Raw genomic sequence first — 228747 nt, forward strand, 5'->3', positions numbered from 1 at the left:
CGCGTTCGGCTTTTGGGACGCAGAGCGTCCCGGGCTGCATTCCCACGCGGAGCGTGGGAACGATCATTAAGCGGGGGACATTTCCTGTGCGAGCCCCAAAAAGGCCGCCGGCAACCGCGCCCCCTTTCTTTCCTTCAGGCAATACAGATACTCCGGAATCTGCGGCGCATTCTCGATGGTCAGCACGCGCAATTGCGGATCATGCGGCACTTCCTGCCGGGCGATGATGCTGATGCCGATATTGCGCAGCACGGCTTCACGAATCGACTCACGGCTGCCGATCTCCAGCAACGGCCCGAAACTGACCCCGGCGCTGGCCAGCAACTCTTCGGTCAAGCGCCGCGTGGTCGAACCCGGCTCGCGCATCAACAACGTATGCCCGGCCAGTGCGTTCAGCGTCACATGTTCCTGCGCCGCCAACGGATGATTGCGATGCACCGCCAGCACCAGCGGATCGGTGCCGAGTACCCGGCGAATCAACCGTGCATCGTCGAGCAACTGCGACGATGCCGCGACATCCACGCGGTAATCCTCCAGCGCTTCGAGCACTTGCTGCGAATTGCCGATCTCCACCGACACTTCCACCTGCGGCAAACGCTCGCGGAAGGTTTTTACCAGATCGAGGATGTAATACGGCGCCGTCGCGGCAATACGCAACGTGCCCTGCACCTGACCGCTGTTGCGCAGGAAGAACTCGATGTCGGCCTCTTGCTGCAACAGGGTCTTGACCATCGGCAGCAGCCGCGCGCCTTCGTCACTGACGCTCAGTCGGCGCCCGCCACGGTAGAACAACTCCACCGAATACTGGCTTTCCAGGTTACGAATCTGCGTGGTCACGGTCGGTTGGCTGAGGCCGAGCTTTTTCGCCGCCAGCGTGATGCTGCCCAGGCGGGCGACCATGTAAAACGCTTTCAGCTCGGCACTCAGCACAACCATCCCTCACGTTTATTTGCGCAGCAGGCGCAAACCGTTGAACACCACCAGCAGGCTCACGCCCATATCGGCAAACACCGCCATCCACATGGTGGCGAGCCCGGCGAAGGTTACCGCAAGAAAGATCGCCTTGATCACCAGCGCCAGTGCGATGTTCTGTTTCAGGATGCTCGCGGTATTGCGCGACAGGCTGATGAACGCAGGAATCTTGCGCAGATCGTCGTCCATCAGGGCGACATCGGCGGTTTCGATCGCCGTGTCGGTGCCGGCGGCGGCCATGGCGAAACCGATCTCGGCACGGGCCAATGCCGGGGCATCGTTGATGCCGTCGCCGACCATGCCGACCCGGTGGCCCTGCTTGTACAGATCTTCGATGGCTTGCAGCTTGTCGGTCGGCAGCAAATCGCCGCGCGCCTCGTCGATGCCGACCTGGGCGGCAATCGCTTGCGCGGTGTGGACGTTGTCGCCGGTCAGCATAAGGGTTTTCACCCCGAGTTCATGCAACTGACGAATCGCTTCGCGGCTGGTTTCCTTGACCGTGTCGGCGACGGCGAACAGCGCCAAGGGGCCTGCGCTGTCGAGCAACAGCACCACGGATTTGCCCTGTTTCTCCAGCGCGAACAGCTTCTCTTCCAGTTGCGGCGAGCAAAGGCCCAATTCTTCAATCAGACGATGGTTGCCCAAGTGATAAGTCTGGCCGTTGATGTCGCCTTTGACGCCCCGCCCGCCCAGCGCGGCGAAGTTGTCCACAGGCAGTGCGGCGAAATCTTTATCCACAGCGGCGTTGGCGATGGCCAACGACACCGGGTGATCGGAGCGCCCGGCCAGCGCGGCAGCGATGGCCGGCGCGCTGGCATCGGCTGTCGGATCGAGCGACAGGTAATCGGTCTGCACCGGTTTGCCGTGGGTGATCGTGCCGGTCTTGTCCAGCGCCAGATAATCGAGCTTGAAACCGCCCTCCAGGTACACGCCGCCCTTGACCAGAATGCCCTTGCGCGCCGCCGCCGCGAGGCCGCTGACGATGGTCACCGGGGTGGAAATCACCAGTGCGCACGGACAGGCCACCACCAGCAGCACCAGCGCGCGGTAGATCCAGTCGAACCACGCCGCGCCCATGAACAACGGCGGGATGATCGCCACGGCCAAGGCGAAGACGAATACCGCCGGGGTGTAGATTTTCGAGAATTGGTCAACGAAACGCTGCGTCGGTGCCCGCGCGCCCTGGGCCTGTTCGACGGCGTGAATGATTCGCGCCAGGGTCGAGTTGTTCGCCGCAGCGGTCACCGTGTATTCCAGCGAGCCGGCCTGATTGATGGTGCCAGCGAAGACTTTGTCACCGACAGTTTTTTCCACCGGCAGGCTTTCACCGGTGATCGGTGCCTGATCAATGGTCGAGCTGCCGCTGACCACCGCGCCGTCCAGGGCGATGCGCTCGCCGGGTTTTACCCGCACGCGCGCGCCGAGATCGACGTTTTTCACCTCTTGTTCGCGCCAGTTGCCGTCAGCCTGCAATACCGTGGCTTGCTCGGGAGTCATTTGCATCAAACCACTGATCGCATTGCGCGCGCGGTCCAGCGAGCGTGCTTCGATCAGCTCGGCGACGGTGAAGAGGAACATCACCATCGCCGCTTCCGGCCACTGGCCGATGAGGATCGCGCCCGTCACGGCAATGCTCATCAGCGCATTGATGTTGAGGTTGCGGTTCTTCAGGGCAATCCAGCCCTTTTTATAGGTGCCGAGGCCGCCGCTGAGGATCGACACCAGCGCAACAATCGCCACCACCCAGTCGGGGGCAGCGCTGGTGAAGTGGATGACTTCGGCGCCCAGCGCGGTCAGGCCGGACAGCGCCAGTGGCCACCAGTGCTTTTTCACCGCAGCCGGGGCCGGCGCGTCGACACCCGCCTCGAGTGGCTCGGCGTGCATGCCGAGGGATTTGATCGCGTCGGTGATCGGCTCGGTGCCCGGCAGATTGTGGGTTACGCCAAGCACGCGGTTGATCAGGTTGAATTCCAGCTGCTGCACGCCGGCCAGTTTGCCGAGCTTGTTCTGGATCAGCGTCTGCTCGGTCGGGCAGTCCATCGCCTCGATGCGGAAGCTGCTCAGGCGCGCGTCGGCGCTGGTCTTTTCGCTCAATTGCACCCGCGCAGGTGCGGCGGCTTTTGACGAGCAGCAGGCATCGCCGCCATGCGCATGTTTATGCACGGGCTGCAATTTATGACTGTGATCGTGACCGTCGCCGGGCTTGTGGGTGTGCAGGGAATCGCTCATTGGTCGCGTCCATGAAGGTGCCTGTTGCCAAGTAAAGACCCTGTAGCCACTATAGGGTCAAGCACCCTTTTGGAGATGGCCGTCATGAAGATCGGCGAACTGGCGAAACTCACCGACTGTGCGGTGGAAACCATCCGCTACTACGAGCGCGAAAACCTCCTGCCGGAACCGGCGCGCAGCGACGGTAACTATCGCGTCTACACCCAGGCCCACGCCGAGCGCCTGACCTTCATCCGTAACTGCCGCACACTCGACATGACCCTCGAAGAAATCCGCAGCCTCCTCGCCCTGCGCGACAGCCCGCAGGATCAGTGCGAGAGCGTCAATGCGCTGATCGACGAACATATTCAGCACGTGAGGGCGCGAATTGATGGGTTATTGGCGTTGCAGACACAACTGCTCGACCTGCGCCAACGCTGTGGCGAAGGGCCGGAGGCGGATCAATGCGGGATCTTGCAGCGGCTGGAGGTGAGTGGCGGAGTTGTTGCGACCGAAGTCGAACACTCCCATGTGGGCCGCAGCCACGGCCACTGACGGGCGAAGCTCGTTCCCACGCTCCGCGTGGGAATGCCGCCATGGACGCTCCGCGTCCAAAGTGACGCAGAGCGTCACGGGATTCATTCCCACGCGGAGCGTGGGAACGATCAATGGTGACTAGACCGCCATCGGCGCAGTCATCGGCGGGTGGTGCTCGTAGCCTTCCAGCGAGAAATCGCTCGGTTCCACCAGTTCCAGCCATTCCGGCTGATACACACCGGTCTTGGCAAACTCCGGCACGCGGTCGGAGATTTTCAGTTTCGGCATGGCAAACGGCTCGCGCTTGAGCTGTTCGTTGAGCATGTCCAGGTGGTTTTCGTAGACGTGCGCATCGCCGATGAAATAGGTAAACCAGCGCGGCGTGTAACCGGTCAGGCGACCGATCAGGCTCAGCAGCGCGGCGCCTTCCGTGAGGTTGAACGGTGTGCCCAGGCCCAGATCGTTGGAGCGGATGTAGAGAGTCAGGGAGATTTCCTTGGTCTCGACGTTCGGGTGGAACTGGTACAGCAGATGGCATGGCGGCAGGGCCATTTCATCGAGCTGGGCGACGTTCCAGCCGTGGAACAGAATGCGGCGGCTGCCCGGATCCTTGATGATCGTGTCGACGCACTGGCGCACCTGATCGATCGCCTTGTACAGCACGACGTAGGCCTGGCCGTCTTCTTCGCCCTGAGCGATCTGCTTGTAGCCGTTGGCCAGGGTTTGTTCAATGGCGGCGGTGTTGCTCAGCGGGATCTGCTTGTACGCCGGCCATTTGCGCCATTGCACGCCGTAGATTTCACCGAGGTCGTCGTCGCCCTGACGGAACGGGTTGGCCAGCCATTGCGCGTTTTCGTTGGCGTTCTGGTCCCAGACCTTGCAGCCCAGCGCGCGGAATTCAGCGGCATTGTTCACGCCACGCAGAAAGCCGCACATCTCGCCGATGGCCGATTTGAAAGCCATTTTGCGCGTGGTGATCGCCGGGAAACCTTCCTGCAGATCGAAACGCAGCATCGCTCCCGGGAAACTGATGGTGTTGATACCGGTGCGGTTGGCCTGCTTGGTGCCGTTCTGAATGACGTGCGAGACCAGTTCGAGATATTGCTTCATGAGTTACCTGTGTCCTTGGAGCCCCGGCGTCGCGCGCCGGGGTTCGTAGTTTAAGCCGTCGGCGCGAGCGGCGCTGCCGGGGCGCGACGATAGGCCAGCCAGATCAGCAACAGCCCGCCGACAATCATCGGCACGCAGAGCACCTGGCCCATGGTCAGCCAGTTCCACGCCAGATAGCCCAGCTGTGCATCCGGCACGCGGACGAATTCGACGATGAAACGGAAGATGCCGTAGAACAGCGCGAACATGCCCGAGACCGCCATGGTCGGACGCGGTTTGCGCGAGAAGATCCACAGGATCAGGAACAGTGCCACGCCTTCGAGGGCGAACTGGTACAGCTGCGACGGGTGACGCGGCAACTGCGCCGGATCGCTGAACGGCGGGAACACCATCGCCCACGGCACGTCGGTGGCCTTGCCCCACAGCTCGGCGTTGATGAAGTTGCCGATGCGCCCGGCGCCCAGACCGATCGGCACCATCGGCGCGACGAAGTCCATCAACTGGAAGAACGACTTGCCATTGCGCTTGCCGAACCACAAGGCCGCGAGCATCACGCCGATGAATCCGCCGTGGAACGACATGCCGCCCTTCCACACTTCGAAAATCAGTGTCGGGTTGGCCAGGTACGCGCTCAGGTCATAGAACAGCACGTAACCCAGACGGCCGCCGACGATCACGCCCATCGATAGCCAGAACACCAGATCGGAGAGTTTCTCCTTGGTCCAGGTCGGGTCGAAGCGGTTGAGCCGGCGCGACGCCAACAGCCACGCGCCGCCGATGCCGATCAGGTACATCAGACCGTACCAGTGGATTTTCAGCGGACCGATGGCCAGGGCCACCGGGTCGATCTGCGGGTAAGGCAGCATTGCGACTCCTTGTTAGAGTTGAAAGCGAAATTCCCGGGCGACGCTGCCACCTCAGGATTAAGCCAGGATTGCCACGCGGTCAGAGCAGAAAGCTCAAACCCACGCAGAACAGCAAAGCGGCGAACAGCCTTTTCAGCAAGCGCGGCGACAACCTGTGTGCCAGACGCGCGCCGAGCCGGGCGAAGACCATGCTGGTCAGGGCGATGCCCAACAATGCCGGCAAATACACAAAACCGAGACTATGGGCCGGCAACAACGGATCGTGCCACCCCAGAATCATGAAACTTGCTGCACTGGCCAGAGCGATCGGCAAGCCACAGGCCGACGAGGTCGCCACCGCCTGCTGCATCGGCACGCTGCGCCAGGTCAGAAACGGCACGGTCAGCGAGCCGCCACCAATGCCGAAAATCGCCGAGGCCCAGCCAATCACCGTACCGGCGGCAGTCAGACCGAGTTTGCCCGGCACCGTTCGGCTGGCCTTGGGTTTGACGTCCAGCGCCAGTTGCACGGCGATCACCAGAGCGAACACGCCGATGATCTTTTGCAGGTTCGGCCCGGAGATGGCTTCTGCGGTCAGCGCACCGAAACCGGCACCGAGCAGAATGCCCACGGTCATCCAGCGAAAAATCGCCCAGCGCACCGCGCCACGGCGGTGATGTTCACGCACGGCGTTGACCGAGGTGAATATGATCGTCGCCAGCGACGTGCCCACCGCCAAATGCGTAAGAATCGACTGATCGAAGCCCTGCAAAGTGAAGCTGAACACCAGCACCGGGACGATGATGATCCCGCCGCCGACGCCAAACAGCCCGGCGAGCACGCCCGCACAGGCGCCGAGCGCCAGGTAGAGCAGAAATTCCATGACCGTCTCCAGCACGCATCGGCAAAACAGGAGCGGCATGTTAACGGATGCGCAGCCTTCTGCTCCACTGGCGATGGATGCACGGACGCCGGATGCGTAGAGTGGGCAAAAAACACACAAGGACCACCTTATGTGCCTGATCGTTTTCGCCTGGCGCCCGGGCCATGCCCAGCCGCTGATCGTCGCGGCCAACCGCGACGAATTCTACGCCCGCCCCAGCCTGCCATTGGCGCCGTGGCCCGAGGCGCCGCATGTGCATGCCGGGCGTGATCTTGAAGCTGGCGGCACGTGGCTGGGGATCGGCGCCAACGGACGCTTCGCCGCACTGACCAATATCCGCGATCCGCAACAGCCGCCGGCGACCAAATCCCGGGGCGAGCTGGTGGCGCGGTTTCTTGCTGGTGATCTGTCGATTGACGATTATTTGAGCGATGTGGTGGCTCGTGCCGCCGAATATGCCGGGTTCAATCTGCTGCTGGGCAATGCCCATGAGCTGTGGCACTTCAATGCACGAGCGTCAGAGCCGGTGATGTTGCAGTCTGGAGTTTATGGGTTATCCAACGCGGGGCTGGATACGCCGTGGCCGAAACTGCTCAAGGCCAGGGCGGCGTTGAGCGCGGTGCTGGACGATCCGCAGCCTGAGCGATTGCTGGCCTTGCTGAGCGATGCGCAGACCGCACCCGAGGCGGAGTTGCCGGATACCGGGGTAGGCATGGCGACGGAGTCGTTGTTGTCGAGCGTGTTTATTGCCAGCCAGAGTTATGGCACGCGAGCGAGTACAGCGTTGATCGTACAAGCGGACGGCACGCGGCGGATGGTGGAGCGCAGTTTTGGGCCGTATGGCGGGCATTTGGGCGAGGTGGAGGTTGTGGTTTAGCGGTGCCTGAACTGGCGCCTTCGCGAGCAGGCTCGCTCCCACATGGCTTTCGTGATCGATACGAATCCCTGTGGGAGCGAGCCTGCTCCGGGCGGCGTTCCGACGAAGAGGGCATCAGCCTTTTAGAGAGCCTTGGTCACCACCGGCGGATTCATCTTCGCCAACCCGAGATTCTTCAGCGCCAGTTGCAGCGAGCTGTGGATAACCTGCGGGTTATCGATCTTCATCAGTTCCGCCAGCATCTCCTGCGCCTTGCTCAGGTTCACCTGACGCAACATCCACTTCACCTTCGGCAGGTTGGTGGCGTTCATCGACAGGCTGTCGAAACCCATCGCCATCAACAGCACCGCCGCCGCCGGATCACCAGCCATCTCGCCGCAGATGCTCACCGGTTTGCCTTCGGCATGGGCGTCAGTGACGACGGTTTGCAGAGCTTGCAGCACCGCCGGGTGCAGATAGTCGTAGAGGTCGGCGACGCGCGGGTTATTGCGGTCGACCGCCAGCAGGTACTGGGTCAGGTCGTTGGAGCCGACGGAGAGGAAGTCGACCATCCGCGCCAGTTCCTTGGTCTGGTACACCGCTGCCGGGATTTCGATCATCACGCCGATCGGCGGCATCGGCACGTCGGTGCCTTCGTCGCGCACTTCGCCCCAGGCGCGATGGATCAGGTGCAGGGCTTCTTCGAGTTCGTGGGTGCCGGAGATCATCGGCAGCAGAATCCGCAGGTTGTTCAGGCCTTCGCTGGCCTTGAGCATCGCGCGGGTCTGCACGAGGAAGATTTCCGGGTGGTCGAGGGTGACGCGGATACCGCGCCAGCCGAGGAACGGGTTGTCTTCCTTGATCGGGAAGTACGACAGCGATTTGTCACCGCCGATGTCGAGGCTGCGCATGGTCACCGGTTGCGGGTGGAACGCGGCGAGCTGTTCGCGGTAGATCGCCAGCTGTTCCTTCTCGCTCGGGAAGCGCTGGTTGATCATGAACGGCACTTCGGTGCGGTACAGACCAACCCCTTCGGCGCCACGCTTCTGCGCCCGCGCCACATCGGCGAGCAGGCCGGTGTTGACCCACAGCGGCATGCGGTGGCCATCGAGGGTCACGCACGGCAGGTCGCGCAGGGTGTCGAGGCCCAGCGCCAGTTGTTTCTCTTCCTCGACGACTTCGGCGAACTGCTTGCGCAGTACTTCGCTCGGGTTGGTGTAGACCTCGCCACGGGTGCCGTCGACGATCATTTCGATGCCGTCGACCTTGGCGTACGGCAGATCGACCAGACCCATTACCGTCGGAATGCCCATGGCTCGGGCGAGAATCGCAACGTGGGAGTTACCTGAACCGAGCACCGAGACCAGACCGACCAGCGTGCCTTCCGGCACCTCGCCGAGCATCGCCGGCGTCAGTTCTTCGCTGACCAGAATGGTTTTTTCCGGGTAGACCAGGTTCTGCTGGCGCTCTTCCTGCAGATAGGCGAGCAGGCGGCGGCCAAGGTCTTTGACGTCCGAGGCGCGCTCGCGCAGGTAGGCGTCGTCCATCAGTTCGAAACGGTTGACGTGCTCAGTGACCACCTGACGCAGCGCGCCCTGAGCCCACTGCCCCGTCTTGATCACGGTGGTGATTTCGCTGCCCAGCGAGGCATCGTCGAGCATCATCAGGTAGACGTCGAACAACGCGCGTTCTTCCGGGCGCAGCTGGGTCGCGAGTTTGGCGGACAAGGCGCGCATGTCGGCGCGCACGCCTTCGATGGCAGTCTTGAACAGCGCCAGCTCAGCGTTGATGTCGGTGATGGTCTTGTCCGGCACCACGTCCAGGTCCGCCGGCGGCAGCATGACCACGGCGGTACCGACGGCAGCACCCGGCGAACCCGGCACGCCGACGAACTTGGCTTCCTGAATGCCCTTGCCCTGCCGGCCCAGACCACGGATCGAACCGGTGGCCTCGGCGTGGGCGATTACGCCGGCGAGCTGCGCGCTCATGGTCACGAGGAAGGCTTCTTCACCTTCGTCGAACTGGCGGCGTTCTTTCTGCTGGATGACCAACACGCCGACGACGCGGCGGTGGTGGATGATCGGTGCACCGAGGAACGAGGCGTAACGCTCTTCACCGGTTTCGGCGAAATAGCGATAGCGCGGGTGAACCGACGCGTTTTCCAGGTTCAGGGGTTCTTCACGCGTGCCGACCAGACCGACCAGACCCTCGTTGGGGGCCATGCTGACCTTGCCGATCGAGCGCTTGTTCAAGCCCTCGGTGGCCATCAGGACGAAGCGGTTGGTTTCCGGATCAAGCAGGTAGACCGAGCAGACCTGGCTGCCCATGGCCTCTTTGACGCGCAACACAATAATCCCCAACGCCGCCTTGAGATCCTTGGCGGAGTTAACTTCCTGGACGATCTTGCGCAGCGTATTGAGCATGGCTCGGGGTCGAACTCCGTCGTCAGTCGCGCGCTAAAAGGCGCGGGGCAAGCTCTTTGAGAGCGCGTCGATAAACCTCGCGCTTGAATGTCACCACCTGGCCCAACGGATACCAATAGCTGACCCAGCGCCAGCCATCGAACTCCGGTTTACCGGTCAGATCCATCCGCACCCGCTGCTCGTTGGAGATCAGGCGCAGGAGAAACCATTTCTGTTTCTGGCCGATGCACAGCGGTTGGCTGTGGGTACGCACCAGGCGTTGCGGCAAACGATAGCGCAACCAGCCTCGGGTACAGGCCAGTATTTCAACATCTTCACGTTCCAGGCCAACTTCTTCGTTCAGCTCGCGGTACAAGGCGTCTTCCGGCGTCTCCTCGGGGTTGATCCCCCCTTGCGGAAACTGCCAGGCGTCCTGATTGATACGGCGAGCCCATAGCACCTGGCCGGCGTCATTCGTCAGAATGATCCCGACATTGGGGCGGAAACCATCGGGGTCGATCACGGCAACAACCTCGCAAACGCATGTCGCCGCATTGTTCCACAAAGCTTGATGAGGCGGCAACGAAGGTTCCTACCTTATGTGCACTCTTGTGAAAAGACCGTATTCTTGTCGCCTTTTTACTGACTTTTCAGCGGGTAACTGCAATGCGCCTGGCTTTATTCGATTTGGACAACACCCTTCTGGGCGGCGACAGCGATCACGCCTGGGGCGATTATCTGTGCGAGCGCGGCTTCCTCGACCCGATCGCCTACAAGGCGCGCAACGACGAGTTCTATCAGGATTACCTGGCCGGCAAGCTCGACAACGCTGCCTACCTGAACTTCTGCCTGGAAATTCTCGGCCGCACCGAAATGGCCGTGCTCGACGCCTGGCACAGCGATTACATGCGCGACTGCATCGAGCCGATCGTGCTGCCCAAGGCACTGGAGCTGCTGAAAAAGCACCGCGATGCCGGCGACAAACTGGTGATCATCACCGCCACCAACCGTTTCGTCACCGCGCCGATCGCCGTGCGCCTGGGCGTGGAAACCCTGATTGCCACCGAATGCGAAATGGTCGACGGCCGCTACAGCGGGCGCAGCACCGACATTCCGTGTTTCCGTGAAGGCAAGGTCACGCGCCTCAATCGTTGGCTGGAAGAGACCGGGCATTCGCTTGAGGACAGCTATTTCTATAGCGATTCGATGAATGATCTGCCGTTGCTGGAGCAGGTGGCGAATCCGGTGGCGGTGGATCCTGATCCGAATCTGCGGGCCGAAGCCGAGAAGCGTGGCTGGCCGGTGATTTCGTTGCGCGGCTGAGATTGCTATCGCTGGCAAGCCAGCGATGGGGGTCAACTCGGTCTCAAGCCTTAAACCGGCTTGGCCCCCATCAACGCCGCTATGGTGACAAATCCGACGCCGCTGACAATCGCCAGGGCCAGATTGAACGTGCGATTGCCCACCCCGCTTGTCCACAGCCGATCCAGCCGGACCAGCAGCCAGACCGCGCTGAGCGTGGGCACGGCATAGATCACGCTGGAACCCAGAATCCACAATTGGCCCAATGGCCAGCCCACCAGGTGTACCAGCCACCAGCCGGTGAAAGGCATGCTGAGCATGCCGATCAGCATCAGACACCAGATGAACAGCCAGGGACGGCGCATCGTACTGGCCGGGCCTTCGCTGCGATTACGCCAGGTCAGGGCGGCGAGCCCCAGCCCGCTCGCGAGGATGACCACGGTCGCCGCGACGTGAAGGACTTTCAGGGTGGTCAGGGTTTCCATGTCGTTCTCTTCCGTAGATCCATGCCCATCAGCGTAGCCGCTCAGCCAAGAAACAGCTGATAGGCCGGGTTGTCGCTTTCATCCCAATACGGGTAGCCGATTTCCGCCAGTGCCGCCGGCACCAGATGACGTTCGTCATGGGGCACTTGCAGGCCGGCGACCACGCGGCCGTCCGCTGCGCCGTGGTTGCGGTAGTGGAACATCGAGATATTCCAGCGCCCGCCGAGCTTGTTGAGGAAGTTGAACAACGCGCCCGGACGCTCCGGGAATTCGAAACGCAGCACCACTTCATCGACCACCTGCGCGGCGCGGCCACCGACCATGTGGCGGATGTGCAGCTTGGCCAGTTCGTTGTCGGTCAGGTCGATGACCGGGAAACCCTGCTCGGTCAGGCTCGCCAGCAAGGCGCTGCGCGGATCGTTGTCCGGGTGAGTCTGCACGCCAACAAAGATGTGCGCTTCGCTGCCGGTGTTGTAGCGGTAATTGAATTCAGTGATCTGGCGCTTGCCGATGGCTTCGCAGAACGCCTTGAAGCTGCCGGCCTTTTCCGGAATGGTCACGGCGATGATCGCCTCGCGACCTTCGCCCAGTTCGGCGCGTTCGGCGACGTGGCGCAGGCGGTCGAAGTTGACGTTGGCACCGGAGTCGATGGCGACGAAAGTCTGGCCGCTGACGCCACGCTGCTCAACATACTTCTTGATCCCGGCCACGCCCAGCGCGCCGGCAGGCTCGGTGATCGAGCGGGTATCGTCGTAGATATCCTTGATTGCTGCGCAGATCTCGTCGGTGCTGACAGTAATCACTTCATCGACGTAATCCTTGCAGATCTCAAAGGTGTACTGGCCGATCTGCGCCACCGCCACGCCGTCGGCGAAGATGCCGACAGTCGGCAGAACCACGCGCTCGCCCGCTGCCATCGCGGCTTGCAGGCAGTTGGAATCGTCCGGTTCGACGCCAATCACCTTGATGTCCGGACGCAGGTATTTCACGTAGGCCGCGATACCGGCGATCAGGCCGCCACCGCCGACCGGGACGAAAATCGCATCCAGCGGCTGCGGGTGCTGACGCAGGATTTCCATCGCCACGGTGCCCTGCCCGGCGATGGTGTGCGGATCGTCGTACGGGTGGATGTAGACGTAGCCTTTTTCATCGACCAGTTTTAGCGAGTAGGCCAGCGCTTCCGGGAACGAGTCGCCGTGCAGCACCACTTTGCCGCCGCGCGAGCGCACGCCTTCGACCTTGATTTCCGGGGTGGTCTTGGGCATGACGATGGTGGCTTTGACGCCCAACACTTTCGCCGCCAGCGCCAGACCCTGCGCATGATTGCCCGCCGACGCGGTGACCACGCCACGAGCGCGCTCTTCGTCGCTGAGCTGGGTCAGCTTGTTGTAGGCGCCGCGAATCTTGAACGAGAACACCGGCTGTAAGTCTTCACGCTTGAGCCAGATGTCATTGCCCAGCCGCTCGGAGAGCTGGCGGGCGTTCTGCAGCGGGGTTTCTACGGCAACGTCATAAACGCGCGAGGTGAGGATCTTCTTGACGTACTGTTCGAGCATCGGAAAGCATCACTGGCGATTGGGCGGGACCAGCGAGTCTAACCCGCCTTTTGCCGAGGCGACCACACTAAACAGGTGGTTTTAAGGTCTGGAAACCCATTCTTGAGTGAGCACTGTCGTGGCGAGGGGATTTATCCCCGCTGGAGTGCGAAGCGCTCCCCTGCATTTTTTCAGTTACACCAGCGCTCCTGGGTTTACGACGACTGCGTCGCCGAACGGGGATAAATCCCCTCGCCACAGCTTGTTTCCCCCTCTACCACCGCGAGGCCTATAATGCCGGCCTTTCTGCCCAACCCTTGCCTGCTTCCGGAGCCCGCATGACCCAGGATCAACTCAAACAGGCCGTGGCCCAGGCCGCTGTCGACTTCATCCTGCCGAAACTCGACGACAAGAGCATCGTCGGCGTCGGCACCGGCTCCACCGCCAACTGCTTCATCGATGCACTGGCCCAGCACAAGGGCGCGTTCGATGGCGCCGTTGCCAGCTCCGAAGCCACCGCCGCGCGCCTCAAGGGCCATGGGATTCCGGTGTATGAGCTGAATACCGTCAGCGATCTGGAGTTCTACGTCGACGGCGCCGATGAAAGCGATGCGCACCTGAACCTGATCAAGGGCGGCGGCGCAGCCCTGACCCGCGAGAAGATTGTCGCCGCCGTGGCCAAGACCTTCATCTGCATCGCCGACGCCAGCAAACTGGTGCCGGTGCTCGGCGAGTTCCCGCTGCCGGTGGAAGTAATCCCGATGGCCCGCAGCCACGTAGCCCGCCAACTGGTCAAACTCGGTGGCGACCCGGTGTACCGCGAAGGCGTGTTGACCGACAACGGCAACATCATCCTCGATGTGTTCAACCTGCAGATCACCAACCCGGTGGAGCTGGAAGCGCAGATCAATGCCATCGTCGGCGTGGTCACTAACGGCCTGTTCGCCGCGCGCCCGGCGGATCTGTTGTTGCTGGGCACCAGTGAAGGCGTGAAAACTCTGAAGGCTGAGTAACAGACTGCCCGAATCATGGGCAGACAAATAAACCTGTGGGAGCGAGCCTGCTCGCGAAAGCGTCGGGTCAGTCAACATATTCAGAGACTGATCCACCGCCTTCGCGAGCAGGCTAGCTCCCACAGTGTTTTGTGGTGTTGGTCAGTTTTGTGTGGGCTTCTTGAAGACGTAAAACAGATTCGGCTCGCTCACCAGGTACAACGTGCCGTCATCATCCATCGCAATCCCTTCCGCCTGCGGCACGGTTTTCTGCAAACCCTGACGCCCGCCACTGATCGACATGGTGCTCAAGGGGCGCCCGTCGACATCCAGCTCGATAATCAACCGCGACTCGTCCGACAGTGCCAGCAAGTGCCCGCTGCGTTCGTCGTACTGCAGACTCGACAGATCACGCACGAACATCCCGGCATCGCGCTTGGGGTTGTTGATCACGTGCACCGCGTAGGTCTTGTCCGGTTTGAAGTGCGGAAAACCGTGGACCTCGTAGATCAGCATCGGGTCGCGTTCTTTGGCCACGAACAGCCGCTTGCCCACCGAGTCGTAAGCCAGCCCCTCGAAACCCTTGTTGCTGGCCATGTGCACGCCCAAGGTCATTTGCTCCGCATCTTCGGCATCGAGAAAAGTGGTGTCGGCCTCGAGATGAATCTTGATCAGGCGTTGCTGGCGCTCGTCGGTGATCACGTAGGTGTCGGCGCTGATGTACTCGACCGCTTCCGGATCGCCGAACCCGACCAGAGCGATGCGCCGCAAAATCTTGCCTTCCAGCGACAGTTCAATCAGTTCGGAATTCTTGTTGGTCACGGTGAACAGGCTTTTGCGCACCGGATCGTAGGTCAGCGCCGAGACGTCATCGTCGAGCCCCTCAATCGGCCGCGCCTCGATGGTCACCCGATATTGATCCAGGCCGATCGCCTCGCTGCTCAACGGTTGCCACAGCGTATGCAGGTTGAACCAGGCGCGCTCGAACAGGCGCAGGTATTGGCCGATCGCGAGCAACGCGATCAGGGCAATCATCAACAGGACAAGAATCAGCGGTTTGGGACGGGCAAGTCGACGCATTCAGGCAGGCTCGGGTTCAAGGCAGGCCGATGAAATATCACGCCTGTCTGAACTGAAGCTTAATGGCCACTTGCCTGCCACGACAACCGCACGATTCCGCGATTGTCGTACGGAAAATTACCGGTGTTTTTCGAAGCGGTAGAACAGGTTCGGTTCGCTGACCATGTACAACGTGCCGTCCTCGTCCATGGTCATGCCTTCGGCGCGGGGAATGGTGTCTTTCAGACCGTTGAAATTCCCAAGCAACGTCATGAAACTGACTTGCTCGCCCTTCTCGTCCAGTTCCAGCAAAAGGTGCGAATCGGCGGACAACACCAGCAGATGGCCAGTGCGTGGGTCGACCGCCAGCGCCGACAGGTTGCGAATATCGAGCTCGTCACTGGCCAGCTTCTGCTTGTCGCCGATCAGGGTCTGGCTGCCGTCGCTTTTCCAGGTGAACAGCGCCGGCGGGCGCTCTTCACCCAGCACAAGTTGACGGTTACGCGGATCCCAGGTGATGGCTTCGAAAGCTTTGTTCTGATCTTTCGACGGCCCGAGGTCGTATATCGGGAAGTCGCCAATGTTCAGCTCACGGGTACCGGCTTCGACCTTGACGATCGACAGCGTGTGTTGACGTTCATCAACAATCGCCAGCAGACCGTTTTCCATGACCGTCAGGCCTTCCGGGTTGCTCCAGCCCACCAGCGGCATCTTGCGCAGCACGTCGCCTTGCAACGTCAGCTCAGCCAGGAACGGATTTTTGCCCATGACCGCGAACAGGGTCTTGGTCTGCGGGTTATAGGCCAGATCCGAAGCTTCGTCCTTTTCCATGCCCGGCAGCGGCTTGGCATCGATCACCACCTGATAATCCGGCAGCCAGACACTCTCCTTCTGCTCTGCCTTGCTCTCGAAGCGCTCCAGCACCCACAGCACGCCGCGATCATCCCAATGCATGGCGAACGCCAGCCCATAGGCTGCGGCGATGACCAGCAACAGCCAGACATACCAGCGCAGGACGAAGCGGGAACGGGAGGGGGATTTCTGCTGAGTTGAAGATGCCATCGAGGGATGCGTTCCGTTAATTCAGGCCAAGGGTAATAGCACAAAGAGGCCGGCTGAGACGCCAGAATCGCGGGAATTATCCAGAGAGGATGTGAAAAAAACGGGAAATGGCGGGATTGCCGTGTGCATTTGCCAGCAGCAACACATTCAGATATGGAATGGCCCTTGTGGTGAGGGGATTTATCCCCGTTGGCGCGCGAAGCGCGCCCAAAAATCTTGGGCCTGCTGCGCAGTCCAACGGGGATAAATCCCCTCACCACAAAGCTCACCCCTGCAAGGGGTTCTGCGGTTAGCGCACGCTGCTGCTGAAGCTGCTCGCCCCCGGCAGTTCGAGGACGATTTCATCGCCGACGTTCAGCGGGCCGACGCCCACTGGTGTGCCGGTGAGGATCACGTCGCCGGCCTGCAGCGAGAAGCAGCCGGCCATGTGCTGGATCATCGGCACGATCGGGTTGAGCATCGCGCTGCTGTTGCCGTCCTGGCGCACTTCGCCGTTGATGGTCAGGCGGATGCCGATGTCGGTCAGGTCAGCGAAGGTGCTGCCGACCACGAACGGGGCGATCACCGCCGCGCCGTCGAACGACTTGGCGATTTCCCACGGCAGGCCCTTGGCTTTCAGTTCAGCCTGCTTGTCGCGCAGGGTCAGGTCCAGCGCCGGGGCGAAGCCGGAGATCGCATCGAGGACTTCTTCACGGCTTGGTTTGGTCGACAGCGGCTTGCCGATCAACACGGCGATTTCCGCTTCGTAGTGCACCGAACCACGCTCGGTCGGAATGCTGAACCCGCCTTCCAGCGGCACCACGCAACTGCCCGGCTTGATGAACAGCAGCGGCTCGGTCGGCACCGGATTGTCCAGTTCCTTGGCGTGCTCGGCGTAATTGCGGCCAATGCACACGACTTTCCCGATCGGGAAGTGAATGCGCGTGCCGTCGACGTACTGGTGCTGATAGCTCATTTACCGACTCCTGCCTTTATTGATTCAACAGAGATTACCGATCAAACCGGGAAAATCTTGCCCGGGTTCATGATGCCGTTCGGGTCGAACACTGCCTTGACCGCTTTCATGTACTCGATCTCGGCCGGCGAGCGGCTGTAGGTCAGGTAATCACGCTTGGTCATACCGACGCCGTGCTCGGCCGAGATCGAGCCGTTGTACTTCTCGACGGTTTCGAACACCCACTTGTTGACGGTGGCGCACTTGGCGAAGAACTCGTCCTTGCTCAGATTTTCCGGCTTGAGGATGTTCAGGTGCAGATTGCCGTCGCCAATGTGGCCGAACCAGACGATTTCGAAATCCGGGTAGTGCTCGCCAACGATCGCGTCGATTTCGCGCAGGAACGCCGGCACTTTCGAGACGGTAACCGAGATGTCGTTCTTGTACGGCGTCCAGTGGGAAATGGTTTCGGAGATGTACTCGCGCAGCTTCCACAGATTGTGCAGCTGGGTTTCGCTCTGGCTCATCACGCCGTCGAGCACCCAACCCTGTTCTACGCAGTGTTCGAAGGTCTCCAGCGCGCTGTTGGCCACTTCTTCGGTGGTCGCTTCGAATTCCAGCAGGGCGTAGAACGGGCACTCGGTCTCGAACGGCGCCGGCACGTCACCACGGCCCATGACCTTGGCCAGGGCCTTGTCGGAGAAGAATTCGAACGCCGTCAGGTCGAGTTTGCCCTGGAAGGCGTGCAGCACGGGCATGATCGAATCGAAATCGGCGGTGCCGAGGACCATCGCCGTGAGGTTTTTCGGCGCGCGATCGAGGCGCATGGTCGCTTCGACGACGAAACCGAGCGTACCTTCGGCGCCGATGAACAGCTGACGCAGGTCGTAACCGGTAGCGTTCTTGATCAGGTCCTTGTTCAGCTCGAGCACGTCGCCCTTGCCGGTGACGACTTTCATGCCGGCGACCCAGTTACGGGTCATGCCGTAGCGAATCACCTTGATCCCGCCGGCATTGGTGCCGATGTTGCCGCCAATCTGGCTGGAACCCGCCGAGGCAAAATCGACCGGGTAGTACAGGCCGTTTTCTTCGGCGACGTTTTGCAAATGCTCGGTAACCACGCCCGGCTGACACACGGCGGTGCGGTCGGTGAGGTTGACGTCGAGAATCTGATTCATGTAATCGAACGAGACCACCACTTCGCCATTGGCCGCGACTGCGGCGGCGGACAGCCCGGTGCGCCCGCCCGATGGCACCAGCGCAACCTTGTGGGTATTGGCCCAGCGCACCACGGCCTGCACCTGCTCGATGGTCTTGGGAAACACGATGGCACTCGGCGCCGGGGCGAAGTGCTTGGTCCAATCCTTGCCGTACGTATTCAGGGAGTCGGCGTCGGTCAGGACCTTGCCGGGCTCGACCAGGGTCTTCAGTTCATCAATCAGCGCAGGATTGGTCATCGACAGAACTCTCGAACAATTCATGGTCATCCTGAGAACGCTTCACGTCGCAGGAATGAGTGTTTAGCGGGGTGGCTATGCTAGCATACCGACCCCGCAGGACAGTGCCCAAGGCCAGATCCGCGGTGACGGCTTTGTTGCCGTGCGGGTCAGCTCCAGGCTGCTCCCTCCATGCCATTTTTCTCCGGGATACAGGTTTACGCAGATGAGCAAGACTTCTCTCGATAAGAGCAAGATCAAGTTCCTTCTTCTCGAAGGCGTCCACCAATCGGCTGTCGACGTCCTCAAGGCGGCGGGCTACACCAGCATCGAATACCTGACTGGTTCCTTGCCGGAAGCCCAGCTCAAGGAAAAGATCGCTGACGCTCACTTCATCGGCATCCGCTCGCGCACGCAACTGACCGAAGAGATCTTCGATCACGCGAAGAAACTGGTCGCGGTCGGCTGTTTCTGCATCGGCACCAACCAGGTTGACCTCAGTGCGGCCCGCGAGCGCGGTATTGCCGTGTTCAACGCGCCGTACTCCAACACCCGTTCCGTAGCCGAGCTGGTACTGGCCGAAGCGATCCTGCTGCTGCGCGGCATCCCTGAGAAGAATGCATCCTGCCACCGTGGCGGCTGGATCAAGTCCGCCGCCAACTCGTTCGAGATCCGTGGCAAGAAGCTGGGCATTGTCGGCTACGGCTCGATCGGCACGCAGTTGTCGGTGCTGGCTGAAGGCCTGGGCATGCAAGTGTTCTTCTATGACACCGTGACCAAGCTGCCACTGGGCAACGCTACGCAGGTCAACAACCTGCACGAGCTGCTGGGCATGTCCGACATCGTCACCCTGCACGTCCCGGAAACCGCGGCGACCCAGTGGATGATCGGCGAGAAGGAAATCCGCGCCATCAAAAAGGGCGGCATTCTGATCAACGCTGCACGCGGCACCGTGGTCGAACTCGACGCCCTGGCGGACGCGATCAAGGACAAGCACCTGATCGGCGCGGCCATCGACGTGTTCCCGGTGGAACCACGCTCCAACGACGAAGAGTTCGAAAGCCCGCTGCGTGGCCTCGACAACGTGATCCTGACCCCGCACATCGGTGGCTCGACCGCCGAAGCGCAAGCCAACATCGGTCTGGAAGTGGCGGAAAAACTGGTCAAGTACAGCGACAACGGTACTTCGGTGTCGTCGGTCAACTTCCCGGAAGTGGCCCTGCCGGCTCACCCTGGCAAGCACCGCCTGCTGCACATCCACGAGAACATCCCGGGTGTGATGAGCGAGATCAACAAGGTCTTCGCCGAAAACGGCATCAACATCTCCGGTCAGTTCCTGCAGACCAACGAGAAAGTCGGCTACGTGGTGATCGACGTAGACGCCGAATACTCGGAGCTGGCGCAAGAGAAGCTGCAACACGTCAACGGCACTATCCGTAGCCGTGTTCTCTTCTGAAGAAGCAGCGGCAAGCTTCAAGCTACTAGCGGCAAGTGAACAGCGCTTTTGCTTTACCTTGCCGCTTGCAGCTAGCCACTTGAAGCTGAATTAAAAAAGGGAGCCCCGCAGGGCTCCCTTTTTTTATTTCACGTTGACGGTGATTTTTTCCGAAACGATCGATGGGTCGAACGGCATGTGGCCGCTGTCGCCGAGGATCAATTGCAAGGTGTGTTTGCCCGGGGCCAGTTTGATCGTGGCTTCGGTCTGCGCCTTGCCGAAATGCATGTGATGGGCGTCAGTCGGGATCGGCGCGCCTTCGGCCGGCAGGTCGTCGACGTCGATCAGCAGGTGATGGTGGCCGGTGTTCTTGGTGGTGTCACCCGCCGGGGCCAGCGCGATGTTCTTGACGCCGAACTTGACCTTGAATTCCTGCGAGACGGTAGCGCCGTCCTCGGGAGAAACGATGAACACTTCAGCATCCTTCGGCGCCGGTGTCGCCGCACTGGCCAGCACCGAAACACCCATCAGCACACCGGCCAACGCTGCACGTGACAAAAAGCTTTTCATTTTCTTCTCCAGTTTTTCCGTAAAATCCGCACGGTCATGACAACTTCATGACCATTCGTTGTCGAAGGCACTCGACAACCATAGCAAAGCGAGCCTGAATCAGAGCGTCGCGATAATGATTTCAAAGGAGTGACCATGCGCCTGCTGCCTGGCCTGATCTGCCTGCTACCCCTTCTGAGCCCGCTGGCTCACGCCGAACTGATTGATGACGTCAACGACCGTGGCGAGCTGCGCATAGCCCTTGAGGCTAATACACCGCCCTTCAATTACAAGGAAGGCGACACCCTCACGGGGTTCGAGGTCGAGCTTGGGCAACTTCTGGCCCAGGAGCTGGATGTACGCGCCGACTTCATCGTCACCGACGAGGGCGACCTGCTCCAGGGCGTTGAAAGCGGCAAGTACGACGTCGCGCTCAACCACATAGCACTGACACCCGAACTCAAGGATCGTTTCGACTTCAGCGAGCCGTACGGCGAGGTTGATGGGCAATTGTTGGCGAAGAAGGACGAGACGCCGCGGCCGATGGTGCTGGTGCAGGCGTTGACCGAAGCGAAGCCGAAAGCGGCAGCGCCGGTGGAATTGGCGATACCGTTTCAGAAGGGTAATCCGGCGTTTCAGGCCAGCCTCAAGAGCGCGCTGGAACGGATCAAGGCGGATGGGCGGTTGGCGGCGTTGTCGAAGAAGTGGTTCACCGAACCGTAGGAGCTGCCGCAGGCTGCGATCTTTTGATGTTGATTCGAAAGATCAAAAGATCGCAGCCTCGTTTCACTCGTCAGCTCCTACAGTTGAATTGGTGCTGGCGCTTTAGTCGAGTCGGGCCAGGGCCTGCGCGGCTTGCGGCAGCTCAAGCTCACTGAAAACCCGAACCCCATGGCGCTTGAGCAACGCCGCCGTCACCCCCTCGCCACTGACTCTGACCCCACTGAACGTGCCGTCATACATCATCAGATTCCCGCAGGAAGGACTGTTGGCCTTGAGCACCGCCACCCGAATGCCGTGCTTTTGCACCAGCTCCAGCGCTTGCCGCGCGCCCTCGAGAAACTGCGCGCTGACATCTTCGCCATCAGTAGTGATGACTGCGGCAATGCCATCCAGCACCTCACCGCCCTGCCCGCCGGGAATCTCCGCCGCCGCCCTCGGCGTCGGCAATCCACCGGCCACCTCAGGACACAACGGCACCACGCGCCCTTCTTCGATCCACTGTTCAAGCAGATCAAACGGCCCGCTCGCGCCACCGTCATAGCGCACGCGATGGCCCAGCAGGCAGCGGCTGACCAGAATCTTTTCCATGCTCAGAACGGCTCGTTGCCACGGCGACGAAACCAGCCGGTCAGCGACAGGCGCTCGCGATGGGCCGGCAACACTTCGTGGGGCACTTCGCCGGAAAGAAACACCACCAGACAGCCGCCGGTAGGCTGCACGTCGTGCACGCGCTCATCGCCCAGGTACATGCGCAACTGGCCACCGTCCTCCGGCAGCCAGGCTTCGTTGAGGTAGATCACGGCCGAGACCATGCGCCGGTCATCATCGCGAAAGCGGTCGACGTGCTTGAGGTAAAACGCGCCGGGCGGGTACAGGGCGAAATGGCATTCGAAATCCTCAAGCCCCAGAAACAAGCCACGATTAAGTGCCTCGCGCAGACTGTCCATCAGATTCAGATAGCGGTCAGTGGCGTCGGCCTGACCCGGGTCGATCCATTGAATGTGATCGCCGCGAATACCCTCGCGAATCTCCGAAAACGGCCCGCGCCCGACCGCTGCCGGCGCCAGCTCACCTTCGGCTTCACGTTTACGGCACTCGGCCGCCAGCGCCCGGGTCAGATCGGCGGGCAGGAAGATGTTCTGCTGCGACCAGCCGTGTTCGGCCAGGTCGTCGACAATGCGTAACAGCAGCGGGTGTTCAGAGGATATCGGCATGGCGCGCATAGTATGCCGACGGCGATAAATCCGACAGAGCCACGCAGCGCCTTGCTACGAATTCTCGACAAGTACCGGCACCGCACGGACAATAGTCCGCTGCTGACAGGAGTCCCTATGCGCCGTTTGCTTTTTTCACTGTTGATGTTCTGCGTATCGCCCGCCTGGGCGGACGGCTTTGATCAGTTGTACAAGGTCGCCGGCTGGCCAGAACAACGCGCGCATTTCAACGATGCCCTGAGCGCCGCCCAGCAGCGCTATCAGAACAGCCTGCCGCCTGCGGTGTTTCAGGCGCTGGTCAACAACAGCAATCAACGCTTTGCCGCGCAGGCCATGGATCAGCGTGCCGAAGCGCAACTGCGGCAGAAACTCGCCGACCCGAAACCGGCGCTGACCTTCTTCCAGTCACCACTGGGCAAGAAAATCGTCGCCGCCGAATTGCTCGCAACCCGCCGCGATCAACTGGCAAAAAATGCTCAGGGCCTGCCGAAGATGCAGGCCAGCGACAGTCGCTTGCTGATCATCGGCCATCTCGCCCAGGCCCTGCCAGCCCGTGAGGCGGGCGCCGAGGTCAGCCTGGCGATTGCCGGCGTAGCGGCGGACAGCTTGAGTTCGATGATCCCGGGACTGCTCGGCGGTGGACAGGCACAGGGCATGTTGAACGGTCAGCGCCAGCGGCTGATGGATCAGATCGGTGCCGATCTGAACAACACGTTGCTTTACGTGTATCGCGATTTGTCGGATGAAGAGCTCGAAGAATTTGCGACGTTTGCCGAGTCGACCGAGGGCAAGGCTTACTACCAGGCGGCACTGGCGGCGATTCGGGCGGGGTTGGCGGTCGGCCAGTGATGTTCGTTACCTGAAAGATCGCATTCGCGAGCAGGCTCGCTCCCACAGTTGTAACGCATTCCCCTGTGGGAGCGAGCCTGCTCGCGAAGAGGCCCTCCCAGGCACTAGAGATTCCGCCCCCTGATCCGCTTGCTCAAGAATTCGAAATACTCCTCACGCATCTCCGCCGTTTCATTGGCCAGGTGATGCCGTGCCTCGGCCAGCAGCAGTATCTGCGGCCGGTCGAACTTCCATTTCAACACCTGCAGATTGTGCTGCCAGTCGACAGTCATGTCCGCCTGCCCCTGAATGATCAGCGGCCGTCGCGGACTTTTTTTCGCGTGCTCGACGCGGATGATCCAGCGCGACAGCGCGCCCACCCATTTCGTCGGCAGGCGTCTTGGCTGTAACGGATCGGCCTGCAGAAACGGCAGGAAATCCGGATCGTTGGAGTTCTCGCTAAAGCGTCGCACCACGCCGCGCACAAACGGCCGCAGCAGGTAATAACTCAGCTGCGACCAGCCCCACGCCCTTGGTCGCACCAACGGCGCGAGCAGAATCACCTGCCCCTGCGCCGGGCTGTTCTCGCCATGGTTGAGCAGGTGATCGACGACAATCGCGCCACCGGTGCTTTGCCCGCACAAATGCCAAGGCTGCGGCAGCGCGATCGAGTTCGCTTCAGCAAACAGCGCCTGCAACACGTCCTGGTATTCAGAGAAATCACGAATGCATGCCCGTGGCCCGCTCGACAGACCATGGCCCGGCAAGTCGCAGGCGATCACGGCAAAATCCTGATCCAGCGCCCACTCGATCACATGCCGGTACAGGCCGATGTGATCGTAGTAACCATGCAGCAGAAACAGCGTCGCCTTGACCTTCTCCGGCCACCAGCAATGGCTGACCAACTCGTAGCCATCGACTTCGAAACGACCCATGCCGCGCCAGACATCGCGCTCGGCGAAGTCGGTCTTGTAGAAGCGCTGATAAGCCTTCGCCTCATCCGATAACGGCTGCCACTCGGCCAATGGCTTGAGGCTCGCGCGTAAATGATCGGGGTCGAAAGTATCAGGCATGCGGGTATTCCAGAGCGGTAAACGGACTTTATCGGCCTGCGATATTCATCTGTCGGAGCAAGCATGGCAAGCTAGCCAACCTTTTCAGATTCCGAAATCATGCGTTCGCCCTACCGCACCGCACTGTTCGCCAGCCTGCTCGCGTTGATCTGCGCCGGGGTGCTGTGGGCGGCGTATGACTGGTTTCAGGGCCGCTATCTGCGCGCGTTCAGCGAACATACGGCGGTATTTTCCGGTGACCCGCTGCGCCTGCCGGACAACCTCGCCGGGCCGGGCAATATCCGCCTGGTGCACTTCTGGGACCCGGCCTGTCCGTGCAATGTCGGCAATCAACAGCACCTGAGCGAGATGGTCGAACAGTTCGGCGCGCGTGGCGTGGAGTTCTTCGCCGTACAAAAGCCCGGCAGCCACGGCCAGTTGCCCGCCACCCTCGCCAGCCTGAAAACCATCATCGTCCTGCCCGGCGCCGAACAGATCCCCGCCAGCCCCGCCGTAGCGATCTGGGATCGTAGCGGCAAACTCGCCTACTTCGGCCCGTACAGCGAAGGCCTGACCTGCAACTCCAGCAACAGCTTTATCGAACCGATTCTGCATGCGCTGACGGAAGATCGCCCGGTCAATGCCACGCACACGCTGGCGGTGGGTTGTTATTGCCCGTGGCCGGCGGACGCGAAGTAAGGCATTCCGGACTTTTCAAGGACAGCGCTGCACCGCACAGATGCTCTGTGCTAAATGTTTGCAGCCCGACGGGCGGCCTTCCCGCCTGCACAAGGAGTCACCATGAAGCGTGCGTTGATCGTCGTTGCCTTGCTCATCGTTGTCCTGCTCGGCGCCGCTGGCGGGTATATCTACAGCAAGCAGCCGACGCGCCAGGGCCAGGTCGAGTTGCGCAACCTGCAAGGCTCAGTGACCGTGCGCTATGACGAGCGCGGTGTGCCGCATATCCGCGCCGAGAACGAAACCGACCTCTATCGCGCCCTCGGTTATGTGCACGCGCAGGACCGCTTGTTCCAGATGGAAGCCATGCGCCGCCTCGCCCGGGGCGAGCTGGCCGAAGTGCTCGGGCCGAAACTGCTCGACACCGACAAACTGTTCCGCAGCCTGCGCATCCGCGAGCGTGCGGCCAGTTACGTCGCCAGCCTCGACAAGCAGTCGCCGGCGTGGAAGGGCCTGCAAGCCTATCTGGACGGCATCAACCAATATCAGGACAGCCACGCCGCGCCGATCGAGTTCGATGTGCTGGGCATCCCCAAGCGGCCGTTCACTGCCGAAGACAGCATCAGCGTCGCCGGTTACATGGCCTACAGCTTTGCCGCCGCGTTTCGCACCGAGCCGCTGCTGACCTACGTGCGCGATCAGCTCGGCGCCGATTACCTCAATGTCTTCGATCTGGACTGGCAGGCCAAAGGCGTTCTGGCCACCGATCACACCCGCCACGCACCGGCCCTCGCCGCCGGCGACTGGCAGGACCTCACCGCCCTCGCCCGCCTCAGCGAACAGGCGCTGCTCGACAACGGCCTGCCGCAGTTTGAGGGCAGCAACGCCTGGGTGATTGCCGGCAGCCGCAGCCGGAGTGGCAAGCCGTTGCTGGCCGGCGATCCGCATATCCGCTTCTCGGTGCCGTCGGTGTGGTACGAGGCGCAGTTGTCGGCGCCGGGTTTCGAGTTGTACGGCCATCATCAGGCACTGGTGCCGTTCGCGTTTCTGGGACACAACCTCGATTTCGGCTGGAGCCTGACCATGTTCCAGAACGACGATCTCGATCTGATCGCCGAGAAGGTCAACCCGGACAACCCCAATCAGGTCTGGTATCGCGGTCAGTGGACCGACATGCTCGTCAGCGAACAACAGATCAATGTAAAGGGTCAGGCCCCGGTGACTCTCATCTTGCGCCAGTCCCCGCACGGCCCCATCGTCAACGATGCCCTCGGCAGCGCCGCCGGCAAGACCCCGATCGCGATGTGGTGGGCCTTCCTCGAAACACCCAACCCGATCCTCGACGGTTTCTACCAGCTCAACCGCGCCGACACGTTGGCCAACGCCCGCGCGGCAGCGGCCAAGGTGCAGGCGCCGGGTCTGAATCTGGTGTACGCCAATGCCAAGGGCGATATCGCCTGGTGGGCCTCGGCCCTGCTGCCCAAACGTCCGGCCGGGGTGAAACCGGGCTTCATCCTCGACGGCAGCACGCCCGAGGCGGACAAGGACGGCTACTATCCGTTCAGCGCCAACCCGCAGGAAGAGAACCCGGCGCGCGGCTATATCGTCTCGGCCAACTTCCAGCCCGTGTCGCCGACCGGCATGGAGATTCCCGGTTACTACAACCTTGCCGATCGTGGTCAGCAGCTTGACCGTCAGCTCAGCGACAACCGGGTGAAGTGGAGCAACGAGGCCAACCAAAAACTGCAATTGGGCACGGCGACCGGTTACGGCCCGCGTCTGTTGGCGCCGCTGTTGCCGGTGTTGCGTGAGGTGGTCAGTGATCCGGCGCAGCTCAAACTGGTCGAGCAACTGGCGCAGTGGCCGGGCGACTATCCGCTGAATTCGATCAGCGCGACGCTGTTCAACCAGTTCCTCTACGACCTTGCCGATGCGGCGATGCGCGATGAGTTGGGCAATGACTTCTTCGAGACACTGCTGTCGACGCGGGTAATCGATTCGGCGCTGCCACGCTTGGCGGCCAAGGCGGATTCACCGTGGTGGGACAATCGCAGCACGCCGGCCAAAGAAACCCGCGCCGATGTCGTGCGCACGGCGTGGGCGGCAAGCATGGCGCATCTGAAACTGACCCTCGGCGATAACGTGGCCGGTTGGCAGTGGGGCGCGGCGCACACCCTGACCCACGGCCATCCGCTGGGGCAGCAGAAGCCGCTGGATCGCCTGTTCAACGTCGGCCCGTTCGCAGCGCCGGGCAGCCACGAAGTGCCGAACAACCTCTCGGCAAAAATCGGCCCGGCGCCATGGCCGGTGACCTATGGACCGTCGACCCGGCGTCTGGTGGATTTCGCCGATCCGGTGCATGGCCTGACGATCAACCCGGTCGGCCAAAGTGGCGTACCGCTGGACAGTCACTATGACGCGCAAGCCGAGGCGTATGTGGAGGGGATTTATGCGCAGGCGCATTTCAGCGAGGAAGAGGTGCTGGCGAATACGCGCAGTACGTTGAAGCTGCTGCCTGCGCGGGTTGCGCCATAAATCCCGGCTGGATTGACAGGCCCCTTCGCGAGCAGGCTCGCTCCCACAGGAGATTGCATTCCAAATGTGGGAGCGAGCCTGCTCGCGAAAGCGCTTTGTCAGCCGACATCCGAGTCGACTGACACTCCGTCTTCGCGAGCAGGCTCGCTCCCACATTTACAACCGGGTTGGCCGCAGGGTTGAGGCCAACCTGATATTGCTTAAGCCGATTGCGGTGCTGGCGCGCGGCGTGCGTCCGGTTGCTTCCACGAATCAGCCGCGCTTTCTTCGATGGCTTGCTGGATGGCTTTCTTGCGGGCTTCTTCGGCGCGGCGGCTGAAGAACCAGACGAGGAAGGTCACCAGCGACACCGCCAGCAGAATCAGACTGGCCACGGCGTTGATTTCCGGCTTTACGCCCAAGCGCACCGCCGAGAACACTTCCATCGGCAGGGTCGTCGAACCCGGGCCGGAGACGAAGCTTGCCAGCACCAGGTCATCCAGCGACAGCGCGAACGACATCATCCCGCCCGCCGCCAGCGATGGCGCGATCATCGGGATGGTGATCAGGAAGAACACCTTCCACGGCCGTGCACCCAAATCCATCGCCGCTTCTTCGATCGACAGGTCCAGCTCACGCAAGCGCGCCGACACCACCACCGCCACATACGCCGCGCAGAACGTAGTGTGCGCAATCCAGATGGTGACGATGCCGCGTTCCTGCGGCCAGCCGATCATCTGCGCCATGGCCACGAACAGCAGCAACAGCGACAGACCGGTGATCACTTCCGGCATCACCAGTGGCGCAGTCACCAGGCCGCCAAACAGCGTGCGGCCCTTGAAGTGGGTGATGCGCGTCAGCACGAACGCGGCCAGGGTACCCAATGCCACCGCAGCAACCGCGGTGTAGCAGGCGATTTCCAGCGAACGCAGCACCGAGCCCATCAGTTGCGAGTTGTCGAGCAGGCCGACGTACCACTTGATCGACCAGCCGCCCCACACCGTCACCAGTTTCGAGGCGTTGAACGAGTAGATCACCAGGATCAGCATCGGCAGATAGATGAACAGCAGACCCAGTACCAGCATCAGGCTGGAGAAACGGAAGCGCTTCATTCTTTACCCTCCATTTCCTTGGCCTGACTGCGGTTGAACAGGATGATCGGCACAATCAGGATCGCCAGCATCACCACCGCCAGGGCGGACGCCACCGGCCAGTCGCGGTTGTTGAAGAACTCTTGCCACAACACCTTACCGATCATCAGGGTTTCCGGGCCGCCGAGCAGTTCAGGGATCACGAACTCGCCGACCACCGGAATGAACACCAGCATGCAGCCGGCAATGATGCCGTTCTTGGACAGCGGAATGGTGATTTTCCAGAAGCTGTTGAAGGTGCTCGACCCCAGATCAGACGCGGCTTCCAGCAGACTCTGATCGTGTTTGACCAGGTTGGCGTAGAGCGGCAGGATCATGAACGGCAGGTACGAATAGACAATCCCGATGTACACCGCCAGGTTGGTATTGAGAATCTGCAGCGGCTCGTCGATCAGGCCCATGCTCATCAGGAAGCCGTTGAGCAGGCCGTTGTTGCTGAGGATGCCCATCCACGCGTAGACGCGGATCAGGATCGCCGTCCAGGTCGGCATCATGATCAGCAGCACCAGCACCGTTTGCAGCTCTTTGCGCGCGCTGGCGATGGCGTAGGCCATCGGGTAACCGATCAGCAGGCAGAGCACGGTGCTGATAAAAGCCATTTTCAGCGAGCCAAGATAGGCCGCGATGTACAGCTCGTCGTCACCGAGTAACGCGTAGTTGCCCAAGTTCAGCAGCACTTGCAGCTTCTGCTCGGCGTAGGTGTAGATCTCGGTGTAAGGCGGGATCGCCACGTCGGCTTCGGCGAAGCTGATCTTCAGGACGATGAAGAACGGCAGCATGAAGAACAGGAACAGCCAGATGAACGGCACCCCGATGACCATCTGCCGGCCATTGGGGATGATTCGGTTTATACGGCGTTTGAATTTGCGCATGTTCATGAGCGAAGCACCACGCCGCTATCGTCTTCCCACCACACGTAGACCTGATCGCCCCAGGTCGGACGCGCGCCGCGACGTTCGGCGTTGGCGACGAACGACTGCACCAGTTTGCCGCTCGGCAATTCGACGTAGAACACCGAGTGTCCGCCCAGATAAGCGATGTCGTGGACCTTGCCGCTCGACCAGTTGTACTCGCAGGTCGGCATGTCGGCGGTGACCAGCAGCTTCTCCGGACGAATCGCGTAGGTGACCGACTTGTCCTGCACCGAGGTGCTGATGCCGTGGCCGACGTAGATCTGCCGGTCGAGGTCCTTGCAGGTGATGGTCGCGTGGCCTTCGGCGTCGTCGATCACTTCGCCTTCGAAGATGTTGACGTTGCCGATGAATTCGCAGACCAGACGGCTGGTCGGGGTTTCGTAGATGTCGATCGGGCTACCAATCTGCGCGATCCAACCGAGGTGCATGATCGCGATGCGCTCGGCCATGGTCATGGCCTCTTCCTGGTCGTGGGTCACCATCACGCAGGTCACGCCGACGCGCTCGATGATTTCCACCAGTTCCAGTTGCATCTGCGAACGCAGTTTCTTGTCCAGTGCGCCCATCGGTTCGTCGAGCAGCAACAGCTTCGGCCGCTTGGCCAGCGAGCGGGCAAGGGCCACGCGCTGACGCTGACCGCCGGACAGTTGATGCGGCTTGCGCTTGGCGTACTGGCTCATCTGCACCAGCTTGAGCATCTCGGCCACGCGGGCGTCGATTTCAGCCTTGGGAATCTTGTCCTGCTGCAGGCCGAAGGCAATGTTCTGCGCCACGGTCATGTGCGGGAACAAGGCGTAGGACTGAAACATCATGTTGATCGGACGGTCGTACGGCGGCATGTCGGTGATGTCGACGCCGTCGAGGAAAATCCGCCCTTCCGTGGGCCGTTCGAAGCCTGCAAGCATCCGTAGCAAGGTGGATTTGCCCGATCCCGAACCGCCGAGCAGAGCAAAAATTTCGCCCTTCTTGATTTCCAGGGACACGTCGTCCACGGCAATCGTCTCGTCGAACTTCTTCGTGACCCGGTCGATTTTGACCAGCACCTGTTTTGGTGTCTGGTCGCCCTCGAGGGCTTTCTTGTAGGCGCCGGAGGCAACTGCCATTTACGAAACTCCCAACAGAAGCAGCAGTTCGCCCCGCAAGACGAACCCTGGATAGTTTGTGCGTTATTTGCCCGACTTGACCTTGGTCCAGCTACGGGTCATCAAACGCTGAATATTGGCTGGCAACTCGGTCGACACGTAGGTCTTGTCGAGGACTGCTTGCGGTGGGTAAACCGCTTCGTCGGTGCGAATGGATTGTTCCATCAGCTTGTCCGAACCCGGGTTGGGGTTGGCGTAACCGACGTAATCACTGACCTGGGCGATCACCTCAGGTTTCAGCAAATAGTTGATGAAGGCGTGGGCTTCCTTGACGTTGGACGAATCCTTGGGGATCGCCAGCATGTCGAACCACAGCGCGCCGCCCTCTTTCGGAATCGAATAGGCGATGTTGACGCCCTTCTTGGCTTCCTCGGCACGGTTCTTCGCCTGGAAAATGTCGCCGGAGAAACCGATGGCCACGCAGATGTCGCCGTTGGCCAGATCGCCGATGTACTTCGAGGAATGGAAATAGGTCACGTAGGGACGCACCGCGAGCAACTTGGCGGTGGCCTTTTCGTAGTCCTTGGTGTTGGTGCTGTTGGCGTTCAGGCCCAGGTAATTGAGCATCGTCGGCATCATTTCATCAGCCGAATCGAGGAACGCGACACCGCAGCTGTGCAGCTTCTTGATGTTTTCCGGCTCGAACAGCACGGCCCAGGAATCGATCTTGTCGATACCGAGCACGGCCTTGACCTTGTCGACGTTGTAGCCGATGCCGTTGGTGCCCCACAGATACGGCACGGCGTAGAGGTTGCCGGGGTCGTTCTGCTCCAGGCGCTTGAGCAGCACCGGGTCGAGGTTGGAATAATTCGGCAGCTGCGCCTTGTCGAGCTTCTGGAACGCGCCCGCCTTGATCTGCTTGCCAAGGAAGTGGTTCGACGGCACGACCACGTCGTAACCGGTGCGCCCGGCGAGCAGCTTGCCTTCCAGGGTTTCGTTGGAGTCGAAAACGTCGTAGACCGGTTTGATCCCGGTCTCTTTCTCGAAGTCGGCCAGGGTCGATTCGCCGATGTAATCGGACCAGTTATAAATATGCACCGTACCGGCGGCCTGGGCTCCGACAGCGATTGTCAGGCCGGCAGCGGCCAGCAGGGCTTTGCGCAAAGAAGAAAATACAGGCAAGTGGAGGTCCTCTAAATGGATTGGGCCCAAGTTGCCCCGCGCTGCATGACAGCCATGGCTGCCCGACAACAAAACCGGCGCGCAACTTACCCTCGAAAAACCGATCCAGCAAAACTTTCTGTCATTTAATTATCCGCTGGCCGCCGTCGCGACGACGACGGCCAGTGGTTGTGGCGACAAACCGGCTTATTTGCCCGATTTGATCTTGGTCCAGCTGCGGGTGATCAGACGCAGTGTGGCGGCGTCCAGATCGCTGATCGCATAGAGCTGTTTCTTCACTTCAGCCGAAGGATAGATGCTCGGGTCGCTGGTGATGTCCTTGTCCACCATAGGCGTCGCCGCCTTGTTGCCGTTCGGGAAACGCACGGCGTTGGTGATGCCGGCCATCACTTGCGGCTCCATCAGGTAGTTCATGAACTTGTAGGCGGCTTCGACGTTTTCGGCATCCTTGGGAATGGCGACCATGTCGTAGAAAGTACCGGCGCCTTCTTTCGGAATGGTGTAGGCCAGCTTGACCTTGTCACCGGCTTCCTGAGCGCGGGTCTTGGATTGCTCCAGGTCACCCGAGTAACCGACGGCGACGCAGATGTTGCCGTTGGCCAGGTCGGAGATGTACTTGGAAGAGTGGAAGTAGGCGACCGAAGGACGGATCTTCAGGAACAGGTCTTCGGCGGCTTTCAGATCAGCCTTGTCCTTGCTGTTGGTCGGCTTGCCCAGATAGTGCAATGCCGCCGGAATCATTTCGGTCGGGGCATCGAGGAAGCTCACGCCGCAGCTTTTGAGTTTCTCGATGTTTTCCGGCTTGAACACCACGTCCCACGAATCAATCTTGTCGATGCCCAGCGCAGCCTTGACCTTGGCCGGGTTGTAGCCGATGCCGATCGAGCCCCACATGTACGGGAAGGCGTGTTTGTTGCCCTGGTCGCTGGCATCGCCAACGGCCTTGAGCAGGTCTTCGTCGAGGTTTTTCCAGTTAGGCAGCTTGGACTTGTCCAGCTCCTGGTAAACGCCGGCCTTGATCTGCTTGGCGAGGAAATTGTTGGAAGGCACCACGATGTCGTAACCGGACTTGCCGGCCAGCAGCTTGGCTTCCAGGGTTTCGTTACTGTCGAAGACGTCGTAGACGACTTTGATCCCGGTGGCTTTTTCGAAGTTGGCCACGGTGTCCGGCGCGATGTAGTCGGACCAGTTGTAGACGTGCAGTACCTTGTCGTCCGCGTGCACCGCACCCGCCATCATGCCCGCCATGGACAGCGCGAGCAGAGTCTTGCCAGCTAGCTTTTTACCTAATGCCTTCATGCGTCATGCTCCAAATTTTTCTTTTTTGAACCACTTTGTTCAGCGGCCGAACCCGGACAACTGGAACCGCGGCTAGTCTGGCAAGATCCGAGGCGGTCTTTCAACAAAAGACCAGCCTTTCTGACAGCTTTGAGCGAGTGCGCCGCAGCTCCCCCGCCCAAAGCCTAGCACCTAGGCCTGTAGCGCACCGAGGGTCAGGTCCAGACACTTGCGTGCCTTTGTAACCAGCTCATCGATCTCCGCTTTGCTGATCACCAGCGGCGGCGCGATGATCATGGTGTCGCCGACTGCGCGCATGATTAGGCCGTTGTCGAAGCAGAACTGCCGGCAGATCATGCCCACACCCTTGCCTTCGTAACGCTTGCGCGTGGCCTTGTCCTGCACCAGCTCGATCGCCCCCAGCAGACCGACGCCGCGAACTTCACCCACCAACGGGTGATCGTTCAGCTCGCGCAGACGTTTCTGCAAATACGGTGCCGTTTCGTTGTGGGCGTTCTCGATAATTTTTTCGTCGCGCAGGATGCGGATGTTTTCCAGGCCCACAGCGGCTGCCACCGGGTGGCCGGAGTAAGTGAAGCCATGGTTGAAATCGCCGCCTTCATTGAGCACGGCCACCACCGAATCACGCACGATCAACCCGCCCATCGGGATGTAGCCGGAGGTCAGGCCCTTGGCGATGGTCATCATGTGCGGCTTGAGGTCGTAGAAATCGCTACCGAACCACTCACCGGTACGGCCGAAGCCGCAGATCACTTCGTCGGCAACAAAGAGGATGTCGTACTTGGCGAGGATTTCCTTGATGCGCGGCCAGTAGGTATCAGGCGGAATGATCACGCCGCCGGCACCCTGGATCGGCTCGGCAATAAAGGCACCGACGTTGTCGACGCCGACCTCGAGAATCTTTTCTTCGAGCTGATTGGCCGCCCAGATGCCGAACCCTTCCGGCGACATGTCACCGCCTTCGGCGAACCAGTACGGCTGGGCGATGTGGACAATGCCCGGAATCGGCAGGTCGCCCTGCTCGTGCATATAAGTCATGCCGCCGAGGCTGGCGCCGGCCACGGTAGAACCGTGGTAACCGTTCTTGCGGCTGATGATGACTTTCTTGTTCGGCTGGCCTTTGATCGCCCAGTAGTGGCGGACCATGCGCAACATGGTGTCGTTGCCTTCGGAGCCGGAGCCAGTGAAGAACACGTGGTTCATGCCTTCTGGCGCCACGTCGGCAATCGACTTGGCCAGTTCCAGTGCCGGCGGGTGTGCGGTCTGGAAGAACAGGTTGTAGTACGGCAGTTCGCGCATCTGTTTGGCGGCGGCATCGGCCAGCTCATCGCGACCGTAACCGATCGCCACGCACCAGAGGCCAGCCATGCCGTCGAGGATCTTGTTGCCTTCGCTGTCCCACAGATAAACGCCCTTGGCGTTGGTGATGATCCGCGGGCCCTTCTCTTTCAGTTGCTTGAAGTCGCTGAACGGGGCCAGGTGGTGATCGCTGCTCAGCGCTTGCCACTCACGGGTTTGCGGGTTGTTGCTGGTCATGCCAATTCTCCTTGTTATCGGTGAAGGCGCGACGGCTGGCCGCCGCGCCCGGCGTATCAGACGGCGAAGAGCAGGTACTCACGCTCCCAGGAACTGATCACGCGCTTGAAGTTTTCATGCTCGGCCCGCTTGACCGCGACGTAGCCGGCGATGAAGGTCTTGCCGAGGTACTTCTCGATGGTCGCGCTGTTTTCCATACGCTCCAGCGCGTCCTCGATGGTCAGCGGCAGGCGCAGGTTGCGGCGCTCGTATCCACGGCCGACCACAGGCGCGCTCGGATTCAGGCCCTCGACCATGCCGATGTAGCCGCAGAGCAGGCTCGCGGCGATCGCCAGGTACGGGTTGGCGTCGGCGCCCGGCAGGCGGTTTTCCACGCGGCGGTTCTGCGGGCCGGCATCCGGTACGCGTAGGCCGACGGTGCGGTTTTCTTCACCCCACTCGACGTTCACCGGTGCCGAAGTATCCGGGAGGAAGCGGCGGAACGAGTTGACGTTCGGTGCGAACAGCGGCAACAGCTCGGGGATCAATTTTTGCAGACCACCGATGTGGTGCAGGAACAACTGGCTCATGGTCCCGTCTTCGTTGGAGAAGACGTTCTTGCCGGTCTGAATGTCGATGATGCTCTGGTGCAGGTGCATGGCGCTGCCCGGCTCGCCGGTCATCGGCTTGGCCATGAATGTCGCTGCCACGTCGTGCTTGAGCGCGGCTTCGCGCATGGTGCGCTTGAACACCAGAATCTGATCGGCCAGCGACAGGGCGTCACCGTGACGGAAGTTGATTTCCATCTGCGCCGTGCCGTCCTCGTGGATCAGCGTGTCGAGGTCCAGCTCCTGCAATTCGCACCAGTCGTAGACGTCTTCGAACAGCGGGTCGAATTCGTTGGCCGCTTCAATGGAGAACGACTGCCGGCCGATTTCCGGACGGCCCGAGCGGCCGATCGGCGGCTGCAACGGATAGTCGGGGTCGTCGCTGCGCTTGGTCAGGTAGAACTCCATTTCCGGCGCCACGATCGGCTGCCAGCCCTTGTCGGCATACAGCTTCAAAACTTTCTTGAGGACGTTGCGCGGCGACAGCTCGATCGGGTTGCCTTGCTTGTCGTAGGTGTCGTGGATCACCTGCGCGGTCGGCTCTATGGCCCACGGCACCAGGTACACGGCGTTCTGGTCGGGGCGGCAGATCATGTCAATGTCGGCCGGGTCGAGCAGTTCGTAATAGATGTCGTCTTCGACGTAGTCGCCGGTCACGGTCTGCAGCAGCACGCTCTCCGGCAGACGCATGCCTTTCTCGGCGATGAACTTGTTGGTCGGCGAAATCTTGCCCCGGGTAATACCGGTCAAGTCGCCGATCATGCATTCGACTTCTGTGATCTTGCGGTCTTTCAACCAATCGGTGAGCTGGTCGAGGTTGTTACTCATAAATGCCTCTGGGCTGAGTCTCCTGACGCGATGTCAGGCAATTTTGACGCTTGCGGCGTCGCGTTAAAGGGGGCTTGCTCGCGCAGTGCCGGCTTACGCCTGGCACCGCGCATAGACAATGAAAGAGGAGCTTACCTGCCCTTGACGCTGGCGTTGCATTTCCCGTGCACTTTGCGAACGTGCAGAATCACAAGCATGACGCTGAGTGCGGCACGGGCTTTGGGAGGGAAAGAGTTCTATAGTGAAAGGAGACGCCATAAAGCGGATGCTGTGCTCGACGTCCAGAATATCGGACGCTGCCGTTTTGCCGGATGTTGGCGAGCGTGTCGTCAACAGGCTGCGCGCCTTGCTGGCTGCGCTACGGACGGATTGATCGCCACTGATGTGATGAGCATGCAGACCGGACTGTTGCGAGCAGTCGGTGATGCCGATTAACGGCAGGCGAGACATGAAGCACCCCGGTATTATTGCTGTTATGGGTTTGACCGGAGCTTAGCCTTGTTCATTTTTTTACACAACACCCCCGTAAAAAATACAACACGGCCTGCTCAAGCCCGCAGCTGAGCAACGTTCAAGGTTTGAAAAAACGCCCCAAAGTGCCCCATAAATGCCCTTCAAGCGCTTTTTCGGGGCAAAAAAGGCCTCGCTTGACTTCGGGAGGCCGTTCGGGTTGACTGAAACCAGAAAAGATCAATGATTGATATTTTTAACAACAAAGGTGTTGCATCATGTCGGTACCCCCGCGTGCCGTTCAGCTTAACGAAGCGAACGCGTTCCTTAAGGAACATCCTGAGGTTCTGTACGTTGACCTTCTGATTGCGGATATGAATGGTGTGGTGCGCGGCAAGCGCATCGAACGCACCAGCCTCCACAAGGTTTACGAGAAAGGCATCAACCTGCCGGCCTCTCTATTTGCTCTGGATATCAATGGCTCCACGGTGGAAAGCACCGGGCTGGGCCTGGACATCGGCGATGCCGATCGCATCTGCTATCCGATCCCCGATACCCTGTGCAACGAGCCATGGCAGAAGCGCCCGACCGCGCAGCTGTTGATGACCATGCACGAACTCGAAGGCGATCCGTTCTTCGCCGATCCCCGTGAAGTGCTGCGCCAGGTGGTGACCAAGTTCGACGAGCTCGGCCTGACCATCTGCGCCGCCTTCGAACTCGAGTTCTACCTGATCGACCAGGAAAACGTGAACGGCCGTCCGCAGCCGCCACGCTCGCCGATCTCCGGCAAACGCCCGCACTCGACGCAGGTCTACCTGATCGACGACCTCGACGAATACGTCGACTGCCTCCAGGACATTCTGGAAGGTGCCAAAGAGCAAGGCATCCCGGCCGATGCGATCGTCAAGGAAAGTGCCCCGGCGCAGTTCGAAGTGAACCTGCACCACGTCGCCGATCCGATCAAGGCCTGCGACTACGCCGTCCTGCTCAAGCGTCTGATCAAGAACATCGCCTACGACCATGAAATGGACACCACCTTCATGGCCAAGCCGTATCCGGGCCAGGCGGGCAATGGTCTGCACGTACACATTTCGATTCTGGACAAAGCCGGCAAAAACATTTTTGCCAGCGAGGATCCCGAGCAGAACGCCGCGCTGCGTCACGCGATCGGCGGTGTGCTCGAGACCCTGCCGGCGCAGATGGCTTTCCTCTGCCCGAACGTCAACTCCTACCGTCGCTTCGGCGCGCAGTTCTACGTACCGAACTCGCCGTGCTGGGGCCTGGACAACCGCACCGTGGCGATTCGCGTACCGACCGGCTCTGCCGATGCCGTCCGTATCGAGCACCGCGTGGCCGGCGCCGACGCCAACCCGTACCTGCTGATGGCTTCGGTACTGGCCGGCGTGCACCACGGCCTGGTCAACAAGATCGAACCGGGCGCGCCTGTCGAAGGCAACAGCTACGAGCAGAACGAACAGAGCCTGCCGAACAACTTGCGCGATGCCCTGCGCGAGCTGGACGACAGCGAGGTGATGGCCAAGTACATCGATCCGAAGTACATCGATATCTTCGTCGCCTGCAAGGAAAGCGAGCTGGAGGAGTTCGAACACTCCATCTCCGACCTTGAGTACAACTGGTATCTGCATACCGTTTAAATGGTTTGCAGCTTCAAAAAAACGCCGTTGGCTGATTCAGCCAGCGGCGTTTTTTTATGGCCGAACACAAAACCTGTGGCGAGGGGAATTATCCCCGTTGGGTTGCGAAGCAGCCCCAAATCCATCCCACTCGGTGCGTCAGGAATACCCGGCTCTCAGGGTTTACGACTGCTGCGCAGCCGAACGGGGCGGTGCGACGTTTCGCTAAATCCCCTCGCCACAGGGTACTGGCAGACAACACCTGAACCGCCTCGTACAATGCCCGCTGCCCCGCAGGAGACTTCCATGACGCGTCCCGCCACCGTCCGCAAACCCCGTGCCCGCAGTCAGGCGCGGATCGATTCGATCCTCGATGCCGCGCGCACGCTGCTGGCGGCCGAGGGCGTGGCCAGTCTGTCGATCTACAGCGTCGCCGAGCGCGCGCAGATTCCGCCCTCCTCCGTGTATCACTTCTTCGCCAGCGTACCGGCGCTGCTCGAAGCGCTGACCGCCGATGTCCACGCAGCCTTCCGCGCTTGCCTGCAAGCGCCGATCGATCACGATGCTTTGCGTGACTGGCGTGATCTGTCGCGACTGGTCGAACAGCGCATGCTGGAGATCTACGACCAGGATGCGGCCGCGCGGCAATTGATCCTGGCGCAACACGGCCTGACCGAAGTGACCCAGGCCGACCGCCAGCACGATCTGGAACTGGGCGACCTGATGCACAAGCTGTTCGACCAGCATTTCGAGTTGCCGAGGCTGCCGGACGATGTCGATGTGTTTGCCCTGGCGATGGAACTGGGCGACCGGGTCTATGCTCGTTCGGTGCAGCAGCACGGGCAGATCACCCCGCGCATGGCCGAGGAAGGGATGCGCGTGTTTGATGCCTATATCGGGTTGTATCTGCCGCCGTATCTACCCAAGCGCTGAGACATGATCGTTCCCACGCGCAGCAAAGGAATGCAGCCCGTGACGCTCCGCGTCACTGGACGCGGAGCGTCCCTAGAGGCATTCCCACGCGGAGCATGGGAACGATCGACAGGCACAAAAAACCCCGCAGGGCTCACACCCTCCGGGGTTGTTTTTTGTTCACCGGCTTACAACTTGGCGATCGATACCTCGGTGGATTTCACAAAGGCGATCACTTCGCTGCCGACCACCAGCTCCAGCTCTTTCACAGAGCGGGTAGTGATCACCGAAGTGACGATGCCCGAAGCGGTCTGCACGTCGATTTCCGACAGCACGTCGCCGAGGACGATTTCCTTGATCGAGCCTTTGAACTGGTTGCGCACGTTGATGGCTTTGATAGTCATGGCATTTCTCCTAGGATCGAAATGAGCTGCAAGCGGCAAGCTATAAGCTGCAAGTAAAAGCACCAGGCTTGTTCTTGCGGCTTGTAGCTTGAAGCTTGCAGCTGCTTCATTGCGCCCAACGCAGTTGCGTAGGCAGGGGTGAAACGGGTTCCGGCGCCGGCGGTTCGCCGGGCAGGGACAGAACACGGTTGAGCACTTCGGTTTCCAGTGCGGCGAGACGATGCGAGCCACGGACACGCGGGCGCGGCAGATCGACGTGCAGGTCGAGGCCGACTTCGCCGTCCTCGATCAGGATCACCCGATCGGCAATCGCCACCGCTTCGCTGACGTCGTGGGTCACCAGCAGCACGGTAAAACCGTGTTGCTGCCACAGCCGTTCGATCAGTTGCTGCATCTCGATGCGGGTCAGGGCATCCAGTGCGCCGAGCGGTTCGTCGAGCAGCAGCAGACGCGGCTGGTGGATCAGCGCCCGGGCTAGCGCCACGCGCTGCTTCTGGCCACCGGACAACGCCGCAGGCCACTCATTGGCGCGATCGGCCAGACCCACTGCGTCCAGTGCATCCAGCGCTTGTTGGCGCCAGTTGCCCTTGAGGCCGAGACCGACATTGTCGATGATCCTTTTCCACGGCAGCAGCCGCGCTTCCTGGAACATCAGCCGCGTATCGTCGCGCGCCTGGCTGAGCGGCGCGGAGCCGGCCAGCAGCTCGCCGCCAGTGGGTTGATCGAGGCCGGCGAGCAAGCGCAAGAACGTGCTCTTGCCACAACCGCTGCGCCCGACCACGGCGACAAACTGCCCCGCCGGAATGTGCAGATCGATGTCGCGCAGCACCTGCCGCGCGCCGAAGGTTTTCTGCAGGTTGCGCACCGCCAGTGGAATCCCGCGCAACAAGCGTGGAGGTTGTTGAGCGGTCATGCCGCACATCCCTTGGCAACCTGATAGGCCGGATGCCAGCGCAGCCACACACGCTCAAGTCCACGGGCAGCGAGGTCGGCGAGTTTGCCGAGCACCGCGTAAAGCAGGATCGCCAGCACCACCACGTCGGTCTGCAAGAACTCTCGAGCGTTCATCGCCAGATAGCCGATGCCGGAGCTGGCCGAGATGGTTTCAGCGACGATCAGCGTCAGCCACATGAAGCCCAAAGCGAAGCGCACGCCAACCAGAATCGACGGCAACGCACCCGGCAGAATCACCTGCCAGAACAGGCTGAAACCGCTCAGGCCATAACTGCGCGCCATCTCCACCAGCGCCGGGTCGACGTTGCGGATGCCGTGATACGTGTTCAGGTAAATCGGAAACAAGGTGCCCAGCGCCACCAGAAAAATCTTCGCTGACTCGTCGATCCCGAACCACAGGATCACCAGCGGAATCAGCGCCAGATGCGGCACGTTGCGGATCATCTGCACCGAGCTGTCGAGCAGGCGCTCGCCCCACTTCGACAGGCCGGTGATGAAACCCAGCACCAGACCAATGCTGCCGCCGATGGTAAAACCGAGTGCCGCGCGCCAGCCGCTGATCGCCAGGTGCGTCCAGATCTCGCCGCTGCGTACCAGACTGACGCCGGCTTCGATCACTGCCACCGGTGCCGGCAGAATCCGTGTCGATAACCAGCCCGCCGACACCGACAACTGCCACACCGCCAGCAGCAACACCGGCAACGCCCAAGGCGCGAGGCTGTGGATAAATTTGTTCATGGCCGCGCCTCAGCTCTGCGATGCGGCTTTGGGCAGGATGTCGTTGGCGACCATCTCGCCGAACGGGCTGACATAACCGGCGCTCTTCGGCAGTTCCGGGCGCTCGACGTCGAGGTGCGGGAACAGCAGCTCTGCCACGCGATACGATTCTTCGAGGTGTGGATAACCGGAGAAGATGAAGGTGTCGATGCCCAGATCCGCGTATTCCTTGACCCGCGCCGCCACAGTCGGGCCATCGCCGACCAGCGCGGTACCGGCACCGCCGCGCACCAGACCCACTCCGGCCCAGAGGTTCGGGCTGACTTCGAGGTTGTCGCGGCTGCCGCCGTGCAGCGCGGCCATGCGTTGCTGGCCGACCGAGTCGAAACGCGCCAGCGACGCCTGGGCACGCTGGATGGTGTCGTCGTCCAGATGCGAGATCAGCCGGTCCGCAGCCTGCCAGGCTTCGGCATTGGTTTCACGGACGATCACATGCAGACGAATGCCGAAGCGCACGGTACGGCCGAGTTTGGCGGCCTTGGCCCGGACTTGTGCGATCTTCTCGGCCACCGCGGCCGGCGGCTCGCCCCAGGTCAGCACCATCTCGACTTGCTCGGCGGCCAGATCCTGCGCCGCTTCGGAGGAGCCACCAAAATACAGCGGCGGACGCGGTTGCTGGATCGGCGGATAGAGCAGCTTCGCGCCCTTCACGCTGATGTGCTCGCCGTCGTAATCGACGGTTTCGCCTTCCAGCACTCGGCGCCAGATGCGGGTGAATTCCACCGAGGCCTGATAGCGTTCCTCATGGTTGAGGAACAGACCGTCGCCAGCCAGTTCTTCCGGGTCGCCACCAGTCACCAGATTGAACAGGGCACGCCCGCCGGACAAACGATCCAGCGTCGCTGCCTGGCGCGCCGCGACCGTCGGGGAAATGATCCCGGGGCGCAGGGCGACCAGAAACTTCAGGCGCTGGGTCACCGGAATCAACGAGGCTGCCACCAGCCACGAGTCTTCGCAGGAGCGCCCGGTGGGAATCAGCACCCCGCCAAAACCCAGACGATCCGCCGCTTGCGCGACCTGTTGCAGATAACCGTGATCAACCGCGCGGGCGCCTTCGGCGGTGCCAAGGTAATGGCCGTCGCCGTGGGTCGGCAGGAACCAGAAGATGTTGAGGCTCATGGAGTGGTCTCCTTGTGGATTCGAATTACTGGGCTTGGGAGCTTTGGGCCACAGCGGCCGGCGGGGTCCAGATCACATCCTTGATGCTCAACGGCTTGGGAATCAGCTTGAGCTGGAAGAACGTGTCGGCGATTTTCTGTTGCGCAGCGACCACTTCCGGGGTCAGGAACAGCGCACCGTAGCCCTGGCGTTTCACCGAGGTCAGGGTGATGTCCGCCGGCAGGCCAAGCAGTGGCGCGACCTGTTGCGTCACGTCTTCGGGATTGGCTTGCGACCATTCACCCACCGCGCGCACTTCTTCGACGAGGGTCTTGATCACCTCGGGATTTTTCTGCGCGTAAGGTTTGGTCGCGAGATAGAACTGGTGGTTGTCGACGATGCCTTTGCCGTCACGCAGGGTGTGCGCTTGCAGTTGTTTCTCGGCAGCGGCCTGATACGGATCCCAGATGACCCAGGCGTCGACACTGCCACGTTCGAACGCAGCGCGGGCATCGGCCGGAGGCAGGAACACGGTCTGAATATCGCTGTACTTGAGGCCGGCGTCTTCCAGTGCACGCACCAGCAGGTAGTGCACGTTGGAGCCTTTGTTCAGGGCGACTTTCTTGCCTTTGAGATCGGCCACCGATTTGATCGGCGAGTCTTTCGGTACGAGGATCGCTTCGCTGTTCGGCGCTGGCGGTTCATAGGCGACGTAGAGCAGATCCGCGCCAGCGGCTTGGGCGAAAACCGGCGGGGTTTCGCCGGTCACGCCGAAATCGATCGAGCCGACGTTGAGGCCTTCGAGCAGCTGCGGGCCGCCGGGAAACTCAGTCCATTGCACGTCGACGCCTTGCGCGGCGAGGCGTTTTTCCAGCGTGCCCTTGGCTTTGAGCAGCACCAGTGTGCCGTACTTCTGATAACCGATCCGCAATGTCTCGGCTTGAGCTTGGGTGATGGCGCCGAAGGTGACAGCCGCAGCAAACAGAGCGACCAGACCACGACGCAAAAATACAGTGCGCATAGCGCTCTCCTTTTTGCTGTTGGGTTGTGGCTGCACCTGCTTGCCCGTTGGCGGGCGAGTAAGGCCAGTACTTCAAATTTCGATGAGGCTTAAATGCTCCAGCGAGCACTCAACAAACGTTCGTTCAGCAGGCCTGGCTCCAGCGGTTTCGGCCGGCGCGCCATGGCGCCGATGAACTGGTCCAGGGCCTCGTGCAAGCGTTGCTCCAGGGCCGGCGCCAGTTGCGCGGCGGCACTGCCTTCGCCATAAGCGATCTGGCTGTCCTCGGCGAAAATGCCCTGAAGCATTTCCTGCGCTTTGAGTGCCGACAGCACAGGCTTGAGGGCGTAATCGACCACCAGCATGTGGGCGATGCTGCCGCCGGTAGCCATCGGCAAGACTACCTTGTGATTCAAGGCACGCTCCGGCAGCAGATCCAGCAGGGTCTTCAGCGCTCCGGAAAACGAGGCCTTGTACACCGGCGTGGCGATCAGCAGGCCATCGGCGTTTGCGATCTGTTGCAGCAGGTCGAGGACCTTCGGGCTGTCGAAGCGCGCGTGGAGCAGATCCTCGGCCGGGAAGTCCCGCACCTGATAACTCACCACTTCCACCCCTTGCTGTTGCAACCAGCGTTGCGAACGCTCCAGCAGCACCCCGGAACGGGAGCGCAGGCTGGGGCTGCCACCGAGTGAGACGACCAGCATTGCAGAGATTCCTTTAAGCGTTACAGGCGATTCGCAGGCTGCGATCTCGCTTCAATGGCAGTGACCTTACCAGCTGATTTATATATCCATAAATCATATTTATTCATTTGTTTATGCATTTAAGAGATATACCGCTGAGCAGAATCCAGGCGAAAAAAAAGGCCGTCGAAACGGCCGAAATTCCCCTGCGTTGTAGTCACACGAAGATCGTTCCCACGCTCTGCGTGGGAATGAATCCATGGACGCTCCGCGTCCACTGTGACGCGGAGCGTCACGGGCGGCATTCCCACGCGGAGCGTGGGAACGATCATTGGGAAGGTTATTTGTTCGGCTGCGGCGTCAGGCGCAGGTACGGCTTCACCGCGCGATAGCCTTTCGGGAAGCGCTGCTTTATCTCGTCCTCATCCTTGAGCGACGGCACGATCACCACCTCTTCACCATCCTGCCAGTTCGCCGGGGTGGCGACCTTGTAGTTGTCGGTGAGCTGCAGCGAATCGATCACCCGCAGGATCTCGTGAAAGTTGCGCCCGGTGCTCGCCGGATAGGTGATGGTCAGACGAATCTTCTTGTTCGGATCGATGACGAACAGTGAACGTACGGTCAGGGTGTCGTTGGCGTTCGGGTGGATCAGGTCGTAGAGATCGGAGACCTTGCGATCGGCATCGGCCAGGATCGGGAAATTGACGATAGTGTTCTGGGTTTCGTTGATGTCCTCGATCCACTTGTGGTGCGAGTCCACCGGGTCGACCGACAGCGCGATGGCTTTGACGCCGCGTTTGCTGAACTCATCCTTGAGCTTGGCGGTGAAACCCAGCTCGGTGGTGCACACCGGGGTGAAGTCCGCCGGATGGGAAAACAGCACGCCCCAGCTATCGCCCAGCCATTCGTGGAAACGAATCTTGCCGGCGCTGGAGTCTTGTTCGAAATCGGGGGCGATGTCGCCGAGTCTGAGGCTCATGGTGCTGCTCCTGATGAGGGATGGGAGACAACAACTGTAGCTCGGGATCAATCAGCGTGAAAAAGAATAAATAAATAGATATCTAGATGATTCGGGAATATTAAAGATCTGTTCATTGGACACCGGCCTGCATCGCGACGAACATCGGTTGCAAGGTTCGAGAAGGCCTTGAGTTGCAGCAAAGAGGGAAATCGAGAAGGGCTTACGGGGGTGAGCCTGACTCGAAACGCAAAAGCCCCGCCCGGCGCGATGACGGACGGGGCTTTTTTTGCTTCAGTTGCTCGGGCGCTATTACAGCAGCGGGATCGAGTAGCTGACGATCAGGCGGTTTTCGTCCTGCGAACGGGTGTTCGGCAGGTCGGTGCGCCATACAGCGTTTTTCCACATCAGGCCGACGTTCTTGAACGGGCCTTCCGGTACTACGTAACCGATGGTGAAGTCGCGTTCCCACTCGGAGCGGTTCGAAGCGCTCTCGCGACCGTTGGCGCCAACGGTGTCGATGCTGTCGCCTTTGAGGTAGACCACACCCGCCGTCAAGCCAGGTACGCCGACCTTGGCGAAGTCATAGGAGTAACGAGCCTGCCAGGTTTTCTCGCCGGCGCGGCCGAACTTCTGGATCTGCATGTCGGTAATGGTGTAGTTCGACGAACCGTCACCCTGGTTCAGCCAAGGGAAGTCGCTGCTGCCGTTGGAAACCTGGTAACCGCCACCGAAGGTGTGGCCGGCAACGGTGTACAGGAACAGGCCGCTGTACAGGTTGTTGTCGACTTCACCACGGCCGTTACGGAAACCGGTGTAGTTACCCGAGCTGTAGTAAGCCGAGTCAGTGCCGTTCTTGCCGTCGTCGGAGCTGTTGAAGTAACGCAGGTCAGATTTCAACACACCCGGGCCGATCGACCAGTTGTGTACCAGACCGAGGAAATGCTGCTTGTAGAAATCTTCCAGATTGCCGTAGTAGTACTGGGCGGTCAGGTCTTTGGTGATCTTGTAGTCGCCACCGGCGTAGATGAATTTGTTGCTGTCGCGGAAAGCCGTGCCACGGGAGTTGGCACCACCGATCGAGAGGTTTTCGTTGTTGCTGGAGTTACGACCTTTTACCGCTTCGATCTGACCACCGACCAGGGTCAGGTCCTTGATCTCGCCGGAAGTGATCTGACCGCCCTGCCAGGTTTGTGGCAGCAGGCGACCGTCGTTGGTGACGATTACCGGCAATTTTGGCTGCAGGGTGCCGAGCTTCAATTCAGTCTGGGAGATCTTGGCTTTGGCAGTCAGACCCAGGCTGGAGAAGTTGTCCACGGCTTTACCGTTGGACTCGCTCGGGAACACGGTGCCGCCGTAAGCGGTGCCGCTGTTGCCGTTGGTGCCGCCGCCCGAATCAAGACGGATGCCGAGCAGGCCGATGGCGTCGAGACCGAAACCTACGGTGCCTTGGGTGTAACCGGAGATGAAACGCAGATCGAAGCCTTGGCCCCACTCCTCGTTTTTGTTGGCGCCAGCGCCGTCACGGTTGTCAGTGTTGATATAGAAGTTACGCAGACCCAGAGTAGCCTTGCTGTCTTCTATGAAACCGGCGGCGCCTGCCTGCTGCGCCATAACCCCAACGGCCACAGCCAGGGCCAAGGTGGACTTGTTCATGTATCGCTCCTCTCGTTCTAATTCTTGTGTTCCTGGTTCGGGGTCGATTTGCCCTGAATCCTAAGATGCGCGATTAGCGCCAGACCGTGACTGCCAAGTCAATCGTAACCTTGTATGTCTACGACCATCGTCTAATCGCAAGTGATTGGGTCCCTGCAGCGTAAAGACTTCCTGATAATCCCAAAAAGAATTTATTCATTCTTTTTCATACCATTCGGGTATATGGCCCATTAATGGCCATCCACGCCAGGAAACAGCGTATCGGCGCCTAAGCTCATTCCTAAATGGTATTTGTTGACCTTTTTTTAGATCGATTAGCTTTGCCGTACTCCCAACACGGCAAATCCCATCGAAAAGGCGACGCATCATGGCGAAACGCGCACTATCAAGTCAATTTGTTACAGTTTGTGTGTCGGCACTGTTTTCTTTTTCCGCACATGCCGCCGGTCTGACGGTCGGCTACCAGACCGGGATCGATCCGAGCAAAGTGCCGCAGGCCGATGGTGTCTATGAAAAAACCATCGGCGAGAAGATCGACTGGCGTCGTTTCAACAGCGGCCCGGAAGTCGTCACTGCCATTGCTTCTGGCGACGTGCAGATCGGCAACCTTGGCTCAAGCCCACTGGCAGCAGCTGCTTCACGCAATCTGCCGATCGTGGCGTTTATCGTTTCGGCGCAGATTAATGCCGCCGAAGCCTTGGTGGTGCGCAACGGCAGCGGCATCGACAAACCGCAGGATCTGGTCGGCAAGACCATCGCCACGCCGTTCGTGTCGACCTCGCACTACAGTCTGCTTGGGGCGCTGAAGCACTGGGGCCTGAATACTTCGCAAGTCAAGGTGGTCAACCTGCAACCGGCGGAAATCGCCGCCGCGTGGAAGCGTGGCGACATTGACGGGGCGTTTGTCTGGTCGCCGGCGCTGGGCGAGATCCGCAAGACCGGCAAGACCCTGACCGACGCCGCCCAGGTCGGCCAGTGGGGTGCGCCGACCTTCGAGGTGTGGGTGGCGCGCAAAGACTTTGCCGAGAAGCATCCCGAGGTCGTGGCCAAGTTTGCCAAGGTCACCCTGGACTCGTTCGCTGATTACGCCGCACACAAAGACAGCTGGACGGCCGACTCGGTGCCTGTGCAGAAAATCGCCAAATTGACCGGTGCCAACGCAGCAGATGTGCCGGAACTGCTGGCCGGTTCGGCGTTCCCGGATGCCAAGGCGCAGCAAACCACGGAGCTGCTGGACGGCGGCACCGCCAAGGCCATTGCCGAAACGGCGAAATTCCTGAAGTAACAAGGCAAGGTCGAGACGGTGCTGCCTGATTATTCGCCGTACGTCAGCGCCAAATTCATCACTGACTGAATGCAGAACCCTGTGGTGAGGGTATTTATCCCCGCTGGGTCGCGTAGCGACCCCCTATGTTTTCACTTGGAAATGCTAGGGGACTGCTGCGCAGTCCAGCGGGGATAAATCCCCTCGCCACAGACCTCGCTGTTGTTCAGAGGGTCTTTTCGAAGATCTTCGAGTTGCGCTGATAGTTGTACAGCGACGCCCGTGCCGCTGGCAGGCGTTCCACGCTGCTCGGCTCGAATCCGCGCTCGCGGAACCAGTGCGCGGTGCGCGTGGTGAGTACGAACAGGGTTTTCAAACCCTGCGCCCGCGCGCGGGTTTCAATGCGTTCGAGCAATTCGTCGCCGCGTCCGCCATGGCGGTATTCCGGATTCACCGCCAGACACGCCAGTTCACCGGCATCGGAGTCGGCAATCTGATACAGCGCCGCACAGGCGATGATCATGCCTTCGCGCTCGACCACGCTGAACTGCTCGATCTCGCGCTCCAGCACTTCCCGCGAGCGGCGCACCAGAATGCCCTGCTCTTCCAGCGGACTGATCAGGTCGAGCAAACCGCCGACGTCTTCAATCGCCGCCTCGCGCACCAATTCGAATTGCTCCTGCGCCACCAGCGTACCGCCACCGTCACGGGTGAACAGCTCGGTCAGCAGTGCGCCGTCTTCGACGTAACTGACGATATGACTGCGCGCCACGCCGCCACGGCAGGCTTCGGCGGCGGCATCGAGCAACTCCGCTTGATAGTTGCTCATGCCCAGACGCTGCAAATGGGCCGGCACTTGTTGCGGACGCAGTTCGCGTACCAGCTTGCCGTTTTCGTCGATCAGGCCGAGCTCGGCGCCGAACAACAGCAGCTTGTCCGCGCCCAGATCAATCGCGGCGCGGGTGGCGACGTCTTCGCAGGCAAGGTTGAAGATTTCGCCGGTCGGCGAATAGCCCAGCGGCGACAGCAATACGATCGAGCGCTCATCGAGCAGGCGATTGATGCCCTTGCGGTCGACCCGACGCACTTCGCCGGTGTGGTGATAGTCGACACCTTCGAGCACACCGATCGGCCGCGCGGTGACGAGGTTGCCGCTGGCCACGCGCAGGCGCGAGCCCTGCATCGGCGACGAGGCCATGTCCATCGACAGGCGCGCTTCGATGGCGATGCGCAACTGGCCGACCGCGTCGATCACACATTCCAGCGTCGCGGCATCGGTGATGCGCATGCCGTGATGGTAATGCGGGGTCAGGCCACGGGCGGCGAGGCGGGTTTCGATCTGCGGGCGCGAGCCGTGCACCAGCACCAGACGCACGCCGAGGCTGTGCAGCAAGACCAGGTCGTGGACGATATTGCCGAAATTCGGATGCTCGACGCCGTCGCCGGGCAGCATGACGACGAAGGTGCAATCGCGGTGGGCATTGATGTAAGGGGACGCGTGGCGAAGCCAATTGACGTATTCGGGCATGAACCTGGGCCTGTAATAAAGAGCAGCCGAAAGAAGGGGCGAAACGAAAAACGCACAGCGGGCTGATGGTTATCGTCGGAACAGGCTTGGCGACACGCGCGCTCTCCTCATGAATACGGGTTGTGGTGCAGACAATTTACCGGGTTGATGCAAGACATTTAACCCTGTGGCAGCGAGCCTGCTCGCGAAAACGGTGGATCAGGTTCATCAATGGCGACTGACAAAACGCTTTCGCGAGCAGGCTCGCTCCCTCACAGGGCCATCATCGTTCGTCTGTCGTCAGGCAGTAATGTTCAATCAACTGCCGAATCAGATGCACGGTAGGCTGCAAACGTGACATTTCAAGGTACTCGCCGGGTTGATGCGCGCAGGCAATGTCGCCGGGGCCGAGGACGATGGTTTCGCAGCCGAGGCGCTGAAGATAAGGCGCTTCGGTGCCGAACGCTACTGCTTCGGCGCGATGGCCGGTGAGCTTTTCGGCGATGCGCACCAGTTCGGCATCCTCTGACTGTTCGAACGGCGGCACTTCCGGGAACAGCGGTCGGTAGTCGATCTTCACCTTGTGCCGCTCGGCCACCGGGTTGAGCTTGCGCAGGATTTCCGCACGCAGCAGGTTCGGGTCCATGCCCGGCAGCGGCCGCAGGTCGAACTCCAGCGAACACTGGCCGCAGATGCGATTGGGATTGTCGCCGCCATGAATGCAACCGAAGTTCATCGTCGGTTGCGGCACGCTGAATTGTGGATTGCTGAATTCGCGCTGCCACAACAGGCGCAAACCACGCAGTTCGCCGATGGCATCGTGCATCGCTTCAAGCGCGCTGTGGCCCAGACGCGGATCAGACGAGTGGCCGCTCTGCCCGAGAATGTCGATGCGCTCCATCATGATGCCTTTGTGCATGCGGATCGGCTTGAGCCCGGTCGGCTCGCCGATCACCGCCGCACGGCCCAACGGTTGCCCGGCCTCGGCCAGTGCGCGGGCGCCGGACATCGAGCTTTCTTCGTCGCAGGTGGCGAGGATCAGCAGCGGTTGCTTGAACGGCTGATCGAGCAGCGGCCGTACGGCTTCGATGATCAGCGCAAAAAAGCCCTTCATGTCGCAGCTGCCCAGTCCGACCCAGCGACCGTCGACTTCGGTGAGCTTCAGCGGGTCGGTCTGCCACAACGCGTCGTCGTACGGCACGGTGTCGCTGTGCCCGGCCAGCACCAGGCCGCCGGGGCCGCTGCCGAAACTGGCGAGCAGATTGAATTTGCCGGGGCTGACCTGCTGGATATCGCAGCTGAAACCCAGGTCACCAAGCCAGCCCGCCAGCAGATCGATGACGGCGCGGTTGGACTGGTCCAGGTTCGGTTGGGTACAGCTGACCGATGGCGCGGCAATCAGCGCGGCGAACTGGTCTTGCATGGACGGCAATGGCATCACTGACTCCAGGTCCCGGATTGAGGCCCACTATAGAACCATCCGGCGCGCGGAATAAACCGCCGCAGGGCGTAGGAAGTTTGACTCCTGTACACTGCACGGCCTTGGCAGCCACACATTCCCCCGGCTGCGCTCCCGATTCTGGATGTTCCGGCCATGCAAAAAGAAACTGAAATCAAACTCCGCGTCAGCCGCGAAACCCTCGCTGCCCTGCGCGAGCACCCGCTGCTGAAGAAACGCAACAAAAGTGGCTGGGAACGCCGTGAGTTGATGAACCAGTACTTCGACACCCCCGAGCGCGACCTCGCCCAGGCCAAAGTCGCCCTGCGCCTGCGCAAGGACGGTGACGAAGTGATTCAGACCCTCAAGACCCGTGGCCAAAGCGTCGCCGGCCTGTCCGAGCGTAACGAGTACGACTGGAAACTGGCGAAAGCCAAGCTCGACGTGAAGAAACTCGACGGCGAATGCTGGCCCGAGGCACTGGCCGAGCTGGACAAGAAAACCCTCAAGCCGATCTTCACCACCGATTTCGTCCGCGAGCGCGCCGAAATCGCCTGGGGCCGTGGCAAGACCAAAGTGGTCATCGAAGCCGCGCTGGACCTCGGTCACGTGGTGGTTGGCAAACAGAAGGAAGAAATCTGCGAGCTGGAACTGGAGCTGCGCGAAGGCGAGCCTGCCGCGTTGCTGGAACTGGCTGCCGAACTGGCCGAAACCCTGGCGCTGATGCCATGCGATATCAGCAAGGCCGAGCGCGGTTATCGTCTGCACGACGCCAACAGCTACTCGCTGAGCCTCCCGGCGCCGCAACTGACCAGCGAAACCCGTCTCGACGACGCCTTCGCCGCGCTGAGCTGGCATTTGCTCGGCAGCAGCCAGCGTCTGGCCGAACAATATCGCTTCAACGGCCACTGGCGCCTGTTGCAGGACTGGGTCGAGAACCTCGCGGAAATGCGCGCCCTGCTCAGCAGCCTCGGCCAGGCGGCGCCGCGTCAGTCGACCCACGATTTGCGCGTGACCCTCGATGCCTTGCTCGAAGACTGGCGCCCGTTGGTGCAGGTCGGCATCGAGGACGAAGACGTGCGCAAGGCCGCGCCTGAGCAGTTCCTCGAAGAGCTGGAAGACCCGCGCTGGGGCCAGTTCTCGCTGAACGCTTCACGCTGGCTGCTGGCCCGCACCTGGACTGCCGACCGCAACACCCGTGGCAACCGTCAGGGTGACGCGCAACTGCACAGCTGGTTGCCGCGTCTGCTGGGCGAAGAAGCCACTGCTCTGCAGCTGCAACGCTATCAGCAGCAGCCGGAAGATCTTGCTGAACAACTGCCGCGTATCGAACGCATTCAGGTCTGGTTGCACCAAGCGCGCAACGTGCTGGACATCCCGGAAATGGATCGCCTGTACGGTGAGCTGAACAAACTGGCGCAACTGGCCAACGAGCCGACCATCACCGACGAACTGCTCGATGCACGCAAGCATCAGGCGATTGCGGTGTACCAGAACCGCGCCTGGAAAATCCTGCTGCGCAGCTAAACACCTTCCCACCCGATCGTTCCCACGCTCTGCGTGGGAACGCCTCAATGGACGCTCTGCGTCCGCTTTGGGACGCAGAGCGTCCCGGGCTGCATTCCCACGCGGAGCGTGGGAACGATCAAGCGGGGACTGCTCCGCAGCCCAGCGGGGATAAATCCCCTCGCCACGAAGGCCATCCGCACTAGACCGGCAGGCTGGTGGTGGACTTGATCTCCGACAGCGCCACGATCGAATTCACTTCCTGTATCCCCGGCACCAGCGACAGCTTCTCGAAAAAGAACCGCTCGTACGCCTCGATATCCGCCGCGACAATGCGCAGCATGAAATCCACCGCGCCCATCAGCACATAACACTCCAGCACTTCCGGAAAGCCGCGAATCGCCTCGGTGAATTCGGTGAAGTTCGAACGCCCATGAGCGTTGAGTTTGATCTCGGCAAAAATCTGCGTGTTCAGGCCGATCTTCTTGCGATCCAGCAAGGTCACCTGGCCGCGAATGATGCCCTCCTCCTTCATCCGCTGAATCCGCCGCCAGCACGGCGATTGCGACAAGCCGACCTGCTCGGCGATCTGCGCGCTCGACAGCGAAGCGTCTTCCTGCAGCAAGGCGAGGATCTTGCGGTCGTAGGCGTCCAGCTCGCTGTGCATAAAAAATCCTCAAAGATCAGCTTTTACGAATCAACTCTTTCGATAAATCCGTTTAGGCGTCGATCATAGCCAAGAAATACCTCGCACCGAATGTAAAAATTTCTCCAGTGATTTTGGAGACTCGCCATGCCGCACCTTGAAGCCGTAAACAGCCCCGCCGCCCGCGCTGATGTCTGGAACGTCAACAACGCCCACTGCCTGGCGCAATACCAGATCCTCGCCGAGGCCGAGCCGGATCTGCTGGTGCGGGTGTTGAATCTGTTCGCTTTGCAGTTTCTGACCCCGGAGCAGGTCAAGGTCCAGCGCCAGGACGATCTGCTGTCGATCGATCTGCTCATGAGCGGCCTGAGTTGGCATCGGGCGCAAGTGATCGCGGAGAAACTGCGTAACCTGATCAGCGTCTGCGCAGTGGATCTGCACAACGCCGACGCGGCGTGGCAGGCGCCCGCCCAGGCTGCCGGCTGACAAATCCGGCAACGGCTTCGTCGGGTAGTGGCCCAACGGTCAGCGGGGCCACGACTATCCTTTTGCGCATGACGCTTAAAAAGGAAAGCCGCATGTCCGTTCAATTTGTCACTCAGGACCGCTGGCTGGACCTCAACGATGTATTACGGGAACTGGTCGCCCAAGGCTTCATCTGCCAGGACGCGGCGGAACAGGCGCTCAATGCCCGCCGTCGCCATGCTGCTCACGGGCAGATGCATCCGCTGGAATTCATCGCCAGCCAGCAACTCGACGACCTCAGCCGTCCGGGCAAACATCTGGATCTGGAAAGCCTGACCCTGTGGCTGGCGCAACAGGCCGGTCAGCCGTATTTGCGCATTGATTCGCTGAAAATCAATGTCGCGGCGATCACGCCGCTGATGTCCTATGCCTTCGCCCAGCGTCACAAGATTCTCGCCGTCGCCGTGGACCGCGACTCGGTCACCGTGGCCAGCGCTCAGCCCTACGTCAGCGGTTGGGAAGCTGACCTGACCCACGTATTGAAGCTGCCGATCAAACGGGTCGTGGCCAACCCGGTCGACATCCAACGCTTCAGCGTCGAGTTTTTCCGGCTGGCCAAATCGGTCAGCGGTGCCAGCAATGCCGACGCCCAAAGCGGCAACCTCGGCAACTTCGAACAACTGCTCAACCTCGGCGCCAGCGACCAGGAGCCGGACGCCAACGACGCGCACATCGTCAACATCGTCGACTGGCTGTTCCAGTACGCCTTCCAGCAGCGCGCCAGCGATATCCACATCGAACCGCGCCGCGAGCACGGCACCGTGCGCTTTCGCATCGACGGCGTGCTGCACAACGTCTATCAATTCCCGCCGCAGGTGACCATGGCGATCGTCAGCCGCCTGAAAAGCCTCGGCCGCATGAACGTCGCCGAAAAGCGCAAACCCCAGGATGGCCGGGTCAAGACCAAGACCCCGGACGGCGGCGAAGTGGAGCTGCGGCTGTCGACTTTGCCGACGGCGTTCGGCGAAAAAATGGTCATGCGGATTTTCGATCCGGAAGTGCTGCTGAAGAATTTCGACCAGTTGGGTTTCAGCGCCGACGACCTGCGCCGCTGGCAGGACATGACCCGCCAGCCAAATGGCATCATTCTGGTCACCGGGCCGACCGGTTCGGGCAAGACCACCACTCTGTACACCACGCTGAAAAAACTGGCGACGCCGGAGGTTAACCTCTGCACCATCGAAGACCCGATCGAAATGGTCGAGCCGGCTTTCAACCAGATGCAGGTGCAGCACAACATCGAACTGACCTTCGCCGCCGGGGTGCGCGCGCTGATGCGGCAGGACCCGGATATCATCATGATCGGCGAGATCCGCGATCTGGAAACTGCGGAAATGGCGATTCAGGCCGCGCTCACCGGGCACTTGGTCCTGTCGACGCTGCACACCAACGATGCGCCGAGCGCCATCAGCCGTTTGCTCGAACTCGGCGTGCCGCATTACCTGATCAAAGCGACCGTATTGGGCGTCATGGCACAGCGTCTGGTGCGCACTTTGTGCCCGCACTGCAAGGCGCCGCTGACGCTCGAAGATGAAGATTGGCAAACCCTGACCCGGCCCTGGCAAGCGCCGCTGCCGAGCAATGCGCAGCAGGCGATCGGCTGCCTGGAATGCCGCGACACCGGCTATCGCGGCCGCGCCGGCGTGTACGAAATCATGCAACTGAGCGACAGCCTCAAAGCGTTGATCACTCCGGATACCGACCTCACCGCGATCAGGCGTCAGGCCTTCAAGGAAGGCATGCGCAGCCTGCGCCTGTCCGGCGCGCAGAAAGTCGCGGCGGGGCTGACCACGGTGGAGGAAGTGCTGCGGGTGACACCGCAAAGTGAGTTGAAATAATTCAGCACGGAACTGGATCGGGGATCGGCTATCCAACGCCGTAGTCAATCCCAGGAGTCACCTCATCATGCGTCTCAAACTCGCTGTCGCCACCTTGGCCCTGCTGTCGCTTCCCGTTGGTTCGGCCATGGCGGACAGCTTTTGGCGTAACGTCATCTCCTCCGGTGCCACCACCGGCTCGACCTACCTGACCTTCAAGGATCACAAGCTGATCGTCGCCGCCCAGGACGACGCCGGCAGCTTCGTCGCCAGCGACGGCGGCATCCGTGGCCCGTACCTGGAAGCAGCGATGCAGAAAGTCCGCGCCGACAACCCTGGCCTGCAGGCTTCGGACATGGAACTGGCGAACGCGATTCTGGCGAAGAACGCCGTGGCTTCCGAGTAAGCCTCGCACCCTCAAAAATGCCGCTCGATCGAGCGGCATTTTTTTGCCCGGATTACCGCCTCACCACCATGCCTTGTGGGAGCGAGCCTGCTCGCGAAAGCGGTGAGCCAGTCACCGCAAATGCCGGCTGGACGATTGCTTTCGCGAGCAGGCTCGCTCCCACAGGGGCGGTGGTGGATTTAGAGATCAGCGGTAATCATCCACCGGCACACAGGCGCAATACAGATTGCGATCGCCATAAACGTTATCCACCCGATTCACCGCCGGCCAATATTTGTGCAAGCGTGTGTGCGCATCCGAGGTGATGGCCTGTTCGACACTGTAGGGTCGCTCCCAGACTCCAGTGACATCGGCCAAGGTATGCGGGGCGCGTTTGAGCGGGTTGTCTTCGCCCGGCCAGTTGCCCTTCTGCACTTCATTGATCTCGGCGCGAATGCTCAGCATCGCCGCGATGAAGCGGTCGAGCTCTGCCTTGGACTCGCTCTCGGTCGGCTCGACCATCAACGTCCCTGGCACCGGGAAGGACATGGTCGGCGCGTGGAAACCGTAATCCATCAGACGCTTGGCGACGTCCTCCTCGCTGATGCCGGTCTGCGCCTTGAATGGGCGCAGATCAAGAATGCATTCATGGGCCACGCGGCCATTGCGCCCGGTGTAGAGCACCGGGAACGCGCCGGATAAATGCTGCGCCAGATAATTCGCCGCCAGAATCGCCACCTCGCTGGCGTCCGCCAGTTGCGGGCCCATCATGGCGATGTACATCCAACTGATCGGCAAAATGCTCGCACTGCCCCACGGCGCTGCGCTGACTGCGCCGTTCTGTGCCAGCGGCCCGTCAATCGGCACCACCGGATGGTTGGCGACGAACGGCGCCAGATGCGCACGAACGCCGATCGGGCCCATGCCCGGCCCGCCGCCGCCATGGGGAATGCAGAAGGTCTTGTGCAGGTTCATGTGCGACACGTCGGCGCCGATGTCCGCCGGCCTGGCCAGGCCGACCTGGGCGTTGAGATTGGCGCCATCCATGTACACCTGGCCGCCATGCTGGTGGATCACTGCGCAGATGTCGCTGATGCCTTCCTCGTAAACCCCGTGGGTCGACGGATAGGTCGCCATCAGGCACGACAACTTATTCCCCGCCTCGGCGGCTTTCAGCTGCAGATCATCCAGATCGACATTGCCCGCCTCATCGCATTCGACAATCACCACACGCATCCCGGCCATCTGCGCCGAGGCCGGGTTGGTGCCGTGGGCCGACGATGGAATCAGACAGATGTCCCGAGCGCCCTCCCCCCGGCTCTCGTGATATTTACGGATCGCCAGAAGCCCGGCGTATTCGCCCTGGGCCCCGGAGTTGGGCTGCATACAGATCGCATCGAAACCGGTAATCGCACAGAGCCAACGCTCAAGCTCCTCGATCATCAGCGTGTAACCGACAGCCTGCTCCCTCGGCACGAACGGGTGCAGATGGGCGAACTGCGGCCAGGTGATCGGGATCATCTCGCTGGTGGCGTTGAGCTTCATCGTGCACGAGCCCAGCGGGATCATCGATTGGTTGAGTGCCAGATCCTTGTTTTCCAGCTGTTTGAGGTAACGCAGCATCTCGGTTTCGCTGTGGTGAGCGTTGAACACCGGATGTTGCAGGTACGGCGTACTGCGCTGGAGTTCGTCGGGAATTCCCGAGGCGATGTCCTGCGCATCAAGCGCATCAACGCTCAGGCCGTGATCGGCGCCGAGCAGCACATCGAACAGCTTCGCCACGGTGTGTTCATCACAGGTCTCGTCCAGACTCAGACCGACGCGGCCACGACCAAGAATACGCAGGTTGATCTGCGCTGCCTGAGCACTTTCGATGATCGCCGTTTGCGCACCGCCGACCTCCAGAGTCAGCGTGTCGAAGAACTGCCTGTTGAGCCGTTTGATGCCGTTGCGCTCGAGTCCCGCCGCGAGGATGCAGGTCAGGCGATGCACGCGCTGGGCGATACGCTTCAAACCCTCCGGGCCGTGATACACCGCATAACAACTGGCGATATTGGCCAGTAGCACCTGCGCGGTGCAGATGTTCGAATTGGCTTTCTCGCGGCGGATATGTTGCTCGCGGGTTTGCAGGGCCATGCGCAGCGCGACGTTGCCGCGAGCATCTTTCGACACACCGATGATCCGCCCCGGAATCGCTCGTTTGTATTCCTCGCGGCTGGCGAAGAACGCCGCGTGCGGGCCGCCATAACCCATCGGCACACCGAAACGCTGGGACGAACCGAACACCACATCGGCACCCAACTCGCCCGGCGGCGTCAGCACCAGCAGGCTGAGCAAATCGGTGGCGACGCAGGCCAGGGCCTGTTGTGCGTGCAGGTGGTTGACCAAGGGTTTGAGATCGCGGATTTCGCCGTGGGTGTCGGGGTATTGCAACAGCGCGCCGAACACCTCGTGCTGCGCCAGGTTATCCACCGCGTCGACGATCAGCTCGAAGCCGAAACCTTCGGCGCGGGTCTGTACCACGGAGAGGGTTTGCGGATGGCAATTTTCATCCACAAAAAACAGATTGCTCTTGGACTTCGCCACGCGCTTGGCCAAAGCCATGGCTTCGGCCGCTGCGGTAGCCTCATCGAGCAGCGAGGCGTTGGCCAGTTCCAGGCCGGTAAGGTCGATGGTCAGTTGCTGAAAATTCAGCAGGGCTTCGAGCCGGCCTTGGGCGATCTCTGGTTGGTATGGGGTGTACGCGGTGTACCAACCGGGATTTTCCAGCACGTTGCGCAGGATCACGGTTGGCGTGACCGTGCCGTGATAGCCCATGCCGATCAGGCTGGTGAACAGCTGATTCTGCTCGGCATAACCGCGTAATTTCGCCAGCGCAGCCTGTTCGTTGAGGGCCGGCGGCAGATCCAGTGCGCGATTGAAGCGAATGCCCGGCGGCACGGTCTGCTCGATCAGCTCGGCGCGACTGCCCAGGCCAAGGCTGTCGAGCATCGCTTGCTGCTCGGCGGCATCCGGGCCGAGGTGGCGGCGCAGAAAGGCTTCGGGATCGCGTAACTGGCTCAGGGACGGCGACTGGGACATGACGGGCTCTCCTGGCTGGCGCTTGGCGTCAATCGACACGGTCAAACCAGCATAGCAGGCGAGTTTTCAAGATCACGCCGCCCCTGTGGGAGCGAGCCTGCTCGCGAAAGCGGTGTTTCAGAAACCTTGGCATTGACTGATATGGCGCTTTCGCGAGCAGGCTCACTCCCACAAAGGGATATTCGTCGCCCATAAAAAAGCCCCGACGAATCGGGGCTTTGGGGCGCGCCGGCAAGTTACTCGCCGATGGCAGCCTTGTAAGCCGCCGCATCCAGCAGCTTGTCCAGCTCGGCCTTGTCGCTTGGCTTGAGCTTGAAGATCCACGCGACGTACGGGTCGGAGTTCAGCAGTTCGGGCGAGCCGCTCAGGTCTTCGTTGATCGCGATGACCTCACCGCTGACCGGGGCGTAGATGTCGGAGGCGGCTTTCACCGACTCGACCACGCCGGATTGATCACCGGCGGCGAACACCTTGCCGACTTCGGTCAGTTCGACGAACACCACGTCGCCCAGCGCTTCCTGCGCGTGATCGCTGATGCCCACAGTGACGGTGCCGTCGGCTTCCAAACGCGCCCATTCATGACTTTCGGCAAAACGCAGTTCGGCAGGGATATCGCTCATCTTCGGTTCCTCGGAAATTGGTCAGCGGTCATACCCGCCAGAAAAGGTTAGATCAAGGTTTTGCCATGGCGTACGAAGGTAGGTTTGACCACCCGTACCGGGTACCACTTGCCACGGATTTCCACTTCGGCACGGTCGGCGGTTGCCATCGGTACACGCGCCAGGGCAATCGATTTGCTCAGCGTAGGAGAGAAACTACCACTGGTGATCTCCCCTTCGCCAACATCGGCGATGCGAACCACCTGGTGAGCACGCAAAACCCCGCGTTCTTCCAGTACCAGACCGACCAGTTTGTGCGCCACACCGGCGGCTTTTTCCGCCTCCAGCGCCGCGCGGCCGATGAACTGCCGCGAGGCCGGCTCCCAGGCGATGCTCCAGGCCATGTTCGAGGCCAGCGGTGAAACGTCCTGATGAATGTCCTGACCGTACAGGTTCATCCCAGCCTCGACCCGCAAGGTGTCACGGGCACCGAGGCCAATCGGCGAAATGCCGGCGCCGACGAGGTCGTTGAAGAAACCCGGCGCCTGATTCGCGGGCAGGCAGATTTCCAGGCCATCCTCGCCGGTGTAACCGGTACGCGCGATGAACCAGTCGCCGTCGATGGCGCCTTCGAAAGGTTTGAGTTGCTGGATCAGCGTGGCACGGGACTGGGTGACCAGTTCGGCAATCTTGTGCCGGGCCTGCGGGCCCTGGATGGCGAGCATCGCCAGCTCGGCGCGCTCGTGCAGTTGCACGTCGTAGGCGCCGAGCTGGGCGTTCATCCAGGCCAGATCCTGATCGCGGGTCGAGGCGTTGAACACCAGCCGGTACGCGTCGTCGAGGCGATAGACGATCATGTCGTCGACGATGCCGCCGCGCTCATTGAGCATGGTGCTGTACAACGCCCGGCCGGGGCGGTGCAGACGTTCGACGTCGTTGGCCAGCAGATGCTGGAGCCAAGCCTTGGCCTGGGCGCCGGTGACATCGATCACGGTCATATGGGAAACATCGAACACCCCGCAATCGCGGCGCACTTCGTGGTGCTCCTCGACCTGCGAGCCGTAATGCAATGGCATGTCCCAACCGCCAAAATCGACCATCTTCGCGCCGAGCGCGAGGTGCAGGTCATACAGAGGCGTACGCTGTCCCATGGGTTTCTCCTTCCGGGCGTGGCGAGGGTGCGGACCGCCGCTATACGGCGGAAAGCCTTGATGAATAAGGCTTTCAGCCGATTCCAGCGCACGGGTCTGTCAGACGAACCGCACCGAATGCCGCGCATTGTAGCCGCATGATGTAGGACTGACGACTACGGGGGCGTTCTCAATTGGTTTCCCCACCGCGTTGTCGCCTAAAAGCGAGCCAGGCAAGGCGCAGGCCGCTGGGAATGGTATTCCCTTTTCAAGGCCTGCAACGCAGGCTGGCTCGCTTTTAGGCACAACCCGGAGGGCCGGGCCTGCTGTTGTGCAGGGCTGCGTTGCTCGAAGCTTATTTGGAACAACCAAACCACGCTTCTCGCGTCTTGCCCTGCACAACAGCAGGCCCGGCGCGGTGGGGAAACCAATCGAGAACGCCCCCTAGTTTCGGTGCGCCGAACGTCGAATCAATCCGATCACCGGCAACAGGCCAACCAGCACCAGCGTCAATGCCGGCAATGAGGCGCGCGCCCATTCGCCTTCACTGGTCATTTCAAAGATGCGCACCGCCAGCGTGTCCCAGCCAAACGGGCGCATCAGCAGGGTCGCGGGCATTTCCTTGAGCACATCGACGAACACCAGCAACGCCGCGCTCAAGGTGCCGGGCAGCAACAGCGGCAGATACACTTTGAAAAACAGTCGCGGCCCACTGACACCCAGGCTACGTGCCGCTTCAGGCAAAGATGGCCGTATACGCGCCAGACTGCTTTCCAGCGGCCCGTAGGCGACGGCAATGAAGCGCACCAGATAAGCCATCAGCAACGCCGCGAGGCTGCCGAGCAGCAACGGTTTGCCGGCACCACCGAGCCAGGCGGAGAGCGGAATCACCAGTTCGCGATCCAGATAACTGAAGGCGAGCATGATCGACACCGCCAGCACCGAACCGGGCAAGGCGTAGCCGAGATTGGCCAGACCGACCCCGGAGTTGATGGCTGGGGTCGGCGCCAGACGCCGGGCAAACGCCAGCAACAGCGCAACGCTGACGGTGATCAGCGCGGCCATCGCCCCCAGATACAGCGTGTGCAGGATCAGCCCGGCGTAGCGTTCATCCAGATCGAAGCGCCCACGCTGCCAGAACCAGACGATTAGTTGCAGCACCGGGATAACGAAGGCGCAGGCGAATACCAATGCACACCAGCCCGTCGCCGCGAACGCTTTGAGCCCGCGCAGGTGATACAGCGCTTTCACCCGTGGCCGCTCATTGCTTGCCCGATTCGCCCCGCGTGCCCGGCGCTCGCCGTACAGCACCAGCATCACTACCAGCAGCAACAGACTGGCCAGTTGCGCAGCGCTAGGCAGGCTGAAGAAGCCGTACCAGGTTTTGTAGATGGCCGTGGTGAAGGTGTCGAAATTGAACACTGAGACCGCACCAAAATCGGCCAGGGTTTCCATCAGCGCCAGCGCCACGCCCGCGCCGATCGCCGGACGCGCCATCGGCAGCGCAACCCGCCAGAACGCCTGCCACGGCGACTGCCCGAGCACCCGCGCCGCTTCCATCAGGCCTTTGCCCTGAGCCAGGAATGCGGTGCGCGCCAGCAGATAAACGTAGGGATAAAAAACCAGCACCAGCACCACGATCACCCCGCCGGTGGAACGCACCCGTGGCAGGCGCAGGCCGCTGCCGAACCATTCGCGCAACAGGGACTGCACGGGGCCGGCGAAATCCAGCAGGCCGACGAAAACGAACGCCAGTACATACGCTGGAATGGCGAAGGGCAGCATCAGCGCCCAGTCGAGCCAGCGCCGACCGGGGAATTCACAGAGACTGGTCAGCCACGCGAGGCTGACACCCAGCAGGGTAACGCCGACACCGACGCCGAGGATCAGCGTCAGGGTATTGCCGAGCAGACGCGGCATCTGGGTTTGCCACAGGTGCGACCAGATCTGCTGATCGATGGTCTGCCACGACAGCAGCAGCACGCTCAGCGGCAACAACACCAGCGCGGCGATGGCGAAGACGATGGGGTACCAGCGGCGTTGGGCGGGGTGGGCCAAGGAAACAATCTCGTTCAAATGATTGTGCCCACGCTCTGCGTGGGCACACATCCTGTGACGCTCCGCGTCACGCTTTCAGCGGCACGACGCAGAGCGTCGAGGGCTGCATTCCCACGCGGAGCGTGGGAACGATCGACAGTTACACGAAACGCTTCAATTCCACCCCGCCCGATCCATCATCCGGATCGCCTCGGCCTGACGCTTGCCCGCCACCTCAACCGGCAAGGTATCGGCGACAAACTTGCCCCACGCCGCCACTTCTTCCGAAGGCGCCACCGCCGGGTTGGCCGGGAATTCCTGGTTCACGTCAGCAAAAATCTTCTGCGCCTCAGGCGTGGTCATCCATTCGACCAGGGCCTTGGCCGCTTCCGGGTGCGGTGCATGTTTGGTCAGGCCGATGCCCGACAGATTCACATGCACACCGCGATCGGCCTGATTCGGCCAGAACAGCTTCACCGGCAATTCAGGCTTCTGCTTGTGCAGGCGACCGTAGTAGTAGGTGTTGACGATGCCAACGTCGCACTGCCCGGCGTTGATCGCTTCCAGCACTGCAACGTCATCGGAGAACACGTCAGTGGACAGGTTGTTGACCCAGCCCTTGAGGATTTTCTCGGTCTTCTCGGCGCCGTGGACTTCGATCATGGTCGCGGTCAGCGACTGGTTGTAGACCTTCTTCGCCGTGCGCAGGCACAGGCGGCCTTCCCAATTCTTGTCGGCCAGCGCTTCATAGGTGGTCAGTTCGCCCGGCTTCACCCGCTCGGTGGAGTAGGCGATGGTCCGCGCGCGCAGGCTCAGGCCGGTCCAGGCGTGGGTGGACGAGCGATATTGCGCTGGAATGTTGGTGTCGATGGTTTTCGAGGTGAATGGCTGGAGGATGCCCATCTGCTCGGCCTGCCACAGGTTGCCGGCATCGACGGTGAGCAGCAGATCGGCTGTGGCGTTTTCACCTTCGGCCTTGATGCGCTGCATCAGCGGCGCTTCCTTGTCGGTGATGAACTTGATCTTCACCCCGGTCTTGGCGGTGTAGGCATCGAATACCGGTTTGATCAGCTCATCGATACGCGACGAGTAAACCACCACCTCATCGGCGGCCTGGGCAGTGGTGCTGCCGATCAGGGTCAAGGCCAGTGCGGTCAGAAGACGCTTGGGTGCCAACATGGGAGTGGTCTCACGGTCGGGAAAGGTGGGCCAAATGATAAGGACTCACATTTACCACCACAATCGAACACTGGGGGAAGGCGTTACCAGATGTTGCACGACTCAAAACTGCGGTAAGTGGGCGGACGCTTTCGCGAGCAGGCTCGCTCCCATATTGGAATGCATCTCAACTGTGGGAGCCTGCTCGCGAAGGGGCCATCAGCCTCAATGAGGCGGTCAGGGCTTTGCCAGAGCTGGAAGATCCCCGGTCAACCCCAGCGCCTCGCGCACAAACAACGCCTTCGCCTCGGGCATCTGCTCGACCAGCTTCAACCCGGCATTGCGCAACCAGCGCAGCGGCAGCGGGTCGGCCTGGAACAACCGCTCGAAGCCTTCCATCGCCGCCATCAGCGCCAGATTGTGTGGCATGCGCCGACGCTCGTAGCGGCTCAGCACCTTCACGTCTGCCAGGCGCTCACCGCGCTCATGCGCTTGCAGCAACACTTCCGCCAGCACCGCCGCATCGAGGAAACCAAGGTTCACACCCTGCCCGGCCAAGGGGTGAATGGTGTGCGCCGCATCACCGATCAAGACCAGGCCCTCAGCGACGTAGCGCTTGGCGTGACGCTGACGCAACGGCACGCACAGACGCGGGTCGGCGCTGATGACTTCACCGAGGCGCCCCTCGAAGGCTCGCTCCAGCTCAGCGCAAAACGCAGTCTCTTCCAGCGCCATCAAGCGCTCGGCTTCAGCCGGTGTGGTCGACCAGACGATCGAGCACCAGTCCTGCTGACCGTCACGCTCCAGTGGCAAAAACGCCAGCGGCCCGTGATCGGTAAAGCGCTGCCAGGCGGTTTTGCGGTGCGGCTGGCTGCAGCGCACGCTGGTGACGATGGCGTGATGCAGATAATCCCACTCGCGGGTCGCCACGCCGGTCAGACGGCGCACCGCTGAATTGGCGCCGTCCGCCGCGATCACCAGCGGCGCGCGCAAGGTGCGGCCATCGGCCAGGGTCAGCAGCCAGTCGTCGCCGGAGCGACGCATCTGCTCCAGCCGCGCATTGGCCAGCATGCCCAGGTCGCAATCATGCAAACGCTCGAGCAGCGCATCCTGGACCACGCGGTTTTCGACGATGTGGCCGAGCACATCGGCATGTACGCTGCTCGCCGAGAAATGAATCTGCCCGGTGCCGCTGCCGTCCCAGACGTGCATGTCGGTGTACGGGCTGCTGCGCCGCTGGGCGATGCCGTCCCAGACGCCGAGGCGTTCGAGAATGCGCTGGCTCGCCGCCGACAACGCGCTGACGCGCGGTTCGAACGCCGCTTCGGCATCGAACGGCTTCACGCTCAACGGGCTACCGTCGAGCAACAGCACTTCCAGCCCACTGTCCTGTAGCGCCAGCGCCAGGGCGCTGCCGACCATTCCGGCTCCGACAATCAGCAGATCTGCGCGCATTTCCATGCTTTAGGCCTGTCTCGCTTGCGGCTTGAGCCGCACGTAAAGGGTTTTACCGACCCGCGCCACAAGGTTGCCGGCGCCGTCATGAATGTCGACCTGCAACTGCGGCAGGTATTTATCGCCGTTGGCGGTCTGCCGGCGGATCTCGTCGAGCAGGGTCTGGTCGATGTTGAACCGGGCGAACACCAGGCCTTTGCCCGGCGCAATGAAATCGATGTCGGCGGCCTTGTCCCAGACGGTGTACTTCGGACCGAGGTTTTCCATGAGCATCAACATGAAGAACGGGTCGACCATCGAATACAGACTGCCGCCAAACTGGGTGCCGACATAGTTGCGGTTGTACCAGCCCAACCCCATGGACACCTGCACATCGCGAAAGTCGTCACTGATGTGGCGCACCCGCACACCCGCGCCGAGATACGGCGGGTAAAAGGTCATTACCCAGCGCATCAATCGTGCCTTGCCGAATGTGTTGCTCAGCCACTCAAGCATCCGGACGGGTTCCCAGGCCCATCGCCTGCCGGGCGAACCAGCGTTTGGCTGGCGGCAGCAGGTCGAGGCCGAGCAGGCCGAGATTGCGCCCCAGCGACACCAGCGGCTGGGTGCTGCCGAACAGGCGCGTGACCTGATCGGAGAAGCCCACCGTCAGGTCCTGATCGAGGCGCTGCCGTTCGCGATAGGCCTGCAACGTGGCGAAGTCGCCCAGCGGCTTGTCGCTGGCCAGCAGCGCGGCAGCCAAGGCGTCGGCGTCACGCAGCGACAGGTTGAAGCCCTGGCCGGCGATCGGGTGCAGGCTGTGTGCGGCGTTGCCGAGCACGGCCAGATGCGAACGCACCTGTTCTTCAGCTTCGATCAGTGACAGCGGATAAAGATGCCGTGCGCCGACCTGTTTCAAAGTGCCGAGGCGGTAACCGAACACACCTTGCAGCGCGCTGAGAAAATCACGCTCGGTCAACTCGGTCAGACGCTGCGCGTCCATGCCCAGACGGGTCCACACCAGTGCGCAGCGATTGTCCGGCAACGGCAGCAGGGCCATCGGCCCCTCATCGGTAAAGCGCTCGAAGGCCATGCCGTTGTGCGCTTCACTCGGGGTGATGTTGGCAATCAGCGCGCTCTGGTTGTACGGGCGCGTGCGCACGTTGATGCCCAACTGTTCGCGCAACCCGGAGCGGCCGCCATCGGCGAGCACCGCGAGGTCGCATTCAAGGGTGGTTTCATCGTTGAGGGTCAGGCGATAGCCATCGGCCAACGGCTCCATGCGCATGACTTCCGCCGGGCAGCGCCACGTGATCACGTCTTTGTCGAGGTGCTGCCACAGGCACTGGCCGAGCCAGGCGTTTTCCACCACGTAACCGAGCGCTGGCACACCCTCTTCCATCGCCGACAAGCGCGCGGTGGAGAAGCGGCCACGGTCGGAGACGTGAATCTGTTTGATCGGCTCGGCGCGGCGGGAAATTTCCTGCCACACGCCCAGGCGCTGATAAATCTGCCGCGAGCCGAACGAAAGGGCTGAGGAGCGGGCGTCGTAGCTCGGTTGCCAGCTGTCGCCGGGGGCGAACGGTTCGATCAGGACGATCTTCCAGCCCTGCGCCTTGGCCCCGGCCTGCAACGCCAACGCCAGACTGGCGCCGACCAGACCGCCACCGATGATTGCCAGATTGACTCGACTCATGCTGCGTGTGTCCTTGCTTGTGCCATCAGCGCTTCGATCTCGGCGACGGTTTTCGGCACGCCGCTGGTGAGGATTTCACAACCGGATCGGGTCACGACCACGTCATCCTCGATACGCACGCCAATACCGCGCCATTTCTTCGCCACGTTCTGATTGTCCGCGGCGATGTAGATGCCCGGCTCCACGGTCAGCGCCATGCCGACCTCCAGCACACGCCATTCGCCGCCGACCTTGTACTCGCCAACGTCATGCACATCCATGCCCAGCCAGTGGCCGGCGCGGTGCATATAAAAAGCCTTGTAGGCTTCGCTGGCGATCAACTCGTCAACCTCGCCCTGCAACAAGCCAAGCTTGACCAGACCTGCGGTGATCACCCGCACCGTGGCTTCGTGCGCCTGGTTCCAGTGCTTATTGGGGGCGATCTCGGCGAACGCCGCTTCCTGCGAAGCCAGCACCAACTCGTAGATCGCTTTCTGCTCCGGCGAAAACTTGCCGTTGACCGGCCACGTGCGGGTGATGTCGCTGGCGTAGCAGTCGATCTCGCAACCGGCGTCGATCAACACCAGATCGCCGTCCTTGAGCAACGCGTCATTCTGCTGGTAATGCAGGATGCAGCTGTTGCGCCCGGCGGCGACGATCGAACCGTAGGCCGGCATCTTCGCCCCGCCCTTGCGGAATTCGTAATCCAGTTCGGCTTCGAGGCTGTATTCATACAGCCCCGGACGACTGGCCTGCATCGCGCGGATATGCGCCTGCGCCGAAATCCGCGCGGCTTCGCGCATCACCTTCACTTCTGCCGCCGATTTATACAGGCGCATGTCGTGCAGCAGATGATCCAGGGCAACGAATTCATTCGGCGGCTGCGCGCCGAGGTGCGCCTTGGAGCGGATCACGTTGATCCAGTCCATCAGGTGCCGATCAAATTCGGGGTTGCTGCCCATCGCCGAATACACCCGGTCGCGGCCTTCGATCAGGCCCGGGAGAATGTCGTCGATGTCGGTAATCGGAAAAGCATCGTCGGCGCCATATTCGCGGATCGCGCCTTCCTGCCCTGCGCGCAGGCCATCCCACAATTCGCGTTCGGCGTTGCGTTCACGACAGAACAGGATGTACTCGCCGTGCTCGCGACCAGGCATCAGAACGATGACGGCTTGTGGCTCGGGAAAACCGCTGAGGTACTGGAAGTCGCTGTCCTGACGGTAGACGTGCTCGACGTCGCGGTTGCGGATGGCCACCGCGGCGGCGGGCAGGATCGCGATGCTGTTGGGTTCCATCTGCGCCATCAGGGCCTTGCGGCGACGGCTGTATTCCGCTTTGGGGATATGGGTCATGGGCAGATGGCTTTCCCTGGCACGCGATTAATGCAGCGACGGCTTGGCGGCTGGCGGCACATCGGCTTTTTTGGTTTCCGAGAACAGCAGCAACGGCGCGACGCGCAGGTATTCCATGACTTCCATGTAGTCGGATTCGCCGTCTTCGGATTCTTCCAGCGCGTCCTGCACCTGGGAAATGGCGGCCAGATCCTGCAGCACTTCGGTGGCTTCGGTGCTGAGCATGCTGCTGTCGCGGCAGTTCAGGCCGAAACCGCTGAGGAAGCCCTGGCACCACTCGCCCAGTGCGGCAGCGCGGTCCGCCAGCGGTGCATCGTCGGTCGGCAGCAGCAGAACGACGGTGACGTCGTCGCCGGTCAGCTCGCCTTTGACCATCTCCTGCAGGCCGATCAGGGCGTTGCGGACGTTGTCCTGGATCTCGCCTTCGAGCAGTTCGGCGGCGTCGATCAGCCAGCCTTCGTGATCGAAGCCGGCCCCGGCGCAACTGCGCCCGAGCAGCACGCCGTGCAGTTCGGCAGGCGAGACGTTGTGGCCGCTGGCAGTCAGCAGGGTGGCAAAGGCTTGGTACGGGGAATTCGCAATGGTCATGGGCAGCTAGGCGCCAGACGGCGCTATGTCTAGAATGAAGGCCTTGTATCCTACATCGACAGCCCCGCCAAGACCATTAAAGGCTGTCCGCCAGTCACCACCCATCAGACGAACACGTGGACCCAATGGAAGACACCGACCTGCAAGCGCTGATGGCCAGACTCGAACTGCTGATTGGCCGAGTCGAGCAACTTAAGAGTCAAAACGCACTCTTACTAGCTCAGGAAAAAACCTGGCGCGAGGAACGCGCTCACCTCATTGAAAAAAACGAAATCGCCCGGCGTAAGGTCGAATCGATGATTTCGCGCCTCAAGGCCCTGGAGCAAGACTCATGAGTTCAAGCAATAGCGTTACCGTGCAGATCCTCGACAAAGAGTATTCGATCATCTGCCCGCCGGAGGAACGCAGCAATCTGGTCAGCGCCGCCCGCTACCTGGATGGCAAGATGCGCGAGATCCGCAGCAGCGGCAAAGTCATCGGCGCCGACCGCATTGCCGTGATGGCCGCGCTGAACATCACCCACGACCTGTTGCACAAAGAAGAGCGCCCGGACATCCAGGCCAGCGGTTCGACCCGCGAACAGGTACGCGACTTGCTCGATCGTGTCGATCTGGTCCTGGCCGACGATCAGAACACCGCCAAGGGCTGATTCGACTGACAGCTTGAGGTATACTCGCGGCACTCCCTGGGGTGCTTGCCAGTTGACGATGTCCCGGAGCCGATTCGCACTACCCTGGAAGTTGCACGTTGGGCTGGTGTGCATGTCCGCTAGACGGAAAGCCTTAAAGTCTACTGCTTCTTCCACCTTGAACTTTCGGGTTCAAGGGCTGAGTTGACAGCGGTTCATCCGGGGAGCCTGATTCGAATCCGATGTCGGTGTATGCCGACATCGGATTTTTTATGCGTACGTTTTTGCATCCACCTGCCGAAGCCGAACCATGACCGAACCCGCGCTGCTGCCCCGCCCGCAACTCCGCCGCCTGCTGCGCAAGGCGCGCCGCGCACTGACGCCGGGCGAACAACGGCAGGCTGCCAAAGGCCTGTTCCGGCAATTGGCGCAAGACCCGCACTTTCGCCGGGCGAAACATATCTCCCTGTACTTGCCCACCGACGGTGAAATCGATCCGCGCCTGCTCCTGCGCGAAGCCCAGCGTCGTGGCAAGGCGACTTATCTGCCGGTACTCAGCGCGTGGCCACGAACGAAAATGGTCTTCCAGCGCATCCGCCCCGGCGAAAAGCTCACACCCAATCGCTTCCGCATCCTCGAGCCCCGGGCCAATCTGGCTCGGCAACGCAAGGTCTGGGCGCTGGATCTGGTGCTGTTGCCACTGGTGGGGTTTGATGATGTCGGCGGGCGCCTGGGCATGGGCGGCGGGTTTTATGATCGCAGCCTCGCCTATCTGGCCCGGCGCAAGAACTGGCGCAAGCCGACGCTGCTGGGCCTGGCCCACGAGTGTCAGAAGGTCGAGCGTTTGGCGCAGGCGAGCTGGGATGTGCCGTTACAAGGCACGGTCACCGACAAGGCGTGGTATTTCGCAGAGTAGACGCCGCATGGAACAGCGGCGTCGAAGAGACAGGTTCAGCGTTTGAAAGCGGTCGACTGTTGCACCTGTTGCGCCACTTCAATCGGCGCGTCGGTCTTGTTCGCCCACAGGCTCTGCGCGTAACCGGTGGTTACCACGCCCAGGCCAAACAAAATTACCAAAGTCCATAGCAAATCCGGTTTGCGTTTCATCGATTGCCCCCCTCAAGGCACATCATCACGATGACAGCAGCGGTTTCCGTTCGTAGGCCGTGCAGCAGCGTCAAGCTTTAAAGGCCGGCATTTTGCGGCAACGTGAACCTGTGCGCAAACGCTGACGTCAACCGACTGTCGGTTTGTCATAAAATTGCCCGACAACCTGCCCAATGACCGCTTCAGGAGCACACGACATGGCCTACTGGCTGATGAAATCAGAGCCCGACGAACTCTCGATCAAGGGCCTGGAAAAGCTCGGCAAGGCGCGCTGGGACGGGGTTCGCAACTATCAGGCGCGCAATTTCCTGCGGGCGATGGCGGTCGGTGACGAATTCTTTTTCTACCATTCCAGCTGCCCGGAACCGGGGATTGCCGGGATTGGCAAAATTATCGAAGCAGCGTATCCCGATCCGACGGCGCTGGAGCCCGACAGTCACTACTTCGATCCGAAAGCTACGCCGGAGAAAAATGCCTGGAGCGCGATTGATGTCGAGCATGTCGAGACGTTCGAGCGGGTGTTGAAGCTGGATTATTTGAAGAAGCAGACGGCGCTGGCGGAGCTGCCGCTGGTGCAGAAGGGCTCGCGGTTGTCGGTGATGCCGGTGACGGCGGAGCAGTGGGCGGCAGTCATCGCGCTCAAACCCTGATTCATTTTTGCCTGATAAATAGCTTTCGCGAGCAGGCTCGCTCCCACAGGAACATGCAGTCGAATGTGGGAGCGAGCCTGCTCGCGAAGAGGCCTGCCCGGACAGCGAATGACTTACTGAATGATCAGGTTGTTGAACAACAGATCTTCAACAACAGGCTTGCCGGTCTCGTCATTCATCACTTGCTGGGTCTGCTTCAACGCTTCCTGACGCAGCTTTTCCTTGCCCTCGATGCTGCCCATCGCCTCGGTCGACTGCTGAGTGAACAACGCCACCAGCTGATTGCGGATCAACGGCTCGTTGGCCTTGACCAGTTTGGTCGCCTCCTCACCAGTCACACGCAATGCCACATCGGCCTTGTAGACCTTGAGCTTCGGCGTGCCGTCGAGGCCGTAATTGCCGACGAACGGCGGGCTCAGGGTGATGTAATTGACTTTCGGCGCCTCGCCTTCTTTGGCTTCTTCGGCCAGTGCTGCCACAGGCAGAGACAGGGCCAGCAACAACATGATCCACGCTTTCACAATTCGCTCCTTATCCGGTTTGCGGCCTAGCATAACGACCCGCCGCGCAAGCACAAGCTTATGGCTGACTATCAGGGCCGGGCATGCTCGTTGACCCGTTGATTCACACACCTACACTTATCGGCCATCACTCCCAAAGGAATAGCCCTGATGAAAGCCGTGCTGTGCAAAGCCTTCGGCCCTGCCGAATCGCTGGTGCTGGAAGACGTCGCCAGTCCCGCCCTGAAAAAGAATGAAATCCTGCTGGACGTGCACGCCGCCGGGGTCAACTTCCCGGACACGCTGATCATCGAGGGCAAGTACCAGTTCAAACCGCCCTTCCCGTTTTCGCCAGGCGGTGAAGCGGCGGGCGTGGTGCGCGAAGTCGGGGAAAAGGTCAGCCATCTGAAAGTCGGCGACCGGGTCATGGCGTTGACCGGTTGGGGCAGTTTTGCCGAGCAGGTGGCGGTGCCGGGCTACAACGTGTTGCCGATTCCGCCGTCGATGGATTTCAACATTGCCGCTGCATTCAGCATGACCTATGGCACGTCGATGCACGCGCTCAAACAACGCGCCAACCTGCAACCGGGCGAAACCCTGCTGGTGCTCGGCGCGTCGGGCGGCGTCGGCCTCGCCGCTGTGGAGATCGGCAAAGCCATGGGCGCCCGGGTGATCGCCGCCGCCAGCAGCGCCGAGAAACTCGCGGTGGCCAAGGCTGCCGGCGCCGATGAACTGATCAACTACAGCGAAGCCAGCCTCAAGGACGAGATCAAACGCCTCACCGACGGCCAGGGCGCCGACGTGATCTACGACCCGGTCGGCGGCGACCTGTTCGACCAGGCCATCCGCGCCATCGCCTGGAACGGCCGCCTGCTGGTGGTCGGCTTCGCCAGCGGACGCATCCCGGAACTGCCGGTCAACCTCGCCCTGCTCAAAGGCGCGGCGGTGCTCGGCGTGTTCTGGGGCTCCTTTGCCCAGCGCCAACCCCAGGACAACGCAGCAAACTTCCAGCAGCTGTTCGCCTGGTTTGCCGAGGGCAAACTCAAACCGCTGGTGTCGCAGGTGTATCCGCTGAGCAATGCGGCGCAGGCGATCGATGATCTCGGCCAGCGCAAGGCTGTGGGCAAGGTTGTCGTTCAGGTTCGTTAAAACATGGAGCGATCCGGAGCAACCATCCGGATCGCTTTAACGCTCAGATCCGCCTCGCCAATACGTTAAACCGCAGAAACCCACCCGAGCCACCATCCCCTCAGCGCCGCCTTCTTATCTCAGAGCGACATGTTCATAAAGGAACGCTCATCTGCCCAAATTTCCGCTGTTTTGCCGACGTGAAGCGATGCTATTTTCGGTAACGAAACTGTAACATTCGCATCCGCAGTCAAAACAAGAAAACTGGAGCTCTTGAATGTTTGCTTTCTTTCGTCCTGCCGCACATCAGGCTCCATTGCCTGAAGAAAAAATAGACAGCACCTACCGCCGCCTGCGCTGGCAGATCTTCGCCGGTATCTTTATCGGCTACGCCGGTTACTACCTGCTGCGCAAGAACTTCTCCCTGGCCATGCCGTACCTGATCGATGAAGGCTACAGCCGTGGCGACCTTGGTCTGGCGATGTCGGCGATCGCCATTGCTTACGGTCTGTCGAAGTTCCTCATGGGCCTGGTGTCCGACCGTTCCAACCCGCGCTTCTTCCTGCCGTTCGGTCTGCTGGTCTCGGCCGGGGTGATGTTAATTTTCGGTTTCGCGCCGTGGGCAACGTCCAGCGTGACGATGATGTTCATTCTCCTGTTCATCAACGGCTGGGCGCAGGGCATGGGCTGGCCGCCGAGCGGGCGGACCATGGTGCACTGGTGGTCGCAGAAGGAACGCGGCGGCGTGGTCTCGGTGTGGAACGTGGCGCATAACGTCGGCGGCGGTCTGATCGGCCCGCTGTTCCTGATCGGCATGGGCCTGTTCAACGACTGGCACGCGGCTTTTTACGTCCCGGCAGCAGTCGCACTGGGCGTAGCGGTGTTCGCCTTCATCACCATGCGTGACACCCCGCAATCGGTCGGCCTGCCGCCGATCGAGCAGTACAAGAACGACTATCCGGAAGGCTACGACGCCAGCCACGAAGACGAATTCAGCGCCAAGGAAATCTTCGTCAAATACGTGCTGCGCAACAAAATGCTCTGGTACATCGCTCTGGCCAATGTCTTCGTCTACTTGCTGCGCTACGGCGTGCTGGACTGGGCGCCGACGTACCTGAAGGAAGCTAAGGGCTTCACCGTGGATAAGACCTCGTGGGCCTATTTCTTCTACGAGTGGGCGGGCATTCCGGGCACGCTGCTGTGCGGCTGGATGTCGGACAAGATCTTCCGTGGCAACCGTGGCCTGACCGGCATGGTGTTCATGGCCCTGGTGACTGTTGCGACTCTGGTGTACTGGCTGAATCCGGCCGGCAATCCGATGGTCGATATGATCGCCCTGTTGTCGATCGGCTTCCTGATCTACGGCCCGGTGATGCTGATCGGCCTGCAAGCGCTGGAACTGGCGCCGAAGAAAGCCGCCGGTACTGCAGCGGGCTTCACCGGTCTGTTCGGTTATCTGGGGGGTTCGGTCGCGGCCAGTGCGGCGATGGGCTACACCGTTGACCACTTCGGCTGGGATGGCGGTTTCGTGCTGCTGGTCGGCGCTTGCCTGCTGGCGATGGCCTTCCTTGCGCCAACGCTGTGGCACAAGCAAGTCGCCAGTCAGAGCCGTGAAGCGGTCGCCTGATCGCTGTGTGATTTACAGCGCTTGAGCCGCGCCTCCAGATTGCGGTCTGGCATGGCGTGGCTGCGCAGGGCGTGCGCGGTCTGCTCGACATAATCGCGAGTGGTGCCGTAACGCCCGCTGGCGCTGGCGAACACCTGGCTGAGCACATGATCCGGCAAGTTGCCGGCATAGCTCGGCAGGTGACGCTCCAGAACGAAGCCCAAGGCCTGCACTTGAGTGCCATCTTCGAGCCGGCAATTGAGCCAGTGCGGTCGATACGACGGAAACGGCATCTCACGTTTCCACAGCGCATACAGCGCGGTATCGAGATTGTCTTCCGGCAAGCGGTAGGCAAAGCCACTGCATGAACCGCCACGATCCAGACCGAACACCAGGCCGGGCATTTCCGGCGTACCCCGATGCTCGTGGGACCACAGGTACAAGCCGCGATGGTAGCCATGCACGCGACCGCGCATGCGCTCGACTGCCGTGCATTCCGGGCGCCAGATCAGCGAACCATACGCGAACAGCCACACCGGCCCGCCCTTGTGGCGCGCCATGGTCGATTGCATGGAAGCGAGAAGTTGTTCGTGCGTCAGCTGCGGCCCAAGATCGAGCCGCGGAGGGTAAGCCAGGTTCAGAATTGCGTTTTCAATGGCGCTCATGGCGAATAGCGTTCAGCTCCCCGCGGGTGAAGAATTACTTAATAGAACGCACCGCTGTAACAATAAGGCACATATGTTTTAAGGCAAATTAAATGCCACTGATTAATTGCCTGATTGATATATAACCTAGCGGCATTTACTAATCAAAGTAAATACCGATCGGCTATATACCAAGTTATAAGTATCAGGAGCGTGGCGCGTAGGCGAAGACGTCGGCGCGCATCTGATGCGCATCCATGCCCGCCTCGACCAGCGCATCCAGCGTGCCGTAGACCATCGCCGGCGAACCGCTGGCATAGACGTGCAGCGGCTTCAGATCGGGGAAATCCTCACAAACCGCCCCGTGCAACATCCCGCAGCGCCCTTCCCAGCCGCACTGGTCGCTGACCACTTTGTGCAGGAACAGATTGGGCAGCTTCAGCCATTCGTCCCAGTGCTCGATCTGATAGAAATCTTCCGGGCGGCGCACGCCCCAGTACAGATGCACCGGATGCTTGAAGCCTTCAGCGCGGCAATGTTCGATCAAGGCGTGAATCTGGCCCATGCCGGTGCCGGCGGCGATCAGCACCAGCGGGCCATCGGGCAGCTCCGCAAGGTGAGTGTCGCCAAAGGGTAGCTCGACACGCACCAGCGGGTTGCGTTGCAGCTGCTCGATCAGGCTTAACGCACTGGTTTCGCGCGCCAGCACATGGATTTCCAGATCACGTCCGCCGTGGGGTGCCGAAGCCATGGAGAACGCCGATTTCTCACCGTTCTCACGCTCGATCATCAAGTACTGCCCGGCGTGGTAACGCGGCGGCTTGCCTGCTGGTGCCCGCAGACGCACGCGCCAGGTGTCGCCGCCGACCTCGCGGCACTCGATGACCTGACACGATAGGCTGCGCACCGGCAATTCACCCAGTGCGAGCACGCCATCCCACAACAGCACGCAGTCTTCCAGCGGTGCGGCGATGCAGGTGTAGAACTCGCCATGATCGTGGACTTTGCCGGCCTGCTCGACGCGGCCCTCCACCAGCAGCGCTGCACACACGTGGCAATTGCCGTTGCGGCAGCTTTGCGGGCAGTCATAGCCCAGGCGCCGCGCACCGTCGAGAATCCGCTCACCGGGCTGTATCTCGAGCACTGCTCCGGAAGGCTGCAGGGTTACACGCATCAATCTATTCCTAACTGGTTCCAGATGGCATCGATCCGTTGGGTGACGGCGTCGTCCTTGACGATCACGCGGCCCCACTCGCGGGTGGTTTCGCCCGGCCACTTGTGGGTGGCATCCAGGCCCATTTTCGAGCCCAGGCCGGAAATCGGCGAGGCGAAGTCGAGGTAGTCGATCGGCGTGTTGTCGATCATCACCGTATCGCGCTTGGGGTCCATGCGCGTGGTGATGGCCCAGATCACGTCGTTCCAGTCGCGGGCGTTGATATCGTCGTCAGTGACGATAACGAACTTGGTGTACATGAACTGTCGCAAAAACGACCAGACGCCGAGCATCACGCGCTTGGCATGCCCCGGATACGACTTCTTCATCGTCACCACGGCCATGCGGTACGAGCAGCCTTCCGGCGGCAGGTAGAAGTCGGTGATTTCCGGGAATTGCTTCTGCAGGATCGGCACGAACACTTCGTTCAGCGCCACGCCGAGAATCGCCGGCTCATCCGGCGGACGGCCGGTGTAAGTGCTGTGATAGATCGGCTTGATCCGGTGGGTGATGCGCTCGACGGTGAACACCGGAAAGCTGTCGACTTCGTTGTAGTAACCGGTGTGGTCGCCATACGGACCTTCGTCGGCCATTTCGCCGGGATGGATCACGCCTTCAAGAATGATTTCGGCGGTGGCCGGCACTTGCAGATCGTTGCCACGGCACTTGACCAGTTCCGTGCGATTGCCGCGCAAGAGCCCTGCGAAAGCATATTCGGAGAGGCTGTCAGGTACCGGCGTCACGGCACCGAGAATCGTTGCCGGATCGGCGCCAAGGGCCACGGACACCGGGAACGGCTGGCCCGGATGCTTCTCGCACCACTCGCGGAAGTCGAGAGCACCGCCACGATGGCTGAGCCAGCGCATGATCACCTTGTTGCGGCCGATCACTTGCTGACGGTAGATACCGAGGTTCTGGCGTTCCTTGTTCGGGCCTTTGGTGACCGTCAGTCCCCAAGTGATCAGTGGGCCGACGTCGCCGGGCCAGCAGGTCTGCACCGGCAACATCGCCAGATCGACGTCGTCGCCTTCGATGACCACTTCCTGACACACCGCGTCTTTGACCACTTTCGGCGCCATCGAAATGATTTTGCGGAAGATCGGCAGTTTCGACCACGCGTCCTTCAAGCCCTTCGGCGGCTCCGGCTCCTTGAGGAAGGCCAGCAGCTTGCCGATTTCGCGCAGTTCGCTGACCGACTCGGCGCCCATGCCCATGGCCACGCGCTCGGGGGTGCCGAACAGGTTGCCGAGCACCGGAATGTCGTAACCGGTGGGCTTCTCGAACAACAATGCCGGGCCTTTGGCCCGCAGCGTGCGGTCGCACACCTCAGTCATCTCCAGCACCGGAGAGACGGGAATCTGGATGCGTTTCAACTCTCCGCGCTGCTCAAGCTGCTGCACGAAATCCCGAAGATCCTTGAATTTCATTGACGATGGCACCCTCAAAATAGGCGTACATCCTACCTGCTCTGACGGGCAAACAGCAGCCCGTCAGAGTCCGACAGTACTCAATGCCGATTTTTGCCCAGCAATACCGGAGCAAAAAGCGGGCTCAGTCTGGCGCTGCCAATGTCCGAGAGATGGTCCTCATCCTTGTACTGCGAGTGGCCGTTGACCTCGATGCTGCAGACCCCGTCAGCACACATCATCGGCGTCGGATCGATAACGTGAACACCCGGATCGGCTTCGCTCATGGACGTGAACAAGCTGGCGAGAAAATGCTGGCGCGCCAGGTGTTCCTCTAGCGGACGACCCAGTCCCTCGGCGGAACGGCCGACTCTTGCCAGACTGGTCAGGCGGTTAATGGTGCCCTTGCGTTGCAGCGGCACCTCCTTGAACAGCCAGACCTGGACGCCGGCTGCGCGCAAGGCGGCCACCCGCGCGCGCAACGCGGCGGCCATGCGTTGCTCAGCCTGGGCGGTATCGTCATGGGCGTTGAGCAAAACCTTCTTGTCGCCATCCTCGCGACCATAGACGTAAAGACTCCAATTGGACGCCAATACCACGTCCTTGATGCCAAGGCTGAGCACTTTGTCCATGGTCTGCTGATTGAAGTCCTTGCACCGCTGGCGCGGCTCGTCGCTGAGGATCGGCGGACAGGCGCTCATACTGAACAGCCACACCGAACGACCGTCGCGGCGGGCATTGGCCTCGATGGCCGGCATCAACGCAGCAGCATGGCTGTCACCCCAGAACGCCTGGGTCGGCGGCGCGTCCTGTTCGCCGCCGACCAGACAGGCCTTGTCGATCGATTTGTCTTGCGTCACCATCATGCATTTCATTTGCCCGGCGCGCCACTCGCGGGCCTGGGCATATTCCAGAGCCTTGCCGCTCAGGCGCCCGGGGATACCGTCGGCCGAGCGAATCGCTGAACCGACCGCGACCAGTACAGCAATCGCCACCACTGCCCCCGCCAGTATCGATTTACGTTCGCCCAGCAAACGCTTTTCCCGAAATGGCAATTCGACGTAGCGCAGGCTCAGCCACGCCAGGGCTAGCGCCAGCGCAATCCAGGCGAGCGCCTCCAGCGGCTGGATACCGTCGATGGAAATGGCGTTGGCGTACACGTAAATCGGCCAGTGCCACAGGTACAGCGAATAGGACAGCAGGCCGATCCAGACCAGCGGCCGCAGACTCAACAGTCGCGCGGCCCAGCTCGGGCCCTGAGCGCCTGACCAGATCAGTGCAGTGGTGCCCAATACCGGCAGCAACGCCGCCCATCCAGGAAACACTGTTGAGCGGTCAAACGTGAATACGGCGACCAGCACCGCCGCCAGACCGGCAATGCCGACCATCTGGTACAGCCACGGTCGTACGGCCTGTCTCGGCGCAGGCATTACCGCGAGCATCGCCCCGCACAACAATTCCCAGGCACGCGTCGGCAAGGCAAAAAAAGTGAATTCCGGCTTGTGCTCAATCCAGGCGATGTTCAGGCCAAAGGAAATCAGCAGCAATCCCAGCAACATCCAGCGCCAGTGTCTGAAATAGCGAACCAGCACCGCCATCAGTAACGGGAAGAAAATGTAGTACTGCTCTTCAACCGCCAGCGACCAGGTGTGCAATAACGGCTTCAGATCGGAGGCCGGCTGAAAGTAGCCGTCCTCGCGCATGAAAAGAATATTGGAGATGAACAGCGACTGATAACGCACCGTTCGGCCAAGTTCGGAAAAATCCTTCGCCGTCAGCAGCAGCCAACCCAGCGCCAGTGTCACCAGCATGACCACCGTCAAGGCAGGAATGATGCGGCGGGCACGGCGCGCCCAGAAATCGACAAAGCTGAACCGCTTGGCGCTGATTTCACGAAACAGGATCGAGGTGATCAGGAATCCGGATATGACGAAGAAAACATCCACGCCGACGAAGCCGCCGCTGAATGTATTGAATCCGAAATGAAACAGCACGACGGGAAGTACCGCCAGTGCCCGTAAGCCGTCAATATCACGGCGATTGCCAAACGTGTGCATTAAAAACCTTACCTGTTCTGGGTACAGAATCCCTTGAAGGCGCGACGTTAGCAGCCGCGCAAATTTCAATCCAGATACAAATAAATCGCGGACAAAAAAAAGCGCCCCTCGCGGAGCGCTCCTTTTATCAGCTGCGTACTATTTACGTTTCATCGACAAGAAGAACTCGTCGTTGGTCTTGGTCGTTTTCAGCTTGTCGACCAGGAACTCGATGGCGGCGACTTCGTCCATCGGGTGCAGCAGCTTGCGCAGAATCCACATGCGCTGCAGTTCGTCGTCGGCGGTCAGCAACTCTTCGCGGCGGGTGCCGGAGCGGTTGATGTTGATGGCCGGGAACACACGCTTCTCGGCGATCTTGCGATCCAGAGGCAGTTCCATGTTGCCGGTACCCTTGAACTCTTCGTAGATCACTTCGTCCATCTTCGAGCCGGTTTCAACCAGCGCGGTGGCGATAATGGTCAGCGAGCCGCCTTCTTCGATGTTACGCGCGGCACCGAAGAAGCGTTTTGGCTTCTCGAGGGCGTGGGCATCGACACCACCGGTCAATACCTTGCCGGAGCTCGGGATCACGGTGTTGTAGGCACGGGCCAGACGAGTGATGGAGTCGAGCAGGATCACCACGTCTTTCTTGTGTTCGACCAGGCGCTTGGCCTTCTCGATCACCATTTCAGCAACCTGCACGTGACGGGTCGGCGGCTCGTCGAAGGTCGAGGCAACCACTTCGCCGCGCACGGTGCGCTGCATTTCGGTCACTTCTTCCGGACGCTCGTCGATCAACAGCACGATCAGGTGAACTTCAGGATTGTTACGGGCGATGTTCGCTGCGATGTTCTGCAGCATGATCGTTTTACCGGCTTTCGGCGGTGCGACGATCAGGCCACGCTGGCCTTTGCCGATCGGTGCGCACAGGTCGATCACGCGACCGGTCAAGTCTTCGGTGGAACCGTTACCGGCTTCCATCTTCATGCGCACGGTCGGGAACAGCGGCGTCAGGTTCTCGAAGAGAATCTTGTTTTTCGCGTTCTCCGGACGATCGAAGTTGATCGTGTCGACCTTGAGCAGGGCGAAATACCGCTCGCCTTCCTTCGGAGGGCGGATCTTGCCAACGATGGTGTCACCGGTGCGCAAGTTGAAGCGGCGGATCTGGCTCGGCGAGACGTAGATGTCGTCAGGGCCGGCGAGGTAGGAAGCGTCTGCGGAGCGCAGGAAGCCGAAGCCGTCCTGGAGAATCTCCAGCACGCCATCACCGGAGATTTCCTCGCCGCTTTTCGCGTGCTTTTTCAGCAGGGAGAAAATCACGTCCTGCTTGCGCGAACGGGCCATATTTTCTATGCCCATCTGTTCGGCCAATTCGAGCAGTTCGGTAATCGGCTTTTGCTTGAGTTCAGTCAGATTCATATAGGAATGACGTAATCATTTATGGAGGGGGGGAAATTAAGCTTTTGGCTTAATGAGGCCGCGCCGCGGAGAAGGCGACAGGATCGCGAACTAATTCGAAAAGGAGTGCGTCGGCGACGGCTAGCAGGGGGCATTGGAGAAACCAGTGCGGGGCCGAATGTACCACCTGAGTTTCGGAGCGTCTAGCCCTGAACATGCAAAAAGCCCCGCGATTTGCGGGGCTTTTTTTCAGCGTTTTACTGCGACGCTCAGATGTTGGCGTCGAGGAAAGCCGCCAGCTGCGACTTCGACAGTGCGCCGACCTTGGTCGCTTCAACGTTGCCGTTCTTGAACAGCATCAGCGTCGGGATACCACGCACGCCATGCTTGGCCGGGGTTTCCTGGTTTTCGTCGATGTTCAGTTTGGCGACGGTCAGCTTGCCTTTGTAAGTCTCGGCAATCTCGTCCAGAACCGGTGCGATCATTTTGCAAGGGCCGCACCATTCAGCCCAGTAGTCGACCAGGACAGCGCCTTCGGCCTTGAGTACGTCGGCTTCGAAGCTAGCGTCGCTAACGTGTTTGATCAGATCGCTGCTCATGGAATTCTCCAGGTTGTAAGCAAAAAAACGTGGCCCATCATAGCCGCCCTTCCCTTGTTCAGGAAGCCGCAGATGATTGAGTGTTGCTATGGCCCTTGATGAGTTTGGGTATAGCTCAAGTCACGCCGTGGCGGGAGCGATGAAGGCGATTCCGGTACGCAGGGCGGCGTTGCGTACATGTTCCTGCATGGCTTTTTGCGCTGCTCCCGACGCACGGCGGGCCAGGGCACGGAGGATCTTGCGGTGTTCCTGCCAGGTTTCCATGGCGCGTTCGGCGCGGATGAACGGCAGTTTCTGGCTCTCGAGGAAAATCTCGGCGCTGGCGGTGAGGATGCTCAGCATCGCCTGATTGCCGCTGGCGAGGAGGATGCGCCGGTGAAATTCGAAGTCGAGTTTCGCCGCTGCCTCAAAGTCGCCGAGCTTCAATTGCTCGCGCATGGCCGCAACGTTGTCTTCCAGCGCATCCAGATCGAACGTGCTCAACGTCACCGCCGCCAACCCTGCTGCAAACCCTTCGAGCGCATAGCGCAATTGAAAGATATCCAGCGGCGATGCCTGCGCCGCAAACGACCAGCCTGGCGCGTTGTCGCCGCGCGACAATTCGACCGGCGACTGCACGAACACGCCTTTGCCCGGCTGAATGCTGACCACGCCCAGTGCACTGAGCGACGATAGCGCTTCACGCAACGATGCCCGGCTGACGCCCAGTTGCAGCGCCAGATCCCGTTGCGACGGCAACGCATCGCCAGCGCCGAAGCCCTGTTCGGTGATCAGTTTGCGGATCGCTTGCAGCGCCACTTCGGGTACGGCGCGGGAGATCGAATTCATGATGTGCGGACGCGTCAGGGCCAAGGTGCGGCTAGTTGTAAAGCTATTCGTCGAGTCCGGCAAGTCGTGCCCCAGCGGGGTTCGGCGCGTGCAGCCGATGCGCCATCGCAGTGCGAAAACCGAGGTGACTGTTCAGACCAGTAAGACCGAACGAAGCCGCTGCTGCCGCGGCCTGCCGGGGCGAAATCCGCCTGTTGGCACGGCCCATGCTCTGTCCGATCGCAGCAACCACTTCCCGCCGATCCGGAGATTGTCCATGACCCAGCGTTACAGCGCCCTCCTCGCTTCTCTGTTTGCCGGCCTGCTGCTGTGCCAGGCCCCCGCTCACGCCGACGGTCTGGACGACGTGGTCAAACGCGGCACGCTGAAAGTTGCCGTGCCCCAGGACTTCCCGCCGTTCGGCTCGGTCGGCCCGGACATGAAGCCGCGCGGCCTGGATATCGACACGGCAAAGCTGCTCGCCGACCAACTCAAGGTCAAACTCGAACTGACCCCGGTCAACAGCACCAACCGCATCCCGTTCCTCACCACCGGCAAAGTCGATCTGGTGATTTCCAGCCTCGGCAAAAACCCCGAGCGCGAGAAGGTCATCGACTTTTCCCGCGCCTATGCGCCGTTCTACCTCGCCGTGTTCGGTCCGCCAGACGCTGCGATCACCAGCCTCGACGACCTCAAGGGCAAGACCATCAGCGTCACCCGTGGCGCCATCGAAGACATCGAGCTGAGCAAAGTCGCTCCCGAAGGCGTGACCATCAAGCGTTTCGAAGACAACAACTCGACCATCGCCGCTTATCTGGCAGGGCAAGTCGATCTGATCGCCAGCGGCAACGTGGTGATGGTGGCCATCAGCGAGAAGAACCCCAAGCGCGTGCCGGCGCTGAAGGTGAAGCTCAAGGATTCGCCGGTCTACGTCGGTGTGAACAAGAACGAAGCGGCGCTGCTGACCAAGGTCAACGACATCCTCAACACCGCCAAGGCTGACGGCGCACTGGAAAAGAACTCGCAGACCTGGCTGAAAGAGCCGCTGCCGGCCGATCTCTGATCGACTGCGCGGGAGACCTTCATGGCTTATCAGTTCGATTTTATGCCGGTGGTAGAAAACACCGACCTGCTGCTGCGCGGCGCGCTGTTCACGCTGGAGCTGACCGCCATCGGCGCGCTGCTCGGGGTCGGCGTCGGGATTGTCGGCGCGCTGGTGCGGGCGTGGCAGATTCGCCCGTTTTCGGCGATCTTCGGCGTCTACGTCGAGTTGATCCGCAACACGCCGTTTCTGGTGCAACTGTTCTTCATCTTCTTCGGTTTGCCGTCGCTTGGCGTGCAGATTTCCGAGTGGCAAGCGGCGGTGCTGGCGATGGTGATCAACCTCGGTGCCTATTCGACCGAGATCATCCGCGCCGGCATTCAAGCGATTCCGCGCGGGCAACTGGAAGCGGCTGCGGCACTGGCGATGACGCGCTTCGAAGCGTTCCGCCACGTCGTCCTGCTGCCGGCGCTGGGCAAGGTCTGGCCGGCACTGAGCAGCCAGATCATCATCGTCATGCTCGGTTCGGCGGTGTGTTCGCAGATCGCCACGGAAGAATTGAGCTTCGCCGCCAACTTCATTCAGTCACGCAACTTCCGCGCCTTTGAAACCTACGCGCTGACCACCCTGATCTACCTGTGCATGGCGCTGCTGATCCGCCAGTTGCTCAACTGGTTCGGCCGGCGGTTCATTGCGAGGAGCAGCCAATGAGCGATTTCACTTTCTGGGACATCCTGCGCAACCTGCTCACCGGCCTGCAATGGACGCTGGCGCTGTCGCTGGTGGCATTCATCGGCGGCGGCCTCGTCGGCCTGCTGATTCTGGTGATGCGCATCTCCAAGAACACGCTGCCCAGCAGCATCGCCCGCACCTGGATCGAGCTGTTTCAGGGCACGCCACTGTTGATGCAGCTGTTTCTGGTGTTCTTCGGTGTGGCGCTGGCCGGGATCGAGATTTCGCCGTGGATGGCCGCCGCGATCGCTTTGACCTTGTTCACCAGCGCCTATCTGGCGGAGATCTGGCGCGGTTGCGTCGAGGCTATTCCCCACGGTCAGTGGGAAGCTTCGTCGAGCCTGGCGCTCAATCCGCTGGAGCAGTTGCGCTACGTGATCCTGCCGCAAGCGCTGCGCATCGCCGTGGCGCCGACCGTGGGCTTCTCGGTGCAAGTGGTCAAAGGCACAGCGGTGACCTCGATCATCGGCTTCACCGAACTGACCAAGACCGGCGGCATGCTCGCCAACGCCACGTTCGAACCGTTCATGGTCTACGGCCTCGTCGCCCTCGGCTACTTCCTGCTCTGCTACCCCTTGTCCCTCAGTGCGCGCTACCTGGAAAGGAGACTGCATGCCTCTGCTTAGAATTTCCGCCCTGCATAAATATTACGGCGATCACCACGTACTCAAAGGCATCGACCTCAGCGTCGAGGAAGGCCAGGTCGTGGCGATCATCGGCCGCAGCGGCTCGGGCAAATCGACTCTGTTGCGCACACTCAATGGTCTGGAGTCGATCAACGACGGTGTGATCGAAGTCGACGGCGAATACCTCGACGCCGCCCGCGCTGATCTGCGCAGCCTGCGACAGAAGGTCGGCATGGTCTTCCAGCAGTTCAACCTGTTCCCGCACCTGACCGTCGGGGAGAACGTCATGCTCGCGCCACAAGTGGTGCAGAAAGTACCCAAGGCCAAGGCTGCCGAACTGGCGCGGGAAATGCTCGAGCGAGTCGGGCTCGGGGAGAAATTCGATGCCTTTCCAGATCGCCTGTCCGGCGGGCAGCAACAGCGGGTGGCGATCGCCCGGGCCTTGGCGATGTCGCCGAAGGTGCTGCTGTGCGATGAAATCACTTCGGCACTGGACCCGGAACTGGTCAATGAAGTGCTCAGCGTGGTGCGGCAGTTGGCCAAGGAAGGCATGACGCTGATCATGGTCACCCACGAGATGCGCTTTGCCCGAGAGGTGGGCGACAAACTGGTGTTCATGCACCATGGCAAGGTGCATGAGGTGGGCGATCCGAAGGTGTTGTTTGCCAATCCGCAGACGGCCGAGCTGGCGAACTTTATTGGCACGGTGGAAGCGACAGCCTGAAGCAGCCTCATCCTGATCGTTCCCACGCTCCGCGTCGGAATGCCTCGCCGGACGCTCTGCGTCCGCTTTTGGGACGCGGAGCGTCCCGGGGTGCATTCCCACGCAGAGCGCAGGAACGATCAGGTTTGAACCATGCGCGTTGGCGCCAGCGTTTGATCGTGGCACGATGTCGGGGTTATCGACCGAGACCCCCTGACCATGCCGCAATCCCAAGCCAAGAATCTGTCCCTGATCGCCGCAATCGACCTGGGCTCCAACAGCTTTCACATGGTCGTGGCCAAGGCCCAGAACGGCGAAATCCGCATTCTCGAGCGCCTCGGCGAGAAGGTGCAACTGGCCGCCGGCATCGACGATGCGCGCCAGCTCAACGAAGAATCGATGCAGCGCGGCCTCGATTGCCTCAAGCGCTTTGCCCAACTGATCAACGGTATGCCGCTCGGTGCCGTGCGCATCGTCGGCACCAACGCCCTGCGTGAAGCGCGCAACCGTGGCGAATTCATCCGCCGCGCCGAGGAAATCCTCGGCCACACGGTTGAAGTCATCTCCGGCCGTGAAGAAGCGCGCCTGATCTATCTCGGCGTTTCGCACACACTCGCCGACACCCCAGGCAAACGTTTGGTCGCCGACATCGGCGGCGGCAGTACCGAATTCATCATCGGCCAGCGCTTCGAGCCGTTGCTGCGCGAAAGCCTGCAAATGGGCTGCGTGAGTTTCACCCAGCGCTACTTCAAGGACGGCAAGATCACCCCGGCCCGCTACGCCCAGGCTTACACGGCGGCGCGCCTGGAGATCATGAGCATCGAGCACGCCCTGCATCGCCTGACCTGGGATGAAGCCATCGGCTCCTCCGGTACGATTCGCGCTATCGGCCTGGCCCTGAAGGCTGGCGGCCACGGCAGCGGTGAGGTCAACGCCGAAGGCCTGGCGTGGCTCAAGCGCAAACTGTTCAAGCTGGGCGACGCCGACAAGATCGATTTCGAAGGCATCAAGCCTGACCGCCGCGCGATCTTCCCGGCGGGCCTGGCGATTCTCGAAGCGATCTTCGACGCCCTCGAACTGCAACGCATGGATCATTGTGAAGGCGCGCTGCGTGAAGGCGTGCTCTACGACCTGCTCGGCCGCCATCATCACGAAGACGTGCGCGAACGCACCCTGACCTCGCTGATGGAGCGCTATCACGTCGATCTGGAACAGGCGGCGCGGGTCGAGCGCAAGGCCCTGCACGCCTTCGATCAGGTCGCCGTCGACTGGGAGCTGGATGACGGCATCTGGCGCGAACTGCTCGGCTGGGCGGCGAAAGTACACGAAGTCGGCCTCGACATCGCGCACTATCACTACCACAAGCACGGGGCCTACCTGATCGAGCACTCCGATCTGGCCGGCTTCTCCCGCGAGGATCAGCAGATGCTCGCGCTATTGGTGCGCGGGCACCGGCGCAATATTCCCAAGGACAAGTTCGCCGAATTCGGCGATGACGGCATCAAACTGATTCGCCTGTGCGTGCTGCTGCGGTTCGCCATTCTGTTCCATCACATTCGCGGAACCCAGGCGATGCCGCAGGTGGCGCTGCATGCCAATGGCGACCATCTCGATGTGGAATTCCCGGAGAACTGGCTGGATGAAAATCAGCTGACCCAGGCGGATTTCGGGCTTGAGGCGGACTGGTTGACGCGGGTGGGGATTGTTCTCACGGTGCATTGACACTGATTGTGGCGAGGGGATTTATCCCCGCTGGCCTGCGCAGCAGGCCCGATTTTGACTCAAGGGGTCGCTTCGCGCCCAACGGGGATAAATCCCCTCGCCACAGGTCGGAATCAGTGTAGGTACAAAAAAGGCGATCCCGAGGGATCGCCTTTTTATTGGGCTGAAGGTCAGCTGCTCACCGGCAATATCGGGCTGCCCAACCGCTCCAGCAACGTCGCCTGCGCACTGCGCGGGTTCTGGTTGCCGGTTGGCGTGTTGCGAATGTAGCGGCCGTCCGACTGCAGGCTCCAGCTGTGGGTGTTGTCGGTCAGGTACAGCTCCAGCTCCTTCTTGACGCGGGTCAGCAGCTTCTTGCCTTCCACCGGGAAGCAGGTCTCGACGCGCTTGTCGAGGTTGCGCTCCATCCAGTCGGCGCTGGAAAGGAACATCTGCTCGTCGCCGCCGTTGAGGAAGTAGAACACCCGCGTGTGCTCGAGGAAGCGGCCGATGATCGAGCGCACATGAATGTTGTGCGAGACCCCGGCGATGCCCGGACGCAGGCAGCACATGCCGCGCACCACCAGATCGATGCGCACGCCGGACTGGCTGGCCTTGTACAGCGCGCGGATGATCTTCGGATCGGTCAGCGAGTTGAACTTGGCGATGATGTGCGCTGGTTTGCCTTCGAGGGCGAACTGGGTTTCGCGGGCAATCATGTCGAGCATGCCCTTCTTCAGGGTGAACGGCGCATGCAGCAGCTTTTTCATGCGCAGCGTCTTGCCCATGCCGATCAACTGGCTGAACAGTTTGCCGACGTCTTCGCACAAGGCGTCGTCGGAGGTCAGCAGGCTGTAGTCGGTGTAAAGCTTGGCGTTACCGGCGTGGTAGTTACCCGTGCCAAGGTGCGCATAACGGACGATCTCGCCAGCCTCACGGCGCAGGATCAGCATCATCTTGGCGTGGGTCTTGAAGCCGACCACGCCGTAGATCACCACCGCACCGGCCGCTTGCAGACGGCTGGCCAGTTGCAGGTTGGATTCCTCGTCAAAGCGCGCACGCAGCTCGATCACCGCGGTGACTTCCTTGCCGTTACGCGCGGCGTCGACCAGCGCATCGACGATCTCGGAGTTGGCGCCGGAGCGGTACAGGGTTTGCCGTACGGCTAAAACATGCGGGTCTTTCGCGGCCTGACGCAGCAGGTCGACCACCGGGGTGAACGACTCGAACGGGTGCAGCAGGAGGATGTCCTGCTTGCTGACCACACTGAAGATGTTTTCGCTGTTTTGCAGCAGTTTCGGGATCTGCGGGGTGAACGGCGTGTATTGCAGCTCCGGATGGCTGTCCAGACCGGTGATGCTGAACAGGCGCGTCAGGTTGACCGGGCCGTTGACCTGATACAGCTCGGTCTCGCTCAGGTTGAACTGCTTGAGCAGATAGTCCGAGAGGTGTTTCGGGCAAGTGTCGGCGACTTCCAGACGCACCGCGTCACCGTAGCGCCGCGAGAACAACTCGCCACGCAGAGCGCGGGCCAGGTCTTCGACGTCTTCGGAATCGAGCGCCAGGTCGGCATTTCGGGTCAGACGGAACTGGTAGCAGCCTTTGACCTTCATGCCCTGGAACAGGTCATCGGCGTGGGCGTGGATCATCGACGACAGGAACACATAGTTGTCGCCGGCGCCGCCGACTTCTTCCGGCACCTTGATGATCCGAGGCAGCAGACGCGGTGCCGGAATGATCGCCAGACCGGAGTCGCGACCGAAGGCGTCGATACCTTCGAGCTCGACGATGAAGTTCAGGCTCTTGTTCACCAGCAACGGGAACGGGTGCGTCGGGTCGAGGCCGATCGGGGTGATGATCGGCGCGATCTCGTCGCGGAAATAGCGGCGGACCCAGGTCTTGAGCTTGGTCGTCCAGTTGCGCCGACGGATGAAGCGCACCTGATGCTTTTCCAGCTCCGGCAGGAGGATGTCGTTGAGGATCGCGTACTGGCGGTCAACGTGACCGTGAACCAGTTCGCTGATCCGCGCCAGCGCCTGATGCGGCTGCAAGCCGTCAGCGCCGGCCTGTTCGCGGGCGAAGGTGATCTGCTTTTTCAGCCCGGCGACGCGGATCTCGAAGAATTCGTCGAGGTTGCTGGAGAAGATCAGCAGGAACTTCAGACGCTCCAGCAACGGGTAGGACTCGTCCAGCGCCTGTTCCAGCACGCGGATGTTGAACTGCAATTGCGAAAGCTCGCGGTGGATGTACAGGCTGCTGTCATCCAGGCCGGGAATGGCGATCGCCGGTACCGCCACAGCGGTTTCGGCAACCGGCGCGGGTGGCGCAGGCTCCAGTTCCGGCGGGGTTTCGGTGATTTGCTCGACCACCGGCTGAGCTTCTTTTACGGCAACTTCAGTGAGTCCTTCAGTATTCATGGAATGTTCCTGGGAGGGCTATTTCTGCTCTCGTAACAATTGAGCGGCACGAACGGCAAAGTAAGTCAGGATGCCATCTGCACCGGCACGTTTAAAGGCGGTCAGTGACTCGAGGATCACCGCTTCGCTCAACCAGCCATTCTGGATAGCGGCCATGTGCATGGCGTATTCGCCACTGACCTGATAGACGAAGGTCGGCACCTTGAAGGCATCTTTGACGCGAAAAAGAATGTCCAGGTAGGGCATGCCCGGCTTGACCATGACCATGTCCGCACCTTCGGACAAGTCGGCACCGACTTCGTGCAGCGCTTCGTCGCTGTTGGCCGGGTCCATCTGATAAGAAGCCTTGTTGGCCTTGCCGAGGTTCGACGCCGAACCCACAGCATCGCGGAAAGGCCCGTAGTAGGCGCTGGCATACTTGGCCGAGTAGGCCATGATGCGCACGTTGACGTGGCCGGCAATTTCCAGCGCCTCACGAATCGCCTGGATGCGGCCGTCCATCATGTCCGACGGCGCCACCACCTGCGCGCCGGCGTCGGCGTGGGACAGCGCCTGACGCACCAGCGCATCGACAGTGATGTCGTTCTGCACGTAGCCGTCTTCGTCGAGAATGCCGTCCTGACCGTGGGTGGTGAACGGGTCCAGCGCGACGTCAGTGATCACGCCCAGCTCCGGGAAACGCTCGCGCAGGGCGCGAGTGGCGCGCTGGGCGATGCCTTCAGGGTTCCAGGCTTCGGCGGCATCGAGGGATTTCAGCTCAGGCGGGGTGACCGGGAACAGCGCCAGCGCCGGAATGCCCAGCTCGACCCATTTCGCCGCTTCTTCAAGCAGCAGATCAATGGTCAGTCGCTCGACGCCCGGCATCGAGGCCACGGCTTCGCGGCGGTTTTCACCGTCGAGCACGAACACCGGCAGGATCAGGTCATCGACCGTCAATACGTTTTCACGCACCAGGCGCCGCGAAAAATCATCACGACGATTGCGGCGCAGACGAGTGGCAGGGAACAGACGATTGGCGGGGGTAAAGCTCACGGCAGACTCCTGAGCCCGGGCAAACGGGCGAGCGTGACAGTTATAGACGGCCATTATGACTAACAGATGACAGTTATGTGTGCTCTGTGACAGGTAGCCGCAATCCATTGTCGATGTAGGAAATGTTCACGTCGAGACACATTTGGACACTTTCATGAATGTGCCCGAAGGGTTAGGCTGCGCGTTCATTTCGCCAGCACCCAGACAATGCTCCAACAATTTCTGCACGACTTTGGCTACTTTGCCTTGTTTCTCGGCACGTTCTTCGAAGGCGAAACCATTCTGGTGCTCGCAGGCTTCCTTGCGTTCCGTGGATACATGGACATCAACCTGGTGGTAGTCGTGGCGTTCTTCGGCAGTTATGCCGGTGATCAGCTGTGGTACTTCCTGGGGCGCAAGCACGGGCGCAAATTGCTCGCGCGCAAGCCGCGCTGGCAGATGATGGGCGACCGTGCGCTGGAGCACATCCGCAAACATCCGGACATCTGGGTCCTGAGCTTCCGCTTCGTTTATGGCCTGCGCACGGTGATGCCGGTGGCGATCGGCCTGTCCGGTTATCCACCGGGACGTTACTTGCTGCTCAACGGCATCGGCGCGGCGATCTGGGCCACCGCCCTGGCTGCGGCGGCTTACCACTTCGGCGCAGTGCTGGAAGGCATGCTCGGCAGCATCAAGAAGTACGAGCTGTGGGTGCTCGGCGCCTTGCTGATCCTCGGCCTGGGCCTGTGGCTGCGGCGCCGCTTCAAGAATGCGCAACTGGCGAAGAAAATCTATCAGGACGAGCTGCTCGCCAAGGCCGCCGAGGCAGAGCAGTTGCGATTGGCCGAAACGCCCCCTCCTGCCGGGCCGAAAACGCCAGCCGAATAAGCCATTCGCTGGCGACTGCCATGCGCAGCCCAGGCAAATAATGAACACCCCGCCGCCGTTGCGATCCATTGAGAGAGCGCTCTGCCCCCGCGCGCGTCAGCCATGCCCCTATGGCCACGCGCGACGATTTGAGGGACATTGAGCGCCATGAATCTGGAGAGAAGCCCATGAGCAAAAAAGTTGCAGTGATCCTGTCCGGCAGTGGCGTGTACGACGGCGCCGAAATCCAGGAAAGTGTCATCACCCTGCTGCGCCTCGACCAGCGCGGCGCACAGGTGCAGTGCTTCGCGCCGAACATCGCGCAATTGCATGTGATCAACCACCTGACCGGCGAAGAAATGCCGGAATCGCGCAACGTGCTGGTGGAATCGGCGCGCATTGCCCGGGGCAACGTCAAGGATATCCGCGACGCCGACGTCGAAGACTTCGATGCGCTGATCGTGCCCGGCGGTTTCGGCGCGGCGAAGAACCTGTCGAACTTCGCCATCGAAGGCGCCGGCTGCACCGTGCAACCCGAAGTGCTGGCCCTGGCCGAAGCATTTGCCGAAGCGGGCAAACCGGTCGGGCTGATCTGCATCTCCCCGGCGCTGGCGGCGAAAATCTATGGCCCGGGCGTGACCTGCACCATCGGCAACGACGCCGACACCGCTGCGGCGATGAACAAGATGGGCGCCACCCACGAAGAGTGCGCCGTCACCGAAATCGTCGAAGACAAGGCGCGCAAACTGGTCACCACCCCGGCGTACATGCTGGCGCAGACCATCAGTGAAGCGGCTTCGGGGATCAACAAACTGGTCGACCGCGTGCTCGAACTGACTCACGAAAACGACGCTTGAAATCAAAAGATCGCAGCCTTCGGCAGCTCCTACAGGTTCCGTGTCGCGCCGTGATATTGCGGCATACACCGCCCCGGTAGGAGCTGCCGCAGGCTGCGATCTTTTCAGGGCTTGCGGGTGAGCCGGGTCAGAATCCGGTCCAGCGCATTGGCAAACGCCTGCTTCTCACGCTCGCCAAAGGGTGCCGGGCCGCCGCTCATCTGGCCCTGCTCCCTGAGATCGGTGAACAGATTACGCACCGCCAGACGCTCACCCATGTTCTGCGCATCGAACTCCTTGCCGCGCGGATCCAGCGCCGCCACGCCCTTCTTCACCAGCCGATCGGCCAGCGGAATATCGCTGCAGATCACCAACTCGCCCGGCACCGCATGCTCGACCAGATAATCATCCGCCGCATCCGGCCCGCTCGGCACCACAATCAATTTGACGATGGCCAGCCCCGGCTTGACCTGCGGCTGCCCGGCCACCAGCACCACTTCGAACTGGCGCTTTAACGCGAACTTCACCACCAGATCCTTCGCCGCCCGCGGACAGGCGTCGGCATCGATCCATACACGCATGTTCTTGCCTCCAAAAAATTCGCGAGCAGGCTCGCTCCCACAGGATACATACCGAACCTGTGGGAGCGAGCCTGCTCGCGAATATGAGCGCAGCGAATGCCTTTATGCAGCCGAAACCCGACGTTTCTCCGCCACCCAACTGCGCCCATACAGCACAGCAATCGCCACAATCGCCACCACCTGCGCGGTCAGCGAATAGGCATCGGCATGGATTCCCAGCCAGTCGAATTCAAAGAACGCCACCGGCCGTGTGCCGAAGATCCCGGCTTCCTGCAAGGCCTTGACGCCATGCCCGGCAAACACCACCGACAACGCGCACAACAGCGCGGCGTTGATGCTGAAGAACAGCGTCAGCGGCAGTTTCGCCGAGCCGCGCAGAATCACCCACGCCAGACCGACCAGCAGCACCAGCGCCGTCGCACCGCCAGCCAGCACGGCGTTGTGCCCGGCAGGCCCGGCCTGCAGCCACAGGGTTTCGTAGAACAGGATCACTTCAAACAACTCGCGATAGACCGAGAAGAACGCCAGGATCGCAAAACCGAAACGACCACCGCCGCCGACCAGGCTGCTCTTGATGTAATCCTGCCAGGCCGCCGCGTGACGGCGGTCATGCATCCACACGCCGAGCCACAACACCATGACGCTGGCAAACAGCGCGGTGGCGCCTTCCAGCAACTCACGCTGCGAACCGCTGACGTCGATCACATACGCCGCCAGCGCCCAGGTGCCCAAGCCCGCCAGCAAGGCCAGGCCCCAGCCAACGTTGACACTGCGAACGGCCGATTGCTGACCGGTGTTGCGCAAGAAGGCGAGGATCGCCGCCAGCACCAGAATCGCTTCCAGGCCTTCGCGCAGCAGAATCAGCAGGCCGGAGATGTAGCTCAGCGACCAGCTCAGGCCGTCACTGCCCAGCAGGCCGGCGGATTCCTTGAGCTTGGCCTTGGCCGCATCCAGACGCTGCTCGGCCTGTTCGACCGGCAGACCGTCCTGCAGCGACTGCCGGTAAGCCATCAGCGATTTTTCGGTGTCCTTGCGCACGTTGGCATCGACGTTGTCCAGCGAGCTTTCGACCAGTTCGAAGCCTTCCAGATACGCCGCTACCGACAGGTCATAGGCCTGATCATGTTCCCCGGCGCGGTAGGCCGCGAGGCTCTTGTCCAGCGTGGCGGCGGTGTAATCAAGCAACTGTGCCGGCCCGCGTTTGACCTGCGGTGGTTGCGCGCGCTGAGCCCGGAACGTTGCCGCGACCTCTGCGCCCTCGGCAGCCTGCACCTCGGCCGGGGTCTGCCGGGCCAGGTCGGCGATGTTGTAGACCTTGTCGGACTTGGCGGCCGCCGCATCGGCACTGAAGCCAGCGATGTAGGTGGCCAGATCCCAGCGCTGGCGATCATCGAGCTGATCGGCAAACGCCGGCATGTCGGTGCCTTCGACACCTTGGCCAAGGGTGCTGTAGATCGCGTACAGGCTCAGGTGATCCATGCGCGCAGCGTCGCGCAGGTTGGCTGGCGCGGGAGTCAGACCTAGGCCGGCCGGGCCGTCGCCAGCGCCAGTGTCGCCGTGGCACACCGAGCAGTTCTGCGCATACAACGGCGCGCCGCGTGTCGGGTCCGGGGTGATGATCGGTGCCTGACTGACTTCATAAGCCACCGCCAGTTTCGCCCCCAGCTGTCGGGCCTGACGGGCGACATCAGCGCCGTCCTGCTTCGCAGTGATGGCGGCGTGCAAAGATTCGACGCCCTGTTCCAGCGCGGCTTTTTCCGGTTTGGCCGGTAATGCAGTGATCAAGCCTTGCAGAACCCGGGTGAATTCCAGCTGCTCGCGGTATTCGCCATCGTCGATGACTTTGCCTGCCGCGACCGTTGGCGGATAATCGGCACTGATGTAATCGAGCAGGTGCAACGCTTGCGGCGCGCCTTCCACGGTATCGGCCAGCAGCGGCAGGCTGCTCAGGGACAATAACGGGAACAGCAGCCAGGCCAGCAATCGGGACGAGGCAGTCATGAACGAATCTCGAATGGAAATGCGAAGTTACATATTGTTCACTTCGAAGACATTTCTCTCAAGCTTTGTCGGCGTTTCGCTTTGATTGGCAGGAAATACCCGGCAGACGGCATCAGCGTTTGTCGCCGAGTATTGCCGCACTGCCCGCTGCCGATTGAGCCTCGACAGGTTCGATCAAGATCGCAGCCATTTGCCATCATCCACTTTATACTGCCCGCCCCAGAGCATTTGCGCGCAAGGAATCAACCTCAATGCGGAGTCTTCCGTTCGTTTTGCTGCTTTGCGTTGCTGTTCAGTTGAGCGGTTGTGCCGCCTATCGCAACTACGATCTTGAAATGCAGCAGACCACCGAGCAAATGACCCGGGGCAATCTGACCGGGGCTCTGGCACTGGTGGAAATGAACAACCCGTGGGAAGACAAGGATCTGCTGTATTACCTGGAAAAAGGCGCGATCCTCAGCGCTGGCAGTGCCCTGCCCGACAGCCAGGACGCCTGGCGCAATGCCGACCGGATGATCTTCCAGCGCGAGGAAGCCAACCCGTCCGGCGCGATGAAATTACTGGCGCGTTTCGGTGATGAAATGGGCACGATGCTGGTCAACGACAAGCTGCGGCGCTATGAAGGCTACGATTACGAAAAGGTCATGTTGACTACGCAAATGGCCTTGAACCAGCTATCCGTCAATGACTTTGCCGGCGCCCGCGCAGACATCAGGAAAACCCACGAACGCGAAGCATTGATCGCCCGCCAGCGTGAAAAGCAATACGAAGCGGCCGAGGAACAGGCAAAAGCTCAGGGCAAGATTCCCCATTACAAAGAACTGGAAGGCTACCCGGTCGCCTTGCTTGATGCGCCGCAGGTCGTTGAGCTGAAAAACGGCTATCAGAGTGCGTTCAGCCACTATCTGGCCGGATTCACCTATGAAGCCCTCGGCGAACGCGCCCTCGCGGCGGCCGGTTATCGTCAGGCGATCGAACTGCGGCCGGACATGCCCTTGCTGCAAAAGGCCCTGCGCAATCTCGACAAACCGCCAGCGAACGCCGATGAAAGCGATGTGTTGCTGATTATCCAGAGTGGCCTGGCCCCGGCTCGCAGCTCAGTGCAAGTGCCGATCCCGGTTCGTCTGAACGAAACGCTGGTCATCATTGCGCCCATTTCATTCCCGGTGATGGTGCCGGACGCGGTCATGCCCAACTTCAGCCATATCACCGTAGACGGTCGCAAACAGCCGTTGGTAGTGATCAACAGCGTGACTGACATGTCCATGCGCACACTGCGCGACGACATGCCGCAAATCATCTCGCGGGCGATGTTCCGCGCCAACATGGCCGCCATCGGTCAAGCGCAGGAAAACGAGCGCAACCCGGCTAAAGCCTCGTTGGTCGTCACTCAGCATGATCCGTTCGAAGAAGCCGACACCCGCACATGGCGAGCGTTGCCGGACAAGACGCTGGTCGCCCGCCTGCGCTTGAAGAAAGGCCTGCATACCTTCCGTTTTGCGCCTGCGTCCATCGACCACCCTTTTGAAATGCGCGTCGACCAGGACCGCCAGATTCTGCACCTGCGGGTATTCCGGGATCAGGTCTATACCGTCGGATCAGCCTTTGTACCGAATCAAAAACCCGGGTCGGATAAACCCGCTTCTGCGGAGAAGTGATGGCACCGCATCTGAAAATGCACCCAAAAAGCTATTACATAGCCATCACCCCACGTTTATAATGCCGCGCCCTCGCCCAACGAGCCGGCATCAAAAGCTCCTCACGCATGAGGAATTGGCAGGAGGCCAGCGCCGCCGTCGATAGGTCACACCAGCCCGACCAGCACACGCGGCTGCAAGTTTTGTTACTCAGGGAAGAAGTACCCATGGCATTCCGCGCTTCCATGCTGCTCGCGCTCAGCGCTGTCACGCTGTTGTCCGGCTGCGCAGCGTTTCGCAACTACGATTCCGAACTGGCCCAGACCAATCAGCAACTGGCATCCGGCAACGTCGACGCCGCGCTGACCCTGCTGGAAAAGAACAACACCGGCACCGACAAAGACCTGCTCTATTACTTCGAGAAAGGTGAACTGCTGCGCGCCAAGGGCGACCTGTCGGGCAGCCAGAACGCCTGGGGCAATGCCGATCAGGTGGTCGGTCAGTGGGAAGACGCAGTCAAGCTCGACTCGGCCAAGTACCTGGCACAGTTCGGCAGCTTCATCGTCAACGACAAGGTGCGTCGCTACGAAGGCTATGACTACGAAAAAGTCATGCTGACCACGCAGATGGCCCTGAACCTGTTGGCGGTCAACGATTTCGATGGCGCCCGCACGGCGATCAAAAAGACCCACGAACGTGAAGCGGTGATCGCCGACCTGCGCGACAAGGAATACCTCAAGAGCGAAGAAGAGGCCGAGAAAGAAGGCATCAAGACCCAGTACAAGGATTTGCAGGGTTATCCGGTGGCCAGCCTCGACGCGCCGGAAGTGGTCGGCCTGAAGAACAGCTACCAGAGTGCGTTCAGCCATTACCTGGCCGGTTTCGTTTACGAAGCTTTGGGCGAGAAGGATCTGGCCGCGCCGGGTTATCGCAAGGCTGCCGAACTGCGCCCGAACACGCCGCTGCTCGAGCAGGCGCTGGTCAATCTCGACAAGCCTTCCAAATCCGATGACAGCGACATTCTCATCGTCGTGCAGAGCGGTCTGGCCCCGGCCCGCGACTCGATTCGCGTGCCGCTGCCGCTGCCGATTTCCAACAACGTGGTGATCACTCCGCTGTCGTTCCCGATCATCAAACCGGACACCTCCACCGCGCCGTTTGCGCAGATCGGTGTCGACGGCAAGCAAGTCGACCTGACCGCGCTGAACAGCACCACCGCCATGTCCCGCCGCGCTCTGCGCGATGACATGCCGGGGATCATCGTGCGCACCACCGTGCGCGCAATCACCAAAGGCGTGGCGCAAAAGCAGATCAACGAAACCAACCCGCTGGCCGGTCTCGCCGTGGGGATTTCTTCAGCGGTGCTCGAAGGTGCCGATACCCGTACATGGCGCACCCTGCCGGACAACACCCAAGTGGTGCGTCTGCGCCTGAAAAAAGGTGAGCATCAGGTTACCCTGCCGAGCGCCGTCGGCGGCTCGGTGGTCAAGGTCACTGTCGACCAGCGCTACCAAGTGATCAGCCTGCGTGCCGTGGGCAACCAGGTATTCGCTGGCGGCATCGCTGCTCACGTAATGCCGAGCGCTGCCGCGACCAACGTCGCCAGCCTCAAACAACCTTGAGAACGGAGTCTTTGCAATGCGCTTGAAGATCATCGCCGTCGCCGCCCTCGCCTTGCTGGCAGGCTGCGCCACCCCGCCACCGCCGGAGCCGGGCAGCGCCGCGAGCAAAGTCGTGGCCATGGGCCCGCAGAAACACATCGTCGTCGGCGCCATGCGCGTGGCTCGTGAAAACGGCTTCATGACCGTCAACGTGCAGTTGAGCAACACCCTCAACAGCAACAAGATTTTCTACTACCGCTTCGCCTGGCTTGGCGCCGAAGGTTTCCCGGTTGCCGAAGAAGAAGTGTGGAAGAGCCAGATGATGTACGGCGCCCAGACCAGCTTCATTCAGGCCATCGCGCCGACCCCGAAAGCCGTGGATTTCCGTCTGGAAATCAAGACGCCGTAAACCCGCCACCCTATTTCTGATTGAGAGAGCTTTCTCATGTTTGCACGCTTTTCCTGCATCGCCGTCATCGCCCTGCTCGCCTCCGGTTGCGCCAACACCTCGCCGACCCTGGGCAGCAAGAACATCAGCTACGGCGACACCAAAGCGGTTGAAACCGTGACCAACGAATTCGGTTCGACCGACCTGCAAATGATCGCCGAGTCGATGACCCGCTCGCTGGCCCAGTCCGGCATCCTGCAGGGTCGTCCGGTAGTTCAGGTCTACGACGTGAAGAACAAGACCAGCGAGTACATCGACACCCGCGAAATCACCACCAGCATCAAGACTCAGCTGATGAAGACCGGTGTTGCGCGCTTCGCCAGCGACAACAATGCGATGCAGAGCCAGGTTGACCAGCTCAAGCTGCAAAACCAGAGCGGTCTGTACAAGAAAAGCACCGTGGCCAAGACCGGCAACATGGTTGCCGCCAAGTACCGCATCGAAGGCTCGATCAGCTCGATCGTCAAGCGCAGCAGCGACTACAAGGATGTCTTCTACAAATTCAGCCTGCAGTTGATCGACGTCGAAAGCGGTCTGGCCGAGTGGATGGACGAAAAAGAGATCCGCAAAACCACGGAGCGTTGATCGATGCGCACATGGATTGGCATGATGGCCCTGGCTTGCGCCTTCAGCGCGCAGGCGGCCCCGAAAGTGGCGGTGACGGATCTGGCGTATCAGGAGCGCGTGGAGCAATACATCCACATCGTTTCGGCGCAGAGCAATCACCGCGAGAGTTACTACAGCGCCAGCGGTTCTTCGAGCTACAACGAGATCGAAGCGACCACCAGCTACATCGAACAGGGCGAGTTGCGCAAATTCACCGGCGACATCAAGGGTGAAATCCTGCGTACCGGCATGTTCCAGCTGGTGCAGGGCACGCCGTATACCGCCTCATCCAAAGGCGATGTGTATGACGTGATCAGGCGCATCAAGGCCGGCAACTTCAAAGGCGCCGACTACGTGCTGTTCGGCACCGTGTCCGATATCGACTTCACCCAGGACATCAACGAGCTGGCGCACACCGACAGCTACTCGGCGGTACTGGGCCTGACGCTGGTGGCGGATTTCAGCCTGATCAACACCAAGACCTACGAGATCACCTCGGCCTTCACGGCGATGGGTGAAGCGCAGGACACCAAACTGGTTAACCATCGCGACATCAAGATCTCGCTGAACCGTCCGCGGGTGGTGCGTGAGGTGTCCAAGGCCTTGGGCGAAGACGTGGCCGGGCAACTGAGCATGCAGCTCGGTGGTGGTGACGGTTATGAGCAACCGCGTGAGGCGCCGCAGCGCAACAATCTGCCGCGTGATACGGCGCCGGTGATTTTACGCTGAGCCGGATCTGAGGACTTTTGTGGCGAAGGGCTCTGTGGCGAGGGGATTTATCCCCGTTGGGTCGCGAAGCGGCCCTCGCTATTGATTCAAGAAAAGCTCGCTTGCCCCGATGTCTCGGTAGAAATGAAAAAGGCGACCTCTTGAGGTCGCCTTTTTTCTGCCCGAGCGGTTTACGCCGCCGCTTTGCGCAATGTCGCCATGAACGCCGCCGCGCCAATGAACAATCCGGCAAAGGTGCGGTTCATGCGCTTCTGCTGCTTGGGCGTGCGCAACAGGCGCAGCACCTTCGACGCCAGTCCGGTGTAGCCGGCCATGACAATCAGGTCGACGAACACCATGGTCACGCCGATCACCAGATACTGAATCAGCAGCGGCGCATGGGGATTGATGAACTGAGGCAATACCGCGAGCATGAACACCAACGCCTTGGGGTTGCTGATGTTCACCAGAAAGCCGCGAAACACCAGGGCCAGTGGCTTGCCGATCGGCCGCACTGCAGCGTCATCACTCATGTCCATGGGCAGCGCGCGCCATTGCTTGATCGCCAGATAAACCAGATAGGCAACGCCGAACCATTTGATCGCATGGAATGCTGTGGCCGAAGCGGTGAGCACAGCGCCAACCCCCGCTCCGACAATCGCGATCTGCACCGCCAGCCCGATCTGCAGGCCCAGCGCGTTCCAGTAGCCGCGCCAGAACCCGTACTGCAGGCCGCTGGACATCGACGCGATGGCGCCCGCGCCCGGGGACAGGCTGATCACCCAGCAGGCGGCAAAAAATGCCAGCCATGTTTGAAGCTCCATCGCACACCTCGGCTGATGCTTGTGACAAATGCCTAAGCTAATGCGGCTTCGTGTGGATGACTACCGATTTCTTGCTGAATGTTGCAGGTGCGGCTGACGGCCCCTTCGCGAGCAGGCTCGCTCCCACAGGGACGCGCATTGCAAATGTGGGAGCGAAAGCGTCCGAACAGACGACGTAGAAATTACTTCTCAAACCCGCTGGAAGGAAACACATCCGTCCCGCGCCAACGCCGCACCGATCGCTGGAAGAACAGGCTGTTCGGCACCTGCACCATGGCGCTGCCGGTACCGAGTTCTTCGGCCTCGACCAGCGTGGTGTAGAGCAGATTGATTGCGATCACCCGGCCTTTGACGCCAGGCTTGTCGGTGGTGTCGACCAGTTCGACCACGTCGCCGAGGCGGAACGGCCCGACGGTGAAGATCAGTATTGCGCAGAGCAGGTTCGACAGCACGCTCCACATGGCGAAGAACGCCACCGCCGCCACTGCGACAAATCCCGACAGCGCAGTCCACAGCACCGTGGCCGAAACGCCGAGGCGCTCGAGCACGAAGAGCAGCGCGCTGCCCATGATCAACCAGCGCAACACGCCACGCAGCGGCATCAGCAACTGCGGTGGGAACGGATAGCGCTCACCGAGGCGAGTCAGGCCTTTGGCAACGAAACGCTGGGTCAGGTAACCGGCCAGCAGAATCAGCAGAATCTGCGCGGTGAACCACAACGGTTCGACCCACACCGCCGCAAAGGGCAGCTTGAAGGCTTCCATCAGGACAACGCCTCCAGCTCCGCCTGCATGCTTTCCAGGGTTTCCAGGGCTTCCATCCAGGCTTCTTCCAGCTCGGCTTCACGCACCTTCAACTTGGCCTGTTCGGCGAGCAGATCACGCAATTCATTCTTACGCGCCGGCTCGTAGACATCGCTGTCACCGAGGCTGGCATCGACCTTGGCCAGTTTCTCGTGCAGCTTGCCCAGCTCGGCTTCAAGCTTGTCAGCCTCGCGCTTGTGCGGCGCCAGTTGCTGACGCAACGCTGCCGCCGCTTGGCGCTGAGCTTTCTTGTCGGTCTTGTCCGGGTTGACCGGCGTGTTGCTGACCGGCGCATTGCGCTGACGGTATTCCACCAGCCAGCGTGCGTAGTCTTCGAGATCGCCGTCGAACTCTTCGACCTTGCCGTCGGCCACCAGATAGAAGTTGTCGGTGGTGCTCTTGAGCAAGTGCCGATCGTGAGAGACCACCAGCACCGCACCGCTGAATTCCTGCAGGGCCATGGTCAGCGCCAGACGCATTTCCAGGTCGAGGTGGTTGGTCGGTTCGTCGAGCAGCAACAGGTTCGGCCGCTCCCAGGCGATCAGCGCGAGGGCCAGACGGGCCTTCTCGCCACCGGAGAAATTCAGCACCGGCTCATCGATGCGTGCGCCCCGGAAGTCGAAGCCGCCGAGGAAGTCGCGCAGGGTCTGCTCGCGCTCACCCGGCGCCAGACGCTGCAAATGCAACAACGGGCTGGCCTTGGAGTCGAGCGAGTCGAGCTGATGCTGAGCGAAGTAGCCGACCACGGTGTTTTCGCCACGGGTCAGGCGCCCGGCCAGCGGTTCGAGCTCGCCGGCGAGGTTCTTGATCAGCGTCGATTTACCCGCACCGTTCGGCCCAAGCAGACCGATCCGCGCACCCGGGGTCAGTTGCAGCTTGACCTTCTCGAGGATGGTCTTGTCGCCATAACCCAGGCGCGCATCGGACAGGTCGATCAGTGGGCTGGAGATCTTGGTCGACTCGCGGAAGACGAAGTCGAACGGCGAATCGACGTGGGCCGCCGACAATTCTTCCATGCGCTCCAGCGCCTTGATCCGGCTCTGCGCCTGACGGGCCTTGGTCGCTTGCGCCTTGAAGCGGGCGATGTAGCTTTCCATGTGCGCACGCTGCGCCTGCTGCTTCTCGTAGGCTTGTTGCTGCTGGGCCAGACGCTCGGCGCGGGCGCGTTCGAACGCGGTGTATCCGCCGCGGTAGAGGGTCAGTTTGCGCTGATCGACATGGGCGACGTGATCGACCACTTCGTCGAGGAAATCCCGGTCGTGGGAAATCAGCAGCAAGGTGCCCGGATAACTCTTCAGCCACTCTTCGAGCCAGATGATCGCGTCGAGATCCAAGTGGTTGGTCGGTTCGTCGAGCAGCAGCAGATCCGACGGGCACATCAGTGCCTGCGCCAGATTCAGACGCATCCGCCAGCCACCGGAGAAATCGCCTACTTGACGATCCATCTGCTCATTGGTGAACCCAAGACCGGCGAGCAGCTTGCGCGCCCGCGCATCGGCGGTGTAGCCGTCGGCGCTGTCGAGTTCGGCGTGCAGGCGCGCCAGTGCGGTGCCGTCATGGGCCTCTTCGGCAGCGGCAAGCTCGCGTTGCACCTCGCGCAGACGCAGGTCGCCATCGAGCACATAATCGACCGCCAGGCGCTCGAGGGTGTCGACCTCCTGACGCATGTGCGCGATGCGCCAGTCGGCCGGCAGCAGGCAGTCGCCCGAATCCGGGTGCAACTCGCCGCGCAGCAACGCGAACAGGCTGGATTTGCCGGCACCGTTGGCGCCGATAAGGCCGGCTTTGTGGCCGGCGTGCAGGGTCAGCTCGGCGTCTTCTAGCAGACGTTGCGGGCCACGCTGTAAAGTCAGGTTCTGAAGTCGGATCATAATGGCGGCGGAGTCTACCAGCTTCGCTCACAACTGGCGCGAGTAGCACGATGTCCTCTGACCTGTGGAGCTTTGCCCTTGATGTCTATGCCCGGCCGGGCGTGGAAGATGCCTGCCTGCAATTGCAAACGGCGGGCGCCAATGTCTGCCTGTTGCTCTGCGGTTTGTGGCTGGAGCAGCGCGCGGTGACCTGCGATGAACCGCGCGTACGTCTGCTCAAGGCCTTGACCGCGCCGTGGGATATCGAAGTGGTGCAGCCGCTGCGAACCCTGCGCATGCAATGGAAAGCGCGGGCCGTCGACGATGCGGTGGTGGCCGGCATGCGCGAGCAGATCAAATCACTGGAGCTTGAAGCTGAGCGCACCTTGCTGTCACGGCTCGAAGGTGTGGCGCAGGAGTGGACGCGCAACGATGCAGGTTCGGTGACCTGGCTGGAAGACCTGGCTGGCAATGCCGCCAGCCTGAACCGCGGCGCGCTGCAAGTGCTGCGCGTCGCGGCAACCGGCACTTAGGAAGCGCTGGTCGGGGTGCTGCTGACGTTCGACGAAGCGGCTGGCGCTGGCGTAGTCGAAGGGGTCGAGTGAGTGGCGGACGACGGTGCCGAGGCAGCTGGGGCAGCCGGGGTCGCCACAGGTGCAGGCTTGGCTGCTGGAGCGGCAGCCGGTTTGGTCGCGGCTGGCTTGGCAGCTGCAGGCTTTTTCACCGCTGGTTTTGCGGCTGGCTTGGCGGCCGGCTTTGCAGCAGCGGTCGCAGGCTTGGCAGCAGCGGGTTTCGCAGCTGGCTTGGCGGCCGGTTTCGCAGCGGTTTTTGCCGCAGGTTTTGCTGCCGATGTTGCGGCTGGTTTGGCAGCCGGTTTTACCGCCACTTTCGCAGCAGGTTTGGCGGCGGCCGGCTTGGCCGCAGTCTTGGCAGCAGGCTTCGCAGCGGCAGTCTTGGCAGCAGGTTTTGCTGCTGGTTTCGCTGCTGCTTTGGCAGCAGGTTTGGCGGCTGCGGTTTTCGCCGGTGCAGCTTTGCTCGCGGCCGGTTTTGCAGCGGCTTTGGCAGGGGTGGCTTTCACTGCTGGCTTGGCTGCAGCAGGTTTGGCTGCGGTGGTTTTAGCCGCCGGTTTTGCCGCGCTCGCCGCCGGCTTCTTCGCTGCAGTTTTCGCCGCTGGTTTGGCAGCCGCTTTCACTGGCGCCTTGGCCGCTGGTTTGGCGGCGGTTTTCGCAACAGCAGGTTTCGCCGCAGCGGTCTTCGCCGGGGCTTTGCTTGCAGCAGGCTTGGCAACAACTTTCTTCGCTGGTGCTGCTGCGGGTTTGGCCGAGCGCGACGACAGAACTTTGCCCACTGCTTCCTGAACGCGGCCAACACCCTGGGCCAGTTTCAGGCTTTCCTGGGCATCGCGCTTGAGTTGCAAAATGTAGCTGCGGGTTTCGGACTGACGATCTTTCAAAGCGTCGAGCAGGTCTTCGAGTTCTTTCACGGCAGCCTTGGCTTTGTTCTGTGCCTTGGCTTTGCCGGCGGTGGCGGCGTCCTGCAATTTGGTGCGCGATTTATGCAGTTTTTCCTGCGCCTTGCCGCGTTGCTTTTCCAGCTTGGCGAGCAGTTTTTCAGCATCAGCCAAGGCTTGCGAGCAAGCGTTTTCCAAATGCTCGAGCAGGCTGCCCGACAACTGTTGGAGTAAGTGCAACGGAGTATTTACAGGCTTCTTGGTGGCCGACATGGTTTACCTCCTGGCTGACGTGAGTGCGGCTCATACTAGACCTCTGCTGATACCGCCGCTAGGGCATGTTGACAGTATCTGCACCGTTGCGTTGCACCGAAGCCGAAATGTTGTGCACGCGGGAAAAAGCAGTTCACCGATGCAGACGTTTGCACTGGCATAATCCCCCGCATCCCAGGTCGGAGAGTGCCCATGTCGCGCTACTTTATTTTGTCCCTCTGCGTGTTTTTTTCGACGGCGTATGCCGATGAAAAAAACACAGCGAACGATGCTCATGATCTGGCTTACAGCCTCGGTGCCAGCCTCGGCGAACGGCTGCGCCAAGAGGTGCCGCAGTTGCAGATCCAGGCGCTGATCGAAGGTCTGCAACAGGCGTATCAGGGCAAGCCGCTGGCGCTGAGTGAAGCGCGTATCGAACAGATTCTGGCCGACCACGAATCGCGCAATGCCGAGCAGGCATCACGGCAATCGAGCGATGCGGCGATGGAAAACGAGCAACGCTTTCTCAGTGCGGAAAAAGCCAAACCGGGGGTGAAGGAACTGGCCGACGGCATCCTTCTGACTGAACTGGTTCCGGGCACTGGCGCCAAGGCCGGCCCGGACGGCAAAGTGCAGGTGCTGTATGTCGGCAAGCTGCCGGATGGCACCGTGTTCGATCAGAACACCCAGCCGCAATGGTTCAACCTCGACAGCGTGATCGCCGGTTGGCGCACCGCCTTGCAGAACATGCCGGTGGGGGCGAAATGGCGGCTGGTGATTCCATCGGATCAAGCCTATGGCGCCGACGGTGCCGGCGACCTGATCGCGCCGTTCACGCCTCTGGTTTTCGAAGTGGAATTGCGTGGCGCGACGAGCTGATCAGGCATAAAAAAACGGTGCGCTTTCGGGCGCACCGTTTTTTCATGAAGGACGTGGATCAGGCCTGAACCGGATCTTCTGCCTTGTGTGCCGTGTGCAGCACTTCGATCAGGCAGTCTTCAAGTTCGAAGCGCTCATGCAGCAAGCCGCCCAATTCCTTGAATTTCTCCGCAACGCATTTGCCTTCATCGCACAGGTCGTTGAACGCGAGCAGCTTCTCGGTAATGACGTCGATGCGCGGGTAGATGGTCTCGGCGAGTTCCAGACCGCGCTTGTCGTTGAACGCCTTGGCTTCGCCAGTCAGCTGTTCATAGATTTCGAAGTGCCCCGCCGATACGTAATCGACCAGCACGCCGCAGAATTCCTGCAAAGGCTTGCGGCTCTCGGACAGCGACTCAGGCTGCGCACCGAGCTTGTCGTAGGCGCCGATCAGCTCTTCACGCTCCTGCAACCAGCGGTCGATCAGCAGATGAACCCCACCCCAACGTTCCTGAGCATTCTGACAACTTTCGAGCATGGCGATCTCTCTTCCCTTGTGGGTCATGCTGCTCTACACCCGCGCCCCTGTTCTGATTTGACTGGAGGACGATCGGGCAGAGCGTCATCGAGCAACATAAATCCAATGACACGTGCCGGCCAGATTATGCCCGCACGCCTATGGCTTCAAGGTACGCAGGAGATAAAGTTCATACAAGTGTTTAATCCCTGACCAGCTGGTGGTGCGACGCTTCGTCGCTGACCGGTCGTTGCAGAGCGCTCCAGATCAGACGCAACAACTGATAAACCGCAAGGATGGACACGCCGACAAAAAACAGCAGGCTCCATTCCGGGATGCTCAAATCGAACAGTGTCCAGGAGATGTCCGCACAATCGGCGCCGCCGTTGAACATCCGTTGCAAGGCGCAGATCCACGGCAGGTCGCTGAACAGCGACTCCACGGTTGGCGAGCATTTGACCAGTTGCAGCATCGAGTCACTCTGGATCAACACCTGCCGCCACGCAGCGGTGGTTCCCCCCAGACTGGCGCCGAGTGCAAACAGCCAGTACCACCATAAGCCAACGCGCCGGGGGCCATGCACCGCCGCCACGCCGCAGCCGATGCACAGCAATGTGAGGAACAATCGCTGCACCAGGCACAGACTGCAAGGCGTCAGTCCGACCGCATATTCGAGGTAATAGGAAGCTCCCAGAGCAAAGGCCCCCGCAATGAAAGCCATGAAGAACAAGGAGCGTGAGCAGGCCAACGACATGGCTTTTCCGTAACAGTAGAGACAGACGGTTACGGTAGAGGAAAGCGTGTCAGCCTTTCAAGGCAAGGGCCTGCCGACAGTTCACCGCAGGTGTAGGGAAAACCCGACAGGCTCGATAGGAAACGGTGAAGAGCTCTGTAGGACTTTGTCTCTAGAGCGCAAAGAAGGGGAATTTTCGGACAGCGAAGTTCACGAGGGAGCAACCTCCCTCGCCATTCAGACCTTCGCCGCAACCGGCAAAGGCGCCGCGAGCAGGCGTTCATCCAGCAGCCCCAGACCTTCCTGGAACAACTGATTGCTGCGCTCGGTATCGCCAAGCTGTGCAAGCAGACGGGCCAACTCCGCACAGGTCTCCGGATTGCGCTGCACGCGCAGACTGCTTTCCAGATAGTCGCGAGCTTTGCCCCACAGACTGGTTTGCAGACACAACCGCCCGAGGGTCAGCAGCAGACTCGGATCGGCCGGATGCTCCTTGAGCCAGCCTTCGGCAATCTGCAACTGACGCGCAGGATCACTGCCACGAACCAGACCATAAAGCCGCGCCAGATGACTGTCGTACTTGCGTTTGAGCGCTGTGCGCAGCACTTCTTCGGCTTCGACCTGAGCGCCCAACTGGCGCAGTTGCTCGGCATAGGCCAGTACCAAAGGTGCTTCCTGACGCTGCGCCGAAGTCAGCTGTTCCCACGCCCGCTTGAGCGATTGCAGACCCACCGTACCGTCTTCTTCGCGATGCGCTGCCAAGGACAGATTCTCACCCCAGGCGCGACGTTCGAGCTCGGCCAGTTCTGCCGGCGGCAGGACCTTGTCCTTGCGCAACTCAGGCAGCAGACGAATCACCGCCGGCCATTCGCCACGCTGCTGATGCAGACGTTGCAATTGACGCAATGTCTGCGCGCTGCGCGGATGCCGTTCATGCATTGCCTGCAAGGTCACCAGCGCACCGTCGGTGTCGCCACGATCGGTCTGCAATTGTGCGTGACTCAGGGCGATCGCCAATTCGGCTTGCGGCTGACGCTCCAGCGCACGTTCGAGCAAACGATCACTTTCTTCGTACTGACCTTGCTCGTTCGCCGCACGGGCGGCGCCGAGGTAATACAGCAGTGGCTGGCGCTCGGCTTCCGCTGCGCGGGTCAAATGCCGCTGCGCGCTGGCCCAGCGACCTTCAGCCAGATCCAGTTGGCCGTGTTCGATCGCCACTTGCACCCGGCGGCTGCGATTGCGCCGCGACCACGGATTGACCACGCCGGTGGAGGTCATCACCAGCTCGACCAGTACCTTGATGCCCCAGAACAGCAGCCACAGCACCGCGATCACCGCGAGTGTCGCCCACAGGCTCGATTCGTAGCGGAAGCTCTTGTACGCCACCAGCACGTAACCGGAATGCTCGGCAATCGCCAGGCCCAGCGCTGCCGTCGCGGCGATGACCAGAAACACGATTACATAGAGGCGCTTCATGGGGTCGCCTCCTGCGCAGCATTGGCGGCAGGCTTGGCGAACGGTTTCACCGATTCCTCGGCATTGACGTTACGTCGCTCCAGATATCCCTGCACCGCACTCAAGGTGCCGGCCAGATCCGGCGTCTTGACGGTGACCGGTTCCTTGCTCAGCTCGGCGACCTGTTCCAGCATGACTTTGCTTTGCGGATTGTCCGGGTTGAAATTGCCTTTGAGCACATCGCGTGCCTCGGCCAGCGCCTGGGTGTACACCGCCGCCTGACCGTTGAGCGCGGCCCACTGCGCCTGCTCCAGCGCCAGGCTCAGGGCCAGGCGCACCTGGCTCAGGCTCTGTCCGGCCAGCAGCGGTTTGACGTTTTTGTCAGCATTGAAATCGATGCGGATATAGCGCGACACCTTGTCCCACCACTGCGCCCAGCGACTGGCGCCATCGCCATCGTTGGTCAGGCCCAGCAGCGATTCGCCGCGATCCTTGTACTCCGGCGCAAGCTCCGTGAGGTCGATAACCTGATCGCGCAGCGCGCCAAGGCGCAGGAACAGCCCGGTGCGATCCGGCTGTTCGGTGCTGCGCAAGGCGACCAGGGTTTTCGCCACTTGCTCGCGCGCGGCGAAGGAGCCCGGATCGTTCTGTTCACGGAGAATCTCATCGGCGCCTTGCACCAATGCCTGGGCGCTGCTGACGTCCTGCAACGCTGAAAGGCGCAGACTGGCCAGACGCAGCAAGTGTTCGGCCTCGGCCAGACGCCAGTCCTTGCGGCTGGCGCCAAGGACGGTTTCCAGACGTTGATTGAGGCGCTGTTGATCGCCCTGCAGTTGCGTGACCAGACGCTGGCGCTCGGCGAGTTCGTCCGCACCGGGCAACTGTGCAAGACGCTCGGTCAGACGCTGTTCGTTGAGCTTCAGACTTTGCGCCTGATCGTTCAAAGCCTGCACCTGACTCGACTGTTGCTGCGTGTTGTTCTGCAGGTGGCGCACCTGCCAGACACCCCAGCCGCCGATGGCGACACCGGCGGCGCCGAGCAGCAGGGCGACAATCGCCAGTCCATTGCCTCGGCGCGGCTCTTGGGCCGGTGGTGGAGTTTCAACCTGGGCATCGAGCGCAGGCTGGACGTCATCTTTTGGCAAGGCTGTTTCGCTCACGTATCCATCCTTTGCATTAGAAAACGGCACGGGACATTCCCGTAACGCCGTCAGCAAAGCCGCGGCACTTGCGCCGCGGCAATCCACAACTGTTTGAGCCCCGGCGGCACGTGCCAGCTCGGCGACCCTCGGGCTTGGAACAAACAACGGCAACTGCGCGATCTTCGGCCAAGCATCGCCGGCCATCTGCCGCAGGTGCTCGAAACCCTGTCCACTGCTGACCACCAGCCCGTTCAAGCGTTCCGCTTCGATCCGCCGTGGCAGCTCGTTTGGCGGGTAGGCTGGCAGGTCGCGGCGATACAACTCCAGATACTCGACACTAGCACCAAGCGCGCGCAGGCGCTCGGCGAGCAGTTCACGACCGCCCTCGCCGCGCAGGATCATCACCTGCGCGCCGGACTGGTCGAGCGCCTCGCGCAGACGCGGCAATTGCAGCAGGGCTTCACTGTCATCGCCGTCAGCCGGGAAGCTGACATCGAGCCCGTGTTCGCGAAGAATGCCTGCGGTCGCCGCACCGACGCTGAACCACGGCATGCTCAATGGCGCCGTGCCTTCGGACTTGAGCAGATCCACCGCAATCCGCGCCGCCGGTTTGCTGACCACAATCACTGCGCTACAGGCGGGCAATCGCGAAATCGCCTGGCGAATAGTGTCAGAGAGCGGCAGCGGAACAATGTCCAGAAGCGGCAGACAACTGCTGAAAATCCCGTGCCCGGCCAGCTGTTCGGCCAGCGCCGCGCAGTCGTCTGCCGGGCGCGTCAGCAGCAGGCGCCAGGCTGTCACTCGTGACCCGCCTCGCCGTAGACAGCTTTGAGAATGTCGTCAGCGCCTTGCTTGAGCAAGTCTTCAGCGACCTGCACGCCCAAGGTCTCGGCGTCCGCGCGCGGCGCGCGGGCTTCGGCGCTGAGCAGCTTGCCACCACTCGGCTCGCCGACCAGACCGCGCAACCACAACTGCCCGCCTTCAAGCACGGCGTAGCAGGCGATCGGCACTTGGCAGCCGCCGTTCAAATGTTTGTTGAGGGCGCGTTCGGCGTTCACCCGCGAAGCGGTATCGGCGTGATGCAAAGGCGCGAGCAAGGCGTGAATTTCGTGGTCGGCGCTGCGGCATTCGATGCCGACCGCGCCCTGGCCACCGGCCGGCAGGCTGTCATCGACACTGATCGCCGATGTGATGCGCTCCTCGAAACCCAGGCGGATCAGACCGGCCGCGGCGAGGATGATCGCGTCGTACTCGCCGGCGTCGAGTTTGGCCAGACGGGTGTTGACGTTGCCGCGCAGGAAACGGATCTGCAAGTCGGGACGCCGCGCCAGCAATTGCGTTTGCCGACGCAGGCTCGAGGTGCCGACGATGGCCCCGGCAGGCAGCGCTTCAAGACTGGTGTAGGTGTTGGAGACGAAAGCATCGCGCGGGTCTTCACGCTCACAGATGCAGAACAGACCCAGGCCTTGCGGGAAGTCCATCGGCACGTCTTTCATCGAATGCACGGCGATATCGGCCTGGTTTTCCAGCAGCGCAGTTTCCAGTTCCTTGACGAACAGACCCTTGCCGCCGATTTTCGACAATGGCGAGTCGAGCAGCTTGTCACCGCGACTGACCATGGGCACCAGCGTCACCAGCAGGCCCGGGTGGGCCGCCTCGAGACGGGCTTTGACGTATTCGGCCTGCCAGAGGGCCAGCGCACTTTTACGGGTGGCGATGCGGATTTCGCGAGGGGACATGGAACAATCCGTACTGAATAGATACGGCGGATAATAACAGCTCAGTCAATTTCACTTTGACCTGAATCAGAACCGGCGCGGCCTCCCTGGCCTGCCATGCCGGATAAAAGAACACGAAAAGGCCGGTGAGGACCAGGTCAAAGCCCCTGCATCATCTTGCGCACACCGGCAACATGCCGCCGGCTGACAATCAGTGCATCGCCATTGAGGCCTTTGAGGAACAACTGGAAATGTCCCAGTGGCGTGCGTTGCAAGCGCTCGATGCGGTCGCGAGCGACCAGCGCGTTGCGGTGGATACGCACAAAGCGTTCGCCGAATTCGTCTTCAAGGGCTTTGAGGGGTTCGTCGAGCAGCACCTCGCCGGCTTCGTGACGCAGGGTCACGTACTTGTGGTCGGCGATGAAGTAGACCACCTGATCCAGCGGAATCAGCTCGATGCCTTTACGGGTCCGTGCGCTGATGTGGCTGCGTGGGCCGTTGCCACTTTCGGCAGCGGGACGGGTCAGGGCCGAGAGTTGCGCCCGGTTGGGACGTTCAGCCCGCTTCAGGGCTTCATTCAAGTGTTCGGTTCGCACAGGTTTCACCACATAGCCCACGGCGCTGGCCTGCAGGGCTTCCACGGCAAATTCATCGGGACTGGTGCAAAACACCACGGCCGGCGGCGTCTCTCGTTCGCACAGTCGGGCAGCAACCTGCAGGCCATCGAGGCCCGGCATGCGGATATCTAGCAGCACGATATCCGGCTTGTGGCTGTCGATCAGCGCTAACGCCTCCTCGCCATTCGTGGCACTGGGCTCCAGGACTGTGTAACCCTCGAGCTCGCTCACCATACGGCTTAGGCGCTCGCGAGCCAGGGGTTCGTCATCAACGATCAGGACATTCATATTGCGCTGGATTCCTGCGTGAGTCTCGCACAAGGATAGCGTAGACAGGTGTAGTGACCTCCGTCACCGCGATCCACGCTAAGACTAGCCCGAGCGCCAAAAAGTGCCGTACGTCGGCCAGCAATATTTGCCAGCGTCCGGGTCGTACCGCTCGGAGCCCAGTGTTTTCTGCGTTTCTCACGGTGGGTGACCGTTGTACAACTCACCCGCCCCCTCTTCTTATAGCCAGTGGCCGGACCTTTGCATGATCCGCATTCGCACCGACCCTTATGTCCACTGTAGACGTTCGTCGGAACGATATTGCTCAATCAAAAAATATCCTTTTGTAAATTCCTTGCAGACCGCGCCGGACATGCCTGACACATCCGCGAAAAAACCTATCGACCGGTGTCAGCGACAGGATTGGCAACCCTGTTATTATCCGCGCCAGCGTTTCACGCCATTTCTTCAAGCCGATACGAGCGAATTCATGAGCACTGACAAGACCAATCAGTCCTGGGGCGGCCGCTTCAGTGAACCCGTCGACGCCTTCGTCGCCCGCTTCACCGCCTCCGTCACTTTCGACCAGCGCCTGTATCGCCACGACATCATGGGCTCGATCGCCCACGCCACCATGCTGGCCAAGGTCGGCGTGCTGACCGATGCCGAGCGCGACAGCATCATCGATGGCCTGAAGACCATTCAGGGCGAAATCGAGGCCGGCCAGTTCGACTGGCGCGTCGACCTCGAAGACGTGCACATGAACATCGAAGCACGCCTGACCGACCGCATCGGCGTCACCGGTAAAAAGCTCCACACCGGGCGCAGCCGCAACGACCAGGTCGCCACCGATATCCGCCTGTGGCTGCGCGATGAAATCGACCTGATCCTCGCCGAGGTCACCCGCCTGCAAAAAGGCCTGCTGGAGCAGGCCGAACGTGAAGCGGCGAGCATCATGCCCGGCTTCACCCACCTGCAGACCGCACAGCCAGTGACTTTCGGGCATCACATGCTGGCCTGGTTCGAAATGCTCAGCCGCGACTACGAGCGTCTGGTCGACTGCCGCAAGCGCACTAACCGCATGCCGCTGGGCAGCGCCGCGCTGGCCGGCACCACTTACCCGATCGACCGCGAATACACCGCGCAACTGCTCGGCTTCGACGCCGTCGGCGGCAACTCGCTGGACAACGTTTCCGATCGCGACTTCGCCATCGAATTCTGCTCGGCCGCAAGCATCGCGATGATGCACCTGTCGCGCTTCTCCGAAGAGCTGGTGCTGTGGACCAGCGCGCAGTTCCAGTTCATCGATCTGCCGGACCGTTTCTGCACCGGCAGCTCGATCATGCCGCAAAAGAAAAACCCCGACGTGCCCGAGCTGGTGCGCGGCAAGACCGGCCGTGTGTTCGGCGCGCTGATGGGCCTGCTGACCCTGATGAAAGGCCAGCCACTGGCCTACAACAAGGACAATCAGGAAGACAAGGAGCCGCTGTTCGACGCCGCCGACACCCTGCGCGATTCGCTGCGCGCGTTTGCCGACATGATCCCGGCGATCAAGCCGAAACACGCGATCATGCGTGAAGCGGCACTGCGCGGTTTCTCCACCGCGACCGACCTGGCGGATTATCTGGTGCGCCGTGGCCTGCCGTTCCGCGACTGCCATGAAATCGTTGGCCACGCGGTGAAATACGGCGTCGACACGGGTAAGGATCTGGCCGAGATGAGCCTGGAAGAACTGCGTCAGTTCAGCGATCAGATCGAGCAGGACGTGTTTGCCGTGCTGACCCTGGAAGGCTCGGTGAATGCCCGCGACCATATCGGCGGGACTGCGCCGGCGCAGGTCAGGGCTGCGGTGGCGCGCGGTCAGGCCCTAATCGCCAGCCGCTAAAAGCCAAGAGCTTCGCGAGCAGGCTCGCTCCCACAGGGATTCTGGATGTTCACAAAATTTGTGTTCACCACCGGCTCAATGTGGGAGCGAGCCTGCTCGCGAAGGCATCCTTCAGAGCGCTACAAAATTCACTTCTTGGCAGCAATCATCGCCAAAAACGCCGGCATCGCCGCGTCCTTGTCCGCCGCGATCTTCTGCACATGCGGATTCTGCTCAAGCCGCTCCAGCAGCGCTTTCGCCTGCGGCATCTCGGCCAGCAGATCAATCCCGAACAGCTTCTGCCCGACCGCACAGGCCAGCGGCACGCTGTAGAGGAAATACAAATCGGCAATGCTCAGGCTGTCACCCGCCACGTACGGGGCGAACTTGCCATGACGGCCCAGCGCCGCGAAGCCCAGCAGCAGCTCGGTCCGGGTCTTCTCTTTGATCGCCTCCGGCAACGTCATACCGAAAAACGCCTCGCCATAGCAGGCACGCCCCGGCAACTCGATGTACAACTCGATCTCCTTGGCAATTGCCAATACCTGCGCGCGCTCGAACGGGTCGCTGGGCAGGAGTGGCGTGCCCTTTTGTGCTTGTTCGAGGTATTCGAGGATGATCGCGGTTTCGTTGATATAGCCGGCGTCGACACCCAGCACCGGGACCTTGCCGCGCGGACTGATTGCCAGTGACTCCGGGGTCTGCGTCGGATAGAAAGTTACCTCTTCGAAGGGCAGGCCTTTTTCCAGCAGTGCCAGTTTGACCATGTTGTAGTAGTTGCTGACAGCGAATCCGTAGAGCTTGAACATCACAGAGCCTCCAGGCCGTGCGGGGTGGGCAGTGCCTGTTTATAGATCGCCGCGGCGTTTCCCGCCAGCAGCATCACGCCGCTGAATGCGGGTAAACTGGCGCCTTTCCCTGAGGAGCCTGCCATGAGCGAGCCGACAGATATCGTCAACGATGACGACGAAGAAGCATTCACCGAAGCGACCCTGATCGAAGCCATCGAGAACCAGATTGAAAGCGACAACCCGCCGGCGGCGAAGGCGACGTTGAACAAGCTGACTTTGGTCGGTATGGACCGTGAGGAGATCCTCAATTTGATGGCCCATGTGCTGGCTTTCGAAATTGACGCGATGCTCGATGAAGATCGCCCGTTCGACACCCAGTGGTACGAAGCGGCACTGCGCGCTTTGCCAGAGCTGCCACCGGAAAAGCAGTAACCACATCATTCCTGTGGGAGCGAGCAGGCTCGCTCCCACAAGGTTTGTTACGCATCCATCCAGCCATCTGCTGCCGCCCGACTACACTGGAATTCGCCTCAAGACAAAATCCCCTGATCCGAGCACTGGACATGCTGCACCAGCGGGTTCACCTTAGAGGCGCTGTCGTCCAATTCCTAGAAAGTCTGGAGTCCTTATGTCGCTTACCCCTGAGTTGGTTGCCGAACTGGAAGTCCTTGCACTCTTCAACCTGGACAGTTCCCAGGAAGGTCTGAAAATTCATCAGACCGCTGCCCCGAAACACATCGCTGCTGCCCAGCGCCTCTTTGAAAAAGAACTCACCGACCAGCCCGATGGCGGTTATCTGACCAGCCTCGGTCGCGATGCCGCGCAAAACGTGCAGACCGTACTGACGATTTTGAAAGAACAGGAAACCGCCTGATTTCTCTGACTTTGCCCACGGGAACTCCTGCCACGGGATTTCCGCGGGCCCGCCCGATCGCTGTCGATAAAAAACTGACGTCAAAAAACAAATTCAGCTTAAACGTCCTGCCGCGCAGCGGCTAAACTGCGGCCATTCCGAGACCCTCTACGTCCGAGCCTGCAAGCCGGTTTGAGCTGACATGACCCGCACCCACGAAATCCGCCCCGACCTGGACGAAGGCATCGACCGCAAGGTACTCAGCCAACTGCGCGCACGTTTTCTCAAACTCAATGAAGGCCGCCTCGGCCGCGCTCTCGAAGGCTTGTCGACGCGCCAGCAAAGCGTGTTGACGCTGTTGCCGCTGTTCTTTCACGTCAATCATCCGTTGCTGCCCGGCTATGTCTCGGGCAGTACGCCGGCGGGGCTTTCGAATTATGAGCCGGACGCCAATGCGCTGACTGAGGCGCAGCGCCTGACTCGCTCGTTCTCTTACAGGCCGCGCCATGGCAGTAACCCGCCGCGACCGATCCACGGCCTGTTCCTGATGGGCAGCCTCGGCACGCTGGCCCAGGCCGATCAGAGCGATATGGACGTGTGGGTCTGCCATGGGCCGGATCTGAGCGAAAGCGAGCTCGCCGAGCTGAGCAAGAAGTGCCAATTGCTGGAAGCCTGGGCTGCAAGCCAGGGTGCCGAAGCGCATTTCTTCCTGATCGACCCGGCGCGCTTCGTCAAAGGCGAACGCGATTCCCAGCTCAGTTCGGACAACTGCGGCAGCACCCAGCACTATCTGCTACTCGACGAGTTTTATCGCACGGCGATCTGGCTGGCCGGGCGCACGCCGATCTGGTGGCTGGTGCCGGTCTATGAAGAAACGGCCTACGACGCTTACACCCACACCCTGCTGTCCAAACGCTTTATTCGCGCCGACGAAACCCTCGATCTCGGGCCGATGGCGACCATTCCGCCCGGGGAATTCATCGGTGCCGGATTGTGGCAGTTGTTCAAAGGCATCGAGTCGCCCTACAAGTCGGTGCTCAAACTGCTGCTGACCGAGGTGTACGCCAGCGAACACCCGCACGTGCAGTGCCTGAGCCTACGCTTCAAGAAAGCCGTGTTCGCCAATCAGCTCGATCTTGATGAACTGGACCCGTACATGGTCGTGTACCGCCGTATCGAGGAATACCTGCTCGCACGCAACGAACCGGAGCGTCTTGAACTGGTGCGCCGCGCGCTGTATCTGAAGGTCAACCGCAAGCTCACCGGCAACAGCCGCAGCCAGGGCTGGCAACGCACACTGCTCGAACGCCTGGCTGGCGAGTGGCACTGGGATCAGCGGCAACTGGCTCTGCTCGACAGCCGCAGTCAGTGGAAAGTCCGCCAGGTCAGCGCCGAGCGCCGCGCGCTGGTCAATGAACTCAACTACAGCTATCGCTTTCTGACTCAGTTCGCCCGCAGCGAACAGACTGTCAGCCTGATCAACAAGCGCGACCTCAATGTCCTCGGCCGGCGCCTGTACGCAGCGTTCGAGCGCAAGGCCGACAAGGTCGAGTTCATCAATCCAGGCATCGCCCCGGACCTGGCCGAAGACACCCTGACCCTGGTGCAGTCGCCGAACAAAAAGGAGCCGGGGCAGACCCAGTGGGGCTTGTACAACGGCAGCCTGACGGCACTGGAGTGGGAACACTTCGCGCCGATCAAGCGCAGTCGCGAGCTGCTTGAACTGCTGACCTGGTGCCACCGCAACGGCGTGATCGACAGCAGCACACGTCTGGCCCTGCATCCGGGCACCAGCGACTTGAGCGAGTTCGAGCTGTTCAACCTGCTCGGCAGCCTGCAGCAGTGCATCGCCCTGCCCTTGCCCACCGTTGCCGAAGAGCCATTGCTACGTGCCGCTGTGCCCAGCGAAGTGCTGCTGCTGATCAACGTCGGCGTCGACCCGCTCAAGCATCACCGTGATCTGAACATCCTGATGACCACCGAACGCACCGACTCGCTGAGCTATGCCGGTGTGCGCGAGAACCTGGTGCTGACCCTCGATCAGGTCACGCTCAACAGCTGGAACGAAGTGCTGGTCAATCGTTTCGACGGCCCGCATGCACTGCTCGATTGCCTGCGCGATTATCTCAACAACCTGCCGCGCGGCTCGGTGCAGCCGTCGCTGAAAGTGCGCTGTTTCTGCCACAACCGCGCGCAATTCATTGCCCGTCGCGTCGAAGAAATCGTCGACACCGCGCAGACCCTGTTGCTCAGTGACTTGAATCACCGCTACCTGATTCAGGTGCAGCAGCACTACCACGTGCTGGAGCTGGTGCCAGGTCAGGTCAACCATGTCGCCCTCGCCACCCTGCCGGCACTGCTCGATTATCTGGGCGAAGAACTACCGCGCTACAGCCCGCTGCACCTCGACCCGATGGCGTTGGAAGATCACGATCTGGCGCTGATCCTGCCGATGGGTCAGCCGGAGTGCATTCAGGTGTTTTATCGCATCAGCGAGCAGCAGGCCGAGCTGTACGTGCTGGATGAATTCAATGCGCTGTGGCAACAGCAGCTTCCGTACCATGACGAGCAGAGTCTGCTGGTACCGCTGCAGCGTTTTCTGCAATCGATCCAGTATCGGCGGGAAGCGCAATTGCCGATGGACAGTGGCCCTGCCGGCAGCCCCCAGACTTTGTATTACCAGCTGTTGCCGTCAGGCCCGGGGCGCTCGCGCAGGGTCGAAACCCGGCCGGCACCGCAGACCCCGGTGAACAAACCGTTCTATGACGTACAGGCGATCATCGGCAAAGCCGCGCCCGGCGAAGTGCAGGTCACCCTGTATTGCAATCAGCGCGAATTCAGCGAGCTGGAGCATGGCGACCAGTTGTTCAGCGTGGTCGCCCGAGAGATCGTCGAGCAGCGCCGCGAGACCGAACGCTATCGCTGCTACATCACCGACCTCGACCTCTCGGGGTTGCTCGGTGACGGGCACAGTTCAAGCAATCTGTATCTGCGCTACAAGGCGGACCTGGAGCGCTCGTTGAATGAAGCGCTCGAACAGGTTTGAAGCGGGGAGTTATTCGGGAAAGGCGCCGCCGTTGACCGGTTGCGATTCCACTTCCAGCAAGGTCAGTTTCAGCGACTTGCCACCCGGGGCCGGCCAATCGATGTGCTGACCGACCTTCAGACCCAGCAGCGCACTGCCGACCGGCGCCAGAATGGAAATCTTGCCTTCATCGGCGTTGGCGTCCTTGGGATAGACCAGCGTCAGGTGGTAATCCTTGCCACTGCCTTCTTCGCGGCAATGCACACGGGAATTCATGGTCACGACATCGGCGGGCACTTCATCGTGGCCGACCACGGTATCGGCGCGGTCCAGTTCGGTTTGCAGCGCAATCACGCCCGGCGCAGCCTGGTCTTTCTCGCTCAGACTGTCGATCAGGCGCTCCAGACGTTGCACGTCCAGACGGGTAAGGGTGATGGAAGGTGCGGTCATGATCCAGGCAGACTCCTTTCTTCTGCACAAAAAAAGCAAAACCCCGCCAAAAAAGACGGGGTTTTCACCGTGCCTCGGTGGTTTGAGGCGTTCGCGGACACTATCACAGCTCAAAAAATATACAAGTCACGCCCTTTTTTGCCTGGGTGAAACCCTTGTGGCGAGGGGATTTATCCCCGTTCGGCTGCGCAGCAGCCGTATAGATTTTGAGGCCGCTACGCGACCCAACGGGGATAAATCCCCTCGCCACGATATCAACAGGCTTGGGATTTTCGTGCGGCAGCCTGCTGGCAAATCACCCGGCGCCGTTGATCATCGGCCGAGCGCCATTCGCGAATGTCTTCGACGTGACGCGCGCAGCCGAGACAGACTTTCTGTTCGTTCAATCGACATACGCCCGTGCACGGCGAAGGCACCGCCGGGCTGACGTTGCTGTAAAGCGGCTTCGGCGGGCGAACAGGCGCGGCATCCGTCACGAATCACAGACCTTCGAAATCGAATTCGGCGCCAGCCTGCTGCTTGACGAGGCGCTGAAGCATTTCGCCCAATTGCTCTTCGCTCTTGTCGCACATCCAGCGCTCGCTTTCTTCGTCATAGTCGAAGTGGAAACCACCGGACACGGCCGCCAGCCACAGCTGACGCAATGGCTCCTGGCGGCTGAAGATCAGCTGCGAGCCGTTTTCGAATTTGACCGTCAGCACCCCGGCCGAGCTTTCCAGATCGATGTCCAGATCGCTTTCGTCAAATATGTCTTCCAGTTTTTCCTGGGTTTCATCGACCAGATCGTGGAAACGGGCTTCGGACAAACTCATTGCGGCAACCTCAAAAATGTCTGATCAGGCTCAAGCGCCGAAAGATACGGACGCTGCCGACCGATTGCAAAGATTAACGACCAAGCACCTGTCGGCCCATCCAGCACCGCCCCCGTGGGAGCGAGCCTGCTCGCGAAAGCGGTGTGTCAGGCAACGAGCCTGTTGGATTTGCCGACGCCTTCGCGAGCAGGCTCGCTCCCACAGGGATGATGCGCATCACAGGAGCCCCGCCGGACGGGAACCCCCTCGCATAGGCAAGCTGCCGGGTGGCCGGTATACTCCGGCGCAATTAACGCATTTTCAAGGATTTCGCCATGAAGCGCCTGATCTCTTCCCTTGCTGCGCTCGTCGCGGTTGCCTGCCTGGTTTCGGCCTGTGGTCAAAAAGGCCCGCTGTACCTGCCCGATGACGACCAGGACCCGGCCGAACAAGCCCAGTCTTCGCAGAAGCAGCCATCCAAGGCTCACAAGCACGACGTTTACTAAGGGATCGCCATGGACGCTTTTAACTACCGTGGCGGGGAGCTGTTCGCGGAAGGTGTGGCGCTGTCCGCCATCGCCGACCGCTTCGGCACGCCCACCTATGTCTACTCGCGCGCCCACATCGAAGCGCAATATCTGGCCTACGCCGATGCGCTGGCCGGCATGCCGCATCTGGTCTGCTTCGCGGTCAAAGCCAACTCCAACCTCGGTGTACTGAATGTCCTGGCCCGTCTCGGCGCCGGTTTCGACATCGTTTCCCGTGGTGAGCTGGAACGTGTACTGGCCGCTGGTGGCAGCGCCGACAAGATCGTTTTCTCCGGCGTCGGCAAGACCCGTGACGACATGCGCCGCGCCCTCGAAGTCGGCGTGCACTGCTTCAACGTCGAATCCACCGACGAGCTCGAGCGCCTGCAAGTAGTCGCCGCCGAGCTGGGTGTTCGCGCCCCGGTTTCGCTGCGCGTGAACCCGGACGTCGATGCCGGCACCCATCCGTACATTTCCACCGGTCTGAAAGAGAACAAGTTCGGCATCGCCATTGCCGATGCCGAAGACGTGTACGTGCGCGCCGCGCATCTGCCGAACCTGGAAGTAGTCGGTGTCGACTGCCACATCGGTTCGCAACTGACCACCCTGCCGCCGTTCATTGATGCACTCGATCGCCTGCTGGATCTGGTCGACCGCTTGGGCGATTGCGGCATTCACCTGCGCCACATCGATCTCGGTGGCGGCTTGGGCGTGCGTTATCGCGATGAGGAGCCGCCGCTGGCTGCCGACTACGTCAAAGCCGTGCGCGAGCGTCTCGACGGGCGTGATCTGGCGCTGGTGTTCGAACCGGGTCGCTTCATCGTTGCCAATGGCGGCGTGTTGCTGACGCAGGTCGAATACCTCAAGCACACCGAGCACAAGGATTTCGCCATCGTCGACGCGGCGATGAACGACCTGATCCGCCCGGCGCTGTATCAGGCGTGGATGGACGTCACCGCGGTGAAACCGCGCGACAGCGCTGCACGCAAGTACGACATCGTCGGCCCGATATGCGAAACCGGCGACTTCCTCGCCAAGGACCGCGAGCTGGCGCTGGAAGAAGGCGACTTGCTGGCAGTGCATTCGGCTGGCGCCTACGGTTTTGTCATGAGTTCCAACTACAACACCCGTGGCCGTGCTGCCGAGGTGCTGGTGGATGGTGATCAGGTTTTTGAAGTGCGTCGCCGCGAAACCGTGGCCGAGCTGTTTGCCGGCGAAAGCCTGCTGCCGGAGTAACCCATGCTGCTGCGTTTTACCAAAATGCACGGCCTGGGCAACGACTTCATGGTCCTCGACCTGGTCAGCCAGCACGCGCACATTCAGCCCAAACACGCCAAGCAATGGGGCGACCGCCACACCGGGATCGGTTTCGACCAGTTGCTGATCGTCGAAGCGCCGAGCAACCCGGATGTGGATTTCCGCTACCGGATCTTCAACTCCGACGGTTCGGAAGTGGAGCAGTGCGGCAACGGTGCGCGCTGCTTCGCCCGCTTCGTGCTCGACAAGCGTCTGACTGCCAAGCGGCAGATCCGCGTCGAGACCAAGGGCGGCATCATCGAGCTGGACGTGCGTAACGACGGCCAGATCGGCGTGAACATGGGCGCGCCGCGGCTGGTGCCGGCGGACATTCCATTCCAGGCACCAGCCCAGGCCAGCAGCTATCAGCTGGATGTCGATGGCACCACGGTCGAACTGGCCGCCGTGTCGATGGGCAATCCCCATGCGGTCATTCGCGTGGACGACATCAACAGCGCACCGGTGCATGAACTGGGGCCGAAGATCGAGCACCATCCGCGCTTTCCGGCGCGGGTCAATGTCGGCTTCCTTCAGGTCATCGACCGCCATCGCGCGCAACTGCGTGTTTGGGAACGCGGCGCCGGGGAAACCCAGGCCTGCGGCACCGGCGCCTGTGCGGCGGCGGTGGCAGCCATCAGTCAGGGGTGGATGGATTCGCCGCTGTTGATCGACCTGCCCGGCGGGCGTCTGTCCATCGAGTGGGCCGGCCCGGGCGAACCGGTGTTGATGACCGGTCCGGCAGTGCGTGTATACGAAGGACAAGTGCGTCTTTGAGCGAGCAGAAATCATGACCGACAAGCCACAGGTACCCGCCCGACCAGTCGACGAATCAGCGTCCGAGAGCCTCGAGGCAGCCGCGGTTGCCGCCTACCTGGAGGCTCATCCGGACTTCTTCGTCGAGCACGAAGAGCTGCTGCCGTCGTTGCGCATCCCGCACCGACGTGGCGACACCGTGTCGCTGGTCGAGCGGCAGATGACCATCCTGCGCGACCGCAATATCGAGATGCGCCATCGCCTTTCGCATCTGATGGACGTGGCCCGCGACAACGATCGCCTGTTCGAAAAAACCCGCCGCCTGATTCTCGCGCTGATGGATGCATCGACCCTGGAAGACGTGGTCATCAGCGTTGAGGACAGCCTGCGTCAAGATTTCCAGGTGCCCTTCGTCAGCCTGATCCTGCTCGGCGACAACCCGGCCCCGGTCGGCCGCTGGGTTACCCACGCCGATGCGCAAACCGCGATCGGCGGCCTGCTCACCGAAGGCAAAAGCGTCAGCGGCAGCCTGCGTGAACATGAGCTGGACTTCCTCTTTGGCGAAGAACAGCGCCAGCAGATCGGCTCGACCGCCGTGGTTGCCGTCAGCCATCAGGGCATTCACGGCATTCTGGCCATCGCCAGCCGTGACCCGCAGCACTACAAGAGCTCGGTCGGCACCCTGTTCCTCAGTTACATCGCCGAGGTCATGGGCCGTGTGCTGCCACGGGTCAACAGCTCGCTGCGCTCGGTACGCTGACCATGGAACGACAACTGGACGCTTACTGCGAACATCTGCGCAGTGAGCGACAGGTGTCGCCGCACACCCTGTCGGCTTATCGCCGCGACCTCGATAAAGTCCTCGGCTGGTGCATCAAGCAGAACATCGGCAGTTGGGCCGCGCTGGACATCCAGCGTCTGCGCAGCCTGATCGCCCGGTTGCATGCGCAAGGCCAGTCCTCGCGCAGCCTCGCCCGCCTGCTCTCAGCGGTGCGCGGGCTCTATCACTACTTGAACCGCGAAGGTCTGTGCGACCACGACCCGGCCACCGGCCTGGCCCCGCCGAAAGGCGAACGGCGCCTGCCGAAAACCCTTGATACCGACCGCGCATTGCAGCTGCTGGAAGGTGCGGTCGAGGACGATTTTCTCGCCCGGCGCGATCAGGCGATTCTCGAGCTGTTCTATTCCTCTGGCCTGCGCCTGTCCGAGCTGACCGGGCTCAATCTCGATCAACTCGACCTCGCCGACGGCATGGTTCAGGTGCTCGGCAAGGGCAGCAAGACCCGGCTGTTGCCGGTTGGCACCAAGGCCCGCGAAGCCCTTGAACACTGGTTGCCGCTGCGCGCCATGACCAACCCGGCGGACGATGCGGTATTTGTCAGCCAGCAAGGTCGGCGTCTCGGCCCCCGGGCGATTCAGGTGCGGGTCAAACTGGCTGGCGAGCGCGAGCTGGGGCAGAACCTGCATCCGCACATGCTGCGGCACTCGTTCGCCAGCCATTTGCTCGAGTCTTCACAGGATCTGCGCGCGGTGCAGGAATTGCTCGGCCACTCCGATATCAAAACCACGCAGATCTATACCCACCTCGACTTCCAGCATCTGGCGGCGGTCTACGACAGCGCCCATCCCCGGGCCAAACGCATGAAAGGCGATGATTCATGAGCATTCAGTTGATCACCTTCGACCTCGACGACACTTTGTGGGATACCGCGCCAGTGATCGCCAGCGCCGAAACCGTGTTGCGCGAATGGCTGAGCGAGCATGCGTCGAACCTGGGCGCGGTGCCGGTGGAGCATTTGTGGTCGATTCGCGAGCGAGTGCTGGCGGGCGAACCGGGTCTCAAACACCGCATCAGCGCGCTGCGCCGACGTGTGCTGTTCCATGCGCTGGAGGAAGCCGGGTACGCCCACGGCGAGGCGTCGGAGCTGGCTGACAAGGCTTTTGAAGTGTTCCTGCATGCGCGGCATCAGATCGAAGTGTTCCCGGAAGTCGAGCCGCTGCTGGAGCTGCTCGCCAATCACTATGCCCTCGGCGTCGTCACCAATGGCAACGCCGATGTACGCCGGTTGGGGCTGGCGGATTACTTCAAATTTGCCTTGTGCGCCGAAGACATCGGCATCGCCAAGCCGGATGCACGGCTGTTTCATGAAGCCCTGCAACGCGGGGGCGTGAGTGCCGAAGCAGCGGTGCATGTCGGCGATCATCCCGGCGATGACATTGCTGGCGCTCAGCAGGCAGGCTTGCGCGCGGTGTGGTTCAACCCGACGGGCAAGGGCTGGGAAGCGGAGCGCTTGCCTGATGCGGAAATTCGCAGCCTGACAGAATTGCCCGCCGTCCTCTCCCGCTGGAATGCTTCCTCGAACTGATCTACAGCCCTGTGGGAGCGAGCCTGCTCGCGAATGCGGTGTGTCATCCAACATGTATGTCGGCTGACATGCCCCCTTCGCCAGCAGGCTCGCTCCCACAGGGGACTGCATTTGTTTTCAACGCATCTATTCCAGGCATGAAAAAGCCCGCAGCGACGGCGGGCTTTTTCAGCAAGCGAGCGACGCGCCTCAGATAGGACGGCTGCCGTACTTGTTGTCCGGCTTCTTGGGCGGATCGGCGACCACGTTGGCCTCCACTTCCTGCACCTTGCCGCCGCGCGCAAGGAATTCTTCCATGGCCTTGGCCAGGGCGTCACGCTCCTTGTTCTTGGCTTCGATGCTCGGCAACTCGTCGACCGAGACCGCAGCCTTGGCTTTGCCTTTGGCAGCCGGGGCCGGCGTGTCGTCACCGCCATCGTCTTCGGCAACGTCTTCCGCTGCCGCTTCCAGGCCTTCCTCGGCCTCGTCTTCGTCGCCTACTTCGAGGTCGTCGTTTTCCAGATCATCGTCGCTCATGTTCTACCTCATGACTTGCCAAAAGCAGATTAGTTATAGACCAGCTTTGGCGGCTGTCGAAGCCGCCGTTGAAAAATCTTCTGCCGCTGCCCGGCAGCGGCTCATGCCTGTTCACCGTGCAAGGTGGCGAGGACTTTACGGGCACCGCCATGATCACGGTGCTCGCCCAGATAGATCCCTTGCCAGGTACCCAGTGCCAGCCGCCCTGCCGCAACCGGCAGACTGATCTGGCAACCGAGCACGCTGGCCTTGAAGTGCGCCGGGAGATCATCCGGGCCTTCGTCGTTGTGCTCGTAGCCGTCTGTTCCTTGTGGGATCAGACGATTGAAAAATCGTTCGAAGTCGCGACGAACTGCCGGATCGGCGTTCTCGTTGATGGTCAACGACGCCGACGTGTGCTGCAGCCACAAATGCAACAGACCGACCCGACAGGCCTTGAGTTCAGGCAAGCCTGCGAGCAACTCGTCCGTCACCAGATGAAAGCCCCGGGGCCTTGCCCGCAGGGTTATCAGAGTCTGTTGCCACATACAGTTCTCCGCTCGTTCGGGGCGCATTCTAGCGTGCTCTGAAAAAAAACAAAGGCCCTAATATTCCTGCAGCGATGTAAGCGATTGCCCGCAGAAAAAGCCTCGTCGTAAAGACGACCAAAGCCGTAAGAAAAATCCTTTCCGCCGCTCCCTGAATGACAAATCCCGGACAAAAAAATGCCCGGCGAACCGGGCAATTTTTTTATCGCGCGTACTTACAGGTTGTAGCCGCGTTCGTTGTGTTGTGCCAGATCGAGGCCGACCGACTCTTCTTCCTCGGTTACGCGCAGACCCATGACGGCGTCCAGCACCTTGAGGATGATGAAGGTGACGATCGCGGTGTAGATCACCGTGAAGCCGACGCCTTTGATCTGGATCCAGACCTGCGCGCCGATGTCAGTCACGGTGCCGAAGCCGCCCAGTGCCGGTGCGGCAAACACACCGGTGAGGATCGCGCCGAGGATACCGCCGATGCCGTGCACGCCGAAGGCGTCCAGGGAATCGTCATAGCCGAGTTTGCGTTTCAGGGTGGTGGCGCAGAAGAAGCACACCACGCCTGCGGCCAGACCGATCACCAGTGCACCCATCGGGCCCACGGTGCCAGCGGCCGGAGTGATCGCGACCAGACCGGCGACCACACCCGAAGCGATGCCCAGTGCGCTTGGCTTGCCGTGGGTGACCCACTCGGCAAACATCCAGCCCAGTGCGGCAGCGGCAGTGGCGATCTGGGTAACCAGCATGGCCATACCGGCAGTGCCGTTGGCAGCCGCAGCGGAACCGGCGTTGAAGCCGAACCAGCCGACCCACAGCATCGCCGCGCCCATCAGCGTGTAGCCGAGATTGTGCGGAGCCATTGGTGTGGTCGGGAAGCCTTTGCGCTTGCCCAGCACCAGGCACGCGACCAGACCGGCGATACCGGCGTTGATGTGCACCACGGTGCCGCCAGCGAAGTCGAGCACGCCCCAGTCCCACATCAGGCCGCCGTTACCGGACCAGACCATGTGCGCGATCGGTGCATAAACCAGAGTGAACCAGATGCCCATGAAAATCAGCATCGCGGAGAACTTCATACGCTCGGCGAACGCACCGACGATCAGCGCCGGGGTGATGATCGCGAAGGTCATCTGGAAGGTGATGAACACCGCCTCAGGGAACAGCGCCGCCGGGCCGGTGATGCTCGAAGGCGTGACACCAGCGAGGAACGCCTTGCCCATGCCGCCGAAGAACGAATTGAAGTTAACGACGCCCTGTTCCATGCCGGTGGTGTCGAAGGCAATGCTGTAGCCATAAATGACCCACAGGATGCTGATCAGGCCGGTAATGGCGAAGCACTGCATCAGCACGGAAAGAATGTTTTTCGAGCGAACCATACCGCCGTAGAACAGCGCCAGGCCGGGAATGGTCATGAACAGCACGAGCGCTGTCGAGGTGAGCATCCAGGCGGTGTCGCCGGAATTGAGGACTGGCGCTGCCACTTCGTCTGCCGCCATGGCGATGCCGGGCATTACGATGGACAACAGGGCGCCTAGCCCTGCGAATTTACGCAGAGTCATATTGTTTTCTCCTGGGGCGTTGGGTTTGTGGCGGCGCTTAGATCGCGTCGGTATCGGTTTCGCCGGTACGGATGCGGATCGCCTGTTCCAGATTGACCACGAAGATCTTGCCGTCACCGATCTTGCCGGTGTTGGCCGCTTTGGTTATCGCCTCGATAACCCGATCCAGATCCTTGTCGTCGATGGCCACGTCGATTTTCACCTTGGGCAGAAAATCGACCACATATTCCGCGCCGCGATACAGCTCGGTGTGACCCTTCTGCCGGCCGAAGCCTTTGACTTCAGTGACGGTAATGCCCTGCACGCCGATTTCGGACAGCGACTCGCGCACGTCGTCCAACTTGAACGGCTTGATGATGGCAGTGACTAGCTTCATGAAACTCTCTCCCGAATTGGTGGACTTGCCCCAGGAAAACAAACCCGTCTCAAGTCTAAGCGCAGTGCCTGGCTTTGTAACGCATCGTTGACGCCAGCTAACCGCATCAGACGAAACTCCCCGCTTCGTCTGCCGCACTGCATTCGTCACAGCGACTGCATCAGTGCATGGGTCGAGGGTGACTAAGCAGAAACCTTGCCAGCTCGGCAAAAACCCTGCATTTCAATCGCTTGGCCCCCGTTGCACGCGCTCGGGCAGAAAAGCTTTTGCCGATACGCACAACAACGGTGCGCCACCGTCCGTCCCCCTGCGCGAAAAGCGTGCATCCGTGCAACGGGATTGACTATAGACACTGCGTGATACACTGCCGGCCATTGTTTCCAGGACATTTCCCATGCTCGCGCCCAAAGACTTCCTCGACGCCCTGAGCGGCACCGCCTCCCGCCTGTTCAGCGGCGATACCTCGCTGCCGAAAGCCGAAATCGAAAGCCAGTTCAAAATGCTGCTGCAAAGTGCCTTCAGCAAACTCGATCTGGTCAGCCGGGAAGAGTTTGATAGTCAGATGGTGGTGTTGGCTCGCACGCGCGCCCGCCTCGAAAGCCTCGAAGCCAAAGTCGTCGAGATGGAAGCGAAACTGACACCGCCCGCGGAATAATTCGCGTCCCCTGTAGGAACTGCCGAAGGCTGCGATCTTTTGATCTTCAGCCCTTCAACCAACCCCGCAACGTCCTACAACCTTTATGACCGCCGTCCGATTGCGCCAAAAAGCCCAGGTTTCTAAGCTCATCTGATGCTGAATGTTCAGCAGCGGGTTTGGCGACCCGGGCAGGGCCATGGTGGAAAAGGGCTTCGCGGATGCTGCAATCGCTATAAGCCCGCATGCCGGAGCTGGGCCCTGCGCAAATCGTAAGTCGATTGGAGATTCATCCAGAACTCAGGCGTAGTGTTGAGATGAGTGGCAAGGCTGATTGCCAGATCGGCGCAGATCCTGAGCTGGCATTTCACAAGCTTTTCGATCTCACTTTCGGGCCAGTTCGTGGGCATGGCCAGATCCCATGACAATCATGCCCAACGGCTCCATGAACTCCTTATTCAGAACCTCGCCCGGATGAATCGGGCGCATACCATTGCGGTTCATTTTTCGCCTCCAGAGGCTGCGTTGAGTGACCAAACTGGAGCATCCGACTCCGCGATACCAGACCGTCGAAACCTTTCGCCGGCGTCCTACATCTATTAGGGCATAGTCCTACAAACATCAGCGTCTGCGCCCAGTTACGCAGCCCTTACGCATGTCATTACATTGGCAAACGAAATACGCCCATCAAGATGGAGGTATCTGAAGGATAAGAAGAGGAAGGAAAAGCTATTGCAGATTGTTGATTTGCACCTCGAAGCACTCCGTTTGGCTGAAAATATGTCAGCCAACCAACGGCGATTTATTGAAGTTGCTGTTACATGTGGGCCAGCGCTTGAGCCAAGCGGCGCGCTGGCCGGTAGAAGCCCAATAAGATCGAATCAAGCATCCCGGCACGTGAGGTGTTTATGAAGCAGAAGAAGCAGAAAACCCAACCGGCACGGGTTTCCAAACCAGGTACCGGGGCACTCGGTTTGCCGGACAGAGTTTCAGCCAGCCAGCGGCATTTTCTGAAAGTAGCCGCGACCTATGGCAAGGAAATGGAGCCCGATGGTTGGCTCGCCGGTGGTGGAACCTGAGTACCGCAAAAATGACCGCCTGACAGGCGGTTTTTTTATGCCTGAGGATTAGTGCCTTCAGCAACATCCAGTGAAAGTTCGCCCTTAAAACTGTCCGACCAACGCTCTCTCCCCAGACTACCCTTCAAAAACCCGCAGGAAGCGGCTCCCCGATTCAGCTCAAGGAACGACCATGTCCCTCTCCATTGTCCACAGTCGCGCCCAGATTGGCGTGGAAGCCCCCGCTGTTACCGTCGAAGTTCATCTGGCCAACGGTCTTCCCTCGCTGACCATGGTCGGCCTGCCTGAAGCGGCGGTGAAGGAGAGCAAGGATCGGGTGCGCAGTGCGATCATCAATTCCGGGCTGCAATTTCCGGCGCGGCGGATCACCTTGAATCTGGCGCCGGCGGATCTGCCCAAGGATGGCGGGCGCTTCGATCTGGCGATTGCCTTGGGGATTTTGTCGGCCAGCGTGCAGGTGCCGTGTCTGACGCTGGACGAGGTGGAATGTCTGGGTGAATTGGCATTGTCCGGTGCCGTGCGACCAGTGCGTGGCGTGCTGCCGGCGGCACTGGCGGCGCGCAAGGCCGGGCGGGCGTTGGTGGTGCCTCGAGCGAATGCGGAAGAGGCGTGCCTGGCTTCGGGGCTGAAAGTGTTCGCAGTCGATCACTTGCTGGAAGCGGTGGCGCATTTCAATGGGCACACGCCGGTCGAGCCGTACACATCAGATGGCTTGATGCATGCCGCCAAACCCTATCCCGACCTCAACGAGGTGCAGGGGCAGACAGCCGCCAAACGCGCACTGCTGATTGCCGCAGCGGGGGCGCACAACTTGTTGTTCAGCGGGCCTCCGGGAACCGGCAAGACGCTGCTGGCCAGTCGTCTGCCAGGATTATTGCCGCCGCTATCCGAATGCGAAGCGCTGGAAGTGGCAGCGATTCAATCGGTCGCCAGCGGGGTACCCTTGACTCACTGGCCGCAGCGGCCGTTCAGGCAACCGCACCATTCGGCTTCAGGGCCGGCATTGGTCGGTGGCAGCTCGAAACCGCAACCCGGCGAAATCACCCTCGCCCATCACGGCGTGCTGTTTCTCGATGAGTTGCCGGAGTTTGATCGCAAGGTTCTGGAAGTCCTGCGCGAGCCGTTGGAGTCCGGGCATATCGTCATCGCCCGGGCCAAGGATCGCGTGCGTTTCCCCGCACGGTTTCAATTGGTGGCAGCGATGAATCCGTGTCCCTGTGGATATCTTGGCGAGCCCAGCGGCAAATGCTCGTGCACACCGGACATGGTCCAGCGCTATCGCAACAAGCTGTCAGGGCCGCTGCTGGATCGGATTGATCTGCACCTGACCGTGGCGCGGGAGGCAACCGCATTGAATCCGGCAGCCAAGCCAGGCGAAAACAGCGCCAGCGCTGCGGCGTTGGTGGCGGAAGCGCGGGAGCGCCAGCAGAAACGTCAGGGCTGTGCCAATGCGTTTCTCGATCTGCCGGGGCTCAAGCGTCACTGCAAGTTATCCACAGCCGATGAAAAATGGCTGGAAGCGGCCTGCGAGCGATTGATCCTGTCACTGCGCTCGGCGCATCGCCTGCTCAAGGTCGCGCGCACGCTTGCGGATCTTGAACAGGCCGATGCGATTACCCGCGAGCATCTGGCCGAGGCACTGCAATACCGGCCGGCGACACCTTAATGCTCAGTCAGATCAACCAGCGGTGCCTGACGCACTTCAGTGTCGCGCCCGGCCTGAATTTCGGTCACGCGCTTGAGGGCCTTGTCCACCGCCCCTTTGTCGGCCAGCAGGCTGTAGCTGATCTGGAACTGTTTATGTTCTTTTGGGGCAATGGTCGGCACCAGATTCAACGGCCGCTGATAGCGACGGTTGTAGGAAAAACTGGTTCCCGGCTCCAGCCCGGTGACGTAGCCCTGCCCTTGGGTGTCGGTGTTTTTCCACAGCGAAAACACTGGCAACTGCTGAGTGTTGAAGCCAACGGATACGCCGAGGCTACCGGCCTTGTTGTGCAGCACGGTGAGGGTGTCACCCTTGGCGTCCGCATACGGCACGACGTTGTAGACAGTTTCGTCGTAGTCCTTGGTTGGCCCGCGATAGGTCTGCCAGTCGGGCAGATCACCCTTGGCCTTCTCGTTGAACGGCGACACCTGCTTCACCGGCGCAGCGAATTTTGCCCCTTGCTCAAGAAACGGCGTGCTGAAGTTGCTGTGATACAGCGCCTGATATTCCTTCGCATAGTCGCCGTTGTTGGTCAGGGTGTCGTTGAGGGCGAAGCTGGCGGTTCCCGGTTCGGTGACCAGTTCGGTCGCTACCGAGAAATCGACTTTCTTGAATGCCTGCTCTTTCAGCTCGCCACGCAGCGTGATGGCATACGGCGGCTTCTCGTCGATGTGCAAAGTGACGGTGCTGGCCGGGATGTTGGCGGCGCGACCGTGCAAGGTCAGCAATTCGCCGTTGTCCATGCCGGGATGGCCAACCCACTCGTAACCGCAACGGGTGACCAGTTCATTGAAACCTTCGAGCCAGCCCAGGCCACCGCGACCGTTGAGTTCGATGAACGCCGGGTTGACCACGTCCTTGACCGGCGAATCCCAGCCCATCCGCACGTCGCCCACCGAAGCCTGCAACACATTCATGCCACGGGTCGGCACGACCGACAGCTTCATCGTGCCGTTATCGATATCGACAATGCTGACGCCCTCCTGACGACCGCCATGCAGGGTACGCAGGGTCACGGAAAACGGTTTGGCGGTTTTTACGCCGAGTTGCTCACTGGTGATCGTCCAGTTTTTTGCCGGAGTGCTGGCGTCGAGCAGGACATAGTCCCAAGCCATGGCATGAGAAGCGGCAGAGAATGCGCCGAGGGCGACGAGGAGTTTGAGCGGGGTCATGGCAGCAGCCTTTATTGGAGTTGTGCCATTTTTATAGCGCTGCGGAAACGTTTCAGCAAGTGCAAAGAAGCGGTGGGAGAAAAGCATTCGCGAGCAGGCTCGCCCCCACAGGGACATCGGGCCTTCACAATATTTGTGAATTACGCCGACTACTGTGGGAGCGTGCCTGCTCGCGATAGCTGTTTCAAAGATGCATCAACGGAAGCGGTCAACCTCGGAACGCAGATCCGCCGCCAGCTTCTCCAACTCTTTAGCGGTGACAGCCAGGTTCGACACCACCTCACGCTGCTCGCTGTTGGCCAAGGCGATGCTCTGCAAATTGCTGCTCAGCAACGTAGCAGTGCTGCTCTGCTCCTGAGTGGCGGTGGTGATCGCGGCGAACTGCTGGCCTGCCGAACGGCTCTGCTCGTCGATCCGCGCCAGCGCCGAGGCGACATTGGCGTTGCGCGACAGGCCTTCCTGCATCAGCACATTGCCCTGTTCCATGGTGCTGATCGCGTTGCCGGTTTCCTGCTGAATGCTGTGGATCATGCTGGAGATTTCATCGGTCGCCTGACGGGTACGCGAGGCGAGGCTGCGCACTTCGTCCGCGACCACGGCAAAACCGCGCCCTTGTTCACCGGCACGCGCGGCCTCGATGGCAGCGTTAAGTGCCAACAGGTTGGTCTGCTCGGCGATCGAAGTGATCACGCCGACAATCCCGCCGATTTCCTGAGAGCGCTGCCCCAGCGTGTTGATCACGCTGGCGGTGCTGTTCAGCGCGCCAGCGATCTGCTCCAGCGACGACGACGCCTCTTCCATCGAGCTGCGGCCGATCTGGGTCTGCTGAGCGTTTTCCTGCGCCAGGCGCTGGGTCGCGCCCATGTTGTCGGCGATGTTCAACGACGTCGCGCTGAACTCTTCCACGGCGCCGGCCATGCTGGTGATTTCGCCCGACTGTTGCTCCATGCCTTCGTAAGCACCACCGGACAAACCGGACAGCGCCTGCGCACGGCTGTTGACCTCTTCCGAAGCGCGGCGGATGTGCTCGACCATGGTCGACAGCGCCTGGCTCATCTGGTTGAACGCGCGGGACAGCTGACCGATTTCATCGTGGCTCGATACGTTCAGCCGCACACTCAGATCACCCGCGCCCAAGGCTTCGGCCTGACGCACCAGATCGCCCAGCGGTGCGAGTTTGCTGCGCAGCAGCCAGACCACGGAACCGACCGCGAGCAACATCGCCAGCAGGCTGCCAATCGCCAGTTGCGTACCGACACTCCAGGTCACCGCGCGGATCTCGGCTTTCGGCATGCTCGCCACCACCGACCACGGGCCACCTTCGAACGGCACGGCGATGCTGTAGAAGTCCTCGCCCTTGTCGCTCCAGAACTCACCCTTGCCCGGGGTTTTCACCAGGTTGTTGATGGTCGGGGCGGCTTGATCCAGGTTTTCGACGCCGGCAATCGGCACCAGCCATTTGTTCTGCTCGTCGAGCAGCGCCAGCGAGCCGGTCTTGCCAATGCGGAAGCGCTTGAGATTGGCGAACTGCGCGTTCTGCGCATCGGTGTAGTCGAAGCCGACGTACAGCACGGCGATGATCTTGCCGCCCGCATCGCGCACCGGGGTGTACTGCGACATGTAGTAGCGCTCGAACAGCAACGAGCGGCCGACATAACTCTGCCCCGCCATCAACTTCGCGTACGCCGGGTTGGCATGATCGAGCACGGTGCCGATGGCACGGGTGCCGTCCTGCTTGCTGACGTTGGTGCTGACGCGGATGAAGTCTTCGCCGCTGCGCACGAATACCGTGGCCACACCAGCGGTCATCTGCTTGAACTCGTCGACTTCCTTGAAGTTGTTGTTCAGCACCTCGTTGCCCAGATGCAGGCCCGGAGTCTGCACGCCGGCCACGGTCACTGGCTGATCGGGGTGCACACTCAAACCACTGCCGAAGCGCTTTTCGAACAGCCCGCTCAGGCGCAGGGTGCTTTCACGCAGCGTACCGTGGAAGGTACTCAGCTGATCGGCCAGCAGCCGGGCCTCACTGGCCAGATGCTCTTCACGGGTGGCGAGGTTGGCGGAATCCAGCGAACGCAAGGCGAACACCGTACTGCCGCTGATGACTATCGCCAGTATCACAGCAAGGGCAAGGCCCAGCTGCGAGGCGATCCGAGCACGAGGTTGAGACATGAACAGCTCCTGGCCGAGCCACCGAATCCTCCTTGATCGCGGTAATTGCCCGGAAAATATTCTAATAATGGGGATAGCGCGGAACCGGCACGACGGTTCCACATGCTCGTAGTCGGCGGAAAATCCGAATACTTGAGCGGATTGCGTGGGTATGGCGCAGTAGTGGCATTGTGCCGGCTCGAACGTTTCAGCTCAAGCGCTCTACCGCCGGCAATTGCATGGCGCGGACTTCGCCTTGGAGAAAATCGCTGAGACGGCGCAAACGTTCACCTCCCGGACGCGGTTTCGGCCACACCAGGTAATAATTCAGGCCACTGGCGACGGCGGTCGGCCATGGCAGGCTCAAGCGCCCTTGCGCGACATCTTCGGCGACCATCAACAGATCACCCATCGAAACGCCGTAGCCGCGCGCCGCGGCGATCATGCCCAGCTCCAGCGTATCGAACACTTGTCCGCCCTTGAGCGAGACCTGATCGGACAGGCCCATGCGCTCCAGCCAACTGCGCCAATCGCGGCGATCCGGGGTCGGGTGCAGCAGTTCAGCAGCCGCCAGACGCGCTACGTCCCAAGGTTGGTCATTGAGCAGGTTCGGCGCGCCGACCGGAATCAATTCCTCGGGAAACAGCAGGCTCGCTTCCCAGTCCGGTGGGAAATGCCCGTCACTGAGCAACACCGCGCAATCGAACGGTTCATTGTTGAAGTCCACCGAATCGATATCCATCCATGCGCTGGTCAGTTGCACCTCATTGCCCGGCTGCAAATGGCGGAAGCGACTCAACCGCGCCAGCAGCCAACGCATGGTCAGGGTCGATGGCGCTTTCATGCGCAGGATGTCGTCCTCGGCGCGCAAGGTATTGCAGGCGCGCTCAAGGGCGGCGAAGCCTTCGCGGATACCGGGTAACAGCAGCCGCGCCGATTCGGTCAGTTGCAGGTTGCGCCCGCTGCGATGAAACAGCCGGCAGGCGAAGTGTTCTTCAAGAGTGCGCATGTGCCGACTGACCGCGCTCTGGGTGATCGACAGTTCTTCCGCCGCGCGGGTGAACGAGCTGTGTCGCGCTGCCGCTTCGAATGCGCGCAGGGCATACAACGGCGGAAGGCGTCGGGACATACACAAAGCTCCAATAGCGGGGATACAGCCAATTCGGCAGGACGATTCAGGATGAGTATTAATCATGCCACCCATCCTTTTTATCCCTTTGTGCAAAGCCTGCCAACCGCCGAGAATCGACGCTCTTCTGTTCCCTCTGAAATTTGGGTGGTGATGACCATGCAGCATCCTGTGCGTACCGAACTCTGGGCCATTCTGCGGCTGGCGGGGCCGCTGATTGCTTCGCAGTTGGCGCACATGCTGATGGTGCTCACCGACACCCTGATGATGGCGCGCCTCAGCCCCGAAGCGCTGGCCGGTGGCGGCCTCGGTGCCGCGAGCTACTCGTTCGTGTCGATTTTCTGCATCGGCGTGATTGCAGCGGTCGGCACACTGGTGGCAATCCGTCAGGGTGCCGGCGACATCATCGGTGCCGCGCGCCTGACCCAGGCCGGACTGTGGCTGGCCTGGCTGATGGCCCTCGGCGCCGGGCTGTTGTTGTGGAACCTCAAACCGGTGTTGCTGCTGTTCGGCCAAACCGAAACCAACGTCAACGCCGCCGGGCAATTTCTCATCGCCCTGCCCTTCGCCCTGCCCGGTTACCTGAGCTTCATGGCCCTGCGCGGTTTTACCAGTGCGATTGGCCGGGCGACGCCAGTGATGGTCATCAGCCTCGCCGGTACGGTGGCCAACTTCCTGCTCAACTCCGCGCTGATCACCGGCATGTTCGGCCTGCCGCAGTTGGGTCTGACCGGCATCGGTCTGGTCACGGCGATTGTCGCCAACTGCATGGCACTGGCGCTGGCCTGGCATATCCGCCGGCATCCGGCGTATGACGCTTATCCGTTGCGCGCCGGCCTGTCGCGGCCGAACCGGCAATACCTCAAGGAGCTCTGGCGCCTGGGCCTGCCGATCGGTGGCACCTATGCGGTAGAGGTCGGGTTGTTCGCTTTCGCTGCGCTGTGCATGGGCACCATGGGCAGCACGCAAATGGGTGCGCATCAGATCGCCCTGCAGATCGTGTCGGTGGCCTTCATGGTCCCGGCCGGGATGTCTTACGCCATCACCATGCGCGTCGGCCAACACTATGGCGCCGGGCAACTGGTCGATGCGCGCATGTCCGGGCGTGTCGGCATCACTTTCGGTGCCGTGGTGATGCTCGGCTTTGCCCTGGTGTTCTGGCTGTGGCCGAACCAGTTGGTCGGCCTGTTCCTTGACCACAACGATCCGGCGTTTGCCGAGGTGATCCGTCTGGCGGTGAGCCTGTTGGCAGTAGCGGCGTGGTTCGAGCTATTCGACGGCACGCAGACGATTGCCATGGGCTGTATTCGCGGGCTCAAGGATGCCAAGACTACGTTTCTCGTGGGGCTCGCTTGCTATTGGCTGATCGGCGCGCCAGCGGCGTGGTGGATGGCGTTCCATCTCAATTGGGGGCCGACGGGTGTCTGGTGGGGTCTGGCGTTGGGCCTGGCCTGCGCGGCGGTGAGCCTGACGCTGGCGTTTGAATGGAAGATGCAGCGGATGATTCGGCGCGAGCCAGTTGCAGAGAGGTTCGAGGCCATCGGCGCGGATTAAGATCAAAAGATCGCAGCCTTCGGCGGCTCCTACAAGGGAACACATTCCAAGGTAGGAGCTGCCGAAGGCTGCGATCTTTTAAATGGCTTCCACCGAAGCCTGCTGACTGGCTCCAAAGGTCAGATATTCCACCAACTCATCCAGCGGCAGCGGTCGGCTGATCAGGTAACCCTGCACCTGATCGCAGCCGAACCCGCGCAGCAACTCCAGTTGCTCCGGCGTCTCGACGCCCTCGGCGACCACTTCCAGGTGCAGGTTGTGCGCAAGGTTGATCATCGCGTGCACCAGTTTGCGGTTCTCTTCGCGCTGTTCCATGCCGCCGACAAAACTCTTGTCGATCTTCAGCAAGGTGATCGGCAGGCTGTTGAGGTGCACGAACGAGGAAAACCCGGTGCCGAAATCGTCCAGCGAGAAGCGCACGCCGAGGCGGCCGAGGGCGTCCATGGTCTGCTTGACCAGATCGCTGCGCCGCATTACCGCGGTTTCGGTCAGTTCGAATTCCAACCACTGCGCCTCCACCCCACGTTCGGCAATCAGGCGGCTGAGTGTCGGCAGCAACTGGCTGTCCTGGAACTGGCGGAACGACAGATTGATCGCCATGTGCAGCGCCGGCAGCCCCTGCTCGCGCAACGCCTGCATATCGCGCAAGGCGCGGGAAATGACCCAGTAGCCCAACGGCACGATGAGACCGCTCTGCTCGGCCAGCGGCACAAATTCACTCGGTGGCAGCAGACCGCGCTCACCGTGGCGCCAGCGCACCAGCGCTTCGAGGCCGACAATCTGGCCGTCCTCAAGATTCAGGCGTGGCTGGTAATGCAGTTCCAGCTCATCGCGGCGCAACGCCCGGCGCAGTTCACTTTCGAGGTCGGCCATGCTCCGCGCGTTGCGGTTGATGCGTTCGTTGAAGATATGAAAAGTGCAGCCCTGTGTGCTCTTGGCCTGCTGCATGGCGATGTGCGCGTGCCACATCAGTGGATCGGCACCGCCGTTGGCACGGGCATGGGCGATGCCAAGGCTGGAGCCGATCAGCAGGCTCTCGCCGTCGACCCAATAAGGTTCGGCCAACGCCTCAGTGATGCGTTCGGCCATCCACTCGGCGCGTTGCGGCGCGCGGCGGGTATCGATCAGCAGAGCGAATTCATCGCTGCCCAGCCGTGCCAGTTGATCGCCGGCCTCCAGCTGACTTTTCAGCCGCGCGACGACCTGCAGAATCAGACGATCCCCGGCCTGATGCCCGAGGGCGTCGTTGGCATGGCGAAAATTGTCGAGATCGAGATGGCCGAGGGCGAGACCGCGACCGTCGCCTTCGGCAAGGCGCGCCGTGAGCAGAGTCTGGAAGCCCTGACGGTTGGCGATACCGGTCAGCGGGTCCTGTTCGGCGAGGCGCTGAAGAGTGTTTTCCAGCACGCCGCGCTCGCGCACATGGCGCAGGCAACGCTGGAGCATGCCGGCGTCGAGGGCGTCGAACACCAGCCAGTCGCTGACACCGACCGGCGCGGTGGCCGGCTCGTGCTCCAGCAGCAGAACGGTCGGCAGGCTGCAGCGCCCGGGCGCCGGTTGCAACGCTGGCAGGGTCAGCAGTACCGCGTGGCGGTTGTCCTCGAACAGGCGGCTGACCGAATCCCAGTTCGGCGCGCTGATCAGCACCGCCGCGCTCCCCATCGGAGCCAGACACTCACGCAACAACGCTGTCCACGCTGGCTCTTCGGCCAGTAGCAGCAAACGCAAGGGTTCGACAGGCGTAGACAAGCTGACTCCCTAGACTCTGCAATGATGTAGGCGGGGCATTATGCCGGTGTGCTGAACAATGACCAATGCGTTGTCTGATGACAACGACCTCTAAACGTTATTTTGTGTCACGAATGAGAACATTAGCCGCAAAATCCCCGCGTATCCTGCGTGAAAGTAACAAAAGCGGCAAATCTGAATCGCGTGCTGCGTCACAAGTCGGACAGAGCAGCAGAAATCGCTGAGCCTGTTAAAATGCCGGCCCATTTCGTCAACGACTCCCGAATTTTCGTATGTCCCGACTCAATCCCCGGCAGCAAGAAGCCGTGAACTACGTCGGCGGCCCTCTATTGGTGCTCGCCGGTGCTGGCTCCGGCAAGACCAGCGTGATCACGCGCAAGATCGCGCACCTGATCCAGAACTGCGGCATCCGCGCCCAGTACATCGTCGCCATGACCTTTACCAACAAGGCCGCGCGCGAGATGAAAGAGCGGGTCGGTACCCTGTTGCGTGCCGGCGAAGGGCGTGGCCTGACCGTCTGCACCTTCCACAACCTGGGCCTGAACATCATCCGCAAGGAGCATGCGCGGCTGGGCTACAAACCCGGTTTCTCGATCTTCGACGAGACCGACGTCAAAGCCCTGATGACCGACATCATGCAGAAGGAATACGCGGGCGATGATGGCGTCGACGAGATCAAGAACATGATCGGCGCCTGGAAAAACGACCTGATCCTGCCCGCCCAGGCCCTGGAAAACGCGCGCAACCCCAAGGAACAGACCGCTGCCATCGTCTACACCCACTATCAGCGCACGCTCAAGGCGTTCAACGCGGTGGACTTCGATGACCTGATCCTGCTGCCGGTAAAGCTCTTCGAAGAACACGCCGACATTCTCGAAAAATGGCAGAACAAGGTCCGTTACCTGCTCGTCGACGAATACCAGGACACCAACGCCAGCCAGTATCTGTTGGTGAAGATGCTCATCGGCAAGCGCAACCAGTTCACCGTGGTCGGCGACGACGACCAGTCGATCTACGCCTGGCGTGGCGCGCGCCCGGAAAACCTGATGCTGCTCAAGGACGACTATCCGTCCTTGAAAGTGGTCATGCTCGAGCAGAACTACCGCTCCACCAGCCGCATCCTGCGCTGCGCCAACGTGCTGATCTCGAATAACCCGCACGAATTCGAAAAACAGTTGTGGAGCGAGATGGGCCACGGCGACGAGATCCGCGTGATTCGCTGCCGCAACGAGGACGCCGAAGCCGAGCGCGTGGCCATGGAAATCCTCAGCCTGCACTTGCGCACCGACCGCCCGTACAGCGATTTTGCGATTCTCTATCGCGGTAACTACCAGGCCAAGCTGATCGAATTGAAGCTGCAACACCATCAGGTGCCGTATCGCCTGAGCGGCGGCAACAGCTTCTTCGGTCGCCAGGAAGTGAAGGACCTGATGGCCTACTTCCGCCTGATCGTCAACCCGGATGACGACAACGCCTTCCTGCGCGTGATCAACGTGCCGCGTCGCGAGATCGGCTCGACCACCCTGGAAAAGCTCGGCAACTACGCCACCGAGCGCAAGATCTCGATGTACGCCGCCACCGACGAAATCGGTCTTGGCGAACATCTCGACAGCCGCTTCACCGATCGTCTGGCGCGCTTCAAGCGCTTCATGGACAAGGTCCGCGAGCAGTGCGCCGGCGAAGATCCGATCTCGGCGCTGCGCAGCATGGTCATGGACATCGACTACGAGAACTGGCTGCGTACCAACAGCTCCAGCGACAAGGCGGCGGACTACCGCATGGGCAACGTCTGGTTCCTGATCGAGGCGTTGAAAAACACCCTCGAGAAAGACGAAGACGGCGAAATGACCGTCGAGGACGCCATTGGCAAACTGGTGCTGCGCGACATGCTCGAGCGCCAGCAGGAAGAAGAGGACGGCGCCGAAGGTGTGCAAATGATGACGCTGCACGCCTCCAAAGGGCTGGAATTTCCCTACGTGTTCATCATGGGCATGGAAGAGGAAATCCTCCCGCACCGCTCCAGCATCGAAGCCGACACCATCGAAGAAGAACGCCGCCTGGCCTACGTGGGCATCACCCGCGCCCGCCAGACCCTGGCATTCACCTTCGCCGCCAAGCGCAAGCAGTACGGCGAGATCATCGACTGCGCGCCGAGCCGCTTCCTCGATGAACTGCCGCCGGACGATCTGGCCTGGGAAGGCAACGACGACACCCCGACTGAAGTCAAAGCCGTGCGTGGCAATAGCGCATTGGCTGACATACGCGCGATGTTAAAGCGCTAGAATCGACTACTTTTTAATCTACCTTCGGCGCCCATCGCGCCAACAGAGGAAGCTGTTGTGGAAGCACTGCACAAAAAAATCCGCGAAGAAGGCATCGTGCTTTCCGATCAGGTCCTGAAAGTCGACGCTTTCCTGAACCACCAGATCGACCCGGCCCTGATGAAGCTGATCGGTGACGAATTCGCCGCGCTGTTCAAGGATTCGGGAATCACCAAGATCGTCACCATCGAAGCTTCGGGCATCGCCCCGGCGATCATGACCGGTCTGAACCTCGGCGTGCCGGTGATCTTCGCCCGCAAGCAACAGTCGCTGACCCTGACTGAAAACCTGCTCTCGGCGACCGTCTACTCGTTCACCAAGAAGACCGAAAGCACCGTGGCCATCTCCCCGCGCCACCTGACCAGCAGCGACCGCGTGCTGATCATCGACGACTTCCTGGCCAACGGTAAGGCCTCGCAAGCGCTGATCTCGATCATCAAACAGGCCGGCGCCACCGTTGCCGGTCTGGGCATCGTCATCGAAAAGTCGTTCCAGGGCGGCCGCGCCGAACTGGACTCGCAGGGCTACCGCGTTGAATCCCTGGCCCGCGTGCAATCGCTGAAGGATGGCGTCGTCACCTTCATCGAGTAACCAGCGGCACCGAGTTACCCCTGTGGGAGCGAGCCTGCTCGCGAATGCATTGTGTCAGTCACCCTGTTGAGTGAATGACACAATGCATTCGCGAGCAGGCTCGCTCCCACAGTGGGTTCTGGGGGTGGTCAGTTACTGTGCGGTAGCTTTCAGGCCTGTGAGCAGCAGGCGTTGGAAAAGGTCCTCCTTCAGGCCCTCCGGATTCGTCAGTTGCATCCGCTCAAGATGTTCCGGGAACACTGAGGCCTCCGGCGCATCCAGCGCTGCCTTGCCCAATTCCAGAATCTCCGTCAGCTTGAACTTGCTCTTCAGCCAGTTCAGCGCCCGCAGCAGATCCCGTTCGATGGCGGTGAAATCACAGCCCAGCGGATACTCCGGAAACAGGTTCGGATGCCGTGCGGCAATCGCCTGCAAACGTTGCGGTGTGTTGTCGGCAAATCGTGGATCGAGACGGAAGTCCTTCGGCAGCTTGCCGACTGTCTGCGCCTGTTCGATCAACCCCGGCTGAAACCGCGAGTCGCTGATATTGAGCAACGCTTCGATCACCGCCGCGTCGGGTTTGCCGCGCAGATCAGCGATGCCGTACTCGGTGACGACGATGTCGCGCAGGTGCCGCGGGATCGTGCAGTGGCCGTAGTCCCAGACGATATTGGAGCTGACTTCGCCGCCGGACTCGCGCCAGCTGCGCAGGATCAACATCGATCGCGCGCCCTCCAGCGCGTGGCCCTGAGCAACAAAGTTGTACTGGCCGCCTACCCCGCTGAGCACGCGTCCGTCCGCCAATTGATCAGCCACGCCGGCGCCGAGCAGTGTCATGGTGAACACGGTGTTGATGAAGCGCGCATCGATGCGCTGCAAGCGCTTGAGCTCTTCCTGGCCGTACAGTTCGTTGATGTAGCTGATGCGGGTCATGTTGAATTCCAGCAGCCTGCTTTGCGGCAACTCGCGCAGACGTTCATAAAAGCTGCGCGGGCCGAGGAAGAAGCCGCCGTGGACGCAGATACCGTCAGGCTGTGCCGCTTCATTGAGGGTGCCAGCGTTGGCCTGCTCCTGGGTCGGCACATCCGGATAGACCTTGCGCCGGATGATCCCGGCATCCGCCAAAACCAGCAGCCCGTTGACGAACATCTCGCTGCAACCGTAAAGGCCTTTGGCAAATGGCGTGGTGCCGCCCTCGCGCTGGATCAATTGCGCCCATTGACTGAGGTTGATGTCACCGAGCAACGCCTGATAACCGGCGTTATCGGCCTGACGGGCAAGTAGCGCAGCAGTCAACGCATCCCCCATCGAGCCGATACCAATTTGCAATGTGCCGCCATCGCGCACCAGCGTACTGGCGTGCAAGCCAATGAAATGATCCTGAAAGCCCACGGGCATGTTCGGCGTTGAAAACAGCGTGCTGCTGTCCTTCTCGTCGATCAGAAGATCAAACGTGTCGATGTCGACTTCCGCATCGCCGGGCATGTACGGCAGATCCGTATGCACCTGGCCGACCAGCACAATGGTCTCCCCCGCTTCGCGACGCTTGGCGATCATCGGCAACAGGTCGAGGGTGATGTCCGGGTTGCAGCTCAGGCTTAAGCGATCAGGGTGTTCGCTGCTGCTGGCGAGCAATTGCGCTACCAGATTGAGACCCGCTGCGTTGATGTCGCGGGCGGCATGGCTGTAATTGCTGCTGACGTAATCCTGCTGCGCCGGCGCGCTGTTGAGCAGACTACCGGGTTGCATGAAGAACTGCTGGATGCGGATGTTGGCGGGCAGGCTGTCGCGCTGCAGATCGGCGAGGAAATCGAACTCCGGATAATCACCAAACACGCGCTCGACAAAGGGCTCGATAAAGCGCTTCTGCAAGCCATCGCCCAGATTCGGCCGACCGAGGCACAGCGCGGTATAGATCGTCAGCTGCCGCTCGGGCAGGTCCTTGATGCGCCGGTACAGCGCGTTGACGAAATGATTCGGCTTGCCCAACCCCAGCGGCAGGCCCATGTGGATGTGAGCAGGCAAACGCGCCAGCACATCGTCCACCGCCTGTTCGATCGAACACAACTGCACCATCTGAAGCCTCCCGCCCGTTCCGTTGATAGGGGTAGACCGAGATTGCCTTGAGTTTGCTGCAAAGGACAGCATTTGGTTTGGAGGGATCAGGGCCTGAATGAATCGGAAACCAGAAACCACAGGCACAAAAAAACCGTCCGAAGACGGTTTTTTTCAAAGCCGGCGCTGATTACAGACCGGACATCTCTTTGATCGCACCCTTGAGCTCTTCATCGGAGCAATCGGCGCAGGTGCCTTTTGGCGGCATGGCGTTGATGCCGGTGATGGCCTTGGCAAGGATGCCATCCAGACCACCCTGGTGATCGGCCCGCTCCTTCCAGGCTGCGGTGTCACCGATCTTCGGCGCGCCAAGCAGGCCCGTACCGTGGCAAGCGTTACAGTGCTTAGCGATCACGTCTTTAGGGGCTTTCGCCCCGCCACCGCCGCCAGCCGTCGCGGCCACTTCCATACCCTTGCATTCCTGCCCTTGAACACACACCTGGCCGACGGGCTCGAGGCGTTTGGCGATGTCGTCATTTGTCGCAGCTTGAGCGCTGACAGCCCAGAGGGCCAGTACGGTTGCTGGTGCAGCCAGCATTTTCATAATTAGGTTCACGCGTTCACCCTCAATGGTGGCTATTCACGCCTGCGGCCACGGTTCGCAGGCGGGCGCAAGTATAGCGGGTAGGCCGCTGTACTGAAACAACCCCATGGTTAGAGGGGTCTTGTTGCCCATCGGTAAATCGGTTCGGGGGCCTTTGCCATATCGGCCTGGCGCCTTCTGCTTAAAAATTCGCCGGCGTGGCTGCGCTGATTAGTCGCGCCGGCACGTCGAACGGGTTACGGAAACGATGCGGCTTGGTACTTTCAAAATAGTAGCTGTCGCCGGCTTCGAGGATAAAAGTTTCCAGCCCTACCACCAGTTCGAGGCGGCCTTCCACCAGAATTCCGGTTTCCTCGCCCTCGTGGGTGAGCATTTCTTCGCCGGTGTCGGCGCCCGGCGGGTAGATTTCGTTGAGGAAGGCGATGGCGCGGCTCGGGTGGGCGCGGCCGACCAGTTTCATGGTCACGGCGCCGTCGGAGATGTCGATCAGCTCATTGGCCTTGTAGACGATCTGGGTCGGTTGGTCCTGCAGGATCTCTTCGGAAAAGAACTCGACCATCGACATGGGAATGCCGCCGAGCACCTTTCTCAGCGAACTGATCGAAGGGCTGACGCTGTTCTTTTCGATCATCGAAATGGTGCTGTTGGTGACGCCCGCGCGTTTGGCGAGTTCACGCTGGGAAAGCCCTTTGAGCTTGCGGATCGATTGCAGTCGTTCACCGACGTCCAAGGCGGGAGCCTCCTGATGTTGTAAGAATATTGAGCGTTATCATGGCGACAGCGTTCAGTATTTACAACAGCTGGCCCCCGCAGCGGCGTCAACCCTCGGAATAGAGCCTTGGCACCCGTTTCAGGTTGCAGAAGATCTGATACGGGATGGTATCGGCCCACTTTGCCACGTCGCTGGCGAGGATGTTCTTACCCCACAACTCGACGGTCGAGCCAAGCCCCGCTTCCGCTACGTCGGTCAGATCGATGCAGAGCATGTCCATCGACACGCGCCCCAGCAGGCGGCTGGGTTTGCCCGCCACCAGCACGGGTGTGCCGGTCGGCGCCTGACGCGGGTAACCGTCGGCGTAGCCCATGGCGACCACGCCGATGCGCATTGGCTTGTCGGTGATGAACCTGGCGCCATAGCCGATCGGTTCACCGGCCGGCAATTCACGCACGCTGATGACTTTCGATTCGAGGGTCATTACCGGTTGCAGGCGTTCAGCGACGGCGTTGGCTTCTTCGAACGGGGTCGCGCCGTAGAGGATGATGCCCGGACGTACCCAGTCGCTTTGGATTTCTGGCCATCCGAGCACCGCTGGCGAGTTGCGCAAGCTGACTTCCGCCGCCAGCCCCTGACGCGCCGCTTCGAACACCGCGACCTGCTCGGCACTGCTTTGCGCATGCAGTTCATCAGCGCGGGCGAAGTGGCTCATCAGCACGATTTTCGCCACTTTGCCGCTGGCCAGCAGACGCTGATAGGCCGCTGGGTAGTCTTTCGGATGCAGGCCGACGCGGTGCATGCCGGAATCGAGCTTGAGCCATACCGTGATCGGTTTGCTCAGGATTGCCTGCTCGATCGCTTCGAGCTGCCACAGCGAATGCACCACACACCAGAAATCATGCTCGACGATCAACGCCAGCTCGTCAGCTTCGAAGAAGCCTTCCAGCAGCAATACCGGCGCGCGAATCCCGGCGGAACGCAGCTCCAATGCTTCTTCAATGCAGGCCACCGCAAACCCGTCAGCCTCGGCTTCCAGCGCCTGGGCGCAACGTACCGCGCCATGGCCATAGGCGTCCGCCTTGATCACCGCGAGCGCCTTGGCGCCGGTGACTTCGCGGGCAATTCGGTAGTTGTGGCGCAGGGCTTGGAGGTCGATCAGGGCACGGGCAGGACGCATGGCGGCAGACTTCTGGGCGGTCATGGGAAGAAAAACCGGCGCTGACTGACGACGTGAACCGCCAACAGCACCGGGAGAGGGATCTGTAAAACGTTATGGCAGCGCGGCGACGATGGAGATCTCCACCAGAATGCTCGGCTTGGCCATCTTCGCTTCGACGGTGGCACGGGCCGGCGCGGCGCCTTTTGGCAGCCACTGATCCCACACCGCGTTCATTCCGGCGAAGTGCGCTTCGATGTCGTTCAGGTAGATCGTCGCCGACAACAGATGCTGCTTGTCCGTCCCGGCCAGATCGAGCAAGCGCTCGATGTTGGCTAGCACCTCGCGGGTCTGCTGTTCAATTCCGGCGTCAAAGTCGTCGCCGACCTGCCCGGCCAGATACACGGTGCCGTTGTGGCTGACGATCTGACTCATGCGCTCATTGGTGAGCTGGCGCTGGATTGACATGTTTTGCGGACTCCTGGGTCTGGTTGCCGTAACGGGAAATATCGAGGCCTTCGGCGCTGATCTGCGGCTTTTTCTTCGCCATCAGGTCGGCGAGCAAACGGCCGGAACCACAGGCCATGGTCCAGCCGAGCGTACCGTGACCGGTGTTGAGGAACAGATTCTTGAACGGCGTGGCGCCAACGATCGGCGTACCGTCCGGAGTGGTCGGGCGCAGGCCCGTCCAGAAACTCGCTTCGGCCAGATTGCCGCCCTGAGGATAAAGATCGTTGACGATCATCTCCAGGGTTTCGCGTCGACGTGGGTTCAGCGACAGGTCAAAACCGGCGATCTCGGCCATGCCGCCGACGCGGATGCGGTTGTCGAAACGGGTGATCGCGACCTTGTAGGTCTCGTCGAGAATGGTCGACGTCGGCGCCATGTCCGGGTTGGTGATCGGCACGGTCAGCGAGTAGCCCTTGAGCGGATACACCGGGGCCTTGATGCCCAACGGCTTGAGCAGTTGCGGCGAGTAGCTGCCCAGCGCCAGCACGTAGCGATCAGCGGTTTCCAGCTTGCCGTCAATCCACACGCCGTTGATGCGATCCCCGGCGTAGTCGAGTTTCTGGATGTCCTGGCCAAAACGAAATTCCACGCCGAGCTTGCGCGCCATTTCGGCAAGACGGGTGGTGAACATCTGGCAGTCGCCGGTCTGGTCATTGGGCAGACGCAGGGCGCCAGCGAGAATGTCAGTCACGCCTGCCAGCGCCGGTTCGACGCGGGCAATGCCGGCGCGGTCGAGGACTTCAAACGGCACACCGGATTCCTTCAGCACGGCGATGTCTTTGGCGGCGTTATCCAGCTGCGCCTGAGTGCGGAACAACTGCGTGGTGCCGAGGCTGCGGCCTTCGTAGGCGATACCGGTTTCGGCGCGCAATTCATCGAGGCAGTCACGGCTGTACTCGGACAGACGCACCATGCGCTCCTTGTTCACCGCGTAACGGCTGGCGGTGCAGTTGCGCAGCATTTGCGCCATCCACAGGTATTGGTCGATATCAGCGGTGGCCTTGATCGCCAGCGGCGCGTGGCGCTGCAGCAGCCACTTGATGGCCTTGAGCGGCACGCCCGGCGCGGCCCACGGCGAGGCGTAACCCGGCGAGACCTGGCCGGCATTGGCGAAACTGGTCTCCATGGCCGCAGCAGGCTGCCGGTCGACCACCACCACTTCAAACCCGGCACGGGCCAGATAGTAAGCACTGGCGGTACCGATGACGCCGCTACCCAAGACCATGACGCGCATTTTCAATCCCTCATCGCGGCTTTTCGCCGAACTGTTTGTTAGAGCAATGATGGGCGCAGTGTAAAAAAGAAATGCCAGTGCTTTTCACTATATAAGCGCCTATATTTGGCGACAATTCTCGGCAAAAACCCTTTTCACGGAGGCGCATCCCCTATGCGTACCAACACTCAGACCAAACGTGAGCTGGACAAGATCGACCGCAACATCTTGCGCATCCTGCAAGCGGACGGGCGGATTTCCTTCACCGAACTGGGGGAAAAGGTCGGCCTCTCGACCACGCCGTGCACCGAGCGTGTGCGGCGTCTGGAGCGCGAGGGGATCATCATGGGCTACAACGCCCGGCTCAATCCGCAGCATTTGAAGGGTAGCCTGCTGGTGTTCGTCGAGATCAGCCTCGACTACAAATCCGGCGACACATTCGAAGAATTCAGACGCGCGGTGCTGAAGCTGCCGCATGTGCTGGAGTGCCATTTGGTGTCAGGGGATTTCGACTATCTGGTGAAGGCGCGGATTTCCGAGATGGCGTCGTATCGCAAACTGCTCGGCGACATTCTGTTGAAGCTGCCGCATGTGCGTGAATCGAAGAGCTATATCGTCATGGAAGAGGTGAAAGAGAGCCTGTGCCTGCCGATTCCGGACTGATCACCGCAATGATCGTTCCCACGCTCTGCGTGGGAATGCAGCCCGGGACGCTCTGCGTCCCAAAGGCCGAACGCGGAGCGTCCGAAGAGGCATTCCCACGCAGAGCGTGGGAACGATCGCTTACACCAACACCTGCCGATTCGCCGCCATATACTCGAATATCTGCTTTTCCACCCGCGGATGAATCAGCTCCACCGGCCGCCGCTCGTTCGGGCATGGCAGCGTCTTGGTCGTACCAAACAAGCGGCAGATCAGCGGTCGCTCTTCATACACCGTGCAGCCATTCGGCCCCAGGTGCACACAGTTGAGTTTTTCCAGCGCGGCATCCTGCTCGGCGCGGGTCTTGCGCGGCAGCCGGGCCATTTCCTCGGGCGAAGTGGTCACCGGCCCGCAGCAGTCGTGGCAGCCCGGCACGCAGTCGAACGTGGGGATCTGCTGACGCAGGTTGCGGATTTTCTGGCTGTTGCAGCTCATCGAAACGTTGACCAAAGTGGCGGGCTGATGATTGTGCCGCAAAAGCCCGGATCCAGACACCGCAGGCCGACCGATGTTGCCCACGTTCGGGCGTGCGGCTTATGCTCCGTCAAATTTTCTCGACACTCAGCCGTTGGATGATGCCCATGACCGCCCGCGCCCAGACCACCGCGAGCCAACCCCACGTTGCCTCTTATTACGCCGCCAGCAGCCTGCCGCAGCCTGACCATCCCGTGCTGCAAGGCGAGGTGGTGGCGGATGTCTGCGTGGTCGGCGGCGGCTTTTCCGGGCTGAATACGGCGCTGGAACTCGCCGAACGCGGTTTCAGCGTAGTTTTGCTGGAAGCGCACCGGATCGGCTGGGGCGCCAGCGGTCGCAACGGCGGGCAGTTGATTCGCGGTGTCGGTCACGGCCTTGATCAGTTCGCCAATGTCATCGGTGCCGAAGGCGTGCGCGAGATGAAACTCATGGGCCTGGAAGCGGTGGAGATTGTCCGCCGGCGCGTCGAGCGTTTCGGCATTGCCTGCGACCTGACCTGGGGCTACTGCGACCTCGCCAACAAGCCTTCCGATCTCGACGGTTTTGCCGAAGATGCCGAAGAGTTGCGCGGCCTCGGTTACCGCTACGAAACCCGTCTATTGCAGGCCAGTGAAATGCACACCGTGGTCGGTTCCAAGCGCTATGTCGGCGGCTTGATCGACATGGGCTCCGGACATCTGCATCCGCTGAATCTGGCGCTGGGCGAAGCGGCAGCGGCGCAGCAACTGGGCGTGCAGCTGTTCGAGCGTTCGGCCGTGACGCGCATCGATTACGGCCCCGAAGTGAAGGTGCACACCGCGCAAGGCTCGGTGCGGGCGAAGACCCTGGTGCTGGGCTGCAATGCCTATCTCAATGACCTCAACCCGCAACTGAGCGGCAAGGTCCTGCCCGCCGGCAGCTACATCATCGCCACCGAACCGCTGAGCGAAGAGCAGGCGCACAACCTGCTGCCGCAGAACATGGCGGTCTGCGACCAGCGGGTGGCGCTGGATTACTACCGGCTCTCGGCGGATCGACGTTTGCTGTTCGGCGGCGCCTGTCATTACTCGGGACGCGATCCGAAAGACATCGGCGCCTATATGCAGCCGAAGATGCTTGAAGTGTTCCCGCAACTGGCCGGGGTGAAAATCGATTATCAGTGGGGCGGAATGATCGGCATCGGTGCCAACCGCTTGCCGCAGATTGGCCGGCTCGCCGAGCAGCCGAACGTGTATTACGCCCAGGCGTATTCCGGACATGGGGTGAATGCCACCCACCTGGCCGGCAAGCTGCTGGCCGAAGCAATCAGCGGGCGGCACAGCGGCGGCTTTGATCTGTTCGCCAAGGTGCCGCACATCACCTTCCCCGGCGGCAAGCATTTGCGCTCGCCGTTGTTGGCGTTGGGGATGTTGTGGCATCGGCTGAAAGAGTTGGTCTGACGAATCAGGATCGTTCCCACGCTCCGCGTGGGAATGCATCCAGTGACGCTCTGCTTCACAGCGGACGCAGAGCGTGCGGGGCGGCGTTCCCACGCAGAGCGTGGGAACGCTCTGTGGTATTCATATCCGCCAAAACGGCTTCAACCCCTCCTCCCTCGCCTGCTCCAGCGTCAACCCGACATCCCTGAGTTGCTCCGGTGTCAGGCCTAGCAACGCCTTGCGCGTGTGCAGACGATGCCAGAACAGCTCCCAGCGACTGAGGCCGGACGGCGCGTTACGCAGCAGATTGCGCGCGCTGTCCTTCTGCCCTGCCGCCAGTTCCTGACTGTGTAACGTCAGCCGCACATCGCTCAAGCCGTTCATTTTCGTTGCTCCTGTTTACTTGGGTAGCCAGAGATTCCATGATGCGCGGGCGAGCAAAACCATTACAGACCCAAAGAACCTGTATTAACTCCATACAGATTTGCCGATTCACCGACTGAATGACTGATTTTTGCCGCATCTGTACTGGTTTCCACCAAGACGCACCGAGGCCACCATGACTCTGTATGTAAATCTCGCCGAATTGCTCGGCACCCGCATCGAACAAGGCTTCTATCGTCCTGGCGATCGCTTGCCGTCGGTGCGCGCCTTGAGCGTCGAGCACGGAGTCAGTTTGAGCACGGTGCAGCAGGCCTATCGCGTGCTTGAAGACAGCGGCCTCGCCACGCCGAAACCCAAGTCTGGCTACTTTGTCCCAGTCGGCCGCGAGTTGCCGGAGCTGCCCGCAGTAGGCCGCCCCGCGCAACGGCCGGTAGAGATTTCGCAATGGGATCAGGTGCTGGAACTCATTCGCGCGGTACCGCGCAAGGACGTCGTGCAATTGGGCCGTGGCATGCCCGATGTCGGCTCGCCGACCATGAAGCCGCTGCTGCGCGGACTGGCGCGAATCAGCCGGCGGCAGGACATGCCCGGTCTGTATTACGACAACATCCACGGCAACCTCGAACTGCGCGAACAGATCGCACGGCTGATGCTCGATTCCGGCTGCCAGTTGAGCGCCAGCGATCTGGTGATCACCACTGGCTGCCACGAAGCGCTGTCCACCAGCATCCACGCGATCTGCGAGCCGGGTGACATCGTCGCGGTGGACTCGCCGAGCTTCCACGGCGCCATGCAAACCCTCAAAGGCCTGGGCATGAAAGCCTTGGAAATCCCCACCGACCCGCTCACCGGCATCAGCCTCGACGCCTTGGAACTGGCCTTGGAACAGTGGCCGATCAAGGCCATTCAGCTCACCCCCAACTGCAACAACCCCCTCGGCTACGTCATGCCCGAGTCGCGCAAACGCGCCTTGCTGACCCTGGCCCAGCGTTTCGACGTGGCGATCATTGAAGACGATGTGTATGGCGAACTGGCCTACACCTATCCGCGCCCGCGCACGATCAAATCCTTCGACGAAGACGGCCGCGTGTTGCTCTGCAGCTCGTTCTCCAAGACCCTGGCGCCGGGGCTGCGCATCGGCTGGGTGGCGCCGGGCCGATATCTGGAGCGAGTGCTGCACATGAAATACATCAGCACCGGCTCCACCGCGCCACAACCGCAGATCGCCATCGCCGAATTCATCAAGGCCGGCCATTTCGAGCCGCACTTGCGGCGTATGCGCATGCAGTACCAACGCAATCGTGACGCGATGATCGACTGGGTGACGCGCTATTTCCCGGCCGGCACCCGCGCCAGTCGCCCGCAGGGCAGCTTCATGCTCTGGGTGGAACTGCCGGAAGGTTTCGACACGCTGAAACTGAATCGCGCGCTGCACGATCAGGGCGTACAGATTGCTGTCGGCAGCATCTTTTCCGCCTCGGGCAAGTACCGCAATTGTCTGCGGATGAACTACGCTGCCAAACCAACAGCGCAGATCGAAGAAGCGGTGCGCAAAGTCGGCGCTGCGGCAATCAAACTACTCGCTGAGACCGACTGACCTTTTTTGCGTGCCCGGCGTCCAAATTGCCGACCTCAGCCGCCAACCGGAACGATCCTACGTGAGCTTCAGACAGCCCTTACTCGCTTCACTGATACTCGCCTCGTTCCTCAGCGGCTGCGCCAGCCTCGATGTGCCGCGCGAACCAAGCCAGGCCCTGCCGGCGTCGGACTCCAGCTTCGGCCGCTCGATCCAGGCTCAGGCCGCACCCTACAAAGGGCAGTCGGGGTTTCGCCTGCTCTCCGACAGTGGTGAGGCCTTCACCGCCCGGGCCGAGCTGATTCGCCATGCCCAGGTCAGCCTCGATTTGCAGTACTACATCGTCCACGACGGCATCAGCACGCGAATGCTGGTGGAGGAAGTACTCAAGGCTGCCGACCGTGGCGTGCGCGTGCGCATCCTGCTCGACGACACCACCAGCGACGGCCTCGACCAGATCATCGCGACGCTGGCGGCACATCCGCAGATCCAGATTCGTTTGTTCAATCCGTTGCACCTGGGGCGCAGCACCGGCGTAACGCGCGCGGCCGGGCGACTGTTCAATCTGTCCGTGCAGCATCGGCGCATGCACAACAAGTTGTGGCTGGCGGACAACAGCGCGGCCATCGTCGGCGGGCGCAATCTGGGCGATGAATATTTCGACGCCGAACCCAACCTGAATTTCACCGACATCGACATGCTCAGCATCGGCCCGGTGGCCGAACAGCTCGGACACAGTTTCGACCAGTACTGGAACAGCGCGCTGAGCAAGCCGATCGACGAATTCCTCTCCAGCCAGCCGACCGCCGCCGACCTGCAAAACACGCGCACGCGCCTGGAAGAATCGCTGGAAGAAACCCGCAAGCAGAACCACGCGCTCTATCAACAGTTGATGAAGTTCACCACCGATCCGCGCATGGACATCTGGCGAAAGGAGCTGATCTGGGCCTGGAACCAGGCCTTGTGGGACGCGCCGAGCAAGGTGCTGTCCAAGGGCGAACCGGATCCGCATCTGCTGCTGACCACGCAACTGGCACCGGAGCTGACCGGCGTCAGCAAAGAGCTGATCATGATTTCCGCCTACTTTGTGCCCGGCCAGCCGGGGCTGGTCTACCTGACCGGGCGCGCCGATGCCGGGGTCTCCGTGAGCCTGCTGACCAATTCACTGGAGGCCACTGACGTGCCGGCGGTGCATGGTGGTTACGCGCCTTATCGCAAGGCGTTGCTTGAACACGGGGTGAAACTCTATGAACTGCGCCGCCAGCCTGGGGATAACTATGGCAGCGGGCCGCGGGTGTTCTACAGCAAGTCGTTTCGCGGTTCGGATTCGAGTTTGCACAGCAAGGCGATGATCTTCGACCGGCGCAAATCGTTTATCGGTTCGTTCAACTTCGACCCGCGCTCGGTGCTGTGGAACACCGAAGTCGGCGTGCTCGTCGACAGCCCGGAACTGGCCGAGCATGTGCGCGCACTGGCATTGCAAGGCATGGCGCCGACCTTGAGTTATCAGGCGAAACTCGAGGACGGCAAGGTCGTCTGGGTCACCGAGGACAACGGCCAGATGCACACTCTGACCAAGGAGCCGGGGAGCTGGTGGCGGCGCTTCAACTCGTGGTTCAGCACCAGCGTCGGCCTGGAGCGGATGCTGTAAAAAACAAAGATCGCAGCCTTCGGCAGCTCCTACAGTCGGAAATGCGTTTGCCCTGTAGGAGCTGCCGAAGGCTGCGATCTTTTGATCTCAAGCAGTCTGGACCTTGCCGAAGGCGCCTTGGCGCAACAACAAAAGCACCAGACCAAACGCCCCAGCCGCCATCAACAGCGGCAACGCATGACCATTGACCCACTGACTGCCCGCCCCTGCCGCCAACGGCCCGACCAGACAACCGACACCCCACAACTGCGCGATATGCGCATTGGCGCGAACCAGCGCATCGTCTCGATAACGCTCGCCAATCAGAATCAGCGACAGGGTGAACAAGCCGCCGGCACTGGCACCGAACAGCACCCACAGCGGCCAGATCAGCAGCGTGTCGAGCAACATCGGAATGGCCAGACTCGACAGCATCAATACCACCGCGCACCCGGCGAACAGCGTGCGCCGCGACAGGTAATCGGCCAACGCGCCGATCGGCAATTGCAGCAGCGCATCGCCGACCACCACGGTGCTGACCATGGCCAGCGCGATTTCGGCGGTGAACCCTTGTTGCAGGCAGTACACCGGCAGCAGCGTCAGAATCATCGCCTCGAACGCGGCGAACAACGACACCGCCCAGGCAATCGCCGGCAACTCACGGGCGAAGCCCCATAGATCGCCAAACGTGACGCTGTTGGCCTCACTGCTTGGCGCACCGCTGCGCCCCAGCAGCAGAAGGGGCGAGAGCGTGAGCAGGCCGACCCCGACCCAGAAACCGTAATCATGCTCGGTACCGAGCGCCCCCAGCAGCAACGGACCGGACAGTTGGCTCAGCGCATAGCTGCTGCCATACAGCGCTACCAGACGCCCGCGCCACTGCTCGACCACCAATTGATTGATCCAGCTCTCGCCGAGGATGAACACGATGGTCAGGATCACCCCGATCAGCAGGCGCAGCAGCAACCAGATCGGATAACTCGGCAACAGCGCCAGCAGGCCGATCGACAATGCCCCGGCCCACAGGCACAGACGCATCAGGTTCGCCGTGCCGAAATACGCGGCGAGATGGCTGGAAATCTTCGCCCCCAGCAGCACGCCGATTGCCGGCATGGCTGCCATCACACCGATGGCGAACGAGCCGTAGCCCCAGCCCTCCAGACGCAACGACACCAGCGGCATGCTGACCCCCAGGGCCAGGCCGACACTCAAGACAGACGCCAACACGGCGAAATACGTCGCCCACCGCATGTTCCACGCTCCTGTGGATATTTTTATATGCACCACAAAATCACTGTGGGAGCGAGCCCCCGTGGCGAGGGGATTTATCCCCGTTGGGTCGCGCAGCGGCCCCAAAACCTGCAACCACGATGTACCAGGTACACCGCGCGCAATGGTTTAGCGACTGCTTCGCAGCCGAACGGGGATAAATCCCCTCTCCACAGAGGCTCGCTCCCACAGGGGATCTCTGTTTGGTCTGGAAGCCCGGAGTGAGCGGGCTCCCTTCAGCGGCTTACAGCTTGATCCACGTCGCCTTCAACTCGGTGTACTTGTCGAAGGCATGCAGCGATTTGTCGCGACCGTTGCCCGACTGTTTGAAGCCACCGAACGGCGCGGTCATGTCGCCGCCATCGTACTGGTTGACCCACACGCTACCGGCGCGCAAGGCCTTGGCGGTCAGGTGCGCCTTGGAGATGTCCTGGGTCCACACCGCTGCGGCCAGACCGTATGGCGTGTCGTTGGCAATCTGGATGGCTTCTTCGGCGCTGTCGAAAGCGATCACCGACAACACCGGGCCGAAAATCTCTTCCTGGGCAATCTTCATCGCGTTGCTCACATCATCGAAAATGGTCGGCTCAACGTAAGTGCCGCCGGTCTCCTGGAGGATGCGCTTGCCGCCGGCGACCAGTTTGGCGCCATCGCTATGGCCGGATTCGATGTACGACAGCACGGTGTTCATCTGCTGGGTATCGACCAGCGCACCGACGTTGGTCGCCGGGTCCAGCGGATTGCCCGGCTTCCAGGCTTTCAGCGCCTCGATCACCATTGGCAGGAATTTGTCCTTGATCGAACGCTCGACCAGCAGACGCGAACCGGCGGTGCAGACTTCGCCCTGGTTGAAGGCGATGGCGCTGGCGGCGGATTCAGCGGCGGCCTGCAGATCCGGCGCATCGGCGAAGACGATGTTCGGGCTCTTGCCGCCGGCTTCCAGCCAGACGCGCTTCATGTTCGATTCGCCGGCATAGACCATGAGTTGCTTGGCAATCTTGGTCGAACCGGTGAACACCAGCGTGTCGACGTCATTGTGCAGACCCAGCGCCTTGCCGACGGTGTGGCCATAGCCCGGCAGCACGTTGAGCACGCCTTTCGGAATCCCGGCTTCAATGGCCAGCGCAGCGATGCGGATGGCAGTCAGCGGCGACTTTTCCGACGGCTTGAGGATCACCGAGTTACCGGTCGACAGCGCCGGGCCGAGCTTCCAGCAAGCCATCATCAGCGGGAAGTTCCACGGCACGATAGCGCCAACCACGCCCACCGGCTCACGGGTCACCAGACCTAGTTGGTCATGCGGGGTGGCGGCAACTTCGTCGTAGATCTTGTCGATCGCTTCGCCGCTCCAGCTCAACGCCTGCGCCGCGCCCGGTACGTCGATGTACAGCGAATCGCTGATCGGCTTGCCCATGTCGAGGGTTTCCAGCAGCGCCAGTTCTTCGGCATGCTGTTTCAGCAGGCTGGCGAAGCGGATCATGGTGGCTTTGCGTTTGGTCGGCGCCAGGCGCGACCAGACGCCGGAATTGAAAGTAGCGCGGGCGTTTTCTACAGCACGGTCGGCGTCGGCGGCGTCACAGCTGGCGATCTTGCCGAGCAGGCGGCCATCGACCGGGCTGATGCATTCGAAGGTTTCGCCGGAGACGGCGTCGGTGTATTCGCCATTCAGGAAAGCGCGGCCTTCGATTTTCAGATCGCGGGCGCGTTGTTCCCAGTCGGCACGAGTCAGGGTGGTCATTCGGGTGTCCTCCTCTTATTGAATACGAGCACCGCAAGCGCTGCGGCGCTGTTCAAGAATTCTGCCCGGCCAGCCTGCACTTTCGGCCCGAGGCACCCGCCACCCTAAACCAGCGACCGGGTTTGTTTCAATATATTTGACATAAGCTGGCCATACGGCCTTGCGGTGTTCATTTTAATAAACATAGACTTTGGCCCATCCCAGCCAATGCGCCGTCACTAGCGGAGAAAACAACAATGAACATCCAGAACGTCGTCGATATCAGCCTCGCCAGCAGCGAAGCCGAGCGCTATCGGCCGGACCCGGCGAAAGTGCTAAAGGGCGATCCTGAGCAGGCGGTGTTTCATCAATACGAAAGCCCTTGTGGGCAAATGGGCGTGGGTGTGTGGGAAGGCGCGGTAGGTCAGTGGACGGTGAATTACACTGAGCATGAGTACTGCGAGATTCTGCAGGGGGTTTCGGTATTGCGTGACAGCGATGGCAATGCCAAGACCTTGCGCGTTGGTGATCGCTTCGTGATCCCGGCAGGGTTTCGCGGAACCTGGGAAGTGCTGGAGGCTTGCCGCAAGGTTTATGTGATCTTTGAACAGAAGGCTTGAGTCTTTGCGCTGATTCCACCGGCCTCTTCGCGAGCAGGCTCGCTCCCACATTCGAACGTATTCCATTGTGGGAGCGCAGGACAGGCAACACCAAATGCAAGGCAAACAAAAAAGGCCCGTATCTCACGATACGGGCCTTTTTCGCAGTCAGGAAAAATCAATTACTTGATTTTGCCTTCCTTGTACATCACGTGCTTGCGAACAACCGGATCATATTTCTTGATCTCGATTTTGTCCGGGGTAGTACGCTTGTTCTTGTCGGTAGTGTAGAAGTGACCAGTACCGGCGCTCGAGATCAAACGAATCAATTCACGCATGATTAGCTCCCTTAAATCTTGCCATCGCGGCGAAGTTCGGCGAGCACGACAGTGATGCCACGCTTGTCGATGATACGCATGCCTTTGGCAGATACGCGCAGACGCACAAAACGTTTCTCTTCTTCAACCCAGAAGCGGTGATGCTGCAGGTTCGGCAGGAAACGACGACGGGTTTTGTTGTTTGCGTGGGAAATGTTATTCCCAGTCACCGGACCCTTACCGGTAACTTGACATACTCTCGACATGCCTCAGCCCTCTAAAACCACATGCCCAACCCGGCATGGGTTGGCCGCTTAATCTCTCAGTCATTTGGCGCCAGGCGCCGCGTTTCTTTAGAGGTCTTACCGGCTACACCTACAGTGAAGGAACCGGGCCCCTAGAAAAGAGCGCTGCTTTATACCAGAAAGACCGGGGTGCCACAACAATCGGTGTGCAATCAATCGGCAAAAGGGCGATTTTTTCCGCCGCAGACGCCTTGGACAAAGGCTGCGGCCAGTTTTGACCACTCGTCGCAGAAATCCCGCCCTACAGCCGATTCAGACTTTTCATCTGGCTGCCCACGTTCGAAACCGCGCAAGAGTGCGCCTGAAAATGCAAAAAGGGGATAGTCATTTGCAATTCAGAGCTCTAGGGTAGGACTTTTCCAGACTGCACTTGCAGATGGGCCTTCGATCTGTAAAGGAAACCGACCATGCGCCTCGCTGCCCTACCCCTGTTACTCGCTCCGCTGTTGCTGAGCCCCCTCGCCCAGGCCGCCGCGTTGAGCGTGTGTACCGAGGCCAGTCCCGAAGGGTTCGACGTGGTGCAGTACAACTCGCTGACCACCACCAATGCTTCGGCTGACGTACTGATGAACCGCTTGGTGGATTTCGACACCGCCAGTGGCAAGGTCATCCCGAGCCTTGCCGACAGCTGGGAAGTCAGCACCGACGGCCTGACCTACGTGTTCAAACTGCACCCGCAGGTGAAATTTCACACAACCGACTACTTCAAGCCGAGCCGCGAGCTGAGTGCCGAGGACGTCAAATTCAGCTTCGACCGCATGCTTGACCCGGCCAACCCGTGGCACAAGGTCGCCCAGAGCGGCTTCCCCCATGCGCAGTCGATGCAACTGCCGACCCTGATCAAGAAGATCGACGCCCTCGACCCGCTGACCGTGCGTTTTACCCTCGACCATCCGGATTCGACCTTCCTCGCCACGCTGAGCATGGGTTTCGCTTCAATCTATTCCGCCGAATATGCCGACAAACTGATGAAGGCCGGCGCCACTGACAAACTCAACAGCCAGCCGATCGGCACCGGCCCGTTCGTGTTCAATCGCTTCCAGAAAGACGCGGCGATTCGCTACAAGGCCAATCCGGACTATTTCCGTGGCAAGCCTGCGGTCGACCCGTTGATCTTCGCCATCACGCCGGACGCCAACGTGCGCCTGCAAAAGCTGCGACGCAATGAATGCCAGATCGCCCTGTCGCCAAAACCACTGGACGTACAGGCTGCGCTGAAGGAGCCGACGCTGAAAGTCGAAAAGACTGACGCGTTCATGACCGCTTTCGTGGGCATCAACAGCCAGCATCCGCCACTGGACAAACCGGAAGTGCGCCAGGCGATCAACCTCGCTTTCGACAAGGCCAACTACATCAAAGCCGTGTTCGAAGACACCGCCGAAGCGGCCAACGGCCCGTACCCGCCGAACACCTGGAGCTATGCCAAGAACCTGCCGGGCTATCCACACGACGTGGCCAAAGCCAAGGCGCTGCTGGCCAAGGCCGGCTTGAAGGATGGCTTCCAGACCACAATCTGGACGCGTCCATCAGGCAGCCTGCTCAACCCGAACCCAAGTCTCGGCGCGCAGATGCTGCAGTCGGATCTGGCCGAGATCGGCATCCAGGCGGAGATCCGTGTGATCGAGTGGGGCGAACTGATTCGCCGCGCCAAGGCCGGCGAACACGACCTGCTGTTCATGGGCTGGGCCGGCGACAACGGCGACCCGGACAACTTCCTCACCCCGCAGTTTTCCTGCGCGGCGGTGAAATCCGGGACCAACTTTGCGCGGTACTGCAACGCCGATCTGGACAAGCTGATCAGCGCCGGCAAGACCACCAGCGAGCAAGGCGTGCGCACCAAGCTGTATGAACAGGCACAGGCGCAGATCCAGCAGCAGGCGTTGTGGCTGCCACTGGCGCACCCGACGGCCTACGCTTTGACGCGCAAGGATGTTCAGGGTTATTCCGTCAGCCCGTTCGGCCGGCAGGATTATTCCAAGACCAGCCTCAAGCCCTAAGCGGCAAGCGGCAAGCTAGAGCACTCCGCGCGCAGCTCCAGCATGCCGCTCGCAGCTAGAGGCTTGCCGCTGCTCTTTTACATCCAGCCACACTCCGCCATCGACAGCGGTTCGCCGTCTCCGACGATGAAGTGATCGAGCACTCGCACGTCAATCAGCTCCAGCGCTTTCTGCAGGCGTTTGGTCAGCAGCCGATCGGCCTGACTCGGATCGGTGTTGCCGGACGGATGGTTGTGACACAGGATCACCGCTGCGGCGTTATTGGCCAGCGCGCGCTTCACCACCTCCCGAGGATGCACGCTGGTGTTGTCGATCGAGCCGCGAAACAGCGCCTCGAAATTCAGCACCTGATGCTTTGAATCGAGAAACAGGCAGCCGAACACCTCGTGCGGCTCATGCCGCAGCATCGCCTTGAGGTAATCGCGGACGACCTGGGGGTTCTCCAGTGCCGGCTTCTGTCGTGAGCGCTCGGCCAGATGGCGCTTGCTCATTTCCTGCGCGGCTTGCAGCTGGGCGAACTTGGCGGGGCCGAGGCCCATTTGTTTGCTGAATGCGTCCTGATCGGCCTCAAGCAGTAAACGCAGGCCACCGAATTGCGTCAGCAGATGTCTGGCAAGGTCGACTGCGCTTTTTCCGGGCAATCCGGTGCGCAGAAAAATCGCCAACAGCTCAGCGTCCGAAAGACTCCCTGCGCCGTGTTCCAACAGCCTTTCCCGCGGCCGTTCCGCCGCCGGCCAATCGCGAATACTCATAGCACCTCCTTGTCTGTGGGCGCCGCTGTTCCGTAGCGGTCGCTGTGATATCGTAGCCCATCTTTTTGGCGGTCGATTCAACCCTGGGGAGGGGCATCGCACCGCAGTCATCAACGAAATGAAAGGCAGACCTATGCAGCGGCTGTATCGGAAACGCATCGTTCTGGGCGTCGGCGGCGGCATTGCGGCCTACAAGAGCGCCGATCTGGTTCGCCGCCTGATCGACCAGGGTGCCGAAGTGCGCGTGGTCATGACCCATGGCGGCGCCGAATTCATTACCCCGCTGACCATGCAGGCCCTGTCGGGCCACCCGGTTCACCTCGACTTGCTCGACCCTGCCGCCGAAGCCGCCATGGGCCATATCGAGCTGGCGAAATGGGCCGATCTGGTACTGATCGCCCCGGCCACCGCCGACCTGATCGCCCGCCTGGCCCAAGGCATTGCCAACGATCTGCTGACCACGCTGGTGCTGGCCACCGACGCTGTGGTTGCTGTCGCGCCAGCGATGAACCAGGCGATGTGGCGCGACCCGGCGACCCAGGCCAACCTGCAACTGTTGGAGAGCCGTGGCCTGAAGACTTTCGGCCCGGCCTCGGGCAGCCAGGCCTGCGGCGACGTCGGCATGGGCCGCATGATGGAAGCCACCGATCTGGCGCTGCTCGCCGCCGATTGCTTCCAGCGCCAGGCCCTGACCGGCAAGCATGTGGTGATCACCGCCGGCCCGACTCAGGAAAACATCGACCCGGTGCGCTACATCACCAACCACAGCTCCGGCAAAATGGGTTTTGCCCTCGCCGAAGCAGCCGTGGAAGCCGGCGCCCGTGTCACTTTGATCAGCGGCCCGGTGCACTTGCCGACGCCTGATCGCGTGACGCGGATCGATGTGGTCAGCGCCCGCGACATGCTCGCCGCCTGCGAATCGGCCATGCCTTGCGACGTGTTCATCTCGTCGGCAGCGGTGGCGGACTACCGCCCGGAAGTAGTAGCTCCGCATAAACTCAAGAAAGATCCTACGAGCGGTGACGGCTTCGTCCTGCAAATGGTGCGCAACCCGGACATCCTTGCCACCATCGCGACCCGTCCCGACCGTCCGTTCAGTGTCGGCTTCGCCGCCGAAACCGAACACCTGCTCGACTACGCTGCACGCAAGCTAAAGGACAAGAATCTCGATCTGATTGTCGCCAACGACGTCGCCAACCCGAGCATCGGTTTCAACAGCGAAGAAAACGCCTGCAGCGTCATCGACCGTGAGCTGCACGCCACGGTTTTCGCCCAGACCAGCAAGAGCAAGATCGCTCGCCAACTGGTCACTTTAATCGCCGAACGTCTGAACCAGGTTTAACTTACATGCACGCTTTGCAAGCCAAGATCCTCGATCCACGCATCGGCACCGAATTCCCGCTGCCGCAATACGCCACGCCGGGCTCCGCCGGCCTCGACCTGCGCGCCATGCTGGAACAGGACATCGTGATCAAGCCGGGTGAAACCGTGCTGATCCCCACCGGCCTGTCGGTGTACATCGGCGACCCGAATCTCGCCGCACTGATCCTGCCGCGCTCGGGCATGGGCCACAAACACGGCATCGTGCTGGGCAATCTGGTCGGCCTGATCGACTCCGATTACCAGGGCCCGCTGATGGTTTCCTGCTGGAACCGCGGCCAGAGCGACTTCACCATGACCGTCGGCGAACGCCTGGCGCAATTGGTGCTGGTACCGGTAGTGCAAGCACATTTCGAAATGGTTGAAGAGTTTGTCGAGACCGAGCGCGGTACCGGCGGCTTTGGCCACACTGGCACCAAATAACCGGATAGAAATTATGGTGGTGAGGGGATTTATCCCCTCACCACAAAAAATGCGCTACATCGGCAGCAGGTTTTAACACCGTAAATCAAGGTTTTGCCGGCCCAAAGCCACGCCAGCCGGGGCGTCATGGCCCTTTCATGGCACGAACTCTCTGTGGAAAACGCCGTCATACCCTTCAGTTTGAGCCTGCCGTCGAATCATTCGTCGGTCTGTCCCGCCCTTTTCGAGATGGAGCATGTCCACAGATGAGCACCCCCGCCAAGATCGCCCCGAAGCTGCCTGACAGTATTTTCCGCGCCTACGACATTCGTGGCACCGTGCCGGAATTCCTCAACGGCGAAACCGCCTACTGGATCGGCCGTGCCATCGGCTCGCAGAGCCTGGCCCAGGGCGAACCGAATGTGTCGGTCGGTCGCGACGGCCGCTTGTCCGGCCCGGAGCTGGTCGCGGAACTCATTCGCGGCATCGCCGAGAGCGGCTGCCACGTCAGCGATGTCGGCCTGGTGCCAACGCCAGCGCTGTACTACGCGGCCAACGTACTGGCCGGCAAGTCCGGGGTGATGCTCACCGGTAGCCACAATCCGTCGAACTACAACGGTTTCAAAATCGTCATCGCCGGCGACACCCTCGCCAACGAGCAGATTCAGGTGCTCCACGAGCGCATCAAGAACAACGACCTGAGCACTGGCCAGGGCAGCGTCACTCAGGTCGAAATCCTCGACCGCTACAACACCGAAATCGTTCAGGACATCAAACTGGCCCGCCGCCTGAAAGTCGTGGTCGACTGCGGCAACGGCGCGGCCGGCGTGATCGCCCCGCAACTGATCGAAGCGCTGAACTGCGAAGTCATCCCGCTGTTCTGCGAAGTCGACGGCAACTTCCCTAACCATCACCCGGATCCGGGCAAACCGGAAAACCTTGTCGACCTGATCGCCAAGGTCAAGGAAACCAACGCCGATATCGGCCTGGCCTTCGACGGTGACGGCGACCGCGTCGGCGTGGTGACCAACACCGGCAGTATCGTCTACCCGGACCGTCTGCTGATGCTGTTCGCTCGCGACGTAGTGGCGCGCAACCCGGACGCGGAAATCATCTTCGACGTCAAATGCACTCGCCGTTTGGTGCCGCTGATCAAGGAATACGGCGGTCGGCCGCTAATGTGGAAGACCGGTCACTCGTTGATCAAAAAGAAAATGAAACAATCCGGCGCGCTGTTGGCCGGCGAAATGAGCGGACACATCTTCTTCAAGGAGCGCTGGTTCGGTTTTGACGACGGCATCTACAGCGCCGCACGTCTGCTGGAGATTCTCAGCAAGGAAAAATCCACTGCGGAAGAGCTGTTTGCGACCTTCCCGAACGATATTTCCACGCCGGAAATCAATATCCATGTGACCGAAGAGAGCAAATTCAGCATCATTGATGCACTGCACGATGCTCAGTGGGGCGAAGGCGCCGACCTGACCACCATCGACGGCGTGCGGGTCGATTACGCCAAAGGCTGGGGCCTGGTGCGCGCGTCCAACACCACACCGGTGCTGGTGCTGCGCTTCGAGGCCGATGACGAGGCTGAATTGCAGCGCATCAAGGATGTGTTCCACGCCCAACTGAAACGCGTTGCACCTGATCTCCAACTACCGTTCTGATCCACCCGGAGCCCTGAATGACCCTCGAACGCGAAGCCGCCGCCAACACTGCCAAGGTCCTGTCCGAAGCGCTGCCTTACATCCGACGCTATGTCGGCAAGACCCTGGTGATCAAATACGGCGGCAACGCGATGGAAAGCGAGGAGCTGAAAACCGGCTTCGCCCGCGACATCGTGCTGATGAAAGCCGTGGGCATCAACCCGGTGGTCGTGCACGGTGGCGGCCCGCAGATCGGTGACCTGCTCAAGCGCCTGTCGATCGAAAGCCATTTCGTCGACGGCATGCGCGTCACCGACGCGGCGACCATGGACGTGGTGGAAATGGTCCTTGGCGGTCAGGTCAACAAAAGCATCGTCAACCTGATCAACCGCCATGGCGGCAGCGCCATCGGCCTGACCGGTAAAGATGCCGGGCTGATCCGGGCGAAAAAGCTCACCGTCTCCCGTCAGACCCCGGAGATGACCCAGCCGGAAATCATCGACATCGGCCACGTTGGCGAAGTCGTCGGCATCAACACCGAGCTGTTGAATCTGCTGGTCAAAGGCAACTTCATCCCGGTCATCGCACCGATTGGCGTCGGTGAGAACGGCGAGTCGTACAACATCAACGCCGATCTGGTGGCGGGCAAGGTTGCCGAAGCGCTGAAAGCTGAAAAGCTGATGCTGCTGACCAACATTGCCGGCCTGATGGACAAGTCGGGCACCGTGTTGACCGGCCTGAGCACGCAGCAGGTCGACGACCTGATCGCTGACGGCACGATCTACGGCGGCATGCTGCCGAAGATCCGCTGCGCACTGGAAGCGGTTCAGGGTGGGGTTGGCAGTTCGTTGATCATCGACGGTCGTGTGCCGAACGCGATCCTGCTGGAAATCTTCACTGATACCGGTGTGGGCACGCTGATCAGTAATCGCAAGCGTCCTTGATGGCTGATCGCTGAAAGCAAAAGATCGCAGCCTTCAACAGCTCCTACAGGGATTTCGCACACGCGAGAATCCGCTTTTGTAGGAACTGACGAAGGCTGCGATCTTTTTATGCGCGCAGGAAAAGCCTGACTCCACACAGCGAAACGTCCGACATCCCTTCAGAATAAATCTCCATAGGATCTTCCTCTCATCCAACGGAGATTTACTCATGCAGAAAGATTACGTTCCCTACGGCAGCGATGTTTCAGCAGGCACCTACGAATGCGTGGACTGCGGTCATCGTTATTCCAATCAAGCCAAGACTTCAATGCCGCCCTGCCCGCAGTTTCGCAAAACGGCGCATGTCCTGAACGGGTGGAAAACCCTCACCGGCCAGGGTGACGCCCCACAAGATCCATACCCGGAAAAATCCGAAAAGCCGGCTGCCAGCAAAAAATAATTCCGGAGCGCTTGAGCCATGCAGATCTCGTTCACGATCGACGCCGATGCTTTCGAGCAGGAACAAAAGGAACCGGTAAAAAAGACCTTGCGCATCGGCGACGCTGAAATCGCCCATGCGCTGGAGCGCATCGCCAAGGCCAGCCTGACCGAATACCTGAAAATGCTGGTCGAGGGCGGCATGCCCAGCCGGGCCGACGAAGCCAAGCAGGATCGCCTGCTGTATCTGATTCAGAGTTACTTCGGGCAAACCCTGCCGACCGAATCGCAGATCTCGACGATCTTTCAACTGACCCAGAGTCAAAGCAAAACCCTGCTGAAAAACACCGTTTCGCGTTTTCGCAATCAGCTCGACGACATCCTGCAGCACAGCATGCGCGCAGTGATCGAGTCCGCCGAACATGCGCAAAACGTGTTTCTGGTGGTGATCAGCTCGGACGTGATTCGCGATGAGTTGAACATGCTCATCACCCAAAACGAGCCAACCTTCAAACCCATCACCAAACGCAAGGGCAGCGCCGGGCAGTTCGAGATCAGCGAAGATTCCCACGCATTGCTCTGTGCAACGTTGGGTCTGAATGCCGTTCAGTGACATCGTCGCGGTCAGTGGCTTGCTGCTGACCCTGACCACGTTCATGTTCAATCTGGCGTGGCCGGCGCTCAATGAAGCATTGGCTGAGGATGAGTTTCAAAAGGGTTCGCAGGGCCGCAAGCGCAGTCGAGACAAGGTGATGGCTGCTTTCTACTGGCGAGCATTGCCATTGACGTGCGCTTTCGTGGCGCTGTTTTACGTTAACTTGCCGGCAGCAGTCGGGATCATGCGCAGCAGCACGCTGGACCTTTGGGATTTCGATGTGGATCGCACGTTATACGTGATGGTGGTGGTTGCGCTGCTGGTGTTTGCGCTAGTGAACGCTGCATTGGCGCTGAGACTGCTGATGAAATGGCGAAATCTGCGTTGATCGCCAACAAAAAAAGACCCGGTTCAGCCTGCCTGAACCGGGTCTTTTTTCTGTGGGAGCGAGCCTGCTCGCGAACGCCTAATGTGCCTCACATCGCTGACAGGTGACGGCCATTCGCGAGCAGGCTCGCTCCCATATTGGTCACACGCCAAACTGCGCGCGGTACGCTTCCACGGCTGGCAAATGCTGTTTGAGCTGCGGATCGTCGGCGAGGAACTCCAGCACCTGATTCAGCGAGACAATGCTGATTACCGGGATGCCGAAGTCGCGCTCGACTTCCTGAATTGCCGACAACTCGCCGTTGCCACGCTCCTGACGGTTCAGTGCGATCAGCACACCGGCGGCCTTGGCGCCGTCCTGGGAAGCGATGATCTGCATCACTTCACGAATCGCGGTGCCGGCGGTGATTACGTCGTCGATGATCAAGACTTCGCCAGTCAGCGGTGCGCCAACCAGGCTGCCGCCCTCGCCGTGGGCCTTGGCTTCCTTGCGGTTGAAGCACCATGGCAGGTCACGGTCGTGATGTTCGGCCAGCGCAACGGCGGTCGTGGCCGCCAGCGGAATGCCTTTATAAGCCGGGCCAAACAGGACGTCGAAGGAGATGCCGCTCTCGGCGATGGCGGCGGCGTAGAAACGCCCCAGCTGGGCCAAGGCCGAACCCGAGTTGAACAGGCCGGCGTTGAAGAAGTAGGGACTGGTGCGCCCGGACTTCAGGGTGAACTCACCGAAGCGCAAAACGCCGCGATCGATGGCAAAACGAATGAAATCGCGCTGATACGCTTGCATGAAAAAAACCCCAAATACCACGGATTTAGCTAATTAGCTTGACGCCGTGTATCATACACGCACGCGATTTTTGGGGCCATTTATGCGGATCATCAGTGTGAACGTCAATGGTATTCAGGCGGCAGTCGAGCGCGGTTTGCTCAGTTGGCTGCAAGCCCAGAATGCCGACGTCATCTGCCTGCAGGACACCCGTGCCTCCGCCTTTGAACTGGATGACCCAGCCTTCCAACTGGATGGCTACTTCCTTTATGCCTGCGATGCTGAAGTCCCTGCCCAAGGCGGCGTGGCTTTGTATTCGCGGTTGCAACCGAAGGCTGTCATCAGCGGTCTCGGTTTCGAGACGGCCGACCGCTACGGGCGCTACCTGCAAGCAGATTTCGACAAAGTCAGTATTGCCACCTTGCTGTTTCCTTCGGGGATGAACGGCGATGAAGACTTGAACCAGAAGTTCAAGCTCATGGACGATTTCGGCAAGTACCTGGACAAACAGCGACGCAAACGTCGCGAGTACATTTATTGTGGCTCGCTGTACGTCGCGCAGCAGAAGCTCGACATCAAGAACTGGCGCGACAGCCAGCAATCTCCAGGCTTCCTGGCGCCGGAACGCGCCTGGATGGACGAGATTGTCGGCAACATGGGCTATGTCGATGCGCTGCGCGAAGTCAGCCGCGAAGGCGACCAGTACAGCTGGTGGCCGGATAACGAACAGGCCGAGATGCTCAATCTGGGCTGGCGTTTCGATTATCAGATCCTGACCCCGGGCCTGCGTCGCTCGGTGCGCAGTGCACGCCTGCCGCGTCAGCCACGGTTTTCGCAGCACGCGCCGTTGATCGTCGACTACGACTGGACGCTGACCATCTAAGCGTCCTATCGCAGCCAAAGAAAATGCCCGCATCGTGAGATGCGGGCATTTTTTATGCGCCGTGCTTTCTAGACGGCAGCGAAGAATGGCAAGGTCAGGTACAGCTTGATCACAATGACGTTGACGATATCGATGAAGAACGCTCCTACCATCGGCACTACCAGAAACGCGATCTGCGATGGCCCATAGCGCTGCGTCACCGCTTGCATGTTGGCAATGGCCGTAGGCGTGGCGCCCAGACCGAAGCCGCAATGTCCCGCAGCCAGCACTGCGGCATCGTAGTTGCTGCCCATCACCCGGAACGTCACGAAAATCGCGAACAGCGCCATGACCAGCGCCTGCACGGCCAGGATGATGAAGATCGGCAATGCCAGCGCCGCCAGATCCCAAAGCTTCAGCGACATCAAAGCGATTGCCAGAAACAGCGAGAGGCTGACATTGCCGAGCACGGAAACTTCGCGCTCGAATACCTGATACAAGCCAAGCGCTGACAGACTGTTGCGCAACACCACGCCAACAAACAGCACGCAAACAAACGTCGGCAGTTCGAACGCAGTGCCATGCAGCAAACCATTCAAAAGATTGCCAGCGAGCAGGCTGACGGCAATCAGCGCCAGCGTCTCGACGAACGAAAACGGCGTGATCGAACGTTCCTTGTTCGGCTGTTCAAAACCTCTTGGCAGTCGCGGCGCTTGTTGCGGATTGCAACCTGGCACTTGCACGCGCTTGATCAGCAACCGGGCAACGGGCCCACCGATCAGACCACCCAGCACCAGACCGAACGTCGCTGAGGCCAGCGCCAGTTCCGAAGCCGAGGCCAGGCCATATTTCTCGCTGAATACCGCGCCCCATGCGGCGCCAGTACCGTGGCCGCCGGCCAATGTGATCGAACCCGTCAGCAAGCCCATCAAAGGATCGAGTCCGAGCAAGGTTGCCAATCCGATGCCCATGGCGTTCTGCACCACCAGCAAGCCAATGACCGCCAGCAGGAAGATGCCGACGACGCGCCCGCCCTTTTTCAGGCTGGCAAGGTCGGCACTCAAGCCAATCGTGGCAAAGAACGCCAACATCAACGGTGTTTGCAATGATGTATCGAAGCGGACTTCTATATCGAAAGTGCGCAATATCAACAGGAGCACGGCAACCACCAGGCCGCCCGCTACCGGCTCAGGAATATTGTAACTTCGCAGAAAGCCGACACGCGTAACAAGCCCGCGTCCGAGCAGTAGTACTAAAGAAGCGGCCACGAGCGTGCCGTAGAAATCGAGCTCAATCATGTGGATTATTCTTGGCTAAGTATTCACGAGGCGAGCGTTTACCTGGGCTCGACGGGTGAACCGGCTGATTTTATCAACACTGATTACTGGGGAATTCAAGTGCCATCGATGGCTTGAACATATCGAAATGTTTCAATCGAAACATTGCATCGGGCAACTTTAACAACCCGCTCGCGTCAATAACAAGAACGGGGATAAGCACTTGCTCGATCAGTTGTGACCAAAGATGTAATGGAGAAATATCAATAAATAAATGCCAAACCGCACATCGACAACAGACTAGTCCTACAACACAAACCAATTATTGAGTTGCACAAATAAAAATGCCCCGATAAGCCGGGGCATTTCCATATTGCGATACAACAGACTGTTACTTGATCAGTCGCCAAGTGAACGGATATCTGTACGGGAAACCTTCGTTGGCTTTGACCCCTGCAATGATCGTCAGGACCAGTGCCGCGATTGCCAGCAAGCCAAACAGGAAGAAACCGATGATCAGCAGCATGAGCAGGAAGCAGATCATTGAGGCTATCGCCACCGTGATCTGAAAATTCAGTGCTTCTTTGCCCTGTGCATCGATGAACGGGTCCTTCTCGCGCTTCATCTGCCAAAGGATCAGCGGCCCGATCAGATTGCCGAACGGAATCCAGATCCCCAGCAAGGCGGACAAGTGACAGAACATCGCCCACTGGCGAACCTCCTGGCTCGGTTTGGGCAGCAACTCTTGCTCGTCACTCATCACGTCCTCCTTGTGGTCAAAATCTCAGTCGGCCAGCGCAGCCTTCTGCAATTCGAAGATTTCGTTCATGCCCTGCTTGGCCAGTTCCAGCATGGCATTGAGCTCATCAGGCTGGAACGGCGCGCCTTCAGCGGTGCCCTGCACTTCGATGAAGCCGCCGGTGCTGGTCATCACCACGTTCAGGTCGGTTTCAGCTGCAGAATCTTCAAGATAGTCCAGATCCAGCACCGGCTCGCCCTGGTACATGCCGACCGAGACCGCACCGATCATCTGCTTGAGCGGGTCACCGCCTTTCAGGCCGCCGCGCTTCTTGATCACTTTCAGGGCATCGACCAGCGCAACCATGCCGCCGGTGATGGACGCGGTGCGAGTACCGCCATCGGCCTGGATCACGTCGCAATCGACGTACAGGGTCACGTCGCCGAGCTTGGACATATCCAGTGCCGCGCGCAGGGAGCGGCCGATCAGGCGCTGGATTTCCAGAGTACGACCGCCTTGCTTGCCACGGCTGGCTTCACGCTGGTTACGCTCGCCGGTGGCGCGCGGCAGCATGCCGTACTCGGCAGTCAACCAGCCCTGGCCCTGACCTTTGAGGAAACGCGGCACGCCATTTTCGACGCTGACGGTGCAGATGACTTTGGTATCACCGAATTCGACCAGTACGGATCCCTCGGCGTGTTTGGTGTAGTTGCGGGTGATGCGGATCGAGCGGAGCTGATCGGCAGCGCGACCACTTGGACGTTTCATAGGGATACCTGTACTGAGGACGGAAAACTGCCGAGCATTATAGAGCGCTGCACCGCGAGTGGGCACTGGTTAAAACCGCCGGCCGACGACCGAAGCCCCTCAAGCGCGCATAACCGACGGGCTGCAGCGCTTTGTCACACCGTGTGTTTGGGCGCATTCGCCGCACTGCGCTACAATCCTGCGCCTTTGCTGCCAGTCGGCTTAAATTCATTGAAATCGCGCCTGCGAAACAGCGTTTCGCGCCGATCTGCATTGCGAGGTCACCGCCATGGTGCACAGCATGACCGCCTTCGCCCGCGTCGAGAAAGCCGGCGTTCAGGGCACCCTGAGCTGGGAACTGCGCTCGGTCAACAGCCGCTATCTGGAACCGCACCTGCGCTTGCCCGAATCGTTCCGCGATCTCGAAGGCGCCGTGCGTGAAGCGCTGCGTCAGGGCCTGTCGCGGGGCAAACTGGAATGCACGCTGCGCTTCACCGAAGAAAGCACCGGCAAACCGTTGCAAGTGGACCGCGAGCGCGCCGCGCAACTGGTGGCCGCTGCGGAAACCGTTGCCGGGCTGATCAAGAATCCTGCTGCGCTGAATCCGCTGGAAGTGCTGGCCTGGCCCGGCGTGCTGGTGGCCGATGCGACCGACCCGCAAGCGCTGAACGCCGAAGCGCTGGCGCTGTTCAATCAGGGCTTGAAGGATCTGAAGGCTGGCCGCGAGCGCGAAGGCGCGGAGCTGGCTCGCTTGATCAATGACCGCCTGACGTCCATCGAAGAAGACGTCGTGACCCTGCGTGAACTGGTGCCGCAGATGCTCGCCACCCAGCGCCAGAAGGTCCTCGATCGCTTCGCCGACATGAAGGCCGAGCTCGACCCGCAGCGTCTGGAACAGGAAATGGTCATCCTCGCGCAAAAAAGCGACGTGGCCGAAGAACTGGATCGCCTGAGCACCCACATCATCGAAGTTCGCCGGGTGCTCAAGTCCGGTGGTGCCGCCGGGCGGCGTTTGGACTTCCTGATGCAGGAGCTCAACCGCGAAGCCAACACACTGGGCTCCAAAGCCTTCGACCCGCGCAGCACCCAGGCCGCCGTCAACCTCAAGGTGTTGATCGAGCAGATGCGCGAACAAGTGCAGAATATTGAGTAAGGCTACCCTGACATGACCCAACACACCGGCACCCTGTACATCATTTCCGCGCCATCGGGCGCGGGCAAGAGCAGTCTGGTCAAGGCGTTGACCGACGCCGATCCGGAGATTCGCGTTTCCGTTTCGCACACCACCCGCGCCATGCGCCCGGGCGAAGTGGATGGCGTGAACTACCACTTCGTGACCCGCGAAGAGTTCGTGAAGATGGGCGAGCACGGCGACTTCCTTGAGCGCGCCGAAGTCTTCGGCAACTTCTACGGCACCTCGCAAAGCCGTTTGCAACAGACCCTGGACGAAGGTCACGACCTGATTCTGGAAATCGACTGGCAAGGCGCCGAGCAAGTGCGCAAGCTGATGCCGCAGGCGCGCTCGATCTTCATTCTGCCGCCATCGCTGCAAGCCCTGCACCAGCGCCTGACCAACCGTGGCCAGGACAGCGACGAGATCATCGACGGCCGCATGCGCGAAGCGGTCAGCGAGATGAGCCATTACGTCGATTACGATTACCTGATCATCAACGACGATTTCGCCCATGCGCTGGACGATCTGAAAGCGATTTTCCGCGCCAATCAGCTGCAACAGAAACGCCAGCAAGTGCGTTTCGGCAAATTGCTGGCTGAATTGCTCGGCTGAAACAACACTTCCCAAAATGCCTGCAAGCGCTTTACATTGGTGCTTGCAGCGCGTTGAAGGGTCTGGTCAAAAAATCAGCGCTTCCCTAATCGCTGGTGATTTTTTAAACTGCTCAGTCCGCTCGCCCAACCGGGCAGCGCGCATATTGCATTCGCTCCGAGGAATACCATGGCCCGCGTAACCGTTGAAGACTGCCTAGAACACGTGGAAAACCGCTTTGAGCTGGTCATGCTCTCTACCAAGCGTGCCCGTCAACTGGCCACCGGCGGCAAAGAGCCATTGGTGCAGTGGGAAAACGACAAGCCGACCGTTGTCGCGCTGCGTGAAATTGCTGAAGGCCTGATGAGCTACGAGTTCATCGCCGAGCAGGAAATCGTCCAGGATGAACCGCTGTTCGCAGCGTTCGAGGACGAGTCGAACGAGGCCGTCTAAGCCTATGCCTGGTCGACGTAGCACGGCGCGGGGTCACAGCGTTCGGCAGGAATCATCATGCCGAGCATAGACGCCCTCGCCGATCGCTTATCGACCTACCTCGGCAACGACCAGGTCAACCTGGTCCGCCGAGCGTATTTCTACGCCGAACAAGCCCATGACGGTCAACGCCGTCGCAGTGGTGAGGCGTACGTCACGCATCCTCTTGCCGTGGCCAATATTCTTGCCGACATGCACATGGACCATCAGAGCCTGATGGCCGCGATGCTGCATGACGTGATCGAAGACACCGGTATCGCCAAGGAAGCGCTGCAAGCGCAGTTCGGTGAAACCGTGGCCGAACTGGTCGACGGGGTCAGCAAACTGACCCAGATGAATTTCGAGACCAAGGCCGAAGCGCAGGCGGAAAACTTCCAGAAAATGGCCATGGCGATGGCGCGCGACATCCGGGTGATCCTGGTCAAGCTCGCCGACCGTCTGCACAACATGCGCACGCTGGAAGTGCTGTCCGGCGAAAAGCGCCGGCGCATCGCCAAGGAAACCCTCGAGATCTACGCACCCATCGCCAACCGGCTGGGCATGCACGCGATCCGCATCGAATTCGAAGACCTCGGCTTCAAGGCCATGCACCCGATGCGTTCCGCGCGGATCTACCAGGCGGTCAAGCGCGCCCGGGGCAACCGCAAGGAAATCGTCAACAAGATCGAAGAATCCCTTGGTCACTGCCTCGCCATCGACGGCATCCAGGGCGAAGTCAGCGGTCGGCAGAAACACCTCTACGGCATCTACAAGAAAATGCGCGGCAAGCGTCGGGCCTTCAACGAGATCATGGACGTCTACGCGTTCCGGATCATCGTCGACAAGGTCGATACCTGCTACCGCGTATTGGGTGCTGTGCATAATTTGTACAAACCGTTGCCAGGGCGCTTCAAGGATTACATCGCGATCCCCAAGGCCAACGGCTATCAGTCGCTGCACACCACGTTGTTCGGCATGCACGGTGTACCGATCGAGATCCAGATCCGCACCCGCGAAATGGAAGAGATGGCCAACAACGGCATCGCCGCCCATTGGCTGTACAAATCCAGCGGCGACGAGCAGCCGAAAGGCACGCACGCCCGCGCCCGCCAGTGGGTCAAAGGCGTGCTGGAAATGCAGCAACGCGCCGGCAACTCGCTGGAATTCATCGAAAGCGTGAAGATCGACCTGTTCCCGGACGAGGTCTACGTGTTCACGCCCAAAGGCCGGATCATGGAGCTGCCAAAAGGCTCCACGGCAGTCGACTTTGCTTACGCAGTGCACACCGATGTCGGCAACAGCTGCATCGCCTGCCGCATCAATCGTCGTCTCGCGCCGCTGTCCGAACCGCTGCAAAGCGGCTCCACGGTCGAAATCGTCAGCGCCCCCGGCGCACGGCCAAATCCGGCGTGGCTCAACTTCGTCGTTACCGGCAAGGCGCGCACGCACATTCGTCATGCGCTGAAGCTACAACGCCGCTCCGAGTCCATCAGCCTCGGCGAACGCCTGCTGAACAAGGTGCTCAACGGTTTCGACAGCTCCCTGGAGAAGATCCCGGCAGAGCGCGTCAAGGCAATGCTTACCGAGTACCGCCTCGAACTGATCGAAGACCTGCTCGAAGACATTGGCCTGGGCAACCGCATGGCCTACGTGGTCGCCCGTCGCCTGCTTGGCGAAGGCGAGCAACTGCCGAGCCCGGAAGGTCCGCTGGCGATTCGCGGTACCGAAGGCCTGGTGCTCAGCTACGCCAAGTGCTGCACGCCGATCCCCGGCGACCCGATCGTCGGGCACCTGTCGGCGGGCAAAGGCATGGTCGTGCACCTGGACAACTGCCGCAACATCAGCGAAATCAGGCATAACCCGGAAAAGTGCATCCAGCTCTCGTGGGCCAAGGATGTCACTGGCGAATTCAACGTCGAGCTGCGGGTCGAGCTGGAACATCAGCGCGGCCTGATCGCCCTGCTGGCCAGCAGCGTCAACGCGGCCGACGGCAACATCGAGAAAATCAGCATGGACGAACGCGATGGTCGCATCAGCGTCGTGCAGTTGGTGGTCAGCGTTCACGACCGTGTGCACCTGGCCCGCGTGATCAAGAAACTGCGCGCCTTGACCGGGGTGATCCGCATCACCCGCATGCGTGCATAACCTGCCTATTACAAGGAGTCCTACATGACCAAAACCGTCATCACCAGCGACAAGGCCCCGGCCGCCATCGGCACTTACTCCCAGGCGATCAAGGCAGGCAACACCGTTTACATGTCGGGCCAGATTCCTCTGGACCCGAAAACCATGGAACTGGTTGAGGGCTTCGAAGCCCAGACCGTCCAGGTCTTCGAGAACCTCAAAGCCGTGGCCGAAGCCGCCGGCGGTTCGTTCAAGGACATCGTCAAACTGAACATCTTCCTCACCGACCTGAGCCACTTCGCCAAGGTCAACGAGATCATGGGCAAGTACTTCGACCAGCCATACCCTGCCCGCGCCGCCATTGGCGTGGCCGCCCTGCCGAAGGGTGCGCAGGTTGAAATGGATGCCATTCTGGTCATCGAGTGATGCGCACGGCGCGGCCTCCACGCCGCGCCGACTGCTGCAAGAAAAGGTTTTGAAAGGATTCCACCATGCGCAAAGCGCTAGCTCTCTCGCTGCTCGCCCTGTTTCTCGGCGGCTGCGCCAGCGACCCTGCCGACCGTGACATCAGCGGCACCTGGATCAATCAGGTGGCAATCGATGCCGCCGCCAAGGGCGGCCCCCTGCGTGAAGCGCTGCAGGCTTACGGCCCGAATCTGGAATGGGACGTCAACACCAAGGCCGGTCAGGCCCGCTACACCAACGGTTTTGAGAACGTCGAAGGACGGCTGCTGGGCGAAGAGTCCGGCGCCTGGAAAGTCGACTTCTACGGCAGCTCCGCGAGCGAACTGAAACGCGATGGCGGGCGCCTGCAACAAGCTGCCAGCGACAACGAACCCGAACAACTCTTCGATCGCGCACAGATCCCCGTGCCCGAAGGCGCGCCAATCGGTGCCAGCTTCGAACGCGCTCTGTATTCAGCGTATTTGGGCGGCAACTGGACCATCGCCAGCGGCCAGGGTGAAGGCGGCACTGTGCAGTTTCAGGCAGACGGCCAGGTAACCGGCCTGCCGGGCGTTGACCGTTATGCCTTGTGCCTGGCCGGCGATTGCGCATCGATGAGCAATGGCAACGACAGCATGTGGCTGCAACTCAATGGCCAGGGCAACAACTGGATCTTTGTGCGCAAGGGCAAGGAGCTGGAGATTCTGCAGGCAGTGAACGCTGCGCTAGCGGATGAGCAACCGCAGTTTGCCGCAGGTGAGCGCAAGTGGTTGCTGGAGAAACAGTAACCTGCCTCCGAAATCTCAGAAGATCAAATGTGGGAGCGAGCCTGCTCGCGAACGCGGTGGGTCAGTCAAACTGATAATGACTGACATACCGCATTCGCGAGCAGGCTCGCTCCCACAGTGGTTTTTGTGTTGCTGGAAATTCAGCACTTACCTTCAAGGATCGCTGCATAGCCTTCGCGGTAGCTGGGATATTTCGGCACCCAGCCCAACGCTTTCGCCCGCGCATTGCTGCAACGCTTGCTGCCAGTGCGCCGCACGCTGGCGTCTTCGGCCCATTCAGTCACGCCCAGATACTCGCGCAACCAGCCCACCACCTCAGCCAACGGCGCCGGCGCGTCATCCACACCGATATAGAGCTGGTCCAGCTTGACGCCCTCGCGGTCTTTTTCCAGCAAGAACGCCAGCAGCCCCGCTGCATCATCGGCATGAATCCGATTGCCATACAGCGGCGGCTCGACTGCCACGCGATACCCGCGACGCACCTGAGTCAGCAGCCACTCGCGGCCCGGGCCGTAAATGCCGGTCAGGCGCAGCACACTTGCCGGGATGCCGCTATTGAGCGCGACCTGCTCGGCTTCGAGCATCAAGCGACCTGAATATCCGGCCGCGACCGTCTCGGAGGTCTCATCCACCCATGCTCCATCCTGCTGGCCGTACACGCTGCTGCTCGACACGAAGATCAGCCGCTCAGGCACTTGCCCATAGTCGTCCAGCCAGCTCAGCACGTTGTGCAATCCTTGCACGTAGGCCTTACGGTAGCCCTCTTCATCGTGGTCGGTGGCCGCAGCGCAATACACCAGATAATCCACGGCACCCACCGGCCAGGTCGCCGGGCATTCTTCGTTGAACAGATCGCCGGCGACGCCGATGACACCCTCCGGCAGCTTGGAAACGTCGCGGCGCAGGCCATGGACTTGCCAGCCAGCCGCCAGCAATTGCGTGGCCAGACGACTGCCGACATCACCACAACCGGCAATCAAAACAGAAGGCGCGGACATCAGAAAACTCCCATCGGAAAGGCACAGACTAGCTCTGGCACAGGACGAACGGCTAGCAATGAAGGAAAAAAAGTTACTCTATTACTTTTGTTAACAAGAATTACTTGCAATAATGCACGCCACTTTTGTTCTCGGCCTCACGAGGCCTGGAAGAGCAACAACGTTTTTCTATCTCAGGTCCGGCCAGCATGACACGTAATCAAACTCCCGCTTCGCCAACCACTCGACCTCGCGCCTGGAGCGCTGTCGCGGCTCTGTTGCTCAGCCTGATGCTGGCACCGACCGCCGCCTTCGCCGACGCCCAAGCGCCCGCCACCCCAGCCGCCACCGAGCAGAGCGCACCCGCTGCCGCTCCGGCTGCACCGGCCGCCACCGATCCGGTGCAGGCTGTCGACGCGGCCGACGCACCTGAAGTCCTCGAAGCCGACAACACCTTGGGCATGGCCCACGACCTGTCGCCGTGGGGCATGTACCAGAACGCCGACATCATCGTGAAAATCGTGATGATCGGTCTGGCCATCGCATCGATCATCACCTGGACCATCTGGATCGCCAAAGGCTTCGAGCTGATGGGCGCCAAGCGTCGTCTGCGTGGCGAAATTGCCGCACTGAAAAAAGCCACCACACTCAAGGAAGCCAGCGCCACCGCTGGTAAAGAAGGCACTCTCGCCAACCTGCTGGTGCACGACGCGCTCGAAGAGATGCGCCTGTCGGTCAACAGCCGCGAGAAAGAAGGCATCAAGGAGCGCGTCAGCTTCCGCCTTGAGCGCCTCGTAGCTGCCTGCGGTCGCAACATGAGCAGCGGCACCGGCGTCCTCGCCACCATCGGTTCGACCGCACCGTTCGTAGGTCTATTCGGTACCGTGTGGGGCATCATGAACTCGTTCATCGGCATCGCCAAAACCCAGACCACCAACCTCGCCGTTGTCGCACCGGGTATCGCTGAAGCCCTGCTGGCCACTGCACTGGGTCTGGTTGCGGCGATTCCTGCGGTAGTGATCTACAACGTCTTCGCCCGCTCCATCGCCGGTTACAAGGCGCAGGTCTCCGATGCCTCGGCAGAAGTCCTGCTGCTGGTCAGCCGCGATCTCGACCACCAGCCTGAGCGCAGCTCGCAGCCGCACATGGTTAAAGTGGGGTAATCGGCCATGGGCCTGCATTTGAAAGAAGGCGCAGACGACGATCTGGCCGAGAACCACGAAATCAACGTCACTCCGTTCATCGACGTGATGCTGGTGCTGTTGATCATCTTCATGGTGGCCGCGCCGTTGGCCACTGTAGACATCAAAGTCGACCTGCCCGCCTCGACCGCCAAACCGGCGCCGCGGCCGGAGAAACCGGTGTTCCTCAGTGTGAAAGCTGACCAGCGCCTGTTCCTCGGTGACGATGAAGTGAAAGCCGAAACCCTCGGCGCTACCCTCGACGCCAAGACCCAGGGCAAGAAAGACACCACCATCTTCTTCCAGGCCGACAAAGGCGTGGATTACGGCGACCTGATGAGCGTGATGGACAGCCTGCGCGCCGCCGGTTACCTGAAGGTTGGTCTGGTCGGTCTTGAGACGGCAGCCAAGAAATGATCACGACGCGCCATAAGCTGACGCGTTACAGCGGTAGCCTGGCCGTGGTGCTGGGCGTGCATGCGCTGGCCATCGCGCTGGCGCTGAACTGGACTGCCCGCCCGCCCATCGAATTGCCGCCGCAGGCAATGATGGTCGAGCTGGCCCCGTTGCCTGCCCCGCCACCGCCGGCTCCGCCGAAAGTCGTCACACCGCCGCAGCCACCGGCTCCGGTGGAAGAGTTGCCGATTCCGAAACTGGCTGAAGCACCGAAAGCGGAAATCGCGGTACCCAAACCCAAGCCGAAGCCCAAGCCGAAACCGCCGAAGCCGGTCGAGAAAAAGCTGCCCGAGCCGCCGAAGGAAAAACCTTCCGAGGAAAAACCGGCCGATACCCAGCCGACCCAGGCACCGACGGAGAAATCCGCCCAGCCTGCACCAGGTCCGTCGCCGGCTCAGTTGGCGGCCAAGGCCAGTTGGCAAGGCACCCTGCTCGCGCATCTGCAGAAGTACAAGAAGTACCCGCAGAGTGCGCAGTCGCGGGGCAAGGAAGGCTTGAATCGTCTGCGCTTCGTGGTTGATGGCGAAGGTAATGTGCTGTCGTTCGAACTGGTGGGCCGCTCTGGCAACGCTGATCTGGACCGGGCCACCCTGGACATGATCCGCCGCGCGCAACCGCTGCCCAAGCCTCCGGCCGACATGCTCAACAACGGCTCGATCGAAATTGTTGCGCCGTTTGTTTATTCGCTCGAACGTCGCCGCTAAGCAACACCGCAATACCTGTGGGAGCGAGCTTGCTCGCGAAGGCGCCAGGTCAGTCAGAGCAGTTTCGTCTGACATACCGCATTCGCGAGCAAGCTCGCTCCCACAAAGTGATGTGCTAACCAGTAGATCCAGCCAAGAGGCACCGAAAGGTGCCTTTTGCGTATCTGCCAGCGGCAAACCGACCTCGACCGGTGTCGCACTCAGCCCGCAGTCTGATAACGTGCGTCTATCGATTGCAGCCGGTATGCTTGGCGCGCATCTTCATGGACGCTTGCTATGACCCTCACAGAATTACGCTACATCGTTACCCTCGCCCAAGAGCAGCACTTCGGCCATGCCGCCGAGCGTTGCCACGTCAGTCAGCCGACGCTGTCGGTGGGCGTGAAGAAACTTGAAGACGAACTCGGTGTGCTGATTTTCGAGCGCAGCAAAAGCGCCGTGCGCCTGACCCCGGTCGGCGAAGGCATCGTCGCCCAAGCGCAGAAGGTCCTGGAACAGGCCCAAGGCATTCGCGAACTGGCCCAGGCCGGCAAGAATCAGCTGACCGCGCCGCTGAAAGTCGGCGCCATCTACACTGTCGGCCCGTACCTGTTCCCGCACCTGATCCCACAACTGCACCGGGTCGCCCCGCAGATGCCGTTGTACATCGAAGAAAACTTCACCCACGTGCTGCGCGACAAACTGCGCAACGGCGAGCTCGACGCGATCATCATCGCCCTGCCGTTCAACGAAGCCGACGTGCTGACCCTGCCGCTTTACGACGAGCCGTTCTACGTGCTCATGCCGGCGCAGCATCCGTGGACCAAGAAAGAGTCCATCGACGCCGGCCTGCTCAACGACAAGAGTCTGCTGCTGCTCGGTGAAGGCCACTGCTTCCGCGATCAGGTGCTCGAAGCCTGCCCGACCCTGACCAAGGGCAACGACGGCGCCAAGCACACCACGGTCGAATCCAGCTCGCTGGAAACCATTCGCCACATGGTCGCCTCCGGCCTGGGCATATCGATCCTGCCACTGTCGGCAGTGGACAGCCATCACTACGCCCCCGGCGTGATCGAAGTGCGCCCACTGACCGCGCCGGTGCCGTTCCGCACCGTGGCCATTGCCTGGCGCGCGAGCTTCCCACGGCCGAAAGCCATCGAGATCCTCGCCGACTCCATTCGCCTGTGTTCGGTGGCCAAGCCTGCCGCGCCGGTTACGGCCGGTTAAGCGAGCGTCATGACGGAGCTGTCGCAAGTGTCGGTGACGGCACTCAAGGGTGTCGGCGAGGCCATGGCCGAGAAACTGGCAAAGGTCGGTCTGGAGAATCTGCAGGACGTGCTGTTTCACCTGCCGCTGCGCTATCAGGATCGCACCCGCGTGGTGCCGATCGGTGCGCTGCGACCGGGACAGGACGCCGTGGTCGAAGGCACCGTCAGCGGCGCCGACGTGGTCATGGGCCGCCGGCGCAGCCTGGTCGTGCGCTTGCAGGACGGTACCGGCGGCCTGAGCCTGCGCTTCTACCATTTCAGCAATGCGCAGAAAGAAGGTCTCAAGCGTGGCACGCGGGTTCGCTGCTACGGTGAAGCCCGGCCCGGCGCCTCAGGCCTGGAAATCTATCATCCGGAATACCGCGCGATCACCGGTGATGAACCACCGCCAGTGGACGAAACCCTGACTCCGGTTTATCCGCTCACCGAAGGCCTGACCCAACAGCGCCTGCGCCAGCTGTGCATGCAGACCCTGACGCTGCTCAAGCCAAGCACCCTGCCCGACTGGTTGCCGACTGAGCTGGCCCGCGACTATCAACTGGCACCGCTGGCCGATGCGATCCGCTACTTGCACAATCCGCCCGCCGATGCCGATGTCGATGAACTCGCCCTCGGCCATCACTGGGCGCAGCATCGCCTGGCTTTCGAAGAACTGCTCACCCATCAACTGTCGCAACAGCGTCTGCGCGAAAGCATGCGTTCACTGCGCGCGCCGGCGATGCCGAAAGCCACGAAGCTGCCACCGAAATACCTGAAGAACCTCGGCTTCAACCCGACCGGCGCGCAACAGCGCGTCGGCAACGAAATCGCCTACGACCTCAGTCAGCACGAACCGATGTTGCGCCTGATTCAGGGTGACGTTGGCGCGGGGAAGACCGTGGTTGCCGCCCTCGCCGCACTGCAAGCGCTGGAGGCCGGTTACCAGGTTGCGCTGATGGCACCGACCGAAATTCTTGCCGAACAACACTTCATCACTTTCAAGCGCTGGCTCGAGCCGCTGGGCATTGAAGTCGCGTGGCTGGCCGGCAAGCTCAAGGGCAAGAACCGCGTCGCCGCTCTGGAGCAGATCGCCAGCGGCACGCCAATGGTGGTCGGCACCCACGCGCTGTTTCAGGACGAAGTGCAGTTCAAGAACCTTGCGCTGGTGATCATCGACGAACAGCACCGCTTCGGCGTGCAACAGCGTCTGGCATTGCGGCAGAAAGGCGTTGGCGGGCGCATGTGCCCGCACCAACTGATCATGACCGCTACGCCGATTCCTCGAACACTGGCGATGAGTGCCTACGCCGACCTCGACACCTCGATCCTCGACGAACTGCCGCCCGGCCGGACCCCGGTCAACACCGTGCTGGTCACCGACACCCGCCGCGTCGAAGTCATCGAGCGAGTACGCAGCGCTTGCGCCGAAGGACGTCAGGCCTATTGGGTGTGTACGCTGATTGAAGAATCCGAAGAGCTGACCTGCCAGGCCGCCGAAACCACGTTCGAAGACCTCACCGCCGCCCTCGGCGAATTGAAAGTCGGGCTGATTCACGGGCGCATGAAGCCGGTCGAGAAAGCCGCAGTGATGGCCGAGTTCAAGGCCGGTAACCTGCAACTGCTGGTCGCGACCACGGTGATCGAAGTCGGCGTCGACGTGCCCAACGCCAGCCTGATGATCATCGAAAACCCCGAGCGCCTCGGCCTCGCGCAACTGCACCAGTTGCGCGGTCGTGTTGGTCGTGGCAGCGCGGCCAGCCACTGCGTGCTGCTCTACCACCCGCCGCTGTCGCAGATCGGCCGTCAGCGTTTGGGCATCATGCGCGAGACCAACGACGGTTTCGTCATCGCCGAAAAAGATCTCGAACTGCGTGGCCCTGGGGAAATGCTCGGCACCCGTCAGACCGGCCTGCTGCAATTCAAGGTCGCCGACCTGATGCGCGACGCCGACCTGCTGCCCGCCGTGCGCGACGCCGCCCAGGCTTTGCTGGAGCGCTGGCCGACCCACGTCAGCCCATTGCTTGACCGTTGGCTGCGCCATGGGCAGCAATACGGCCAAGTGTGAGCACCGTCGCAGTTTGTGCAGGATCGTTCCTACAGAGCTGGTTATACTCCTGCCATTGTTTCAAAAACGGATACAGACCATGACCGAAGCTGCTCTCGTCCCCGAATCTCCGCAAGCTCCGTCTGTTATTCGGCTGCTGCTCAACAAGCTGGGCGTTGCCTATGAAGAAGTGCTCGACCACCACGGCCTCAATGCCTCGCGCAAGGTGCAGGCCGTGTTGCTGGACGATGCCGTGGGCGCGTTGATGGTGCTGTTTCCACAGAGCCAGTTGCTGGATCTCAATCGCCTCGCCGAACTCACTGGTCGCCGCCTCACAGCCGTGTCCACCGAGCGCCTGGAAAAGATGCTCGGCAAACACAATCTGAGCCTGCTGCCGGGCCTGCCGGCGCTGACCAGTTCGCCGTGCCTCTACGAAGAAAGCCTGCTGCGCGAGCCGAAGCTGCTGATCAACTCCGGCGAGCCGGGCCTGCTGCTGGAAATCAGCAGCGAAGACTTCAAGTCGATGCTGACCAAAGCCAGCGCCGCCAACTTCGGCGAAGCCCTGAGCAGCATCCGCCCCAACCTCGACCGCCCGGACGATGACCGCGAGGAAATCACCCAGGCCGTGCAGGCGTTCACTGCACGGCGCATTCAGCAACGTCTGGAAGCGACCATCGAGATCCCCCCGCTGGCCGAAACCGCGCAAAAAATCATCAAGCTGCGCGTCGACCCCAACGCCACCATCGACGATATCACCGGCGTAGTCGAAACCGACCCGGCGCTGGCTGCGCAAGTGGTGAGCTGGGCGGCATCGCCGTATTACGCGTCGCCGGGCAAGATTCGTTCGGTAGAAGATGCGATCGTCCGTGTGCTCGGTTTCGATCTGGTGATCAACCTCGCACTGGGCCTGGCCCTCGGCAAGACCCTGAGCCTGCCGAAAGACCACCCGCAACACACCACGCCGTATTGGCAGCAATCGATCTACACCGCCGCCGTCATCGAAGGCCTGACCCGCGCCATGCCCCGCGCCCAGCGCCCGGAAGCCGGCCTGACCTATCTGGCCGGTCTACTGCACAACTTCGGTTACCTGCTGCTGGCCCACGTGTTCCCGCCGCACTTCTCGCTGATCTGCCGCCACCTGGAGGTCAACCCGCACCTGTGCCACAGCTATATCGAGCAACACCTGCTCGGTATCAGCCGCGAACAGATCGGCTCGTGGCTGATGCGCTACTGGGACATGCCGGATGAGCTGGCCACCGCCCTGCGCTTCCAGCACGACCCAAGCTACGACGGCGCCTACGCCGAATACCCGAACCTCGTCTGCCTGGCCGTACGCCTGCTGCGCAGCCGCGGGATCGGCTCCGGGCCGGATGAAGACATTCCGGATGCGTTGCTTGAACGCGTCGGCCTGAGCCGTGAAAAAGCTAACGATGTCGTCAGCAAGGTGCTTGAGGCTGAAGTGCTGTTGCGTGAACTGGCTTCGCAATTTAGCCAGGCATAAAAAACCCGCGCTCACGGATCATTCTTTTTCCTGAGCGCGGGCAATTGCAGCTTCGTCATTTATCAAGCAATGAAGCGTGCGATCCATCCGCTCTTAGGCAGACTCAGCCGGTCTCGCCAATATTCACCGCACATAACAATTTTATTTTGCCCGGTAACTTGCACATTCAGAGTCGACTCCAGCCTCTCTGACGCATTAACTGTTACATAGCCACCGCTGAACTGCGTGTCAGGCTCGCCAGTAAGCTTGTAACGTGCACAGACGGCATGCATCTCGTCAGTTACGAACGCCCCGCCGCTGGTGCCGGCGACAATCAGCTTGCTTTCATCTGGGTTATCAAAGGTACAACTCGTCCAGTTTTGGCCGATTTCAGGCACAATTTTTGTAAATAGAGGCTGACCATTATTGAAAAGAGGGTGAGGTGAGCCATCCGCACTGAGCAAGACAATCACGCCCTCACCATCAAAAACCCCTTGGCCATCCTGGCCTCCAACCAGAGCAATTATTCCGTCCTTTTTTCTTACAGCAATATCGCGAAACACCGGCAGCCGATCAGACTTCACGATGAACTCGCCGAACTCATTGTCCCGCGTTCCATGTTCATTGAAGCGCACAGCATAAGTCCCGAAGGTGCCTTCATCATGAAAGTCGCCATACACCACCAAGCCACTGTCTACATGAGCGGCCACTCCGCGGGCGGCGTTATCACCTGTCGCACCCAGCTCAGCCAATTCAACAGTGGCCGAACCGATTTTGTTGAAAGTGTTGTCGAAACTGCCGTCAGGATTGAGTCGCATGACCAAGCCTTTAGTTTGCTGTGAAGCATGATCAAAACCGAAATAAACCAGAGCCACTTTGCCCCCTGGCAACTCGATACCGGACGCACCAGAGCTGGCGCCGCTCTGGATTGCAGACTTTTCATGCCCAGGTATATTTTGGCGTGCACGAGCTGCCGTTAGCGCTCCATCAAGTGGTACGGGCCCTGAACCGTACGGAAATTTGGCGACACCGCCTTCACCGAATTTATCGTTGAGTCGCCCGTCTGGCAGGAGCTGGATAAGCACAAAACCGTTCTCACCATTCGGAGGGCGTGTACTGTATTCGACCGTAATCAGTACCCCTCCGTTACTCAGCAAGTTTGCGCCAAACTTCCCTGATAAACATTTCTCCCCTGTCGAAATTCGCGCAAATCCTTGCTGGTTCTCGCCAAACCCGGTGCCAACATCAAGCTCGCCATGGTCCGTGAGCCGTGCGACTACGAAGCCGGGGAAAATACCTAATTCATTCGCCACGACGAACAGTCGGCCGTCAGGCAACGGAAGAACAACGTGCGGAGCAATGCTGATAAACTCGGGAAATTCCCAATTGAGTATGCCGTCAGCGGCAAATGTTGAATCAAGCTCACCTGCTTGTATGGTCATGTTGATAACTCTCCAATCCGGATAAGTCCCTTTACTGCTGGACATCTCGATCAAGCATCATTATGCAAACAAAAACACCTGTCATTTCTGACAGGTGTTCAGGGCCTTATGTGCCAATTTACCGACTTATTGAGCCAAACAATCACACTGGAAAGATGGTGCTTCAAGTCTTGGGCTTGGCCTTCATCGGCACCAAATACTTCATCAACCCCTGAAACCACATCACCAGCGCCGGGTTACCCTTGAGCTGAATCGACTTGTCCTGAATCCCCTGCATAAACGCCAACTGCTTGTTCTTCGCCTGCATCGTCGCAAAGCCATAACCGGCATCTTTAAACGCAATCGCAAACGCCGGCTCCGCCACCACCCCAGACTTGCTGGTGATGCGCTGATCCTTGACCACGAAATGCCGCGCCACTTTCCCATCCAGCGTCTGCAACTGAAACACCAGATCCTTGTCACCCAACTGCTGCTGGAACGCAGGATTTGTCCGGCTGGCCTTACCCATCAACAAACCCATCATCCACAGGAGAAAACGAAATTTCATGCGCACAGCCTCAAAAGGAAAATGAACGGCCGGGGCAGTGTAAGGGATTCGGACGATAACGCCAGTATCTGACTCTATTGGAAGAGGATGCAGACCATTTCCCGCACGATGACCGCCAAGTCACGATTCCGCAAGCAACGTCCTACACCTGTTGAAACACATCCCTGTAGGAGCTGGCGAAGCCTGCGATCTTTTGATCTTCCGCCCCGCGAATCTATGGGAAATTTCCCGCAAAGTGCGGGGCTGTCCATGAACTAGGCGAGTTGGTGCGGTGGGGATAGGCTCTGTGGGTCGCCGCAAAATCGGTGATACGGACGTGCAAGTCCGGTTCAGGTGCACAATCGTTAGTGGCGTTTCGCCGAGCGTTTTCCTATGCTCCCGATCGTTATGGCGGCTGTGCGTCGGAGACCTTCGGGTCTGCCGGGTTCCTGAACCGGTCTTGCACACCAACGCACAGCTGCCACCTATTCGAAGTGCAAAGCGAATTGGTGTCGGCCTCATAACTTCAGGAAGCTGCACCATGATCAAACCAACACCCAATCCCCCAGAAAACCCCGATATTTCGCCCTACGAATCTCTGGAATCAAAGAAATTCCACGAAGCCGCCGAGCGCGCCCTCGACCACCATTTCAAACCAGCCGTTGAACCACATCCCAAACGCGAAACCGGCCTCTTCAAACTCTCCCCCGGCACCGACGCCGAAGCCCTCATGGCCAATGCCTCCGAAGACCTCCTGTCCATCAGCGTCATCGCCTGCGACCTCGCCGACGACCTCCACGGCTCCCGCCGCTCAGTGGCGCTGGCCCTGAGCAGAATGGCGGACGGGGTGAGATTGATGGTGGAAGGGACGCTCGACCAGATTGAAGTGCGAAGCGTGGCGGCCAAGCCGTAGTGAGATTGGTGAATGAAAAAAAAGGGGACGTTAAGTCCCCTTTTTCAATATTCCCTGCTTCACCACTGGCAGCCTGTTTCAGGTTTCGAATCTACGTTGTAATCGTTTTCAAACGAATACTTCTTTGCAGATTTGTAATTCGTATACGTCATCGCATCAACCCGGCCACCCTGAGTGACCATCTGATACTCACCTGTCAGTGCGCCATCAACTACTTCAACCCAAGTTGTCGTGTACTGGTAGGGCCGGCCATACACGAGTTCTTCTTGTTCAGTACTGCGATGAACCAGCCCGATTGCCTTTTTCGACTTGCTGTACTTGACGCCAGCACCGCTCCATTTGGCGACAGAGTCGTAATAGGTTCGGAATTCAAAATTTATGGGTTTGCCTTCGTAGGAGCGGAAGCAAAAAACCTCGGTCGTGACCTCGCTATGAGCCGCCAGAGGAACGAAAACGAGCAACGCGGAAAACAATGCAGACGAAAATTTCAAACCGAACATTCCTTTAGCGGTTCATGGGTAATAAAAAACACGCTTTCAGCAACTCAACGAACGCTGGTCACGCCTCGGGCGCCATAGCACTGCGCTCACCCACCCTCGACGGGATCTTCGAAGCCTTCCCCGCTTCAGACATTCGCGATGAGTATTGCTTGTATGCCGCCACCGCCCGCTCTTTATCGTTCACGGCCCAATAACTGTCAGCGAGATTCAGGTAAGCAACCGTCCTGTTTGGGTGGTTGGCAATCACTGCATTGAGCAACTCAATCGACTCAGCGTAATAACCCGCCTCGCCCAGTAAAAACCCAAGGTCGTTGGACCAGCCGGGACGCTGCGGGTAGTAGTACTTTGCGACGATATAGCTATCCGGGGGACAAGTGTCATGCGAGCCACCGCCCATCAACGCGTAGCTCATCGTATCCTTGAAGGAAGAGTCATCACCCTTTCGGTAGGCTGCCAGCGCCATATCCAGCAGATCAGCTGAATCGACAGTCATCAATTTCTTTCTAACGCCCTCAATACTGCCAATACGAGCAACCTGCAGCTTCTGCAGCGCTTCACGCCCATCGAAAGAAGCGAGAGTGATGGGGCCCAATGTCTGCACCGGCAACTCCACTACGCTAACAAGCGACCGGTCACAGGAGTCGTTGTTCGCCACTTCCAGCAGAGCTTTCAGCTCAAACTGCTTTGAACCTTTGTTGAAGGCGAACAACAGGTTGAAGTTGTAAACCGCGTTATCTTCCTCGCTGGTTACCAGCGCGATGTAATCCCCAGCCTCAACGAACGGTTGCTTGACCACAGCTTCCTCAGCCTGTGGATCAATGACGGTCATGACGCCAGGGCGACCTTTGAGTACATGGACGCTGAAGACACCCTGAAGAGCGGACGAGTACTGACTCTTGATCAGAGGCAGCGCCTTCGACGTATCGAGCAAAATTTCCTCATTACGTGCCTGCACCGGCGCGATCAACAACCGATTGGAGGCCTCGTCCGCACCCCCTGTCAGAACAAATACCTTTTGCCGTGATGCATCACCCAGCAAGCTAGCCGGAATTTCCTTCAGGACTTGTGGGGCAGCGAGTGCGTATGAAGTGATTAGCAGCCCAAGGCTCAACACGATAAAGCGGAAGAACATATTCACTGTCTCAGTCCCTGAATTTCAGATCGCTCAACGACGCGTTGCGGAATCTTCTGCGCTTTACCGGCGGCACTCATCGCGTCGCGGTACTCGCGGTAATAACGCTGCGCTTCTTCTTGCCGAGACATTGGTAGCGCTGAACAAACTGCTGATCATCAACACCCACTTAAGGCTGGCCATAGAAGATCCTCTTCACCACCGGGCTTTCTGACATTAACTGTCTCTTCGTAACGCCATAGGCCTTGATCAGCTCTTCCCGAGATCCCTTCGAGCCAAAAGAGCGTTGGTTATTATCGAAGCTGTATTGCTCCAATCGCCCTGCTGTCGAGTAATACCCATGCCACTCCGCGCAGGCACCACAACCGCCATATCCGCCTATCGAAACAAGGCTGCCCTGGGTGCCTTCCACGCAATCCATCGCCACAACAACATTGCTCAACATTTTCGTCTTCGCACCGTCGGAAGTGAGTTGTGAAACTTTGCTGATATCGCGACGAAGCACTTTGCCGCCGATGTTGATGGTCTGGTCGGAGCAAACCGGGATGACGTGGATTTGCGCACCATCCACCGTCACCGATCGGCAGGACGACACCAACACCACTTCAACACCGCCGCACTGCATGACATCGCGCTGGGTAAAGGCGTCCAAAGGCGCGGCGAGAGCTGGCAGAGAGAGCAGCAGCGAAAGACTGCCCGCGAGAAGACGGCTCATCCACTCACTCCTCATCCATCGGCGACGATTCCACGTCGGTCATGCTCAGCAGCCGAAACTCATTGTTCACAAACTCGTAATAACGGTCCCGGTTACCACTTTCCAAAGCATTCCCCTGCGCATCTTCTTCGCCGTCGAGCGTGATGCCGGACACGATAATCAAACGACTACCGGGCTGGTAAACCATGCCGAACGTGCTGCCGTCGTAAGCATTCGGCAGACCGCCAACCACTTCACCGGTCTGAACGTTCAGCACTTCGCCGCAAATGGCGCTGCCGCCACAGCCAAGCCTGTGCAGGATGTAATGGCCGGCGAAGTTGACCTTGCCTTTCAGGGCTTGCACCCGTGCCTGATCCATCATTGGGCTACTGTTTTCCTGCGGCACCAGTTTATGGTTGGGGCCGGTGAAAACTGGCGTGACGGTGTAATCCTTGAATGCTGGATCGGCAGCGAATGCCATGGACGCGGCAGCCAATATCAAGCTGCCGAGAAGAACTGAAAATCCTTTCACGTAATAACTCCGTAAATGCAGTGGGGACCGTCGACTTACTCAGACTGCCCTTCATAAAGCTGTGTCTGCGGATTGAATTGCCACAGATGGGGCCGGGTCATGGCCTCTTTGCCCTTGTAGCGGATCTGGTCGCGCTTATCGCGGATGTAGGAGTAGATCTCGATGTCTTTTACATCGCCGCCGTTCTTGGGCGGTCCGTCCAGTACCTTGACCTCGGCGAAGTAATCGCCGCCGACATGCTTCAAGTACCCGTGGCACTGGATAAGGAAGGCGAAGGTCGAGTCACCCGCTGAACCACGGCTTGAGTAGGAGGTGAAAATGAAGTCCTCCTGACCGTCGCCGTTGAGATCGCCGCGATACACCACCTTGCCCTCCTCCAGACTGAATCCATCAGTTTGAAAACTTGAATGTATGTCCAGGACGTAATCGGGTCTTTCCACCCATTGCGACAGAAAATTCTTCGTATCGGTCTCCGAATTGCACAGATCCGTTGCCATGCTCACCATCGGCAACCAGGCCAAACACATCAACAACAGTCGTTTCACTTCGCATCCTTCGAATTGATCAATTGCAACTCACCATCCCGATACAACACCTCACACCCCACCCACGCCGGATCCACCTGCGGCATCACCGCCGACGGTTTGCGCAATTCGCGCAACAACGTCGAGCCATGCGACAAGCGCCCGCCCATCCGCGCAATCACCGCCCGCGCCGTTTGATAGTGCGCATGTCGCCCCGGATCGAGAGTGTCTTCCAGCAAGATGTCCTCGCCGAGGATGCCTTGCACCTGCCCCGGATAAATCATGAACCCGGCGGCCTGCTCCGCACCTTCGCGACCGTCCTGCCAGAAGCTGCCGTCTCGGGTGCGCACGTCGGGATGCGGCGCAAACCAGTGTTCGCGATCCGCCAGCGGCATGGCGTGGTGCAGGCGGAAGAAGATGCGCATGAGGTTGTCGCGATACCACTCGCGTACTTGCAGGTAGTAGCCACGCAGGCCCGGCAGGCCGGTCGAATGCGCGAGGCGGATCAGCCCTGACCATTGCGGGAATGGCTGTAGCGGCAGTTCGCTCGACGCGGGTCGAGGGGTGGCCGGATCGGTTTCCCACGGCAATCGATGCGGACTGTTTTCAAGGTTGTCGTAAGCGGTCGGCGGACGGCCCAGCCAATCGCTGCCACTGCTGGCCAGCGCCGTGGCGATGCACAGATTGCCTTGCACCACGAACACGTAAAACCGGGTGAACCAGTCCGCTAGTTGTTGGCCATCGGCAGCTTGGGCGACGAGTTCGGCCAGTTCCCGATCGAAGCGCTGCAAGCCGTTTTCAAGGTTCAGCAAATGGCCGCGAGCCTTGCGTTGCATACGCAAAAACAGCGGCAACGAACGCAGCATCTTCAGCGGTTGCCATGGCAGATGTGGTGTCGCACCGCCGACTTCACCGGCGTAGTTAGCGGCGCTGATGCCCCAGTCGGCCAGCCGGGCGAGAAACAGATCATTGTTGATGTAGGAAGCGCCGCCGAACAAGGCGGTGAACGGCTCATTGTCCTGCAGCACCCGCGCATCCCAACGCGCCATGATCGCCGGAATACTCGCTGCCGCGCGGCGTTGGGCGTATTCCACCAACACGCTCGGTTGCGGCGGCAGGATCTCGGCGATATTGGCGGCGGTCAGGTGGCGGCGCCAGCCGTAATCGCTGATCGGCCGGTATTGCAGCAACCACAATTGCGCACCATCCCAGGCCCATTCGACATCGCCGGGCACGTAGTGGAACACGCGCAGTACGTCTTGCAAAAAGCGCCAGAGCAGGTCTTCGGTCAAACCGTGGGACGGCGTGAACGTGCCGCTGCGCCAGGCATCGCCGAGCCGCGAAAGTGTCGCGCGCGAGGGGCTGACGTGACCGTCGGCCAGCGATTCGAGATGGCCTTCAACCCATTCGAGCTCTACCGACAGATGCCGCACAAACGCGATCCCGGAAACCACCGGAGTGATGAAGCGTTGCACCACCACTTCCTCGACACCTTCGGCCGTCAGTTCGGCAATGCGTTTCGGCACATTGGCGGACGGCTCGCGCAGATAGGTTGTGCTCAAACCGGCATTCGCCGAATCGGCCTGATCCTCGCCATAACTGGAGGAGCGCACCGCCCAGGTCACATCAGGTTGGGCAGCGAGAAATGTCGGCAGACGCGGATCGCTGCAATCGTTGAGCGTCAGCGCCGCCGGTACCGCTTGCCGCGCCAGTTCAGCCAGACGCAAACGCCCGCCCTTGGTGTGCGCGACAAACCCGCGCTCGCCGGCCTCCAGCCACTGCGCGAACTGCGCGGGCGAATCGATCCACGGGTAATGACCCCAGCCGGGTTTGATGCTGATGGTCAGATCAGCGCGGGCGAGAATCGCCGACCACGCCGCCGCTTGTTCGATGCCGAGCACCGCGTCCTGATCGCCCCAGACCAATTCGACCGGATCGGTGATCCACTCCAACAGTGGCAGCGCGGTGTCGGCGCGCACCAGATCCCAATGCGGCACAAACGCACGGCAGCGAGCATAGCCGGCGCCCATGCGCTGGTACTGCGCGGGCGTCCAGGTCTGGTTGGAGAACTTGCGCGCGAACAGCGTGGGTTTGTTCGACAGCAGCCAGTGAATGGTCTTGCGGATCGGCAGCGGCGACATCAACGCCGGCAATCGACGCTGCCACAAAAACGCACCGACCGGCGCCAACAAAACGCTGCGGGAAAAGTGTCCGGGCCGACGTTGCAACGCATGCAACACCAGCAACGCATTGACCCCGACCGCCATGATCGCACTGCCCTGCTGTGTCATCGCCAGCAAGGATTGCGCGTAGTCCGCCAGATCCTCGCAGGGTGGCAGCGGATTGGCGCCGAAGCCCGGCAACTCCAGCGGCACCACGTCGTAGCGCTTAAAGTGCGGCAACGCGTCGTCCCACCAATCAGCGGCGCTACCGTTGCCGGCCAGCAGGTACATCATGGGCTTGCTCATGAACGATCCTCAGGTCAGATCGCGCAGAGCGGCGTCGAGTGTTGGATAACGGAACGTGTAGCCAGCCTCGGTCAAACGCTGCGGCACCACACGCTGACCGTCGAAGAACAGTTGCGCCATCTCCCCCGCCATTGCACGCACTGGCGCGGCGGGAATGTGGAACCACACCGGACGCTTGAGGACCTTGCCGGCCTGCTCGGCGAACGCCGCCTGACTGACCGTTTCCGGCGCGACCATGTTGTAGGTGCCGCGCAGATTGTCATCGTTGAAAGCCCGCGCGATCACCTGAAGCACATCGTCGCGATGCACCCAGCTCATGATCTGCTGACCGTCGCCCATGCGCCCGCCGAAGCCTAGGCGGAACGGCATTAGCAACGGCGTCAATGCACCACCCGCGCCGAACACCACGCCGAGGCGCAGCACCACCTGACGCACGCAAAATTCCGTGGCTGGTTGCGCGGCGGCTTCCCAACACGCGCAGAGTTCGGCCATGAAGCCGTCGCCCTGGCTCGCGTGTTCGTCGAGACTTTCGCTGGCATCGCGCACGCCGTAGAAACCGATGGCCGAGGCTTGAATCCATAGCGCGGGTTTGTGCTTGGTGTTCTTCAGCCAGGTCATCAGCGCTTCGGTGGTGCCGACTCGGCTGGCGAGCAATTGCGCCTGACGTTTGGGAGTCCAGCGTGGGCCAGCGACAGGGGCGCCGGCGAAATTGATCACTACGTCGAAGGCTTCGTCATGACTGAGTTCGATGAGTGAATGCACGCAGCGGACGCGGCCGTTGAATAGATTGGCCGCGCTCAACGGATCGCGCGTCAGTACGCTGACCGAATGGCCCGCGTCGAGTAATCGATTGACCAAGGCTTCGCCGATGAACCCGGTGCCGCCGGTGATCAGCACGCGTTTGAAAGCGCTGCCGGCAAACGGGTTGGATTGGCTCGGTGTCTTTACTGCAGGAGGCTTCCGGCGATCATGCCGATACAGCCAGAACAACGGCGGCAACAACACCAGCAACGCAAAACCGTCGAGCCACAAGTGCGACCAGATCTGTTGTTGCGCTGAAAGCCACATGTCCTGCGGCGCCCATAACAGGATGCCGGCGCTCAACCAGCCCCAGACTGCCGGGGCTTTCAAGCGATTGCCCAAGTGCACCAGCGCAAGCATGTACAGCGAATAACTTTGCAGCGTCGCGCCGAACAGCGCGAGCCACCAGACTTGTTGTTCGTGGCCGGCGGTGGGAACCGCATCGGCATCCCAGAACGACAGTTCGAGGACTTGCAGGTAGCCATCGAGCAAGCCGGAGTCACCGGCCCAGGTCAGGGTAAGACCGGCGAGGATGTGCGTGATCGCAGCGGCATATAGCCAAAGCACCAACGCTGGGCGAAGCGAGGAAGAAGAGGCTGGCATTCCGTGTCCTGAGCGCGTTCCTTGGGGGTGGGGAGTTTAAAGGAAAATCGCGGTCGTCAGATGCTCAAGCGTTAAACGTTTTAGCGTGAGGGATTCAGACAAAACTTTTGCAAAAACCGCCTCAAACAGCCCCTCGAAATTCAAATGCAGTGGCTGGCTTTGATCGGCGCCGTGGCTGACGATCCCAATCGCCCCACGTTGAAGACGCCCAACTGGTCACCTTTGTCAGCCGCCATTTGATAACAGGCTAAAAGAAAAAGAGGACAGACCATAAAAGAAAAAAGGGACAGACCGCGTTTTTCGGGTAATTGCTAAAATCGTGGTCTGCCCCCATTTCACTGTCCCCATTTCACCCATTTCTCCATTTCACCCAAACGGGGCAGATTTACTCATGCTCAACGATAAAATAGCCATCGCACGAAACTAACAAAGCCGAACCCCCGTGCGACTTCGAAATTTCATTTATCCTGCGCGGTAAAATATTTTTTAATACTTGCAGCGTCTTTATAACTGCAAACCACCTTCGCTCCAGAAACTAAGTCCTTTCCATCCTTGCAGTTTTCCAAAGCTGGATCAGATGGGTCACCTGTGAAATAGAGCAATGAAGCGTTTTCACCATCGACCCTGAGCGGAAGCTCCATGATTGAATACGAAAAACCATCAAACGCGGAGTCAGACAGCTTGCTCTTCACCAAGACATACATTGATTTACCGCGTCGCTCCGGAGATTTCCAATCGTAGAAGAAGACGGAGGCAATTTGATCACCCTCAACTTTCCAAACATATTTGAAAAATGTTTTATCTGAACCAATCGGAGAATAATATATTTCGGCGTCAGCAACATACTCTCCGTTCACCAGTTTTTTCAGACTATTTTTTAAAAAGAACACTGCAATCTTTTTTTCTCCTACTGAAGCCACGACCGCTGGATGAAACTCACTCAATGTAGGTGCCGCATCTGCTAACACATTGGATACGACCAAGCTTATGACCATCGCAAAAATGCAACGGATTTTAGACAGTTTCAAATATTTTTTCATTTTTATATATCCTCTGGAAATGCTTCCGACGTTCATCATAACTATCAGTATCTCTGTTAATAATACGAGTAACAGCATCTACGTTTTCGTCCGCATCACCCTTATCCGCTTCTACAAAAATATTGTTTTTAAGCCAGAAATAAACACCCGAACGAACAGAGTATTTAAACTGTGTATGCAAGATATCCGGCTGACCAACAAAATCAACTTCTTCATCCCAGAACGTTTTATGATAATCCTTAAAGGCTTGATAGTTTGCTTTACCCGTTAAATGTTTAAGACCTCTACCACGATATTTCCACCCCTCACCAGACGATATATTGCCGTTACCTAATTTCCCGCCATATGCTCGATTCGCTATCGCGATCTGATTTTCGTGAGACACATATTTATTAGATCCTGGATATCCATAAAGTGTTGCTTCATCAGGGTGATCCCTAAAATACTTAAATGTACCCTTTAGGCCAGGCACTCCATAGGTAAAGTCCTCTACCACCGCGCACTTCGATCCAATTTCCTGCCTTACCTGAGCAAAAAAGTGACTCAACCTCAACGGAGTATCTAATTTATATCTTTCACAGTTTTCATTTAGCTGGGTGGCAACTTCCGCCAATAAGACATCTTGTTCGGAGGTATTTTTTAGTCCTTCAAATACCCTTTTTAACATCTCGACGGTGATCTTTATTTTTCCGCGACTACCGATCTGATTACCAAGAAATGCAATTGGATGAAAATGCCATAAAACGCCATCACCTAAGCCTTTAGACTGTATAACTGAATCATCCCAAAATATTAAACTATCTATTCGTTCTTTTTCGTGATTTAGAACAGATGGGTAATCCTCCAGCAATGTATCCAGCCGCGCCCATTTGGAAGAGTCCGACTTAGATTTCCACTCCGTAGGGTGATATGCAATGAGCTTTGACCAATGATCCCTGAACTCAATATTCTTGAGTGCAATCGGGAAATCTTCGGGAGTGACTTTTTGATCTCTGTTACCAAATCGATCCAAGTCGTTATATAAGGTCTGGAAGAATTCTGGCATATCATCAGGATCCAGAAAACCATCAGAATTTGATTTTGATTCCTTAACGACGCGAAAGCCTAGTTTTTCCCAGTCGTGCTGAGCAATAAGCTCCGCCCCTTCTTTTTTGAGCAAACCCGATTTGCTTTCTGATTCATCAACTACGGTTACTTCGTACCACTCTTCAGGGTCCTTATAGATAACAGTTTTCCCAAGCTCCACAAAGGTTTCATTCGAAATTGTCACAACCCCAGTTAGAGGGGGCTTACTTTTCAAAGTTGTATTCGCTGGCAAGTGCAAGTATTGCTTTCCTTGCTTCACTGCTGCCTTGTTTTTCAAGAAATCCTCAATTCTCGGATCTGCCGAAAAAATTTCCACATGGACTTGATAACTTCTCGAAACCCCTCCATCAGGACCTGCCAATGTTTCATTTAAACCAAGAAAGCCGATTACGTCACCTGCCTTAATTGCCGTATCCATAGCTACGACCTTGTCAAACTCCGTAGGAATCAATCCAAGCAGTTGAACATAAGGCTTTTCAACACAAGCCCAAAAAGTTGCTGGGACAGGAGTGGAATGGCTTTTCAAACCGGTTGCAGTGCCAGAAGTACTTGGCACGAAGCAACATTCCGCCATTTTGTATGACTTAGAGCCAATCTTCAGGCTAAAAACTTTCCCACTATCAAATTCTATTACGCTATTTGTACAAAGTACTAAATCTTCGTTTTGCCCCAGACTATTTACCTGTCTCATTGCAGCCCCAGCTAAAGCGCCGTTACTCTGCGGTGAGGGGGCTACCCTTAAGGTAAGCCCAGAGCCGGTAACTATAGCTCTGACCTTGCCCTTCCAATAATCTGGCTTCTTTCGCTCCGGTGCAGTTATTGCTTTCCAGCTCGCACTGCCATCACCTCTTGGGTATGCAACACCGTTTTGCTTGTAGGCGAACCAGAAATCCTGTCCTGGCGTGCGTCCACCTACTGTACCTTTAATTAGTTTGCCTTTCGCGTGGATGTGATCAGAGTGCTCTTCAAGTATTTCAATTTGAGTTCCAGCAGAAATCGAACCGTATTCGATGCAGCCAGTCGCACCAGCAACATCGCTTCGAGCTTTAAACCCACTTGCGATCATCTTTATTTTCTGATGGCCCGTCTGTTCTGGTTCATCCGCGTACCTCTGGTATGGTAGCAAATGCATATACAGGCTATAAAATACGAGTTCATTACTAGTATTGGGCACGACCTCTTTATTAGGTGGTGATTTATAGTCGTGCTTGACAAGGCAGAATGAATTTGAGTACTTCAATTCCTCTGTAGTACTCGAACCTTCAAACTCAGTCTTTAAATAATCCTCATTCAACCGATAGGCTACGACGACACCATCTCCAATACAACGAATAGGTTCATCTCTCACACACTGCGGAGCAGTCTTATGCGTGATATGAATACCGCCATGCCAAAATCCATGATTCCCAAGTAAAAAGTTACCTGAGCTTTCACTCTCAAGTGCTTTAAAGATTTCTTCAGCATCCTTAAATTGCGATCCGTCCGCTTTTCTAAACGGGTACTGAAAATTCATTAATGGTGTAGATTCTACCGGTGCAGGTGCAGGTGCAGGTGCGGGCGCAGGTGCGGATCCTTCCCCCGTCCGAGTCGATTCCTTAACCCTTAGAAATTTTGTAGGGACTGGCCAAAAATATGCTTTGCTATAGGCACCAAACTTTGCAGTAGCTGGACCAGAGCTTTGCGCCCCAAAAAACTCACCATATTGAGAGTCCAGCGTACTATCATAGTGCTCTACGATACCCGTATGATTTAGCGTTTTATTATCTCGATTAGAGATTACGTTAATCCAGAGTACGATATCTCCTCGCCTCACATTAGCAGGACTAATTACATCATAGTATTGAAGTGCGGCTGCACTATTTAGCCCCGCCGTATTCTGGTAAGGAACTTGATATCCAGCGCCTGTGAGCAACAGGTTTACCATATGAGAGCAATCGACGATTTTTTTGCCATTTTCTACGACGAAACCATCTCCTCCTTCCTTATATCTATAGTTAGCACTCGTATAGTTACTTGATAAATCTAGTGGCTCTGTCATTTCTGCTTCCTGCAATAATCAGTAGCAATAGCTCGCTTTAGTAATTTCAGCGGTCTGTTTATTTAGACGTTCCAAATGTGCGATAGACCCTTTGCTGCCTTTTTTGGCAGCCACTTGGTAGCACGCAACCGCCCGGGACATGTCCTTCGTTACCAGCTCTCCAGTTTCAAAGGCACGCCCGAGTGCATTTATCGCAAAAGCACTTCCCATACGGGCCGCTTGCGTCAGCGCTTCCTCGGCCTGTGCTGGATGCTGGCAAGGGCCATTGGAGGAAATGTTGTTTCCATCGCAATAAAACAACGAGAGGCTCATCGCCCCCTCAGGCAGAGTGGTCGCTGCTGCCTTGAATAGCTGCTCAACCTTATCCGTTTGCAACTGCGGAGCCATTCCGGAAAGACTCAAGCTTGCTGCATTCAAACTAGCCTGGGGATCACCGGAAGCGGCTGCGCATAGATAGTTTTCCAAGGAAGCTTCAAACAACTCACCTGTGAGTCGGTACTGCTCCAGCCCCCCTAGGCCTCTAAAGGCCTCTGCACGTTGAAAGCAAAAATTCTCTGCCTCGCTCATGCGGGGCTTGCTCGTCTCTACGAGATCTTTCTCACTGATCGACCAATCTTCAACCCCCTCAAGCACCCAACACGCTTGGCGAGAAAAATTAAAAATCTTGATGTTGCTATTACCTGCTCGCTTATCCACTACGTTGAAATGATTATCGTCAATCTCCTCAACCTCTACGCCTTCAGTCTTGTCCGCGCCTACAGGCGCCATCAACGGAAACGCTAAATTGGTGCTAGTAAGCCCCATCGTTTTAGGCTCAAAAACCCCATGATCTCCCACCGGTTTCAAAACCAGCGACTTCACCGTCATCGCAGTCCACCGCTGCTGAGTTTCGGCATTCGCAGAAAACGCCGGCAGAAACTGGGAAAAGTCCTCGGACGGACATTCATCCGCATAAGCGCTGCCATGAAACAGGCTCAACAGCGACGCGGTGAAAACCGCTATCGCGATGCCATTGCTCTTCTTCAAAACACGATTCATGTCGATTACTCAGAAAACACAAAAAAAGCCTTCGGCTTAACCTTCTCAGGCGGCGCATTCAACAACGCCTGATCCATCAAACTCCCCGCCTTATCCTTATCCGCCGCCCCCGGCAGCACCGGCGGTTTAATCCCGATCCCTGTGCCGGAGCCAGCCGAGCCACCCGCATTGATCTTGATCACCGGCCCAACCACCGTCACCCCACCGCCATCGAGCTTGATAAAGCTCCCACCGCCAAGAATGGTCAGCTCCGTCCCCGCCTCAATAACAATCTTGTCCCCAGCCTTAAGGTGAATCTCTTTGCCCACACTGGTCAGTTGCGCAGTCCCCAACTTCACATGCTGGTTCTGCCCAATCGTTAAATGATCATCCAGCTTCGCTTCAACCTTGCGGTCGGAAATCGTGGTGCGGTGTTCTTCAGCCTTCAGCTCGGTGTAGGTGTTCTTCACCACCGTGTCGTGACGTTCATTTCCGACGCGAATCTTCTGGTCATGCTCAACGTTTTCATCCCAATCGCGCTGGGCGTGGATGTAGATCTGCTCGGCGCCTTTCTTGTCTTCAATGCGCAGTTCGTTGTAGCCGCCACCACCCGGTGAGCTGAGTGTTTTGAACACGCTGCGGGTTTTGTTCGCCGGCAGTGCGTATGGCACTGGGTTTTCCTTGTGGTACAGGCAACCGGTCACCAGCGGTTGGTCGGGGTCGCCTTCGAGGAAGGTGACGAGGACTTCCATGCCGATGCGCGGAATGCTGATGGCGCCGTAGCGGTCGCCGGCCCAGGAGCTGGAGACGCGCAGCCAGCAGCTGGTTTTGTCGTCGGCCAGGCCTTCGCGGTCCCAGTGGAATTGCACTTTGATGCGGCCGTATTGGTCGCAGTGGATTTCTTCGCCTTTGGGGCCGGTGACCATGGCGGTCTGGCTGCCAAGCACACGCGGTTTCGGGTGTTCGAGGGCCGGGCGGTAGAACACGTCCCACGGGGTGGCGAGGAAGGTGTTGCGGTAGCCTTGGTGGAAGTCGTCTTTGTTGTCGGTGGTGTCGCTGGTCACGCCTTCTTCGAGGACTTGCGGCTGTTTGCCTTCGTGGAAGATTTGCGTGAGCAGCCACAGGTCGTTCCACTCGCTGCGCGGGTGGTCGGACATTTCCATGAAGTGGCCGCTGACCAGTCTGGTCTGGTCGCCGCGACCTTCGGCCTGGCGGTAGTCGGCGCGGTGGCGTTCGAGGGCGCGCTGGCTGAGGAACTTGCCGCGCGCGCGGTCGATGAAGCGGCCCGGGTAGTCGTAATCTTCCAGATCCGGCTCGGTGCTGTCGCCGTCGGGTTTGTACGCCGCTTCCATTCGCAGGCGCGGTTTTTCGAAATCGTAGTCGCGGCGAGTGGTGCGCGTGGTGCGGGTTTCCAGACGCAGTTTGAAGGCTTTGATCACCGGTTCTTCGGCGACCATGCCGCTGCCCTGCACGTACGCGGTTGGCTGGCCGAGGTCGGGGAACACGGTCTGGTCGTCGCCGAACACCAGCAGGTGGGCTTTTTCGCTGTGCTGGAAGTGGTAGTGAATGCCTTCCTCTTCGCACAGGCGCTGGACGAAGTGCAAATCGGTTTCGTCGTACTGCACGCAGTAGTCGCGATCCGGGCACGGCTGGCTGAGCTGGAAGCTGTAGGCGTTGCCTTTGATGCCGTGCTCTTCGAGGATCAGCGCGATGATTTTCGGCGCCGACATCTGCTGGTAGATGCGCTGGTTGGTGCGGTGATGCAGGTATTGCAGTTGCGGCACGATCGAGACTTTGTAGCGGGTCAGGCGCTTGCCGGCATCGCCCTGGGCGACGCGGTAGATCTGCCCGTGAATGCCCGAGCCCTGTGGATCGAATGCCAGAAACGCCTGCTTGTGCAGCAGTTGTTCAAGGTCCAGATCGGGGTTTTCGCTGACCAGCTCGAGGTCGAAGCGATACGCCTGGCTGATGCCTTCGGTGCCGGTGAACGACAGCACTTGCAGGTCGCCGACGTAGTCTTCGACCTTGAGGCTGAAGTGGGTTTCGTTAGCTGAGTTGAACATCGTGTGCTCCCTGTTCGAATGTCATCCGTTACGCCCGAAGTCGCAGACGTTGCAGCCAGGACGAAGTGGCGCCCAAGGCGTCACGCAATTGTTGGGCAGTGATGGTGCGTTCTGCCGGGTTGAAGCTCAGCGCGGTTCGCAGCGCTTGCCAGCCGTGCTGGGGTAGATTCGCTGGGGCGCGCAGCTCGCGCTCCAGGTGCTCGTCGCGGGCCTGGGTCGAGGGCAAGCGGCGGAACGGGTGTTTGCCGCCCGCCAGTTCATAGATCACGCAGGCCACGCCGTACACGTCCGCGCTGGCCGACAATGGTTGGCCCTCAAGCAGTTCGGGGGCGGCGTAGCCCGGGGTCCAGGCGTTGAAACGCTCGCGGCTCAGGTGCGGCAGGCCGGGCAAGGTGCCCTCCTCTGCCTGCCCCAGACCGAAGTCGAACAGGCGCAGGCCGTCTTCGCTGAGCATGACGTTGCTCGGTTTCAGATCACCGTGCAGCACGCCGCGACGGTGGGCGTAGGCCAACGTGTCGAGCAGCGGCAGGACGATGTCGCGCAGTTCTTGCCACGGCAGGCCGAGGGGCCGCTCGCAGAGCAATTTGTCCAGGGTCAGGCCACGCATGTATTCCATGGTGATGAAGGCCCGCTGGCAGTCGGTGTCGACTTCAAAGGTGTGCGCACGTACGACGTTGTCGTGGCGCAGGCGTCGGGTCAGGGCGAACTCGCTGTAGAGCAAGGCACTGGCGTCCGGCGATTCGGCAAATTCTTCGCTGAGGATTTTCAGCGCAATGTAAGGGTCGGGATCGCCGAACTGTTCGTGCAGCAGATCCCGCGCCCGGTAAACGGCGCCCATGCCACCGGCCCCGAGCAGACGCTCGAGGTGGTAGCGACCGGCGAGTACATCCGGCAGCGCACCGATGCTGGCCTTGGTCGGCGCCAGCAGCGGTTCGGCCTTGTTGCCCTTGGCGAAGGCAAAGTAGGTCAGGTTGCTGGCCTGCTCTTCGCTGATCAGCAGGTCATCGATGGGCGATTCGAGTTCACTCATTGGCGGATCACCACGGCAGTCAGGTTGTCCCGCGCGGCGCCCCGCAGAGCGCCGTCGAACAAACGTTCCAGCGCCACGTGCGGCGCGCTGAGGCTGAGGGCGTTGCCGAGGGCATCGCTGCTCAGGCCCTGATACAAACCATCGCTGCAGAGCAAAAACACATCGCCCGGATAGACCTCGAGTTCAAGCACATCCAGGGTCAGTGTGTCGGCGGCGCCGACGGCTCGGGTGAGTGCCTGAGCCGCCGGGTGCGCTGCCGCCTGTTCGACGCTCATTTGCTGCTCGTCGATCAGCTGCTGTTGCAGCGAATGGTCCTTGGACAGCTGATACAGCCGCTGCCCGCGCCACATGTAGCATCGGCTGTCGCCGGCCCAGATGCAGGCCGCGCGATTGCCTTCCACCAGCAGCGCGACGACGGTGCTGCCCATGATGCTGTCGTGACGTCCGGCAGTGACCGTCAACTCCTGGCCCAAGCGCCGGTTCAGCCAGTGCAGGCACTGGCGGATGGCTTTGAGGCGTTCGTCGAAGTCCTCGTGTTGCGGCAACTCAGCCAGGCTGGCGACGATCAACTGGCTGGCGATGTCGCCACCCTGATGACCGCCCATGCCGTCCGCGACCACCCACAGCCCGTGCTGCGGCGAGTCGAGGAAGGCATCTTCGTTGCGCGCCCGCACCTTGCCCGGGTCGGTACGCGCCGCGCTGCGCCAGGGACTGGCCACCAGCATCAGAGCTGCACCGGCATACGGAAGGTGCGCAGCACGCCCATGTCGAACGGGTTCGGCGTGCGCTGGCTGGTGAGCAGGTAGTTGGCGCGCAGACCGCCCACGTCGGCTTTCAGTACCAGCACGTCACGACCGTTCAGGTACTCGGTCTGCATCAGGTCGAACAAACGGAACAGCGACCATGGGCCGGAATTCTTCTCGATCCCGATCGGGCGTCCGGCCATCTTGTCCATGACCAGGCTGGTGCGACCGTCTTCAGCATCGGTCGGCCACTTGAAGGTCATTGGCAGGATCGGGCCGTGACGGTACTCCATGGTCTTGTCGCCGAACTTGAATTCGGAGCGACTGACCGCCGGATCGAGGGTGTACGGTTCAAGCTTGAACTGCACGGTCGGCTCGGCCGGGTTGATCGAGAAGAAGCTCTGGCGAATCGTCTGCGCCGCCGCCATCTGATCGAGGTAGACCTTCGATACCGGCAGGCTGTGACCGTCGACGCTGCGCATGCGGTAGTTGCCCGGATCGCCGCTGACGAATGGACGCATGTAGCTGTCGAAGAAGCGGTCGACGGTACCTTGCGCACGGAAGAACTCACGGAAGTCGCTGATCGCCACGTCGCTGGTGCTGCTGGCGCTGAACGGATAGCGCTTGCTGATGGTTTTGCCGTACACGCTGTACAGCTCGTTCTGATAACGGCCATTCAGGTATTGATAGGCATCGTTGAGCACCAGGCGCCACGAGTCCTCGGCCAGCACGTTGAACCACACGCTCAGCGGACGCGGCAGACGACCGGAGGCATTACGCAGGTTGGTCAGCGCATCACGCTGGCCGTTCATGCGCGTCTTGGCCATCTCGAACGCGGCTTGCTCCGGCGTGCTGGAACGGGCCAGGCCGGCCAGTTGCAGTTGCAGGTCGTTGAGCGCGCTGAACGCTGGCGTCAGGTCAGCGCCCGGGCCGTTGTTGTCATCGAGCAGACGATGCAGCGGTTCGAAGCGGCGTTGCAGGGATTTCTTCGCGGTGTCCGGCAAGTTCTTCGCCACGTTCAGCGCCGAAGCCTTGTCGGCGGCAGCGGCGGCGAGTTTGCCGGCCTTGCCCAGTTTGCCTTTCTGTCCGGCCAGCGCATCGGCAGCTTCGCCGGCTTCATCGACCGGATCAGCCGCGGCTTCGAAGCGGGTGTTTTCACGTACTTCGGTGAGCAATGCGAGGACCGGCGAGTTGGCCGAAGTCAGGCCCGCCAGTTGCTCGGCGCCTTCGCCAGCGTCGCTGATCGGTGGCAATGCGACCTGGCCAACGGCTTCGCTCCAGTAGTTGGCGTAGTCGCGGAAGTACAGCTGCTCAAGCTCGACCATCAGGCGACGCAAGTCCATGTCGCTGATGCCCGCGCCTTCGCCCAGCACCCAGTTGTCACGCAGGATATCGGTGACCAGCGCGGCGCCCTGCACCGAGAAATACTGCTGATAACCCTGCTGGGTGTAGAAACCCGGGATCACGTATTCAGTGCCGATGAACAACGAACCTTGCGGGCCGAGGTGCTGGCTGAAGCGGTAGTCCGGCAGGTTGCGCGCCTGCTCGCGGAGCATGCGGTAAACCACGTTGGCCAGCGATTCGCTGCGCAGGACCTGACGCGCCTGCGTCACCAGTTGATCGTTCAGCGGGTAGATGAACGGCTGCTTGAGCAAACGCTCGAGGTGCGTATTCAGACCGTTCTGCACCGCGGTGTTGCCGGTGTAGCGCTGCGACCAGTCAGTGGCGACCCAGTCCTTGAGCCACGCCGCGTCGCGACGATCCTTCATGTTCAGCATCAGGTACGCACGCAGGCTGTTGAGAAGGCGATCGCGGTCCTTCATGTTGGCGCGGATCTGCCCTTCGAGCATGGTCGCCACCCGTGGCAGCAACTGCGCTTCAAGCTCACGCTCGTAGGCGGTTTTCACCACCGGGTTGATCTCTTCGCCCTGATACAGCCCGCCACGCTCGTGGTACGAGACGTCGCCCTTGTTCGGGAACACCTGGGTCGCGGCGTAGCTGGTGTCGAGCACTTTCAGCACGCCCATGGCGTCATCGCGCGGCGTCACGGCCGAGCGTTGCTGGGTCCAGTTCTGCGCCAGCGTACGCAGGTTTTCCAGACGCTCGTAGTTGGCCGAGAAACCACCCGCCCAGAGCATGCCGAACAGCGCCAGTGCCGCCAGTGCACCGACGTACAGCGCGCGCTGGCCCCAATGAATGCGGCTGCGCTCGCGCTTGTCCAGACCGGCCAGATCGGCCTCGGGGAAAATCACTTGGCTGAGCAAGTGGTGGATGAACCGCGAACGGCCGCTGCGCAGAGTCGGCAGCACGCCGGCGTTCATGCCCAGGCTGGCGCCGATGCCGGCGGTGGTCGAATCCATTTCCTGGGTCAGGTGCGGTGCGCTGGTCAGGTAGAAGCCGCGCAGTTGCGTAGCGCGCTGATAACGGTTGCCGGTGAACGCCATGTCGACGAACAGGCACAGACGCTCGCCGATCTGCCCCAACTGATGCGGGAAATCGAGGATGCGCCCACGGCGCTGAGTATCGCGCTCGGAGTGCATGCGCATGATCACTTGGCTGTTCAAGCGGCGCAGCAGCTCTTCGAACTCGTTGCGCAGAACCGTGACGTCGGTGCCGACCTGATCCTTGCGGAAACTGGTGCCGAGCACCTGATCGCTTTCTTCGCGGGTCAGTTGATCGAAGAATTCGTCGAAGCCGAGCAGCTTGTCCGCCTTGCTCAGGACCAGATACACCGGCACATCGACGTGGAGTTTCTGATGCACGTCCTGCAAACGACTGCGCACCTGGCGCGCGAGGGTCTCGATGTCCTGCTCGCTGCCGCCGGTGAGGGTTTCCACCGGAATGGTCACCAGCACGCCGTTCAACGGACGGCCGCGACGACGCTTGCGCAGCAGTTCCAGCAGGGTTGTCCAGGCGTTGCCGTCGACTTCCGCGTCCGGTTGAGTGGTGTAGCGCCCGGCGGTGTCGATCAGGACACCGTGATCGGCGAAATACCAGTCGCAATGACGGGTGCCGAGGGTGTCGCGGGTCAGCTTGCGGTCGATCTTGTTGATCGGGAATTCCAGACCGGAGAAGTCCAGCAGGCTGGTCTTACCCGAGGCCTGCGGACCGATCAGCAGGTACCACGGCAAGTCACTGCGCCAGCGCTCGCTGCGACCGCGATACAGGCTCGACGTCTTCAGGGTTTTCAGTGCGTCCTTGAACCGCGCCTTCAACTCTTTCTGTTCTTCGTCGATCAGCTCTTCGCGGCGAATGCGGTCCTGGCCGTCCTCGCTTTCCTCCTCGGCTTTCTTGCGGATACCCGCGCGCCAGCTGACGAAGACCATGGTCAGGCCCCAGATCAGGAACAGCACGCTGATGGTCAGCAGGCGCGAGGTCGCGCTTTCCCAGAACTTGTAATCATCGACCGCCAACAACGGGCCGACGAACCACACCAGCAGCGCCACGAACAGCACCAGCAGCAAAGTCCAGACCCAGGTCTGGCGCAGGAAGGCGCCGACTTTCTTGAAAAACTTTTTCATCACACGTCCCTGTTTTACGGCTGCGCCTGCGGTTGTACCGCGGCTGGATCAAGCGGCTGATAAGGATGCAGAACGGTGTCGCGTTGTTCGCTCAGGACCCAGGCGAAGCCCGAATACATCACCACCAGGCAGACCAGAGTAAAGAGCACCACCATCCACGCCGGCACGATGCGCACCAGGTTGCGGCGCTGGTCGTTGAGGCCTTCCCAGTGCGGCGACAACTCGCGCGGCACGTCGCCACGCAACTGACGGATCTGCCGGTACAAGGCGTCGCGGATGCCTTCAAGCTCAAGCATGCCGCGCGCCTGGACGCGGTACTTGCCCTCGAAACCGAGGGACAGGCACAGGTACATCAGCTCGAGCATCGGCAGGTGCTTGACCGGGTTTTTCGACAGCCGATCGAGCAGCTGGAAAAACTTCTCGCCGCCGAAGGTTTCGTTGTGGAAGCTGCTCAGCAGGCTCATCTGCGACCATTCGCTTTCGTTGCCCCACGGCGTGGTCACGACAGCTTCGTCGACCACGGTGCAGAGCACATAACGCGCGGCCATCACCTGGCTGCTTTCGGCGCCGTTGTGCAGGGCGCGTACTTCAAACAATTTCAGCCCGGCAGTCAGCCGCTCATTCAGCGCATACAGGTCTTCGCGTGTTTCGCTGTGCTTGAGACGCACCACTTCCGAGAGCAGATCGGACGAGGCCGCGACCAGCGAGTTGAGGCTGATGTTGAACGCCTCCGCCGGACGCAGGCGCGCGGCGTAGATCATGCGTTCTTCCAGTTGCTCGAAACGCGGCGGCGCGGCGAAGTCGGTCAGCGGACTCGATGCCGGTCCGTGGCCTTGACGATCGAGCAGGACGGTTTTGTCGTCCTGGTTGTAATCCGTTTCCTTGATCATGTCGGTCAGTTCCTGATGGCCCAGAATTTCAGTTCAAGCTCGGCGAATTCGCCGGACACGTGGAACGCGAAACCGCCGGAGCGTTCGAGTTGTGCGAGGTCTTCGGAACTGAGTTCGAGAATGAAATAGGTTTTGTTCGAGTGGAACGCGATCTGCCGTGGTGCCACCGGCAACGGTTTGACCTTGATCCCCGGCAAGTGCAGGTTGACCAGTTGGCGGATGCGCTCCACCGGGCCGACCTTGAGGTGCTGCGGCAAACGCTGACGCAGTTCTTCGGAGTCGCAGTTGGCACTGGCTGCCAGCACGAACGAGGCCGAGCCGAGCAGTTTGTGGTCGTGCAACGGCGAAACAATGATGCCGTACTGACGCGCCTGCAGGATCAGTTCGATGGCGTGCTGTTCGAGCACCATCGACAGCACCTGACGGATCGCTTCCATCAGTTTGCGAAAGCTTGCGCCCTGATCGGCGTGGGAATAGCGGCTGTCCAGGCGCGGGCGTTTGCTCTCGCCGGAGAAGGTCGCCAGATCGCCGAGCATGGTCAGCAGCGTGCGGTACAACTCTTCCGGATGCACTTGTTCCAGACCGAGGTAATGGCGCAGCAGCAGTTCGGTGCGGTTGATCAGTTGCAGCATCATGAAGTCGCCGACTTCAGCGCCGCCGACCTTGCCGTTGGAGCGAATCCGCTCGGCGATGGTGTCGCCACGGTGGCTGAGCATGCTGATGACTTCTTTCAGGCACGACAGCAGGTAGCTGGAGGCGTGGGCCTGAATGTAGGTCGGGACGAAATCCGGGTCGAGGCTGATGACGCCGTCGGGCGTGGTGTCGAGCACGTCGCAGATTTTCAGCTTCACGTAGGCCTGATCGCTCTGCTGCTCGCCGAGCAACAGTTTGAAGTCCGGCCGACCGCAGCTGACCTGGCTGGCGGAATCATCGCCGGCGTTGGAGTCGGCGACTTCGGCGTCATACGCGGTGTAGCGCGCGAGCACGTCCGATTGCTCCGGGCGCCGGGCCTCGATGTGGTTGCCGGTGACCAGCGGCAGCGCCAGATAGATCGGCGTGTTGCCGGTGTTCGGCGGCACGTCCAGCGCCAGCGGCTCGGTGTTGCCACCGAGTTCGAACAGGCTGCCGTCCGGCAGAATCCCCGAGGCTTCACTGATCACCAGTTTGCCCATGTTGAGGAACTGCAAGTCGATTTCCAGATTGAGAAAACCCCAGGTGTAGCCACCGAGCAATTGCGTGCGGGTTTTCATCTGGTGATCGTAATAACGATCGTTGTGCTGGAAGTGCTGCGGTCGCAGCAGCATGCCTTCCTGCCAAATGACTTTATGGGTGTTCATGATCAGTCATCCGCCTTGGCGAGCACTTGTTGGGTGTTGCGGATACCGGCCTGATCGAGGGTCAGATCAGCCTCGGTGAGTTCCAGCGGAGTGATCTGCACGGTGTGCCGCCACTGGGTATCCGGCAGGTCGCGATAGGCGGCGAGGATGCCCACGTAACGGCTGCCCTCCTCCACGCTGAGTTTCAGTTCCACGGTTTCGCCCGGGCGCAATTCGAGTTCTTCGCTGGCCACCAGATCCGGGTTGAGGGATTCCTTGGCGCGCTCGTAGAGGCTGAAGAAATCAGCGTTCTCGAAGGTCACCGGGTGCTTGAGTTCGAACAGGCGCACGACGATCGGCGACGGCCGCCCGTTGAGGTCCGGGTTGAGCTGATCGCTGCCGGTCAGTTTGAGGTTGATCTTGGTCACTTTCGAGTATGGCGACAGCGACGAGCAACCGGCGAGCAGCACCAGCACGGTGAGCGCAGTCAGCGTCTTGAAAAAAGCGGTCGAGCGGCGAGACATGCGCATCATCCTTGGTGGTCGGTGTGGAGGGTGGAGATCAGACGAATCTGTTCTTCGTAAGCCTGAGCAAAGTCGCGGGCCAGCAGACGCTCGCTCCAGTCATCGTCCTGACGCAGTGCCTGGTGGTAGCGGCCGAATGCTCTCCAGCGCCCACCCGAAGTGGCGATCAATGGCTTGCTGTCACGCTCGAAACGCAGGGTCAGCTGCTCCGGCGAGAAGTGCTCCAGCGTGCCACGCACAGCAGCGCGACTGGCGGTCAGCAGTGCCACTTGATGCGCCTGCAGGTCGCGGAATGCGCGGGAGATCGCTTGCTCGGCGGGCAGATGGCCAGGCTTGCTTGGCTGCAACAGAATCTGCAGTGCTTCGCTCGGATCGACGGCGAATTTCAGCGGGTTCTTGTTGGTGCCTTGCACGGTGGTCTGGGCCAGACGCAATTCGTTTTTCAGCTCGGAGCGGGTGCGCAGGCTCTGCTGCAAACCGCCGATGCTCTGGCGCAGCAGGCGCGCAGCGTTGAGCGCCAGCGCTTCGCGTTCGTCGTGGCTGAGGCCTTTGACGTCGACGCCCAGCGCCGCGCCGAAGTGTTCCCAGAAACCTTCGCTCTGACGCTCGACGGCTTTCGGTGCAGGCGCCGGCTCAGGCTCGACCGGGGCGGCGATCAGCTCCGGGACCATCAGGCTTTCCATGTCGATGCGCGCGTAGTCGGCACGTTGACGGGAGTCTTCCGGCTTGGCGGTGGGCGACAGCAGTTCGTCGATTTCCGAGTAGACGCGCTCTTGCTGTTCGAGGGCATTGAGCGGGTCGAGGTCGAGGAACGCGTCATCCGGAATGATGCTGCCAGCGGCACGCGGACGGCCGACTTCGCCGTCGAAGGTCGCCGGGTCACGGACCAGCCGCGCGCGGATCTCGAAGTCGCCGAGAATGTAGGTGCTGCCGTGCTCGATGCGCACCGGCTCGCCCTTGTGCAGGCGCGCGCCGCTGCTGCCGTCCTGGACACCGTTGCTGCTGGTATCGGTAAGGAAGAACGAGCCCTCGCGGTAGCTGACAATCGCGTGGTGATTGGACAGGTGCCGCTTGCGGTCAGGGATGATCCAGTCGCAGTCCTCGCCGCGCCCGATCACGCCGCCGGCCTGCTTGAAGGTCCGCTGGCACAGCTCGGTGGGCACGAACTGCTTGGTGTTCAGCATTTCGAAAACCAATTCCATGTTTGATGCTCCTTGCGGTCACTTGCCGCGATTGACCGCTTGCGGATCACCCAACGGGCGATAGTCGTTGTCGTTGAATTTGTAATTGCCGCTACAGCCGCCAAGGCCGCATAGAACGACGAGGGTCAGCAGGACAGCGTGCCAGTGACGAACAGACATCAGAGGGTCTCCAGGTGTAGACAAAGCACAAAGCGCCGACCCTTGCGGGCGGCGCTGAAATAAGTTTTTGAGGTGGGCTCGAAGCCTCTAGATCGAGGCCTTGCGCCATAGCCTGGAGGTACGGCGACCTCCCGTGGCGAGGGGACTTGTCCCCGTTGGGGTGCGCAGCGCCCCCATAACCTGCCAGCGCGATTTCTCAGTGAAACCGTATGTACCGGACTGCGACTGCTGCGCAGCCGGACGGGGATAAATCCCCTCGCCACAGGGTATGTGTTGGGTTCGAAGAAGTGCTGTAGCTCAACCATCAAAGTCACCCAAATTGATATTCAGGCGCCCGAGGCGGTACAGCAGCGTGCGCCGTGGCAGGCCCAGTTCGCGGGCCGCGAGGGTCTGGTTGCCGTCGTTCTTGCGCAGGCAATCGAGCAGCAATGTGCGCTCGACCTGCTCCAGGCGTTCGCGCAGATTCAGGCCGCTGTTGTCTTCCGGCATCGCTTCCAGGCGCAGGGAAAAATGCTCGGCGAGCAACTCGCCGCCCTCGCAGAGCAACACCGCGCGCTCGACCAGTGCCTTGAGTTCGCGAACGTTGCCGGGGAAGTTGTAGCCGCACAGATGCTCCAGCGCCGAATCCGACCAGCGCACCGGATCACGCTGCAAAAACGTGCAGGTCTTCTCGGCGAAATGCCGGGCCAGATCGAGGATGTCGCCTTCGCGCTGACGCAGGGCCGGCAGCTCGATCGGGAACTGCGCGAGGCGATAGTACAAGTCCTCGCGGAACTTGCCTTCGCTGACCAACGCCGCCAGATCACGGTGCGTCGCGGCGATGATGCGCACGTCGATCTTGTGCGTGTCGTTGGAACCCAGCGGACGAATCTCGCCTTCCTGCAACACGCGCAGAATCTTCGCTTGCAGCGACAACGGCATGTCACCGATTTCATCGAGCAGCAACGTGCCGCCATTGGCCGCGTCGAACAGCCCGGCACGATCGCGATCGGCACCGGTGAAGGCGCCTTTGCGATAGCCGAACAGCTCGCTTTCCAGCAGGTTTTCCGGGAACGCCGCGCAGTTCTGCACGATGAACGCCTGGGAGCGACGCGGGCCGCAATCGTGGATCGCCCGTGCCACCACTTCCTTGCCGGTGCCGGTCTCGCCACGCAACAGCACGGTGTACGGGCTGTGGAGGATCTTGCTGATCAGCGAGTAGGTCTGGCGCATCGCCGCGCTTTTGCCGATCAGGCCGTAGCCGCTGATGCTCGGCACGCTGCGAGTGGCGGTGGCCGATTCGGCGGCTGGCTGACGCAGGCGTTGCAGCAGATGCAGTTGGCCGAGCACGAACGAGCCGAGCTGGCCAAGGGAGTCGGCGAAACCCTGCAAGTCAGTGCGACGACGACTGGCACACAGCAACAAGCCCTCAACCGACTTGTGCTGATTGACCAGCGGCACGCACAACAGCGACTGCCACGGCGTGCTCGTCGCCGGCAGAAAACTGGTTTCGTGCAGGCTGCCGGTCAGGTCGTCGAGGCACACCACGCGGTTCTGGCACAGGGCGAATTGCAGCAGTTGTTCACCGTTGTAATCCGCCGGCAGGCTCGCCGCCTGACGCGGTTGCAACGCGCCGTCGAGGCATTCGGCGTTCATCCCCAGGCAGGTGTGGGTGGCGTCGAGCAGATACAGCTGCGTCAGTTCGCAGCCACTCAGTTCGGCCAGGCCACGGACGAATTCACCCAGCAGCGCAGCACTGTCCGCCGCCCGCGACAGACTGGCGAACTGCGCCAGCAACGCTTCGGCATAGACCAGTGGCTGCGGCACTTGAGTGAACATCACGCCCACCTCAGACGAACTCGCAGGTCACGCTGGAACTGCCGTCGAGCGTGGCATGCACACGCTTGAGGCTCTCGCCGGTCGCCATCGCGTCGAGCAGACGGTCGGCCACCAGCGGCAGTACGTGTTGATCAAGCAGATGATCGATCAGGCGCGCGCCGCTTTCGCTTTGCGTGCAACGCTCGGACAGGTGATCGACGAGGTTCTGGCACCAGCTGAACTCCAGCTGACGACGGTTCAGGCGCTCGCCGAGACGGCCGAGTTTGATTTCGATCAGCTCGCGCAGCACCGGCCCGCCCACCGGGTAGTACGGCACCACTTTCATCCGCGCCAGCAGCGCCGGTTTGAAGTGTTTGCTGAGTACCGGCCGAATGGTTTCTTCGAGCACTTCGGCGGTCGGCCGCGCGCCGTCTTCGCAGAGTTCGCTGATCTTGTCGCTGCCAAGGTTGGAGGTCATGAGGATCAACGTGTTGCGGAAGTCGATCTCGCGACCTTCGCCATCGTTGGCCACGCCTTTGTCGAAGATTTGGTAGAACAGGTTGAGCACGTCCGGATCAGCCTTCTCGACTTCATCGAGCAACACCACCGAATACGGCTTCTGGCGCACGGCTTCGGTGAGCATGCCGCCCTCGCCGTAACCGACGTAGCCCGGTGGCGCACCGATCAGGCGCGAGACGGTGTGCTTCTCCTGAAACTCGGACATGTTGATGGTGGTGATGAAGCGGTCGCCGCCGTACAGCAGGTCCGCCAGGGCCAGCGCGGTTTCGGTCTTGCCGACGCCGCTCGGGCCGACCAGCAGGAACACACCGACCGGTGCATCAGGCTTGTTCAGACCGGCAGCGGTTGCGCGCATCGAACGATCCAGCGCATGCACGGCTTGCTCCTGACCACGGATGCGTGTGCGCAGATCGGTGGCGAAACTGGCGACCTTGGCGTTGTGCTCGCGGGCCAGTTGCGCCAGCGGCACACCGGTCCAGGCGCTGATCACTTCGGCAACCAGACGCGGGCAGACTTCGAAGCTGACCAGGCGTTCTTTGACTTGCGCAGCGGTCAACGCGGCGTGGGTTTCATGCAGCTGAGCTTCCAGCGCTTCGACGCTCTGGCCTTCTTCGACTTCGGCGACCACAGTTTCAATCACGGTGCCTTCGGCGTCTTCTTCAACGCTGACGGTCGGCTCGACGGCTGCGGCTTCGCGGGCCTTGGCCAGTTGCTGACGCAGTTCCAGCAGGCGCTCGGCCAGTTCTTTTTGCTCAGTCCACAAGGTCTCGAGCGCAACCATCTCGCTTTCGGCTTCGTCCAGCCGCGCTTCCAGTGCCTCCAGCGCTTCGTGGTCGATCAGCAGACCGGCCTCGGCATCGCGACGCAGGGCCTGGCGCTGACGGCCGCCTTCAGCCAGTTCGCCACGCAGGCGCTCGAGGCTTTCCGGGGCCGCAGCGAGGCTGATGCGCACGCGGGCGCAAGCGGTGTCGAGGACGTCGACGGCTTTGTCCGGCAGTTGCCGACCGGCCAGGTAACGCGCGGACAATTCAGCAGCGGACACCACCGCGTCATCGCGCAGGTAGATGCCGTGGCTCTTCTCGTAGACCTGAGCCAGACCACGCAGAATGGTCACCGCTTCGCTCACGGTCGGTTCGTGCAATTGCACAGGCTGGAAGCGACGGGCCAGCGCCGGGTCTTTCTCGAAGTATTTCTTGTACTCGGCCCAAGTGGTCGCGGCGATGGTGCGCAGTTCGCCACGGGCCAGCGCCGGTTTCAGCAGGTTGGCCGCATCGGAGCCGCCGGCATTACCGCCCGCGCCGATCAGGGTGTGGGCTTCGTCGATGAACAGGATGATCGGTTTCGGCGAGGCTTTGACTTCGTCGATCACGCCTTTCAGACGACGCTCGAATTCACCTTTGACGCTGGCGCCGGCCTGCAGCAGGCCCATGTCCAGCGAGAGCAATTCAACGCCTTTGAGCACTTGTGGCACTTCACCGGCAGCGATGCGCGAGGCCAGACCTTCGACGATCGCGGTCTTGCCGACACCGGCTTCACCGACGACGATCGGGTTGTTCTTGCGGCGACGGGCGAGGATGTCGACCATCTGCCGGATCGCGCCATCGCGGCACAGCACCGGGTCGAGTTTGCCGTCGCGGGCCTGTTGGGTCAGGTTGTGGGTGAAGCGCTGCAACAGCGACTCGCCTTGCGCCGCCGGTTTGCCATTGGCCGCCGGCTGCTCCTGTTGCGACAGGGCAAATTCCTTCAGGCGATCGATGTTCAACTTGGCGAGCAGCGGTTGATAGCGGCTGCCGGCATAACGCATCGGGTTGCGCAGCAACGCCAGGATCAGCGCGGCGTCTTCGACCTGGGTCTGGCCCAGCTCGAGGTTGGCCACCAGCAGCGCGTCTTGCAGCCATTGCACCAGTTCCGGAGCGAATACCGGGTTGCGCGAAGCGCTGTGTTCGACCCGCGATTGCAATGCAGCGGTCAGTTCACCGGCGTCGACGTCAGCATCTTGCAGCGCGCGCGACAGCAAGCCGTTCGGGCGCTCGAGCAAGCCCAGCAGCAAGTCTTCGACGAGGATCTTGCTGCCGCCACGGGCGACGCAACGCTCGGCCGAACGTTCCAGATCACGACGGGTTTCGGCGTCCAGCGCCTGGATGAGTTGTTGCAGGTCTACGTTGATCATGGCTCACGTCCTTAATGAATTTTGCTGCCCAGGGTCACCACGCCGTCCGCTTTTTCGCGGCCCAGCCAACTGGTCCAACCGAGGCGACAGGCGTTCTGCTCACCGATGCGCAGTTCGCGGATTTCTTCCTGGCGCAGGACCAGGCGAATGTCGTAATCGAGCGGGTCACGCAAGGTGAACCGCACCAGCGCGCAGAGCGGCTGGTAACCGAAACCGATCGGCAGGAATTCATGGAATCGCTGCCAGTCGAGTTCGGTGATGTGAATGCGGAATTTGCCGCTGCGATCGCGCACGTGTTCGCCCAGCACCAGGTCTTCGCCGAGTACGCTGTTGGCACGGCCCAAACGATTGCGCTGCTCGTCGAGAATTTCCACGCGGCGCTCGATGCACTGCTCGATGACCAGGTCTTCGTGCTTGAAGTAGTAACGCAGCACGGCTTCGATCAGCGCCGCCGAGTGCGCGCGCAAACTGAGCAGGCCGAGGTACGGCAGCAAGCGTTTCCAGTTGAGTTCCTTGGCCTTGCGGATCTCGTCGCCACCCAGGCCGATCAGCGCAAAAAGTTGCGCCGAGAACGGGTCGATCGCGCCGCTCTGGAAGCTCGCGCGGTAGCGATACTTGCGCCAGATCGGCAGCATCAGCCGTTGCAGACGATGGTGGAACAGGTCGAGGAAGTTGCGCGTCGGGTTGCCGTCCTCGCTGTCGCCCAGGGCCTGCTCGCCATAGAACGCCGGCAACGGCGAACCGGAGCCGACCAGGCCGATCAGGTTGAAACGCACGCGCGCGCGCATCTTGCCGTGCTCTTCGAAAAACTCCACGCGATCGACGTCGCTGCGCGGAAAACCCAGGCTCGGGTTGGCCTGGAACTCGACCTGATCGTACAGATCGTCTTCGCTCAGATGCGGGTGTGCCTCGCGCAGCCGGTCGATCACCAACAGCACGGCCTGAAACAGCGAGTACTCGCGTATTACCTTGGTCAGCCCGCTTAAAGCAGGGGCTGCAGGCCCATACGTGGTGTCCATTGGTACACCTCTCCCTGTGTGCTTTTTACCCGCAGCTCATGGAATGAATTGAGACTGGCGTAAAGCGCGAAAAACTCGTTGAGAACCGAAGCGAAGACGAACAGGTCGCCTTCGCCGATATAGCCTTCCGGGTCGATGGTCAACTCGGTGCGCAAACCGCGCACCGGCAGACCACGATGCAGTCGGTCGACGTGGTGATGCTTGATGTGCTTGAGGCCGCCGAGCAGGCGCTTGCTGACCTTTTCCGCGTGCTGGTCGTAGTAGCGCGGCAGGTCGTAGGTTTCCAGAATCACCTTCAACGCATTGACGTCGGCCAGCGACAGATAGTTAAGCGACATGTTGCTGATCAGCTTCCACAGGAAGTCGCGGTTCAGCGGCGGCGCGAAGCTCGACGTGGCCGGGGTGATGTTGCGGAAACTGAGGAATTCCGGGGTCTGCTCGCTGGCCATGCAGATGTCGCCGAGCTTGAGCTTTTTCGGCAGGTTCTGGTTGGTGCACATCAGCTCGATCGACAGCGTTTCGTGGGCTTCGGTGTGGCGGATGCCGAAGCTCAGGTAAGTGTCGAGGCCGTCATGCAGCAAGGACGAACGCTGGCGAATGCTGTAATGCGGACGGCTGTTGGGCACGTCGAAACTCGGGTCGTGCTCGAAGGACTCGAACGGCACGTATTCCTGATAACCGAGACCGCCGGGCTTCCAGCCAGTGACGGTTTCCACCGAGAACACACCGCAGTTTTCCAGGTCGTATTCCGCCGGCAGCAGCAGGTATTCGTCCTGCTTGCCGTCTAGACGGATCGGCAGAGCGTCGTGCTCGAACAGATTGACGATCGGCGTGCAGAACAGCTTCACGTTATCGAGGGTCGGGCGCATGCGCATGATGCCGCTCTTGCGGATGTCGAAGCGCAGTTCGAGACCACGCATCTGCTTGAGCGTGTCTTCCGGCAGCGCCTTGAGAATGTCCAGACCGTTGACGTCGACGAACAGGAACTTGTCCTGGAAGGCGAAGTATTCCTGCAGGTAGCGATAGCCACGGAAGGTGTTCAGCGGATACGGGATCAACGCTTCTTCTTCGGCAAAACCCACCGGTTTCACCCGGTCGCCGGGAATCTTGAACGCCATCGGCTTGCCGCTGACGCCATCAATCGGCTTGCCGGCGCCGTCGAGCGGGATCAGTTCGATGCCGTCGAGGTTGCGCAGCAGGCTCAGGTAGAGCATCTGGCTGATGTAGCGCTCACCGGCAAAGTGCAGGCGCAACTTGCTCAGCTCCAGTTCGCCGAGGTGGCCGTCAGCGCTCATTTCCAGGCGCAGGCTGAGCAGCGAGCCATCGCCCTTCACCGAGTAATTCAGCGCAGCCAGATCCAGCGGCAACACCTCGGTCGGGTAGCACGTACGGAAGCGGCAGCGCACGTCTTCGATCGGCTTGCTCTCGATCGGCGTATCGCGCTCAACCAGCAGCGCCGGCCCGGAACGCTTGAGCGGATCAAACTGCAGAATGCTGAACGCCGGCAGCGGGCGCATGTAGTTCGGCCACAGCAACTGCATCAGCGAATGGCTGAGCTCCGGCAGTTCGTCATCGAGCTTCTGGCGCAAACGCCCGGTCAGAAACGCAAAGCCTTCTAGCAACCGCTCCACATCCGGATCCCGCCCGGCCTGGCCCAGATACGGTGCCAGCGCCGGACTACGCTCGGCGAAACGGCGACCGAGCTGGCGCAGTGCGGTGAGTTCGCTTTGGTAGTAGTGGTTAAAGGACACGGGGTACCTGCCTGGTAGTGGAACTCATTTAAAAAAACAGCAGAACAGTTCATGCGGGTAAGAAACTCCCCGCGGGCAATGTCGGCCATAACGCCCAACAGTCATGCTTTAACTTCTCGATTTGAAAAAAAAACGCGATCAATCAATTGGCCAGCAAATATCGCCGCAAAAGTCAGGACACCACCCATCGAGGTGTAAGCCATCGCACGGACGGGGTAGTGAGGCAAAAAATAGTACAAAATAAGTCCCAGCATTAATGAGACAGACAGGACCTTTAATTTCAGCTTGGGGACAAAAAACGCTATAGCGTTCATCACCACAAAATACTGAACCATTAGATCCGGGGTCATACCGATGCCGATACCTCTCGATGTCAACCCGCCATACATATCGATATATACGTCGACACCGTAGTTATGCAAAGGAATATACAGGGCACATACTATCAGGTGTGGAATACAGGCAACTAAGCGACGAGCTTTCATTTATTCCATGCCCCGTACTGATCCATATCGCCTTGCGAAATTGGATTTATTAACTTCGCATTCGATACAGGCACATAAGGTGCGTCAGTAAGTTCAATTGTGTGCGGGATACCTTTATCGTATACCGTGTCTTTTTTCACAACCAACTTGCAGTTTTCTTTTGCCCACAATATCCCTCGCAATATGATGAAGTTATCGTAAACGTCTTTCGGTCCTCGCTCTGCTCCGGTATAGGCTTTGCCGTCGCCCCAGGTCACACCCGTTTCACCAGCCAGCTTTATTGCGAGTTCTACCTGCTTTGTTTCTCGCAGATATTTTCTATAGGTGTTAACCGCAAACGGCACCTGGCCAATGCCATCAGTCCAATACGGTTTATCCTCCATGAACACCATCAAGAACTCAGCACCGCCCACGGCACGGAATTTCCAGTCACCCGGCATTCCAGAGTGAAAAGTGAATGAAAACCGGTCGACGATTGCGAAGTCGATCAGCTCCTGCCAAGTAACATGTTTATAAGCCGCATGCGATTCTGATCCGGCCTGCGTTGTTTCCGGGTTGATCCAGACAAGCTCTCTATAATATCTGGCCAACGGTTCGAACCACTGACCCTTTTCTGCGTATAGTTTCTCCGCAGTGATAATTCTGAATGGAGAGTCATCCTTACCCGGTTTCAAGGCGAAGAGCGGCACACCACTTTTTCGCGTAATAATCCAGGCCAACGGAAGGTCAACTTTCTTCGGCTTTGTATCCTTGCTCTCAGTTGTTTCGGTAAGAACTTTAAGTGTAGTCACCTCGTCCTGAGTCACAAACGTGTAAGCGACACCATCGATGTTGATTACGGTCTCCATACCTACTAGTCCGCCGAAATATATATAGTTACAGGCTCTGCCGTCTTTCCAGTTGAAAAACCACCTGACATGCCTGTTGACGTTGAGCCTGTTTTCTCAATCCCGCTATCAGAGCGCATGATGTAGTTTAAATTTTCAACCGTTCTTCCATCTGCGGTTTTGAATTCAAAGACACGATTGAATATTCCAGGAATGATGACCGGCTCCGGCGGCACAAACGGCGCCGGCGTATGCGAATTGCCAATAATCACCGTCCCGGAACCTGCCGTGACCTTGTTGCCGTGAGCACCAACCGAACCTACGGTCGCAGCCGGTTTGCCGTTGATCAACACCGTTGTCGCAAGATCGCCGACCATCGCACCACCACACGCCGAGACATCGCCTTGGCGGGCGGCCGCGAGGCCGTCGAAGAACACGTCGCCGGAACCGGCGGCGATCGGGTTGGTGCCGTGGCCGGGGAGCGGGCAAGCGGTGGGGTCGGATACGCGTGCTGCGGGTTTGCCAGACATCGGGGATCTCCTTAGGTGACCTTGACTTGACCGCTGCCATCCAGGCGCGCGGAGAAACTGACCTGACGCTTGAAACCCTCGACTTCCAGCAGGCCTTCGATACTGAAGGCCAGGCGCAGTTGATCGTGGTCACGCGGCAGGGAAATGACACGCACATTGCTCAGGCGTGGCTCGTAGGCTTCGATGAAGTTTTCGATAGCCAGGCGGGCCTGACTCAGGGAGTCGTGCAGGCTCAGACGCATGTCATTGAGATCGGGCAACCCGTAGTCGGCCAGCGTTTGCACGCTGCCGGCCCGGGTGCTGAGCATTTTGGCCAGATGGGCAGCCACTGACGCCATGGCACAGGCCTCAAGGCTGTTGCCCTTGCGTAGTTGTGCGTCGCCGTTGAGGCGTTCGAACAGGCTGCCGTATCCGTCCATGAGTCGCTCTTACTCTTTGTCCAGCTTGCCAACCAGCGACAGGGTGAAATCGGCACCCATGTACTTGAAGTGCGGACGCACATTCAAGCTCACGCGGTACCAGCCCGGCTCGCCTTCAACGTCGCTGACGATCACTTGCGCAGCGCGCAGCGGACGACGGCCACGCACTTCGGCGCTCGGGTTTTCCTGGTCGGCAACGTACTGACGGATCCACTTGTTCAGTTCCAGCTCGAGGTCGGTACGCTCTTTCCACGAACCGAGTTGCTCGCGCTGCAGCACTTTCAAGTAGTGAGCCAGACGGTTGACGATCATCATGTACGGCAGTTGGGTGCCGAGCTTGTAGTTCAGCTCTGCCGCCTTGCCTTCTGCGCTGATGCCGAAGAACTTCGGCTTCTGCACCGAGCTTGCGGAGAAGAACGCCGCGTTGTCGGAGCCTTTGCGCATGGTCAGGGAGATGAAGCCTTCCTCGGCCAGTTCGTATTCACGACGGTCGGAAACCAGAACTTCAGTAGGGATCTTGGTTTCGATTTCGCCCATGCTTTCGAAGTGGTGCAACGGCAGGTCTTCAACCGCGCCGCCGCTCTGCGGGCCGATGATGTTCGGGCACCAGCGGAATTTGGCGAAGCTGTCGGTCAGCTTGGTACCGAACGCGTAAGCGGTGTTGCCCCACAGATAGTGCTCGTGGCTGTTGGCAACGGTTTCCTTGTAGACGAACGATTTCACCGGGTTTTCTTCCGGATCGTACGGGTTGCGCAGCAGGAAACGCGGCACGGTCAGGCCAACGTAGCGCGAGTCTTCCGAAGTCCGGAAGCTCTGCCATTTGGCGAATTGCGGGCCTTCGAAGTGGTCTTTCAGATCTTTCAGATCCGGCAGGCCGGTGAAGCTTTCCAGGCCGAAGAATTTCGGGCCGGCAGCAGCGATGAACGGCGCGTGGGACATGCACGAAACGCTGGCCACGTACTGCATCAGCTTGACGTCTGGCGAGCTTGGCGACATGTAGTAGTTGGCGATGATCGCGCCCACCGGCTGACCACCGAACTGGCCGTATTCAGCGGTGTAGATATGCTTGTACAGGCCCGACTGCATGACTTCCGGCGAATCTTCGAAATCGTCCAGCAGGTCTTCTTTGGAGACGTTGAGGATTTCGATCTTGATATTTTCGCGGAAGTTGGTGCGGTCGACCAGCAACTGCAGACCACGCCACGACGATTCCAGCGCCTGGAAATCCGGGTGGTGCAGGATCTCGTCCATCTGACGGCTGAGCTTGGCATCGATCTCGGCGATCATGCGGTCAACCATGGCTTTCTTGACCGGCTCACCGTTGTTCTGCGGCTTGAGCAGCTCTTCGATGAACGCCGACACGCCACGCTTGGCGATGTCGTAGGCTTCGTCGTCCGGGGTCAGACGGGTTTCGGCGATGATGCTGTCGAGAATGCTGTATTCGCCGCTGGCGGCGCTCTTCTCTTGTGCTGCGCTAGTGCTCATTGTGTTGGCTTCCTTGGCAAGAGTCTCAGGCGTCCGGGGCTGCGGCGTTCAGGCCCAGCTCACCGAGTACGCGACCGCGGGATTCGTCGTCGGCGAGCACGCCTTCGATCGCTTTACGGAACGCAGGTGCGTTACCCAGCGGGCCTTTGAGGGCCACCAGCGCATCGCGCAGTTCCATCAGTTTTTTCAGCTCAGGCACTTGCTCGACCAGGCTGGCCGGGTTGAAGTCCTTCATCGAATTGACGCGCAATTGCACGGCCAGCTCTTCAGCCTCGCCATCTTCCTGCAGACGGTTCGGCACGCTCAGCGTCAGACCCAGCTCTTGCTTGGCCAACACTTCGTCGAAGGTCATCTTGTCGATGCTGATCGGCTTGCGATCTTCGATTTTGCGATCGTCCTTGCGGTGGGTGTAGTCACCGATTGCCAGCAGCTTCAGCGGCAGTTCAATCTCTTCCTGAGCTCCGCCGGTGGCGGGTTTGAAGGTGACGTTGATGCGTTCCTTGGGGGCTACCGAGCCTTCTTTGGCCATGGCTTTTCTCCTTGCGGTTGTGGCCCTGGGGCCTATTCGAGTACCACTTCGAGGTCGAGGTGGCACAGCCTGCGATAAATCTCTTCCTTGCTTTCACGTACGGCGTGGTTCTGCGGCAACAACTCGCAGCAACTGTGCAGCAGGTGCAGCACTTGCAATGCAAGATCGGGCTCCCAGGCGTGCAGGCCTGAGTCCTGTAATGTCTGATCGAGGGTTTCGAGCTGGTTCTTGGCCAGTTCGTATTTCTTGGCCAGGAAACACAGCCGCGCGAGGGTGAACTGCCAGAAGAAGCGTTCACGGCCACCGTGGGCCGATTGCAGGCCCTGCTTGAGAATCTGCACGGCCGGCTTCAAGCCTTCCTTGCGCAGGATCGGCTGAACTTCCTCGAGGGCTTTTTCCCAGGCCGGCTGGGTTTCGACGTTCTCGCTTTCGACCTTGCGCGGCGCGCTGGCGCTTTGCAGGTGCGGCATGACATTGGCGGCGATCCACGCCCGAGTGGACGGATCGGCAAACGGCGCGCCGTCATGGAAGCGCAACTCGATGATGCCCGGCAGGCGCTGAATCAAAAGCGCGAAGTGGATTTCCACTTCGCGCATGGCCAGCTCGGCGTTGAGGTTCTGGAGACATTCCCAGACCATCCTCTGGCCATCGAACCAGAACGGCGCCTTCGCCAGGCTCGCCTCCAGTTCCACCAGCAGGTCGGCGTATTTGCCCTGATCGAAACGGTCCTGATAGAGCTTGAGCTTTTCCAGCGGCAGACCGCGCAGCACGGTGATCTGCTCGGCGTTGCGCTCGGGCACCGCGTCGATGGTCATCCACAACAGCGTGCGATTGAGGCGCAGGGCGCGCAGATCGGTAGCCTTCTGCTTGAGCCACCAGGCACACAGCGGGCGCGCGCTTTCCTGCTGGGCGCGCAGGGCTTTGTGCGCATCCCGCTCGTTGTCGATCGGCGCGCCGGGGGTGAGCAGTTGGGTCGCGGCCTGCTTGACCTGCGCCACCGCCGCGCCCACCACACCGGGTGCCGGCTGGTTGTCGGCGGCGCGCTGAATCATGGTTTTCAGGCGGCGGGAGATCGGCAGCAGCAGCGGCGCGTCATCGCCCAGATGCTCAGTGCACGCGGCCTCAAGGCCGGCCAGGTGCTCGGATAGCTGCCGGAACATCGGCAACTGCTCTTTGATCGCAATGTTTTCGGTGATGACCTGCTCGAGACGCGGCACCAGCCAGCCGATCGCGGCTGCACGGGTGCGGGGTTTGAGCGGGTGAACGTCGGCCCAGTTGTTTTCCGACAGATGGTGCAGCAGACCGAGGCCGGCGAGCAGCCCGGGGAAGGATTCGCGCTGGTACAGCGACCAGGTCAGCCAGGCGCCGACACGCAGATCCTTGGATTGGGTACGCAGCAGATTTTCGCTGTTTTCGCGGATTTTCAGCCAGTCGATCTGCCCGCTTTCGTGCATCGACGAAGCCTTGGCCAGCTCACTTTCCAGCGCCTCGAATTCGCTCGAAAAACGAACGTCTTCGCCCGCGAAATTCTCTTTGGAAACAGAGACTTTTGCGAGTTCGAGGTAATGGGCGGAAAGTTTGCTTGAGTAGGACATCCATGGCCTTTATTAAGGATTACAGTCATGCGCGCGAATGGAGTTTCAGCAACGCGGGACAGTATCGAAGAGCAGTTCAGCGACTCATCCAATTGAGATGTGCTCTTTCAAGTGGGCGCATCGTAATCACTATGATGGCCACTAGCAAGCATCTGATTAAACAACAAGACGAACTGTTCATTGCGGTCTGTAGGAGATCGCCCTATATGTCGCAGGGGTTTCCCTGAGGCCGTTTATTAACTGGCGGATTTTACCAGCCCCCGGCAAACCCTTGACCCAGAGCCCTGCGCCGCAGCCGGGCGAGTTTACCTGACGCTCGTATCCTCGAGCGGCGTGCAGCATGCCAAATTCAAAAAAAAATAGAAGTAGGACACTTCCGAAAATAGCTGGTTTGCCTCAACAAGTTTTCCGCGACAACGATCAACGCAAAAAGTGCCACTATAATGATGGCATTTCATTATTCTGAAACTTTCCCGCGCCAACAAACACTGCCAACTCGATAGTTATCGAAGCCGCGTCCTTCAGATAGTTCTCGCATCACGACCAAGACTTCCACACCGGAATACTCTGACAAATTTCAGGGATACTTCTTACATCAATTAGTTTGCCGCGCCGCTAGCTTGCCCTGGCCACTTTTCATGCGCGGCGATCAGGGAGGACAGCATCGCGCTTTGACTCACTTTGCTTAAGGACAAGCCCATGTTCGGCAAAGGCCACTGCGCGCCATTCTCTCTGCATATCCCCGCCATTCGTCACGACTTCAAGGTGCTCGCGTTCACGGGCACCGAAGCCATCAGTCAGCTGTACGCATTTCGCCTTGAGCTGGTGAGCGAGCACGCGGATTTCGATCTGGAAAGCTTGCTCAGCCAACCTGCGTTTCTGCAGTTCGGATCAGCGGGCGAAGGCATTCACGGGCGGATCGAAAACGTCATGCTCGGCGAATCAGGCCAGCGCCTGACCCGTTATGAACTGACACTGGTACCGGCGCTGCATTATCTGCAACTGAGCCACGACCAGCGGATTTTCCAGCAACTGACCGTGCCGCAGATCATCGCGCAAGTGCTCAAAGGGCATGGCATCCAGGCCGATGACTTCACGTTCAATGTCACCGCCGGTGAGCCTCGTGAGTACTGCACGCAGTACGGCGAAAGCGACTTTTTGTTCATTCAGCGTCTGTGCGCCGAAGAGGGTATCGCCTGGCACCATCAACATTCGCTCGACGGGCACTTACTGGTATTCAGCGACAGCCCGGTGTTCGCACCCAAATTGGGTACGACAGCCTTTCGGGTTGATAGCGGCATGGTTGCCGAACACCCGGTGGTCAACCACCTGACCATGGGCTTCAACACCCGTACCAGCACCGTCACCCGCCGTGACTATGACCTCAAGCGGCCAAGCCTGCTGCTGGAAAGCCGCTTCACCGCAGAGTTCACGCCGGCTCTGGAGGAGTATCGCTATCCACTGTTGATGAAGTCCGAGAAGCACGGCAAACAGCTGGCGCGTCAGGCCTTGGAGCGCCATCGCAGCGACTATCAATGGATTGAAGGCAAAAGCGATCAGGCGATTTTGCGCAGCGGTCACTTGTTCGAGCTGAGCGAACATCCCAGGGCCGAGTGCAACGAGTTGTGGCTGTTGGTCAGTCTCAGTCACGAAGGCAAGCAACCGGCAGTGCTCGAAGAGGCTTTCAGCAGCGAGGCGAAACCTGCCGATGGTTTTTCCCAGGGCTACCGCAATACCTTCAGGGCCATTCCCGCAGAAGTGGTTTTCCGCCCGCCTTTGCCCGCGCCAAGACCCTTGCTGGTCTGCCAGACCGCGCGCGTTACCGGGCCTCCCGGAGAGGAGATCTTCTGCGATGAGTACGGCAGGGTTCGTGTCGAGTTTCCCTGGGATCGCGCTGAACGCAACAGCGAAAAAAGCAGCTGCTGGTTACGCGTAGCTTCCAGTTGGGCAGGTGACGGATTTGGTGCGGTGACCATTCCCCGGGTCGACATGGAAGTGGTCGTGACCTTCCAGGAAGGCGACTCGGACCAACCGCTGATTACCGGCTGCATCGCCAACAAGGTCAATGCCGTCGCCCATCCCTTGCCGGCGAGTAAAACCCGCACGGTATTACGCAGCCAGAGCTCACCGCGCAATGGCGGCTACAACGAACTGTCGATCGAGGATCGCGCCGGGCAGGAGAAGATCTACCTGCGCGCGCAGCGCGACCTTGAGCAACTGATCCTCAACGACAGCCGCAGCCTGATCACTCGAGACCGCCATGAGCATGTCGGCAATGACAGCACCAGTCTCATCGAGGGCAAGGATTCGCGCACTCATCAAGGACTGCGAAGCACAGTAATCAACGCCGACGACTTGTTGCAGGTCAGCGGCACCAGCAGCCAGACCTTGGGCGCTCTGGTGATCCAGGCCGGCCAGCAGGCGCATGTCACGGCAAGCAACGTGGTGATCGATGCCGGCATGAGCCTGACGCTGTCAGCGGGCGGTCATCACATCGTGATCAATGCCGGCGGGATTTTCAGCAGCGTGCCCATCGTTCAGGGCGGCGCGCCACTGCCGGGTCTCGCACCGCTACAACCGCTGCAAGTTGAGGCCGGCCTGCCAGCTGCGATCAACGCCACGCCGCTGTCGATCGTCAACAGTGCCCGCCAGCAGGCAGCGGATTTTTGCCCGCTGTGCGAAGCCTGCGCAGCGGGTCAGTGTGAGCTGGGAGAAGTCGCATGAGCCCGGTCGAACAATGGTTGCACGCTCAGTCCCGCGCCGGCTGTGAACTGTATCTGATGCTCGACACCGAGGGCCAAAGCGCAGAGCACGCTGCGTTGACCCGCGACCTCGGCACCGAGCGGTTTCGTCCGCTCTACAGCGGCACGCCGGCCGAGTCGCTGGTGCCGACCGGCCCGCTGCTGTTGCAAATCGATACGGCGCAGCATCCCGCCATCCAAACCTTGCTCGCCACGCCCGAGCGCAATTGGGGCTGGCTGGCCAGTGCCCGTCACGTCGAACTTGACGCGCTGGCGGCGCATTGGCGCGAGCGCCTGATAACCGGCGAACGCCCGAATCAGGCGGTGTACCGCGTGCATGACAACCGGGTTCTGGGCCGTGCGCTGGCGCACCTGCAACCCGAGCACCGCGCGGCGTTTCTCGGGCCATTCAACAGCGTCTGCTATTGGCACGCAGAGCGATGGAACGCCATCGACAACCCGGACCCCGGCCACCACCCGCTGCCGATGGATCCGCCTTGGCTGCACACGCCGACCCCGGAGCTGATCTACGCCAACGTGCTGTTCGACAACACCCGCCGTTACCTGGTCGGCGAACACACCGAAGCAAT

General features: G+C 60.5%; 209 protein-coding genes, 1 other RNA gene and 5 pseudogenes (1 of these 215 running past the window's edge). 82 read left to right on the forward strand and 133 right to left on the reverse strand.

Annotation, left to right across the window (positions count from 1 at the left end):
* Positions 1 to 66 precede the first annotated feature (66 nt).
* Positions 67 to 930: a LysR family transcriptional regulator gene (locus J5M66_RS01290; RefSeq protein ID WP_038861192.1), complete on the reverse strand. Its 864-nt coding sequence runs from the start codon at positions 928 to 930 to the stop codon at positions 67 to 69.
* Positions 931 to 945: 15 nt separating this feature from the next.
* A complete protein-coding gene (locus tag J5M66_RS01295) occupies positions 946 to 3201 on the reverse strand; it encodes a heavy metal translocating P-type ATPase (protein WP_207807535.1) in 2256 nt (751 codons plus the stop codon).
* Between the two features lie 84 nt (positions 3202 to 3285).
* Between J5M66_RS01295 and cadR the strand changes: the two genes are divergently transcribed.
* On the forward strand, positions 3286 to 3735 hold the full coding sequence (gene cadR, locus J5M66_RS01300; protein ID WP_207807536.1) for a Cd(II)/Pb(II)-responsive transcriptional regulator: 450 nt from the start codon (positions 3286 to 3288) through the stop codon (positions 3733 to 3735).
* A gap of 120 nt (positions 3736 to 3855) precedes the next feature.
* On the opposite strand, the gene J5M66_RS01305 is transcribed toward cadR, so the two are convergent.
* The 3 genes from J5M66_RS01305 to J5M66_RS01315 all read right to left on the reverse strand — a co-directional run bounded on the left by J5M66_RS01305 (position 3856) and on the right by J5M66_RS01315 (position 6555).
* Complete coding sequence (locus J5M66_RS01305) at positions 3856 to 4827, reverse strand: thymidylate synthase (RefSeq protein ID WP_041476852.1); 972 nt, start codon at positions 4825 to 4827, stop codon at positions 3856 to 3858.
* 50 nt (positions 4828 to 4877) lie between these two features.
* A complete protein-coding gene (gene lgt / locus J5M66_RS01310) occupies positions 4878 to 5693 on the reverse strand; it encodes a prolipoprotein diacylglyceryl transferase (protein WP_016772683.1) in 816 nt (271 codons plus the stop codon).
* A 79-nt stretch (positions 5694 to 5772) separates the two neighbouring features.
* Positions 5773 to 6555 (reverse strand): sulfite exporter TauE/SafE family protein, encoded by a 783-nt coding sequence (locus J5M66_RS01315; protein WP_016772682.1) that lies wholly within the window; start codon positions 6553 to 6555, stop codon positions 5773 to 5775.
* A 130-nt stretch (positions 6556 to 6685) separates the two neighbouring features.
* Between J5M66_RS01315 and J5M66_RS01320 the strand changes: the two genes are divergently transcribed.
* On the forward strand, positions 6686 to 7432 hold the full coding sequence (locus tag J5M66_RS01320; RefSeq protein ID WP_207807537.1) for an NRDE family protein: 747 nt from the start codon (positions 6686 to 6688) through the stop codon (positions 7430 to 7432).
* A 122-nt stretch (positions 7433 to 7554) separates the two neighbouring features.
* On the opposite strand, the gene ptsP is transcribed toward J5M66_RS01320, so the two are convergent.
* Together ptsP and J5M66_RS01330 are read right to left on the reverse strand one after the other, a co-directional pair.
* Positions 7555 to 9834 carry a phosphoenolpyruvate--protein phosphotransferase gene (ptsP, locus tag J5M66_RS01325; RefSeq protein WP_207807538.1) on the reverse strand — a complete coding sequence of 760 codons (2280 nt, stop codon included), beginning with the start codon at positions 9832 to 9834 and terminating at the stop codon, positions 7555 to 7557.
* Positions 9835 to 9856: 22 nt separating this feature from the next.
* Positions 9857 to 10336: an RNA pyrophosphohydrolase gene (locus tag J5M66_RS01330; protein ID WP_003229203.1), complete on the reverse strand. Its 480-nt coding sequence runs from the start codon at positions 10334 to 10336 to the stop codon at positions 9857 to 9859.
* A gap of 143 nt (positions 10337 to 10479) precedes the next feature.
* Here J5M66_RS01330 and J5M66_RS01335 point away from each other — a divergent pair, with 143 nt between their 5' ends.
* On the forward strand, positions 10480 to 11136 hold the full coding sequence (locus J5M66_RS01335) for an HAD family hydrolase (protein WP_073471005.1): 657 nt from the start codon (positions 10480 to 10482) through the stop codon (positions 11134 to 11136).
* Between the two features lie 50 nt (positions 11137 to 11186).
* On the opposite strand, the gene J5M66_RS01340 is transcribed toward J5M66_RS01335, so the two are convergent.
* Both J5M66_RS01340 and ilvA read right to left on the reverse strand, forming a co-directional pair.
* Positions 11187 to 11600, reverse strand: coding sequence for a DUF2269 family protein (locus J5M66_RS01340; RefSeq protein WP_207807539.1), 414 nt, complete (start codon positions 11598 to 11600; stop codon positions 11187 to 11189).
* 41 nt (positions 11601 to 11641) lie between these two features.
* Positions 11642 to 13156: a threonine ammonia-lyase, biosynthetic gene (ilvA, locus tag J5M66_RS01345; protein WP_071172186.1), complete on the reverse strand. Its 1515-nt coding sequence runs from the start codon at positions 13154 to 13156 to the stop codon at positions 11642 to 11644.
* A gap of 317 nt (positions 13157 to 13473) precedes the next feature.
* Between ilvA and rpiA the strand changes: the two genes are divergently transcribed.
* Positions 13474 to 14148 (forward strand): ribose-5-phosphate isomerase RpiA, encoded by a 675-nt coding sequence (gene rpiA / locus J5M66_RS01350; protein WP_007913886.1) that lies wholly within the window; start codon positions 13474 to 13476, stop codon positions 14146 to 14148.
* A 141-nt stretch (positions 14149 to 14289) separates the two neighbouring features.
* Here the strand turns inward: rpiA and J5M66_RS01355 are convergent, their stop codons facing one another.
* From J5M66_RS01355 to J5M66_RS01370, 4 genes are all read right to left on the reverse strand, one after another.
* The gene (locus J5M66_RS01355) at positions 14290 to 15207 is read right to left on the reverse strand and encodes an SdiA-regulated domain-containing protein (protein ID WP_207807540.1); all 918 of its coding nucleotides are present in this window, start codon (positions 15205 to 15207) and stop codon (positions 14290 to 14292) included.
* 117 nt (positions 15208 to 15324) lie between these two features.
* The gene (locus J5M66_RS01360) at positions 15325 to 16248 is read right to left on the reverse strand and encodes an SdiA-regulated domain-containing protein (RefSeq protein ID WP_207807541.1); all 924 of its coding nucleotides are present in this window, start codon (positions 16246 to 16248) and stop codon (positions 15325 to 15327) included.
* 289 nt (positions 16249 to 16537) lie between these two features.
* Positions 16538 to 17203, reverse strand: a complete 666-nt coding sequence (locus J5M66_RS01365; RefSeq protein WP_024014705.1) for a fumarylacetoacetate hydrolase family protein — start codon at positions 17201 to 17203, stop codon at positions 16538 to 16540.
* A 41-nt stretch (positions 17204 to 17244) separates the two neighbouring features.
* A complete protein-coding gene (locus tag J5M66_RS01370) occupies positions 17245 to 18639 on the reverse strand; it encodes an FAD-binding oxidoreductase (protein ID WP_041476861.1) in 1395 nt (464 codons plus the stop codon).
* A gap of 205 nt (positions 18640 to 18844) precedes the next feature.
* Here J5M66_RS01370 and serA point away from each other — a divergent pair, with 205 nt between their 5' ends.
* Entirely contained in the window at positions 18845 to 20074 is a 1230-nt protein-coding gene (serA, locus tag J5M66_RS01375) for a phosphoglycerate dehydrogenase (protein WP_024014707.1), read from the forward strand.
* A gap of 123 nt (positions 20075 to 20197) precedes the next feature.
* On the opposite strand, the gene J5M66_RS01380 is transcribed toward serA, so the two are convergent.
* The gene (locus tag J5M66_RS01380; RefSeq protein ID WP_024014708.1) at positions 20198 to 20623 is read right to left on the reverse strand and encodes a DUF4399 domain-containing protein; all 426 of its coding nucleotides are present in this window, start codon (positions 20621 to 20623) and stop codon (positions 20198 to 20200) included.
* A 135-nt stretch (positions 20624 to 20758) separates the two neighbouring features.
* Here J5M66_RS01380 and J5M66_RS01385 point away from each other — a divergent pair, with 135 nt between their 5' ends.
* A complete protein-coding gene (locus J5M66_RS01385; RefSeq protein ID WP_122748329.1) occupies positions 20759 to 21325 on the forward strand; it encodes a transporter substrate-binding domain-containing protein in 567 nt (188 codons plus the stop codon).
* A gap of 102 nt (positions 21326 to 21427) precedes the next feature.
* Here J5M66_RS01385 and J5M66_RS01390 read toward each other — a convergent pair whose 3' ends face one another.
* Positions 21428 to 21913 (reverse strand): DUF523 domain-containing protein, encoded by a 486-nt coding sequence (locus tag J5M66_RS01390; protein ID WP_207807542.1) that lies wholly within the window; start codon positions 21911 to 21913, stop codon positions 21428 to 21430.
* A gap of 2 nt (positions 21914 to 21915) precedes the next feature.
* Positions 21916 to 22548 (reverse strand): 2OG-Fe(II) oxygenase, encoded by a 633-nt coding sequence (locus J5M66_RS01395; protein ID WP_207807543.1) that lies wholly within the window; start codon positions 22546 to 22548, stop codon positions 21916 to 21918.
* A 108-nt stretch (positions 22549 to 22656) separates the two neighbouring features.
* On the opposite strand from J5M66_RS01395, the gene J5M66_RS01400 reads away from it, so the two are divergent.
* On the forward strand, positions 22657 to 23388 hold the full coding sequence (locus tag J5M66_RS01400; RefSeq protein ID WP_207807544.1) for a DUF2059 domain-containing protein: 732 nt from the start codon (positions 22657 to 22659) through the stop codon (positions 23386 to 23388).
* A 104-nt stretch (positions 23389 to 23492) separates the two neighbouring features.
* Here J5M66_RS01400 and J5M66_RS01405 read toward each other — a convergent pair whose 3' ends face one another.
* Entirely contained in the window at positions 23493 to 24440 is a 948-nt protein-coding gene (locus tag J5M66_RS01405) for an alpha/beta hydrolase (RefSeq protein ID WP_207807545.1), read from the reverse strand.
* 99 nt (positions 24441 to 24539) lie between these two features.
* On the opposite strand from J5M66_RS01405, the gene J5M66_RS01410 reads away from it, so the two are divergent.
* Both J5M66_RS01410 and J5M66_RS01415 read left to right on the forward strand, forming a co-directional pair.
* On the forward strand, positions 24540 to 25118 hold the full coding sequence (locus J5M66_RS01410) for a DUF6436 domain-containing protein (protein ID WP_056786241.1): 579 nt from the start codon (positions 24540 to 24542) through the stop codon (positions 25116 to 25118).
* Positions 25119 to 25220: 102 nt separating this feature from the next.
* Complete coding sequence (locus tag J5M66_RS01415) at positions 25221 to 27632, forward strand: penicillin acylase family protein (protein WP_207807546.1); 2412 nt, start codon at positions 25221 to 25223, stop codon at positions 27630 to 27632.
* 200 nt (positions 27633 to 27832) lie between these two features.
* Here J5M66_RS01415 and J5M66_RS01420 read toward each other — a convergent pair whose 3' ends face one another.
* The 8 genes and pseudogenes from J5M66_RS01420 to J5M66_RS26880 form a co-directional block, all read right to left on the reverse strand.
* Entirely contained in the window at positions 27833 to 28723 is an 891-nt protein-coding gene (locus tag J5M66_RS01420; protein ID WP_122506169.1) for an ABC transporter permease subunit, read from the reverse strand.
* Complete coding sequence (locus J5M66_RS01425) at positions 28720 to 29601, reverse strand: ABC transporter permease subunit (protein ID WP_177421658.1); 882 nt, start codon at positions 29599 to 29601, stop codon at positions 28720 to 28722. The genes J5M66_RS01420 and J5M66_RS01425 overlap by 4 nt, the downstream gene beginning before the upstream one ends.
* Positions 29602 to 29636: 35 nt before the next feature.
* Positions 29637 to 30779 (reverse strand): polyamine ABC transporter ATP-binding protein, encoded by a 1143-nt coding sequence (gene potA / locus J5M66_RS01430; protein ID WP_016772662.1) that lies wholly within the window; start codon positions 30777 to 30779, stop codon positions 29637 to 29639.
* A gap of 63 nt (positions 30780 to 30842) precedes the next feature.
* The gene (locus J5M66_RS01435) at positions 30843 to 31940 is read right to left on the reverse strand and encodes a polyamine ABC transporter substrate-binding protein (protein WP_038860901.1); all 1098 of its coding nucleotides are present in this window, start codon (positions 31938 to 31940) and stop codon (positions 30843 to 30845) included.
* Between the two features lie 186 nt (positions 31941 to 32126).
* The gene (locus J5M66_RS01440) at positions 32127 to 33239 is read right to left on the reverse strand and encodes a polyamine ABC transporter substrate-binding protein (RefSeq protein WP_016772660.1); all 1113 of its coding nucleotides are present in this window, start codon (positions 33237 to 33239) and stop codon (positions 32127 to 32129) included.
* 171 nt (positions 33240 to 33410) lie between these two features.
* Complete coding sequence (locus tag J5M66_RS01445; RefSeq protein ID WP_207807547.1) at positions 33411 to 34775, reverse strand: aspartate aminotransferase family protein; 1365 nt, start codon at positions 34773 to 34775, stop codon at positions 33411 to 33413.
* 56 nt (positions 34776 to 34831) lie between these two features.
* The gene (locus J5M66_RS01450; protein WP_207807548.1) at positions 34832 to 36190 is read right to left on the reverse strand and encodes a glutamine synthetase family protein; all 1359 of its coding nucleotides are present in this window, start codon (positions 36188 to 36190) and stop codon (positions 34832 to 34834) included.
* A 333-nt stretch (positions 36191 to 36523) separates the two neighbouring features.
* Positions 36524 to 36640, reverse strand: a pseudogene (locus J5M66_RS26880) (gamma-glutamyl-gamma-aminobutyrate hydrolase family protein); the annotation flags it as partial.
* A gap of 278 nt (positions 36641 to 36918) precedes the next feature.
* Here J5M66_RS26880 and J5M66_RS01455 point away from each other — a divergent pair.
* Both J5M66_RS01455 and J5M66_RS01460 read left to right on the forward strand, forming a co-directional pair.
* Positions 36919 to 38295: a glutamine synthetase family protein gene (locus tag J5M66_RS01455; RefSeq protein WP_016772657.1), complete on the forward strand. Its 1377-nt coding sequence runs from the start codon at positions 36919 to 36921 to the stop codon at positions 38293 to 38295.
* A gap of 285 nt (positions 38296 to 38580) precedes the next feature.
* The gene (locus J5M66_RS01460) at positions 38581 to 39207 is read left to right on the forward strand and encodes a TetR/AcrR family transcriptional regulator (RefSeq protein WP_042607059.1); all 627 of its coding nucleotides are present in this window, start codon (positions 38581 to 38583) and stop codon (positions 39205 to 39207) included.
* Between the two features lie 167 nt (positions 39208 to 39374).
* On the opposite strand, the gene J5M66_RS01465 is transcribed toward J5M66_RS01460, so the two are convergent.
* The 8 genes from J5M66_RS01465 to J5M66_RS01500 form a co-directional block, all read right to left on the reverse strand.
* Positions 39375 to 39590, reverse strand: coding sequence for a TOBE domain-containing protein (locus tag J5M66_RS01465; protein WP_003229256.1), 216 nt, complete (start codon positions 39588 to 39590; stop codon positions 39375 to 39377).
* A gap of 106 nt (positions 39591 to 39696) precedes the next feature.
* Positions 39697 to 40503: an aliphatic sulfonates ABC transporter ATP-binding protein gene (gene ssuB, locus J5M66_RS01470; protein ID WP_207807549.1), complete on the reverse strand. Its 807-nt coding sequence runs from the start codon at positions 40501 to 40503 to the stop codon at positions 39697 to 39699.
* Entirely contained in the window at positions 40500 to 41282 is a 783-nt protein-coding gene (gene ssuC / locus J5M66_RS01475; RefSeq protein ID WP_207807550.1) for an aliphatic sulfonate ABC transporter permease SsuC, read from the reverse strand. Before ssuC ends, ssuB begins: the two co-directional genes overlap by 4 nt.
* 9 nt (positions 41283 to 41291) lie before the next feature.
* Positions 41292 to 42440: an FMNH2-dependent alkanesulfonate monooxygenase gene (gene ssuD, locus J5M66_RS01480; protein WP_016772653.1), complete on the reverse strand. Its 1149-nt coding sequence runs from the start codon at positions 42438 to 42440 to the stop codon at positions 41292 to 41294.
* Positions 42441 to 42465: 25 nt separating this feature from the next.
* On the reverse strand, positions 42466 to 43440 hold the full coding sequence (locus tag J5M66_RS01485; protein WP_110644464.1) for a sulfonate ABC transporter substrate-binding protein: 975 nt from the start codon (positions 43438 to 43440) through the stop codon (positions 42466 to 42468).
* 89 nt (positions 43441 to 43529) lie between these two features.
* Positions 43530 to 44123 (reverse strand): NADPH-dependent FMN reductase, encoded by a 594-nt coding sequence (gene ssuE / locus J5M66_RS01490; RefSeq protein WP_016772651.1) that lies wholly within the window; start codon positions 44121 to 44123, stop codon positions 43530 to 43532.
* A 319-nt stretch (positions 44124 to 44442) separates the two neighbouring features.
* Entirely contained in the window at positions 44443 to 45081 is a 639-nt protein-coding gene (locus J5M66_RS01495; RefSeq protein WP_016772650.1) for a peroxiredoxin, read from the reverse strand.
* A gap of 291 nt (positions 45082 to 45372) precedes the next feature.
* The gene (locus J5M66_RS01500; RefSeq protein ID WP_207807551.1) at positions 45373 to 46716 is read right to left on the reverse strand and encodes an OprD family porin; all 1344 of its coding nucleotides are present in this window, start codon (positions 46714 to 46716) and stop codon (positions 45373 to 45375) included.
* Positions 46717 to 47080: 364 nt separating this feature from the next.
* On the opposite strand from J5M66_RS01500, the pseudogene tauA reads away from it, so the two are divergent.
* Positions 47081 to 48070: pseudogene (gene tauA, locus J5M66_RS01505) on the forward strand (taurine ABC transporter substrate-binding protein).
* 136 nt (positions 48071 to 48206) lie between these two features.
* Here tauA and argA read toward each other — a convergent pair.
* Positions 48207 to 49508 carry an amino-acid N-acetyltransferase gene (gene argA / locus J5M66_RS01510; RefSeq protein ID WP_207807552.1) on the reverse strand — a complete coding sequence of 434 codons (1302 nt, stop codon included), beginning with the start codon at positions 49506 to 49508 and terminating at the stop codon, positions 48207 to 48209.
* 262 nt (positions 49509 to 49770) lie between these two features.
* A complete protein-coding gene (gene argE / locus J5M66_RS01515; protein ID WP_110599918.1) occupies positions 49771 to 50925 on the reverse strand; it encodes an acetylornithine deacetylase in 1155 nt (384 codons plus the stop codon).
* A gap of 156 nt (positions 50926 to 51081) precedes the next feature.
* Here argE and J5M66_RS01520 point away from each other — a divergent pair, with 156 nt between their 5' ends.
* A complete protein-coding gene (locus J5M66_RS01520; RefSeq protein ID WP_207807553.1) occupies positions 51082 to 52452 on the forward strand; it encodes a CYTH domain-containing protein in 1371 nt (456 codons plus the stop codon).
* A 181-nt stretch (positions 52453 to 52633) separates the two neighbouring features.
* Here J5M66_RS01520 and J5M66_RS01525 read toward each other — a convergent pair whose 3' ends face one another.
* A complete protein-coding gene (locus tag J5M66_RS01525; protein ID WP_024014730.1) occupies positions 52634 to 53098 on the reverse strand; it encodes an Lrp/AsnC family transcriptional regulator in 465 nt (154 codons plus the stop codon).
* A 126-nt stretch (positions 53099 to 53224) separates the two neighbouring features.
* On the opposite strand from J5M66_RS01525, the gene J5M66_RS01530 reads away from it, so the two are divergent.
* The 3 genes from J5M66_RS01530 to J5M66_RS01540 all read left to right on the forward strand — a co-directional run bounded on the left by J5M66_RS01530 (position 53225) and on the right by J5M66_RS01540 (position 55825).
* Complete coding sequence (locus tag J5M66_RS01530; RefSeq protein WP_207807554.1) at positions 53225 to 53563, forward strand: hypothetical protein; 339 nt, start codon at positions 53225 to 53227, stop codon at positions 53561 to 53563.
* A gap of 92 nt (positions 53564 to 53655) precedes the next feature.
* On the forward strand, positions 53656 to 55440 hold the full coding sequence (locus J5M66_RS01535) for a GspE/PulE family protein (protein WP_207807555.1): 1785 nt from the start codon (positions 53656 to 53658) through the stop codon (positions 55438 to 55440).
* A gap of 64 nt (positions 55441 to 55504) precedes the next feature.
* Positions 55505 to 55825: a DUF2388 domain-containing protein gene (locus J5M66_RS01540; RefSeq protein WP_172667868.1), complete on the forward strand. Its 321-nt coding sequence runs from the start codon at positions 55505 to 55507 to the stop codon at positions 55823 to 55825.
* A gap of 186 nt (positions 55826 to 56011) precedes the next feature.
* On the opposite strand, the gene gcvP is transcribed toward J5M66_RS01540, so the two are convergent.
* From gcvP to J5M66_RS01590, 10 genes are all read right to left on the reverse strand, one after another.
* On the reverse strand, positions 56012 to 58885 hold the full coding sequence (gcvP, locus tag J5M66_RS01545; protein ID WP_123441784.1) for an aminomethyl-transferring glycine dehydrogenase: 2874 nt from the start codon (positions 58883 to 58885) through the stop codon (positions 56012 to 56014).
* 236 nt (positions 58886 to 59121) lie between these two features.
* Entirely contained in the window at positions 59122 to 59505 is a 384-nt protein-coding gene (gcvH, locus tag J5M66_RS01550; RefSeq protein ID WP_123441785.1) for a glycine cleavage system protein GcvH, read from the reverse strand.
* Positions 59506 to 59552: 47 nt separating this feature from the next.
* Entirely contained in the window at positions 59553 to 60635 is a 1083-nt protein-coding gene (gcvT, locus tag J5M66_RS01555) for a glycine cleavage system aminomethyltransferase GcvT (RefSeq protein ID WP_071172161.1), read from the reverse strand.
* A gap of 423 nt (positions 60636 to 61058) precedes the next feature.
* On the reverse strand, positions 61059 to 62672 hold the full coding sequence (locus tag J5M66_RS01560; RefSeq protein ID WP_207807556.1) for an iron ABC transporter permease: 1614 nt from the start codon (positions 62670 to 62672) through the stop codon (positions 61059 to 61061).
* Between the two features lie 153 nt (positions 62673 to 62825).
* Positions 62826 to 63830, reverse strand: coding sequence for an extracellular solute-binding protein (locus tag J5M66_RS01565; protein WP_073470981.1), 1005 nt, complete (start codon positions 63828 to 63830; stop codon positions 62826 to 62828).
* A gap of 216 nt (positions 63831 to 64046) precedes the next feature.
* Positions 64047 to 65264, reverse strand: a complete 1218-nt coding sequence (locus J5M66_RS01570; protein ID WP_177433303.1) for a 2-octaprenyl-3-methyl-6-methoxy-1,4-benzoquinol hydroxylase — start codon at positions 65262 to 65264, stop codon at positions 64047 to 64049.
* Between the two features lie 9 nt (positions 65265 to 65273).
* Positions 65274 to 65759: a DUF4442 domain-containing protein gene (locus J5M66_RS01575; RefSeq protein WP_207807557.1), complete on the reverse strand. Its 486-nt coding sequence runs from the start codon at positions 65757 to 65759 to the stop codon at positions 65274 to 65276.
* On the reverse strand, positions 65752 to 66939 hold the full coding sequence (ubiH, locus tag J5M66_RS01580; protein WP_207807558.1) for a 2-octaprenyl-6-methoxyphenyl hydroxylase: 1188 nt from the start codon (positions 66937 to 66939) through the stop codon (positions 65752 to 65754). Before ubiH ends, J5M66_RS01575 begins: the two co-directional genes overlap by 8 nt.
* A complete protein-coding gene (gene pepP / locus J5M66_RS01585; protein ID WP_039757435.1) occupies positions 66936 to 68270 on the reverse strand; it encodes a Xaa-Pro aminopeptidase in 1335 nt (444 codons plus the stop codon). Before pepP ends, ubiH begins: the two co-directional genes overlap by 4 nt.
* A 27-nt stretch (positions 68271 to 68297) precedes the next feature.
* Positions 68298 to 68858 carry a YecA family protein gene (locus J5M66_RS01590; RefSeq protein ID WP_123441789.1) on the reverse strand — a complete coding sequence of 187 codons (561 nt, stop codon included), beginning with the start codon at positions 68856 to 68858 and terminating at the stop codon, positions 68298 to 68300.
* Between the two features lie 125 nt (positions 68859 to 68983).
* Between J5M66_RS01590 and J5M66_RS01595 the strand changes: the two genes are divergently transcribed.
* The 4 genes from J5M66_RS01595 (at position 68984) to J5M66_RS01610 (ending at position 70402) form a co-directional block, all read left to right on the forward strand.
* A complete protein-coding gene (locus J5M66_RS01595) occupies positions 68984 to 69193 on the forward strand; it encodes a TIGR02449 family protein (protein ID WP_007911197.1) in 210 nt (69 codons plus the stop codon).
* Positions 69190 to 69507 carry a cell division protein ZapA gene (locus J5M66_RS01600; protein ID WP_016772632.1) on the forward strand — a complete coding sequence of 106 codons (318 nt, stop codon included), beginning with the start codon at positions 69190 to 69192 and terminating at the stop codon, positions 69505 to 69507. The genes J5M66_RS01595 and J5M66_RS01600 overlap by 4 nt, the downstream gene beginning before the upstream one ends.
* Before the next feature lie 30 nt (positions 69508 to 69537).
* Positions 69538 to 69716: non-coding RNA, 6S RNA (gene ssrS, locus J5M66_RS01605), on the forward strand.
* A gap of 80 nt (positions 69717 to 69796) precedes the next feature.
* Complete coding sequence (locus tag J5M66_RS01610; RefSeq protein ID WP_024014742.1) at positions 69797 to 70402, forward strand: 5-formyltetrahydrofolate cyclo-ligase; 606 nt, start codon at positions 69797 to 69799, stop codon at positions 70400 to 70402.
* A gap of 35 nt (positions 70403 to 70437) precedes the next feature.
* Here J5M66_RS01610 and J5M66_RS01615 read toward each other — a convergent pair whose 3' ends face one another.
* Positions 70438 to 70593 (reverse strand): hypothetical protein, encoded by a 156-nt coding sequence (locus J5M66_RS01615; protein WP_024014743.1) that lies wholly within the window; start codon positions 70591 to 70593, stop codon positions 70438 to 70440.
* A gap of 197 nt (positions 70594 to 70790) precedes the next feature.
* Between J5M66_RS01615 and J5M66_RS01620 the strand changes: the two genes are divergently transcribed.
* Positions 70791 to 71243, forward strand: a complete 453-nt coding sequence (locus J5M66_RS01620; protein WP_024014744.1) for an EVE domain-containing protein — start codon at positions 70791 to 70793, stop codon at positions 71241 to 71243.
* A gap of 113 nt (positions 71244 to 71356) precedes the next feature.
* On the opposite strand, the gene J5M66_RS01625 is transcribed toward J5M66_RS01620, so the two are convergent.
* Positions 71357 to 71764 (reverse strand): flagellar basal body-associated protein FliL, encoded by a 408-nt coding sequence (locus J5M66_RS01625; protein ID WP_041476900.1) that lies wholly within the window; start codon positions 71762 to 71764, stop codon positions 71357 to 71359.
* Between the two features lie 150 nt (positions 71765 to 71914).
* Between J5M66_RS01625 and J5M66_RS01630 the strand changes: the two genes are divergently transcribed.
* Positions 71915 to 72892: an NADPH:quinone oxidoreductase family protein gene (locus J5M66_RS01630; protein WP_206421406.1), complete on the forward strand. Its 978-nt coding sequence runs from the start codon at positions 71915 to 71917 to the stop codon at positions 72890 to 72892.
* A gap of 256 nt (positions 72893 to 73148) precedes the next feature.
* A complete protein-coding gene (glpT, locus tag J5M66_RS01635; RefSeq protein ID WP_207807559.1) occupies positions 73149 to 74498 on the forward strand; it encodes a glycerol-3-phosphate transporter in 1350 nt (449 codons plus the stop codon).
* Here glpT and J5M66_RS01640 read toward each other — a convergent pair.
* The 7 genes from J5M66_RS01640 to J5M66_RS01670 form a co-directional block, all read right to left on the reverse strand.
* Complete coding sequence (locus tag J5M66_RS01640; RefSeq protein ID WP_024014748.1) at positions 74474 to 75142, reverse strand: gamma-glutamylcyclotransferase; 669 nt, start codon at positions 75140 to 75142, stop codon at positions 74474 to 74476. The two genes, glpT and J5M66_RS01640, sit on opposite strands and share 25 nt — an antisense overlap.
* A gap of 184 nt (positions 75143 to 75326) precedes the next feature.
* Entirely contained in the window at positions 75327 to 76295 is a 969-nt protein-coding gene (locus J5M66_RS01645) for a CDP-6-deoxy-delta-3,4-glucoseen reductase (protein ID WP_207807560.1), read from the reverse strand.
* Positions 76295 to 77761 carry a 4-hydroxy-3-polyprenylbenzoate decarboxylase gene (gene ubiD, locus J5M66_RS01650; protein ID WP_039757427.1) on the reverse strand — a complete coding sequence of 489 codons (1467 nt, stop codon included), beginning with the start codon at positions 77759 to 77761 and terminating at the stop codon, positions 76295 to 76297. Before ubiD ends, J5M66_RS01645 begins: the two co-directional genes overlap by 1 nt.
* Before the next feature lie 80 nt (positions 77762 to 77841).
* Entirely contained in the window at positions 77842 to 79797 is a 1956-nt protein-coding gene (locus J5M66_RS01655) for an acyltransferase family protein (protein WP_207807561.1), read from the reverse strand.
* A gap of 138 nt (positions 79798 to 79935) precedes the next feature.
* The gene (rho, locus tag J5M66_RS01660) at positions 79936 to 81195 is read right to left on the reverse strand and encodes a transcription termination factor Rho (RefSeq protein WP_003229334.1); all 1260 of its coding nucleotides are present in this window, start codon (positions 81193 to 81195) and stop codon (positions 79936 to 79938) included.
* A gap of 248 nt (positions 81196 to 81443) precedes the next feature.
* Positions 81444 to 81773 carry a thioredoxin TrxA gene (gene trxA / locus J5M66_RS01665; RefSeq protein ID WP_003206727.1) on the reverse strand — a complete coding sequence of 110 codons (330 nt, stop codon included), beginning with the start codon at positions 81771 to 81773 and terminating at the stop codon, positions 81444 to 81446.
* Positions 81774 to 81893: 120 nt separating this feature from the next.
* Positions 81894 to 82601, reverse strand: coding sequence for a FadR/GntR family transcriptional regulator (locus tag J5M66_RS01670; RefSeq protein WP_073471078.1), 708 nt, complete (start codon positions 82599 to 82601; stop codon positions 81894 to 81896).
* Between the two features lie 256 nt (positions 82602 to 82857).
* On the opposite strand from J5M66_RS01670, the gene J5M66_RS01675 reads away from it, so the two are divergent.
* From J5M66_RS01675 to ppx, 5 genes are all read left to right on the forward strand, one after another.
* Positions 82858 to 83643: a transporter substrate-binding domain-containing protein gene (locus tag J5M66_RS01675; protein ID WP_123441794.1), complete on the forward strand. Its 786-nt coding sequence runs from the start codon at positions 82858 to 82860 to the stop codon at positions 83641 to 83643.
* A gap of 21 nt (positions 83644 to 83664) precedes the next feature.
* Positions 83665 to 84333: an amino acid ABC transporter permease gene (locus J5M66_RS01680; RefSeq protein WP_024014752.1), complete on the forward strand. Its 669-nt coding sequence runs from the start codon at positions 83665 to 83667 to the stop codon at positions 84331 to 84333.
* A complete protein-coding gene (locus J5M66_RS01685) occupies positions 84330 to 84980 on the forward strand; it encodes an amino acid ABC transporter permease (RefSeq protein WP_016772621.1) in 651 nt (216 codons plus the stop codon). Before J5M66_RS01680 ends, J5M66_RS01685 begins: the two co-directional genes overlap by 4 nt.
* Positions 84967 to 85704, forward strand: coding sequence for an amino acid ABC transporter ATP-binding protein (locus J5M66_RS01690; RefSeq protein ID WP_007911148.1), 738 nt, complete (start codon positions 84967 to 84969; stop codon positions 85702 to 85704). The genes J5M66_RS01685 and J5M66_RS01690 overlap by 14 nt, the downstream gene beginning before the upstream one ends.
* A gap of 198 nt (positions 85705 to 85902) precedes the next feature.
* The gene (ppx, locus tag J5M66_RS01695) at positions 85903 to 87405 is read left to right on the forward strand and encodes an exopolyphosphatase (protein ID WP_041476907.1); all 1503 of its coding nucleotides are present in this window, start codon (positions 85903 to 85905) and stop codon (positions 87403 to 87405) included.
* Between the two features lie 170 nt (positions 87406 to 87575).
* Here ppx and ppk1 read toward each other — a convergent pair whose 3' ends face one another.
* On the reverse strand, positions 87576 to 89801 hold the full coding sequence (gene ppk1 / locus J5M66_RS01700) for a polyphosphate kinase 1 (protein WP_016772619.1): 2226 nt from the start codon (positions 89799 to 89801) through the stop codon (positions 87576 to 87578).
* Positions 89802 to 89819: 18 nt separating this feature from the next.
* Positions 89820 to 90833: a porphobilinogen synthase gene (hemB, locus tag J5M66_RS01705; protein WP_125916777.1), complete on the reverse strand. Its 1014-nt coding sequence runs from the start codon at positions 90831 to 90833 to the stop codon at positions 89820 to 89822.
* 207 nt (positions 90834 to 91040) lie between these two features.
* Between hemB and J5M66_RS01710 the strand changes: the two genes are divergently transcribed.
* A complete protein-coding gene (locus J5M66_RS01710) occupies positions 91041 to 91700 on the forward strand; it encodes a DedA family protein (RefSeq protein ID WP_206421402.1) in 660 nt (219 codons plus the stop codon).
* A gap of 167 nt (positions 91701 to 91867) precedes the next feature.
* Positions 91868 to 92536: an isoprenoid biosynthesis glyoxalase ElbB gene (elbB, locus tag J5M66_RS01715; RefSeq protein ID WP_016772616.1), complete on the forward strand. Its 669-nt coding sequence runs from the start codon at positions 91868 to 91870 to the stop codon at positions 92534 to 92536.
* Positions 92537 to 92640: 104 nt separating this feature from the next.
* On the opposite strand, the gene J5M66_RS01720 is transcribed toward elbB, so the two are convergent.
* Both J5M66_RS01720 and J5M66_RS01725 read right to left on the reverse strand, forming a co-directional pair.
* The gene (locus tag J5M66_RS01720; protein WP_186569443.1) at positions 92641 to 93096 is read right to left on the reverse strand and encodes a YaiI/YqxD family protein; all 456 of its coding nucleotides are present in this window, start codon (positions 93094 to 93096) and stop codon (positions 92641 to 92643) included.
* A gap of 102 nt (positions 93097 to 93198) precedes the next feature.
* A complete protein-coding gene (locus J5M66_RS01725; protein WP_206421401.1) occupies positions 93199 to 95097 on the reverse strand; it encodes an FTR1 family protein in 1899 nt (632 codons plus the stop codon).
* A 251-nt stretch (positions 95098 to 95348) separates the two neighbouring features.
* Between J5M66_RS01725 and J5M66_RS01730 the strand changes: the two genes are divergently transcribed.
* From J5M66_RS01730 to J5M66_RS01750, 5 genes are all read left to right on the forward strand, one after another.
* Positions 95349 to 96755, forward strand: coding sequence for a hypothetical protein (locus J5M66_RS01730; RefSeq protein ID WP_206421400.1), 1407 nt, complete (start codon positions 95349 to 95351; stop codon positions 96753 to 96755).
* 206 nt (positions 96756 to 96961) lie between these two features.
* Positions 96962 to 98356, forward strand: coding sequence for a hypothetical protein (locus J5M66_RS01735; protein ID WP_186569446.1), 1395 nt, complete (start codon positions 96962 to 96964; stop codon positions 98354 to 98356).
* Positions 98357 to 98372: 16 nt separating this feature from the next.
* Positions 98373 to 98744, forward strand: a complete 372-nt coding sequence (locus J5M66_RS01740) for a YcfL family protein (RefSeq protein WP_016772611.1) — start codon at positions 98373 to 98375, stop codon at positions 98742 to 98744.
* A 36-nt stretch (positions 98745 to 98780) separates the two neighbouring features.
* Positions 98781 to 99368 (forward strand): penicillin-binding protein activator LpoB, encoded by a 588-nt coding sequence (gene lpoB, locus J5M66_RS01745; protein WP_016772610.1) that lies wholly within the window; start codon positions 98781 to 98783, stop codon positions 99366 to 99368.
* 3 nt (positions 99369 to 99371) lie between these two features.
* Complete coding sequence (locus J5M66_RS01750; RefSeq protein WP_130889082.1) at positions 99372 to 100118, forward strand: penicillin-binding protein activator LpoB; 747 nt, start codon at positions 99372 to 99374, stop codon at positions 100116 to 100118.
* Between the two features lie 170 nt (positions 100119 to 100288).
* Here J5M66_RS01750 and rhtB read toward each other — a convergent pair whose 3' ends face one another.
* The 3 genes from rhtB to J5M66_RS01765 all read right to left on the reverse strand — a co-directional run bounded on the left by rhtB (position 100289) and on the right by J5M66_RS01765 (position 103595).
* Entirely contained in the window at positions 100289 to 100921 is a 633-nt protein-coding gene (gene rhtB / locus J5M66_RS01755; RefSeq protein ID WP_016772608.1) for a homoserine/homoserine lactone efflux protein, read from the reverse strand.
* A gap of 182 nt (positions 100922 to 101103) precedes the next feature.
* Positions 101104 to 101685, reverse strand: a complete 582-nt coding sequence (locus J5M66_RS01760; RefSeq protein WP_024014760.1) for a mechanosensitive ion channel family protein — start codon at positions 101683 to 101685, stop codon at positions 101104 to 101106.
* Positions 101685 to 103595, reverse strand: coding sequence for an ATP-binding cassette domain-containing protein (locus tag J5M66_RS01765; RefSeq protein ID WP_122751198.1), 1911 nt, complete (start codon positions 103593 to 103595; stop codon positions 101685 to 101687). Before J5M66_RS01765 ends, J5M66_RS01760 begins: the two co-directional genes overlap by 1 nt.
* 50 nt (positions 103596 to 103645) lie before the next feature.
* On the opposite strand from J5M66_RS01765, the gene J5M66_RS01770 reads away from it, so the two are divergent.
* A complete protein-coding gene (locus tag J5M66_RS01770) occupies positions 103646 to 104107 on the forward strand; it encodes a TIGR02444 family protein (RefSeq protein ID WP_123441801.1) in 462 nt (153 codons plus the stop codon).
* Here the strand turns inward: J5M66_RS01770 and J5M66_RS01775 are convergent.
* Positions 104104 to 105297: an AlgP family protein gene (locus J5M66_RS01775; RefSeq protein ID WP_207807562.1), complete on the reverse strand. Its 1194-nt coding sequence runs from the start codon at positions 105295 to 105297 to the stop codon at positions 104104 to 104106. The two genes, J5M66_RS01770 and J5M66_RS01775, sit on opposite strands and share 4 nt — an antisense overlap.
* Positions 105298 to 105489: 192 nt before the next feature.
* On the opposite strand from J5M66_RS01775, the gene J5M66_RS01780 reads away from it, so the two are divergent.
* Positions 105490 to 106155, forward strand: a complete 666-nt coding sequence (locus J5M66_RS01780; protein WP_016772603.1) for an FKBP-type peptidyl-prolyl cis-trans isomerase — start codon at positions 105490 to 105492, stop codon at positions 106153 to 106155.
* A gap of 58 nt (positions 106156 to 106213) precedes the next feature.
* Here the strand turns inward: J5M66_RS01780 and J5M66_RS01785 are convergent, their stop codons facing one another.
* The 8 genes and pseudogenes from J5M66_RS01785 to J5M66_RS26895 form a co-directional block, all read right to left on the reverse strand.
* Positions 106214 to 106672 carry an Rsd/AlgQ family anti-sigma factor gene (locus J5M66_RS01785; protein WP_016772602.1) on the reverse strand — a complete coding sequence of 153 codons (459 nt, stop codon included), beginning with the start codon at positions 106670 to 106672 and terminating at the stop codon, positions 106214 to 106216.
* Between the two features lie 181 nt (positions 106673 to 106853).
* Positions 106854 to 107405 (reverse strand): disulfide bond formation protein B, encoded by a 552-nt coding sequence (locus tag J5M66_RS01790; RefSeq protein WP_130900315.1) that lies wholly within the window; start codon positions 107403 to 107405, stop codon positions 106854 to 106856.
* 216 nt (positions 107406 to 107621) lie between these two features.
* Positions 107622 to 108860 (reverse strand): heme biosynthesis protein HemY, encoded by a 1239-nt coding sequence (locus J5M66_RS01795; protein ID WP_076564516.1) that lies wholly within the window; start codon positions 108858 to 108860, stop codon positions 107622 to 107624.
* A complete protein-coding gene (locus J5M66_RS26885) occupies positions 108857 to 109999 on the reverse strand; it encodes a uroporphyrinogen-III C-methyltransferase (protein WP_223630514.1) in 1143 nt (380 codons plus the stop codon). The genes J5M66_RS01795 and J5M66_RS26885 overlap by 4 nt, the downstream gene beginning before the upstream one ends.
* A 36-nt stretch (positions 110000 to 110035) precedes the next feature.
* Positions 110036 to 110782 (reverse strand): annotated as a pseudogene (locus J5M66_RS26890) (uroporphyrinogen-III synthase); the annotation flags it as partial.
* On the reverse strand, positions 110779 to 111720 hold the full coding sequence (hemC, locus tag J5M66_RS01805; protein ID WP_123441805.1) for a hydroxymethylbilane synthase: 942 nt from the start codon (positions 111718 to 111720) through the stop codon (positions 110779 to 110781). The pseudogene J5M66_RS26890 and the gene hemC, both read right to left, overlap by 4 nt.
* 137 nt (positions 111721 to 111857) lie before the next feature.
* On the reverse strand, positions 111858 to 112604 hold the full coding sequence (locus J5M66_RS01810; protein ID WP_016772598.1) for a LytTR family DNA-binding domain-containing protein: 747 nt from the start codon (positions 112602 to 112604) through the stop codon (positions 111858 to 111860).
* Positions 112601 to 112762, reverse strand: a pseudogene (locus J5M66_RS26895) (sensor histidine kinase); the annotation flags it as partial. The pseudogene J5M66_RS26895 and the gene J5M66_RS01810, both read right to left, overlap by 4 nt.
* A 311-nt stretch (positions 112763 to 113073) precedes the next feature.
* Here J5M66_RS26895 and argH point away from each other — a divergent pair.
* Positions 113074 to 114468, forward strand: a complete 1395-nt coding sequence (gene argH / locus J5M66_RS01815) for an argininosuccinate lyase (protein WP_207807563.1) — start codon at positions 113074 to 113076, stop codon at positions 114466 to 114468.
* Positions 114469 to 114596: 128 nt separating this feature from the next.
* On the opposite strand, the gene J5M66_RS01820 is transcribed toward argH, so the two are convergent.
* A complete protein-coding gene (locus J5M66_RS01820) occupies positions 114597 to 115256 on the reverse strand; it encodes a glutathione S-transferase (protein ID WP_122612296.1) in 660 nt (219 codons plus the stop codon).
* Between the two features lie 123 nt (positions 115257 to 115379).
* On the opposite strand from J5M66_RS01820, the gene J5M66_RS01825 reads away from it, so the two are divergent.
* From J5M66_RS01825 to J5M66_RS01835, 3 genes are all read left to right on the forward strand, one after another.
* Positions 115380 to 115670: a hypothetical protein gene (locus J5M66_RS01825; protein ID WP_122698690.1), complete on the forward strand. Its 291-nt coding sequence runs from the start codon at positions 115380 to 115382 to the stop codon at positions 115668 to 115670.
* A gap of 196 nt (positions 115671 to 115866) precedes the next feature.
* Complete coding sequence (locus J5M66_RS01830; RefSeq protein ID WP_016772594.1) at positions 115867 to 116112, forward strand: TIGR02647 family protein; 246 nt, start codon at positions 115867 to 115869, stop codon at positions 116110 to 116112.
* Between the two features lie 181 nt (positions 116113 to 116293).
* On the forward strand, positions 116294 to 119137 hold the full coding sequence (locus J5M66_RS01835) for a class I adenylate cyclase (protein ID WP_207807564.1): 2844 nt from the start codon (positions 116294 to 116296) through the stop codon (positions 119135 to 119137).
* Between the two features lie 9 nt (positions 119138 to 119146).
* On the opposite strand, the gene rnk is transcribed toward J5M66_RS01835, so the two are convergent.
* The 3 genes from rnk to cyaY form a co-directional block, all read right to left on the reverse strand.
* Positions 119147 to 119566, reverse strand: a complete 420-nt coding sequence (rnk, locus tag J5M66_RS01840) for a nucleoside diphosphate kinase regulator (protein ID WP_039757397.1) — start codon at positions 119564 to 119566, stop codon at positions 119147 to 119149.
* Positions 119567 to 119820: 254 nt separating this feature from the next.
* Complete coding sequence (locus tag J5M66_RS01845; RefSeq protein ID WP_123441808.1) at positions 119821 to 120042, reverse strand: DUF1289 domain-containing protein; 222 nt, start codon at positions 120040 to 120042, stop codon at positions 119821 to 119823.
* A gap of 3 nt (positions 120043 to 120045) precedes the next feature.
* Positions 120046 to 120378 (reverse strand): iron donor protein CyaY, encoded by a 333-nt coding sequence (gene cyaY / locus J5M66_RS01850; RefSeq protein WP_041476930.1) that lies wholly within the window; start codon positions 120376 to 120378, stop codon positions 120046 to 120048.
* Positions 120379 to 120692: 314 nt separating this feature from the next.
* Here cyaY and J5M66_RS01855 point away from each other — a divergent pair, with 314 nt between their 5' ends.
* The 6 genes from J5M66_RS01855 to J5M66_RS01880 are packed head-to-tail and all read left to right on the forward strand — an operon-like array spanning position 120693 to position 125299.
* Positions 120693 to 120863, forward strand: coding sequence for a lipoprotein (locus J5M66_RS01855; protein WP_016772589.1), 171 nt, complete (start codon positions 120693 to 120695; stop codon positions 120861 to 120863).
* Between the two features lie 9 nt (positions 120864 to 120872).
* On the forward strand, positions 120873 to 122120 hold the full coding sequence (gene lysA / locus J5M66_RS01860) for a diaminopimelate decarboxylase (protein WP_123441810.1): 1248 nt from the start codon (positions 120873 to 120875) through the stop codon (positions 122118 to 122120).
* A gap of 3 nt (positions 122121 to 122123) precedes the next feature.
* Entirely contained in the window at positions 122124 to 122954 is an 831-nt protein-coding gene (gene dapF / locus J5M66_RS01865; protein ID WP_039757394.1) for a diaminopimelate epimerase, read from the forward strand.
* Positions 122955 to 122967: 13 nt separating this feature from the next.
* On the forward strand, positions 122968 to 123693 hold the full coding sequence (locus J5M66_RS01870; RefSeq protein ID WP_024014772.1) for a DUF484 family protein: 726 nt from the start codon (positions 122968 to 122970) through the stop codon (positions 123691 to 123693).
* Positions 123694 to 123695: 2 nt separating this feature from the next.
* Positions 123696 to 124595, forward strand: coding sequence for a tyrosine recombinase XerC (gene xerC, locus J5M66_RS01875; protein WP_024014773.1), 900 nt, complete (start codon positions 123696 to 123698; stop codon positions 124593 to 124595).
* Positions 124592 to 125299 (forward strand): HAD family hydrolase, encoded by a 708-nt coding sequence (locus tag J5M66_RS01880; protein ID WP_207807565.1) that lies wholly within the window; start codon positions 124592 to 124594, stop codon positions 125297 to 125299. The genes xerC and J5M66_RS01880 overlap by 4 nt, the downstream gene beginning before the upstream one ends.
* 189 nt (positions 125300 to 125488) lie before the next feature.
* Here J5M66_RS01880 and sutA read toward each other — a convergent pair whose 3' ends face one another.
* The 4 genes from sutA to glnK form a co-directional block, all read right to left on the reverse strand.
* Positions 125489 to 125815, reverse strand: coding sequence for a transcriptional regulator SutA (sutA, locus tag J5M66_RS01885; RefSeq protein ID WP_016772583.1), 327 nt, complete (start codon positions 125813 to 125815; stop codon positions 125489 to 125491).
* Positions 125816 to 125916: 101 nt separating this feature from the next.
* On the reverse strand, positions 125917 to 126342 hold the full coding sequence (locus J5M66_RS01890) for a secondary thiamine-phosphate synthase enzyme YjbQ (RefSeq protein ID WP_016772582.1): 426 nt from the start codon (positions 126340 to 126342) through the stop codon (positions 125917 to 125919).
* A 215-nt stretch (positions 126343 to 126557) separates the two neighbouring features.
* The gene (locus tag J5M66_RS01895; protein WP_041476939.1) at positions 126558 to 127895 is read right to left on the reverse strand and encodes an ammonium transporter; all 1338 of its coding nucleotides are present in this window, start codon (positions 127893 to 127895) and stop codon (positions 126558 to 126560) included.
* Positions 127896 to 127932: 37 nt separating this feature from the next.
* Positions 127933 to 128271 carry a P-II family nitrogen regulator gene (gene glnK / locus J5M66_RS01900; RefSeq protein ID WP_002555808.1) on the reverse strand — a complete coding sequence of 113 codons (339 nt, stop codon included), beginning with the start codon at positions 128269 to 128271 and terminating at the stop codon, positions 127933 to 127935.
* 394 nt (positions 128272 to 128665) lie between these two features.
* On the opposite strand from glnK, the gene J5M66_RS01905 reads away from it, so the two are divergent.
* From J5M66_RS01905 to J5M66_RS01920, 3 genes are all read left to right on the forward strand, one after another.
* Positions 128666 to 128926, forward strand: a complete 261-nt coding sequence (locus J5M66_RS01905; protein WP_207807566.1) for an accessory factor UbiK family protein — start codon at positions 128666 to 128668, stop codon at positions 128924 to 128926.
* A gap of 887 nt (positions 128927 to 129813) precedes the next feature.
* Entirely contained in the window at positions 129814 to 129984 is a 171-nt protein-coding gene (locus J5M66_RS01915; protein ID WP_185015296.1) for a hypothetical protein, read from the forward strand.
* A gap of 172 nt (positions 129985 to 130156) precedes the next feature.
* Complete coding sequence (locus J5M66_RS01920; RefSeq protein WP_016772579.1) at positions 130157 to 131650, forward strand: YifB family Mg chelatase-like AAA ATPase; 1494 nt, start codon at positions 130157 to 130159, stop codon at positions 131648 to 131650.
* On the opposite strand, the gene J5M66_RS01925 is transcribed toward J5M66_RS01920, so the two are convergent.
* From J5M66_RS01925 to J5M66_RS01935, 3 genes are all read right to left on the reverse strand, one after another.
* The gene (locus tag J5M66_RS01925) at positions 131647 to 132861 is read right to left on the reverse strand and encodes an aldose 1-epimerase family protein (protein ID WP_122612288.1); all 1215 of its coding nucleotides are present in this window, start codon (positions 132859 to 132861) and stop codon (positions 131647 to 131649) included. The two genes, J5M66_RS01920 and J5M66_RS01925, sit on opposite strands and share 4 nt — an antisense overlap.
* A gap of 195 nt (positions 132862 to 133056) precedes the next feature.
* On the reverse strand, positions 133057 to 135033 hold the full coding sequence (locus tag J5M66_RS01930) for a methyl-accepting chemotaxis protein (protein WP_016772578.1): 1977 nt from the start codon (positions 135031 to 135033) through the stop codon (positions 133057 to 133059).
* 187 nt (positions 135034 to 135220) lie between these two features.
* Positions 135221 to 136141: a LysR substrate-binding domain-containing protein gene (locus tag J5M66_RS01935; RefSeq protein WP_016772577.1), complete on the reverse strand. Its 921-nt coding sequence runs from the start codon at positions 136139 to 136141 to the stop codon at positions 135221 to 135223.
* A gap of 159 nt (positions 136142 to 136300) precedes the next feature.
* Here J5M66_RS01935 and J5M66_RS01940 point away from each other — a divergent pair, with 159 nt between their 5' ends.
* Positions 136301 to 137695, forward strand: coding sequence for a NorM family multidrug efflux MATE transporter (locus J5M66_RS01940; RefSeq protein ID WP_160768019.1), 1395 nt, complete (start codon positions 136301 to 136303; stop codon positions 137693 to 137695).
* 78 nt (positions 137696 to 137773) lie between these two features.
* Here the strand turns inward: J5M66_RS01940 and J5M66_RS01945 are convergent, their stop codons facing one another.
* Positions 137774 to 139444, reverse strand: a complete 1671-nt coding sequence (locus J5M66_RS01945) for a bifunctional diguanylate cyclase/phosphodiesterase (protein ID WP_073470929.1) — start codon at positions 139442 to 139444, stop codon at positions 137774 to 137776.
* 272 nt (positions 139445 to 139716) lie between these two features.
* Between J5M66_RS01945 and rep the strand changes: the two genes are divergently transcribed.
* Positions 139717 to 141726, forward strand: a complete 2010-nt coding sequence (gene rep, locus J5M66_RS01950) for a DNA helicase Rep (protein ID WP_016772574.1) — start codon at positions 139717 to 139719, stop codon at positions 141724 to 141726.
* Positions 141727 to 141783: 57 nt separating this feature from the next.
* Entirely contained in the window at positions 141784 to 142356 is a 573-nt protein-coding gene (locus tag J5M66_RS01955) for a xanthine phosphoribosyltransferase (protein WP_016772573.1), read from the forward strand.
* Between the two features lie 132 nt (positions 142357 to 142488).
* Here the strand turns inward: J5M66_RS01955 and J5M66_RS01960 are convergent, their stop codons facing one another.
* From J5M66_RS01960 to dadA, 6 genes are all read right to left on the reverse strand, one after another.
* Positions 142489 to 144411 (reverse strand): acetyl-CoA hydrolase/transferase C-terminal domain-containing protein, encoded by a 1923-nt coding sequence (locus J5M66_RS01960; protein ID WP_207807567.1) that lies wholly within the window; start codon positions 144409 to 144411, stop codon positions 142489 to 142491.
* 169 nt (positions 144412 to 144580) lie between these two features.
* The gene (locus J5M66_RS01965) at positions 144581 to 144994 is read right to left on the reverse strand and encodes a c-type cytochrome (protein ID WP_125925557.1); all 414 of its coding nucleotides are present in this window, start codon (positions 144992 to 144994) and stop codon (positions 144581 to 144583) included.
* A 181-nt stretch (positions 144995 to 145175) separates the two neighbouring features.
* On the reverse strand, positions 145176 to 145724 hold the full coding sequence (locus tag J5M66_RS01970) for a cupin domain-containing protein (RefSeq protein WP_016772566.1): 549 nt from the start codon (positions 145722 to 145724) through the stop codon (positions 145176 to 145178).
* Between the two features lie 88 nt (positions 145725 to 145812).
* Entirely contained in the window at positions 145813 to 146886 is a 1074-nt protein-coding gene (gene alr / locus J5M66_RS01975; RefSeq protein ID WP_207807661.1) for an alanine racemase, read from the reverse strand.
* A gap of 93 nt (positions 146887 to 146979) precedes the next feature.
* Positions 146980 to 147333 carry a RidA family protein gene (locus J5M66_RS01980; RefSeq protein WP_041476645.1) on the reverse strand — a complete coding sequence of 118 codons (354 nt, stop codon included), beginning with the start codon at positions 147331 to 147333 and terminating at the stop codon, positions 146980 to 146982.
* Positions 147305 to 148609, reverse strand: a complete 1305-nt coding sequence (gene dadA, locus J5M66_RS01985) for a D-amino acid dehydrogenase (protein ID WP_122506211.1) — start codon at positions 148607 to 148609, stop codon at positions 147305 to 147307. The genes J5M66_RS01980 and dadA overlap by 29 nt, the downstream gene beginning before the upstream one ends.
* Positions 148610 to 148762: 153 nt before the next feature.
* On the opposite strand from dadA, the gene J5M66_RS01990 reads away from it, so the two are divergent.
* Positions 148763 to 149251 carry an Lrp/AsnC ligand binding domain-containing protein gene (locus tag J5M66_RS01990; RefSeq protein ID WP_010465173.1) on the forward strand — a complete coding sequence of 163 codons (489 nt, stop codon included), beginning with the start codon at positions 148763 to 148765 and terminating at the stop codon, positions 149249 to 149251.
* Positions 149252 to 149371: 120 nt separating this feature from the next.
* Here J5M66_RS01990 and J5M66_RS01995 read toward each other — a convergent pair whose 3' ends face one another.
* Positions 149372 to 149725, reverse strand: a complete 354-nt coding sequence (locus J5M66_RS01995) for a YkgJ family cysteine cluster protein (RefSeq protein ID WP_038861187.1) — start codon at positions 149723 to 149725, stop codon at positions 149372 to 149374.
* A gap of 146 nt (positions 149726 to 149871) precedes the next feature.
* Here J5M66_RS01995 and J5M66_RS02000 point away from each other — a divergent pair, with 146 nt between their 5' ends.
* Positions 149872 to 151182, forward strand: a complete 1311-nt coding sequence (locus J5M66_RS02000; RefSeq protein ID WP_206421385.1) for an FAD-binding oxidoreductase — start codon at positions 149872 to 149874, stop codon at positions 151180 to 151182.
* A 120-nt stretch (positions 151183 to 151302) separates the two neighbouring features.
* Here the strand turns inward: J5M66_RS02000 and J5M66_RS02005 are convergent, their stop codons facing one another.
* The gene (locus tag J5M66_RS02005; RefSeq protein ID WP_122705564.1) at positions 151303 to 151545 is read right to left on the reverse strand and encodes a DUF1127 domain-containing protein; all 243 of its coding nucleotides are present in this window, start codon (positions 151543 to 151545) and stop codon (positions 151303 to 151305) included.
* Positions 151546 to 151720: 175 nt separating this feature from the next.
* Between J5M66_RS02005 and J5M66_RS02010 the strand changes: the two genes are divergently transcribed.
* On the forward strand, positions 151721 to 153142 hold the full coding sequence (locus J5M66_RS02010; RefSeq protein WP_041476641.1) for a PLP-dependent aminotransferase family protein: 1422 nt from the start codon (positions 151721 to 151723) through the stop codon (positions 153140 to 153142).
* Between the two features lie 61 nt (positions 153143 to 153203).
* Positions 153204 to 154772 carry a phospholipase D family protein gene (locus J5M66_RS02015; RefSeq protein WP_016772558.1) on the forward strand — a complete coding sequence of 523 codons (1569 nt, stop codon included), beginning with the start codon at positions 153204 to 153206 and terminating at the stop codon, positions 154770 to 154772.
* Between the two features lie 87 nt (positions 154773 to 154859).
* On the opposite strand, the gene J5M66_RS02020 is transcribed toward J5M66_RS02015, so the two are convergent.
* Positions 154860 to 156002, reverse strand: coding sequence for an MFS transporter (locus J5M66_RS02020; protein ID WP_207807568.1), 1143 nt, complete (start codon positions 156000 to 156002; stop codon positions 154860 to 154862).
* 262 nt (positions 156003 to 156264) lie between these two features.
* Positions 156265 to 157758, reverse strand: coding sequence for an aldehyde dehydrogenase (locus J5M66_RS02025; RefSeq protein WP_207807569.1), 1494 nt, complete (start codon positions 157756 to 157758; stop codon positions 156265 to 156267).
* A 236-nt stretch (positions 157759 to 157994) separates the two neighbouring features.
* Between J5M66_RS02025 and J5M66_RS02030 the strand changes: the two genes are divergently transcribed.
* A complete protein-coding gene (locus J5M66_RS02030; protein WP_071172114.1) occupies positions 157995 to 158357 on the forward strand; it encodes a cupin domain-containing protein in 363 nt (120 codons plus the stop codon).
* A gap of 161 nt (positions 158358 to 158518) precedes the next feature.
* On the opposite strand, the gene rpmG is transcribed toward J5M66_RS02030, so the two are convergent.
* Positions 158519 to 158674 carry a 50S ribosomal protein L33 gene (gene rpmG, locus J5M66_RS02035; protein ID WP_016772554.1) on the reverse strand — a complete coding sequence of 52 codons (156 nt, stop codon included), beginning with the start codon at positions 158672 to 158674 and terminating at the stop codon, positions 158519 to 158521.
* 11 nt (positions 158675 to 158685) lie between these two features.
* Positions 158686 to 158919: a 50S ribosomal protein L28 gene (rpmB, locus tag J5M66_RS02040; protein WP_007920377.1), complete on the reverse strand. Its 234-nt coding sequence runs from the start codon at positions 158917 to 158919 to the stop codon at positions 158686 to 158688.
* Positions 158920 to 159365: 446 nt separating this feature from the next.
* Here rpmB and J5M66_RS02045 point away from each other — a divergent pair, with 446 nt between their 5' ends.
* Positions 159366 to 160955, forward strand: a complete 1590-nt coding sequence (locus J5M66_RS02045; protein ID WP_123441837.1) for an ABC transporter substrate-binding protein — start codon at positions 159366 to 159368, stop codon at positions 160953 to 160955.
* Between the two features lie 77 nt (positions 160956 to 161032).
* On the opposite strand, the gene radC is transcribed toward J5M66_RS02045, so the two are convergent.
* Entirely contained in the window at positions 161033 to 161707 is a 675-nt protein-coding gene (gene radC / locus J5M66_RS02050) for a DNA repair protein RadC (protein ID WP_016772552.1), read from the reverse strand.
* A gap of 133 nt (positions 161708 to 161840) precedes the next feature.
* Between radC and coaBC the strand changes: the two genes are divergently transcribed.
* From coaBC to J5M66_RS02085, 7 genes and pseudogenes are all read left to right on the forward strand, one after another.
* Complete coding sequence (coaBC, locus tag J5M66_RS02055) at positions 161841 to 163049, forward strand: bifunctional phosphopantothenoylcysteine decarboxylase/phosphopantothenate--cysteine ligase CoaBC (RefSeq protein ID WP_123441838.1); 1209 nt, start codon at positions 161841 to 161843, stop codon at positions 163047 to 163049.
* 5 nt (positions 163050 to 163054) lie between these two features.
* Positions 163055 to 163510, forward strand: a complete 456-nt coding sequence (gene dut / locus J5M66_RS02060) for a dUTP diphosphatase (protein WP_016772550.1) — start codon at positions 163055 to 163057, stop codon at positions 163508 to 163510.
* A gap of 239 nt (positions 163511 to 163749) precedes the next feature.
* Positions 163750 to 165153 (forward strand): annotated as a pseudogene (locus J5M66_RS02065) (phosphomannomutase/phosphoglucomutase); the annotation flags it as partial.
* Between the two features lie 17 nt (positions 165154 to 165170).
* Positions 165171 to 166076, forward strand: coding sequence for an acetylglutamate kinase (gene argB, locus J5M66_RS02070; RefSeq protein WP_016772548.1), 906 nt, complete (start codon positions 165171 to 165173; stop codon positions 166074 to 166076).
* Between the two features lie 208 nt (positions 166077 to 166284).
* Complete coding sequence (locus J5M66_RS02075; protein WP_016772547.1) at positions 166285 to 166515, forward strand: hypothetical protein; 231 nt, start codon at positions 166285 to 166287, stop codon at positions 166513 to 166515.
* Positions 166516 to 166533: 18 nt separating this feature from the next.
* Complete coding sequence (locus J5M66_RS02080; protein WP_123441840.1) at positions 166534 to 167106, forward strand: hypothetical protein; 573 nt, start codon at positions 166534 to 166536, stop codon at positions 167104 to 167106.
* On the forward strand, positions 167093 to 167476 hold the full coding sequence (locus tag J5M66_RS02085; protein ID WP_016772545.1) for a hypothetical protein: 384 nt from the start codon (positions 167093 to 167095) through the stop codon (positions 167474 to 167476). The genes J5M66_RS02080 and J5M66_RS02085 overlap by 14 nt, the downstream gene beginning before the upstream one ends.
* 141 nt (positions 167477 to 167617) lie before the next feature.
* Here the strand turns inward: J5M66_RS02085 and pyrE are convergent, their stop codons facing one another.
* On the reverse strand, positions 167618 to 168262 hold the full coding sequence (gene pyrE / locus J5M66_RS02090) for an orotate phosphoribosyltransferase (protein ID WP_027616815.1): 645 nt from the start codon (positions 168260 to 168262) through the stop codon (positions 167618 to 167620).
* 82 nt (positions 168263 to 168344) lie between these two features.
* Here pyrE and J5M66_RS02095 point away from each other — a divergent pair, with 82 nt between their 5' ends.
* The gene (locus J5M66_RS02095; RefSeq protein WP_016772543.1) at positions 168345 to 169124 is read left to right on the forward strand and encodes an exodeoxyribonuclease III; all 780 of its coding nucleotides are present in this window, start codon (positions 168345 to 168347) and stop codon (positions 169122 to 169124) included.
* Positions 169125 to 169192: 68 nt separating this feature from the next.
* On the opposite strand, the gene gltS is transcribed toward J5M66_RS02095, so the two are convergent.
* The 3 genes from gltS to rph form a co-directional block, all read right to left on the reverse strand.
* Positions 169193 to 170401, reverse strand: coding sequence for a sodium/glutamate symporter (gene gltS / locus J5M66_RS02100; RefSeq protein WP_206421384.1), 1209 nt, complete (start codon positions 170399 to 170401; stop codon positions 169193 to 169195).
* Between the two features lie 370 nt (positions 170402 to 170771).
* Positions 170772 to 171140, reverse strand: coding sequence for a DUF4870 domain-containing protein (locus J5M66_RS02105; protein ID WP_016772541.1), 369 nt, complete (start codon positions 171138 to 171140; stop codon positions 170772 to 170774).
* A 24-nt stretch (positions 171141 to 171164) separates the two neighbouring features.
* Entirely contained in the window at positions 171165 to 171887 is a 723-nt protein-coding gene (gene rph / locus J5M66_RS02110; RefSeq protein ID WP_206421383.1) for a ribonuclease PH, read from the reverse strand.
* Between the two features lie 268 nt (positions 171888 to 172155).
* Here rph and J5M66_RS02115 point away from each other — a divergent pair, with 268 nt between their 5' ends.
* The 6 genes from J5M66_RS02115 to J5M66_RS02140 all read left to right on the forward strand — a co-directional run bounded on the left by J5M66_RS02115 (position 172156) and on the right by J5M66_RS02140 (position 177458).
* Positions 172156 to 173019: a YicC/YloC family endoribonuclease gene (locus J5M66_RS02115; protein WP_016770639.1), complete on the forward strand. Its 864-nt coding sequence runs from the start codon at positions 172156 to 172158 to the stop codon at positions 173017 to 173019.
* A 12-nt stretch (positions 173020 to 173031) separates the two neighbouring features.
* Positions 173032 to 173652: a guanylate kinase gene (gene gmk / locus J5M66_RS02120; protein WP_039757364.1), complete on the forward strand. Its 621-nt coding sequence runs from the start codon at positions 173032 to 173034 to the stop codon at positions 173650 to 173652.
* Between the two features lie 168 nt (positions 173653 to 173820).
* Positions 173821 to 174084 (forward strand): DNA-directed RNA polymerase subunit omega, encoded by a 264-nt coding sequence (gene rpoZ, locus J5M66_RS02125; protein ID WP_008030604.1) that lies wholly within the window; start codon positions 173821 to 173823, stop codon positions 174082 to 174084.
* Between the two features lie 57 nt (positions 174085 to 174141).
* Positions 174142 to 176247, forward strand: a complete 2106-nt coding sequence (gene spoT / locus J5M66_RS02130; protein ID WP_007920338.1) for a bifunctional GTP diphosphokinase/guanosine-3',5'-bis pyrophosphate 3'-pyrophosphohydrolase — start codon at positions 174142 to 174144, stop codon at positions 176245 to 176247.
* A 24-nt stretch (positions 176248 to 176271) separates the two neighbouring features.
* Positions 176272 to 176652, forward strand: a complete 381-nt coding sequence (locus J5M66_RS02135; protein ID WP_014340863.1) for a RidA family protein — start codon at positions 176272 to 176274, stop codon at positions 176650 to 176652.
* A 65-nt stretch (positions 176653 to 176717) separates the two neighbouring features.
* The gene (locus tag J5M66_RS02140) at positions 176718 to 177458 is read left to right on the forward strand and encodes a hypothetical protein (protein ID WP_125927416.1); all 741 of its coding nucleotides are present in this window, start codon (positions 176718 to 176720) and stop codon (positions 177456 to 177458) included.
* 140 nt (positions 177459 to 177598) lie between these two features.
* Here J5M66_RS02140 and J5M66_RS02145 read toward each other — a convergent pair whose 3' ends face one another.
* Complete coding sequence (locus J5M66_RS02145) at positions 177599 to 178456, reverse strand: SDR family oxidoreductase (protein WP_207807570.1); 858 nt, start codon at positions 178454 to 178456, stop codon at positions 177599 to 177601.
* A gap of 188 nt (positions 178457 to 178644) precedes the next feature.
* Here J5M66_RS02145 and exbB point away from each other — a divergent pair, with 188 nt between their 5' ends.
* From exbB to J5M66_RS02175, 6 genes are all read left to right on the forward strand, one after another.
* On the forward strand, positions 178645 to 179598 hold the full coding sequence (gene exbB / locus J5M66_RS02150) for a tonB-system energizer ExbB (protein ID WP_024014803.1): 954 nt from the start codon (positions 178645 to 178647) through the stop codon (positions 179596 to 179598).
* A 6-nt stretch (positions 179599 to 179604) separates the two neighbouring features.
* A complete protein-coding gene (gene exbD / locus J5M66_RS02155) occupies positions 179605 to 180033 on the forward strand; it encodes a TonB system transport protein ExbD (RefSeq protein ID WP_016772535.1) in 429 nt (142 codons plus the stop codon).
* A complete protein-coding gene (locus J5M66_RS02160; RefSeq protein WP_042608108.1) occupies positions 180030 to 180776 on the forward strand; it encodes an energy transducer TonB in 747 nt (248 codons plus the stop codon). Before exbD ends, J5M66_RS02160 begins: the two co-directional genes overlap by 4 nt.
* A 276-nt stretch (positions 180777 to 181052) precedes the next feature.
* Positions 181053 to 181982: a hydrogen peroxide-inducible genes activator gene (locus tag J5M66_RS02165; RefSeq protein ID WP_024014805.1), complete on the forward strand. Its 930-nt coding sequence runs from the start codon at positions 181053 to 181055 to the stop codon at positions 181980 to 181982.
* A 9-nt stretch (positions 181983 to 181991) separates the two neighbouring features.
* The gene (gene recG, locus J5M66_RS02170; protein ID WP_041476627.1) at positions 181992 to 184067 is read left to right on the forward strand and encodes an ATP-dependent DNA helicase RecG; all 2076 of its coding nucleotides are present in this window, start codon (positions 181992 to 181994) and stop codon (positions 184065 to 184067) included.
* A gap of 79 nt (positions 184068 to 184146) precedes the next feature.
* On the forward strand, positions 184147 to 185547 hold the full coding sequence (locus J5M66_RS02175; protein ID WP_071172104.1) for an aminoacyl-tRNA deacylase and HDOD domain-containing protein: 1401 nt from the start codon (positions 184147 to 184149) through the stop codon (positions 185545 to 185547).
* 62 nt (positions 185548 to 185609) lie between these two features.
* Here J5M66_RS02175 and J5M66_RS02180 read toward each other — a convergent pair whose 3' ends face one another.
* Complete coding sequence (locus J5M66_RS02180) at positions 185610 to 186968, reverse strand: hypothetical protein (RefSeq protein WP_207807571.1); 1359 nt, start codon at positions 186966 to 186968, stop codon at positions 185610 to 185612.
* A gap of 163 nt (positions 186969 to 187131) precedes the next feature.
* Positions 187132 to 187515 carry a helicase gene (locus tag J5M66_RS02185; protein WP_207807572.1) on the reverse strand — a complete coding sequence of 128 codons (384 nt, stop codon included), beginning with the start codon at positions 187513 to 187515 and terminating at the stop codon, positions 187132 to 187134.
* Positions 187516 to 188035: 520 nt separating this feature from the next.
* On the opposite strand from J5M66_RS02185, the gene J5M66_RS02190 reads away from it, so the two are divergent.
* Positions 188036 to 188407 (forward strand): DUF6124 family protein, encoded by a 372-nt coding sequence (locus tag J5M66_RS02190; protein ID WP_122698716.1) that lies wholly within the window; start codon positions 188036 to 188038, stop codon positions 188405 to 188407.
* Between the two features lie 59 nt (positions 188408 to 188466).
* On the opposite strand, the gene J5M66_RS02195 is transcribed toward J5M66_RS02190, so the two are convergent.
* The 30 genes from J5M66_RS02195 to tssA form a co-directional block, all read right to left on the reverse strand.
* Positions 188467 to 188898, reverse strand: coding sequence for a hypothetical protein (locus J5M66_RS02195; protein WP_122698804.1), 432 nt, complete (start codon positions 188896 to 188898; stop codon positions 188467 to 188469).
* Between the two features lie 67 nt (positions 188899 to 188965).
* Positions 188966 to 190039, reverse strand: a complete 1074-nt coding sequence (locus J5M66_RS02200; protein WP_122698717.1) for a tetratricopeptide repeat protein — start codon at positions 190037 to 190039, stop codon at positions 188966 to 188968.
* Positions 190040 to 190208: 169 nt separating this feature from the next.
* Positions 190209 to 190754: a hypothetical protein gene (locus J5M66_RS02205; protein WP_207807573.1), complete on the reverse strand. Its 546-nt coding sequence runs from the start codon at positions 190752 to 190754 to the stop codon at positions 190209 to 190211.
* Between the two features lie 4 nt (positions 190755 to 190758).
* Positions 190759 to 191214 carry a hypothetical protein gene (locus J5M66_RS02210; protein ID WP_243432840.1) on the reverse strand — a complete coding sequence of 152 codons (456 nt, stop codon included), beginning with the start codon at positions 191212 to 191214 and terminating at the stop codon, positions 190759 to 190761.
* Between the two features lie 86 nt (positions 191215 to 191300).
* Positions 191301 to 191810 (reverse strand): hypothetical protein, encoded by a 510-nt coding sequence (locus tag J5M66_RS02215; protein ID WP_224796879.1) that lies wholly within the window; start codon positions 191808 to 191810, stop codon positions 191301 to 191303.
* Complete coding sequence (locus tag J5M66_RS02220; protein WP_207807574.1) at positions 191807 to 194257, reverse strand: alpha/beta fold hydrolase; 2451 nt, start codon at positions 194255 to 194257, stop codon at positions 191807 to 191809. The genes J5M66_RS02215 and J5M66_RS02220 overlap by 4 nt, the downstream gene beginning before the upstream one ends.
* A 9-nt stretch (positions 194258 to 194266) precedes the next feature.
* Positions 194267 to 195661: a TIGR01777 family oxidoreductase gene (locus J5M66_RS02225; protein WP_207807575.1), complete on the reverse strand. Its 1395-nt coding sequence runs from the start codon at positions 195659 to 195661 to the stop codon at positions 194267 to 194269.
* Between the two features lie 458 nt (positions 195662 to 196119).
* Positions 196120 to 196701 (reverse strand): hypothetical protein, encoded by a 582-nt coding sequence (locus J5M66_RS02230; RefSeq protein WP_207807576.1) that lies wholly within the window; start codon positions 196699 to 196701, stop codon positions 196120 to 196122.
* On the reverse strand, positions 196676 to 199825 hold the full coding sequence (locus J5M66_RS02235; RefSeq protein WP_243432827.1) for a hypothetical protein: 3150 nt from the start codon (positions 199823 to 199825) through the stop codon (positions 196676 to 196678). The genes J5M66_RS02230 and J5M66_RS02235 overlap by 26 nt, the downstream gene beginning before the upstream one ends.
* Positions 199826 to 199843: 18 nt before the next feature.
* Entirely contained in the window at positions 199844 to 200863 is a 1020-nt protein-coding gene (locus J5M66_RS02240; protein ID WP_207807577.1) for a sel1 repeat family protein, read from the reverse strand.
* A gap of 5 nt (positions 200864 to 200868) precedes the next feature.
* Positions 200869 to 202905 carry a type VI secretion system tip protein VgrG gene (locus J5M66_RS02245; RefSeq protein ID WP_207807578.1) on the reverse strand — a complete coding sequence of 679 codons (2037 nt, stop codon included), beginning with the start codon at positions 202903 to 202905 and terminating at the stop codon, positions 200869 to 200871.
* Positions 202906 to 202933: 28 nt separating this feature from the next.
* Positions 202934 to 203935, reverse strand: a complete 1002-nt coding sequence (locus tag J5M66_RS02250) for a serine/threonine-protein kinase (RefSeq protein ID WP_071172095.1) — start codon at positions 203933 to 203935, stop codon at positions 202934 to 202936.
* Complete coding sequence (locus tag J5M66_RS02255) at positions 203932 to 204660, reverse strand: PP2C family serine/threonine-protein phosphatase (protein WP_041476618.1); 729 nt, start codon at positions 204658 to 204660, stop codon at positions 203932 to 203934. Before J5M66_RS02255 ends, J5M66_RS02250 begins: the two co-directional genes overlap by 4 nt.
* Complete coding sequence (tssM, locus tag J5M66_RS02260) at positions 204660 to 208199, reverse strand: type VI secretion system membrane subunit TssM (RefSeq protein ID WP_207807579.1); 3540 nt, start codon at positions 208197 to 208199, stop codon at positions 204660 to 204662. Before tssM ends, J5M66_RS02255 begins: the two co-directional genes overlap by 1 nt.
* A 14-nt stretch (positions 208200 to 208213) precedes the next feature.
* Complete coding sequence (gene icmH, locus J5M66_RS02265; RefSeq protein ID WP_016772511.1) at positions 208214 to 209089, reverse strand: type IVB secretion system protein IcmH/DotU; 876 nt, start codon at positions 209087 to 209089, stop codon at positions 208214 to 208216.
* A gap of 5 nt (positions 209090 to 209094) precedes the next feature.
* Positions 209095 to 210426: a type VI secretion system baseplate subunit TssK gene (gene tssK, locus J5M66_RS02270; RefSeq protein WP_016772510.1), complete on the reverse strand. Its 1332-nt coding sequence runs from the start codon at positions 210424 to 210426 to the stop codon at positions 209095 to 209097.
* A 2-nt stretch (positions 210427 to 210428) separates the two neighbouring features.
* A complete protein-coding gene (gene tssJ, locus J5M66_RS02275; protein ID WP_016772509.1) occupies positions 210429 to 210929 on the reverse strand; it encodes a type VI secretion system lipoprotein TssJ in 501 nt (166 codons plus the stop codon).
* 5 nt (positions 210930 to 210934) lie between these two features.
* Positions 210935 to 212131, reverse strand: coding sequence for a type VI secretion system-associated FHA domain protein TagH (gene tagH / locus J5M66_RS02280; protein ID WP_016772508.1), 1197 nt, complete (start codon positions 212129 to 212131; stop codon positions 210935 to 210937).
* A gap of 18 nt (positions 212132 to 212149) precedes the next feature.
* Entirely contained in the window at positions 212150 to 212290 is a 141-nt protein-coding gene (locus J5M66_RS02285) for a hypothetical protein (RefSeq protein WP_003229566.1), read from the reverse strand.
* A 297-nt stretch (positions 212291 to 212587) separates the two neighbouring features.
* Entirely contained in the window at positions 212588 to 214108 is a 1521-nt protein-coding gene (locus J5M66_RS02290; RefSeq protein WP_122705536.1) for a sigma 54-interacting transcriptional regulator, read from the reverse strand.
* A gap of 10 nt (positions 214109 to 214118) precedes the next feature.
* Positions 214119 to 216776 carry a type VI secretion system ATPase TssH gene (tssH, locus tag J5M66_RS02295; protein WP_207807580.1) on the reverse strand — a complete coding sequence of 886 codons (2658 nt, stop codon included), beginning with the start codon at positions 216774 to 216776 and terminating at the stop codon, positions 214119 to 214121.
* Between the two features lie 11 nt (positions 216777 to 216787).
* Complete coding sequence (tssG, locus tag J5M66_RS02300) at positions 216788 to 217795, reverse strand: type VI secretion system baseplate subunit TssG (RefSeq protein ID WP_016772504.1); 1008 nt, start codon at positions 217793 to 217795, stop codon at positions 216788 to 216790.
* Positions 217759 to 219546, reverse strand: coding sequence for a type VI secretion system baseplate subunit TssF (gene tssF, locus J5M66_RS02305; RefSeq protein WP_039757337.1), 1788 nt, complete (start codon positions 219544 to 219546; stop codon positions 217759 to 217761). Before tssF ends, tssG begins: the two co-directional genes overlap by 37 nt.
* Positions 219547 to 219647: 101 nt before the next feature.
* A complete protein-coding gene (locus J5M66_RS02310) occupies positions 219648 to 220031 on the reverse strand; it encodes a hypothetical protein (protein WP_110599800.1) in 384 nt (127 codons plus the stop codon).
* Entirely contained in the window at positions 220028 to 220879 is an 852-nt protein-coding gene (locus J5M66_RS02315; RefSeq protein ID WP_016772501.1) for a hypothetical protein, read from the reverse strand. Before J5M66_RS02315 ends, J5M66_RS02310 begins: the two co-directional genes overlap by 4 nt.
* A gap of 5 nt (positions 220880 to 220884) precedes the next feature.
* Positions 220885 to 221388, reverse strand: coding sequence for a PAAR domain-containing protein (locus J5M66_RS02320; RefSeq protein ID WP_207807581.1), 504 nt, complete (start codon positions 221386 to 221388; stop codon positions 220885 to 220887).
* An 11-nt stretch (positions 221389 to 221399) separates the two neighbouring features.
* Positions 221400 to 221807 carry a type VI secretion system baseplate subunit TssE gene (tssE, locus tag J5M66_RS02325; protein WP_007920274.1) on the reverse strand — a complete coding sequence of 136 codons (408 nt, stop codon included), beginning with the start codon at positions 221805 to 221807 and terminating at the stop codon, positions 221400 to 221402.
* Positions 221808 to 221816: 9 nt separating this feature from the next.
* The gene (gene tssC, locus J5M66_RS02330; RefSeq protein WP_016772499.1) at positions 221817 to 223292 is read right to left on the reverse strand and encodes a type VI secretion system contractile sheath large subunit; all 1476 of its coding nucleotides are present in this window, start codon (positions 223290 to 223292) and stop codon (positions 221817 to 221819) included.
* A gap of 25 nt (positions 223293 to 223317) precedes the next feature.
* Entirely contained in the window at positions 223318 to 223821 is a 504-nt protein-coding gene (gene tssB, locus J5M66_RS02335) for a type VI secretion system contractile sheath small subunit (protein ID WP_016772498.1), read from the reverse strand.
* Positions 223822 to 223853: 32 nt separating this feature from the next.
* The gene (gene tssA / locus J5M66_RS02340; RefSeq protein WP_024014827.1) at positions 223854 to 225416 is read right to left on the reverse strand and encodes a type VI secretion system protein TssA; all 1563 of its coding nucleotides are present in this window, start codon (positions 225414 to 225416) and stop codon (positions 223854 to 223856) included.
* A gap of 699 nt (positions 225417 to 226115) precedes the next feature.
* Here tssA and tssI point away from each other — a divergent pair.
* The gene (gene tssI, locus J5M66_RS02345; protein ID WP_207807582.1) at positions 226116 to 228140 is read left to right on the forward strand and encodes a type VI secretion system tip protein TssI/VgrG; all 2025 of its coding nucleotides are present in this window, start codon (positions 226116 to 226118) and stop codon (positions 228138 to 228140) included.
* Positions 228137 to 228747, forward strand: the 5' portion of a protein-coding gene (locus tag J5M66_RS02350; protein WP_122692313.1) for a DUF4123 domain-containing protein. 238 nt of this gene lie beyond the right edge of the window; 611 of the gene's 849 nt are visible here — the first part of the coding sequence; its start codon is at positions 228137 to 228139; its stop codon lies beyond the right edge, outside the window. Before tssI ends, J5M66_RS02350 begins: the two co-directional genes overlap by 4 nt.

The sequence above is a fragment of the Pseudomonas sp. 67(2021) genome, from assembly GCF_017491835.1.
GTDB classification, from domain to species: Bacteria; Pseudomonadota; Gammaproteobacteria; order Pseudomonadales; family Pseudomonadaceae; genus Aquipseudomonas; species Aquipseudomonas atacamensis.

Excerpts from the sequence above, each read along its gene's own strand:
- rpmG (WP_016772554.1), bottom strand. The coding sequence starts at position 158,674 with ATGCGTGAATTGATTCGTTTGATCTCGAGCGCCGGTACTGGTCACTTC.
- xerC (WP_024014773.1), top strand. The coding sequence starts at position 123,696 with ATGGAACGACAACTGGACGCTTACTGCGAACATCTGCGCAGTGAGCGA.
- J5M66_RS01420 (WP_122506169.1), bottom strand. The coding sequence starts at position 28,723 with ATGAAGCGCTTCCGTTTCTCCAGCCTGATGCTGGTACTGGGTCTGCTG.
- J5M66_RS01675 (WP_123441794.1), top strand. The coding sequence starts at position 82,858 with ATGACCCAGCGTTACAGCGCCCTCCTCGCTTCTCTGTTTGCCGGCCTG.
- J5M66_RS01620 (WP_024014744.1), top strand. The coding sequence starts at position 70,791 with ATGGCCTACTGGCTGATGAAATCAGAGCCCGACGAACTCTCGATCAAG.
- J5M66_RS01730 (WP_206421400.1), top strand. The coding sequence starts at position 95,349 with ATGCGGAGTCTTCCGTTCGTTTTGCTGCTTTGCGTTGCTGTTCAGTTG.
- J5M66_RS01610 (WP_024014742.1), top strand. The coding sequence starts at position 69,797 with ATGACCGAACCCGCGCTGCTGCCCCGCCCGCAACTCCGCCGCCTGCTG.
- exbB (WP_024014803.1), top strand. The coding sequence starts at position 178,645 with ATGACACGTAATCAAACTCCCGCTTCGCCAACCACTCGACCTCGCGCC.
- gcvT (WP_071172161.1), bottom strand. The coding sequence starts at position 60,635 with ATGGGACAGCGTACGCCTCTGTATGACCTGCACCTCGCGCTCGGCGCG.
- J5M66_RS01565 (WP_073470981.1), bottom strand. The coding sequence starts at position 63,830 with ATGTTGGCACCCAAGCGTCTTCTGACCGCACTGGCCTTGACCCTGATC.
- tssB (WP_016772498.1), bottom strand. The coding sequence starts at position 223,821 with ATGGCCAAAGAAGGCTCGGTAGCCCCCAAGGAACGCATCAACGTCACC.
- ubiD (WP_039757427.1), bottom strand. The coding sequence starts at position 77,761 with ATGAAATTCAAGGATCTTCGGGATTTCGTGCAGCAGCTTGAGCAGCGC.
- J5M66_RS02240 (WP_207807577.1), bottom strand. The coding sequence starts at position 200,863 with ATGAATCGTGTTTTGAAGAAGAGCAATGGCATCGCGATAGCGGTTTTC.
- J5M66_RS02310 (WP_110599800.1), bottom strand. The coding sequence starts at position 220,031 with ATGAAAGCTCGTCGCTTAGTTGCCTGTATTCCACACCTGATAGTATGT.
- ssuD (WP_016772653.1), bottom strand. The coding sequence starts at position 42,440 with ATGAGCCTCAACATCTTCTGGTTCCTGCCGACCCACGGCGACGGCCAT.
- J5M66_RS02245 (WP_207807578.1), bottom strand. The coding sequence starts at position 202,905 with ATGTTCAACTCAGCTAACGAAACCCACTTCAGCCTCAAGGTCGAAGAC.
- J5M66_RS02145 (WP_207807570.1), bottom strand. The coding sequence starts at position 178,456 with ATGTCCGCGCCTTCTGTTTTGATTGCCGGTTGTGGTGATGTCGGCAGT.
- tssK (WP_016772510.1), bottom strand. The coding sequence starts at position 210,426 with ATGAACACCCATAAAGTCATTTGGCAGGAAGGCATGCTGCTGCGACCG.
- J5M66_RS02135 (WP_014340863.1), top strand. The coding sequence starts at position 176,272 with ATGACCAAAACCGTCATCACCAGCGACAAGGCCCCGGCCGCCATCGGC.
- J5M66_RS01615 (WP_024014743.1), bottom strand. The coding sequence starts at position 70,593 with ATGAAACGCAAACCGGATTTGCTATGGACTTTGGTAATTTTGTTTGGC.
- icmH (WP_016772511.1), bottom strand. The coding sequence starts at position 209,089 with ATGATCAAGGAAACGGATTACAACCAGGACGACAAAACCGTCCTGCTC.
- argA (WP_207807552.1), bottom strand. The coding sequence starts at position 49,508 with ATGCCCGAATACGTCAATTGGCTTCGCCACGCGTCCCCTTACATCAAT.
- hemC (WP_123441805.1), bottom strand. The coding sequence starts at position 111,720 with ATGTCCCCTCGCGAAATCCGCATCGCCACCCGTAAAAGTGCGCTGGCC.
- potA (WP_016772662.1), bottom strand. The coding sequence starts at position 30,779 with ATGGCAGTTGCCTCCGGCGCCTACAAGAAAGCCCTCGAGGGCGACCAG.
- J5M66_RS01880 (WP_207807565.1), top strand. The coding sequence starts at position 124,592 with ATGAGCATTCAGTTGATCACCTTCGACCTCGACGACACTTTGTGGGAT.
- ssuE (WP_016772651.1), bottom strand. The coding sequence starts at position 44,123 with ATGCTGGTCGTCTCACTCGGTGGCAGCCCCAGCCTGCGCTCCCGTTCC.
- J5M66_RS01370 (WP_041476861.1), bottom strand. The coding sequence starts at position 18,639 with ATGACCAATCCTGCGCTGATTGATGAACTGAAGACCCTGGTCGAGCCC.
- J5M66_RS01630 (WP_206421406.1), top strand. The coding sequence starts at position 71,915 with ATGAAAGCCGTGCTGTGCAAAGCCTTCGGCCCTGCCGAATCGCTGGTG.
- glpT (WP_207807559.1), top strand. The coding sequence starts at position 73,149 with ATGTTTGCTTTCTTTCGTCCTGCCGCACATCAGGCTCCATTGCCTGAA.
- ssuC (WP_207807550.1), bottom strand. The coding sequence starts at position 41,282 with ATGAACAAATTTATCCACAGCCTCGCGCCTTGGGCGTTGCCGGTGTTG.
- J5M66_RS02290 (WP_122705536.1), bottom strand. The coding sequence starts at position 214,108 with ATGTTCACTCAAGTGCCGCAGCCACTGGTCTATGCCGAAGCGTTGCTG.
- J5M66_RS01895 (WP_041476939.1), bottom strand. The coding sequence starts at position 127,895 with ATGACTCTGCGTAAATTCGCAGGGCTAGGCGCCCTGTTGTCCATCGTA.
- gcvH (WP_123441785.1), bottom strand. The coding sequence starts at position 59,505 with ATGAGCGATATCCCTGCCGAACTGCGTTTTGCCGAAAGTCATGAATGG.
- radC (WP_016772552.1), bottom strand. The coding sequence starts at position 161,707 with ATGAGTATTCGCGATTGGCCGGCGGCGGAACGGCCGCGGGAAAGGCTG.
- J5M66_RS01925 (WP_122612288.1), bottom strand. The coding sequence starts at position 132,861 with ATGACCCCGCTCAAACTCCTCGTCGCCCTCGGCGCATTCTCTGCCGCT.
- dapF (WP_039757394.1), top strand. The coding sequence starts at position 122,124 with ATGCTGCTGCGTTTTACCAAAATGCACGGCCTGGGCAACGACTTCATG.
- J5M66_RS01445 (WP_207807547.1), bottom strand. The coding sequence starts at position 34,775 with ATGACCAGCAACAACCCGCAAACCCGTGAGTGGCAAGCGCTGAGCAGC.
- tssC (WP_016772499.1), bottom strand. The coding sequence starts at position 223,292 with ATGAGCACTAGCGCAGCACAAGAGAAGAGCGCCGCCAGCGGCGAATAC.
- J5M66_RS01990 (WP_010465173.1), top strand. The coding sequence starts at position 148,763 with ATGCGTACCAACACTCAGACCAAACGTGAGCTGGACAAGATCGACCGC.
- J5M66_RS01670 (WP_073471078.1), bottom strand. The coding sequence starts at position 82,601 with ATGAATTCGATCTCCCGCGCCGTACCCGAAGTGGCGCTGCAAGCGATC.
- J5M66_RS01395 (WP_207807543.1), bottom strand. The coding sequence starts at position 22,548 with ATGCGCGCCATGCCGATATCCTCTGAACACCCGCTGCTGTTACGCATT.
- tssA (WP_024014827.1), bottom strand. The coding sequence starts at position 225,416 with ATGTCCTACTCAAGCAAACTTTCCGCCCATTACCTCGAACTCGCAAAA.
- tssM (WP_207807579.1), bottom strand. The coding sequence starts at position 208,199 with ATGAAAAAGTTTTTCAAGAAAGTCGGCGCCTTCCTGCGCCAGACCTGG.
- J5M66_RS02175 (WP_071172104.1), top strand. The coding sequence starts at position 184,147 with ATGACCGAAGCTGCTCTCGTCCCCGAATCTCCGCAAGCTCCGTCTGTT.
- J5M66_RS01735 (WP_186569446.1), top strand. The coding sequence starts at position 96,962 with ATGGCATTCCGCGCTTCCATGCTGCTCGCGCTCAGCGCTGTCACGCTG.
- tssH (WP_207807580.1), bottom strand. The coding sequence starts at position 216,776 with ATGATCAACGTAGACCTGCAACAACTCATCCAGGCGCTGGACGCCGAA.
- J5M66_RS01320 (WP_207807537.1), top strand. The coding sequence starts at position 6,686 with ATGTGCCTGATCGTTTTCGCCTGGCGCCCGGGCCATGCCCAGCCGCTG.
- ilvA (WP_071172186.1), bottom strand. The coding sequence starts at position 13,156 with ATGCTCGAACAGTACGTCAAGAAGATCCTCACCTCGCGCGTTTATGAC.
- rpiA (WP_007913886.1), top strand. The coding sequence starts at position 13,474 with ATGACCCAGGATCAACTCAAACAGGCCGTGGCCCAGGCCGCTGTCGAC.
- J5M66_RS02200 (WP_122698717.1), bottom strand. The coding sequence starts at position 190,039 with ATGTTCTTCCGCTTTATCGTGTTGAGCCTTGGGCTGCTAATCACTTCA.
- J5M66_RS01790 (WP_130900315.1), bottom strand. The coding sequence starts at position 107,405 with ATGTCGTTGGCCTGCTCACGCTCCTTGTTCTTCATGGCTTTCATTGCG.
- serA (WP_024014707.1), top strand. The coding sequence starts at position 18,845 with ATGAGCAAGACTTCTCTCGATAAGAGCAAGATCAAGTTCCTTCTTCTC.
- J5M66_RS01855 (WP_016772589.1), top strand. The coding sequence starts at position 120,693 with ATGAAGCGCCTGATCTCTTCCCTTGCTGCGCTCGTCGCGGTTGCCTGC.
- J5M66_RS01960 (WP_207807567.1), bottom strand. The coding sequence starts at position 144,411 with ATGGTGCAGTTGTGTTCGATCGAACAGGCGGTGGACGATGTGCTGGCG.
- recG (WP_041476627.1), top strand. The coding sequence starts at position 181,992 with ATGACGGAGCTGTCGCAAGTGTCGGTGACGGCACTCAAGGGTGTCGGC.
- J5M66_RS02005 (WP_122705564.1), bottom strand. The coding sequence starts at position 151,545 with ATGAACGGCTTGAGCGATGTGCGGCTGACGTTACACAGTCAGGAACTG.
- J5M66_RS02185 (WP_207807572.1), bottom strand. The coding sequence starts at position 187,515 with ATGAAATTTCGTTTTCTCCTGTGGATGATGGGTTTGTTGATGGGTAAG.
- J5M66_RS01485 (WP_110644464.1), bottom strand. The coding sequence starts at position 43,440 with ATGCGCACTGTATTTTTGCGTCGTGGTCTGGTCGCTCTGTTTGCTGCG.
- J5M66_RS01465 (WP_003229256.1), bottom strand. The coding sequence starts at position 39,590 with ATGACTATCAAAGCCATCAACGTGCGCAACCAGTTCAAAGGCTCGATC.
- J5M66_RS01825 (WP_122698690.1), top strand. The coding sequence starts at position 115,380 with ATGAGCGAGCCGACAGATATCGTCAACGATGACGACGAAGAAGCATTC.
- lysA (WP_123441810.1), top strand. The coding sequence starts at position 120,873 with ATGGACGCTTTTAACTACCGTGGCGGGGAGCTGTTCGCGGAAGGTGTG.
- rhtB (WP_016772608.1), bottom strand. The coding sequence starts at position 100,921 with ATGGAGCTTCAAACATGGCTGGCATTTTTTGCCGCCTGCTGGGTGATC.
- J5M66_RS01780 (WP_016772603.1), top strand. The coding sequence starts at position 105,490 with ATGTCGCGCTACTTTATTTTGTCCCTCTGCGTGTTTTTTTCGACGGCG.
- rpoZ (WP_008030604.1), top strand. The coding sequence starts at position 173,821 with ATGGCCCGCGTAACCGTTGAAGACTGCCTAGAACACGTGGAAAACCGC.
- J5M66_RS01655 (WP_207807561.1), bottom strand. The coding sequence starts at position 79,797 with ATGCACACGTTTGGCAATCGCCGTGATATTGACGGCTTACGGGCACTG.
- J5M66_RS01535 (WP_207807555.1), top strand. The coding sequence starts at position 53,656 with ATGTCCGTTCAATTTGTCACTCAGGACCGCTGGCTGGACCTCAACGAT.
- J5M66_RS02190 (WP_122698716.1), top strand. The coding sequence starts at position 188,036 with ATGATCAAACCAACACCCAATCCCCCAGAAAACCCCGATATTTCGCCC.
- J5M66_RS01520 (WP_207807553.1), top strand. The coding sequence starts at position 51,082 with ATGCAAAAAGAAACTGAAATCAAACTCCGCGTCAGCCGCGAAACCCTC.
- rnk (WP_039757397.1), bottom strand. The coding sequence starts at position 119,566 with ATGACCGCACCTTCCATCACCCTTACCCGTCTGGACGTGCAACGTCTG.
- alr (WP_207807661.1), bottom strand. The coding sequence starts at position 146,886 with ATGCGTCCTGCCCGTGCCCTGATCGACCTCCAAGCCCTGCGCCACAAC.
- cadR (WP_207807536.1), top strand. The coding sequence starts at position 3,286 with ATGAAGATCGGCGAACTGGCGAAACTCACCGACTGTGCGGTGGAAACC.
- J5M66_RS02320 (WP_207807581.1), bottom strand. The coding sequence starts at position 221,388 with ATGTCTGGCAAACCCGCAGCACGCGTATCCGACCCCACCGCTTGCCCG.
- argB (WP_016772548.1), top strand. The coding sequence starts at position 165,171 with ATGACCCTCGAACGCGAAGCCGCCGCCAACACTGCCAAGGTCCTGTCC.
- J5M66_RS01440 (WP_016772660.1), bottom strand. The coding sequence starts at position 33,239 with ATGAAGGCATTAGGTAAAAAGCTAGCTGGCAAGACTCTGCTCGCGCTG.
- gmk (WP_039757364.1), top strand. The coding sequence starts at position 173,032 with ATGACCCAACACACCGGCACCCTGTACATCATTTCCGCGCCATCGGGC.
- J5M66_RS01680 (WP_024014752.1), top strand. The coding sequence starts at position 83,665 with ATGGCTTATCAGTTCGATTTTATGCCGGTGGTAGAAAACACCGACCTG.
- J5M66_RS01575 (WP_207807557.1), bottom strand. The coding sequence starts at position 65,759 with ATGCTTGAGTGGCTGAGCAACACATTCGGCAAGGCACGATTGATGCGC.
- J5M66_RS01940 (WP_160768019.1), top strand. The coding sequence starts at position 136,301 with ATGCAGCATCCTGTGCGTACCGAACTCTGGGCCATTCTGCGGCTGGCG.
- J5M66_RS02160 (WP_042608108.1), top strand. The coding sequence starts at position 180,030 with ATGATCACGACGCGCCATAAGCTGACGCGTTACAGCGGTAGCCTGGCC.
- J5M66_RS02105 (WP_016772541.1), bottom strand. The coding sequence starts at position 171,140 with ATGAGTGACGAGCAAGAGTTGCTGCCCAAACCGAGCCAGGAGGTTCGC.
- gcvP (WP_123441784.1), bottom strand. The coding sequence starts at position 58,885 with ATGTCCCAGTCGCCGTCCCTGAGCCAGTTACGCGATCCCGAAGCCTTT.
- J5M66_RS01355 (WP_207807540.1), bottom strand. The coding sequence starts at position 15,207 with ATGCGTCGACTTGCCCGTCCCAAACCGCTGATTCTTGTCCTGTTGATG.
- J5M66_RS01690 (WP_007911148.1), top strand. The coding sequence starts at position 84,967 with ATGCCTCTGCTTAGAATTTCCGCCCTGCATAAATATTACGGCGATCAC.
- J5M66_RS01640 (WP_024014748.1), bottom strand. The coding sequence starts at position 75,142 with ATGAGCGCCATTGAAAACGCAATTCTGAACCTGGCTTACCCTCCGCGG.
- argE (WP_110599918.1), bottom strand. The coding sequence starts at position 50,925 with ATGCCATTGCCGTCCATGCAAGACCAGTTCGCCGCGCTGATTGCCGCG.
- J5M66_RS01400 (WP_207807544.1), top strand. The coding sequence starts at position 22,657 with ATGCGCCGTTTGCTTTTTTCACTGTTGATGTTCTGCGTATCGCCCGCC.
- J5M66_RS01980 (WP_041476645.1), bottom strand. The coding sequence starts at position 147,333 with ATGTCAATCCAGCGCCAGCTCACCAATGAGCGCATGAGTCAGATCGTC.
- J5M66_RS01590 (WP_123441789.1), bottom strand. The coding sequence starts at position 68,858 with ATGACCATTGCGAATTCCCCGTACCAAGCCTTTGCCACCCTGCTGACT.
- J5M66_RS01685 (WP_016772621.1), top strand. The coding sequence starts at position 84,330 with ATGAGCGATTTCACTTTCTGGGACATCCTGCGCAACCTGCTCACCGGC.
- J5M66_RS01795 (WP_076564516.1), bottom strand. The coding sequence starts at position 108,860 with ATGAAGCGCCTCTATGTAATCGTGTTTCTGGTCATCGCCGCGACGGCA.
- J5M66_RS01870 (WP_024014772.1), top strand. The coding sequence starts at position 122,968 with ATGACCGACAAGCCACAGGTACCCGCCCGACCAGTCGACGAATCAGCG.
- rph (WP_206421383.1), bottom strand. The coding sequence starts at position 171,887 with ATGAAACGTCCAAGTGGTCGCGCTGCCGATCAGCTCCGCTCGATCCGC.
- tssI (WP_207807582.1), top strand. The coding sequence starts at position 226,116 with ATGTTCGGCAAAGGCCACTGCGCGCCATTCTCTCTGCATATCCCCGCC.
- J5M66_RS01930 (WP_016772578.1), bottom strand. The coding sequence starts at position 135,033 with ATGTCTCAACCTCGTGCTCGGATCGCCTCGCAGCTGGGCCTTGCCCTT.
- J5M66_RS01890 (WP_016772582.1), bottom strand. The coding sequence starts at position 126,342 with ATGTGGCAACAGACTCTGATAACCCTGCGGGCAAGGCCCCGGGGCTTT.
- J5M66_RS02165 (WP_024014805.1), top strand. The coding sequence starts at position 181,053 with ATGACCCTCACAGAATTACGCTACATCGTTACCCTCGCCCAAGAGCAG.
- J5M66_RS01365 (WP_024014705.1), bottom strand. The coding sequence starts at position 17,203 with ATGAGCTATCAGCACCAGTACGTCGACGGCACGCGCATTCACTTCCCG.
- J5M66_RS01450 (WP_207807548.1), bottom strand. The coding sequence starts at position 36,190 with ATGAGTAACAACCTCGACCAGCTCACCGATTGGTTGAAAGACCGCAAG.
- J5M66_RS01380 (WP_024014708.1), bottom strand. The coding sequence starts at position 20,623 with ATGAAAAGCTTTTTGTCACGTGCAGCGTTGGCCGGTGTGCTGATGGGT.
- J5M66_RS02045 (WP_123441837.1), top strand. The coding sequence starts at position 159,366 with ATGCGCCTCGCTGCCCTACCCCTGTTACTCGCTCCGCTGTTGCTGAGC.
- J5M66_RS02095 (WP_016772543.1), top strand. The coding sequence starts at position 168,345 with ATGCGGATCATCAGTGTGAACGTCAATGGTATTCAGGCGGCAGTCGAG.
- J5M66_RS01455 (WP_016772657.1), top strand. The coding sequence starts at position 36,919 with ATGTCGGTACCCCCGCGTGCCGTTCAGCTTAACGAAGCGAACGCGTTC.
- pepP (WP_039757435.1), bottom strand. The coding sequence starts at position 68,270 with ATGACCCATATCCCCAAAGCGGAATACAGCCGTCGCCGCAAGGCCCTG.
- J5M66_RS02250 (WP_071172095.1), bottom strand. The coding sequence starts at position 203,935 with ATGAGTGAACTCGAATCGCCCATCGATGACCTGCTGATCAGCGAAGAG.
- J5M66_RS02115 (WP_016770639.1), top strand. The coding sequence starts at position 172,156 with ATGGTGCACAGCATGACCGCCTTCGCCCGCGTCGAGAAAGCCGGCGTT.
- pyrE (WP_027616815.1), bottom strand. The coding sequence starts at position 168,262 with ATGCAAGCGTATCAGCGCGATTTCATTCGTTTTGCCATCGATCGCGGC.
- ubiH (WP_207807558.1), bottom strand. The coding sequence starts at position 66,939 with ATGAGTCGAGTCAATCTGGCAATCATCGGTGGCGGTCTGGTCGGCGCC.
- J5M66_RS02315 (WP_016772501.1), bottom strand. The coding sequence starts at position 220,879 with ATGGAGACCGTAATCAACATCGATGGTGTCGCTTACACGTTTGTGACT.
- elbB (WP_016772616.1), top strand. The coding sequence starts at position 91,868 with ATGAGCAAAAAAGTTGCAGTGATCCTGTCCGGCAGTGGCGTGTACGAC.
- J5M66_RS01335 (WP_073471005.1), top strand. The coding sequence starts at position 10,480 with ATGCGCCTGGCTTTATTCGATTTGGACAACACCCTTCTGGGCGGCGAC.
- tssE (WP_007920274.1), bottom strand. The coding sequence starts at position 221,807 with ATGGACGGATACGGCAGCCTGTTCGAACGCCTCAACGGCGACGCACAA.
- J5M66_RS01390 (WP_207807542.1), bottom strand. The coding sequence starts at position 21,913 with ATGGAAAAGATTCTGGTCAGCCGCTGCCTGCTGGGCCATCGCGTGCGC.
- tagH (WP_016772508.1), bottom strand. The coding sequence starts at position 212,131 with ATGGAATTGGTTTTCGAAATGCTGAACACCAAGCAGTTCGTGCCCACC.
- J5M66_RS01595 (WP_007911197.1), top strand. The coding sequence starts at position 68,984 with ATGGAAGACACCGACCTGCAAGCGCTGATGGCCAGACTCGAACTGCTG.
- J5M66_RS02010 (WP_041476641.1), top strand. The coding sequence starts at position 151,721 with ATGACTCTGTATGTAAATCTCGCCGAATTGCTCGGCACCCGCATCGAA.
- J5M66_RS01525 (WP_024014730.1), bottom strand. The coding sequence starts at position 53,098 with ATGCACAGCGAGCTGGACGCCTACGACCGCAAGATCCTCGCCTTGCTG.
- J5M66_RS01935 (WP_016772577.1), bottom strand. The coding sequence starts at position 136,141 with ATGTCCCGACGCCTTCCGCCGTTGTATGCCCTGCGCGCATTCGAAGCG.
- J5M66_RS01415 (WP_207807546.1), top strand. The coding sequence starts at position 25,221 with ATGAAGCGTGCGTTGATCGTCGTTGCCTTGCTCATCGTTGTCCTGCTC.
- argH (WP_207807563.1), top strand. The coding sequence starts at position 113,074 with ATGAGCACTGACAAGACCAATCAGTCCTGGGGCGGCCGCTTCAGTGAA.
- ssuB (WP_207807549.1), bottom strand. The coding sequence starts at position 40,503 with ATGACCGCTCAACAACCTCCACGCTTGTTGCGCGGGATTCCACTGGCG.
- J5M66_RS01340 (WP_207807539.1), bottom strand. The coding sequence starts at position 11,600 with ATGGAAACCCTGACCACCCTGAAAGTCCTTCACGTCGCGGCGACCGTG.
- J5M66_RS01915 (WP_185015296.1), top strand. The coding sequence starts at position 129,814 with ATGAAGCAGAAGAAGCAGAAAACCCAACCGGCACGGGTTTCCAAACCA.
- J5M66_RS01315 (WP_016772682.1), bottom strand. The coding sequence starts at position 6,555 with ATGGAATTTCTGCTCTACCTGGCGCTCGGCGCCTGTGCGGGCGTGCTC.
- J5M66_RS01570 (WP_177433303.1), bottom strand. The coding sequence starts at position 65,264 with ATGCGCGCAGATCTGCTGATTGTCGGAGCCGGAATGGTCGGCAGCGCC.
- glnK (WP_002555808.1), bottom strand. The coding sequence starts at position 128,271 with ATGAAGCTAGTCACTGCCATCATCAAGCCGTTCAAGTTGGACGACGTG.
- J5M66_RS02225 (WP_207807575.1), bottom strand. The coding sequence starts at position 195,661 with ATGCCAGCCTCTTCTTCCTCGCTTCGCCCAGCGTTGGTGCTTTGGCTA.
- J5M66_RS01905 (WP_207807566.1), top strand. The coding sequence starts at position 128,666 with ATGCTCGCGCCCAAAGACTTCCTCGACGCCCTGAGCGGCACCGCCTCC.
- J5M66_RS02030 (WP_071172114.1), top strand. The coding sequence starts at position 157,995 with ATGAACATCCAGAACGTCGTCGATATCAGCCTCGCCAGCAGCGAAGCC.
- trxA (WP_003206727.1), bottom strand. The coding sequence starts at position 81,773 with ATGAGCAGCGATCTGATCAAACACGTTAGCGACGCTAGCTTCGAAGCC.
- J5M66_RS02235 (WP_243432827.1), bottom strand. The coding sequence starts at position 199,825 with ATGACAGAGCCACTAGATTTATCAAGTAACTATACGAGTGCTAACTAT.
- spoT (WP_007920338.1), top strand. The coding sequence starts at position 174,142 with ATGCCGAGCATAGACGCCCTCGCCGATCGCTTATCGACCTACCTCGGC.
- J5M66_RS01965 (WP_125925557.1), bottom strand. The coding sequence starts at position 144,994 with ATGAAAATGCTGGCTGCACCAGCAACCGTACTGGCCCTCTGGGCTGTC.
- rpmB (WP_007920377.1), bottom strand. The coding sequence starts at position 158,919 with ATGTCGAGAGTATGTCAAGTTACCGGTAAGGGTCCGGTGACTGGGAAT.
- J5M66_RS01720 (WP_186569443.1), bottom strand. The coding sequence starts at position 93,096 with ATGCGTGTATGGATCGATGCCGACGCCTGTCCGCGGGCGGCGAAGGAT.
- J5M66_RS01385 (WP_122748329.1), top strand. The coding sequence starts at position 20,759 with ATGCGCCTGCTGCCTGGCCTGATCTGCCTGCTACCCCTTCTGAGCCCG.
- J5M66_RS02140 (WP_125927416.1), top strand. The coding sequence starts at position 176,718 with ATGCGCAAAGCGCTAGCTCTCTCGCTGCTCGCCCTGTTTCTCGGCGGC.
- J5M66_RS01495 (WP_016772650.1), bottom strand. The coding sequence starts at position 45,081 with ATGAGCCTCAGACTCGGCGACATCGCCCCCGATTTCGAACAAGACTCC.
- J5M66_RS01645 (WP_207807560.1), bottom strand. The coding sequence starts at position 76,295 with ATGCGTGTAACCCTGCAGCCTTCCGGAGCAGTGCTCGAGATACAGCCC.
- ppk1 (WP_016772619.1), bottom strand. The coding sequence starts at position 89,801 with ATGAATACTGAAGGACTCACTGAAGTTGCCGTAAAAGAAGCTCAGCCG.
- J5M66_RS01765 (WP_122751198.1), bottom strand. The coding sequence starts at position 103,595 with ATGATCCGACTTCAGAACCTGACTTTACAGCGTGGCCCGCAACGTCTG.
- rep (WP_016772574.1), top strand. The coding sequence starts at position 139,717 with ATGTCCCGACTCAATCCCCGGCAGCAAGAAGCCGTGAACTACGTCGGC.
- J5M66_RS02205 (WP_207807573.1), bottom strand. The coding sequence starts at position 190,754 with ATGAGCCGTCTTCTCGCGGGCAGTCTTTCGCTGCTGCTCTCTCTGCCA.
- J5M66_RS01750 (WP_130889082.1), top strand. The coding sequence starts at position 99,372 with ATGCGCACATGGATTGGCATGATGGCCCTGGCTTGCGCCTTCAGCGCG.
- J5M66_RS02210 (WP_243432840.1), bottom strand. The coding sequence starts at position 191,214 with ATGGCATTCGCTGCCGATCCAGCATTCAAGGATTACACCGTCACGCCA.
- lgt (WP_016772683.1), bottom strand. The coding sequence starts at position 5,693 with ATGCTGCCTTACCCGCAGATCGACCCGGTGGCCCTGGCCATCGGTCCG.
- J5M66_RS01785 (WP_016772602.1), bottom strand. The coding sequence starts at position 106,672 with ATGCTCGAAAGTTGTCAGAATGCTCAGGAACGTTGGGGTGGGGTTCAT.
- dut (WP_016772550.1), top strand. The coding sequence starts at position 163,055 with ATGCACGCTTTGCAAGCCAAGATCCTCGATCCACGCATCGGCACCGAA.
- J5M66_RS01305 (WP_041476852.1), bottom strand. The coding sequence starts at position 4,827 with ATGAAGCAATATCTCGAACTGGTCTCGCACGTCATTCAGAACGGCACC.
- J5M66_RS02180 (WP_207807571.1), bottom strand. The coding sequence starts at position 186,968 with ATGACCATACAAGCAGGTGAGCTTGATTCAACATTTGCCGCTGACGGC.
- J5M66_RS01405 (WP_207807545.1), bottom strand. The coding sequence starts at position 24,440 with ATGCCTGATACTTTCGACCCCGATCATTTACGCGCGAGCCTCAAGCCA.
- sutA (WP_016772583.1), bottom strand. The coding sequence starts at position 125,815 with ATGAGCGACGATGATCTGGAAAACGACGACCTCGAAGTAGGCGACGAA.
- J5M66_RS01500 (WP_207807551.1), bottom strand. The coding sequence starts at position 46,716 with ATGAACAAGTCCACCTTGGCCCTGGCTGTGGCCGTTGGGGTTATGGCG.
- rho (WP_003229334.1), bottom strand. The coding sequence starts at position 81,195 with ATGAATCTGACTGAACTCAAGCAAAAGCCGATTACCGAACTGCTCGAA.
- J5M66_RS01460 (WP_042607059.1), top strand. The coding sequence starts at position 38,581 with ATGACGCGTCCCGCCACCGTCCGCAAACCCCGTGCCCGCAGTCAGGCG.
- J5M66_RS01360 (WP_207807541.1), bottom strand. The coding sequence starts at position 16,248 with ATGGCATCTTCAACTCAGCAGAAATCCCCCTCCCGTTCCCGCTTCGTC.
- J5M66_RS01770 (WP_123441801.1), top strand. The coding sequence starts at position 103,646 with ATGTCCTCTGACCTGTGGAGCTTTGCCCTTGATGTCTATGCCCGGCCG.
- exbD (WP_016772535.1), top strand. The coding sequence starts at position 179,605 with ATGGGCCTGCATTTGAAAGAAGGCGCAGACGACGATCTGGCCGAGAAC.
- J5M66_RS01600 (WP_016772632.1), top strand. The coding sequence starts at position 69,190 with ATGAGTTCAAGCAATAGCGTTACCGTGCAGATCCTCGACAAAGAGTAT.
- J5M66_RS02085 (WP_016772545.1), top strand. The coding sequence starts at position 167,093 with ATGCCGTTCAGTGACATCGTCGCGGTCAGTGGCTTGCTGCTGACCCTG.
- J5M66_RS02025 (WP_207807569.1), bottom strand. The coding sequence starts at position 157,758 with ATGACCACCCTGACTCGTGCCGACTGGGAACAACGCGCCCGCGATCTG.
- J5M66_RS01920 (WP_016772579.1), top strand. The coding sequence starts at position 130,157 with ATGTCCCTCTCCATTGTCCACAGTCGCGCCCAGATTGGCGTGGAAGCC.
- gltS (WP_206421384.1), bottom strand. The coding sequence starts at position 170,401 with ATGATTGAGCTCGATTTCTACGGCACGCTCGTGGCCGCTTCTTTAGTA.
- J5M66_RS01295 (WP_207807535.1), bottom strand. The coding sequence starts at position 3,201 with ATGAGCGATTCCCTGCACACCCACAAGCCCGGCGACGGTCACGATCAC.
- cyaY (WP_041476930.1), bottom strand. The coding sequence starts at position 120,378 with ATGAGTTTGTCCGAAGCCCGTTTCCACGATCTGGTCGATGAAACCCAG.
- J5M66_RS02080 (WP_123441840.1), top strand. The coding sequence starts at position 166,534 with ATGCAGATCTCGTTCACGATCGACGCCGATGCTTTCGAGCAGGAACAA.
- tssG (WP_016772504.1), bottom strand. The coding sequence starts at position 217,795 with ATGGACACCACGTATGGGCCTGCAGCCCCTGCTTTAAGCGGGCTGACC.
- J5M66_RS02230 (WP_207807576.1), bottom strand. The coding sequence starts at position 196,701 with ATGAAAAAATATTTGAAACTGTCTAAAATCCGTTGCATTTTTGCGATG.
- J5M66_RS01775 (WP_207807562.1), bottom strand. The coding sequence starts at position 105,297 with ATGTCGGCCACCAAGAAGCCTGTAAATACTCCGTTGCACTTACTCCAA.
- J5M66_RS01740 (WP_016772611.1), top strand. The coding sequence starts at position 98,373 with ATGCGCTTGAAGATCATCGCCGTCGCCGCCCTCGCCTTGCTGGCAGGC.
- J5M66_RS01760 (WP_024014760.1), bottom strand. The coding sequence starts at position 101,685 with ATGGAAGCCTTCAAGCTGCCCTTTGCGGCGGTGTGGGTCGAACCGTTG.
- lpoB (WP_016772610.1), top strand. The coding sequence starts at position 98,781 with ATGTTTGCACGCTTTTCCTGCATCGCCGTCATCGCCCTGCTCGCCTCC.
- J5M66_RS02255 (WP_041476618.1), bottom strand. The coding sequence starts at position 204,660 with ATGCTGGTGGCCAGTCCCTGGCGCAGCGCGGCGCGTACCGACCCGGGC.
- J5M66_RS01725 (WP_206421401.1), bottom strand. The coding sequence starts at position 95,097 with ATGACTGCCTCGTCCCGATTGCTGGCCTGGCTGCTGTTCCCGTTATTG.
- J5M66_RS01830 (WP_016772594.1), top strand. The coding sequence starts at position 115,867 with ATGTCGCTTACCCCTGAGTTGGTTGCCGAACTGGAAGTCCTTGCACTC.
- J5M66_RS01410 (WP_056786241.1), top strand. The coding sequence starts at position 24,540 with ATGCGTTCGCCCTACCGCACCGCACTGTTCGCCAGCCTGCTCGCGTTG.
- J5M66_RS02075 (WP_016772547.1), top strand. The coding sequence starts at position 166,285 with ATGCAGAAAGATTACGTTCCCTACGGCAGCGATGTTTCAGCAGGCACC.
- J5M66_RS01530 (WP_207807554.1), top strand. The coding sequence starts at position 53,225 with ATGCCGCACCTTGAAGCCGTAAACAGCCCCGCCGCCCGCGCTGATGTC.
- dadA (WP_122506211.1), bottom strand. The coding sequence starts at position 148,609 with ATGCGCGTCATGGTCTTGGGTAGCGGCGTCATCGGTACCGCCAGTGCT.
- ppx (WP_041476907.1), top strand. The coding sequence starts at position 85,903 with ATGCCGCAATCCCAAGCCAAGAATCTGTCCCTGATCGCCGCAATCGAC.
- tssJ (WP_016772509.1), bottom strand. The coding sequence starts at position 210,929 with ATGTCTCGCCGCTCGACCGCTTTTTTCAAGACGCTGACTGCGCTCACC.
- J5M66_RS01710 (WP_206421402.1), top strand. The coding sequence starts at position 91,041 with ATGCTCCAACAATTTCTGCACGACTTTGGCTACTTTGCCTTGTTTCTC.
- J5M66_RS01820 (WP_122612296.1), bottom strand. The coding sequence starts at position 115,256 with ATGTTCAAGCTCTACGGATTCGCTGTCAGCAACTACTACAACATGGTC.
- J5M66_RS02000 (WP_206421385.1), top strand. The coding sequence starts at position 149,872 with ATGACCGCCCGCGCCCAGACCACCGCGAGCCAACCCCACGTTGCCTCT.
- J5M66_RS02285 (WP_003229566.1), bottom strand. The coding sequence starts at position 212,290 with ATGTCTGTTCGTCACTGGCACGCTGTCCTGCTGACCCTCGTCGTTCTA.
- J5M66_RS01835 (WP_207807564.1), top strand. The coding sequence starts at position 116,294 with ATGACCCGCACCCACGAAATCCGCCCCGACCTGGACGAAGGCATCGAC.
- J5M66_RS01995 (WP_038861187.1), bottom strand. The coding sequence starts at position 149,725 with ATGAGCTGCAACAGCCAGAAAATCCGCAACCTGCGTCAGCAGATCCCC.
- J5M66_RS01810 (WP_016772598.1), bottom strand. The coding sequence starts at position 112,604 with ATGAATGTCCTGATCGTTGATGACGAACCCCTGGCTCGCGAGCGCCTA.
- J5M66_RS02020 (WP_207807568.1), bottom strand. The coding sequence starts at position 156,002 with ATGCGGTGGGCGACGTATTTCGCCGTGTTGGCGTCTGTCTTGAGTGTC.
- coaBC (WP_123441838.1), top strand. The coding sequence starts at position 161,841 with ATGCAGCGGCTGTATCGGAAACGCATCGTTCTGGGCGTCGGCGGCGGC.
- ptsP (WP_207807538.1), bottom strand. The coding sequence starts at position 9,834 with ATGCTCAATACGCTGCGCAAGATCGTCCAGGAAGTTAACTCCGCCAAG.
- J5M66_RS02220 (WP_207807574.1), bottom strand. The coding sequence starts at position 194,257 with ATGAGCAAGCCCATGATGTACCTGCTGGCCGGCAACGGTAGCGCCGCT.